The organism is Xanthomonas sacchari, from assembly GCF_024266585.1.
Classification (GTDB): domain Bacteria; phylum Pseudomonadota; class Gammaproteobacteria; order Xanthomonadales; family Xanthomonadaceae; genus Xanthomonas_A; species Xanthomonas_A sacchari_C.
In genome coordinates this window covers 3,584,884-3,809,482 of record NZ_CP100647.1, presented here as the reverse complement: position 1 = coordinate 3,809,482, position 224,599 = coordinate 3,584,884, and the positions used below count along the sequence as shown (strand labels likewise).

The 224,599-nt window shown below is 70.3% G+C and carries 195 protein-coding genes, 1 tRNA gene and 1 pseudogene (2 of these 197 running past the window's edge); 93 read left to right on the top strand and 104 right to left on the bottom strand.

What is annotated here, in order from left to right; translation table 11 throughout:
* From NKJ47_RS15830 to NKJ47_RS15820, 3 genes are all read right to left on the bottom strand, one after another.
* Positions 1 to 479, bottom strand: partial view of an SPFH domain-containing protein gene (locus NKJ47_RS15830; RefSeq protein WP_254458783.1) — the 5' portion only. It extends 394 nt beyond the left edge of the window; 479 of the gene's 873 nt are visible here — the first part of the coding sequence; it begins with the start codon at positions 477 to 479; its stop codon lies off the left edge, out of view.
* Positions 480 to 826: 347 nt separating this feature from the next.
* Entirely contained in the window at positions 827 to 1,453 is a 627-nt protein-coding gene (locus NKJ47_RS15825; RefSeq protein WP_254458782.1) for a DapH/DapD/GlmU-related protein, read from the bottom strand.
* Entirely contained in the window at positions 1,443 to 2,594 is a 1,152-nt protein-coding gene (locus NKJ47_RS15820; protein WP_254458781.1) for an aromatic ring-hydroxylating oxygenase subunit alpha, read from the bottom strand. The genes NKJ47_RS15825 and NKJ47_RS15820 overlap by 11 nt, the downstream gene beginning before the upstream one ends.
* 189 nt (positions 2,595 to 2,783) lie before the next feature.
* Here NKJ47_RS15820 and purT point away from each other — a divergent pair, with 189 nt between their 5' ends.
* Positions 2,784 to 3,971: a formate-dependent phosphoribosylglycinamide formyltransferase gene (gene purT, locus NKJ47_RS15815; RefSeq protein WP_242082223.1), complete on the top strand. Its 1,188-nt coding sequence runs from the start codon at positions 2,784 to 2,786 to the stop codon at positions 3,969 to 3,971.
* Positions 3,972 to 4,049: 78 nt separating this feature from the next.
* Here the strand turns inward: purT and NKJ47_RS15810 are convergent, their stop codons facing one another.
* The 12 genes and pseudogenes from NKJ47_RS15810 to NKJ47_RS15755 form a co-directional block, all read right to left on the bottom strand.
* A complete protein-coding gene (locus NKJ47_RS15810; RefSeq protein WP_254458780.1) occupies positions 4,050 to 4,682 on the bottom strand; it encodes a hypothetical protein in 633 nt (210 codons plus the stop codon).
* Positions 4,679 to 5,320 (bottom strand): hypothetical protein, encoded by a 642-nt coding sequence (locus tag NKJ47_RS15805; RefSeq protein WP_254458779.1) that lies wholly within the window; start codon positions 5,318 to 5,320, stop codon positions 4,679 to 4,681. The genes NKJ47_RS15810 and NKJ47_RS15805 overlap by 4 nt, the downstream gene beginning before the upstream one ends.
* A gap of 7 nt (positions 5,321 to 5,327) precedes the next feature.
* Positions 5,328 to 6,083, bottom strand: coding sequence for a PhnD/SsuA/transferrin family substrate-binding protein (locus tag NKJ47_RS15800; protein WP_254458778.1), 756 nt, complete (start codon positions 6,081 to 6,083; stop codon positions 5,328 to 5,330).
* Positions 6,080 to 6,580 (bottom strand): PAS domain-containing protein, encoded by a 501-nt coding sequence (locus tag NKJ47_RS15795; protein ID WP_254458777.1) that lies wholly within the window; start codon positions 6,578 to 6,580, stop codon positions 6,080 to 6,082. Before NKJ47_RS15795 ends, NKJ47_RS15800 begins: the two co-directional genes overlap by 4 nt.
* 9 nt (positions 6,581 to 6,589) lie before the next feature.
* Positions 6,590 to 6,952, bottom strand: coding sequence for a roadblock/LC7 domain-containing protein (locus tag NKJ47_RS15790; RefSeq protein ID WP_254458776.1), 363 nt, complete (start codon positions 6,950 to 6,952; stop codon positions 6,590 to 6,592).
* 358 nt (positions 6,953 to 7,310) lie between these two features.
* Positions 7,311 to 8,596: pseudogene (locus NKJ47_RS15785) on the bottom strand (endonuclease/exonuclease/phosphatase family protein).
* A gap of 43 nt (positions 8,597 to 8,639) precedes the next feature.
* Entirely contained in the window at positions 8,640 to 9,887 is a 1,248-nt protein-coding gene (locus tag NKJ47_RS15780; RefSeq protein WP_254458774.1) for an aminotransferase class III-fold pyridoxal phosphate-dependent enzyme, read from the bottom strand.
* 13 nt (positions 9,888 to 9,900) lie between these two features.
* Entirely contained in the window at positions 9,901 to 11,382 is a 1,482-nt protein-coding gene (locus tag NKJ47_RS15775) for a GMC oxidoreductase (protein ID WP_254458773.1), read from the bottom strand.
* 34 nt (positions 11,383 to 11,416) lie between these two features.
* Positions 11,417 to 12,817, bottom strand: a complete 1,401-nt coding sequence (locus NKJ47_RS15770) for a hypothetical protein (RefSeq protein ID WP_254458772.1) — start codon at positions 12,815 to 12,817, stop codon at positions 11,417 to 11,419.
* Positions 12,818 to 12,834: 17 nt separating this feature from the next.
* A complete protein-coding gene (locus tag NKJ47_RS15765; protein WP_254458771.1) occupies positions 12,835 to 14,160 on the bottom strand; it encodes an MFS transporter in 1,326 nt (441 codons plus the stop codon).
* Entirely contained in the window at positions 14,157 to 15,119 is a 963-nt protein-coding gene (locus NKJ47_RS15760) for a sulfotransferase family protein (RefSeq protein ID WP_254458770.1), read from the bottom strand. Before NKJ47_RS15760 ends, NKJ47_RS15765 begins: the two co-directional genes overlap by 4 nt.
* Positions 15,120 to 15,565: 446 nt before the next feature.
* Positions 15,566 to 16,387, bottom strand: a complete 822-nt coding sequence (locus NKJ47_RS15755) for an arginyltransferase (protein WP_429002544.1) — start codon at positions 16,385 to 16,387, stop codon at positions 15,566 to 15,568.
* Between the two features lie 140 nt (positions 16,388 to 16,527).
* On the opposite strand from NKJ47_RS15755, the gene NKJ47_RS15750 reads away from it, so the two are divergent.
* Entirely contained in the window at positions 16,528 to 17,121 is a 594-nt protein-coding gene (locus tag NKJ47_RS15750; protein WP_254458768.1) for an EF-hand domain-containing protein, read from the top strand.
* Between the two features lie 240 nt (positions 17,122 to 17,361).
* Here NKJ47_RS15750 and NKJ47_RS15745 read toward each other — a convergent pair whose 3' ends face one another.
* The 3 genes from NKJ47_RS15745 to NKJ47_RS15735 are packed head-to-tail and all read right to left on the bottom strand — an operon-like array spanning position 17,362 to position 19,637.
* On the bottom strand, positions 17,362 to 17,883 hold the full coding sequence (locus NKJ47_RS15745; RefSeq protein WP_254458767.1) for a DUF2007 domain-containing protein: 522 nt from the start codon (positions 17,881 to 17,883) through the stop codon (positions 17,362 to 17,364).
* 11 nt (positions 17,884 to 17,894) lie between these two features.
* Entirely contained in the window at positions 17,895 to 18,803 is a 909-nt protein-coding gene (tesB, locus tag NKJ47_RS15740) for an acyl-CoA thioesterase II (protein ID WP_254458766.1), read from the bottom strand.
* Positions 18,804 to 18,857: 54 nt separating this feature from the next.
* Complete coding sequence (locus NKJ47_RS15735; RefSeq protein ID WP_254458765.1) at positions 18,858 to 19,637, bottom strand: enoyl-CoA hydratase/isomerase family protein; 780 nt, start codon at positions 19,635 to 19,637, stop codon at positions 18,858 to 18,860.
* Between the two features lie 34 nt (positions 19,638 to 19,671).
* Between NKJ47_RS15735 and NKJ47_RS15730 the strand changes: the two genes are divergently transcribed.
* Positions 19,672 to 20,118 (top strand): copper chaperone PCu(A)C, encoded by a 447-nt coding sequence (locus tag NKJ47_RS15730; protein WP_254458764.1) that lies wholly within the window; start codon positions 19,672 to 19,674, stop codon positions 20,116 to 20,118.
* A 150-nt stretch (positions 20,119 to 20,268) separates the two neighbouring features.
* On the opposite strand, the gene NKJ47_RS15725 is transcribed toward NKJ47_RS15730, so the two are convergent.
* The 3 genes from NKJ47_RS15725 to uvrA all read right to left on the bottom strand — a co-directional run bounded on the left by NKJ47_RS15725 (position 20,269) and on the right by uvrA (position 24,515).
* A complete protein-coding gene (locus NKJ47_RS15725; RefSeq protein ID WP_254458763.1) occupies positions 20,269 to 20,994 on the bottom strand; it encodes an enolase in 726 nt (241 codons plus the stop codon).
* A 114-nt stretch (positions 20,995 to 21,108) separates the two neighbouring features.
* Positions 21,109 to 21,516 carry an acyl-CoA thioesterase gene (locus NKJ47_RS15720; RefSeq protein ID WP_254458762.1) on the bottom strand — a complete coding sequence of 136 codons (408 nt, stop codon included), beginning with the start codon at positions 21,514 to 21,516 and terminating at the stop codon, positions 21,109 to 21,111.
* The gene (gene uvrA, locus NKJ47_RS15715) at positions 21,516 to 24,515 is read right to left on the bottom strand and encodes an excinuclease ABC subunit UvrA (RefSeq protein WP_254458761.1); all 3,000 of its coding nucleotides are present in this window, start codon (positions 24,513 to 24,515) and stop codon (positions 21,516 to 21,518) included. The genes NKJ47_RS15720 and uvrA overlap by 1 nt, the downstream gene beginning before the upstream one ends.
* A gap of 296 nt (positions 24,516 to 24,811) precedes the next feature.
* On the opposite strand from uvrA, the gene rplU reads away from it, so the two are divergent.
* The 3 genes from rplU (at position 24,812) to cgtA (ending at position 26,727) form a co-directional block, all read left to right on the top strand.
* Positions 24,812 to 25,132, top strand: coding sequence for a 50S ribosomal protein L21 (gene rplU, locus NKJ47_RS15710; protein ID WP_010341170.1), 321 nt, complete (start codon positions 24,812 to 24,814; stop codon positions 25,130 to 25,132).
* 12 nt (positions 25,133 to 25,144) lie between these two features.
* Complete coding sequence (rpmA, locus tag NKJ47_RS15705) at positions 25,145 to 25,405, top strand: 50S ribosomal protein L27 (RefSeq protein WP_010341169.1); 261 nt, start codon at positions 25,145 to 25,147, stop codon at positions 25,403 to 25,405.
* Positions 25,406 to 25,671: 266 nt separating this feature from the next.
* Positions 25,672 to 26,727, top strand: coding sequence for an Obg family GTPase CgtA (gene cgtA / locus NKJ47_RS15700; protein ID WP_254458760.1), 1,056 nt, complete (start codon positions 25,672 to 25,674; stop codon positions 26,725 to 26,727).
* Between the two features lie 121 nt (positions 26,728 to 26,848).
* Here cgtA and rpsT read toward each other — a convergent pair whose 3' ends face one another.
* Positions 26,849 to 27,121, bottom strand: coding sequence for a 30S ribosomal protein S20 (gene rpsT / locus NKJ47_RS15695; protein WP_010341167.1), 273 nt, complete (start codon positions 27,119 to 27,121; stop codon positions 26,849 to 26,851).
* A gap of 116 nt (positions 27,122 to 27,237) precedes the next feature.
* Between rpsT and murJ the strand changes: the two genes are divergently transcribed.
* Positions 27,238 to 28,830 carry a murein biosynthesis integral membrane protein MurJ gene (murJ, locus tag NKJ47_RS15690; RefSeq protein WP_254461447.1) on the top strand — a complete coding sequence of 531 codons (1,593 nt, stop codon included), beginning with the start codon at positions 27,238 to 27,240 and terminating at the stop codon, positions 28,828 to 28,830.
* A gap of 102 nt (positions 28,831 to 28,932) precedes the next feature.
* On the opposite strand, the gene NKJ47_RS15685 is transcribed toward murJ, so the two are convergent.
* Together NKJ47_RS15685 and NKJ47_RS15680 are read right to left on the bottom strand one after the other, a co-directional pair.
* Positions 28,933 to 31,173: a methyl-accepting chemotaxis protein gene (locus NKJ47_RS15685; RefSeq protein WP_254458759.1), complete on the bottom strand. Its 2,241-nt coding sequence runs from the start codon at positions 31,171 to 31,173 to the stop codon at positions 28,933 to 28,935.
* A 94-nt stretch (positions 31,174 to 31,267) separates the two neighbouring features.
* On the bottom strand, positions 31,268 to 31,438 hold the full coding sequence (locus NKJ47_RS15680; RefSeq protein ID WP_254458758.1) for a hypothetical protein: 171 nt from the start codon (positions 31,436 to 31,438) through the stop codon (positions 31,268 to 31,270).
* 238 nt (positions 31,439 to 31,676) lie between these two features.
* Between NKJ47_RS15680 and NKJ47_RS15675 the strand changes: the two genes are divergently transcribed.
* From NKJ47_RS15675 to ispH, 4 genes are all read left to right on the top strand, one after another.
* On the top strand, positions 31,677 to 32,675 hold the full coding sequence (locus tag NKJ47_RS15675; RefSeq protein WP_254458757.1) for a bifunctional riboflavin kinase/FAD synthetase: 999 nt from the start codon (positions 31,677 to 31,679) through the stop codon (positions 32,673 to 32,675).
* A 6-nt stretch (positions 32,676 to 32,681) separates the two neighbouring features.
* The gene (gene ileS, locus NKJ47_RS15670) at positions 32,682 to 35,513 is read left to right on the top strand and encodes an isoleucine--tRNA ligase (protein ID WP_254458756.1); all 2,832 of its coding nucleotides are present in this window, start codon (positions 32,682 to 32,684) and stop codon (positions 35,511 to 35,513) included.
* Between the two features lie 109 nt (positions 35,514 to 35,622).
* Positions 35,623 to 36,126 carry a signal peptidase II gene (gene lspA / locus NKJ47_RS15665; RefSeq protein ID WP_254458755.1) on the top strand — a complete coding sequence of 168 codons (504 nt, stop codon included), beginning with the start codon at positions 35,623 to 35,625 and terminating at the stop codon, positions 36,124 to 36,126.
* A 56-nt stretch (positions 36,127 to 36,182) separates the two neighbouring features.
* The gene (gene ispH / locus NKJ47_RS15660) at positions 36,183 to 37,133 is read left to right on the top strand and encodes a 4-hydroxy-3-methylbut-2-enyl diphosphate reductase (protein ID WP_254458754.1); all 951 of its coding nucleotides are present in this window, start codon (positions 36,183 to 36,185) and stop codon (positions 37,131 to 37,133) included.
* Between the two features lie 271 nt (positions 37,134 to 37,404).
* Here ispH and NKJ47_RS15655 read toward each other — a convergent pair whose 3' ends face one another.
* Complete coding sequence (locus NKJ47_RS15655) at positions 37,405 to 38,121, bottom strand: hypothetical protein (RefSeq protein ID WP_254458753.1); 717 nt, start codon at positions 38,119 to 38,121, stop codon at positions 37,405 to 37,407.
* A complete protein-coding gene (locus NKJ47_RS15650) occupies positions 38,118 to 39,074 on the bottom strand; it encodes a hypothetical protein (protein WP_254458752.1) in 957 nt (318 codons plus the stop codon). The genes NKJ47_RS15655 and NKJ47_RS15650 overlap by 4 nt, the downstream gene beginning before the upstream one ends.
* Before the next feature lie 119 nt (positions 39,075 to 39,193).
* Between NKJ47_RS15650 and NKJ47_RS15645 the strand changes: the two genes are divergently transcribed.
* From NKJ47_RS15645 to cyoD, 5 genes are all read left to right on the top strand, one after another.
* Positions 39,194 to 39,269 (top strand) — tRNA-Thr (locus NKJ47_RS15645).
* 313 nt (positions 39,270 to 39,582) lie between these two features.
* Entirely contained in the window at positions 39,583 to 40,524 is a 942-nt protein-coding gene (cyoA, locus tag NKJ47_RS15640) for a ubiquinol oxidase subunit II (protein ID WP_254458751.1), read from the top strand.
* Positions 40,524 to 42,524 carry a cytochrome o ubiquinol oxidase subunit I gene (gene cyoB, locus NKJ47_RS15635; RefSeq protein WP_254458750.1) on the top strand — a complete coding sequence of 667 codons (2,001 nt, stop codon included), beginning with the start codon at positions 40,524 to 40,526 and terminating at the stop codon, positions 42,522 to 42,524. Before cyoA ends, cyoB begins: the two co-directional genes overlap by 1 nt.
* Positions 42,525 to 42,527: 3 nt before the next feature.
* Positions 42,528 to 43,154 (top strand): cytochrome o ubiquinol oxidase subunit III, encoded by a 627-nt coding sequence (gene cyoC / locus NKJ47_RS15630; RefSeq protein WP_254458749.1) that lies wholly within the window; start codon positions 42,528 to 42,530, stop codon positions 43,152 to 43,154.
* Positions 43,154 to 43,492, top strand: coding sequence for a cytochrome o ubiquinol oxidase subunit IV (cyoD, locus tag NKJ47_RS15625; protein ID WP_048492118.1), 339 nt, complete (start codon positions 43,154 to 43,156; stop codon positions 43,490 to 43,492). The genes cyoC and cyoD overlap by 1 nt, the downstream gene beginning before the upstream one ends.
* Before the next feature lie 211 nt (positions 43,493 to 43,703).
* Here the strand turns inward: cyoD and NKJ47_RS15620 are convergent, their stop codons facing one another.
* The gene (locus NKJ47_RS15620; protein ID WP_254458748.1) at positions 43,704 to 44,210 is read right to left on the bottom strand and encodes a MarR family winged helix-turn-helix transcriptional regulator; all 507 of its coding nucleotides are present in this window, start codon (positions 44,208 to 44,210) and stop codon (positions 43,704 to 43,706) included.
* A gap of 74 nt (positions 44,211 to 44,284) precedes the next feature.
* On the opposite strand from NKJ47_RS15620, the gene NKJ47_RS15615 reads away from it, so the two are divergent.
* Complete coding sequence (locus NKJ47_RS15615) at positions 44,285 to 45,055, top strand: SDR family NAD(P)-dependent oxidoreductase (RefSeq protein WP_254458747.1); 771 nt, start codon at positions 44,285 to 44,287, stop codon at positions 45,053 to 45,055.
* A gap of 44 nt (positions 45,056 to 45,099) precedes the next feature.
* On the opposite strand, the gene NKJ47_RS15610 is transcribed toward NKJ47_RS15615, so the two are convergent.
* The gene (locus NKJ47_RS15610) at positions 45,100 to 45,909 is read right to left on the bottom strand and encodes an RNA polymerase sigma factor (RefSeq protein WP_254458746.1); all 810 of its coding nucleotides are present in this window, start codon (positions 45,907 to 45,909) and stop codon (positions 45,100 to 45,102) included.
* 55 nt (positions 45,910 to 45,964) lie between these two features.
* On the opposite strand from NKJ47_RS15610, the gene NKJ47_RS15605 reads away from it, so the two are divergent.
* The 3 genes from NKJ47_RS15605 to radA all read left to right on the top strand — a co-directional run bounded on the left by NKJ47_RS15605 (position 45,965) and on the right by radA (position 50,300).
* On the top strand, positions 45,965 to 46,567 hold the full coding sequence (locus NKJ47_RS15605) for an ATP-dependent Clp protease proteolytic subunit (RefSeq protein WP_254458745.1): 603 nt from the start codon (positions 45,965 to 45,967) through the stop codon (positions 46,565 to 46,567).
* 150 nt (positions 46,568 to 46,717) lie between these two features.
* Positions 46,718 to 48,607 carry a M61 family metallopeptidase gene (locus NKJ47_RS15600; protein ID WP_254458744.1) on the top strand — a complete coding sequence of 630 codons (1,890 nt, stop codon included), beginning with the start codon at positions 46,718 to 46,720 and terminating at the stop codon, positions 48,605 to 48,607.
* Positions 48,608 to 48,914: 307 nt separating this feature from the next.
* The gene (gene radA, locus NKJ47_RS15595) at positions 48,915 to 50,300 is read left to right on the top strand and encodes a DNA repair protein RadA (RefSeq protein ID WP_242082206.1); all 1,386 of its coding nucleotides are present in this window, start codon (positions 48,915 to 48,917) and stop codon (positions 50,298 to 50,300) included.
* Between the two features lie 298 nt (positions 50,301 to 50,598).
* Here the strand turns inward: radA and NKJ47_RS15590 are convergent, their stop codons facing one another.
* The 6 genes from NKJ47_RS15590 to NKJ47_RS15565 form a co-directional block, all read right to left on the bottom strand.
* Complete coding sequence (locus NKJ47_RS15590; RefSeq protein ID WP_254458743.1) at positions 50,599 to 51,903, bottom strand: jacalin-like lectin; 1,305 nt, start codon at positions 51,901 to 51,903, stop codon at positions 50,599 to 50,601.
* 110 nt (positions 51,904 to 52,013) lie between these two features.
* Positions 52,014 to 53,315, bottom strand: a complete 1,302-nt coding sequence (locus NKJ47_RS15585; RefSeq protein WP_254458742.1) for a histidine-type phosphatase — start codon at positions 53,313 to 53,315, stop codon at positions 52,014 to 52,016.
* Positions 53,316 to 53,437: 122 nt separating this feature from the next.
* Positions 53,438 to 56,335, bottom strand: coding sequence for a TonB-dependent receptor (locus NKJ47_RS15580; RefSeq protein WP_254458741.1), 2,898 nt, complete (start codon positions 56,333 to 56,335; stop codon positions 53,438 to 53,440).
* A 322-nt stretch (positions 56,336 to 56,657) separates the two neighbouring features.
* Positions 56,658 to 57,734: a FecR family protein gene (locus NKJ47_RS15575; protein WP_429002444.1), complete on the bottom strand. Its 1,077-nt coding sequence runs from the start codon at positions 57,732 to 57,734 to the stop codon at positions 56,658 to 56,660.
* The gene (locus NKJ47_RS15570) at positions 57,731 to 58,255 is read right to left on the bottom strand and encodes an RNA polymerase sigma factor (RefSeq protein ID WP_254458740.1); all 525 of its coding nucleotides are present in this window, start codon (positions 58,253 to 58,255) and stop codon (positions 57,731 to 57,733) included. The genes NKJ47_RS15575 and NKJ47_RS15570 overlap by 4 nt, the downstream gene beginning before the upstream one ends.
* A 316-nt stretch (positions 58,256 to 58,571) precedes the next feature.
* Positions 58,572 to 60,296, bottom strand: coding sequence for an IlvD/Edd family dehydratase (locus NKJ47_RS15565; RefSeq protein ID WP_254458739.1), 1,725 nt, complete (start codon positions 60,294 to 60,296; stop codon positions 58,572 to 58,574).
* A gap of 174 nt (positions 60,297 to 60,470) precedes the next feature.
* Between NKJ47_RS15565 and NKJ47_RS15560 the strand changes: the two genes are divergently transcribed.
* The gene (locus tag NKJ47_RS15560) at positions 60,471 to 61,268 is read left to right on the top strand and encodes an SDR family NAD(P)-dependent oxidoreductase (protein WP_254458738.1); all 798 of its coding nucleotides are present in this window, start codon (positions 60,471 to 60,473) and stop codon (positions 61,266 to 61,268) included.
* A 466-nt stretch (positions 61,269 to 61,734) separates the two neighbouring features.
* Here NKJ47_RS15560 and NKJ47_RS15555 read toward each other — a convergent pair whose 3' ends face one another.
* Complete coding sequence (locus tag NKJ47_RS15555) at positions 61,735 to 62,733, bottom strand: LysR substrate-binding domain-containing protein (RefSeq protein WP_254458737.1); 999 nt, start codon at positions 62,731 to 62,733, stop codon at positions 61,735 to 61,737.
* Positions 62,734 to 62,885: 152 nt separating this feature from the next.
* Here NKJ47_RS15555 and araD1 point away from each other — a divergent pair, with 152 nt between their 5' ends.
* The 7 genes from araD1 (at position 62,886) to NKJ47_RS15520 (ending at position 70,703) form a co-directional block, all read left to right on the top strand.
* Positions 62,886 to 63,893 carry an AraD1 family protein gene (araD1, locus tag NKJ47_RS15550; protein ID WP_254458736.1) on the top strand — a complete coding sequence of 336 codons (1,008 nt, stop codon included), beginning with the start codon at positions 62,886 to 62,888 and terminating at the stop codon, positions 63,891 to 63,893.
* 18 nt (positions 63,894 to 63,911) lie between these two features.
* Positions 63,912 to 65,351, top strand: coding sequence for an aldehyde dehydrogenase family protein (locus tag NKJ47_RS15545; protein ID WP_254458735.1), 1,440 nt, complete (start codon positions 63,912 to 63,914; stop codon positions 65,349 to 65,351).
* 97 nt (positions 65,352 to 65,448) lie between these two features.
* On the top strand, positions 65,449 to 66,441 hold the full coding sequence (locus tag NKJ47_RS15540) for an ABC transporter substrate-binding protein (RefSeq protein WP_254458734.1): 993 nt from the start codon (positions 65,449 to 65,451) through the stop codon (positions 66,439 to 66,441).
* A gap of 10 nt (positions 66,442 to 66,451) precedes the next feature.
* Entirely contained in the window at positions 66,452 to 67,963 is a 1,512-nt protein-coding gene (locus NKJ47_RS15535) for a sugar ABC transporter ATP-binding protein (RefSeq protein WP_254458733.1), read from the top strand.
* Positions 67,960 to 69,015 carry an ABC transporter permease gene (locus tag NKJ47_RS15530; RefSeq protein WP_254458732.1) on the top strand — a complete coding sequence of 352 codons (1,056 nt, stop codon included), beginning with the start codon at positions 67,960 to 67,962 and terminating at the stop codon, positions 69,013 to 69,015. Before NKJ47_RS15535 ends, NKJ47_RS15530 begins: the two co-directional genes overlap by 4 nt.
* On the top strand, positions 69,012 to 70,037 hold the full coding sequence (yjfF, locus tag NKJ47_RS15525; RefSeq protein ID WP_254458731.1) for a galactofuranose ABC transporter, permease protein YjfF: 1,026 nt from the start codon (positions 69,012 to 69,014) through the stop codon (positions 70,035 to 70,037). The genes NKJ47_RS15530 and yjfF overlap by 4 nt, the downstream gene beginning before the upstream one ends.
* A 45-nt stretch (positions 70,038 to 70,082) precedes the next feature.
* Positions 70,083 to 70,703 carry a glutathione S-transferase family protein gene (locus NKJ47_RS15520; RefSeq protein WP_254458730.1) on the top strand — a complete coding sequence of 207 codons (621 nt, stop codon included), beginning with the start codon at positions 70,083 to 70,085 and terminating at the stop codon, positions 70,701 to 70,703.
* A 143-nt stretch (positions 70,704 to 70,846) separates the two neighbouring features.
* Here NKJ47_RS15520 and NKJ47_RS15515 read toward each other — a convergent pair whose 3' ends face one another.
* Positions 70,847 to 72,115 carry a cation:proton antiporter gene (locus NKJ47_RS15515; RefSeq protein ID WP_254458729.1) on the bottom strand — a complete coding sequence of 423 codons (1,269 nt, stop codon included), beginning with the start codon at positions 72,113 to 72,115 and terminating at the stop codon, positions 70,847 to 70,849.
* Positions 72,116 to 72,293: 178 nt separating this feature from the next.
* Between NKJ47_RS15515 and NKJ47_RS15510 the strand changes: the two genes are divergently transcribed.
* From NKJ47_RS15510 to NKJ47_RS15500, 3 genes are all read left to right on the top strand, one after another.
* Positions 72,294 to 73,424 carry a dipeptidase gene (locus NKJ47_RS15510; RefSeq protein WP_254458728.1) on the top strand — a complete coding sequence of 377 codons (1,131 nt, stop codon included), beginning with the start codon at positions 72,294 to 72,296 and terminating at the stop codon, positions 73,422 to 73,424.
* A gap of 457 nt (positions 73,425 to 73,881) precedes the next feature.
* Complete coding sequence (gene fusA, locus NKJ47_RS15505; protein WP_254458727.1) at positions 73,882 to 75,945, top strand: elongation factor G; 2,064 nt, start codon at positions 73,882 to 73,884, stop codon at positions 75,943 to 75,945.
* A 255-nt stretch (positions 75,946 to 76,200) separates the two neighbouring features.
* The gene (locus NKJ47_RS15500; RefSeq protein WP_254458726.1) at positions 76,201 to 76,683 is read left to right on the top strand and encodes a hypothetical protein; all 483 of its coding nucleotides are present in this window, start codon (positions 76,201 to 76,203) and stop codon (positions 76,681 to 76,683) included.
* A gap of 326 nt (positions 76,684 to 77,009) precedes the next feature.
* Here NKJ47_RS15500 and NKJ47_RS15495 read toward each other — a convergent pair whose 3' ends face one another.
* A complete protein-coding gene (locus tag NKJ47_RS15495; RefSeq protein ID WP_254458725.1) occupies positions 77,010 to 78,599 on the bottom strand; it encodes an alpha-N-arabinofuranosidase in 1,590 nt (529 codons plus the stop codon).
* A 396-nt stretch (positions 78,600 to 78,995) separates the two neighbouring features.
* Here NKJ47_RS15495 and NKJ47_RS15490 point away from each other — a divergent pair, with 396 nt between their 5' ends.
* Complete coding sequence (locus NKJ47_RS15490) at positions 78,996 to 80,063, top strand: aldose epimerase family protein (RefSeq protein WP_254458724.1); 1,068 nt, start codon at positions 78,996 to 78,998, stop codon at positions 80,061 to 80,063.
* 110 nt (positions 80,064 to 80,173) lie between these two features.
* Here the strand turns inward: NKJ47_RS15490 and NKJ47_RS15485 are convergent, their stop codons facing one another.
* Positions 80,174 to 80,968 (bottom strand): cytochrome C assembly family protein, encoded by a 795-nt coding sequence (locus NKJ47_RS15485; protein ID WP_254458723.1) that lies wholly within the window; start codon positions 80,966 to 80,968, stop codon positions 80,174 to 80,176.
* Positions 80,969 to 81,073: 105 nt separating this feature from the next.
* Here NKJ47_RS15485 and ffh point away from each other — a divergent pair, with 105 nt between their 5' ends.
* From ffh to rplS, 8 genes are all read left to right on the top strand, one after another.
* On the top strand, positions 81,074 to 82,453 hold the full coding sequence (ffh, locus tag NKJ47_RS15480; protein ID WP_254458722.1) for a signal recognition particle protein: 1,380 nt from the start codon (positions 81,074 to 81,076) through the stop codon (positions 82,451 to 82,453).
* Positions 82,454 to 82,566: 113 nt separating this feature from the next.
* Positions 82,567 to 83,469, top strand: coding sequence for a hypothetical protein (locus NKJ47_RS15475; protein WP_254458721.1), 903 nt, complete (start codon positions 82,567 to 82,569; stop codon positions 83,467 to 83,469).
* A 245-nt stretch (positions 83,470 to 83,714) separates the two neighbouring features.
* Positions 83,715 to 84,785 carry an NAD(P)H-dependent flavin oxidoreductase gene (locus NKJ47_RS15470; protein WP_254458720.1) on the top strand — a complete coding sequence of 357 codons (1,071 nt, stop codon included), beginning with the start codon at positions 83,715 to 83,717 and terminating at the stop codon, positions 84,783 to 84,785.
* A complete protein-coding gene (locus NKJ47_RS15465; RefSeq protein ID WP_254458719.1) occupies positions 84,782 to 85,582 on the top strand; it encodes an aminotransferase class IV in 801 nt (266 codons plus the stop codon). Before NKJ47_RS15470 ends, NKJ47_RS15465 begins: the two co-directional genes overlap by 4 nt.
* A 149-nt stretch (positions 85,583 to 85,731) precedes the next feature.
* A complete protein-coding gene (rpsP, locus tag NKJ47_RS15460; RefSeq protein ID WP_254458718.1) occupies positions 85,732 to 85,992 on the top strand; it encodes a 30S ribosomal protein S16 in 261 nt (86 codons plus the stop codon).
* Positions 85,993 to 86,036: 44 nt separating this feature from the next.
* Complete coding sequence (rimM, locus tag NKJ47_RS15455) at positions 86,037 to 86,549, top strand: ribosome maturation factor RimM (RefSeq protein WP_254458717.1); 513 nt, start codon at positions 86,037 to 86,039, stop codon at positions 86,547 to 86,549.
* A gap of 73 nt (positions 86,550 to 86,622) precedes the next feature.
* On the top strand, positions 86,623 to 87,405 hold the full coding sequence (gene trmD, locus NKJ47_RS15450) for a tRNA (guanosine(37)-N1)-methyltransferase TrmD (protein ID WP_254458716.1): 783 nt from the start codon (positions 86,623 to 86,625) through the stop codon (positions 87,403 to 87,405).
* 131 nt (positions 87,406 to 87,536) lie between these two features.
* A complete protein-coding gene (gene rplS / locus NKJ47_RS15445; protein WP_010342237.1) occupies positions 87,537 to 87,953 on the top strand; it encodes a 50S ribosomal protein L19 in 417 nt (138 codons plus the stop codon).
* Between the two features lie 252 nt (positions 87,954 to 88,205).
* Here the strand turns inward: rplS and NKJ47_RS15440 are convergent, their stop codons facing one another.
* A complete protein-coding gene (locus NKJ47_RS15440; protein WP_254458715.1) occupies positions 88,206 to 89,666 on the bottom strand; it encodes an MATE family efflux transporter in 1,461 nt (486 codons plus the stop codon).
* A 385-nt stretch (positions 89,667 to 90,051) separates the two neighbouring features.
* On the opposite strand from NKJ47_RS15440, the gene NKJ47_RS15435 reads away from it, so the two are divergent.
* Positions 90,052 to 90,459: an RNA-binding S4 domain-containing protein gene (locus tag NKJ47_RS15435; protein ID WP_254458714.1), complete on the top strand. Its 408-nt coding sequence runs from the start codon at positions 90,052 to 90,054 to the stop codon at positions 90,457 to 90,459.
* A 431-nt stretch (positions 90,460 to 90,890) separates the two neighbouring features.
* On the opposite strand, the gene katG is transcribed toward NKJ47_RS15435, so the two are convergent.
* Positions 90,891 to 93,140: a catalase/peroxidase HPI gene (gene katG / locus NKJ47_RS15430; protein ID WP_254458713.1), complete on the bottom strand. Its 2,250-nt coding sequence runs from the start codon at positions 93,138 to 93,140 to the stop codon at positions 90,891 to 90,893.
* Between the two features lie 267 nt (positions 93,141 to 93,407).
* Here katG and NKJ47_RS15425 point away from each other — a divergent pair, with 267 nt between their 5' ends.
* Both NKJ47_RS15425 and NKJ47_RS15420 read left to right on the top strand, forming a co-directional pair.
* Complete coding sequence (locus NKJ47_RS15425; protein ID WP_254458712.1) at positions 93,408 to 94,103, top strand: helix-turn-helix transcriptional regulator; 696 nt, start codon at positions 93,408 to 93,410, stop codon at positions 94,101 to 94,103.
* Between the two features lie 57 nt (positions 94,104 to 94,160).
* The gene (locus NKJ47_RS15420) at positions 94,161 to 94,820 is read left to right on the top strand and encodes a glutathione S-transferase family protein (RefSeq protein WP_254458711.1); all 660 of its coding nucleotides are present in this window, start codon (positions 94,161 to 94,163) and stop codon (positions 94,818 to 94,820) included.
* Between the two features lie 518 nt (positions 94,821 to 95,338).
* Here NKJ47_RS15420 and mutS read toward each other — a convergent pair.
* Positions 95,339 to 97,930 (bottom strand): DNA mismatch repair protein MutS, encoded by a 2,592-nt coding sequence (mutS, locus tag NKJ47_RS15415; RefSeq protein WP_254458710.1) that lies wholly within the window; start codon positions 97,928 to 97,930, stop codon positions 95,339 to 95,341.
* 394 nt (positions 97,931 to 98,324) lie between these two features.
* On the opposite strand from mutS, the gene NKJ47_RS15410 reads away from it, so the two are divergent.
* Positions 98,325 to 99,470: a hypothetical protein gene (locus tag NKJ47_RS15410; RefSeq protein ID WP_254458709.1), complete on the top strand. Its 1,146-nt coding sequence runs from the start codon at positions 98,325 to 98,327 to the stop codon at positions 99,468 to 99,470.
* Complete coding sequence (locus NKJ47_RS15405) at positions 99,470 to 99,985, top strand: hypothetical protein (protein ID WP_254458708.1); 516 nt, start codon at positions 99,470 to 99,472, stop codon at positions 99,983 to 99,985. Before NKJ47_RS15410 ends, NKJ47_RS15405 begins: the two co-directional genes overlap by 1 nt.
* Positions 99,986 to 100,149: 164 nt before the next feature.
* On the opposite strand, the gene galA is transcribed toward NKJ47_RS15405, so the two are convergent.
* From galA to NKJ47_RS15385, 4 genes are all read right to left on the bottom strand, one after another.
* The gene (galA, locus tag NKJ47_RS15400; protein ID WP_254458707.1) at positions 100,150 to 102,711 is read right to left on the bottom strand and encodes a beta-galactosidase GalA; all 2,562 of its coding nucleotides are present in this window, start codon (positions 102,709 to 102,711) and stop codon (positions 100,150 to 100,152) included.
* Complete coding sequence (locus tag NKJ47_RS15395; protein ID WP_254458706.1) at positions 102,708 to 103,883, bottom strand: glycoside hydrolase family 53 protein; 1,176 nt, start codon at positions 103,881 to 103,883, stop codon at positions 102,708 to 102,710. Before NKJ47_RS15395 ends, galA begins: the two co-directional genes overlap by 4 nt.
* Positions 103,884 to 103,899: 16 nt before the next feature.
* The gene (locus NKJ47_RS15390) at positions 103,900 to 106,596 is read right to left on the bottom strand and encodes a TonB-dependent receptor (RefSeq protein WP_254458705.1); all 2,697 of its coding nucleotides are present in this window, start codon (positions 106,594 to 106,596) and stop codon (positions 103,900 to 103,902) included.
* 326 nt (positions 106,597 to 106,922) lie between these two features.
* Complete coding sequence (locus NKJ47_RS15385; RefSeq protein ID WP_254458704.1) at positions 106,923 to 107,816, bottom strand: LysR family transcriptional regulator; 894 nt, start codon at positions 107,814 to 107,816, stop codon at positions 106,923 to 106,925.
* A 103-nt stretch (positions 107,817 to 107,919) separates the two neighbouring features.
* Here NKJ47_RS15385 and NKJ47_RS15380 point away from each other — a divergent pair, with 103 nt between their 5' ends.
* On the top strand, positions 107,920 to 108,927 hold the full coding sequence (locus NKJ47_RS15380; protein WP_254458703.1) for a YeiH family protein: 1,008 nt from the start codon (positions 107,920 to 107,922) through the stop codon (positions 108,925 to 108,927).
* Between the two features lie 389 nt (positions 108,928 to 109,316).
* Positions 109,317 to 110,336, top strand: coding sequence for a cation diffusion facilitator family transporter (locus NKJ47_RS15375; protein ID WP_254458702.1), 1,020 nt, complete (start codon positions 109,317 to 109,319; stop codon positions 110,334 to 110,336).
* A 245-nt stretch (positions 110,337 to 110,581) separates the two neighbouring features.
* On the opposite strand, the gene NKJ47_RS15370 is transcribed toward NKJ47_RS15375, so the two are convergent.
* Positions 110,582 to 112,645 carry a 3-hydroxyacyl-CoA dehydrogenase NAD-binding domain-containing protein gene (locus NKJ47_RS15370; protein WP_254458701.1) on the bottom strand — a complete coding sequence of 688 codons (2,064 nt, stop codon included), beginning with the start codon at positions 112,643 to 112,645 and terminating at the stop codon, positions 110,582 to 110,584.
* Between the two features lie 238 nt (positions 112,646 to 112,883).
* Between NKJ47_RS15370 and rpoE the strand changes: the two genes are divergently transcribed.
* The 9 genes from rpoE to recO all read left to right on the top strand — a co-directional run bounded on the left by rpoE (position 112,884) and on the right by recO (position 122,009).
* Positions 112,884 to 113,504: an RNA polymerase sigma factor RpoE gene (gene rpoE, locus NKJ47_RS15365; protein ID WP_010340494.1), complete on the top strand. Its 621-nt coding sequence runs from the start codon at positions 112,884 to 112,886 to the stop codon at positions 113,502 to 113,504.
* Positions 113,501 to 114,460: a sigma-E factor negative regulatory protein gene (locus NKJ47_RS15360; RefSeq protein ID WP_254458700.1), complete on the top strand. Its 960-nt coding sequence runs from the start codon at positions 113,501 to 113,503 to the stop codon at positions 114,458 to 114,460. Before rpoE ends, NKJ47_RS15360 begins: the two co-directional genes overlap by 4 nt.
* Before the next feature lie 100 nt (positions 114,461 to 114,560).
* Positions 114,561 to 116,102, top strand: coding sequence for a DegQ family serine endoprotease (locus tag NKJ47_RS15355; RefSeq protein ID WP_254458699.1), 1,542 nt, complete (start codon positions 114,561 to 114,563; stop codon positions 116,100 to 116,102).
* Positions 116,103 to 116,273: 171 nt separating this feature from the next.
* The gene (gene lepA, locus NKJ47_RS15350) at positions 116,274 to 118,064 is read left to right on the top strand and encodes a translation elongation factor 4 (RefSeq protein WP_254461445.1); all 1,791 of its coding nucleotides are present in this window, start codon (positions 116,274 to 116,276) and stop codon (positions 118,062 to 118,064) included.
* Positions 118,065 to 118,165: 101 nt separating this feature from the next.
* Positions 118,166 to 118,966, top strand: a complete 801-nt coding sequence (lepB, locus tag NKJ47_RS15345; protein WP_254458698.1) for a signal peptidase I — start codon at positions 118,166 to 118,168, stop codon at positions 118,964 to 118,966.
* A gap of 20 nt (positions 118,967 to 118,986) precedes the next feature.
* Positions 118,987 to 119,364: a DUF4845 domain-containing protein gene (locus NKJ47_RS15340; protein WP_254458697.1), complete on the top strand. Its 378-nt coding sequence runs from the start codon at positions 118,987 to 118,989 to the stop codon at positions 119,362 to 119,364.
* Positions 119,351 to 120,034, top strand: coding sequence for a ribonuclease III (gene rnc, locus NKJ47_RS15335; RefSeq protein ID WP_429002443.1), 684 nt, complete (start codon positions 119,351 to 119,353; stop codon positions 120,032 to 120,034). The genes NKJ47_RS15340 and rnc overlap by 14 nt, the downstream gene beginning before the upstream one ends.
* A complete protein-coding gene (era, locus tag NKJ47_RS15330; protein ID WP_010340598.1) occupies positions 120,031 to 120,936 on the top strand; it encodes a GTPase Era in 906 nt (301 codons plus the stop codon). The genes rnc and era overlap by 4 nt, the downstream gene beginning before the upstream one ends.
* Before the next feature lie 230 nt (positions 120,937 to 121,166).
* Complete coding sequence (gene recO / locus NKJ47_RS15325) at positions 121,167 to 122,009, top strand: DNA repair protein RecO (protein ID WP_254458695.1); 843 nt, start codon at positions 121,167 to 121,169, stop codon at positions 122,007 to 122,009.
* A gap of 259 nt (positions 122,010 to 122,268) precedes the next feature.
* Here recO and NKJ47_RS15320 read toward each other — a convergent pair whose 3' ends face one another.
* Positions 122,269 to 124,413, bottom strand: a complete 2,145-nt coding sequence (locus tag NKJ47_RS15320) for a TonB-dependent siderophore receptor (RefSeq protein ID WP_254458694.1) — start codon at positions 124,411 to 124,413, stop codon at positions 122,269 to 122,271.
* Between the two features lie 331 nt (positions 124,414 to 124,744).
* The gene (locus tag NKJ47_RS15315) at positions 124,745 to 125,461 is read right to left on the bottom strand and encodes an Hpt domain-containing response regulator (protein WP_254461444.1); all 717 of its coding nucleotides are present in this window, start codon (positions 125,459 to 125,461) and stop codon (positions 124,745 to 124,747) included.
* Between the two features lie 145 nt (positions 125,462 to 125,606).
* Here NKJ47_RS15315 and rlmD point away from each other — a divergent pair, with 145 nt between their 5' ends.
* The 8 genes from rlmD to NKJ47_RS15275 all read left to right on the top strand — a co-directional run bounded on the left by rlmD (position 125,607) and on the right by NKJ47_RS15275 (position 132,939).
* Positions 125,607 to 126,953: a 23S rRNA (uracil(1939)-C(5))-methyltransferase RlmD gene (rlmD, locus tag NKJ47_RS15310; protein WP_254458693.1), complete on the top strand. Its 1,347-nt coding sequence runs from the start codon at positions 125,607 to 125,609 to the stop codon at positions 126,951 to 126,953.
* Positions 126,954 to 127,022: 69 nt separating this feature from the next.
* Entirely contained in the window at positions 127,023 to 127,529 is a 507-nt protein-coding gene (locus NKJ47_RS15305; protein ID WP_254458692.1) for a CYTH domain-containing protein, read from the top strand.
* Between the two features lie 142 nt (positions 127,530 to 127,671).
* Positions 127,672 to 128,346, top strand: coding sequence for a DsbA family oxidoreductase (locus tag NKJ47_RS15300; RefSeq protein ID WP_254458691.1), 675 nt, complete (start codon positions 127,672 to 127,674; stop codon positions 128,344 to 128,346).
* A gap of 558 nt (positions 128,347 to 128,904) precedes the next feature.
* The gene (gene nagZ / locus NKJ47_RS15295) at positions 128,905 to 129,912 is read left to right on the top strand and encodes a beta-N-acetylhexosaminidase (RefSeq protein WP_254458690.1); all 1,008 of its coding nucleotides are present in this window, start codon (positions 128,905 to 128,907) and stop codon (positions 129,910 to 129,912) included.
* A complete protein-coding gene (locus NKJ47_RS15290) occupies positions 129,912 to 130,466 on the top strand; it encodes a hypoxanthine-guanine phosphoribosyltransferase (RefSeq protein WP_254458689.1) in 555 nt (184 codons plus the stop codon). Before nagZ ends, NKJ47_RS15290 begins: the two co-directional genes overlap by 1 nt.
* Before the next feature lie 85 nt (positions 130,467 to 130,551).
* Positions 130,552 to 131,298: an S-methyl-5'-thioinosine phosphorylase gene (locus NKJ47_RS15285; RefSeq protein WP_429002442.1), complete on the top strand. Its 747-nt coding sequence runs from the start codon at positions 130,552 to 130,554 to the stop codon at positions 131,296 to 131,298.
* Positions 131,299 to 131,386: 88 nt separating this feature from the next.
* A complete protein-coding gene (gene cspE, locus NKJ47_RS15280) occupies positions 131,387 to 131,593 on the top strand; it encodes a transcription antiterminator/RNA stability regulator CspE (protein WP_003488188.1) in 207 nt (68 codons plus the stop codon).
* A 95-nt stretch (positions 131,594 to 131,688) separates the two neighbouring features.
* The gene (locus NKJ47_RS15275) at positions 131,689 to 132,939 is read left to right on the top strand and encodes an FAD-dependent oxidoreductase (RefSeq protein ID WP_254458688.1); all 1,251 of its coding nucleotides are present in this window, start codon (positions 131,689 to 131,691) and stop codon (positions 132,937 to 132,939) included.
* 1,450 nt (positions 132,940 to 134,389) lie between these two features.
* Here the strand turns inward: NKJ47_RS15275 and pdeM are convergent.
* From pdeM to NKJ47_RS15255, 4 genes are read right to left on the bottom strand one after another with little or no spacing between them, the layout of a single operon-like run.
* Entirely contained in the window at positions 134,390 to 135,040 is a 651-nt protein-coding gene (gene pdeM / locus NKJ47_RS15270) for a ligase-associated DNA damage response endonuclease PdeM (protein WP_254458687.1), read from the bottom strand.
* Entirely contained in the window at positions 135,030 to 137,579 is a 2,550-nt protein-coding gene (locus NKJ47_RS15265) for a ligase-associated DNA damage response DEXH box helicase (protein ID WP_254458686.1), read from the bottom strand. Before NKJ47_RS15265 ends, pdeM begins: the two co-directional genes overlap by 11 nt.
* Positions 137,576 to 139,168: an ATP-dependent DNA ligase gene (locus tag NKJ47_RS15260; RefSeq protein ID WP_254458685.1), complete on the bottom strand. Its 1,593-nt coding sequence runs from the start codon at positions 139,166 to 139,168 to the stop codon at positions 137,576 to 137,578. Before NKJ47_RS15260 ends, NKJ47_RS15265 begins: the two co-directional genes overlap by 4 nt.
* Entirely contained in the window at positions 139,165 to 140,169 is a 1,005-nt protein-coding gene (locus tag NKJ47_RS15255) for a ligase-associated DNA damage response exonuclease (protein WP_254458684.1), read from the bottom strand. The genes NKJ47_RS15260 and NKJ47_RS15255 overlap by 4 nt, the downstream gene beginning before the upstream one ends.
* Positions 140,170 to 140,280: 111 nt before the next feature.
* On the opposite strand from NKJ47_RS15255, the gene NKJ47_RS15250 reads away from it, so the two are divergent.
* Positions 140,281 to 141,921, top strand: coding sequence for an acyl-CoA dehydrogenase family protein (locus tag NKJ47_RS15250; RefSeq protein ID WP_254458683.1), 1,641 nt, complete (start codon positions 140,281 to 140,283; stop codon positions 141,919 to 141,921).
* A 244-nt stretch (positions 141,922 to 142,165) separates the two neighbouring features.
* On the opposite strand, the gene NKJ47_RS15245 is transcribed toward NKJ47_RS15250, so the two are convergent.
* From NKJ47_RS15245 to NKJ47_RS15220, 6 genes are all read right to left on the bottom strand, one after another.
* Positions 142,166 to 142,528 carry a hypothetical protein gene (locus NKJ47_RS15245; RefSeq protein WP_254458682.1) on the bottom strand — a complete coding sequence of 121 codons (363 nt, stop codon included), beginning with the start codon at positions 142,526 to 142,528 and terminating at the stop codon, positions 142,166 to 142,168.
* Positions 142,525 to 143,082: a bactofilin family protein gene (locus NKJ47_RS15240; protein WP_254458681.1), complete on the bottom strand. Its 558-nt coding sequence runs from the start codon at positions 143,080 to 143,082 to the stop codon at positions 142,525 to 142,527. Before NKJ47_RS15240 ends, NKJ47_RS15245 begins: the two co-directional genes overlap by 4 nt.
* A gap of 103 nt (positions 143,083 to 143,185) precedes the next feature.
* Positions 143,186 to 144,895, bottom strand: coding sequence for a sensor domain-containing diguanylate cyclase (locus NKJ47_RS15235; protein ID WP_254458680.1), 1,710 nt, complete (start codon positions 144,893 to 144,895; stop codon positions 143,186 to 143,188).
* Between the two features lie 130 nt (positions 144,896 to 145,025).
* On the bottom strand, positions 145,026 to 145,379 hold the full coding sequence (locus tag NKJ47_RS15230; RefSeq protein WP_254458679.1) for a hypothetical protein: 354 nt from the start codon (positions 145,377 to 145,379) through the stop codon (positions 145,026 to 145,028).
* A 572-nt stretch (positions 145,380 to 145,951) separates the two neighbouring features.
* Positions 145,952 to 146,293, bottom strand: a complete 342-nt coding sequence (locus NKJ47_RS15225) for a hypothetical protein (RefSeq protein ID WP_254458678.1) — start codon at positions 146,291 to 146,293, stop codon at positions 145,952 to 145,954.
* Between the two features lie 122 nt (positions 146,294 to 146,415).
* Positions 146,416 to 147,591 carry a thiolase family protein gene (locus NKJ47_RS15220; RefSeq protein ID WP_254458677.1) on the bottom strand — a complete coding sequence of 392 codons (1,176 nt, stop codon included), beginning with the start codon at positions 147,589 to 147,591 and terminating at the stop codon, positions 146,416 to 146,418.
* Between the two features lie 194 nt (positions 147,592 to 147,785).
* Here NKJ47_RS15220 and NKJ47_RS15215 point away from each other — a divergent pair, with 194 nt between their 5' ends.
* Complete coding sequence (locus NKJ47_RS15215) at positions 147,786 to 150,635, top strand: autotransporter serine protease (RefSeq protein WP_254458676.1); 2,850 nt, start codon at positions 147,786 to 147,788, stop codon at positions 150,633 to 150,635.
* A 117-nt stretch (positions 150,636 to 150,752) separates the two neighbouring features.
* Here NKJ47_RS15215 and NKJ47_RS15210 read toward each other — a convergent pair whose 3' ends face one another.
* Together NKJ47_RS15210 and NKJ47_RS15205 are read right to left on the bottom strand one after the other, a co-directional pair.
* Positions 150,753 to 151,853: a Glu/Leu/Phe/Val dehydrogenase dimerization domain-containing protein gene (locus tag NKJ47_RS15210; RefSeq protein WP_254458675.1), complete on the bottom strand. Its 1,101-nt coding sequence runs from the start codon at positions 151,851 to 151,853 to the stop codon at positions 150,753 to 150,755.
* 470 nt (positions 151,854 to 152,323) lie between these two features.
* Complete coding sequence (locus NKJ47_RS15205) at positions 152,324 to 152,641, bottom strand: YXWGXW repeat-containing protein (RefSeq protein WP_254458674.1); 318 nt, start codon at positions 152,639 to 152,641, stop codon at positions 152,324 to 152,326.
* A 219-nt stretch (positions 152,642 to 152,860) separates the two neighbouring features.
* Here NKJ47_RS15205 and NKJ47_RS15200 point away from each other — a divergent pair, with 219 nt between their 5' ends.
* From NKJ47_RS15200 to NKJ47_RS15185, 4 genes are all read left to right on the top strand, one after another.
* Positions 152,861 to 156,445 (top strand): methylmalonyl-CoA mutase family protein, encoded by a 3,585-nt coding sequence (locus tag NKJ47_RS15200; RefSeq protein ID WP_254458673.1) that lies wholly within the window; start codon positions 152,861 to 152,863, stop codon positions 156,443 to 156,445.
* Between the two features lie 422 nt (positions 156,446 to 156,867).
* Positions 156,868 to 157,893, top strand: a complete 1,026-nt coding sequence (locus NKJ47_RS15195) for an HDOD domain-containing protein (protein ID WP_254458672.1) — start codon at positions 156,868 to 156,870, stop codon at positions 157,891 to 157,893.
* Between the two features lie 81 nt (positions 157,894 to 157,974).
* Positions 157,975 to 158,301 (top strand): hypothetical protein, encoded by a 327-nt coding sequence (locus NKJ47_RS15190; RefSeq protein WP_254458671.1) that lies wholly within the window; start codon positions 157,975 to 157,977, stop codon positions 158,299 to 158,301.
* Positions 158,298 to 159,455, top strand: a complete 1,158-nt coding sequence (locus tag NKJ47_RS15185; RefSeq protein ID WP_254458670.1) for a M50 family metallopeptidase — start codon at positions 158,298 to 158,300, stop codon at positions 159,453 to 159,455. The genes NKJ47_RS15190 and NKJ47_RS15185 overlap by 4 nt, the downstream gene beginning before the upstream one ends.
* A gap of 171 nt (positions 159,456 to 159,626) precedes the next feature.
* Here NKJ47_RS15185 and NKJ47_RS15180 read toward each other — a convergent pair whose 3' ends face one another.
* Positions 159,627 to 160,115 (bottom strand): pyridoxamine 5'-phosphate oxidase family protein, encoded by a 489-nt coding sequence (locus tag NKJ47_RS15180; protein WP_254458669.1) that lies wholly within the window; start codon positions 160,113 to 160,115, stop codon positions 159,627 to 159,629.
* A 461-nt stretch (positions 160,116 to 160,576) separates the two neighbouring features.
* On the opposite strand from NKJ47_RS15180, the gene NKJ47_RS15175 reads away from it, so the two are divergent.
* A complete protein-coding gene (locus NKJ47_RS15175) occupies positions 160,577 to 160,750 on the top strand; it encodes a DUF1328 family protein (protein ID WP_254458668.1) in 174 nt (57 codons plus the stop codon).
* A gap of 148 nt (positions 160,751 to 160,898) precedes the next feature.
* On the opposite strand, the gene NKJ47_RS15170 is transcribed toward NKJ47_RS15175, so the two are convergent.
* The 3 genes from NKJ47_RS15170 to NKJ47_RS15160 form a co-directional block, all read right to left on the bottom strand.
* Complete coding sequence (locus NKJ47_RS15170; protein ID WP_254458667.1) at positions 160,899 to 161,063, bottom strand: hypothetical protein; 165 nt, start codon at positions 161,061 to 161,063, stop codon at positions 160,899 to 160,901.
* 138 nt (positions 161,064 to 161,201) lie between these two features.
* On the bottom strand, positions 161,202 to 162,602 hold the full coding sequence (locus NKJ47_RS15165) for a trypsin-like serine peptidase (protein ID WP_254458666.1): 1,401 nt from the start codon (positions 162,600 to 162,602) through the stop codon (positions 161,202 to 161,204).
* 255 nt (positions 162,603 to 162,857) lie between these two features.
* Complete coding sequence (locus tag NKJ47_RS15160) at positions 162,858 to 164,534, bottom strand: PQQ-binding-like beta-propeller repeat protein (RefSeq protein ID WP_429002441.1); 1,677 nt, start codon at positions 164,532 to 164,534, stop codon at positions 162,858 to 162,860.
* Between the two features lie 432 nt (positions 164,535 to 164,966).
* Between NKJ47_RS15160 and NKJ47_RS15155 the strand changes: the two genes are divergently transcribed.
* Positions 164,967 to 165,773: an SGNH/GDSL hydrolase family protein gene (locus tag NKJ47_RS15155; protein WP_254458665.1), complete on the top strand. Its 807-nt coding sequence runs from the start codon at positions 164,967 to 164,969 to the stop codon at positions 165,771 to 165,773.
* Positions 165,774 to 165,866: 93 nt separating this feature from the next.
* Here NKJ47_RS15155 and NKJ47_RS15150 read toward each other — a convergent pair whose 3' ends face one another.
* Both NKJ47_RS15150 and NKJ47_RS15145 read right to left on the bottom strand, forming a co-directional pair.
* A complete protein-coding gene (locus tag NKJ47_RS15150; protein ID WP_254458664.1) occupies positions 165,867 to 166,577 on the bottom strand; it encodes an rRNA pseudouridine synthase in 711 nt (236 codons plus the stop codon).
* 69 nt (positions 166,578 to 166,646) lie between these two features.
* A complete protein-coding gene (locus NKJ47_RS15145; protein ID WP_254458663.1) occupies positions 166,647 to 167,144 on the bottom strand; it encodes a YgjP-like metallopeptidase domain-containing protein in 498 nt (165 codons plus the stop codon).
* A gap of 121 nt (positions 167,145 to 167,265) precedes the next feature.
* Here NKJ47_RS15145 and NKJ47_RS15140 point away from each other — a divergent pair, with 121 nt between their 5' ends.
* Together NKJ47_RS15140 and NKJ47_RS15135 are read left to right on the top strand one after the other, a co-directional pair.
* On the top strand, positions 167,266 to 167,799 hold the full coding sequence (locus tag NKJ47_RS15140) for a DUF2058 domain-containing protein (RefSeq protein WP_254458662.1): 534 nt from the start codon (positions 167,266 to 167,268) through the stop codon (positions 167,797 to 167,799).
* Between the two features lie 112 nt (positions 167,800 to 167,911).
* The gene (locus NKJ47_RS15135; protein ID WP_254458661.1) at positions 167,912 to 168,178 is read left to right on the top strand and encodes a DksA/TraR family C4-type zinc finger protein; all 267 of its coding nucleotides are present in this window, start codon (positions 167,912 to 167,914) and stop codon (positions 168,176 to 168,178) included.
* A gap of 3 nt (positions 168,179 to 168,181) precedes the next feature.
* Here NKJ47_RS15135 and NKJ47_RS15130 read toward each other — a convergent pair whose 3' ends face one another.
* From NKJ47_RS15130 to NKJ47_RS15095, 8 genes are all read right to left on the bottom strand, one after another.
* A complete protein-coding gene (locus tag NKJ47_RS15130; protein ID WP_254458660.1) occupies positions 168,182 to 168,445 on the bottom strand; it encodes a DUF2789 domain-containing protein in 264 nt (87 codons plus the stop codon).
* A gap of 102 nt (positions 168,446 to 168,547) precedes the next feature.
* Positions 168,548 to 169,126 carry a mechanosensitive ion channel family protein gene (locus NKJ47_RS15125; RefSeq protein ID WP_254458659.1) on the bottom strand — a complete coding sequence of 193 codons (579 nt, stop codon included), beginning with the start codon at positions 169,124 to 169,126 and terminating at the stop codon, positions 168,548 to 168,550.
* Positions 169,127 to 169,223: 97 nt separating this feature from the next.
* Entirely contained in the window at positions 169,224 to 170,018 is a 795-nt protein-coding gene (locus tag NKJ47_RS15120; protein ID WP_254458658.1) for an EAL domain-containing protein, read from the bottom strand.
* Positions 170,019 to 170,249: 231 nt separating this feature from the next.
* Positions 170,250 to 170,450 carry a hypothetical protein gene (locus tag NKJ47_RS15115; RefSeq protein ID WP_254458657.1) on the bottom strand — a complete coding sequence of 67 codons (201 nt, stop codon included), beginning with the start codon at positions 170,448 to 170,450 and terminating at the stop codon, positions 170,250 to 170,252.
* 16 nt (positions 170,451 to 170,466) lie between these two features.
* On the bottom strand, positions 170,467 to 170,793 hold the full coding sequence (locus NKJ47_RS15110; protein ID WP_307551560.1) for a YkgJ family cysteine cluster protein: 327 nt from the start codon (positions 170,791 to 170,793) through the stop codon (positions 170,467 to 170,469).
* 326 nt (positions 170,794 to 171,119) lie between these two features.
* Positions 171,120 to 172,478 (bottom strand): Hsp70 family protein, encoded by a 1,359-nt coding sequence (locus NKJ47_RS15105; RefSeq protein ID WP_254458655.1) that lies wholly within the window; start codon positions 172,476 to 172,478, stop codon positions 171,120 to 171,122.
* Between the two features lie 124 nt (positions 172,479 to 172,602).
* On the bottom strand, positions 172,603 to 173,073 hold the full coding sequence (locus NKJ47_RS15100; RefSeq protein WP_254458654.1) for an FKBP-type peptidyl-prolyl cis-trans isomerase: 471 nt from the start codon (positions 173,071 to 173,073) through the stop codon (positions 172,603 to 172,605).
* A gap of 125 nt (positions 173,074 to 173,198) precedes the next feature.
* On the bottom strand, positions 173,199 to 174,155 hold the full coding sequence (locus NKJ47_RS15095; RefSeq protein ID WP_254458653.1) for a cation diffusion facilitator family transporter: 957 nt from the start codon (positions 174,153 to 174,155) through the stop codon (positions 173,199 to 173,201).
* 91 nt (positions 174,156 to 174,246) lie between these two features.
* Here NKJ47_RS15095 and NKJ47_RS15090 point away from each other — a divergent pair, with 91 nt between their 5' ends.
* A complete protein-coding gene (locus NKJ47_RS15090) occupies positions 174,247 to 174,588 on the top strand; it encodes a zinc ribbon domain-containing protein YjdM (RefSeq protein WP_254458652.1) in 342 nt (113 codons plus the stop codon).
* Between the two features lie 64 nt (positions 174,589 to 174,652).
* Here NKJ47_RS15090 and NKJ47_RS15085 read toward each other — a convergent pair whose 3' ends face one another.
* Both NKJ47_RS15085 and NKJ47_RS15080 read right to left on the bottom strand, forming a co-directional pair.
* A complete protein-coding gene (locus NKJ47_RS15085) occupies positions 174,653 to 175,852 on the bottom strand; it encodes an MFS transporter (RefSeq protein WP_254458651.1) in 1,200 nt (399 codons plus the stop codon).
* Positions 175,849 to 177,060 carry a serine hydrolase domain-containing protein gene (locus tag NKJ47_RS15080; protein WP_254458650.1) on the bottom strand — a complete coding sequence of 404 codons (1,212 nt, stop codon included), beginning with the start codon at positions 177,058 to 177,060 and terminating at the stop codon, positions 175,849 to 175,851. The genes NKJ47_RS15085 and NKJ47_RS15080 overlap by 4 nt, the downstream gene beginning before the upstream one ends.
* Positions 177,061 to 177,172: 112 nt before the next feature.
* Between NKJ47_RS15080 and NKJ47_RS15075 the strand changes: the two genes are divergently transcribed.
* Positions 177,173 to 178,051 (top strand): LysR family transcriptional regulator, encoded by an 879-nt coding sequence (locus tag NKJ47_RS15075; protein ID WP_254458649.1) that lies wholly within the window; start codon positions 177,173 to 177,175, stop codon positions 178,049 to 178,051.
* 121 nt (positions 178,052 to 178,172) lie between these two features.
* On the opposite strand, the gene NKJ47_RS15070 is transcribed toward NKJ47_RS15075, so the two are convergent.
* A complete protein-coding gene (locus NKJ47_RS15070) occupies positions 178,173 to 179,261 on the bottom strand; it encodes an alkene reductase (protein WP_254458648.1) in 1,089 nt (362 codons plus the stop codon).
* 246 nt (positions 179,262 to 179,507) lie between these two features.
* Here NKJ47_RS15070 and NKJ47_RS15065 point away from each other — a divergent pair, with 246 nt between their 5' ends.
* A complete protein-coding gene (locus tag NKJ47_RS15065) occupies positions 179,508 to 180,710 on the top strand; it encodes an MFS transporter (RefSeq protein WP_254458647.1) in 1,203 nt (400 codons plus the stop codon).
* 6 nt (positions 180,711 to 180,716) lie between these two features.
* On the opposite strand, the gene NKJ47_RS15060 is transcribed toward NKJ47_RS15065, so the two are convergent.
* Entirely contained in the window at positions 180,717 to 181,865 is a 1,149-nt protein-coding gene (locus NKJ47_RS15060) for a tetratricopeptide repeat protein (RefSeq protein ID WP_254458646.1), read from the bottom strand.
* A gap of 447 nt (positions 181,866 to 182,312) precedes the next feature.
* On the opposite strand from NKJ47_RS15060, the gene NKJ47_RS15055 reads away from it, so the two are divergent.
* From NKJ47_RS15055 to NKJ47_RS15035, 5 genes are all read left to right on the top strand, one after another.
* On the top strand, positions 182,313 to 182,768 hold the full coding sequence (locus NKJ47_RS15055) for a PA2169 family four-helix-bundle protein (protein ID WP_254458645.1): 456 nt from the start codon (positions 182,313 to 182,315) through the stop codon (positions 182,766 to 182,768).
* 91 nt (positions 182,769 to 182,859) lie between these two features.
* The gene (gene thpR, locus NKJ47_RS15050; RefSeq protein WP_254458644.1) at positions 182,860 to 183,531 is read left to right on the top strand and encodes an RNA 2',3'-cyclic phosphodiesterase; all 672 of its coding nucleotides are present in this window, start codon (positions 182,860 to 182,862) and stop codon (positions 183,529 to 183,531) included.
* Positions 183,528 to 184,127: an HD domain-containing protein gene (locus NKJ47_RS15045; RefSeq protein ID WP_254458643.1), complete on the top strand. Its 600-nt coding sequence runs from the start codon at positions 183,528 to 183,530 to the stop codon at positions 184,125 to 184,127. Before thpR ends, NKJ47_RS15045 begins: the two co-directional genes overlap by 4 nt.
* Positions 184,128 to 184,205: 78 nt before the next feature.
* A complete protein-coding gene (locus NKJ47_RS15040; protein WP_254458642.1) occupies positions 184,206 to 184,391 on the top strand; it encodes an oxidoreductase-like domain-containing protein in 186 nt (61 codons plus the stop codon).
* Positions 184,392 to 184,536: 145 nt separating this feature from the next.
* Positions 184,537 to 185,934: a virulence factor family protein gene (locus tag NKJ47_RS15035; RefSeq protein ID WP_429002543.1), complete on the top strand. Its 1,398-nt coding sequence runs from the start codon at positions 184,537 to 184,539 to the stop codon at positions 185,932 to 185,934.
* Between the two features lie 482 nt (positions 185,935 to 186,416).
* Here the strand turns inward: NKJ47_RS15035 and mprF are convergent, their stop codons facing one another.
* A complete protein-coding gene (gene mprF / locus NKJ47_RS15030) occupies positions 186,417 to 188,981 on the bottom strand; it encodes a bifunctional lysylphosphatidylglycerol flippase/synthetase MprF (protein ID WP_254458640.1) in 2,565 nt (854 codons plus the stop codon).
* A 251-nt stretch (positions 188,982 to 189,232) separates the two neighbouring features.
* Between mprF and NKJ47_RS15025 the strand changes: the two genes are divergently transcribed.
* Entirely contained in the window at positions 189,233 to 189,910 is a 678-nt protein-coding gene (locus tag NKJ47_RS15025; RefSeq protein ID WP_254458639.1) for a DUF998 domain-containing protein, read from the top strand.
* Positions 189,907 to 190,251: a RidA family protein gene (locus NKJ47_RS15020; protein ID WP_254458638.1), complete on the top strand. Its 345-nt coding sequence runs from the start codon at positions 189,907 to 189,909 to the stop codon at positions 190,249 to 190,251. Before NKJ47_RS15025 ends, NKJ47_RS15020 begins: the two co-directional genes overlap by 4 nt.
* Before the next feature lie 236 nt (positions 190,252 to 190,487).
* Here NKJ47_RS15020 and NKJ47_RS15015 read toward each other — a convergent pair whose 3' ends face one another.
* The 17 genes from NKJ47_RS15015 to NKJ47_RS14935 all read right to left on the bottom strand — a co-directional run bounded on the left by NKJ47_RS15015 (position 190,488) and on the right by NKJ47_RS14935 (position 205,554).
* Positions 190,488 to 191,564, bottom strand: coding sequence for an SAM-dependent methyltransferase (locus NKJ47_RS15015; protein ID WP_254458637.1), 1,077 nt, complete (start codon positions 191,562 to 191,564; stop codon positions 190,488 to 190,490).
* Positions 191,565 to 191,585: 21 nt separating this feature from the next.
* A complete protein-coding gene (locus tag NKJ47_RS15010; protein ID WP_254458636.1) occupies positions 191,586 to 192,368 on the bottom strand; it encodes a DUF1295 domain-containing protein in 783 nt (260 codons plus the stop codon).
* A complete protein-coding gene (locus NKJ47_RS15005) occupies positions 192,365 to 192,910 on the bottom strand; it encodes a DUF2878 domain-containing protein (RefSeq protein ID WP_254458635.1) in 546 nt (181 codons plus the stop codon). Before NKJ47_RS15005 ends, NKJ47_RS15010 begins: the two co-directional genes overlap by 4 nt.
* Positions 192,907 to 194,220 carry an SAM-dependent methyltransferase gene (locus NKJ47_RS15000; RefSeq protein ID WP_254458634.1) on the bottom strand — a complete coding sequence of 438 codons (1,314 nt, stop codon included), beginning with the start codon at positions 194,218 to 194,220 and terminating at the stop codon, positions 192,907 to 192,909. Before NKJ47_RS15000 ends, NKJ47_RS15005 begins: the two co-directional genes overlap by 4 nt.
* On the bottom strand, positions 194,217 to 195,086 hold the full coding sequence (locus tag NKJ47_RS14995) for a DUF1365 domain-containing protein (RefSeq protein WP_254458633.1): 870 nt from the start codon (positions 195,084 to 195,086) through the stop codon (positions 194,217 to 194,219). The genes NKJ47_RS15000 and NKJ47_RS14995 overlap by 4 nt, the downstream gene beginning before the upstream one ends.
* Positions 195,083 to 196,336 (bottom strand): NAD(P)/FAD-dependent oxidoreductase, encoded by a 1,254-nt coding sequence (locus NKJ47_RS14990; protein ID WP_254458632.1) that lies wholly within the window; start codon positions 196,334 to 196,336, stop codon positions 195,083 to 195,085. The genes NKJ47_RS14995 and NKJ47_RS14990 overlap by 4 nt, the downstream gene beginning before the upstream one ends.
* A complete protein-coding gene (locus NKJ47_RS14985; RefSeq protein WP_429002542.1) occupies positions 196,333 to 197,250 on the bottom strand; it encodes an acyl-CoA desaturase in 918 nt (305 codons plus the stop codon). The genes NKJ47_RS14990 and NKJ47_RS14985 overlap by 4 nt, the downstream gene beginning before the upstream one ends.
* Positions 197,251 to 197,627: 377 nt before the next feature.
* Entirely contained in the window at positions 197,628 to 198,416 is a 789-nt protein-coding gene (locus tag NKJ47_RS14980) for an anti-sigma factor (protein WP_254458630.1), read from the bottom strand.
* Positions 198,413 to 198,970, bottom strand: a complete 558-nt coding sequence (locus NKJ47_RS14975) for a sigma-70 family RNA polymerase sigma factor (RefSeq protein ID WP_254458629.1) — start codon at positions 198,968 to 198,970, stop codon at positions 198,413 to 198,415. Before NKJ47_RS14975 ends, NKJ47_RS14980 begins: the two co-directional genes overlap by 4 nt.
* Before the next feature lie 58 nt (positions 198,971 to 199,028).
* Positions 199,029 to 199,400, bottom strand: coding sequence for a DUF4345 domain-containing protein (locus NKJ47_RS14970; RefSeq protein WP_209031935.1), 372 nt, complete (start codon positions 199,398 to 199,400; stop codon positions 199,029 to 199,031).
* Positions 199,401 to 199,488: 88 nt separating this feature from the next.
* Positions 199,489 to 200,277: a hypothetical protein gene (locus NKJ47_RS14965; RefSeq protein ID WP_254458628.1), complete on the bottom strand. Its 789-nt coding sequence runs from the start codon at positions 200,275 to 200,277 to the stop codon at positions 199,489 to 199,491.
* A 91-nt stretch (positions 200,278 to 200,368) separates the two neighbouring features.
* Positions 200,369 to 200,779 carry an Rnf electron transport complex subunit RnfB gene (gene rnfB / locus NKJ47_RS14960; RefSeq protein WP_254458627.1) on the bottom strand — a complete coding sequence of 137 codons (411 nt, stop codon included), beginning with the start codon at positions 200,777 to 200,779 and terminating at the stop codon, positions 200,369 to 200,371.
* A 129-nt stretch (positions 200,780 to 200,908) separates the two neighbouring features.
* The gene (locus tag NKJ47_RS14955; protein ID WP_254458626.1) at positions 200,909 to 201,499 is read right to left on the bottom strand and encodes an HAD family hydrolase; all 591 of its coding nucleotides are present in this window, start codon (positions 201,497 to 201,499) and stop codon (positions 200,909 to 200,911) included.
* Positions 201,500 to 201,595: 96 nt separating this feature from the next.
* Complete coding sequence (gene metG / locus NKJ47_RS14950; protein ID WP_254458625.1) at positions 201,596 to 203,659, bottom strand: methionine--tRNA ligase; 2,064 nt, start codon at positions 203,657 to 203,659, stop codon at positions 201,596 to 201,598.
* 558 nt (positions 203,660 to 204,217) lie between these two features.
* On the bottom strand, positions 204,218 to 204,670 hold the full coding sequence (locus NKJ47_RS14945; protein ID WP_254458624.1) for a DUF2147 domain-containing protein: 453 nt from the start codon (positions 204,668 to 204,670) through the stop codon (positions 204,218 to 204,220).
* A gap of 126 nt (positions 204,671 to 204,796) precedes the next feature.
* The gene (gloA2, locus tag NKJ47_RS14940; RefSeq protein ID WP_254461441.1) at positions 204,797 to 205,186 is read right to left on the bottom strand and encodes an SMU1112c/YaeR family gloxylase I-like metalloprotein; all 390 of its coding nucleotides are present in this window, start codon (positions 205,184 to 205,186) and stop codon (positions 204,797 to 204,799) included.
* Positions 205,187 to 205,188: 2 nt separating this feature from the next.
* Positions 205,189 to 205,554 carry a VOC family protein gene (locus NKJ47_RS14935; RefSeq protein WP_254458623.1) on the bottom strand — a complete coding sequence of 122 codons (366 nt, stop codon included), beginning with the start codon at positions 205,552 to 205,554 and terminating at the stop codon, positions 205,189 to 205,191.
* Between the two features lie 117 nt (positions 205,555 to 205,671).
* Here NKJ47_RS14935 and mmuM point away from each other — a divergent pair, with 117 nt between their 5' ends.
* Positions 205,672 to 206,640, top strand: a complete 969-nt coding sequence (gene mmuM, locus NKJ47_RS14930; RefSeq protein ID WP_429002541.1) for a homocysteine S-methyltransferase — start codon at positions 205,672 to 205,674, stop codon at positions 206,638 to 206,640.
* A 333-nt stretch (positions 206,641 to 206,973) separates the two neighbouring features.
* On the opposite strand, the gene NKJ47_RS14925 is transcribed toward mmuM, so the two are convergent.
* The 7 genes from NKJ47_RS14925 to trxA form a co-directional block, all read right to left on the bottom strand.
* The gene (locus NKJ47_RS14925; RefSeq protein WP_254458621.1) at positions 206,974 to 208,848 is read right to left on the bottom strand and encodes a DUF885 domain-containing protein; all 1,875 of its coding nucleotides are present in this window, start codon (positions 208,846 to 208,848) and stop codon (positions 206,974 to 206,976) included.
* A 201-nt stretch (positions 208,849 to 209,049) separates the two neighbouring features.
* Positions 209,050 to 209,823, bottom strand: a complete 774-nt coding sequence (locus NKJ47_RS14920; protein ID WP_429002438.1) for a queuosine precursor transporter — start codon at positions 209,821 to 209,823, stop codon at positions 209,050 to 209,052.
* Positions 209,824 to 209,828: 5 nt separating this feature from the next.
* Positions 209,829 to 210,506, bottom strand: coding sequence for a DUF502 domain-containing protein (locus NKJ47_RS14915; RefSeq protein ID WP_254458620.1), 678 nt, complete (start codon positions 210,504 to 210,506; stop codon positions 209,829 to 209,831).
* 220 nt (positions 210,507 to 210,726) lie between these two features.
* A complete protein-coding gene (locus NKJ47_RS14910) occupies positions 210,727 to 211,176 on the bottom strand; it encodes a DUF4442 domain-containing protein (RefSeq protein WP_254458619.1) in 450 nt (149 codons plus the stop codon).
* Positions 211,173 to 212,852, bottom strand: a complete 1,680-nt coding sequence (locus NKJ47_RS14905; RefSeq protein ID WP_254458618.1) for a CHASE2 domain-containing protein — start codon at positions 212,850 to 212,852, stop codon at positions 211,173 to 211,175. The genes NKJ47_RS14910 and NKJ47_RS14905 overlap by 4 nt, the downstream gene beginning before the upstream one ends.
* Positions 212,849 to 214,471 carry a FecR family protein gene (locus NKJ47_RS14900; RefSeq protein ID WP_254458617.1) on the bottom strand — a complete coding sequence of 541 codons (1,623 nt, stop codon included), beginning with the start codon at positions 214,469 to 214,471 and terminating at the stop codon, positions 212,849 to 212,851. The genes NKJ47_RS14905 and NKJ47_RS14900 overlap by 4 nt, the downstream gene beginning before the upstream one ends.
* 208 nt (positions 214,472 to 214,679) lie before the next feature.
* Positions 214,680 to 215,540: a thioredoxin gene (gene trxA / locus NKJ47_RS14895; RefSeq protein WP_254458616.1), complete on the bottom strand. Its 861-nt coding sequence runs from the start codon at positions 215,538 to 215,540 to the stop codon at positions 214,680 to 214,682.
* A gap of 154 nt (positions 215,541 to 215,694) precedes the next feature.
* Here trxA and NKJ47_RS14890 point away from each other — a divergent pair, with 154 nt between their 5' ends.
* The 8 genes from NKJ47_RS14890 to rlmH all read left to right on the top strand — a co-directional run bounded on the left by NKJ47_RS14890 (position 215,695) and on the right by rlmH (position 223,974).
* A complete protein-coding gene (locus tag NKJ47_RS14890; protein WP_254458615.1) occupies positions 215,695 to 216,318 on the top strand; it encodes a DUF998 domain-containing protein in 624 nt (207 codons plus the stop codon).
* Positions 216,319 to 216,540: 222 nt separating this feature from the next.
* Positions 216,541 to 219,183: a leucine--tRNA ligase gene (leuS, locus tag NKJ47_RS14885; RefSeq protein WP_254458614.1), complete on the top strand. Its 2,643-nt coding sequence runs from the start codon at positions 216,541 to 216,543 to the stop codon at positions 219,181 to 219,183.
* A 124-nt stretch (positions 219,184 to 219,307) separates the two neighbouring features.
* Positions 219,308 to 219,922, top strand: coding sequence for an LPS assembly lipoprotein LptE (gene lptE / locus NKJ47_RS14880; protein WP_254458613.1), 615 nt, complete (start codon positions 219,308 to 219,310; stop codon positions 219,920 to 219,922).
* A 101-nt stretch (positions 219,923 to 220,023) separates the two neighbouring features.
* Positions 220,024 to 221,058, top strand: a complete 1,035-nt coding sequence (gene holA, locus NKJ47_RS14875; protein ID WP_254458612.1) for a DNA polymerase III subunit delta — start codon at positions 220,024 to 220,026, stop codon at positions 221,056 to 221,058.
* Positions 221,055 to 221,846 carry a nicotinate-nucleotide adenylyltransferase gene (gene nadD, locus NKJ47_RS14870; RefSeq protein WP_254458611.1) on the top strand — a complete coding sequence of 264 codons (792 nt, stop codon included), beginning with the start codon at positions 221,055 to 221,057 and terminating at the stop codon, positions 221,844 to 221,846. Before holA ends, nadD begins: the two co-directional genes overlap by 4 nt.
* A gap of 56 nt (positions 221,847 to 221,902) precedes the next feature.
* Positions 221,903 to 222,322, top strand: coding sequence for a ribosome silencing factor (gene rsfS, locus NKJ47_RS14865; protein ID WP_048491017.1), 420 nt, complete (start codon positions 221,903 to 221,905; stop codon positions 222,320 to 222,322).
* Positions 222,315 to 223,481 (top strand): J domain-containing protein, encoded by a 1,167-nt coding sequence (locus tag NKJ47_RS14860; RefSeq protein WP_254458610.1) that lies wholly within the window; start codon positions 222,315 to 222,317, stop codon positions 223,479 to 223,481. The genes rsfS and NKJ47_RS14860 overlap by 8 nt, the downstream gene beginning before the upstream one ends.
* Positions 223,482 to 223,503: 22 nt before the next feature.
* Complete coding sequence (gene rlmH / locus NKJ47_RS14855; protein ID WP_254458609.1) at positions 223,504 to 223,974, top strand: 23S rRNA (pseudouridine(1915)-N(3))-methyltransferase RlmH; 471 nt, start codon at positions 223,504 to 223,506, stop codon at positions 223,972 to 223,974.
* Positions 223,975 to 224,124: 150 nt separating this feature from the next.
* On the opposite strand, the gene NKJ47_RS14850 is transcribed toward rlmH, so the two are convergent.
* Positions 224,125 to 224,599, bottom strand: partial view of a TonB-dependent receptor gene (locus NKJ47_RS14850; protein WP_429002540.1) — the 3' portion only. It continues 2,276 nt past the right edge of the window; the window shows 475 of its 2,751 coding nt (coding positions 2,277–2,751); the start codon falls outside the window, past its right edge — the gene reads right to left on this strand; its stop codon occupies positions 224,125 to 224,127.

Sequence of the window (224,599 nt, the reverse complement as noted above, 5' to 3'; positions counted from 1 at the left end):
GCCATCGCGCGCAGCGCCGCCTCGGACTGGATGTGCACGAAACTCTCGTAGTCGTCGACGTTGTAGACCGCCTCCGACGCATCCATCACCTGCCACACGATCACCGCGGCGATCTCGATCGGGCTGCCGTCCAGCTCGTTGACCTTGAGCCGGCCGCTCTCGAAGTTGCGCACGCGCTGGCTGACCTTGCGCTTGGCGTAGAAGGGGTTGTTCCAGCGCAGGCCCGGGTCCTTGACCGTGCCGACGTAGCGGCCGAACAGGCTCAGCACCGCGGCCTGGTTCGGTTCCAGCGCGTACAGGCCGACCACCAGGAACAGCGCGACGGCCAGCACCGGGATCGCGACCAGCAGGGTCCACGGCATCGCCGACGGCTGCAGCGCGCCGGTGGCGATGATCGCGCCGGCGCCGGCCACGAACACCAGGACCAGGCCCACGATCATCGGAATGCCGGGCAGGGAGGGGCGGGGCTGCTCTTTCATGGCGGGACGTCCTTGGGTGGTTGGACGAAACGATATCAAATTGATATCAGGTTGCAAGGGGTGGGGAGTGGGGAATCGGGAATGGGGAATCGTGGAGGCGGGTCCATGGGGCGGATGGGTTCAAGGAGAGCTTTGTGAATCCGTGCTTCCACTCCGGTGGCTGCGCGCGGCAACCGCTGTCGAGGAGGAGGGGGTGGAAGTCGCGAGAGATGGGAAAGTCATGCGGCTGCGGCCGGGATGTCGGCTTGCGGGCGTCGGCCGCGCGCTGTCACGCCGGCGCCGATCCAGCGCTTTTGCGATTCCCCAATCCCGATTCCCGAATCCCGTCGCCGCAAAGCGGCGACCCATCAGCCGTTGACGATGAGCACCGGCGTGCGGAAGCCGCTGAGATGGTGGGTGCCGGTGGCGATGTCGCTGCGGTAGCGGCCGGGGATCTCGATCTGGCAGCGTTTGCCGATGCGCACGCCGGGGCCGATGTCCACCTGCCGGCCGAGCGTGGCCTGGGCGCCGATCTGCGCCTCCGCGCCGATCGTCACGCCGGCCTCGATCCACGCCGACGCGCCGACCTTGACCGCCGATTCCAGCACCGCCGCCGCGCCGATCCAGGCGTTGAAGCCGATCTCGCAGTGCGCATCGACGAGGGCGCCGGCGCCGATCGCACAGTTCTCGCCGACGCGCGCGCTGGCCGCGACCTGCGCGCCGCGGCAGATCAGCGGCGGCATCTTGAAGCCGCGCGCCTTGAGTTCGCCCATCAGTTCCTGGCGGCGGAAGTTGAGGAACTGCGCGCCCCAGGCGACGAAGGCGGTGGCGCCGCTGTCGGCCAGCGCGTGCAGCGCGTCCAGGTCGAAGCGGTAGTCCTTGCCCTGGGCCACGTCCACCGGATGCAGCACGCACTCCGGCGCCGCCTCGGCCCAGGCCGCCAGCGCCCAGCGCAGCAGCGCACCGCTGCCGACCACATACTTCTCAGAGGACATGGCGGCCCTCCATGACGTCCATGTACCAGCGTTCGATCTGCATGTTGGCGTGCTCGTAGTCGCCGAGGACCGCGCGTGGGGCACCGGCGCGCAGGCCCGACTGCACTTGCTCCATGATCTCGATGTCCTCGCGCAGCACCTTCTCGGCGCCGTGGAGGTGTCCCAGCAACACCGCGTCGGAGCCGGGATAGCGGTGCTTCTTGCGTGCGGTGACGTAGTAGACCAGCAGGTCGGTGCGCTGCGCCGACACCGGCTGGTGGTGCTCGATGATGAAGGAGTAGCCGCCCGAGCCCGAGGCGATGTGCAGGTTCGGGTACAGCAGCCAGTTCAGATACCAGTCGTCGTTGCCGAAACGCTCCACGTGCGCATGCCAGGGGTAGTGCGCCATCGCCAGCAGCGGCTCGTTGAGGCCGCCGCTGCTGAAATCGCGCAGGCGCGCCAGATGCGCCTCGCGCGAGACGCTGCCCTCGGCGTGGTAGCGGCGCGCCTCGGCGATGCCGGCATCGTCCATCTGCACCTGGAACTTGACCTGCTGCGCCAAGGTGCGTGCATGCACGAAGCGCGGGTGCAGCGCGTCGCGCAGGTTCTCGTAGGCCAGCTTCCAGTTGAAGTCGGCCTCGAAGGTCGCCACCAGCACTTCGTCGTCGAACTGCTCGGAGGCGGCGCGCAGCATCTCCAGCGCCTCCAGCGAGAACTGCGCCTCCAGCGGCATCGGCGCGTCCGACAGGTTCACGAACACCAGCTTGCCGATGCAGGCCACCGCGAAGCGGCGCAGCCGCAGGCAGGCGCGCGCCTCCGGGGCCAGGCGGTAGGCGTCGTCATGGAACGGGATGTTGTCCACGCCGCCGTCGGCGCCGTAGCGCCAGCCGTGGTAGCTGCAGACCAGCGGGCGCACGCCCTGCGGTTGTTGCTGCAGCGGGTTCTGCCGGTGCAGGCACAGGTTGTCGAAGGCGCGCAGTTCGCCGTCGATGTTCTGCACCACCACGTCCACCCCGCATACCGAGCGCCGCACGAAGGCATTGGGCTTGTCCAACAGCATGCGCGGCGCCACGAACTGCCATAGCGGGCGCAGCAACTGCTCGCGCTCGCGGGCGAACCAGGTTTCGTCGATATAGGCCTCGGCCGGCATCAGCGAGTGCATGCAGGCGCCTCTGGCTGGCGGCAGGCGTCGTGGCGGTGTTTGGCAGTGTGTCGGTGCATGGCGACATCCCCAGGGTCGCCGCAGAAGATAGCACCTCGCTGCGCGCCGGCGATGGCACGGCCGCCCCGATGCCGGCGCGGGGCGGCGGCCGCTAGAATACGCTCCCCTCTTCGCGCAGGCGCCGCCGCCATGGTCACTCTGGGAACTCCGTTGTCCGCTTCCGCCACCCGCGTGCTGCTGCTCGGCTCCGGCGAGCTGGGCAAGGAAGTGGCGATCGAACTGCAGCGCTTCGGCGTGGAGGTGATCGCGGTGGACCGCTATGCCGACGCGCCGGCGATGCAGGTCGCGCACCGCAGCCACGTGGTCGACATGCTCGACGCGATGGCGCTGCGCGAGCTGATCGCGCGCGAACAGCCGCACCTGATCGTGCCGGAGATCGAGGCGATCCACACCGAGACGCTGGTGGCGCTGGAGCGCGACCTCGGCCAGCGGGTGATCCCGACCGCGCGCGCGGCGCGGCTGACCATGGACCGCGAAGGCATCCGCCGCCTGGCCGCCGAGACCCTGGGCCTGCCGACCTCGCCGTACCGTTTCGTCGACACGCCCGAGCAGTACCGCGAGGCGATCGCCGCGGTGGGCCTGCCGTGCGTGGTCAAGCCGGTGATGTCCTCCTCCGGCAAGGGCCAGAGCACGCTGCGCAGCGCCGCCGACATCGATGCGGCCTGGGAATACGCGCAGACCGGCGGCCGCGCCGGCGCCGGCCGCTGCATCGTCGAGGGCTTCATCGACTTCGACTACGAGATCACCTTGCTGACCGTGCGCCATGCCGGTGGCACCGCGTTCTGCGATCCGATCGGGCATTGGCAGAAGGACGGCGACTACCGCGAGAGCTGGCAGCCGCAGCCGATGTCGGCGCTGGCCCTGCAGCGCGCGCAGGACATCGCCCGCGCGGTCACCGACGACCTCGGCGGCTGGGGCCTGTTCGGCGTGGAACTGTTCGTCAAGGGCGACGAGGTCTGGTTCAGCGAAGTGTCGCCGCGGCCGCACGACACCGGCCTGGTCACCCTGGTGTCGCAGGAACTGAGCGAGTTCGCCCTGCATGCGCGCGCGATCCTCGGCCTGCCGATTCCGGCGATCCGCCAGAACGGCCCGTCGGCCTCGTGCGCGCTGCTGGCGCACGGCGAGGGCGTGCCGCGCTTCGGCAACGTCGACGCCGCGCTGCAGGCCCCGGACACCGCCTTGCGCCTGTTCGGCAAGCCCAGCGTGCACGGCCACCGCCGCGTCGGCGTGACCCTGGCCCGCGGCGCCGACATCGAACAGGCACGCCAGACCGCCCGCGACGCCGCCGCGGCGCTCACCATCGACCTGGACGCCTAGAAGGTCGGGCATCGGGAACGCGGGTCCAAGCGCGGACCCGCTTCCCATTCCCCATTCCCGTTTCCCCATTCCCAGCTTCTAGGCCGGCGGCGCAAACCGTGCCGCCGCCAGGCGGATGCTCCACACCAGTTCCACCATCGCCAGGTTGTTGAGCAGCGCCTCGCCGCCCAGCACCAGCCAGTAGCCGGCGCCGTCGACCCAGAACGGCACGAACGACCAGTCCGGCAGCAGCAGCTGCGGCTCGCTGTAGAACGCCACGTAGCGCTGCGCGCCGTGCCAGCCGCGCACGGCCTGGCGCTGGGCGAAACCGGAAAAGTCGGCGGCGGCCACGCTCAGCGTCTCGGCCTGTTCCTGGTCCAGGCCGGCATGGCCCAGGCAGAAGCCGCTGTCGGAGGCCAGCACCGCGCGGCGTTCGGCCGAGAGCGGGGCGATCACGTGCTGGGCGAAATCGTCCAGGCGGATCTCCGGGCCGGGGACGGCGCGCCGCAGCAGTTGCACCCACTGCTGTTCGCGCGCTTCCTGCAGCAGTCGCGGCGCGTCGCCGCCCACGCGCTGGCGCCATTCCTGCAGCGACAGCGCGCCGTGCGCGCCGAGCAGCAGTTGCAGCGCGCGCTGCATGCGGTCGGGGGTGGCGCTGGCGAAGCCATGCAGCACGCCGTGCGGGGTCGGCATCAGCCAGGTCGGTTCGGCGGTCGGGTCGGGGGCGGTCATCGCGGTGCGCTCGCGCTGGAAAAGCACAGGGCGTCGACGCTGCGGCCGCCCAGCGGCTCGCGCTGCTGCAGCCAGCGCGCGGTGCGGTCCCAGCGGTCGCCCAGGGCCAGCGCATGGCGGCGCAGTTCGCGGGTGGCGAGCATGAAGGCGAGTTTGTCCTGGCAACTGATGCAGTAGTCGAGGAATTCGCGTTCGCAGCGTGCCGCGGCGAGCGGCGTGCCGTCGCACAGCGCGTCCACCACCTCGCGCACCATCCGCCGCGAATGGTCCGGGCTGGCCCGGCGCACCCGCGCCGGCACGTCGGCGGACGGCCGCGCCAGCACGCTCCAGCGCGTGGCCAGGGCGTTGATCGGCAGCAGCGCGTGGCCCTGGCTGTGGCGCTGGAAGGCTTCGGCCACGTGCGGCGCCAGGTGCGCTGCGGCCATCTGCAACGCCAACTGGCGCAGGGCGGTGTCGTGCCGCGGCAGGGCCACGAACAGGTCGGCGAGCACGCCCTGGGTCGGCTCGTTGTCGTGCAGCTGCAGTGCCGCGTGCAGCCGCGCCAGGTGCGCGGCGGCGTCGCGCGGGTCGCGCAGCAGGGCGCGGGCATGGGTGCGCATCACCAGGCGGGCGGGATCGCAGGCGGGAGGCGTGGGCATGGGCGCCTCAGTCCAGCAAGGTGTCGATCAGGTCGATCATGAATTCGGCGTCCTCGGTGGCCATCGCCTCGAAGCCGTGTTCCAGGCCCAGCGCGTCCAGCACCGCCTGGTCGTCGCGGTGCGCGGCATCGCCCAGCGTCAGCAGGGCGTCGCGCAGCGCCGGCAGTTGCGGGCCCAGGCGCGGATGCGCCAGCAGCACGTGGCCGATGTCGCACAGCGCGCTTTCCACCAGCGGGCGCAGCCGCGCGCGGCTCAGCCGCGACAGGCCGTGGTAGGCGGTGGCCAGGAACAGGCCGGCGTCGGCTTCGCCTTCCAGCAGCAGGCGCGCCACCGCGGCGTAGCTGCTGGCCGGGCGCCAGGCGATGCGCTCCGGCTCCAGGTCGGCCGGTTCCAGCAGACGCAGGCCGATCAGGCGCACGTCGTGGTTGGCGGTGACGGCGATGCGGCAGCCGTAGGGCAGGTCTTCCACGCAACGCATCGGCGCCTCGGCCGCTGTCGCGATCACCACCTCGTCGGCGTGCCCGCGCGGCCGCACCAGCGGCAGGTAGCCGCGGTCGCGGATCAAGGCGCTGGCATCGAACGGGCTGGCGTACACCAAGTCGACGACGCTGTCGTCCAGCAACTGCCGCTGTTCGGCGGCGTCGGCCGGCATCAGCAGGCGCAGGCCGATGCCGGCGCGGCGTTGCAACACCGTGCTGAGCAGGTACCAGCCGCCGAAATATTCGGGCGCGAAGTCCGGCGCGATCAGGAACGTGCAGCTCATGCCGGCGGCTCCGCACGCTCGTCCTGCAGCCATTGCGCGTACAGCGGCTGCAGCGCGTCGATGCGCCGCCGCGAGGGCTTGCGCCGCACCGAGGTGAAGCCGACCACGCGGCCGTCGCGCACGTTCGGCAAGGCGGTGGCGTAGACCCAGTAGCAGGCGCCGTCGCGGCGCAGGTTCTTGACGTAGCCGTGCCACTTCTCGCCGGCCAGCACGGTGTCCCACAGCGTGCGGAACGCGCGCCGCGGCATGTCCGGGTGGCGCAGGATGCAGTGCGGCGCGCCGATCAGCACCTCCCGCGGCCAGCCGCTGAGTTCGACGAAGGCGTCGTTGGCGTGGGTGATGACGCCGTCCAGGTCGGTGCGCGAGACGATCAGGCGCCCGTCCGGGTAGGCCACCTCGCGCTCGCTCCAGTACACCGTGCGGCGGCTGCCGTCGTGGTAGCGCAGCTCGGCGCTGCGGTGCGGCTCGTGCGGTGGATCCATCGGCGGCAGCGGCATGGCGGCCCCCTACAGGATCTGCTGCAGCGCCTGCGCGGCGCGCTTGATGTCCAGGAACACCAGGCCGAGCTTGGCGCTGGGCTTGGCGAGTACGGTGAGCACCGCCTCGCGGCCGGCCGCGCTCATGATCACGTAGCCGAGTTCGCCCTGCACCAGCACCCGTTCCAGCGCGCCGCGCGCCAGTTCGCGCGCGCTGCGCTCGCCCAGCGCGAGCAGTGCCGCGGACATCGCGCCGACCCGGTCCTCGTCCATGCCCTGCGGCATCGCCGAGGCGATCATAAGCCCGTCCAGGGAGATCAGCGCCGAGGCCTCGATATCGGCAGTGGCGCCGTTGAGTCCCTCCAGCGCCTGTTGCAACTGTTGCGTTCGCATGCTCGCCTTCCGCTTGCGCATCCCCAGTGGGTGCGGGAGGCATTGGACCGCGTCGGCGCGGGCTTGCCCTTGATCTGGATCAAGGCCGTGGCCGGCGCTGGCCCGGCTGCGGGCGTTCGGCGGAGGTCAGCGGTGGGCAGGCGCTTCGGTTCCGAGGATGGCCGAGGCACTGCGTGCCGGGGTGAAGCCCCTGCCGTGATGGGAGCAAGCACCTGCGCGTGCTGTCGCGCCGTGCGCGGTAGCGGGCGACGGGTGCGGTGCGTACCGGCCGGTCGAAAAAACGCGGCGGCCGATGGGCCGCCGCTGGTGTGCTGCACTGGCCGCGGCGCGATGCGCGCGGCGATTTTTTTGCCTGCGCTTACGGCCCTGCGGCGACGTCGACCCAGACCAGGTGATGGTCGCTGCCGTCGGCGATGGCCGCGGCGGGATCGCTGGACGCCGGCCAGAACACGCCGCTGTCCAGGTAGCGGAAGTTGCGCGACGGCAACACGTAATCCAGGCGCATGGTGCCGGACTTGGGACCGAAATCGCCGGTGACCTGCTGCGGCGGGCCGCGGTGGGCGATGCCGTTGGCCGCATAGGCGCGCGTGGTCTCCTCGCCGCCGGTACTGCGCGGGGCGGGGGACTGCAGCACGCGCGGGTGCGTCACCAGGGCGCGGATCGCATCGTGGCGGCCGTCGCCGTCGATGACGTCGTTGTTGAGGTCGCCGAGGATCACGAACTGCGCATCGGCGGCCAGCCCGCCGCAGCGGCCGGCGTCGTCGCACAGCCAGCGCGCCGTGCCGCTGCCGGCGTCGTCCAGATACTCGCGCCACACGCGCAGTTCGTCGTGGTTGCGCGCCGCATTGCGCTTCTCCGCGCCGTCGAACACCGGCGGGGTCGGGTGCGCCACCAGCGCATGCAGCACGCCCAGCGGGGTGCGCACCGGCACGTCCCAGTGCGACTTCGACGACAACCGCAGCTGCGCCCACACCGCGTCGCTGTGGAAGAAGCGGCCGGTGGCCGGATCGACCGGGCGCAGCGCGTCGGGCATCGCGCTCCACTTCAGCAGGCGGAAGCTGCGCACCGCCGCGGTGTCGATCGGATACCTGGACAGCAGCAACATGCCGTACTGGCCGGGATGCAGGCCGTAGCCCCAGGCGTCGTTGCCGCGCGCGCGGCCTTCGCCGCCGACATGGCCGTCGTTGTCCAGGTCCAGGCCGCTGGGCACGCCGGTGTTGACCGGCGCCAGGTAGCGGTAGGGGTAGCGCAGCGCCGCGCCGCCGTGCGGTTGCGGCACCGCGAGGTAGCGCTGCTCGAACAGGTCGGCGGCGCGGTGCGCCTCGTCGTAGTCGAACTCGTTGAGTAGCACCAGGTCCGGGCGCACCTGTTGCAGCACCGCGGCGATCTTGCGCGCCTGTGCGCTGTCACCCTGCAGCGCGGCGATCAGGCCGCCGGGTTCGTCGGAATTGAGCGAGGTGTTGTAGGTGGCCAGCCGCAGCGTCGTGGCGGCTGGCGCGGCGGTGTCGGTCATCGGGTGAGCGTTAGGAGCAGTGTGCGCGCAGGCGCCGCACAGCAGGGTCAGGGCGAGCAGGAGCAGGTGGGGTTTCATCCGCCCAGTTTCGCACGTGCGCCATGTCCGCACGATGGCGGCCCGGGCCGGATCGGCGCCCCGGGGGGCGCCGCCGCGCGCGCCGCACTTCCCGCGTCATGCCCAGTGACGCCGGTGGCAGAGGCAGGCGCCGGCGGTGGCGCGGAATGCCTGCGCGCAGTAATCGACGATGGCGGCATCGGTGACCTGCGCGTCTAGGTCCGCGTGCTGGCGATAGTCCTCCAGCGTCCGCTGCAGCGCCGGCCGCAATGCGGCGAAGAACGCATCGTCCATGGCCGCATTGCTCATGTACTTTCCCGGGTAGCCGGCATAGATGCCGTGCTTCAGGCACGCGTGGGCGAACAGCCTGCCGTGCGCGCGCGACGGCAGCACGACATCGAACATGGCCTCGTTGCCCAGCACCCGAGCGGCCACGCCGCAACTGTCGAAGCCAGCCTGCACGTGTCTCTTGAGGGTTGCGCCATTGTCGGCGATGCGGGCGATGACGTCCGCCTCCTCGAAGATGTCCTGGGTCAGGTTGCCCGCCACGAAGGCCCGGTTCTCGCGCAGGAACGTGTTGCCGAGATAGGCCCGGTCCGCGCCCTGCATCGCATCCTCGGTGCCGACCACGGCGGAAAGACCCATGCCTTGCGCGAGTCCCTTGGCGATGGTGATGAGATCGGCGTTCACCGCATGCCGGCGACAATACCCGCCGTTGGCGTAGCGCAGTCCGCACAGCACTTCGTCGACCATTAGCAATGCCCCGTGCGACCGCGCCATCGCGGCGAGGTCCTGGAGCAGTTGCGGAGGGAACGCCGACGGTTCGGGGGTGAAGAAGACGCCCGCGACAGTGCCCGCGTTGTCGGCAAGCTGCCGCGCCAGCAGGTCGAGGTCGTACTGGAAGTCGTGGATGTGCGGATCGACGACCGGCGTTTCGTCTGCCCACGGGCGTTGCTGGAAGCTGTCGTGCCAGCCGTGGAAGCCGGCGCTGAGGATCAGCGGCTTGCCGGTGCGATGCCGGGCGATCCGGATTGCGGCCTCGGTCGCGCAGGACCCGGTCCTGAGGAAGAACGCCCTGGGCGTGTCGGGAAACATGGCGGAGATCCTGCGGGCGAGCAGCTGCCGTTGCTCGCTCACCGGCGACGGCAGGATGTCGGTGTGCCGCTCCATCGCGCGGGCGAACCTGGTCCTGAACGTTGCATGGTTACTCCCCAACGGCGATGCGCCGCTGCAGGAGGTCATGTCCAGGTAGATCTTGCCGTTGATGTCCTCCGCCATCGCCCCGGTCGCGGAGCGGAACACGATGGACGATCGGGTTTCGCGCTCCCATTCGGCAAGATGCGCGGCAGTGCTGCGAGTGGACATGCGATGTTTCTCCTTAGCAGAGCGACTGCGCCATGCGCCTGGCGTTGGCCATGATGGTGTGGGTCGGGTTGCTGTTGCCGGGGAAGTTCATGACCGAACCGTCCATCACGTGGATATTGGTGAATCCATGGACCTTGCCGTTGCTGTCCACGACGGAAGTCCGCGCGTCGTGGCCAGCGCGCAGGGTGCCGTGCAAATGCGCGCGCCCTTTCCTGTTGAGAAACAGCTCGCGCTCGATACGGGCGGCGCCGCTGCGCCGCAGGATGTCTTCCGCGCGTTCAGCCAGGAACATGATGCGTGCGCAGTCGTTCTCGGAATTCTCGTAGCTGAAACGGATGTACGGGATGCCGTCGGCGTCGACGGTGTCGTCGAGCAAGACCCGGTTGTACGACCACGGCTCGTCTCCGGCGATGTAGTGCAGGCGGATGAGGCCGACGTTCTTGTTCGGGGGCGAATAGTTCGATTCGTAAATGATGCCGCCGAATCCGCAGGGCGCGGCGTCGTGCTCGTAGAACGCATCGGTATAGACGGTCGCATGCGGCCCGCGGTGGGGCGCGAACGCGCAGGGCGCCGTGCTCTCGCGCATGAATCCCACGGAATAGCCGCTGACCTTGAACGAGAGTCCGCGGCCGGCGAGTCCTGCGTCGTTGCCGATTCCCTCCGGCGAGTGCCGGCTCCTCGAGCGCAGCAGCAGCGCCGTGGTCTGGATCGCGTTGGCGCAGACGATGACCCGGGCGACGGGGATGCGGATCAGCTCGGACGACAGCGGAACATAGCATTCGATGGCGTTGGCGCGGCCATCGCCGAGGACCTCGATCCGGTTGGCGAAACATCCGTACAGGACCGAGATGCTTCCCGGCAGCCCGGTGTCGTCGAGGATGTCTCGCGCCAGCACGGATGCCCTGGCATCCGTCGGGCAGGTCAACTCGTCGCATGCCGAGCATTCGACGCATCCTCTGCTGGTCCCCGGTGGGCGGATCGCCAGCGGTACGCTCTTCGAGCGGATGCCGAGATCCTGCATCGCCTGGCTCAGCATCAGCCCGCGCGGGCTGGCGGGGTAGGGCGAGAACCCGTCGGTGCCGCAGATGCCCAGCAGCCTCTCGATCTCGCGATAGTGGGGCTCCAGATCCTGGATCGTGATGGGCCAATCGACCTGCATGTCCGTCGTCAGATACTGCGAGGCGGCCAGGTCCGACGGTCGGTAGCGGAGCATGATCGCGTCATAGAACTGCATCCCGCCGCCGACGCAGCAGGCGGTCCAGGGATTGCCGTCGGCGCAGTCGTCGGAGGTCAACGCCTTGCTGTAGGCGGCCTGATACGGCCTGAGCATGGTGCCCGGGGACACCAGGCCGCCATATTCCAGGATCGCCACCCGCCAGCCTCGTTCCGCCAGCGTTCTGGCCACGATCGAGCCGGATGGGCCCGAACCGACGATCACCGCGTCGAAACTCGAGTACTGGGTGCGCGCTGCAGCGATGTGTCTGATGTCGACCACGGGCAAGCTCTCCTGCCGGGATGGTGATGCTGGGTTAGTGCGTGGTATCGGCCACGCAGGCGAGAATGCGTTTGCTGCGGGCTACGTAGTCGGCGACGATGGCGTCCGCCGCTGCGTTGGCCGGATGGCGGTAGCTGATGTTGAGGCCGTCGTGGGTGCGCATGATCCACAGGCAGACCTCCTCGGGGTCCGTGATGCGGCTGCGCAGCGCGACGGCGTTCCACGCGTTCCAGTGACGGGCGCCGCCGATCAGGCGCAGATCCATGTAGGACACCATGAAGGGATCGCGCAACGGTTGGCCCAGCAGTTCCATCACGCGCGGGATCGGAATCTGCGCCAGCGCCTTGATGCCGTCGAGGGCCGCCGCCGCGCAGCGCACGGCCTGCTCGAAGCCGCCGGCCGGCTCCAGGGCGAACGTCACCGGGCCCATGCCCACATACCAGCCCAGGGACGGACGCCGCGGCGGCGGCTGCGTGTTGAAGGGCAGCATGGTGCTGAATTCGGGCGAGCCGGCGATTCCCAGGTTGGCTAGCGCCAGACAGGCGAGCACGCCGGAGAAGGAATCGCCTCCTGCTGTTCGGCAAGCGCATTCGAATGCGCGCGTGGATGCGGCGTCCAGCAGGTCGGCGTATCCGCTGGGCTGTGCGGCGGCGCAGCCGTCCGGATTGCGCACGGGCAGCGGGAACGCGGGCAGCGCCCCTTTGCCGTCGGTCACGAACCGCCGCCAGCGCAGGATGTGGGGATGGTCGACGGTCAAGGCGTCGGCCGCCGTCCGTTCGGCCTCGGCGAAATCCAGGTAGCTCGGCAAGGGTGCGCCTGCAGCGACGGGGGAGGCTTCGCGGGTAGCGCAGGCTGCGGCATAAAGCGTGTGGATTTCCTGGGGAATCTGCAAAAGTGAGTAGCCATCCACCAGGGTGTGGTCCAGGGCGATGCAGACGGTGGTGGCCGCCGCGTGCGCGATGCTGGTGGCGAGGTAGCCGGGCCACGCGAGCGGACCGACCTCGCTGTCGAACAACTGCTCCAGGTACTGCCCCAGTGCCGCGGCGTCCGCGAACATGCCGGCCTCGCTGGCGTGCACGCGGGCGTTCCCGACCGGCAGCGTGGTGCGCTGCAGGTCGCAGCCCGCGGCAGTGCGGGAACGCGGGCTGAGCTGGCTGCGGAGGACTTCGTGGCGGTCGATCCATGCGCGCAGCGCCGCCGCGAAGGCGCGCAGATCGAGTGCGGCGGGAAGATCGAAGAGGCAGCCCAGCCATGACGGCGGTCGCCTGCCCTGGCTGGCTTCCTCGCGCATGTACCTGATGGCCGCTTCCTGCGCGTGCGAAGCGCGGCGCGGGTCGTGCGTCCATGCGTTTCGAGGCGCCGTGCCGTCGCACACCCGCCAGACGGTGAGGTGGCCCGCAGGGAGTCGCATGGAGGGCAGGTCGATGATCCGCATGGCGATCGGATGGTTGTCTATCTGCGGGAAGCGGCGGTGGACGGGACGGCGGCATGCCCCTGACCGAGTTGGGGAACGCGCACCGCCCAGAGGGGGGAGGCGACGATCCAGCCGGCCGCCGCCGCCATCAGCGCGCCGCTGAGCAGCAAGGTGGTTCTGGGCGTCGACCACATGCCGCATGCACCACCGAGCAGGGCGCCGAGCGGCGCCAGGCTCCAGACCACGGTGCGGATGCTCGCGTTCACCCGTCCATGCAGGTGCACGGGCGCCAGGGCGTAGCGGATCGGTACCTGGTGGACGTTGTAGACCTGCTGTCCTGCCCAGATCAGCACCTGCGACAATCCCAACGCGAGCCAGCCCGCCCCATGCAGGCTTGGGCCCAGTACCGCGCCGATCGCGCTGGTCAGCAATGCCGCGGTCAGCGTGCGGCCCAGCCCCAGCGCCTGCGCCACTCGGCGGGCGATCAGGGCACCAAGCACGCTGCCTGTCGCGGCGATGCCGGTGACGGTGCCGATCATGCCGGCGCTCAATCCCAGATCCCGGGACAGGTACAGCAGGAACACCGCGGAATAGGCGCTGTAGCAGAAAACGAACGTGCCCGTGGCAAGCGTCACGGCGCGTAACGAGGGGCTGCGCAGCGTGAACAGCACGCCGTCGGCGGCCTCTCCCAGCAGGCGCCAGATCGCGCCGCCTGCCTGGCGCGCGTGGCGATCGGCCAACGCCGGCGCGTTGCGCGCCGAACGCAGCGCCGCGTGTGGGAGCAGGGCAACCGCCAATAGGAAGGACGCCGAGTCGGCCAGGATCGCGACGGGCGCGGAGAACGTGGCGACCAGCCAGCCTGCCAATGGCAGCCCAACCACCAAGGCTGCCGACTGCGCCAGTTCCATCCTGCTTTGCGCCTGCACCAGTTGCTGCGGACCGACGACCGTCGGCACGCAAGCCAGGAAGGCGATATCGGCGACGACCGCGGCCGCTCCCACCAGGGTCGCGACGAGGTAAAGATGCGCCATGCCGATATGCCCATCGAGCAATGCGGTCAGCGGCAGCGTGGCAAGCGTGAGCGCCATGGCCGCGTTGGCGACGACCAGCAGCATCCAGTGCGCGACCCGATCTGCCGCTACACCGGCAAGCAGGCCCAGCAGCAGATAGGGCGCACGTCCGCAGGCAAGCAGAACGCCGGTTTCGAATGACTGCGCGTTGTTCAATTGGATTGCGATCAACGGCAAGGCCAGGAGGGTCACCTGCGACCCGATCAAGGACAGCGCTTGGCCGGCGACGAGGAGGCGGAAACTGCGCGGCAGCCGCTGCCGGGATGCGCGACATGGCGGCAGCGGCCGCGTCATGGCGTACGGCCGGGTTCCGGCGCGCTCAAGCCGTAACCGAGATTCAGCAGTTCCTTCCCGGCGATACGTTCGAATGCTGCGATCTGGTCAGGCGTCAGATCCTGCAGATAGCGCCCGCGACGCGAGGCGGACAAGGGTTTGCGCGTCGCGGCTGCCGCGGGGTGACCCCAGGGCGTCTCGAACAGCGAATGCGCCTGCTCGCTGTGGTGAAGCATCGCCTCGTCCCAGGCGACGCCAAGGTAGTGCAGTACCCGTTCAAGGGTCGCGCGTGGCTGGGTGACGAGATCTTCGTAGCGAATTTCCAGATAGCGTCCTGGCGGCGCGCCATGGCGCGGCCCGGTGACGACTTCGAGCCAACCGTGGGCCGCGTCGGCAATCGTTCGGTAACCCCAGTCCGGGACCGTTCCGAGATGCGAGGCTGCCAGGTCGCGACCGTCGCGGATAATCTGGATGAAGTGCGCGTTCGGCCAGATTCTTGAATACGTTTCGATATCCTTTATCTTGCGTTGCAGTTTTAATCCCCAGCGCTTCTTTTGGGTGTTCTTGCGGCGAAATTCGCCAATGGATTCGATGACCAGGCAGCGTTCTTCCAGCGTGGAAAGCGTGCTGTCATGTTCAGCCATCAGTCCGCCGATCAAAGCGCGTACATCTTCGCGGCGCAGGCCGAAACGCTCGCACTGTATGACGAAGTGCATGCCGTCGTACCATTCCGGATCGATGGTGTCCTTGCTGTTGCCGGCCACTCGCCGGTCGCCGCAATCCATTAATTCGCACACTGCGAGAATATGGGGGCCGAGGTTTTCGGGTTCGATGAAGTCGATCTCCGGTCCGACCACCAGGTCGGGGTGCGAGTCGAGCAGGATGCTGAGTAGCGTCGTTCCTGAGCGATTTTCGCCACCGATCATGATTGGCGGCGAAAGCGGTGCGGTGAATGAGGGCGATTGGCGGGAGATGGACATAATGATTCCGCGTGTTGCGCACTTTATATCACCGGGTAAATCGTGGGGTTAGCGTATTTTGTAGACGTCCGGGAGATTCCGGACATGCTGCACATTAGTGGGTTAATCGCGGTCGCAGTGCTTGGGCCGTATGCCGAAACCGCGGTGGCAATTCGCCTTGATTCGCCAGAGACGCCGCCTGCGCTCGATCTTCAGGCGGTCGCGAACGTGGGCGGCGACCGCATTGCGTAGACGTCGAGCTCGCTGCGACATAGCGCGCGCCGATCGAACAATCGCGACGTCGCGGTCCGGTGGCGTACTGAAGGCGCGGCCGTGGCACTCCATCGCCTTGCAGGGCAATGCCGCCGCATCTGTATTGCGGTCTTCCGGCGGTCGCGAATCCCGCGGCCCTGTGGCCGGGTTTTGTGGACGCCTCGCGCTTTGCGAAGGTCGTGCACGCTACTGGGTCAATCGCGATCGCCGTGTTCGGGATGGGCGTCGAAGTCGCGCCAGTGGCGGCCGTCGTAGGCCTGCAGCGGCCGGAAGCGGCGCTTGTAGTCCATCTTCTGGTGGCCGCGGATCCAGTAGCCCAGGTACAGGTGGCGCAGACCCTCGCGCCGGGCCCAGGCGAGCTGCTGCAGGATCGCCAGCGTGCCCAGGCCGCGCGCGCTGGCCTCCGGATCGTAGAAGGTATAGACCGCCGACAGCGCCTGCGCGGTGATGTCGGTGACCGCCACCGCCAGCAGCGGCCCGCGGCGTCCGTCCGGCATGCGCTGGCGCAGTTCCAGGAAACGCCCATGCGACCAGCGGCCGATCAGGAACTGGTCGAACTCGTGCGCGCCGTGATCGTCCATGCCGCCGCCGGGATGGCGATGGCGCAGGTAGCGCTGGTACAGCGCCAACTGTTCCTCGTTGCGCTCGGCGGCGACGATGCGCACCTCGATGTCGGCATTGCGCGCCAGGCAGCGGCGCTGGCTGCGATCGGGCACGAAGTCCTCGACCGGAATGCGCACCGCCACGCAGGCGCGGCAGTGGTCGCAGTGCGGGCGATAGACCAGGTCGCCGGAACGGCGGAAGCCCCAGCTCAACGCCAGCGGATACAGTGCGCCCAGGCGCGGATCGTGCGGGTCCAGCACCAGGTCGCGGGCCTGCCGCTCCGGCCAATAGCCGCACGCGTGCTGGCCGGTCTGGAACAGCCGCAGGTCGTCGCTGGCGTCGGAATGGATGGCCATGCGCCGAGCATAGCGCTTCGCCATCGCAGGGGCCGCGACTGTCCCCTCCATGAACAGGTCAGGTCGCGGGTCAACCGTGGCGGCGACGAGGCGTTGTCTGCAGGGAAGGCGCGCTGCGCCGGTCCGCTGTTCGGGCCGCCCATCGCGCCGACGCCTGCCGTTGCGGCAGGTTCCTCATCATCCTCAGGGAGTGACCCATGAAGTATCGCAACCCGCTGCTCGCCCTGGCCGTGCTGTCCGGTGCCGCCTACGCCGTTCCGCCGCCGCCGGCCGATCCCGCCGCGCCAGCCGCTGCCGGCGGCATCGCCGCGCTCGACAAGAACGGCGATGGCGTCATTGACCGCAGCGAAGCCGCCGCCGATCCGCGCCTGGCCGCGCATTTCGATGCGCTGGACAAGAACCACGACGGCAAGCTCAGCCGCGACGAGTGGCCGCGGCACGGCCGCCACGGCGGCCCGGGCGAACACGGCGTGCCCGGCGCGATGATGGCCAAGCTGGACACCAACAAGGACGGCCGCATCAGCCGCGCCGAAGCGCAGGCCGATCCCAGGCTCGCCGCGCGCTTCGACAAGATGGACGTGAACAAGGACGGCTACATCGACCGTGCCGACTTCGAGCTGCGCGCCAAGCAGCATCGCGATGCCTGGTTCGCCGCGGCCGATACCAACAAGGACGGCATGCTCAGTCGCGCCGAGTTCGATGCGGCGCAGGTCAAGCGCTGGGCGCATCGCCCGGGCGGTCCGCGCGGCGGCGACGCGCCGCCGCCGATGCCGGCGCCGGACAGCAACTGAGTCAGCCGCCGCAGCACCGCTTCACTGCATCAAGGCGCCGATCGACCGCGCCCCTGTACCGCAAGGTGCAGGGGCGTTTTGCCGTGGGAGACGCGGGAGGTACGTGCTGTCGCGACGTGGCGTCGCGACAGCACAGCAGTGAGGTGTCGCGCGCTGTGTGGCGCAGACATGCAGGAAACCTGCAGCAGCAAGCGCAATGCCACAGCCGATGCACGCGACAGGGCGCCGCGCGCAATGTCCTCAGTTGCCGCGCGGCGCCGGTTGCACGCGCACGCGCACTTCGTCGCTGCCGGTGTCTTGCGCCGGAGGCGAGGCCGGCTGCGTCGCGGGCGCCGCGGCGGGGGCGGCGTTCGGTCCGCGGTTGTCGCGATGGCGCAGCACCGTGACCAGCGCCACCGCAGCGATCGCCAGCAGCAGGGCGATGCGGATGCGCCAGGCCCAGCGCTTGCCGCTGTCCGCTTCCACCTGCGAGCGGAACTCGTTCAAGTACGGCGCGCGGCCCTGTTCCGGATCGCGCCGGGTACTGTCGAGCAGCCCGGCTTCGCGCAGCAGTTCGCGCGCGCGTGGCTGGTCGTTGGCGTGCACCACCCACACCGTGGGCTGCGCCTTTGCCGCCACCGGATCGAGATAGCTGAACTGGCCGCTGCGGCGGCTGCGGTAGGAGCGGCCGTTGCTCAGCCGCACCGCGATGCCGGCTGCGCGCAGCAGTGCGGCCACGCCTTCGGCGGTTTCCACGCGCTGGCTGCTGAAGATCTGACGCATGCGGGGTGCCCTCAGCTTTTCGCCGGAACCTGCGCCGCGGCGCCGGCGTCGGGGACCACGCGGATCAGGCCTTCCTGCGCGGTACTGGCGACCAGGGTGCCGTCACGGGTGAAGAACTGCCCGCGCGCCAGGCCGCGCGCACCCTGCGCGCTGGGGCTGTCCAGCGAATACAGCAGCCAGTCGTCGGCGCGGAACGGGCGGTGGAACCACAGCGCATGGTCGAGCGAGGCCATCTGCACGTTCGGCGTGTAGTAGCTGATGCCGTGCGGGAAGGTGGCGGTGCCGAGCAGGTGGAAGTCCGAGGCGTAGGCGAGCAGTGCCTGGTGCAGTTCCGGCGCATCGCCGACCGGCTCGCTCAGGCGCAGCCACATCTGCTGGAACGGCGGGCGCTTGGGCGGGTTCAGCTCGTCGCGCGGATACACGTGGCGGAACTCGAACGGGCCGCCGCGCGAGAGCCAGCGCTGCACCTTGGTCGGCAGCGTCGCCAGCACTTCCGGGCGTGCCGCCGGGGTCGGCTCGATGTCTTCCGGCTGCGGCACTTCCGGCATCTTCAGCTGGTGGGTGGCGCCGTCTTCCTGTTCCTGGAACGAGGCCGCGCAGAAGAAGATCACCTTGCCGTGCTGGATCGCGGTGACCCGCCGCACCGAGAAGCTGCCGCCGTCGCGGGTGCGGTCCACGTCGTAGACGATGGGGTGGTCGATGTTGCCGGCGCGCAGGAAGTAGGCGTGCAGCGAGTGCACGCGGCGCGCGTTCTCCACCGTGGCCTGCGCCGCCGACAGCGCCTGGCCCAGCACCTGGCCGCCGAACACGTACTTGGTGCCGATATCGCGGCTCTGGCCGCGAAACAGGTTGTCCTCCAGCCGCTCCAGCGACAGCAGTTCGATCAGTTCGGACACGACGGGGGCGGGCTTGGCGGACAAGAGGCGAGGCCTGGCGACGGACGTGTGCCCAGTATACCGGGCCGTCCGCGCCGCTCAGCCCTTGCCCAGCCGCGCCGCCAGCGCGCGCAACGCGGCCTGGGTGTCCGGCGCCTGCCAGTCGTCGATCAGCCGCTCCAGCCCGATGTGCTCGTCGGCCAGCGCCGCGCGCAGGTCGGTGCGGGCGATGGCGCGGGTCTGCAGCATCGGCTGCCGCGGCCGCTTCAGCAGGTCCAGCAGCCAGGCCAGCGCGCGCGCCACCACCAGGTCGGCGTCGACCAGTTCGTCGACCAGGCCGATCTCCAGCGCGCGCTCGGCACTGACCAGGTCGCCGCCGATCAGCAGGCGCTCGGCGCGGTGCGCACCGACCACCCGCCGCAGCAGGCGCTGGATGCCCTCCGGGGCGACCAGGCCGACCTGGGTCTCGTTGAGTCCGATGGTGACCGGGCGCGCCGGCTCGGGGCTGCGCGCCATCACCCGGTAGTCGCAGCACAGCGCCAGCACGCAGCCGCCGGCCGGGGCGTGGCCGGTCAGCGCCGCCACCACCGGGATCGGGCTGGCGGCCAGCGCGCGCGCCGCGCCGAAGAACTGCTGCCAGCTGCCGAGCAGCTTGGCGCGGTCGTCGCCGTGGCCGAGCAGGTGCGGCACGTCCATGCCGGCGGAGAAGAGGCGTTCATTGCCCGACAGCACGATGCCGTGCGCGCCCTCGGCGCTGGCCTGTTCGACGGCCTGGATCAGCTGTCCGCACAGGGCGGTGTCCAGCGCGTTGACCGGCGGGCGCGCCAGGCGCAGTTCGCGGATGGGGCCGTGGTTGATCACGTCGATGAGCGTCGTCATGCTGCGGTCTGCTCTGGAAGAAGGAATCTCGGCGATGATAACCAAACCATTCGCTGGCGTACTGTGCGTAATGTGCGCGGCCGCCGCCTCGGCGTCGGCCGCCGAACCGGCCTGCGTGACCCTGGAGCAGGGCTGGGCGCGGCTGCCGCCGAATCCGGCGATGCCGATGACCGCCGGCTACGGCACGCTCCATAACGGGTGCGGCAAGGCGGTGGCGGTCATCGGTGCCAGCAGCCCCCGCTTCGGCGATGTGTCGCTGCACGAGACCACGCTGGTGGCCGGCGTCAGCCGGATGCGCGCGGTCGAGCGTGTGCCGCTGGCTCCCGGCGCGCGCGTCGAACTCAAGCCCGGCGGCATGCACCTGATGCTGATGCAGGGCAAAGGCGCGCTGACCGAAGGCCAGGCCTTGCCGCTGCAACTGCAGCTGGACGGTGGCGGCAAGGTCGATGCGACGCTGACCGTGCGCAAGCAGGCGATGTAAGGCAGCCTCGCGTCACGAGGCGAGCCTGCCGCAGGAGCGGCGCACGACCTGTCGCGCCGGGCCGCGGCAAACGCCAGCGATGGGGCGGTCAGGCGCCACGGCGAAATCGGGTGTCTCCGCCGCAGCGTGCTCTGCGGTGGCGCCGCGCGCTTAGGTCCAGTCGTACGAGAACAGCACGGTGCGGCTGTGCGGCTCGTACAGCATCACGATCGCGTCGGCGCCAGCGGCGCACCAGTTGTAGCCGGCGACCTCGGCCACGGCGAGGAACGGGTTGCCGTCGCGCGTGATGACCACTCGCTCCGCATCGTCCGCTGCGTGCCGATCCTGCGCCGCATCGGTGAACGTCAGCGCGAAGGCCGACGGGATCGGTGCCGTTACCACCCAGTTGCCGTACCCGATCTGGCCGCCCAGCGTATCCAGGTAGGCGTGTTCGATGACGGTGCCCGGGGCGTAGGCCGAGCCGCTGGCCAGCCGGCCATGCGCGGCATGGTCGTCGCGCGCCTTCGCATAGCGCTCGCGCATCTGTGCGATGTGCTCCCGCGCGTCGGCGTCCTCGGTCTGGTCGCCGAGGAAGTAGCCGGGATTGCCGAGAAAACGCATGCGGTTGTCGGCGCTCAGTTCGAAGGCGATCCAGTTGCTGCCGGTGAACGCGTTGTGGTGCGCGCTGGTCTCGTCGCCGATGCAGCCCTCGTAGGGTTCGATCGGGCACAGCAGGGTCGGCGCGCAGCCGGCCAGTTCCGGCCGCAGCACGCCCAGGTCGATCTGCAGCAGCGGCAGCAGGTGCTGGCCGAGCCAGTCCTGGTCGACGGGGAAGACGTCGCGGGGAAACGCGACCATGCCGGGCAGCAGGTCGCGCAGTTCGGTGCGATGGAGCATGGCGGTCCTTGGCAGGGTGCCGGCCGTGGCCGGCGTCCGTTGGCGTGGGGGCCGGCCAGTGGCGGGTACGCCGGCGCGGCGGGCGCCCTCGCCCCTGGCCCTTGCCCGCAGGCGTCAGCTCGACGCCTTGCGCACGGCGTCCGGCAGCGGCGCGCTCTTGCCGGTCTGGGTATCCATCCACACCACCACCACGTTGCCGTCGGAGTACAGCTTGCCCTCGTCCTGCTGGTCGACGATGCGGTGGCCGATGGTGATGCTGCTGGTGCCCAGGCGCTCGACGAACAGTTCGACCAGGATGTCGTTGGGCCACACGATCGGCGCGCGGTAGTTGACGTTGGTCGCCGCCACCACCGGCGCGATGCGGTCGCGCATGGACACGCCGTCCACGCCGAGCATCCAGCGCACCCGCGCCTCTTCCAGGTAGGAGATGTACTTGGCGTTGTTGACGTGGCCCATGCTGTCCATGTCGCGCCAGCGCACGCTGATCGGGATGCGCGCCAGGGTCTTGTGTTCGCTGCTCATCAGGCGTCCTTCTTCTTCTTCTTGGTGTCCGTGCTGGCGGTGCGCTTGCTGGCCTTGTCGCTCTTCGCCGCCACGGCCTTCTTCGCCGGCTTTTCCGGCTTGACCTTGCGCGGCGGGCGCGCATCGGGCTTGTTGGCCATCGCCGCCGGCTGCTCCGGGCGCGCGCTGGTGGAGGGCAGCATCCGCGCCAGGAACTGGCCGGTGTACGACTGCGGGCAGGCGGCCACGTCTTCCGGCGTGCCGGTGACCAGGATGGTGCCGCCGCGGTGGCCGCCTTCCGGGCCCAGGTCGACGATCCAGTCCGCGGTCTTGATCACGTCCAGGTTGTGTTCGATCACCACCACGGTGTTGCCCTCGTCGCGCAGCTTGTGCAGCACCCCCAGCAGCGCCTCGATGTCGTGGAAGTGCAGGCCGGTGGTCGGCTCGTCGAGGATGTACAGGGTGCGGCCGGTATCGCGCCGCGACAGTTCCTTGGACAGCTTCACGCGCTGCGCCTCGCCGCCGGACAGGGTGGTCGCGCTCTGCCCGAGCTTGATGTAGCTCAGGCCCACGTCGACCAGGGTCTCCAGCTTGCGCGCGATCGACGGCACCGGCTCGAACAGCTTCAGCGCATCCTCGACGGTCATTTCCAGCACGTCGTTGATGTTGAAGCCCTTGTACAGGATCTCCAGCGTCTCGCGGTTGTAGCGCTTGCCGTGGCAGACGTCGCAGGGCACGTACACGTCCGGCAGGAAGTGCATCTCCACCTTGATCAGGCCATCGCCCTGGCAGGCCTCGCAGCGGCCGCCGCGCACGTTGAAGCTGAAGCGGCCCGGCGAGTAGCCGCGCGAGCGCGCTTCCGGCACCTGCGCGAACAGTTCGCGCAGCGGCGTGAACAGGCCGGTGTAGGTGGCCGGATTGGAGCGCGGGGTGCGTCCGATCGGCGACTGGTCGATGTCCACGACCTTGTCGAACAGGTCCAGGTGCTCGATCTCGCGGTACGGCGCCACGCTGTGCGAGGCGCCGTTGATCTCGTTGGCCGCCAGGGTGAACAAGGTGTCGTTGATCAGCGTCGACTTGCCCGAGCCGGACACGCCGGTGATGCAGGTCAGCAGCCCGGCCGGGATGTCCAGGTCGACGTTCTTGAGGTTGTTGCCGGTGGCCCCGCGCAGGTGCAGGGTCATCTTCGGATTGGCCTTGTGGCGCTTGGCCGGGATCTCGATGCGGCGCTTGCCCGACAGGTACTGGCCGGTCAGCGAGCGCGGCGCCTTCAGCAGGTCCTGCACGCTGCCCTGGCCGACCACCTCGCCGCCGTGGACGCCGGCGCCGGGGCCGATGTCCAGCACGTAGTCGGCCAGGCGGATCGCGTCCTCGTCGTGCTCGACCACGATCACCGTGTTGCCGAGGTCGCGCAGGCGGGTGAGGGTGCCGAGCAGGCGCTCGTTGTCGCGCTGGTGCAGGCCGATCGACGGCTCGTCGAGCACGTACATCACCCCGACCAGGCCGGCGCCGATCTGGCTGGCCAGGCGGATGCGCTGCGCCTCGCCGCCGGACAGGGTGTCGGCCTTGCGCTCGAGGGTCAGGTAATCCAGGCCGACGTCGACCAGGAAGCCCAGCCGCTCGGCGATCTCCTTGACGATCTTGCTGGCGATCTCGCCGCGCCAGCCGGGCAGGTCGAGCTGGCGGAAGAAGCTCAGCGCGTCGTCGATCGGCAGCACCACCAGGTCCGGCAGCGGACGGTCGGCGACGAACACGTTGCGCGCGGCCTTGTTCAGGCGCGCGCCCTTGCAGTCCGGGCACGGCCGTTCGCTGATGTACTTGGCCAGTTCCTCGCGCACCGCTGGCGATTCGGTCTCGCGGTAGCGGCGTTCCAGGTTGGGGATGATGCCTTCGAAGCGATGCTTGCGCTGGGTGCGGCCGCCGGCGTCGGTGAAGTAGGTGAAGGTGATGGTCTCGTCGCCGCTGCCGTACAGCACCGCCTGGCGCACGCTCGCCGGCAGCGACTGCCAGGGCGCGTCGACGTCGAACTTGTAGTGCTTGGCCAGCGAGGCGATCAGCTGGAAGTAATACGCGTTGCGCCGGTCCCAGCCGCGCACCGCGCCGGCCGACAGCGACAGCTCCGGATGCACCACCACCCGCTCCGGATCGAAGAACTCGGCCACGCCCAGGCCGTCGCAGCTCGGGCAGGCGCCCATCGGCGCGTTGAACGAGAACAGGCGCGGCTCCAGCTCCGGCAGCGAGTAGTCGCAGACCGGGCAGCTGTACTTGGAGGAGAACAGGTGCGGCGCGGCTGCGGCGTCGTCCAGCGACTGCACCGACACCATGCCGTCGGCCAGCTTCAGCGCGGTTTCGAAGCTCTCGGCCAGGCGCTGCTTGATGTCCTCGCGCGGGCGGAAGCGGTCGATCACCGCCTCGATGGTGTGCTTCTGGCGCAGCGCCAGCGCCGGCACCGCGTCGATCTCGTACAGCTCGCCGTCCACGCGCACGCGCACGAAGCCCTGCGCGCGCAGTTGCTCGAACACCTGCGCGTGCTCGCCCTTGCGCTCGCGGATCACCGGTGCCAGCAGCATGTAGCGCTGTTCCGGGTCCAGGGTCAGCACCTGGTCGACCATCTGGCTGACCGTCTGCGCCTCCAGCGGGTAGCCGTGGTCGGGGCAGCGCGGCTGGCCCACCCGCGCGTACAGCAGGCGCAGGTAGTCGTAGATTTCGGTGATGGTGCCCACGGTGGAGCGCGGGTTGTGCGAGGTCGACTTCTGCTCGATCGCGATCGCCGGCGACAGGCCTTCGATGTGATCGATGTCGGGCTTCTCCATCACGCTGAGGAACTGCCGCGCGTACGCCGACAGCGACTCCACGTAGCGGCGCTGGCCTTCGGCGTAGATGGTGTCGAACGCCAGCGAGGACTTGCCGGACCCGGACAGGCCGGTGATCACGATCAGCTTGTCGCGCGGCAGGTCGAGGTCGAGGTTCTTGAGGTTATGCGTCCGCGCGCCGCGGATGCGGATGTAATCCATCGCCATGAAGAGATTCCGGAGTGTGCCGGCCGCGGCGGTGCCGCTGGCCAGTGTGGGGGCGGAAAGGGGACGGCAATCGATCAGCGTACCCAGCTTGTCAGGTGGGGGCAATTGCCGCAGATCCCAGCACCGCCGGGCAGCGGCGGCTGGCTGGTTCAGGCAGCCGTGCCGGCCCGCGGGGCTTGACAGTCCGGGCCTGGGTGGGCTTGACCCTGCCGCGCGCGGCGGCTTACAATCCCGCTCCTGTCTGCCCGAAACGGCACGACGGGAACGACCACAATAACTACAGAGGAAGTCTGGTCATGTACGCAGTACTGGTCACCGGCGGTAAGCAATACCGCGTCGCGCAGGGCGAAACGCTCCGCGTGGAAAAGCTCGAAGTCGAAGCCGGCAACGAGATCACGTTCGACAACATCCTGATGCTGGGCGACAGCGACGGCATCAAGATCGGCGACGCGCTGAAGGGCGCCGCCGTCACCGCCAAGGTCGTGGCTCACGGCCGCGCCGACAAGGTGCGCATCATCAAGTTCCGCCGCCGCAAGCACCACATGAAGCGTCAGGGTCATCGGCAGCACTACACCGAAATCGAGATCACCGGCATTGCCGGTGGCGACAAGAAGTAAGGAGCAGCAGTCATGGCACACAAAAAAGGCGTAGGTTCCTCGCGCAACGGCCGCGACTCCAACCCGAAGTACCTGGGCGTGAAGATGTTCGGCGGCCAGGCCATCGAAGCTGGCAACATCATCGTGCGTCAGCGCGGCACCCAGTTCCACCCGGGCGCCGGCGTCGGCCTGGGTCGCGACCACACCCTGTTCGCGCTGGTCGACGGCAAGGTCGAGTTCTCGGTGAAGGGCGCCAAGAAGCGCCGCACCGTGAGCGTGGTCACCGAGGCGTAAGTCGCCGGTGTCCAGGGCCTGCGCCATGGCGCGGGCTTGCTGACGAAAGCCCCGCTTCGGCGGGGTTTTTGTTTTGTGGCTGGGAATGGGGAGTAGGGAATCGGGAATGGCAAAGGCGCCTCCCGTGAACTCGCCCTGTCCTGGCTGCGCTAGATAATGCAGTGATGGATTTTGCCGATCTGTAGCTGCGACTTAGAATCGACGTCGCGGCGACGGCTCGCTTTTTCCATTCCCGATTCACCATTCCCCATTCCCGGTTGTTATCCATGAAACTCGTAGACGAAGCGGAAATCCAGGTCACTGCCGGCAATGGCGGCAATGGCTGCGTCGGCTTTCGCCGCGAGAAGTTCATCCCGCTGGGCGGGCCCGATGGCGGCGATGGCGGCAACGGCGGCAGCGTGTGGCTGGTCGCCGACGAAAATCTCAACACCCTGGTCGACTTCCGTCACCAGCGCGCGTTCCGCGCGCAGCGCGGCGAGAACGGCATGGGCCGGCAGATGTACGGCAAGGCCGGCGAGGACCTGACCATCACCGTGCCGGTCGGTACCGTGGTGGTCAACGTCGAGACCGACGAGGTCATCGGCGACCTGGTCGCGCACGGCGACCGCCTGCTGGTCGCGCAGGGCGGCAAGGGCGGCCTAGGCAACATGCATTTCAAGAGTTCGGTGACGCGCGCGCCGCGCAAGGCGACGCCGGGCGAGGAGGGCGAGGAGCGAACGCTCAAGCTGGAGCTGAAGCTGCTGGCCGACGTCGGCCTGCTCGGCTTCCCCAATGCCGGCAAGAGCACCTTCATCCGCGCGGTCTCCGCGGCCACGCCGAAGGTCGCCGACTACCCGTTCACCACGCTGTACCCGAACCTGGGCGTGGTCAGCGTCGAGGCCTACCGCAGTTTCGTGATCGCCGACATTCCCGGGCTGATCGAGGGCGCCGCCGACGGCGCCGGCCTCGGTGCGCAGTTCCTGCGCCACCTGCAGCGCACCCGTCTGCTGCTGCACCTGGTGGATCTGGCGCCGATGGAGGGCGGTGTGGATGGCGTGTCGCCGACCGAGCAGGTGCGGGCGATCGAGCGCGAGCTGCAGAAGCACGACCCGGAGCTGCTGGCCAAGCCGCGCTGGCTGGTGCTGAACAAGGCCGACCTGATGTTCGAGGACGAGGCGCGCGCGCTGGCCGAACAGGTGGTCGCCGAGCTGGGCTGGACCCAGCCCTGGTATCTGGTGTCGGCCCTGGGCCGCGAAGGCACCTGGCCGATCATGAAGGACGTGATGGCGTTCTTCGACCGCCAGCGCGAGGACGCGCTGGATGCGGCTGCCGATGCTTCCTGAGTCCCGCGTCGTGCGACGGCGTGCAGAGTGGGGTGGTGCGCACACGAAAAACCCGGCCGAGGCCGGGCTTTTTCGTGGTGCTGCCGGAAGCGTGGGCGCTTCCGGCGTCGACGGCAGCCGATCAGGCGGCGGTCTTGATCGCCTTGATGCGGGCGCTCAGGCGGCTCTTGTGACGGGCCGCCTTGTTCTTGTGGATCAGGCCGCGCGAACTGAAACGGTCGAGGATCGGCTGGGCGATGGCGAAAGCGGCTTCGGCGCCGGCTGCGTCGTTGGCGTCCAGGGCCTTGATGACCTTCTTGACGGCGGTGCGCAGCATCGAACGCTGAGCCGTGTTGCGCGCGTTGCGCACGACGGTCTGCTTGGCGCGCTTCTTGGCGGACTTGATATTGGCCACGGTGGTGGTTTCCTGGAAAGCTGTGTGGTGGATAAAAACAAGCGGGAGAGTATGAAGCGTCCAAACATTCGCGTCAAGCCAATTGTCAAGAGGGCCGTCGCATGAGCACGCCGCGCATGCTCCGCGGGCTGCTCTCGTTCAGTAGCATGACCATGGTCTCGCGCGTGCTGGGGCTGGTGCGCGACCAGGCCATCACCATTTCCTTCGGCGCCAACGCGACCACCGATGCGTTCTGGGTGGCGTTCCGCATTCCCAACTTCCTGCGCCGGCTGTTTGCCGAAGGCTCGTTCGCCACCGCCTTCGTTCCGGTGTTCACCGAAGTGAAGGAGACCCGCCCGCACGCCGACCTGCGCGCGCTGATGTCGCGGGTGTCCGGCACCCTGGGCGGGGTGCTGCTGCTGGTCACCGCGCTGGGCCTGATCTTCACCCCGCAGGTGGCGATGCTGTTCAACCCGGGCGCCACGGACGATCCGGCCAAGTTCGGGCTGATCGTCGACCTGCTGCGGCTAACCTTTCCGTTCCTGCTGTTCGTGTCGCTGACCGCGCTGGCCGGCGGCGCGCTCAACAGCTTCCACCGCTTCGGCCTGCCGGCGCTGACCCCGGTGATCCTCAACCTGTGCATGATCGCCGGTGCGCTGTGGCTGGCGCCGCGGCTGCAGGTGCCGATCCTGGCGATGGGCTGGGCGGTGCTGGTGGCCGGCGTGCTGCAGTTGCTGTTCCAGTTGCCGGCCTTGCGCGGCATCGACCTGCTGACCCTGCCGCGCTGGGGCTGGCGGCATCCGGACGTGCGCCGGGTGCTGACCCTGATGGTGCCGACCCTGTTCGGCTCCTCGATCGCGCAGATCAACCTGCTGCTGGACACGGTGATCGCCTCGTTCCTGTATGCCGGCTCGCAGAGCTGGCTGTCGCAGGCCGACCGCTTCCTGGAGCTGCCGCTGGGCGTGTTCGGCGTGGCCCTGGGCACGGTGATCCTGCCGGCGCTGTCGCGGCACCACGTCAAGACCGACCGCGCCGGCTTCTCCAGCGCGCTGGACTGGGGGCTGCGCACCACCTTGCTGATCGCGGTGCCGGCGATGCTGGGGCTGATGCTGCTGAGCCAGCCGCTGGTGGCGACCCTGTTCCAGTACGGCAAGTTCACCGCCTTCGACACGCGCATGGCGGCGATGTCGGTGTTCGGGCTGAGCTTCGGCCTGCCGGCGTTCGCCCTGCTCAAGGTGCTGCTGCCGGCGTTCTATTCGCGCCAGGACACGCGCACGCCGGTGCGCGCCGGCGTCGCCGCGCTGGTTGCCAACATGGTGCTGAACCTGCTGTTCCTGGCGATCCTGTACCAGCTGTGGGTGCCGGCGGAGCTGCGCGCGCAGGGCGTGCGCGCGGCGCTGGCCGCGGTGCCGGGCCTGCACCTGGCGCTGGGCCTGGCCAGCGCGGTGGCCAGCTATCTCAACCTGTCGCTGCTGTGGCGCTGGCTGCGCCGCGACCAGGTCTACCAGCCCAAGCCGGGTTGGAGCGGCTACCTGCTGCGCCTGGGCGTGGCCTGCGCGGCGATGGCCGCGGTGCTGGCGCTGGGCCTGCACTGGCTGCCGGCGTTCACCACCATGGACAAGTGGCACCGCATCGGCAGCCTGCTGTTGCTGGTCGGCGGCGGCGGCGCGGTGTATCTGCTGGCGTTGCTGGCGTTGGGGTTCCGGTTGCGGGATTTGCGGGAGCGGTAAGGCCAGCGTAGGTGGGGGGGCGAAGCCCCTCCCACAAAAAAGCCCCGGGGAGCGGATCGCTCCCCGGGGCTGGTGGACAGCGCGAATGCGAGACGCGTGCGCTCAGAACTCCTGCCAGCTGTCGTTGCCAGCGGCCACCGCCAGTGGCCGCGTCGGCTGCCGCGCGGTGTGTGTGGCGCGCTTGACGGTCGCCTTGGCCGCGGGCCGGGCCACCGGGCGGGCCGGCGCCACCGTGGCCGCCGACTGGCCATGCGCCGCGCTGCCCGCGTCGATCTTGAACACGGCCACGGCCTGGCTCAGCTGGCCGGCCTGCTCTTCCATCGAGCGCGCCGCGGCGGTGGCTTCTTCCACCAGTGCGGCGTTCTGCTGGGTGACCTCGTCCATCTGGGTGATAGTGTGGTTGACCTGTTCGATACCGGACGACTGCTCCTGCGAGGCGGCGGAGATTTCGCCCATGATGTCGGTGACGCGCTGCACCGACGAAACGATCTCCTGCATGGTCTTGCCGGCTTGATCCACCAGCACCGAACCCTCAGTGACGCGGCTCACCGAGTCGGCGATCAGGTCCTTGATCTCCTTGGCGGCGTTGGCCGAACGCTGGGCGAGGGTGCGCACTTCGCTGGCGACCACCGCGAAGCCACGACCCTGCTCGCCGGCACGCGCCGCTTCCACCGCCGCATTGAGCGCCAGGATGTTGGTCTGGAAGGCGATGCCGTCGATGACGCTGATGATGTCGGCGATCTTCTTCGAGGAGGCTTCGATGCCGCTCATGGTCTCCACTACCTTGCCGACCACGCTGCCGCCCTGTGAGGCAACGGTGGCGGCGCCGCCGGCCAACTGGTTGGCCTGGCGCGCATGCTCGGCGTTCTGCTTGACCGTGGAGGTCAGTTCCTCCATCGAGGCAGCGGTCTCTTCCAGGCTGGCGGCCTGCTGTTCGGTACGGCGCGCGAGGTCGTCGTTGCCGCTGGCGATTTCGCTGGCGGCGGCGTTGATGCTGGTGGCCGCGTTCTGAATGCCGCCGACGATGGTGGTCAACTGCTCGGCTGTGGTGTTTGCATCGTCGCGCATGGTCGCGAACACGCCCTGGAAGTCGCCGTGCATGCGCGCGGTGAGGTCGCCGGCGGCGATGGATCGCAGCAGCGAGGACAGCGATTGCAGGTTGCCGTCGGCGGTGGCCATCAGTTCATTGAGGCGCTCGACCATGGCACGGAACTCGTACTGGAAGCGCTCGGTATCGCCGCGCACGCCGAAGTTGCCGGCGGCGGCCGCGCCGGCCAGGTGCTGGATCTCATGGTTCATCGCGGTCAGGTTCTGCTTGACCGTGTCCATGGTCTGGGTGAATTGGGCCTTTTCGCCGGGCAGGCGCTCCATGTCCTCGGACAGGTCGCCGATCGCATAGCGGCCCATGATGTGCGCCAGGCGCAGCGTCACCGCGACCTGCGACGACGCCAGCGCATTGGTGTCGCTGACCATGCGTCCGTAGTCGCCGGGGAAGGCGCCTTCATCCATGCGGTAGCCGATCTGGCCAGCGTCATGGCGCTGCGCCATCTCGGCCTGCGCGGCGAGCACCGCCTGCAACTGGCTCTGCATCTTGTCCATGCTTAGCAGTAGCGCGCCGGCCTCGTCCTTGCTACGCAGGTCGATCGCATTATCGAGCTTGCCTCGGGAGATGGCGTCGGCCACGCCGATCGCGCTCCCCAGGCGCTTGAGTAGCTGCCGACGGATCAGGATCGCCATGCCGATCGCTGCCACGATCACCAGCAGGTTGCCGAGCAGCACGGCCCACTTGTTCTGCGCGCGTACGGTCGTCAGGGTTTCGCTGCGCTTGGCCAGCATGCTGCGCTCCTCCCCGGCGATCGCGATGATCAGCGCGCGGATGTCGCGCATTGCCATGTCACGAGAGTCGCTGAACGCCGAATAGATCTGGCTGAGATCGCCGGACTGATCGCGTATGGACATGAGCCGCTTTTGAGAATCGATGAATTGGATGTAGAAGTGGCGTAGCCGCTCCAGCCGTTCCTGTTGTTTCGGGTTGTCCGCGGTCAACTGCTTGGCCTCGGCGAAGTCCTTCTCGAATGCGGCCTGACCGTTCCTGAATGGTTCCAGATGGTCCTTTGCGCCCGAGAGCAAATAGCCGCGCGCGCCCGTTTCGATGGTGACCGTGTCCAGTTGCATCCTGTCGGATGCAGCCAACATCCTGAATGTGCGGTCATTCATATCGGCGGCTTTGTTGAGCGAGGACAGGCTGCTCAGGCTGATCGAGCCGATGATCAGCGTGATCAGTACGATGAAGGCAAAGCTGAGCGCGAGCCTGGTGGAAAGACTGAGATTCTTGAGCGTCATCGCCATGTGGTCCTGGAGGGAAGGCTAAAAACGTTGGGGATGGCGTGCTCCATGCCTGAGTCGATGTCCGCCAAGGCGCTGGGCTGTGCCCTATCTATTTGTGCTGTGAATCGAAAACACGCACGCGATATTTTGCGACTTCAATTTTTGCTTCAGTTGCTTTATGACACTGATTCTTCAGGCGCGTAGACGATTTTGTGTCGCCATCAACATCGGCGTGTGCGTTCGGTTCTTTAAGGTCAAATGATGCGCCTGATTTCTTCATGTCGAATTCACGTCAGTGGGGGGGGCGAGCTCCGCTGGGTGTCGTTGCTGATGGGGATGAGTCGGGCCGAACGGATTGGGCAAAAAAGACCGCTTGCCTTGCCGGATCTCCCGGCAATGGGGCGACTCCGGACGCCATGCACTGCCGTCCCGGGTCCCGAGCCATGGCTCCAACCGCTATACTCGACGGTTACGCATCATCGACCGGCGCCTCCTGCGCCGGCGCTTCGGACCGAGGAATGAGCAGGCTGTTTAGAGACGTCGAGGGCGGGACCCTGTTCCCGCAGGGAAGCGTGGTCTGCATCGGCGCCTTCGATGGCCTGCACCTGGGCCACCGCGCGCTGGTGCGGCAGGCGATTGCGCGCGCGCGCGCGGCGGGCGTGCCGGCGGTGGCGCTAAGCTTCGAGCCGCTGCCGCGGGAGTTCTTCGCCCCGGCCGCGCCGCCGCCGCGGCTGACCCTGGCCCGGGCCAAGGTGCAGGGCCTGCACCGGCTCGGCATCGACAGCGTCGGCCTGCTGCGCTTCGACCGGCGCATGGCGTCGATGAGCGCCGAAGATTTCGTGCAGCGCGTGCTGGTCGAGCGCCTGCGCGCGCGCGAGGTCTGGATCGGGCCGGCGTTCCGCTTCGGCCACAAGCGCGGCGGCGACATCGCGCTGTTGCGCGCCCTGGGCGCCCAGCATGGCTTCGCCGCCGACGAGATCGCGCCGGTGCACCTGCGCGAGGAGCGCATTTCCAGCACCCGCATCCGCGAGCTGCTGGTGGCCGGGGAGTTCGCCCACGCCACCGAACTGCTCGGCCGCCCGTACGCGATCGGCGGGCGCGTGGTCCGCGGCAAGCAGCTCGGGCGCACGCTCGGCTATCCCACCGCCAACCTGCGTTTCCCCCGCACCCCGGCGCTGTCCGGCATCTACGCCACCTGGGTGCACGGGGTGGCGGCGCAGCCGTGGCCGTCGGTGTCCAGTTTCGGCACCCGCCCGACCGTGCAGGGCGTGGAGCCGTTGCTGGAAGCGCATCTGTTCGATTTCCAGGGCGACCTGTACGGTCGCCACATCGAGGTGGAGTTCGTCGCCAAGTTGCGCGACGAAGAAACCTTCGCCGATCTGCCGGCGCTGACCGCGCAGATGCACCGCGACGCCGCGCTGGCGCGGCAACTGCTCGCCGCGCCGGCCGCCGCGGGCCTGTCGCCCGTGTCCGCCGCCCCGCGCGCGGACCTCCCCCTGAAGACCACCGACCGGTAACTGCCCGTGACCCAGGACTACAAAGCCACCCTCCATCTGCCGGCGACCGAGTTCCCGATGCGCGGCGACCTGCCCAAGCGCGAGCCGGACATCCTGGCGCGCTGGGAGAGCGAGGGCCTGTACACGCGGCTGCGCGACAACGCCCAGGGGCGGCCGCTGTTCGTGCTGCACGACGGCCCGCCCTACGCCAACGGCGCGATCCACCTCGGGCATGCGGTCAACAAGATCCTCAAGGACATCATCGTCAAGTCCAAGTACCTGTCCGGCTTTGATGCGCCGTACATCCCGGGCTGGGACTGCCATGGTCTGCCGATCGAGATCGCGATCGAGAAGAAGTTCGGCAAGGTCGGGGTCAAGCTGGATGCCGAGCAGTTCCGGCAGAAGTGCCGCGAGTACGCCAACGAGCAGATCAACATCCAGCGCCGCGACTTCAAGCGCCTGGGCGTGATCGGCGACTGGGACAATCCCTACCGCACGCTGGACTTCCATTTCGAGGCCAACGAGATCCGTGCGCTGGCCCGGATCGTCGACAACGGCCACCTGACCCGCGGCGTGAAGCCGGTGCACTGGTGCTTCGACTGCGGCTCGGCGCTGGCCGAGGCCGAGATCGAATACGCCGACAAGCAGTCGCCGACGGTGGACGTGGCCTACACGGCCCGCGACGGCGCGGCGCTGGCCGCCGCGTTCGGCGCGACCCTGCCCGAGGGCACCGAAGTGGCCGTGCCGATCTGGACCACCACGCCGTGGACGCTGCCGGCCTCGCTGGCGGTGTCGTTGGGGCCGGAGCTGGTCTATGCGCTGGTCGAAGGCCCGGCCCGCGACGGCCGCCGCCGCTGGCTGGTGCTGGCCGACGCGCTGGCCGAGCGCGCGCTGCAGCGCTACGGGGTGGATGAGGTCGTGGTGCACGGCCGCGTCGCCGGCGCGGCGCTGGAACACCAGGTGCTGGCGCACCCGTTCTACGACGAGCGCGACGTGCCGGTGATCCTCGGCACGCACGTGTCCGACACCGACGGCACCGGCGCGGTGCACACCGCGCCCGGCCACGGCCAGGAGGATTACGCGGCGGTCAAGCCGTACGGGCTGCTGGAGCGCTACAGCGCCGCGCAGATCAACCCGGTCGACGCGCGCGGCGTGTACCTGCCGTCGACGCCGGCGGCCGACGGCGTGGAACTGGCCGGGCTGCACATCTGGAAGGCCAGCGACATCATCGCCGACCTGCTGGCCGGGCGCGGGCTGCTGCTGGCGCGCGCCAGCATGGTCCACAGCTACCCGCATTGCTGGCGGCACAAGACCCCGATCGCGTTCCGCGCCACGCCGCAGTGGTTCATCTCGATGGAGCAGGCCAACCTGCGCGCCGAGGCGCTGCAGGCGATCGAGGGCGTGCACTGGTACCCGGCCTGGGGCCAGGCGCGCATCGCCGGGATGGTCGCCGGGCGCCCGGACTGGACGATCTCGCGCCAGCGCACCTGGGGCGTGCCGATCGCGCTGTTCGTGCACCGCGAGACCGGCGAGCCGCATCCGCGCAGCACCGAGCTGATGCGCCAGGTCGCCGACCGGGTCGAGGAGGGCGGGGTGGACGTGTGGTACGCGCTCGACGCCGCCGAGCTGCTCGGCGACGAGGCCGCCGACTACGAGAAGATCACCGACATCCTCGACGTCTGGTTCGATTCCGGCGTCACCCACGAGGCGGTGCTGACCGAGCGCGGCCTGCCCAAGCCGGCCGACCTGTACCTGGAGGGCTCCGACCAGCACCGCGGCTGGTTCCAGTCCTCGCTGCTGACCGGCGTGGCGCTGGACCACGCCGCCCCGTACCGGCAGTGCCTGACCCACGGCTTCACCGTGGACGAGCACGGCCGCAAGATGTCCAAGTCGCTGGGCAACGGCATCGAGCCGCAGGACATCATGAAGACGCTGGGCGCGGACATCCTGCGCCTGTGGATCGCCTCGGCCGACTACAGCAACGAGATGTCGCTGTCGCAGGAGATCCTCAAGCGCAACGCCGACGCCTACCGGCGCCTGCGCAATACCGCGCGCTTCCTGCTCGGCAACCTGCACGGCTTCAATCCGGCCATGCACCTGCGGCCGCTGCCGGAGCTGGTGGCGCTGGACCGCTGGATCGTGCACCGCGCCTACGAGGTGCAGGAGCAGATCAAGGCCGCCTATGCGCGCTACGACTTCGCCGCCATCGTGCAGGCGCTGCTCAACTTCTGCAGCGTGGACCTGGGGTCGCTGTACCTGGACGTGACCAAGGACCGGCTGTACACGATGGCCGAGGACTCGCACGGCCGGCGCTCGGCGCAGACCGCGATGTTCCATGTGGCCGAGGCCTTCGTGCGCTGGATCGCGCCGATCCTGAGCTTCACCGCCGACGAACTGTGGGGCTACCTGCCGGGCGCGCACCTGGGCAACGTGCTGTTCGCGACCTGGTACGAAGGCCTGGCGCCGTTGCCGGAAGACGCGGCGCTGAGCGCGGCCGACTTCGAACAGTTGCTGGCGCTGCGCGAGCAGGTGGCCAAGGTGCTGGAGCCGATGCGCGGCAACGGCGTGATCGGCGCGGCGCTGGAGGCGGAGATCACCGTCGCCGCCGCCGCGGCCACGGCGGCCAAGCTGCAGCCGCTGCAGGAGGAACTGCGCTTCCTGTTCATCAGCGGCGACGTGGTGGTGCGCGAGGCCAGCACCGACGAGATCTTCGTCAGCGCCCAGGCCACCGGCAAGCCCAAGTGCGTGCGGTGCTGGCACTACCGCGCCGACGTCGGCGCCGACCCGGCGCACCCGGAGCTGTGCGGCCGCTGCGTCAGCAACATCGAAGGACCGGGCGAGGAGCGCCGCTGGTTCTGAGTCCCGTCCCCGGCCGCGCGGCCTGCGCGCCGCCGGGGCCGGCGGCGGCGCCGTGGCTGCGGCGCCGGCCGTCCTTCCTTTCTTCATTCGCCCAAGGCGGACTTCCCGCATGACCGCACGACCCAACCCCTCCGCCCTGATCTGGCTGCTGCTGTCGGCCGTGGTGATCGGCCTGGACCAGTGGAGCAAGGCCTGGGTGCTGTCCAGCCTGCCCGAGTTCACCGCGGTGCCGGTGATTCCCGGTTTCTGGAACTGGTACCGGACCTACAACACCGGCGCGGCGTTCAGTTTCCTGAGCCAGGCCGGCGGCTGGCAGCTGTGGCTGTTCACCGCGCTGGCGGTGGGCATCAGCGGCCTGCTGGCCTGGTGGCTGGCGCGCACCCCGCGCGGCGAGTGGCGCAGCGCGCTGCCGTACGCTCTGGTGATCGGCGGGGCGATCGGCAACGTGATCGACCGGCTGATGCACGGCCACGTGGTCGATTTCATCCAGTGGTACGTGGGCGAGCACTACTGGCCCTCGTTCAACATCGCCGACTCGGCGATCGTCGCCGGCGCCATCGGCATCGCCCTGTTCGGCGTGTTCGACGGCAAGGCGAAGCGAAAAGCGGGATAATCGGTGCCACTCTCCCTGTCGAAGCGCTTGGCCCTCTGCGGCCGGCGGATCTAGCTATGGATGTCCTGCTCGCCAACCCCCGCGGCTTCTGCGCCGGCGTCGATCGCGCGATCGAGATCGTCAAGCGCGCCATCGAGACCCTGGGCGCGCCGATCTACGTGCGCCACGAGGTGGTGCACAACCGCTTCGTGGTCGACGACCTCAAGCAGCGCGGCGCCATCTTCGTCGAGGAACTGGACGAGGTGCCCGACGGCAACACGGTGATCTTCAGCGCCCACGGCGTGGCTCAGGCGGTGCGCCAGGAGGCCGAGCGGCGCGGCCTGAAGGTGTTCGACGCGACCTGCCCGCTGGTCACCAAGGTGCATTTCGAGGTGGCCCGGCACTGCCGCGCCGGCCGCGACGTGGTGCTGATCGGCCACGCCGGCCATCCGGAGGTGGAAGGCACGATGGGGCAGTGGGACCGCGAATGCGGCACCGGCCGCATCTACCTGGTCGAGGACATCGAGCAGGTCGCCACGCTGGACGTGCAGCAGCCGGAGAACCTGGCCTACACCACCCAGACCACGCTGTCGGTGGACGATACCCGCGGCATCATCGAGGCGCTGCGCGCGCGCTACCCGGCGATGCAGGGACCGAAGAACGACGACATCTGCTACGCCACCCAGAACCGCCAGGACGCGGTGCGCGACCTGGCCAGGGAGTGCGACCTGGTGCTGGTGGTCGGCTCGCCGAACAGCTCCAATTCCAACCGGCTCAGCGAGCTGGCGCGGCGCGACGGGGTGGAGTCCTACCTGATCGACGGCGCCGACGAGATCGATCCGGCCTGGGTCGCCGGCAAGCGCCGGGTCGGCCTCACCGCCGGCGCCTCGGCGCCGCAGGTGCTGGTGGACGGGGTGATCGCGCGGCTGCGCGAACTCGGCGCCGACGGCGTGTCCGAACTGGCGGGCGAGCCGGAGTCGATGGTGTTCGCCCTGCCCAAGGAACTGCGCCTGCGCTTGGTCGACTAGCGGGCATATCCACTCGCGGGTTTTTGCAGGATTGGCGGGCGTTTGCGTCGCGATCGTAGGTGCGGTTGCAGCCGCGACGAGGCGTTCCCGGGAAAGCCCGTCGCGGCTGAAGCCGCTCCTACGGGACAGCCGAGGCGGTGCGGTGCGCGGCAACCGCCGGGTATCGGAGGTGCCCCGAAGCCGGATCTGCACATGAACCCAAGCGTCCTGGCGGCGGTGCCGGCATCGACGGTCCTGGCGTCCAGCGCTTTGGCCGCGCCGCCGCCGCGGCTCAGTGGCGCTGCACGCCGTGCGGCCGCCCCTGCGCATCGAAGTCGATGCCCACGGTGACGCGATCGCCTTGCACGCCGTCCGGCATCCAGCGCAGGTGCCCGCGACGACCCACCAGCACGTACACGTGATCCACTTCCTTGGGGGCGGCCTGCAGTGCCTCGTCCTGTTCCTTCAGGGCCGTGGCCACCCGGTAGGCGCCCTCGAAGGCGATGTCCTGCAACGCGGCGGTGTCGGTGGCCGGCTTCAGGAATGGCCCGAACATGCGCGGATTCACGGGCTTTTCCTTGTGCCAGCCAGCGTGGTCGAAGCTGTATTCGTCCACGTGGTCCGGCTGTGCGGGATCCAGCAGTTCGAGTCCGATCCGGTCGTCGTAGAAGTGCACGGCATGGAACACGCGCAGGTCGTGGCCCTGCAGCCCGGGCAGAGCCGCCAGCGCCTGCCGCGCGGCGCGTAGCCGCGCCGGGTCGAACAGCAGGTTGCCATGCGGTGCTGGCGGCTCCGGTTCGGGGACGGCGGTGGCAGGAGCGGCCGGGGGGACCGCCAGCGACTGCGGCTTGGCGGTGGCCTGCAGGGCGGCCGCCGAGTCCGCCGCCTGCAGACGCGGTCCCGCCTGCAGGGTGGCGCGGATGGTGTCCCAAGCGCCCCCGGCGCAGGCGATGCCGCCGAGCAGCAGGACGACACCGGCGAAGACCAGTGGGGTGGGCGGCGTCTTCATGGCAGCTCCAGGTCGGCGCGGGAGGGGTGTTGCGGGTCGTACAGCACCGACACCGTCTCGCGCGGCAGCCGGCCGATGTCGAGCAGCGGCACGAACCGCCGTACCGTCGCCTCGTGGCTGTTGCCGGACGCGTCCTCGAACGCCACGCGGAACTCGACCTGCGGCTGCTCGTTGAGGGTGGTGCCGGTCTGGCGCACGTCCAGCACCCGCGCGCGGGCGCGCAGGCCGCGGTAGGTCAAGGTCTGGTCAGTCGTGTTGCTGCGGATCACGCGCAGGATCACGCGCAAGGCCAGCAGGTAGCCGTTGAGCACCAGCGCGCACATCAGCAGCGGGTGGTTGAAGGTCAGGAAGGTCCAGCCCAGGCCCTGGTTCTGCAGGCGCCAGGCCACGCCATAGGCGGCGCCGACCAGGACCACCAGCAGCACCGCGCCGGCCGCACGGCGCCACAGGCTGGCGCGGTCCAGGGCCGGCTCGGCGTCCTCCAGCACCAGGTTCGGGGCGGCGCCCGGCGTGGTGCTTAGCCGCAGCGGCACGGTTCGCCTGCTCTCGAAGCGGCGTTGCGCCGGCTTGCGGTCCACGATCGTCAGGGTGTCGCGGATGCGCGTGCCGGACAGGTTGTCGAAGGCCAGGGTCAGCGACCACTGTGGCCATCCCTGCACCTCGACGCCGGTCGGCGCGGCGCGTTCGATCAGCGCCTCGCGGCGCACGCCGTGGGCGAGGATGTGGCGCACGCGCCGCAGTGCGCGTCCGGGCATCAGCAGCAAGCTGTCCAGGTAGGCATAGAGCAGGTGCAGCCACAGCCCCAGCGACAGCGCCAGCAGGGTCAGCGCCCATCCGGGCGGGTTGCGCTGGGTCAGCGGCAGCGGCCATGCGCTGCCGACGTAGAGGATGCAGGGGAAGGGAAGGGCGAAGAACAGCAGAAAGGCCAGCCAGAACCAGGCGAACGACTTCACGAGTGCGGGGCATGCGAACAACGGGTCGGCAAGGGTAGCGCATCGTCCGCGGCGGCCCCGCCAAGGCGCCCGGGCGCGATTGACCGCAGCCCGAGTCGACGCCTAGAATTGCCAGTTCCGCCGGAATAGCTCAGTCGGTAGAGCGGCGCATTCGTAATGCGTAGGTCGCAGGTTCGACTCCTGTTTCCGGCACCAGTTGCACCAGAAGGCAGCCGCGAGGCTGCCTTCGTGGTATCTGCGGCACCGGTTTCTGCGACCCAGGTCCGTGTGCGCGGTCGCCTGCGGCGCCGCGGTGCAGCCGGGTGCGGCAATGTGTCGCAGGTAAAAACGTGGCCTGGCGCCCGCCCGGGCTTGTCAATGACTTCCGGAGTTGCCGCACGGCAGCATAAAATGCGTCGTTGATCGCGCATGCCGGCCCGGATGCCGCGGCGGAGGCGGGACGGCCCCTAGCGGCGCCCCGCCTCCCGCTCCCGCGCGGTCCGCATCCCCTACGCAATTGGATCGTTCGATGATTCCGTTGAAACAACTCCGGCGCTCGCTGCGCTCCGGTCTGTTGCTGCTTGCCGCGCTGCTGCTGGCCGGCTGCAACTCGGCCATCCTCAACCCCAAGGGTCAGATCGGCCACGACGAGAAGACGCTGCTGATCACCTCGGTGGTGCTGATGCTGCTGGTGGTGATCCCAGTCATCGTGATGACCCTGGCCTTCGCCTGGCGCTACCGCGCCTCCAACACCAAGGCCCGCTACGAGCCGAACTGGTCGCACTCCACCGCGATCGAGGTGGTGGTGTGGTCGATCCCGTGCATGATCATCCTGGTCCTGGCGGTGCTGACCTGGCGCTCCTCGCATGCGCTGGATCCGTACAAGCCGCTGGACTCCAAGATCAAGCCGATCACCATCGAGGCGGTGGCGCTGGACTGGAAGTGGCTGTTCATCTATCCGGAGCAGGGCATCGCCACGGTCAACGAGATCGCGTTCCCGGTCGACACGCCGCTGAACTTCAAGATCACCTCCGACACGGTGATGAACTCGTTCTTCATCCCGCAACTGGGCACGCAGATCTATGCGATGGCCGGCATGCAGACCAAGCTGCACCTGATCGCCAACGAGCCGGGCGAGATGTTCGGCCTGTCGGCGAACTACAGCGGCCACGGCTTCGCCAAGATGGGCTTTGCCGCGCACGCCACCGACCGCGCCGGCTTCGATGCCTGGGTGGCCAAGGTCAAGGCCTCGCAGAAGACCCTGGGCCAGACCGAGTACCAGGTGCTGGCGGCCAACCGTAACGACAAGGCGGCCTACCCGGTGACGTACTACGCCTCGGTGCAGGACGGCCTGTTCAAGTCGTTGATCGACAAATACATGATGGGCAAGGGCCACAAGATGGAAGGCCACGACGCTCATCCGGCATCGGCTGCTGAGCCGGTCGCCATGTGCACTTCTGGAGACAAGTGATGCTAGGTAAACTCACGCTCGAGGCGATTCCGTATCACGAGCCGATCGCCATGGTGGCCGTCATCGGCACCGTCCTGGCCGGCCTGCTGGTGCTGGCATTGGTCACCAAGTTCAAGTTGTGGGGCTACCTGTGGCGCGAATGGCTGACCTCGGTCGACCACAAGCGCATCGGCGTCATGTACATCGTGGTGGCGCTGGTGATGCTGCTGCGCGGCTTCAGCGATGCGGCGCTGATGCGCGCCCAGCAGGCGATCGCGCATGGCGGCAACGAGGGCTTCCTGCCGCCGCATCACTACGATCAGATCTTCACCGCGCATGGCGTGATCATGATCTTCTTCATGGCCATGCCGTTCATGACCGGCCTGCTGAACCTGATCGTGCCGCTGCAGATCGGCGCGCGCGACGTGGCGTTCCCGTTCCTGAACTCGCTGAGCTTCTGGCTGTTCGTGGCCGGCGCGACGCTGATCATGCTGTCGCTGGGCGTGGGCGAGTTCGCGCAGACCGGCTGGCTGGCCTATCCGCCGCTGTCCGGGCTGGAATACAGTCCAGGCGTCGGTGTCGACTACTACATCTGGGCATTGCAGATCTCGGGCCTGGGCACATTGCTCACCGGCATCAACTTCTTCGTGACGATCATGCGCATGCGCGCGCCGGGCATGACCCTGATGCGCATGCCGATCTTCACCTGGACCGCGCTGATCACCAACATCCTGATCATCGCCGCGTTCCCGATCCTGACCGTGGCGCTGGCGCTGCTGGGCGCCGACCGCTACCTGGGCACGCACTTCTTCACCAATGACGGTGGCGGCAACGCCATGATGTACGTCAACCTGATCTGGATCTGGGGCCACCCGGAGGTCTACATCCTGATCCTGCCGGCGTTCGGCATCTTCTCCGAGCTGATCGCCACCTTCAGCCGCAAGCGCCTGTTCGGCTACACCTCGATGGTGTACGCCACCTCGTGCATCGGCGTGCTGTCGTTCATCGTGTGGTTGCACCACTTCTTCACGATGGGCTCGGGCGCCAACGTCAATGCCTTCTTCGGCATCACGACGATGATCATCTCGATCCCCACCGGCGTGAAGATCTTCAACTGGCTGTTCACCATGTTCCGTGGCCGCGTGCACATGACCGCGCCGGTGCTGTGGACCATCGGCTTCATGATCACCTTCACCATCGGCGGCATGACCGGCGTGATGCTGGCGATCCCGGCGGTGGACTTCGTGCTGCACAACAGCCTGTTCCTGATCGCGCACTTCCACAACGTGATCATCGGCGGCGTGGTGTTCGGCTACCTGGCGGGCCTGACCTACTGGTTCCCGAAGGCGTTCGGCTTCAAGCTCAACGAGACGTTGGGCAAGGCCTCGTTCTGGTGCTGGATCATCGGCTTCTTCATCGCCTTCATGCCGCTGTACGTGCTCGGCTTCATGGGCATGACCCGGCGCATGAACAGCTACAACCACCCGGAGTGGGCGCCGTGGCTGATGGTGGCCGCGGTGGGTGCGGCGATCATCGGCACCGGCATCTTCCTGAACCTGGTGCAGATCGGCTACAGCATCTGGAAGCGTAAGGAAAACATGGACCTGACCGGCGACCCGTGGGACGGCCGGACCCTGGAGTGGGCGACCTCCTCGCCGCCGCCGTTCTACAACTTCGCGGTGCTGCCGCACATCGACGACCGCGACCAGTTCTGGGAAGACAAGCTCAAGGGCAAGGGCTGGGCGCGTCCGGCCAAGTACGAACCGATCCACATGCCGCGCAACACGGCGGCGGGGTTCTGGATCGGCGCCTTCAGCATCGTGCTGGGGTTCGGCCTGATCTGGCACATCTGGTGGATGGCGGTGATCGGCCTGGTCGGCATGATCGGCAGCTTCATCGCGCGCACCTTCGATGACGACATCGATTACTGGGTCCCGGCGGAGGAAGTGGAACGCATCGAGAACGCGCGTTTCGCCCTGCTGGAACAGCAACACGCGGCCAACGCCGCAAAGGCGGTCTGAACCATGGCTTCCACGACGCTCGATTCCCACGCCGCCCACGCGGGCGGCCACGACCACGACCACGAACATCACGACGCGGGCGGCAACACCGTCTTCGGGTTCTGGGTCTACCTGATGAGCGACTGCCTCATCTTCGCCGGCCTGTTCGCCACCTATGCGGTGCTGGCCGGCGCCACGGTGGACGGCCCGACCGCCAAGGAACTGTTCGACCTGAAGTTCGTGCTGGTGGAAACCTTCCTGCTGCTGTTCAGCAGCCTGGGCTTCGGCCTGGCGATCATCGCGGCGAACAAGCGCAGCATGGGCGGCCTGTACGGCTGGCTGGCGGTCACCGCGGCGCTGGGCCTGGGCTTTCTGGGCATGGAACTCTACGAGTTCCACCACCTGATCGAGGAAGGCGCCGGCCCCGGTCGCAGCGCGTTCCTGTCGGCCTTCTTCACCCTGGTCGGCACCCACGGTCTGCACGTGACCTCGGGCCTGCTGTGGATGGCGGTGCTGGTGATCCAGATCGCCAAGAACGGCCTGACCCCGCGCAACATGACCCGCCTGGCGTGCCTGAGCCTGTTCTGGCACTTCCTGGACGTGATCTGGATCGGCGTGTTCACCATCGTCTACCTGCTGGGAGCGCTGTAATGGCCAACCATCATTCCTCCGACGCGCACGCCGAGCACGGCCATGGCGGCGGCCTGAAGTCCTACCTGGTCGGTTTCGTGCTGGCGGTGATCCTGACCGTGATCCCGTTCGGCATGGTGATGAGCGGGGCGTTCCCGCGCGGCGTCACCGTCATCGTCATCGCGGTGCTGGCCGCGGTGCAGATGCTGGTGCACCTGATCTACTTCCTGCACATGGACCGCTCGGCCGAGCAGCGCTCCAACGTGCACGTGGGCCTGTTCTCGCTGCTGATCATCGGCATCGTGGTGGTCGGCTCGCTGTGGGTCATGCACAACCTCAACGTCAACATGATGCATTGAGGCGCGCACCGCCGCAGGTTCGCGAAGGCCGCCTCCGGGCGGCCTTTTGCGTTCTACGGGCCGCCTGCCCGGCAGCGCGGCAAGCGCAGGCCCATCGCCCCGACATCGGTGTGGCTGACCGGCACGTGCGCGACCCGCGATCGGTGTGGCAAGGCGACGCTCGCATGCATCGACGCAGTGCGATCTGCCGTGGCGACGCGGCGCACCGAGGTCAGCTCTGGTCTGCCCCGAGCGTCGCGGAGAGTTTCAGGAGGACCTGCGCGTCTTCCGTGCTGAGGCGATCGAGCAGCCGGGTTCTTACCGCCGCGGCATGGACCGGTCGCGCCGCGGCGATCTTTTCCCGGCCCAGGGCGGTGATGGCGACCGTCACCACGCGCGGTTCGGCATCGCTGCGGCGGATCAGGCCGCGCGCCTGCATGCGCGTGAGCTGATGCGACAGCCGGCTCTTGTGCCAGCCCATGGAATCGGCGAGCGCCTGTTGGCGCAGCTCGCCCTTGCCCAGATCCACCAGCCGCGACAACACGCCGAAGTCGCTGCCGGTCAGGCCGACACCGGCGGCCAGGTCCTTTTCGACGGCCGCCATCACCGTCTGGCCCATCTGCTTGAAGGCGTGCCAGATCGCCAGCTCGCGGGTGGAAAGTCGCGCTTGTTTCATGCGGTCACCATAGACCGCTAAGGTTGACATGACAACCCGATCGGCGTACTTCTGGGTTGACATGACAACTTGTGCGCGACCGCCGGCAGGCATGCGATGCCGGCCCAGGGTGCCCGCATCCAATGGAGACGATGACGATGTCCGCAACGACGTTCGCAGGCGTGGAGGTGTTGATGACCGGCGGCAGCGACGGCATCGGGTTCGGCCTCGCGCGGCGCTTCCTGGCCGCGGGCGCAAACGTGCTGGTCACCGGCCGCGATGCAGGCAGGCTCGACCGCGCGGCCGCGACGGCGCCCGGCCTGCAGACCCTGGTCAACGACATCGGGGTCGCCGAAGAACGCGAGCGACTCGCGCAGTACCTGCACGTGCGGCATCCCGGGCTGCGCGTGGTCGTCAACAATGCCGGGATCCAGCGACGCGTCGCGCTCGCCGACGACCAGGCGCCCTGGGCCGAGCGCCAACGCGAGATCGATATTCTGTTTTCTGCCGTCGTGCATCTGAACCATTTGCTGGTCCCGCTGTTGCTGCAGCATGGCAAGCCCGCGCTCATCGCCAATGTCTCCTCCGGCGGCGCCCTCGTTCCGCAGCCGTTCGCCCCGGTCTACAGCGCCTGCAAGGCCGCGATCCACAGCTATACGGCCAACCTCCGGTTCGCGCTCGCCGCGACGTCGGTCAGGGTCGTGGAAATCATTCCGCCCGCCGTCCGCACCGGGTTGGCGGGCTCTGGCGTGGCCCATGGCGCGGACGTGGAGGACTTCTGCGACGCCGTCTTCGCCGGGCTCGCGGCGGGGCAGGCCGATGAACTCGGCTTCGGGATGACCGCTTCGGCGGAGTTTCGGCATCGCCTCGACGTCGAGCGTGCCGTGTTCGATGGGTTCTCCGAGCGCTTTCCCGTGCGCAGGTACTGATGCGAGGGACGCCGGTGCGACTGGCGCGCCGGCGTGTGCCGTGCTCACGCCAGGCAGGGCGCCTCGGCGAGTTCGCACAACGGCAGCCAAGTCAGCACGCCGTCGCCGTTGCGGATCAGCAGGCCCAGTTGCCCGTGCTGCTGCAGCGGCTGCGCATAGACCGGCGCGGGGCTGGGCGCGGCGTGCGCCGAGGCCGACACCGACCAGGCGCTGGCCAGCAGGGCCTGCGGCCGCGCCGCGCGCAAGGTGGCGACCAGCCCGGCCGGATCGCCGTGCCGCAAGGCATGGCGGCACAGCGCCAGCAGGCAGGCGTCGTCGTGCGGGTCGGCGGTCGTCGGCGCGGGGGCGTCCGCCATCGCCGCACGCGCGCGCTGCAACAGGCGCCGCAGATGCTGGCGCGAGGCGCTTTCGCTGCGCGCCGCCAGCGCCGCCAACTCGGCATGGCTGAAGTCGAAGGCCTCGGCGAGCAGCAGCATCGCCACGTCGCCGGCCGGCAGTGTGCGCACCAGCGTGGCGAGGGCCTGCGCGACCGCCGCGCTGTGGAGGGCGTACCGCAGCGGCCCGTCCGCGTCGTCGGCTACGGGCGGTGCGTGTTCCTGCGCCATGCGCTCCAACAAGGCCCGGTAGCGGCCGCGGCGACGCTGGCGGTCGATGCACAGATGGCGCAGCACGGTGGTCAGCCAGGCGTCGCGGCCGCCCCCCGGCAGCGGCCCCTGGGCCGCCCGCAGATAGGTCTCCTGCACCAGATCCTCGGCGTCCTCGCCCTGGCCGACCCAGCGTCGCGCCAGGGCCAGCAACTGGGGGCGCAGCGCGTCGTCGCCGCTGGCAGCCTGCGCGTCGGTCGGGAATGTCACGTCGCGGCCCCGTCGTTCGTTGGGAGGGAAACCCACCATACATGGAGACAGGCCGATGCTGCGTTCCGACGAAACCTCTCCCGCCGCGCCCGCCGCGCTCGCGCCGTCCGGCGCCTTCCTGGAGGAGAAGGCGTTCCGTGCGCGGACCCTGCTGCTGTTCGGCACCATCACCGACGCCAGCGCCTATCAGGCGGTGCGCCACCTGCTGGCGCTGGATGCCGAATCCGACGCGCCGATCGCCATGATCGTGTCCTCGCCGGGCGGCCATCTCGAATCCGGCGACGCCATCCACGATGCGCTGCGCTTCATTTCCGCGCCGGTCGACATGATCGGCTCGGGCTGGGTCGGCAGCGCGGCCACGCACGTGTTCCTGGGCGTGCCGCGCGAACGCCGGGTGTGCCTGCCGCAGACCCGGTTCCTGATCCATCAGCCCAGCGGTGGCGCCGGCGGCCCGGCCAGCGACATCGCCATCCAGGCCAGCGAGATCCTCAAGGCGCGCGCCCGCATCGCCCGGGTCATCGCCCGCGAGACCGGCCAGCCGCTGCAACGCGTGGAAGCCGACATCGAGCGCGATTGCTGGATGTCGGCGCAGGAGGCGATGGACTACGGCCTGGTGTCGCGCATCGTCGAGCGGCGCAGCCAGTTGGCCGGGCGTTGAGCGGAGGGGCGGCGCAACGGCGCCCGCCCATGCCGCTTGCGCAGTGCGCCGCGATCGCCGCGGGCATGACCTATGGCATGGCACGCGGCGGCGGCGCAGGCATAGCATGGGGGTTTGCTTGTCCGCTGTCGTTCGCCCCCTGGAGACCCCATGAGAAAGTCCACCGCCTGGATGGCGCCGTTGCTGCTGGCCGCCACTGTCGCGTTCCAGGCTTCGGCGCAGACCGCGCCGCCGCGCGACGTGCCCTTCGCCGGCACGCTGAAGATCGCTGTCGACGCCACCGACCTGGCCCACCGCATCTTCCGCGTGCGCACCACCATCCCGGCCACGCCGGGGCCGATGACCCTGCTGTATCCGCAGTGGATCCCCGGCAACCATTCGCCGACCGGCCCGATCGACAAGCTGGCCGGGCTGGTGATCAAGGCCAACGGCAAGGTGCTGCCGTGGACGCGCGACCAGTACGACGTCTATGCGTTCAAGATCGACGTGCCCGCCGGCGCCAGCGAGATCGTCGCCGAGTACCAGTTCCTGTCCTCGCAGGGCGACGGCCAGGGCCGGGTGATGATGACCCCGGAGATGCTCAACCTGCAGTGGAACACCACCGCGCTGTATCCGGCCGGGGTGTATGCGCGCAACATCAAGGCGCAGGCCAGCGTGACCCTGCCGGCCGGCTGGGACTACGCCACCGCGCTGGAGACCGCCACGCGGACCGGCGACACGGTGACGTTCAAGCCGATCGATTTCGACGACCTGGTCGATTCGCCGATGTTCGCCGGCAAGTACTACAAGCGCATCGTGCTGGACGCCAAGGACAAGGCGCCGGTGGCGCTGAACGTGTTCGCCGACAAGCCCAAGTCGCTGGAGGCCAAGCCCGAGCAGGTCAAGGCGCACGTGGCCCTGGTGCAGCAGATGGACAAGCTGTACGGCGCGCGCCACTTCGACCACTACGAGTTCCTGCTGGCGCTGACCGACAAGCTCGGCGGCATCGGCCTGGAGCATCATCGCTCCAGCGAGAACAGCGGCCCGCTCGACTACTTCACCGAATGGGACAAGAGCTGGGAGATGCGCGACCTGCTCGCGCACGAGTTCAACCACTCCTGGAACGGCAAGTACCGCCGCGGCGCCGACCTGGCCACGCCCAACTTCAACGTGCCGATGGGCGACAGCCTGCTGTGGCTGTACGAGGGCCAGACCCAGTTCTGGGGCGAGGTGATCGCCGCGCGCGCCGGGCTGTGGACGCAGGACCAGGCCCGCGACATGCTGGCCAATGTCGCCGCGACCTACCAGCGCGGCCGGCCCGGCCTGGCCTGGCGCGCGCTGCAGGACACCACCAACGATCCCACCATGTCGATGCGCCGTCCGCGCGCCTACCGCAGCTACCAGCTGAGCGAGGACTACTATTCCGGCGGGCAGATGCTGTGGCTGGAGGTCAACGCCAAGCTGCGCGAACTCAGCGGCGGCAAGCGCTCGCTGGACGACTTCGCCAAGGCCTTCTTCGGCATGCACGACGGCGCCTGGGACGTGAACACCTATACCTTCGACGACATCGTCGCCACGCTCGACGGGATCGCCAAGTACGACTGGGCGACCCTGCTGCGCAGCCGTCTCGACGACCACGGTTCGCTGGTCGGCGGCATCGAGGCCAGCGGCTGGAAGCTGGTCTATACCGACCAGCCGAACGCGGCCAACAAGACCAGCGAGGCGCGCAACAAGAGCCTGGACCTGACCTATTCGCTGGGCCTGAGCCTGGACCAGCAGGGCCAGGTGCAGTCCGTGCTGTGGGACAGCCCGGCGTTCAACGCCGGCCTCATCGCCGGCAACCGCGTGGTCGCGGTCGGCGGCCGCGAGTACAGCGCCGAAGCGCTCAAGGACGCGATCACCGCGGCCAAGGGCGGCAGCGCCCCGATCGAACTGCTGGTCAAGCGCGGCGACCGCTACGACACCTTGCGCATCGCCTACGCCGGCGGCCTGCAGTATCCGCACCTGGAGCGCATCGCCGGCACGCCGGATCGCCTGAGCGAGTTATACAAGGCGCGCTGAGTCGGCGAATGCCCCCCGCCCGGCGTCGTCTGCCGGGTGGCGGGGAACGGCGCCCGCGTCGCGCTGTACGGCGAGTGATCGATCGCCGCCGCTGCGTCGAGGAGGCGGGCGCTGCGTCTGTCGTAGGAGCGGCTTCAGCCGCGACGGGGCATGACCGGTAAAGCCCGTTCGCGGCTGAAGCCGCTCCTACGAAATGCGTGGTTTGCCGGCCCGCCGAGGCTGCTGGAGGAGCGTGGCGCCTTGCCGTCGCGGACCTTGAGACCGCCAGCCACTATGCTGGCGCATTGTCTGAGCGGACCAGAAGCAGATGGCGAAAGCGAAAACGGCCTATGTCTGCGGCGAATGCGGCGCCGAGTACACCAAGTGGCAGGGCCAGTGCACCGAATGCGGCGCCTGGAACACGCTGAGCGAGATCGTGCTGGAAAGCGCGGCCACGGCCAAGGCGCCGGCCGCGGCGCGGCGCAGCGGCTGGGCCGGCAAGGCCGAGACGCCGAAGATCACCGCGCTCAAGGACGTGGAGCATCGCGACCAGGCGCGCGTGTCCACCGGCATCGGCGAGTTCGACCGGGTGCTCGGCGGCGGCCTGGTCGAGGGCGCGGTGGTGCTGATCGGCGGCGATCCGGGCATCGGCAAGTCGACCCTGCTGCTGCAGGCGCTGGCGAAGATGGCCGGCACCCTGCCGGTGCTGTACGTGACAGGCGAGGAATCGCTGGGCCAGGTCGCCGGGCGCGCGGTGCGCCTGGACCTGCCGCTGGACGGCCTCAATGCGCTGGCCGAGACCGGCATCGAACACATCCTGCAGCACGCCAGCGCGGCGCGGCCCAAGCTGATCGTCGCCGACTCGGTGCAGACCCTGTGGACCGAGGCGCTGACCGCCGCGCCCGGCTCGGTCAGCCAGGTGCGCGAGAGCGCGGCGCGGCTGGTGCGCTATGCCAAGGAGACCGGCACCGCGGTGTTCCTGGTCGGCCACGTCACCAAGGAGGGCGGCATCGCCGGCCCGCGCGTGCTCGAGCACATGGTCGATGCGGTGTTGTACTTCGAGGGCGAGAGCGGCAGCCGTTTCCGCCTGCTGCGCGCCTTCAAGAACCGCTTCGGCGCGGTCAACGAGCTGGGCGTGTTCGCGATGGGCGAGAAGGGCCTGAAGGAAGTCTCCAATCCGTCGGCGATCTTCCTCTCCGGCGGCAGTGCGCACCAGCCCGGCAGTTGCGTGATGGTCACCCGCGAAGGCACGCGGCCGCTGATGGTGGAAGTGCAGGCGCTGGTCGATGCCTCGCCGCTGTCCAATCCGCGACGCGTGGCGGTGGGCCTGGAACAGAACCGGCTGGCGATGCTGCTGGCTGTGCTGCACCGCCATGGCGGCATCGTGGTCGGCGACCAGGACGTGTTCGTCAACGTGGTCGGCGGCATCCGCGTGCAGGAGACCGCGGCCGACCTGCCGGTGCTGCTGGCGGTGCTGTCGTCGCTGCGCGACCGGCCGCTGGCGGAGAAGACCATCGCCTTCGGCGAGGTCGGCCTGTCCGGCGAGATCCGCCCGGTGCCCAACGGCGAGGACCGGCTGCGCGAGGCCGCCACGCATGGCTTCAAGCGCGCCATCGTGCCCAAGGCCAATGCGCCCAAGACCGGCACGGTCAAGGGCATGGAGGTGATCGCAGTGGAGCGCCTGGCGCAGGCGCTGGAAGCGGCGAGCGAATAGGCCGCGCCGCCGGCAGGCTGCGTCTTCGTTGTTCGTGCAGGCTGTGTCCCTGCGAAGCGCGGCGCAGTGGTGCGGGTGATGCGGCGATCGGCGTAGCTGCGCCGCCGCATCGAGGGGCCTGGCATGAGGTTTGCCGCGCGCGTCGTCGGCTGCGACGCAGCCGTTCGCTGCACACCGATGCGCACACCCGGCGATGGGCCCCGCCTGCGTATGGCGGTCCAGCATGGCGAACGGCGCGCGTCGCCACGCGCGCCGTTGCCGTTGCGTTGCCGCGGGCGCGATCGCACCCGCGTTTCCGTCAGTCCTTGCGATAGATCGCGCCGAGCTTGTCGATCTCGTCGCCGTCGCGGCCGGTGAAGCCGGCGATGTGCCAGCCGCTGGGCGCGGTGAGCGTGTAGGTCTCGGCGGTCGGCGTGCCGGCGCTGAGGCTGCGACCCTGGTTGGTGCGCAGGCTCAGCGAGAACAGCCGGGTGTGGCCGTTGTACTGGCCCACGCTCAGCGTGGCCGAGGTCAGCCGTTCGTTGCTGCCCAGGCGCAGCGTGACCGGATCGCCGCCGCTGCCGCCGTGGGCCAGGGTGCTGCCGTTGTCCAGGCCCAGCGCGATGCCGTCCAGGCGCGAGGCGCCACGCAGGGTCACGCTGGCGATGGTGCGTTGCTCGGCGCCCTTGGCGATGTCGTTGAACGGGGTGCCGTGCGGGCCGCCGAACTGGTCGCTGGTGCGCACGGTGGCACCGACCGCCCAGCCGAACTGCGCGGCCAGCGGGTAGTGGTCGGACAGCGGCTTGCCGTCGCTGTCGTAGAAGTTGCCGTCGTCGAGCTTGTAGCGGTTGGCGACCAGGGTCAGTTGCGGCGCGTCGCGGTACAGGATCTTGTCCACCACCTCGCACTCATTGGTCGGCGGGGTGCCGCACAGCAGCGGCGCCGCGCCGGCGGCCGGGGCGTTGCCCTTGACCAGCTCGACCCAGGTATCGGTCAGGCCGTTGGCGGCGATCAGCTCGCGGATGTTGTCGTCGGCGCGGGTGTAGCGGGTGTTGGAGTCCATCATCACCAGCACCGCGTTGCCGGCCGACCAGGTCTGGATGAACTGCGAGAGCTGGCTGATGTTGGCGCGCCGCGCGGCCAGGTCGGCGCTCTCGGTGCCGGCGTTGGGGTGCGCGTTGTACACGTCCAGCAGCACGCCGTCGTCCAGGCGCACGCGCATGTAGCTGAAGCCCTTGGGAGTGAGGCAGTCGGTGCCGTTGCACTTGTCCCACTTGACGCGGGTGAAGTCGTCGAAGCGGTAGTTGCTCAGCGTGTTGAGGCCGTCGCCGATCGCCGCGCCGCCACTGGTGGGGGTGCGGTAGGGATGGTTGTCGCCCGCGTACAGGGTGGCGTGGTAGTTGAAGTCTTCCTGCACGTTGATCAGGCCGTAGGGCGCCAGCTTCGGTGCGATCTGGGCGGTGTTGGCGGCCGGGTTGCTGCTGGAAATGCCCTGCGGCAGGCCGGCGACGTTGTAGGTGAGCACGTCGAGCACGCCGACGTCCGATTGCGCGTGGACCACGCCGGCGCAGGCCAGGCTCAATCCGATGCCGTAGCTCACGAGGGTGCGTAGATGCTGGATCATGAATCGCCTCTTTGCGGGTTGGGAGGAACAGCGGGTGGCGCGAGGGCCAGGGGACGGTGCCGGAAGCACCGATGCCGCCGCGCGACCGGCCGGGGCCGGCGCGCGTGGCGTCATGGGGTCAGGAACTGCGGGTCGATCGCGGCCTCGACCGCGGTCGCGAAAGCGGCCAGTGGGCAGTCGTACTCGCCATCGGCGCGGCTGCAGCGCGGGATGAACACCGCCGACGCCAGCGGCGGCGCCTGCACGGTCAGCGCACGGCGTTCGCGCAACTGCGCCAGGCTCTGCGCGGTGTAGCGCAGGCGGATCACCCGCTCGCCGTCGGCGCGGCGCCAGCGCTCGAACACCAGCGCGCCGCCGGGCACGGTCTGGTCGGGCTGGTAGCCGGGCAGTTGCCAGTGCAGGTCGAGCATGCCGGCGAGCAGGGTCAGGGTGCCGTCGTGGCCGGACAGCACCACTAGCCGCGCCGCGCCGCCGATCGGCGCGGCGTGCATGGCCTGGCCGCTGCCGTCCAGCAGCGTCGCCAGCAGCCGCGCCGCCAGCGGCGAGGCGGCCATGCGCGCCACCGCCGGTGCGCGCAGGCGCAGCGCGAACTCGGCCTGGTGCGGGGCGAAGGCGCGCAACAGGCTGGCCTCGTCGACGCCGCGCCAGCCCAGCGCGGCGAAGTCCTGGCCGTCGGCCCAGCCCATCAACAGGCTTTCGCTGAGGCCGGAGGCGGCCGCGGCCGGGCCTTCGATGCCGGGGATCGCCTCGCCGGCGTCGCCCAGCCGTGCCGGCACCGCATCCAGGCGCAATTTGCCGCTGCCGGCGTCGGCCGGGCAGGGCCGCTGCGCGCACTGCAGCAGTAGTTGCTGCAGGCTGTCGATGGCGTCGGCCTGCGCCGCGTTCCAGGCGGGTGCATCGCCGCCGATGCGGCCGGCGATGGCCGCGCGCATCTGCGCCACCGCGGCGGGATCGCGCAGGGCGGGCGCGCCGTCGAACAGCGGATCAGAGGCGCCGTCGGCGACGCTGTGCACCGGATTCGCGCAGCCCGGGGTCAGTGTGCTGGCCAGTGCCTGCGCCGAGGCAATGGTGCGCTGGGTGCGGTTGGCCCAGTAGTACGCGGCCGCGCAGCCGTCGCCGGCGAACAGCCCCAGCGGTGCGTAGCGGGCGCGGTAATAGGCGCCGAACAGCCGTTCCAGCGCCGCGCCGTTCGCGGTGAGATGCCCGGCGGGAACCGCGAAGCGTGGCCATGGGCGCGCCGAGTAGCGCTCCAGTTGCGCGGTGCTGGACATCGCCGCGCGCACGCCGTGGCGCTTGAGGATCAGCACTTTCTCCAGGGTGTCGGTCGCGGCCGCTTGCGCGCGTGCCGCGGTGCAGGCCAGCGGCGCGAGGGCGAACACGGCGAGGGCGGCGAGGTACGACAGCGGTGGCATCGGCAAGCTCCAGGCAGGGGCGGGGGCGCCGTGCGCGGCGGCGCACGGTGCGCTGGCTGCGGTCGCTGCCGTGCAGGCAGCGGCGCAGGCTTGCTGCCGCGCGCGGGCGGCAGCGCGGCGGATCAGAAACGCGCGCGCAGGCCCACCGACCAGGTGCGCCCGTAATCGGTGTAGCCGCCGAACAGGCGGTCGCCGACGTACTGGCGCTGCACGGCGCCGGTGAGGTTGATCGCGTTGACGAACAGCGACAGGGTGTCGTTGACCTTCCAGGCCACGTTCGCATCGAGGCTGCCGAACGTGTCGCTGTTGAGCGTGGCGACGTTGGCGGTGCCGACCGCGTTGACGATGTCGTCGCTCCAGCTGTAGCTCACCCGCGCCATCAGCGGGCCCTTCTCGTAGAACAGCACCGCGTTGTAGGTGTTCTTGGCCACGCCTTCGAGGCTGTCGGTGAAGCTGCGGCTGCCGTCGCGGTAGGTGGCCTCGCTGTCGGTCCAGGTGTAGTTGAGCTGCATGCCCAGCCCGTCCAGCGGCGCCGGCAGGCCGGCGAAGACCTGCTGGTAGGCCACTTCCACGCCCTTGACGCTGGCCTGGCTGCCGTTGGTCTTGGACGAGAGCAGGTAGGTCTGGCCCTGGTACTGCAGGTTCGACAGCTGGGTCTGGATGAAGCGGGAGATGTCCTTGTAGAACACGCCGCCGGTCAGCGCCGAGGTGCCGTCGATGTACCACTCGAAGGTCAGGTCGTACTGCCAGGCCTCGAATGGGCGCAGCGATGGATTGCCGCCGCTGGCGGTGAGGATTTCGCCGCTGGAATTGAAGGTGAGCTTGGACGACAGGTCGGTGAGGTCGGGGCGGGTGATGACCTTGGCCGCGGAGCTGCGCAGCACGATGTCCTCGCGCACGTCCCAGGCGGCGTTGAACGAGGGCAGTGCGTTGCTGTAGCTGCGCGCGAAATGCACCGGTTGCGCGCTGCCTTTGACGTCGGCGTGGCCGTCGGTGGTCTGCTCGGTGCGGACCAGGCGCACGCCGAGGTTGCCGCGCAGTTCGCGGCCGGCCAGTTCGCTGCCGAAGTCGGCCATCGCATAGGCCGAGCCGATCTTCTCCTTCACTTCGTAGGAGTTCTGCAGGTCGGCGCTGTTCGGCGTGTTGACCAGGTCCGCGGCGGTCGGCCAGGTGCCGAAGAAGGTCGATTCGATCGGCGCCAGCCACTGTCGCGGCAGGTTGCCGTGGGCGTCGGCGAGCATGTCGTCCACCGGCAGCGCGGTGAAGTTGCCGGCCGGGAAGCGCACGCCGGCGATGCTGGTCAGCAGCAGGTCGGCGCGATCGTAGGTGCGCGAGCGTTGCCGGTACTTGGCGCCGAACTTGAGGTCGCGGAAGAAGCCGTCGCCGAGCGCGCGCTTGGCGTCGAGCTGCAGCGCGTCTTCCTTGTCGCGCGCGTCGATCTCGCGCCACTCCAGGCGGCGCCCGGCCACGCTGGCCGGGTTGGTCGGGTCGAAGCCGTTGGTGAAGCGCCAGTCGGGCACGTCGTCGCCATCGGCCTGCGGCATGTCCACGCGCATCGACAAGGTGGTGCCGCTGCGCAGGCGCGTGCGCCGGATCGGATCGGAGTCGTAGCTGTGCGCCTGCGAGTGGAACGCCACCGCGCCCAGCGTCCACGCATCGCCGCTCCAGGTGCTGGACAGACGCGCGCTGCGGTTGTCGTCGGTGATGCCGGAAGTCTCGCGCGAGATCTGCACCTGGCCGTTGCGGTAATCGAAACCGGCAATGCCGTCGTGCGCCACGCGTAGGTTGCCGAGCTTGGCGAGGCTGTCGAAGCCGACGCCCAGGCTGTATTCGTCGTAGTGCACGGTCTGCCTGGCGTACAGCAGGTCCAGATTGGTTTCCCACGCCGCGCTCGGCTTCCATTGCAGGGAGGCGGCGATGCCGGTGCGTTCGCGCTGCTCCAGTTCCAGTGTCGGGCGCAGGCCGGTGGCCACGTAGTGGGCGCCCGGTACGCCCGGCACGCCGTTGCGGTAGTAGTCCCAACTCACTTCGTTGACCCGGTCCTGGCGCAGGCTGCGCTGCGCATAGGCGCCGGAGAGCAGCACGCCGAAGGTGCCGTCGGCGTTGACCCAGTTGAACAGGCCGGACACGCGCGGGTCGTTGGCGTGGGTGCGCTGCGCCTGGCTCGATTCCAGCGACACGTTGGTCAGGGGCTTGCCCAGTTCCAGCGGGCGGAAGGTGCGCACGTTGACGATGCCGCCGATCGCGCCTTCGTCCAGGTCGGCGGTGGGACTCTTGATCACCTCCAGGCCGGCGACCAGTTCCGCCGGCAGGGTGTCGTAGCGGAACTGGCGGCCGGTCTGGCCGGAGGTGCGCACGTTTTCGTTGACCGCCATGGTCTGGCCGTTGAGCGTGGTCACCTGGAAGTTGGGGCCCAGGCCGCGCACGCGCACGTACACGCCTTCGCCGCGGTCGCGCACGATCGACACGCCGGGCACGCGCTGCAGCGCTTCGGCCACGTTCTGCGCCGGCAGCTTGCCGATGTCCTCGGCAGCGATCACGTCGACCACGCTGTCGGCGTAGCGCTTCTCGCGCAGCGCGGCGCTGAGGCTGCCGGCGTAGCTGCCGAGTACCTGGATGCCGTCCAGTTGCTTGACCGGCGCGTCCGCGGGCGGTGCCGGCACCGGTGCTGGTGCGGCGGTCATCGCGGCCGGCGTGGTGCTGGCGGTTTCGGCCGGCGCGCTCGCGGCCTCGATGGTCACCGTGGTCGGGGTCAGGAAACGGTAGCGCAGGCCGGTGCCGTCGAGCAGTTGCTGCAGCGCCTGTTCCGGCGCCGCGCCGGCGCGGCTGCCGTGGGTCTGCGGATTGCCGGTGCTGCCGGCGGCGTAGACGAACTGCAGGCCGGTCTGCCGCGACAGGGCATTGAGTGCACGCGCCAGCGGCTGAGCGGGAATCGCATCGACCGCGACGGGGGCGGTCTGTGCGCCGGCGGCGCCGGCATGCAGGGCGAGGGCGATGGAAAGGAACAGGGTGCGGCGCATCGTCGAGGTCCAGTGGCAGCGGGGGTGGTGATGCGCGAGGCATCGCCGCGAGAGGGCGATTGCCTGCGCTGTCCCCGGACTACGAGGCGCGACGGCGACGATCGGGCACCGTTTTTTCGATGAATTTTCTGTGACACGTGCGCGGAGCGTGCGCTGGGTTCGCCGCGTGCGCGAAGAGTCGATCGCCCCCTTCATCAGCGCGAGCAGCGTTTGCGCCCATATTGGCTGGGTGTGCCGCGGCGGCGTGTTCTCGGGCAAGGCGCGTATGCGTACGCTGCGGCGCCGCGCAGCCGCCGCGCGTCGCGCGCTGTGCTGGCTGCAGCTACTGCCTGTGTGCCTGCGCCTGTGCGCGGCTGCGCACGTGGATGCCGTCGGCGCTGGTGCGTACCTGTAGGGTCGGCTGCGCATCGAGGAAGGCGCGCAATGCGGCGACATCGTCGCCGCGCAGGTTGCCGGTCAGCCGCATCGCGCCGGCGTCGGCGTCGTCGATCCGCAGGCGGGTGCGATTGAGCCGGTTGAAGTCCTCGGCGACGTTGACCAGCGGTTCGTCGCGGAAGACGATGCGCCGTTGCCACCAGGCATGCATCGCGGCGACGTCCTCGTTGCCCAGTTCGACCCGGCCATCGGCGGTGTCGATGCGTGCGCTCTGGCCGGCGCCGAGATCGGCCAGCATCGGCTGCTGCGGCCGGTCCTGGCGCCACACGTGCACGCGCCCGGACGAGACCTCGATGCGCGCCTGGTCCTGGTGCAGGGCGATGTCGAAGGTGGTGCCGATGTCCTCCACGCGCAGGCCGCCGGCCTGCACCTGCAGCGGGCGGCGGTCGGCGGCGACCACGAAGCTGGCCTGGCCCTGCAGCAACTGCAGCCTCCGGCTCCAGGGCGTCAGCGTGGCACGCACCTGGGTCTGTGCGTTGAGCCGCACCCTGCTGCCGTCGGCCAGTCGCACGCTGCGTTGTTCGCCGAGCGCGGTGCGGTAGGTCTGGCTGCTCGGCCAGGCCCAGCCGACCAGCACCGCCACCGCGCACACGGCGGCGGCCGCGGCCAGGCGCCAGCGCGGCGTGGGGCTGGCACGCTTGGCGCGCGCGGATGCAGCCGTCGCTGGCGCTGTCGCGCGCGGCGACAAGGGCAGGGCGATCACGTTGCCGGCCGCGGCGCCGTCGGCGGTGTCGTCGCTGGCCAGCAGGGCATCCACGTCCAGGTCCATGCCGCGCAGCGCCTCGCCGAGTTCGCCGGCCACGCGCTGCAGCGCCAGATACTCGCGCAGGTGCTGCGGCGAGGCGGTCAGCCAGTCCAGCAACTGCTGTTCCTGTTTCGCGTCCAAGGGGTGCATGCGCTGCAGCGCGTGCCAGTGTGCGGCATCGGCGGTGGCGCTGCGCGAGGGGAAGCCGCTGTCGTTCACCAGTGCTCTCCGCGGTCGGCGAGCGCGCGCCGGCACGCCGACAGGCCGCGCACCACGTGCTTCTTGACCATGTGCGGCGACACGCCCATGCGTTCGGCGATCTGCTTGTAGCTCAGCCCGTCGCGGTACTGCATCACCAGCACCGCGCGGGTGCGCGCGGGCAGGTCGGCGAGCAGGGCCTGCAGGTGCTGCTGGCGCTGCCGCCGCTGTGCGCTGTCTTCCACGTCGTCTCCCGCCGCCAGCAATTGCGAGAACTGCTCCATCTCCTCGATGCGCAGCGGCGCCTGGCGGCGCCGCGCGGCCTGTTCGCGCGCCAGGTTCTGCGCGACGGTGTACAGGTAGGCTTCCGGATTGGCGATGGCCTCGCCCTGCTGCCGATGCGCGCGCAGCAGCCGCAGATAGGTCTCCTGCACCATGTCCTCGGCATCCTCGCGCGCGCCGCGGCGCACGAAGAAGCCGCGCAGCACCGGGCCGTGTTCCGCGAACATGCGCGCCCATGCGCGTTTGGGGTGAGCCGCCACCGAGCCTGCCTTGTCCCTGGGGTGCGGCGCAGGCTAGAAGCTGCAGATGACGGTGCGGTGACGTGGGGGCGATGCGCGTGGAAGAAGGCGGCGCTGGCCACTTGCTATTGGAGTCGACTGTCATGCAGTCGCGAGGCACGAAGTGGTGTGCTTTCCGATGGCGCAATGCGTCGGGACTGAAGTCCCTCCCACAGTGCACCTGGCGGGTTCGCCGCAAGCCGATGTGGGAGCGACTTCGGTCGCGACGGGCTTTCCCGGCAAGGCCCGGTCGCGACCGAAGTCGCACCAACAGCGGCGTTGCGCGGGGGTGCCGGCGCTAGTGCGAATCACGCGCCACGGCGTCGCCGCTGCCGCCGACCAGGAAGTCCAGGTCCGCGCCCAGGTGCGCCTGCTGCACGTGCTCCACGTAGAGCTTGCTCCAGCCGCGGGTCGGGGCCGGCGGCGGGGTCCATTCGCTGCGCCGGCGCAGCAGTTCCTCGTCGCTGACCTCCAGGTGCAGGGCGCGGCCGGGGACGTCGAGTTCGATGATGTCGCCGTCGCGTACCAGCGCCAGGGTGCCGCCGGCGGCGGCCTCAGGCGAGGCGTGCAGCACCACGGTGCCGTAGGCGGTGCCGCTCATGCGCGCGTCGGAGATGCGCACCATGTCGGTGATGCCGGCGCGCAGCAGTTTCGGCGGCAGCGGCATGTTGCCGACCTCGGCCATGCCCGGGTAGCCGCGCGGGCCGCAGTGCTTGAGTACCATGATGCAGTCGGCGTCGATGTCCAGCGCCTCGTCGTCGATACGCGCCTTGAAGTCCTCGATGCTCTCGAACACCACCGCGCGCCCGCGATGCCGCAACAGGTGCGGCGAGGCGGCCGAGGGCTTGATCACCGCCCCGTCCGGCGCCAGGTTGCCGCGCAGCACGGCGATGCCGGCCTCCGCGCGCACCGGCGCATCCAGCGGATGGATCACCTCACGGTTCCAGCACGGCGCCTGCGCCACGTTCTCGCCGACGGTGCGGCCGTTGACGGTGCGCGCGTCCAGCGCCAGTTCGGCGCCGAGTTCGCGCATCACCGCCGGCAGCCCGCCGGCGTAGTAGAAGTCTTCCATCAGGTACTGTCCGGACGGTTTGAGGTTCACCAGGCACGGCAGCCGCGAGCCGAGCCGGTCCCAGTCGTCCAACTGCAGCGGCACGCCCACGCGGCCGGCCAGGGCCAGCAGATGCAGCACCGCATTGGTGGAGCCGCCGATCGCCGCATTGACCTTGATCGCGTTGGCGAAGGCATCGGCGGTCAGCACCTGCGACATGCGCAGGTCCTCTTCCACCATCTGCACGATGCGCCGTCCGCTGAGCCGCGCCAGCCGCGCGCGGCGCGCGTCCACCGCCGGGATCGCCGCGTTTTCCGGCAGCGACATGCCCAGCGCCTCGACCATGCTGGCCATGGTCGAGGCGGTGCCCATGGTCATGCAACTGCCCTTGGAGCGCTGCATGCAGGCTTCGGCCTCGACGAAATCGTCCTGGCTCAAGGTGCCGGCGCGAACCATCTCCGACATTTCGATCACGCCGGTGCCCGAGCCCAGCGGCTGCCCGCGCCAGTTGCCCGACAGCGACGGCCCGCCGGACACGCCGATGGTCGGCAGGTCGACGCTGGCCGCGCCCATCAGCAGCGCCGGGGTGGTCTTGTCGCAGCCCATCAGCAGCACCACGCCGTCCAGCGGATTGGCGCGGATCGATTCCTCCACGTCCATGCTGGCCAGGTTGCGGAACAGCATCGCGGTCGGGCGCATCTGCGTTTCGCCCAGCGACATCACCGGGAACTCCAGCGGAAACCCGCCGGCCTCGTACACGCCGCGCTTCACGTGCTCGGCCAGTTCGCGCAGGTGGCCGTTGCACGGGGTCAGCTCCGACCAGGTGTTGCAGATGCCGATCACCGGGCGGCCGTCAAACATGTCGTGCGGATGGCCGGCGCTCTTGAGCCAGCTGCGGTAGTAGAAGCCCTGCTTGCCTTCGCGCCCGAACCACGCCTGGCTGCGGCGCGGCGGTTTGCTGGGTGAGCCCATGTCGGCGGATTCCTCGTGTCCAGGTCGCCGGGATCCGCCTTGTGCGCAAGCCGCCCCCGGATGCTTTACGCCGGGGATGCTAGCGGGCATATTGATACGTGAAAAATAGCAAATATCTTCGAATGGATATTTGTTTTCATATATCGAAATCCTATCCACCTAGAGCGAAACGGCATGGACAACTCGGCAAGCGCGGCGCCTTCCTCCCTCGGCAACGCAACCTACGGCAGCCTGCGCGGGCGCCGCGTCTTCATCACCGGCGGCGGCTCCGGCATCGGCGCCGCGTTGGTCGAGGCCTTCGCCGCGCAGGGGGCGCAGGTGGCCTTCGTCGATGTCGCGGCCGAGGCCAGCGCCGCGCTGGCCGAGCGCCTGGCCGCGGCCGGCCTGACCGCGCCGTGGTGGCGCCGCTGCGACGTCACCGACGTGGCCGCGCTGCAGGCGGCGATCGGCGCGGCGGCGGCCGAATTGGGCGATTTCCACGTGCTGCTCAACAACGTCGGCAGCGACGACCGCCATGCGTTGGAGGCGGTGACCCCGGACTACTGGGAGCGCTGCGTGTCGATCAACCAGCGCGCAGCGTTCTTCGCCATCCAGGCGGTGGTGCCGGGCATGCAGCGGCTGGGCGGCGGTTCCATCGTCAACCTCGGCTCCACCGGCTGGCAGAGCAAGACCGGCGGCTACCCGGTGTACGCCACCGCCAAGTCCTCGGTGAACGGCCTGACCCGTGGCCTGGCGCGCGACCTGGGCGCGGCGCGGATCCGCATCAACGTGCTGACCCCGGGCTGGGTGATGACCGAGCGCCAGGTCACCCTGTGGCTGGACGAGGCCGGCGAACGCGAACTGGCGCGCAACCAGTGCCTGCCGGACAAGGTGATGCCGGAGGACATCGCGCGCATGGCGCTGTTCCTGGCCTCGGACGAGGCGCGCGCGATCACCGCGCAGGAGTTCGTGGTGGACGGCGGCTGGACCTGAAGCCGCGCAGGATGCCAGCTTCCCGCGTCGCGGCTGAAGCCGCTCCCACAAGAAGCTGCGCACCGGTACGGGTGGAGGCGGTGTGGGAGGGATTTCAGGCCCGACGCGATCGGCGGTCCTTGGCAGTGCGGGTGATTCCCGCGCATCGCGTCGCGGCTGAAGCCGCTCCCACAAAAACTGCGCGCCGGCACGGGCGGAGGCATTGTGGGAGGGACTTCAGTGCCGACGCGATCGGCTGTCCTTCGACAGTGGCAGGTGAGCCCCGCACTGCGCGTCGCGGCTGAAGCCGCTCCAACAAAAGCTGCGCGCCGGCATGGGCAGAGGCATTGTGGGAGGGACTTCAGTGCCGACGCGATCGGCTGCCCTTGGACAGTGGCAGGTGAGCCCCCCACTGCGCGTCGCGGCTTAATGTCGCTCCCACAAGAAGCCGCGCGGCGGTACGGGCGGAGGCTCTGTGGGAGGGACTTCAGTCCCGACGCGATTCACTGTCCGTGGGTAGCGACTGCGCTCCCCCTGCTGCGGCGACGCCGTAGACCGCGGCCGCGGCCTCCTGCAGCGCCTGCAGCACGATCCGCGCGCCCGGCGACAGCAGCCAGTCGCGGCGGGTGATCAGGCCGAAGGCGTCCATGCGGCAGGACAGCGCCACCGGCACGATCGCCACGCTGCCGTGGTCGGCGAAATGCCGGGCCACGTCCTCCGGCACCACCGCCAGCGCGTCGCCATGGCGCAACAGTTGCGGCAGCACCACCAGCGCCGAGGTCTCGATCACCCGCTTGGGCGCCTCCAGCCCGGCGTTCTGGAACATCAGTTCGAAACGGTGGCGCAGCACGCTGCCGTCCGGCGGCACGATCCACGGCGCCTCGGCCAGCACCGCCAGCGTCGGCGCCGGCGCCGCCAGCAGAGGATGGCCAGGGCGGGCGATGGCGCAGACCTTTTCCTCGGCCAGCGCCTGGTAGTGCAGGTGGCGCTTGTCGTGCCGCGCGAACAGCCGCGCCACCACGATGTCCAGCTTGTTCTGCGCCAGCTGCTCCAGCAGCACGTCGCTGCCGTCCACGCGCAGGCTCACCCGCAGCAGCGGATGCTGCGCGCCGACCTGGGCCAGGGCCGCCGGCAGCAGGCTCATCGCCGGGCCGGCGATCGCGCCGACGGCGACGCTGCCGGCATAGCCGGCCTTCAGCGCCTCGATCTCGGCGCCGGCCTCGCCGAGGCTGGCCAGAGCGATGCGCGCGTGGCGGATCATCGCCTCGCCGTACCAGGTCGCGCGCATGCCGCGCGGCAGGCGCTCGAACAGCGGCACCGCCAGCATGTCCTCCAGGTCCTTGAGCAGCTTGGACGCGGCCGGCTGCGACATGTTCAAGGTCTCGGCGGCGCGGTGGATGTTGCCTTCCTCCTCGATCGCCAGCAGCAGCATCAATTGCCGGGTCTTCAGGCGGGCGCGGACGAACCAGGGCGGGGCAGCGGGCATGGCGCTCAGAAAGATACGAATGTTCGTATACATTAAGCCAAAACAGATATTTGTTGCATATAGGTCGTCCGGCCAGAATAGGACGGGCGCATCGCGTTGCGCGTGTTCCGTGCCGCGCGCCGCGCGTCCGCATTCCGACAGGCGACCGATTCATGCGATTGATCCAGTTGCTCGATGACGCAGGCATTCCCGGCGTAGGCGTGGTGGAGGACGAGGGCCGCCAGGTGCGGCTGTTGCGCGAGGTGGCGTCGACCTACGCGCTGGCCAACGCCGCGCTGGCCGCCGGCAACCGCCTGGACGCCCAAGCGCAGCAGTTGCGCGGCGAGCGCGTGCTCGACTACGCCGCTCTGCTCGCCGCCGGCCGCGTGCTGCCGCCGCTGACCCATCCGGACCCGGCGCATTGCCGCGTCACCGGCACCGGCCTGACCCATCTGGGCAGCGCCGCCACCCGCGATGCCATGCACCAGAACCTGCAGCAGCAGGCGGCGCAGGGCACGCTCACCGATTCGATGAAGATCTTCCAGCTTGGCGTGGACGGCGGCATCCCGCGCGACGGCCAGCCCGGTGCGCAGCCGGAATGGTTCTACAAGGGCGACGGCAGCAGTCTGGTCGCGCCGGGCGCACCGCTGCCGTCGCCGGACTTCGCCCTGGACGGCGGCGAGGAGCCGGAACTGGTCGGGCTGTACGTGATCGGCGCCGACGGCGTGCCGTACCGGCTCGGCTTCGCGCTGGGCAACGAGTTCTCCGACCACGTCACCGAGCGCCAGAACTACCTGTACCTGGCCCATTCCAAGCTGCGCGCCTGCGCGGTCGGCCCGGAGCTGCGCTGCGGCGCGCTGCCGCGCGACCTGCGCGGCCACAGCCGCATCCGCCGCGGCGATGCGGTGATCTGGGAGAAGCCGTTCGTCACCGGCGAAGCCAACATGTGCCACTCGCTGGCCAATCTCGAATACCACCATTTCAAGTACGCCGCGCACCGCGTGCCCGGCGACGTGCACCTGCATTTCTTCGGCACCGCCACGTTGAGCTTCGCCGACGGCGTGCAGGCGCAGCCCGGCGACCGCTTCGAGATCGAACTGCCCGAGTTCGGCGCGGCGCTGGTCAATCCCTTGCAGCGCGTTGAGAGCGGATTCGCCCTGGGCGGCGTGCGCGCGCTGTAGAACCGCATGGAGGTAGGCATGACCCGACGTTTCCAGAGCTACATCGACGGCCGCTGGGTGGCCGGCGACGACCTCGCCCCCGACGAGAATCCGTCCGACCTGTCGGCCCCGGTCGGCGAAGCCGGCAGTGTCGACGCGGCCACGGTGCGCGAGGCGATCGCCGCGGCCAACGCGGCGCAGGCGGCGTGGGCCGCGAGCACCCCGCAGCAGCGCGCCGACGCGCTGGACGCGGTCGGCAGCGAGATCCTGGCGCGCAGGCAGGAACTGGGCACGCTGCTGGCTTCGGAAGAGGGCAAGACCCTGCCCGAGAGCATCGCCGAAGCGGCACGCGCCGGGCAGATCTTCAAATTCTTCGCCGGCGAGGCCCTGCGCATTCCCGGCGAGACGCTGGCCTCCACCCGGCCCGGGGTCAACGTCGAGATCACCCGCGAGCCGGTGGGCACGGTCGGCCTCATCGCGCCGTGGAATTTTCCGCTGGCGATCCCGGCGTGGAAGATCGCGCCGGCGCTGGCCTATGGCAACACCGTGGTGTTCAAGCCGGCGGAAAGCGTGCCCGGCTGCGCCTGGGCGCTGGCCGAAATCCTCAGCCGCGCCGGCCTGCCCAACGGCGCGTTCAACCTGGTGCTCGGCAGCGGCGGCACGGTCGGCCAGGCGCTGGTCGCCGAGCACGGCATCGATGCGCTGAGCTTCACCGGCTCGGTGCCGACCGGCACGCGCTTGCTGCGCCAGGCCGCCGAGCGCGGGCTGAAGATCCAGCTGGAGATGGGCGGCAAGAACCCGCTGGTGGTGCTGGCCGATGCCGACCTGGACCTGGCGGTGGAACTCGCGGTCAACGGCGCCTACTTCTCCACCGGCCAGCGCTGCACCGCGTCGAGCCGGCTGATCGTCGAGCGCGCGGTGCACGACGACTTCGTCACGCGGCTGCGCACGCGCCTGAGTGCGCTGAAGATCGGCCACGCGCTGGAGCCGGGCGTGGACATCGGCCCGGTCGCCAGCGCCAGCCAGTTCGAACAGGACCGCGACTACCTGCGCATCGCCCGCGAGGAAGGCGCCGAGCTGCTGTACGGCGGCGAGGCGCTGGAGTGCCCGCACCGCGGCTACTACCTGCGCCCGGCGCTGGTCGCGGCGCAGCCGCAGCACCGCATCGCCCGCGAGGAAGTGTTCGGCCCGGTCGCCGCGGTATTGGTGGCCGACGACTACGAACACGCGCTGGCCCTGGCCAACGACACCGAATTCGGCCTGTGCGCCGGCATCGCCACGCGCTCGCTCAAACACGCCACGCATTTCAAGCGGCATGCGCAGGCGGGCATGGTGATGGTCAATCTGCCCACCGCCGGCGTCGACCCGCATGTGCCGTTCGGCGGGCGCAAGGCGTCCAGCTACGGCCCGCGCGAGCAGGGCCGCTATGCGGTGGAGTTCTACACCACGGTCAAGACCGCCTATACGTCCGCGCCATGAACTGATCGAACCAGCGCACGCCGGCCTGGGAGGGTGGGTGGCGCGTCGTGGCCCCCGGGCCCGTCCGCTGCCAGCGTGCCATCAATGAGGAGGGGCTATGCAGAAGCAGCAGTCGGGAATGCGTGCGCTGGGAATCGCGGCGGTGCTGGGTGTGGTGCTGGCCGCCTGTTCCGGCGGCGGCAAGGAGGCGGGCAAGGCGCCCGGGCAACTGACCGTCGGCTTCAGCCAGGTCGGCGCCGAGAGCGAATGGCGCACCGCCAACACCGCCTCGATCAAGCAGGCCGTCGCCGATGCCGGCATGAAACTGAAGTTCTCCGATGCGCAGCAGAAGCAGGAGAACCAGATCAAGGCGCTGCGCTCGTTCATCGCCCAGCGCGTGGACGTGATCGCGTTTTCGCCGGTGGTGGAGTCGGGCTGGGAGACGGTGTTGCGCGAGGCCAAGGCCGCGCAGATCCCGGTGGTGCTCACCGACCGCGCGGTGAAGGTGTCCGACGACAGCCTGTACGTCACCCTGATCGGCTCGGATTTCGTCGAGGAAGGGCGCAAGGCGGCGCGCTGGCTGGTCGAGCGTTCGCCGCTGAAGGACGGCGACAAACCGGTGCGCATCGTCGAACTGCAGGGCACCGTCGGCTCGGCGCCGGCGCTCGACCGCATGCGCGGCTTCAAGGAGATCCTGGCGGCGCATCCGCGCTTCCAGATCGTGCGCTCGCAGAGCGGCGACTTCACCCGCGCCAAGGGCAAGGAAGTGATGGAAGCGTTCCTGAAATCGGAGGGACGCAACATCGACGTGCTCTATGCGCACAACGACGACATGGCGATCGGCGCGATCCAGGCGATCGAGGAAGCCGGGCTGCGGCCGGGTAAGGACATCCTGGTGATCTCGGTGGACGGGGTGAAGGGCGCGTTCGAGGCGATGCAGGCCGGCAAGCTCAACGTCACCGTCGAATGCAATCCGCTGCTCGGCCCGCAACTGGTGCAGGCCATTGGCGACCTCAAGGCCGGCAAGCCGCTGCCCAAGCGCATCGTGGTGGAGGAATCGGTGTACACCCAGGACCAGGCCGCGGCCGAATTGCCCAAGCGCAAGTACTGAGGGCGCGCGCATGCATCCGCCGGTACTGGAGGCACAGGGGCTGCGCAAGGCCTACGCCAGCGTGGCCGCGCTGGAGGACGTGGCGCTGCGCCTGCGCGGCGGCGAGATCCATGCGCTGATGGGCCAGAACGGCGCCGGCAAGTCGACCCTGATCAAGCTGCTGACCGGGGTGACGCCCGCCGACGCCGGGCGCATCGTGCTGGACGGTGCGGTCGTCGCGCCGGCGTCGCCACAGCAGGCGCAACGGCTCGGCATCAGCACCGTGTACCAGGAAGTGAACCTGTGCCCGAACCTGTCGGTGGCCGAGAACCTGTTCGCCGGCCGCTATCCGCTGCGCGGCTGGCCGCGGCGCATCGACTGGCGGCGGGTCGAGCGCGAGGCCGAGGCCGGCCTGCAGCGCCTGGGCATCGCCGTCGACGTGCGGCGCGCGCTGGGCAGCTATCCGGTGGCGGTGCAGCAGATGGTGGCGATCGCGCGCGCGGTCGGCGTGTCGGCGCGGGTGCTGATCCTCGACGAACCCACCTCCAGCCTCGACGAGGGCGAGGTGGCCGAGCTGTTCCGGGTGATGCGCGCGCTGCGCGAGGCCGGCATGGCGATCCTGTTCGTCACCCACTTCCTGGACCAGGTGTACGCGGTGGCCGACCGCATCAGCGTATTGCGCAACGGGCGCCTGGTCGGCGAATACACGCCCGACGCGTTGCCCGCGCCGCAACTGGTCGCGGCGATGGTCGGGCGCGCGCTCGACCCGGCCAGCGCCGCGGCCGCCACGGTGCGCGCAGCGGCGCCCGAGGACGCGGTGCCGCTGCTGCAGGCGCAGGGCCTGGGCCGGCGCGGCCAGTTGCAGCCGACCGACCTGCACGTGTGCCGCGGCCAGGTGCTGGGCCTGGCCGGCCTGCTCGGCGCCGGCCGCACCGAACTGGCGCGGCTGCTGTTCGGGCTGGACCGTGCCGACCGCGGTCGCGTCTTGATCGATGGGCGCGACGTGGCGTTGCGCGGCCCGCCCGATGCGATCGCCCACGGCCTGGCGCTGTGCCCGGAAGAGCGCAAGACCGAGGGCATCGTCGCCGCGCTGTCGGTGCGCGAGAACATCGTGCTGGCCCTGCAGGCGCGCCTGGGCCTGCGCCGTTTCCTGGCGCCGGCCGAGCAGGTGCGCATCGCGCAGGGCTATGTGGACGCGTTGGGCATCAAGACCGCCAGCGTGGAGACGCCGGTGGGGCTGCTGTCCGGCGGCAACCAGCAGAAGGTGGTGCTGGCGCGCTGGCTGGCGACGCGGCCGCGGCTGCTGATCCTCGACGAACCTACCCGCGGCATCGACATCGCCGCCAAGCAGGAGATCATGACCCGGATCCTGGCCCTGGCCCGCGAGGGCATGGCGGTGCTGTTCATCTCTGCCGAGGTCGCCGAGATCGCGCGCATTGCCGACCGCATCGCGGTGCTGCGCGAACGCCGCCTGGTCGGCGAGCTGCCCGGCGGCTGCGGCGAGCGCGCGATCTTCGACCTGATCGCCGGGAGCGCGGCATGAGCGCCGCCGCCACGCCGGACACGACTGTGCCGCGCTGGCCGGCGCGGCTGCGCGCGCACCCGCTGTTCTGGCCGCTGGCGACGCTGGCGGTGCTGCTGCTCGGCAACGGCCTGTTCGATCCCGGCTTCCTGAGCCTGCAATGGCGCGACGGCCACCTGTACGGCAGCCTGGTCGACATCGGCAACCGCGCCGCGCCGCTGGCGCTGGTGGCGATGGGCATGACCCTGGTGATCGCGGTGCGCGGCCTAGACATCTCGGTCGGTGCGGTGGTGGCGATCGCCGCCACGGTGGCGGCGTGGATGATCGGCGGCGGCGAGCACAGCCGTTTCCCGCTGTGGGCGGTGCTGCTGACGCCGCTGCTGGTGGCGGCGCTGTGCGGGCTGTGGAACGGGCTGCTGGTGGTCAAGGTCGGCATGCAGCCGATCATCGCCACGCTGATCCTGATGGTGGCCGGGCGCGGCATCGCGCAGCTGATCGGCGACGGGCAGATCCTGACCATCTACTACCCGCCTTACTTCTACCTCGGCAACGGCTTCCTGCTCGGCCTGCCGTTCGCCTTGTTCGTGGTCGCCGCGGTGTTCGTGGCATTGCAGCTGCTGCTGGGGCGCACCGCACTGGGCCTGTTCGTGCGCGCCATCGGCCACAATCCGCGTGCGGCGCGGCTCGCCGGCGTGCGCGCGCGGTTGATCGCGGTGCTGCTGTACGTGTTCTGCGCGTTCAGCGCCGGCCTGGCCGGGTTGCTGATCAGTTCCAACGTCAAGAGCGCCGACGCCAACAACGCCGGGCAGCTGATGGAACTGGACGCGATCCTCGCGGTCACCCTCGGCGGCACGCTGCTCGATGGCGGCCGCTTCAGCCTGGCCGGCAGCGTGATCGGCGCGCTGATCATCCAGACCCTGACCGCGACCATCTACGCCTTCGGCGTGCCGGCGCAGGTCACCATGCTGATCAAGGCGCTGCTGGTGTTCGCGGTGATGCTGCTGCAATCGCCGACCTTCCGCGCCAACCTGCGCGGCTGGATCCGGCGGCCGCCGCCGGAGGCGCGGCCATGAGCGCGACCGCGCCGCGTCTGGCCACGTCCGGCCTGCGCAAGGCCGCGGGCGTGCTGCAGGGCGCGCGCCTGCCGCTGGCGATCACGGTGGCGCTGTTCGTGGTCATGCTCGCTGCCGGCGGCGTGCTCTACGACGGCTTCCTGGCGCCGCAGGTGCTGGCCAATCTGCTGATCGACAACGCCTTCCTGTGCATCGCCGCGGTCGGCATGAGCCTGGTGATCCTCAGCGGCGGCATCGACCTGTCGGTGGGCGCGGTGCTGGCCTTCGCCACCGTGCTGTCTGCATCCTTGGTCGAGCGCCATGGCTGGTCGCCGCTGGCGGCGATCCCGCTGGTGCTGCTGCTCGGTAGCGTGTTCGGCGCCGGTATGGGCTTGCTGATCCAGCGCTACCGCCTGCAGCCGTTCGTGGTGACCCTGGCCGGCATGTTCCTGGCGCGCGGCGCCAGCTACTTGATCAGCGTCGATTCGATCCCGATCACCGACCCGCTGTACACCGCGATCGCGCAGTCGCGGCTGCCGCTGGGCGGCGGCGCGTCGCTGTCGGTCGGCGCGCTGATCGCGCTGGCGATGGTGGCGCTGGGCATGTGGCTGACCCAGTGCACCCGCTTCGGCCGCTGCGTGTACGCGCTCGGCGGCAGCGAGGCCTCGGCGCGGCTGATGGGCCTGCCGGTGGAGGCGACCCAGGTGCGCGTCTACGCCTTCAGCGGCTTCTGCTCGGCGCTGGCCGGGGTGGTATGCACGTTCTACATGCTGTCCGGCTACAGCCTGCACGCGCAGGGCCTGGAACTGGACGCCATCGCCGCGGTGGTGATCGGCGGCACCCTGCTCGCCGGCGGCAGCGGCTACGTGATCGGCACCCTGTTCGGCGTGCTGATCCTGGGCGCGATCCAGACCCTGATCGTGTTCGACGGCACGCTCAGCTCGTGGTGGACGCGCATCGTGATCGGTGGCCTGCTGCTGCTGTTCTGCCTGCTGCAACGGCTGCTGGCACGGCGCCTGCCGGAGGCGGCGATGGGCGATTGAGCGGCGCGGCGGCGTAGAATTCCGGTACGCAACGGGAGCGTCGACATGGTGAAGATCTGGGGCCGGCATAATTCGAGCAACGTGCGCAAGGTGCTGTGGTGCGCCGAGGAGATCGGCCTGGCCTATACCGCCATCGAGGTCGGCGGCGCGTTCGGCGGCAACGATGCACCGGCCTATCGCGCGCTCAATCCCAACGGCCTGGTGCCGGCGATCGAGGACGATGGCCTGGCGTTGTGGGAATCCAACGCCATCGTCCGCTACCTGGCCGCGCGCTACGCCCCGGGTACGCTGTACCCGCAGGACCCGGCGCTGCGCGCGCGCGGCGACAAGTGGATGGACTGGACCACCTCGTGCTTCGCCGGCGCCTTCCGCGACCTGTTCTGGGGCGTGCTGCGCACCGCGCCCGAGCAGCGCGACGCCGCCAGGATCGCCGCCGCGCTGGAGCAATCGGCCAAGCTGCTGCGCACCGCCGACGCCGCGCTGGCGCAGCAGCCCTGGCTGTCGGGCGAGCACTTCGCGATGGGCGACATCCCGCTCGGCAGCTTCGCCTATGCCTGGTTCGAGATGCCGATCGAACGCCCGGCGCTGCCGCACCTGCACGCCTGGTACCAGCGCCTGCAGCAGCGCCCGGCGTATCGCAAGGGCGTAATGACCGCGCTGACGTGAGGCGACCGGCATTGGCCCCACGCGTGGCAGAACCACCGCGACGACGTGCTCTTCGCTTCCGTAGGAGCGGCTTCAGCCGCGACAGGCTTCACCGACCGGCCCCGTCGCGGCTGAAGCCGCTCCTGCACGCTTCGATGCCATCGCTATAGCCGGCCGCCCGCCACCGCCGTGGTGTTTTCGTCGCCGGTCGCGCGACGCATCACCCAGTTGAACAGCGGCGTGGCCATCAGCGTGGAGACGATCGCCATCAGCACCAGGATCGAGAACAGGCCCTGTTCGATCACCCCGGCCTGCAGGCCGATGTTGATGATGATCAGCTCCATCAGGCCGCGCGCGTTCATCAGCGCGCCGATCGCCATCGCATCGCGGTTGTTTTCGCCGCTGATCCGCGCCGCGGCCCAGCAGGCGATGCCCTTGCCCAGGAACGAGGCCAGCAGGACCGCGCCGGCGGCCAGCAGGATCTGCGGGTCCAGCAGCACGCTCAGTTCGGTCTTGAGCCCGGAGAAGGTGAAGAACATCGGCAGCAGGAACACCACCACGAACGGTTGCAACTGCTCGCGCAGCTTTTCGGTCAGCGCGCCCTTGGGCAGGCAGGCGCCGAGCAGGAAGCCGCCGAACACCGCGTGGATGCCGATCGCGTCCATCGCCCAGGCGCTGGTGCAGAACAGCATCAGCACCACCGCCAGCACGCCGGCGCTCAGCGGCTGGTCGGGGCGCACGTGGGCGGCCAGGCGGCGCAGCCAGTGGCGGCCGACCAGCAGCATGAACAGCGCGTAGCCCACGCCGCCGCCGATCGCCAGATAGGCGCTGCCCCAGCTGCCGCCGAAGCTGGCCAGCACCACCGCGAGGATGCACCAGGCCGCGGCGTCGTCGACCGCGCCGGCGGTCAGCGCCAGGGTGCCCAACGGGCTGTCGGTGAGGCCGCGTTCGTGGATGATCCGCGCCAGCATCGGGAACGCGGTGATGGCGATGGCCGCGCCCAGGAACAGCGAGGCCTCCAGCAGCTTGGCCTTGGCCGAGAACAGCCCCGGTACGTGCAGCAGCCACGGCGCCAGCACCAACGCCAGCACGAACGGCACGGCGATGCCGGCCAGCGACACGCCCATCGCGCTGCGATAGCGCGTGCGGAAATGCTCGCCGCGGAAATCGGTGCCGACCAGGAACATGTACAGGCCCACGCCGAACTGCGCGGCCACGTACAGCATGTCCAGAGTCGGCTTGGGAAACAGCGCCTGCTGCAGGTCCGGCAGCAGCGCGCCGAACAGCGACGGGCCCAGCGCGACGCCGGCGATCATCTCCCCGACCACCTGCGGCTGGCCCACGCGTTTCGCCAGCAGGCCGACCAGGCGGCAGGCCAACAGGATCACCGCCGCCTGCAGGAAGAAGTACACCGACATCTGCGGGGTGGTCATGGGCGGCCGTCCTGGAAGTGTCGGCGGATGATAGGAGGCCGGCGCCGCGAAATCCATGCGGGCGCGGTGCCACGTGGTGAGGTGGGGCGCGTATGCGGTATGGTGCCTCGCGCGCGCATCGCGCATGCCCGGCACCTGTGCGGGCCGACACCGCAGGACGCACCAGGAGAGCGACGCGATGAGCAAGGGATGGACACGGCGGCAATGCCTGGGCGCCGCTGCCGCGGGCGCAGTGGGCGGCCTGCTGCCCGGGGCCGCCATCGCGGGCGCCGCCGCTGCCGATGCGAGCGATGCCGATGCGCTGTACCGGCGCGCGCTGGTGCTCGATGCCAACACCCTGGCCTCGATCGGGCAGATGGTCGATGGCCCGGATGTGCCGCAGCTGCTGCAGCAACTGCGCGATTCCGGCGTATCGGCGTTGAAGACCACGCTGGGCGGTGCGGCCGGCGACTTCGAGACCGCCGTGCAGGACATCGCCGCCGCGCAGGCGCTGGTCGAGCGCTATCCGCAGCACTTCCTCAAGGTGCTGCAGGCGGCCGACCTGCGTCGCGCCAAGCGCGACGGCCGCGTCGCCTTGATCTTTTCCTTCGAGTCGGCGGCGATGCTGGAGGACAAGCCCGCGCGCATCGACCTGTTCCGCCAGTTCGGGGTGCGGGTCATGCAACTGACCTACAACCGCACCACGCCGTTCGGCGTGGGCTGCCTGGATGGCGACGCGGGCGGCGTCACCGCGCTCGGCCGCGAGGCGATCGCGCGCATGAACCGGCTCGGGGTGGCGCTGGACCTGAGCCACTGCAACCAGCAGACCACCCGCGACGGCATCGCCCTGTCGCAGCGCCCGCCGGTCATCACCCATGCCGGCTGCGCGGCGGTGTTCGCGCATCCGCGCAACAAGCAGGACGCCGAGCTGCGCGCGCTGGCCGACAAGGGCGGGGTGGTGGGCATCTACATGCTGCCGTTCCTGACCGAGGACAGCCGCCAGCCGCAGCTGGCCGACTACATGCATCACATGCAGCACGCGCTGGATGTGTGCGGCGAGGACCATGTCGGCATCGGGACCGACTCGTTTTTCTTCCCGATCACCGAGCAGGACCGGCGCGCGTTCGAGGCCGACCTGGTGCAGCGCCGCCGCGACGGCATCGGTGCCCCGGGCGAGAACCGTCTGCCCTATCTGCCCGACGCCAACACCCCGCGCAAGCTCGAACGCGTCGCCGACGCGCTGCTGCGCCAGGGCTACAGCGCACGGGTGGCCGAGAAGGTGCTGGGGGCGAATTTCGAGCGGGTGTTCGCGCAGATCTGGGCCGACTGACGCTGCCCGATGGCGCGGCTGACGGCCGTGTCGGGGGCCGGCACGCTGTCGTTCCACGCAACGCCTCCGACCGTTCCAGCGGCGTTGCGGCACATCCATTGACCTCGACCTGACACGGGCGCAGACTTCCCGCCCTCATTCGCACCCATCGTCACGCCGCCATGCCGTATGCACCGCTGCTGATATTGCCCAACGCCCTGCGCGTCAGCGCAGGCCGGGTGCGCCTGCCTGAAGGAGTGGTCGACGCCGTGCGCTAACGCCGGCCATCGCCGATCCGCCGCAGACAAGCACCCGATGGGTGCTTTTTTATTGCCTGTTTTTCGCTGTTCCACCGTTCCGACACGCCAAGGAGAACGTGCCATGCACTACGCCGCCGAACCCGAAACCTAGCCGCATGCCCGCCTCGCCAACCGGGGCATGCGGCTTCCCCCGTGTTGGCAATTGCGGAACCCATCCCATGAACACGCACACCCTTTCCCGCTGGCGCAATCTCGGCATCATCGCCCACATCGACGCCGGCAAGACCACCCTCACCGAACGCCTGTTGTGGGCTGCCGGCGCGATCCATCGTCTCGGCGAAGTCCACGACGGCGCCGCCACCACCGACTTCTCGGACATCGAACGCGCGCGCGGCATCAGCATCGGCGCGGCCGCGGTGCAGGTGCAGTGGGCGCAGGCCGGGCAGCCGGCGCATCGCCTGACCCTGATCGACACGCCCGGACACATCGATTTCGCGATCGAGGTGGAGCGCTCGCTGCGCGTGCTCGATGGCGCCGTCGCGGTGTTCTCCGCGGTCGACGGCGTGCAGCCGCAGTCGGAAACCGTGTGGCGGCAGGCGCGCCGCCACGGCGTGCCGATGCTCGCGTTCGTCAACAAGATGGACCGCGCGGGCGCGTCGTTCGACGGCGTGCTGGCGCAGTTGCGCAGCAAGCTCGACGCGACGGTCTGGGCGGTCGGCGTGCCGCTGCCCGGCGACTCCGGCTTCGACGGCTGGAGCGACCTGGTCGGCGGCCGCGTGTTGACCTGGGACGCCGACGGGCAACTGCACACGCGCGCCTGGCAGGCCGACGAAGCGGCCGCGTTCGCGGACGCGCGCGAGCAGTTGATCGCCGCGGTGGCCGACCACGACGACGCGCTGGCGCAGGCCTATCTCGAGGAGCGTGCGATCGACGTCGAGCTGCTGCGCGCCGCCTTGCGCCGGGCCACCCTGGCCGGCGCCGGCGTGCCGGTGCTGGCCGGCTCGGCGTTCAAGCGCAAGGGCATCGAGCCGTTGCTGGACGCGATCGTCGACTGGCTGCCGTCGCCGCTGGACCGCCCGCCGGTCGCCGCCCGCGCCGATGCGGACACCGACGCCGATGCCGAGGACGGACACACGACGTTGCTGGCGCCGGATCCATCCGGTCCGTTGGCGGCGCTGGTGTTCAAGTTCGCGCATACCGCGCAGGGGCCGCTGGCGTTCGTGCGCGTGTATTCGGGCACCTTGCGCGTCGGCGACACGGTGTGGACGTCGCATGCGCGGCGTCCGCGCCGGGTCGGCCGGCTGGCGGTGGTGCAGGCGCAGCGCACTCGCGACGTGGCGCAGGCCGAGGCCGGCGAGATCGTCGCCGTGCTCGGCTGGAAGGACGCGGTCAGCGGCGAGACGCTCAGCGGCGTGCAGGCGCGGTGGGTGCTGGAACGCATCCGCACGCAGCCGCCGGTGTTGGCATGGCGGCTTGGCGCGGCCAACGCGGCCGAACTGGTGCGGCTGGGCCAGGGCCTGGCGCGGCTGGTGCAGGAGGATCCGTCCTTCCGCGTCGACAGCGATCCGGAGACCGGCGAAGCGGTGATCTGGGGCATGGGCGAGCTGCACCTGGAGGTGATGGTGGAGCGGTTGCGCAGCGAGTGGCAGGTGGACGTGCGCACCGGTGCGCCGCGCGTGGCCTACCAGGAAACGCCGCGTGCGGCTGCGCTGGGCGTGGCCGTTCGGCTGTCCAAGCAGAACGGCGGCCAGGGCCAGTTCGCGCAGGTGGTGCTGGATGTGCTGCCGCGCGCGGACGGCGCGGTGACCTTCGCCGACCGCAGCCGCGGCGGCGTGGTGCCGAAGGCCTTCGTCGCCGCCACCGAGAAGGGTGTGCGGGCGGCGCTGGCGCAAGGCCCGCTCGGCCATCCGGTGGTCGGCGTGGAGGTGGTGCTGGTCGATGGCCAGGCGCATGCGGTGGATTCGTCGGACCTGGCGTTCCAGCGCGCGGCCTCCGAGGCGGTGAAGGCGGCGCTGGCGCAGGCCGGCACGCTGCTGCTGGAGCCGGTGATGGCGGTGGCGATCGAGGCGCCGGCGAGCAGCGTCGGCGACGTGCTCGGCGATCTGCAGCGGCGCGGAGGACGCGTCCTGGCGATCGAAGAGCGCGGATCCCGTGCCGAGGTCATCGCGCAGGCGCCGTTGGCGCAGCTGCAGGCCTATGCCACCGCGTTGCGGTCGCTGACCCAGGGACGGGCATCGGCGAGCATGACCTTCGACGGCTATGCGCCGGTCAAGGCCGCGTGAGCCGGATCGCCGTCCGGTAATGCACTAGGAGAACGAGGAGCCGGTTCGCCGGCTCCTCTTTTTTTTTGGAGCGGCCAGTGCGATTGCGGCGCGGCCGTCAGGTCGGTTGCTCGGCTTCCGCTGTCCACCGCGCAGCCTGTGCGCGGTCGCACCTGCGTGGCGACGGCGCGCGCCGTTGCGTTCGCCACGCCCCTCGCGCTTGCGTTGGCGTCGCGATCCGGGCTTCATAGCCGGCCTCGATCGCCGGAGCCGCCCATGCATCGCCGTCTTGCCGTCCTGACTCTGCTTGCCCTGGCGCCTGCGCTCGCCGCGGCGCAGCCGCCGGCCTGCGCGACGCCGCTGCAGATGGCCGAGCGCCTGTACAAGGCGCGCGATTTCTACTGGAAGCCGCAGGACCTGGACGGCTTGCTGACGCCGGCCCTCGCGCATGCGCTGCAGACCGACCAGCGCTGCGCCGCGCGCGAGGGCGCGTGCCGCCTGGACTTCGATCCGTGGACCAGCGCGCAGGATGGCGAGATCCAGGGCGCGCCGAGCTTCACCCTGGTTTCGGGCGGCTCGCAGGCCACGGTGGTGGAGGTGCGGATGGACTACCGGCTCGCGCTCGGCGGCCGCGCCGCGCGGGCGCGTTCGGTCAAGATCGAACTGCAGCGCCGCGGCAACGGCTGCTGGGCGGTCAGCGACCTGATCGCGCCGGATGGGCAATCGCTGTTCGCGCTGCTGACCGACCCGCATGACTAGCGCGCAGAAGATCGCGCTGCCCAGGAATCCAAACCCCTTTACGGAAGAGGGGGAAGACGGCGCCGTGCGCATGGCCGCATCCGCCCTCACTGGGCGGGATGTGAGGGATGCGCGGGCAGGCAAGGTCTCCTTCGCGCACGTGCACTCTGTGTCTAGCGGCGGCTTGGGGATTGGGGATAGGTGGATGTGCGGCGCGGATCGACCCTCACCCCAACCCCTCTCCCGGCAGGAGAGGGACTAGGAGCGCGGCACCGCGTGTGCGGCCTGGCAGGTATCCAGAGTCTGCTGCGCGCCGCAGCTGGGGAGGGCGCGGCAGTGGCCTGTGGCTACTGCAGCTTCAGCATCACGATCGCCTTGGCCGGCAGCGCCACCTGCAGCGTGTCGCCCTGCAGGCGCGCGCCCGCGAACGCGGCCGGGCGCACCGCCTGCGGCTGTGCGAAGGTGTTGAGCGCGTCGATGGTCGGCGCGGTCAGGATCTGGCCGCCGACGCCGCGCGCCTGCACGCCGTCGACCCGGACCGCGACGTCCGCGCTGCGGTTGGGGTCCAGGTTGGTCAGCGCCACGTACACGTGCCCGTCCTTGGCCCGGACCGCCGAGCCGTGCACCGCCGGTACCGTGTAGCCGGCATGCCGGTAGTCCGGCGTGTCGATCTGCAGCGGCAGCGCGGTCGCGTCCTGGTACGGCTTGTACAGCATGAAGACATGGTAGGTCGGCGTGAGCAGCATCCTGTCGCCGTCGGTAAGGATCATCGCCTGCAGCACGTTGACCATCTGCGCGATGTTGGCCATGCGCACGCGGTCGGCATGCTGGACGAAGATGTCCAGGTTGAGCGAGGCCACCAGCGCATCGCGCAAGGTGTTCTGCTGGTGCAGGAAGCCCGGATTCGCGTCGGGCAGGCCCTTGTACCAGGTGCCCCATTCGTCGACCACCAGCGCGACCTTCTTGTCCGGGTCGTACTTGTCCATGATCGCGCTGTGCTTGGCGATCAGCTCGTCCATCCGCAGCGTGCGCGACAGCGTTTCGATCCAGGCCGCCTCGTCGAAGGTGGTGGAGGAGGCGCGCGGCGGCCAGCCGCCGGGAACGGTGTAGTAGTGCAGGCTCAGGCCGTCCATGAATTTGCCGGCCTCGCGCATCATCACCTCGGTCCAGTGGTAGTCGTCTTCGTTCGGGCCGGGCGCGATCTTGAGGATCTTCTGGTCGGCCGGCGCCTTGACGAAGGTCTGGTAGCGGCGGAACACGTCGGCGGCGTACTCGGCGCGCATGTTGCCGCCGCAGCCCCACAGCTCGTTGCCGACGCCGAAGAACGGCACCTTCCACGGCGCCTGGCGGCCGTTGCGGCGGCGCTGTTCGGCCAGGGTCGAGCGCGTGGGCGCGGTCATGTACTCCACCCACTGCGCCATCTCGTCCGGCACCGCGTCGCCGACGTTGCCGGCCACGTAGGCCTGCGTGCCGAGCAGTTCGGTGAAGTCCATGAACTCGTGGGTGCCGAAGCTGTTGGGTTCCTCCACGCCGCCCCAGTGGGTGTTGACGCTGGTCGGGCGCTGGTTGCGCGGGCCGATGCCGTCGCGCCAGTGGTACTCGTCGGCGAAGCAGCCGCCGGGCCAGCGGATGTCCGGCACGTCCAGCGCCTTCAGCGCCGCGACCACGTCGTTGCGGTAGCCGCGGGTGTTGGGGATCTTCGAGTCCGGGCCGACCCAGACGCCGCCGTAGATGCCGGTGCCCAGGTGCTCGGCGAACTGCCCGAACAGGTGGCGCGACACCGCGGCGCCAGGGCGGTCGGCATGCAGGCTGCCGCGGACCTCGACGTCGGCGGCCTGCGCCAGCGGGGCGGCCAGTGCCAGGCCGAGCGTCGCGGCGATCAGCGGCAGCCGCCGCCAACGCACCGCGCGCTGCTTCAGGAAACGGGGCGAACGCATCGGGAGCTCCTTGTCGGGTAGGGCGGCGCCGTCGCCAGCGCCGCTTGGAAATGGCAGCCGGCACGCGGCCTTGGCGTGGCGCCGGGCCGGTGCCGCATCGGGGAACGCAGCCCAGGTGCGATCGCGTCCGCGCCGCCGTGGTGCGCTGTCCCCGGTCGCCCCTGTCCATTCCCCAGCCCGAGCATAAAAGACACGCGAAGGGCGGACCAATGCCCAAATGCGTTGCCGCTATATCGGAATTGGAATGCGCGGCGTGGCACCGCAGGCGGTGCGTTGCTCGAGTGTGCGCGCCATCGCACAGCGCAGCGCCGATGCCCGCGCGGCGATGGCCGTGTCGCGCCAGCGCTGGTTATGCTGCGGGGCCCGCGCATGCGCGTCACCGCCCCAGGCTCCTGCATGTCCTCGCTCTTCGGTCATCTTCCCGACGGTACCGCCATCCAGTGCGTGGTCCTGGACAGCGGCGACGGCCTGCGCGCCGAACTGCTGACCTATGGCGGCCTGTTGCGCAGCCTGCGCCTGCAGGGCACGCACGGCGCGACCGAACTGGTGCTGGGGCTGCCGACGCTGCAGGACTACCTGCAGGACCCGGCCTACCTGGGCGTGCTGGTCGGGCGCTTCGGCAACCGCATCGCCGGGTCGGCCTTCACCGTCGATGGCCGGCGCTACGCGGTCACCGCCAACGAGGGCGCCAACCACCTGCACGGCGGGGCGCTGGGCTTCGGCCGCCGGGTGTGGACGCTGCTGGCGCAGACCGAGCGCACGCTGCAGTTGCGCTACGACTCGCCGGCCGGCGAGGAGGGCTACCCGGGCAACCTGTCGGTGGAGGCGACCTATCGCGTCGAAGGCCGCTGCCTGAGCGTCGAGTTCGTCGCGCGGACCGATGCGCCGACCCCGCTCAATCTCACCCATCACCCCTATTTCAACCTGGCCGGCGATGCCGCGGTGCCGCCCGCCGCGGCGCAGTGGCTGCGGGTGCCGGCCGACCGCTACCTGCCGGTGCGCGACGCGGCGCTGCTGCCGCGCGGCGAGGTCGCCGCCGTCGCCGGCACGCCGTTCGATTTCCGCCAGGCGCGCGCGATCGCCGACAAGGACATCGCCGCCGATCCGCAATTGTCGCTCAGCGCCGGCTACGACCACTGCCTGGTGCTGGCCGCGGGCCACGACTGCACCGCGCTGCTGTATTCGCCGCACAGCGGCGTGGCCATGCGCGTCGCCAGCCCGATGCCGGCCGTGCAGCTGTACGAGGGCCAGGGCCTGGACCGGCAGCATCCGACGCTGGGCCGCGGCATCTGCCTGGAGCCGCAGGGCTACCCGGATGCACCGAACCAGCCGGATTTCCCCGACAGCATCCTGCGTCCGGGCCAGGTCTACCGGCACCGCATCGCCTACCGCTTCGCCGAGGTCGGCCGCGGCGCCGACTGGGCCGCGGTGGAAGCGGCGCTGGCGGAGCCGGGCGGCGGTTGATGGAGGGGCGTCGCAGGAGCGGCTTCAGCCGCGACCGGGCATTCCCGGGAACGCCCGGTCGCGGCTGAAGCCGCTCCTGCGAACCGATGTGCTGCGACCGGCTGCGCAGGCTACTGTGCGTGCCCCAACACCAGTTCGATCACGAACTTGCTGCCGAAGAACGACAGCAGCAGCAACACCATCGCCGCCAGGGTCCAGTGCACCGCCTTGACCCCGCGCCAGCCGTAGCGCCAGCGGCCGAACAGCAGCGCGCCGAACACGATCCACGACAGCACGCTGAGCACGGTCTTCTGCACCAGCCGCTGCGCCAGGAAATCCTGCACGAACAGCACCCCGGTCAGCAGGGTCAGGGTCAGCAGGATGAAGCCGACCACGATGGTGCGGAACAGCAGCGTCTCCAGCGCGGTCAGCGGCGGCAGCGCGCGCAGCCAGGGATGGAAGTCGCGACGTCGCAGCGCGCGTTCCTGCAGCCACAGCATCACCGCCAGCAGGGCGGCGATGCCCAGCGTGGCGTAGGCCAGCAGCGCCAGCCAGGCGTGCAACTGCAGTCGCCAGTCCAGCACCGGCGCCGGCGCGTGGCCGTAGCCGTGGTAGGCCAGCAGCAGCGCCGCCGACAGCGGGAACACCACCACGCCCAGCGCGGCCATGCGCCCGCTGGCGCCGACCAGCGTGGTCATCAGCGCCATGCCCAGGCTGACCAGCGACAGCGCGGCGAAGAAGTGCATGTCCGGGCCGCCGGCGGTGTGCAGGGCGACCTGCACGTGATAGCCCGCATGCAGGGCCACCGCCGGCAGCGCCGGCCACAGCCAGGCGCGGCTGCGGTCCACCCGGTCGCGCACCACCGCGGCGATCAGCAGGCCGGTTGCGGCCAGGTACAGCACGGTGGCGAGGACGGTGATGAGCATCGGGTCAGTTTCGCATATCGCGCCGGCGCCTGTGACGGCGGCGGCCGGGATCGCCGGCGCGCCCGGCTATAATCGACGGCCGTTTCCCGTCCGCGACCCGCCCGCATGTTCGAATCCCTCACCCAACGCCTCTCCGGCACCATGCAGCGCCTGCGCGGCCGCGGTCGCCTGACCGAGGAGAACATCCGCGAAGCCACCCGCGAAGTGCGCATCGCGCTGCTCGAGGCCGACGTCGCCCTGCCGGTGGTGCAGGCGCTGATCGAGCGCATCAAGGTGCGCGCGGTCGGCCAGGAGGTGCTCAAGAGCCTGACCCCGGGCCAGGCGCTGATCAAGGTCGTGCGCGACGAGCTGACCACGGTGATGGGCTCGGCCGCCAGCGACCTCAACCTCAACGTGCCGGCGCCGGCGATCGTGCTGATGGCCGGCCTGCAGGGCGCGGGCAAGACCACCACGGTCGGCAAGCTGGCCAAGCACCTGAAGGAAAAGCGCAAGAAGAAGGTGATGGTGGTGTCGGCCGACGTGTACCGCCCGGCCGCGATCGAGCAGCTCAAGACCCTGGCCGAGCAGGTCGGGGGGCTGTTCTTCCCGTCCGAGGCCTCGCAGAAGCCGGTGGACATCGTCCGCGCCGCCATCGCCGATGCGCGCAAGTCCTTCGTCGACGTGCTGCTGGTCGATACCGCCGGCCGCCTGGCCATCGACGCGGCGATGATGGAGGAGATCAAGGCGCTGCACGCGGCGATCACCCCGGCCGAAACCCTGTTCGTGGTCGACGCGATGACCGGCCAGGACGCGGCCAACACCGCCAAGGCGTTCAGCGAGGCCTTGCCGCTGACCGGCGTGGTGCTGACCAAGACCGACGGCGACGCCCGCGGCGGCGCGGCGTTGAGCGTGCGCTACATCACCGGCAAGCCGATCAAGTTCATCGGCATCGGCGAGAAGCCCGACGGCCTGGACGTGTTCCACCCCGACCGCCTGGCCAGCCGCATCCTGGACATGGGCGACGTGCTGTCGCTGGTCGAGCAGGTCGAGCACCAGGTCGACAAGGACAAGGCGCAGAAGCTCGCCGAGAAGGTCGCCAAGGGCAAGAAGTTCGACCTCAACGACATGCGCGACCAGCTCGAGCAGATGCAGAACATGGGCGGCCTGTCCGGGTTGATGGACAAGCTGCCGGGCATGGGCCAGATCCCCGAGCACCTCAAGCAGCAGGTCGCCGGCAACAAGGACGTGCCGCGGATGATCGCCATCATCGGCTCGATGACCAAGAAGGAGCGGCGCAACCCGGGCCTGCTCAACGGCTCGCGCCGCGCGCGCATCGCCCGCGGCTCCGGCACCCAGCCGGCCGACGTCAACAAGCTGATGAAGCAGTATCAGCAGATGGAAAAGATGATGAGCAAGATGGCCGGCGGCGGCATGAAGGGCCTGATGCGCGGCATGAAGGGCATGATGGGCGGCATGGGGGGGCGCGGCGGCCTGCCGTTCCGCTGAACCGCGGTGGCGGTGCCTGTCGCAGCGCATGACACTGCCGATGCTTAGGATGACGCGTCCGTGGACGGACGCGGCTTGCTCCGGACCGGGCAAACCTAATCATCGGAGGATGTATGCAAGGACTCAATGGACACGTGTGCAGGTTCGCGGCGGTGGTGGCGGGTGCCGGATTGGCGTTCGCGTGTGACGCCGCCTCGATCTTTTCGTATTCCAGCAACGCAGGCGACTACATCGGCCAGGGCAAGAAGGCCGTCCTGACCGACGCGAACGCGACATTCGGTGTGCGCGGCAACAAGGATCGGGTCTCGTTATCCATCACCAGTACGACCGGCGAGTACTGGTCGATCACGATCACTCCCCCGGTCGGGACCGGGCTCGCTCCCAGCGTCTACGCCAATGCAGAGCGTTCGTCGTTCAGGACCGGCCGCTCGCCCGGGCTCGACGTCTCCAGCACCGGACGAGGCTGCAACGACATCTGGGGAAAGGTGTCGATCAGGCAGGTCTCGTTCGATGCCGCCGGGAACGTGGATCAGCTGGAGGCGTCGTTCGTTCAGCAATGCGAGACCAACAAGGCGCCGGCGCTTGCGGGCGTGGTCAGCTACAACGCCGCGCCGCTGTTCCTAAAGTTGAACAGCGGCGACGACGATTATGTCGCGGGTGGCGTGGACAAGACCTATTACAACGATACGAGCGTGTTTGCGCTGAGCGGGACGCCCTCACGGCTTCAGTATGCCGCCTCTGGCCTGCGCGACGATTGGACTGCGACCATCGCCGCGCCCGCTGGCAAGACCTTGGTGCCCGGGCGGTACACCTTCAGTCGGTTCGCCGATAGCGTCAACGCCGGTTTCGATTTCGATGGCAACGGGCGCGGGTGCAACGCGACCCGTGGCACCTTGAATGTGCGCAAGATCGAGCAGGATGCTCAGGGAAATGTCGTTCGGCTCTATGCGGACTTCGAGCAGTACTGCGACGCGAATTCCACGCCTTTGCGTGGCAGCATCCACTTCGGCGCCTGACGGCGCTGGCGGGTCCGGATGCACGGACCCGCTTCTGGGGTTGCGCTGGTGACCTCCGCGGATTTGTGGGAAGGGTGCCGGAAGTCCCGTCAATGCGTGCCATGGCGAGCGCAACAGTCCACGGCATTGGCGTTGGACGCGCCGCCACGACGATAGGCGGCGCGCCTTTCCATTCATGCTCAGCTGCCGGCAGATGGCTGGGCGTGTCGCGCATACTGATGCCTTCTGTGCACGGTGAGAGGGCAATGCATCCTTCGCTTCAGGCTCGCGCCACCACATTTTGCGCTCGCTTCGGCCTGCGCCTGCCGATCCTGCTCAGCCCGATGGCCGGCGCCTGCCCGGTGCCGCTGTCGGCCGCGGTCGCCGCTGCCGGCGGCATGGGCGCGATGGGGGCGGTGTTGTCCGCGCCGCAGGACATCGCGGCGTGGATGGATGCGTTCCGCGCCGCCGGTGGCGGCCCGACGCAGGTCAACCTGTGGGTGCCGGACCCGCCGCCCGCGCGCGATGCCACGGCCGAAGCCGAGGTGCGCAGCTTCCTCGGCGGCTGGGGGCCGCCGGTCGACGCCGCCGCCGGCGATGCGGCGCCGGCCGATTTCGACGCCCAGTTCGAGGCCCTGCTTGCGGCGCGTCCGACGGTGGCCTCGTCGATCATGGGCCTGTTCCGGCCGGACCAGGTGCAGCGCCTGCAACAGGCCGGGATCGCCTGGTTCGCCTGCGCCACGACCCTGGAGGAGGCGCTGGCTGCGCAGGCTGCCGGTGCCGATGCGGTGGTCGCCCAGGGCGCCGAGGCCGGCGGCCACCGCGGTGCCTTCGAGGCCGGCAGCGCCGAGCGGCAACTGAGCGGCCTGTTCGCCTTGCTGCCGCGGCTGGCCGACCACCTGCAGGTGCCGGTGATCGCCGCCGGCGGCATCGGCGACGGACGCGGCATCGCCGCCGCGCTGACCCTGGGCGCGAGCGCGGTGCAGATCGGCACCGCCTTGCTGCGCACCCCCGAGGCGGCGCTGGCGCCGGCCTGGGCGGACGGGCTGGCTCAGGCCGAACCCGAGCAGACCACGTTGACCCGTGCCTTCTCCGGCCGCCTGGGCCGGGCGCTGGCCACCGACTACGTGCGCGCCGCCGCCGCGCCGGAGGCGCCGCCGCCGCGGCCGTACCCGGTGCAGCGCGGGCTGACCGCGCCGATGCGCCAGGCCGCGCAGCGCGAGGACCGCTTGGCGGCGATGCAGGCCTGGGCGGGGCAGTCGGCATGGATGGCACCGGCGCAGCCGGCGGCGGAACTGCTGGCGCGCTGGTGGGCGCAGGCGCAGGCCCTGCTGTGAGCGCGCAGGTCTTCCATGGCGGCCAGCCGGCCACGGCCGACGTGCTGGCCGCGGCGGCGCTGGTCAACTACGGCCACTTCAGCACCATGCAGGTGCGCGACGGCGCCGTGCGCGGTTTCGACCTGCACCTGCAGCGGCTGCAGCAGGCCACCGCGGCCCTGTTCGGCAGTGCCTTGGCGGAGGCGCGCCTGCGCGGCGAACTGCGTGCGGCGTTGGCCGCATCTGGGCGTGCCGATGCGTCGCTGCGCGTCACCGTGTTCTCGCCTGCCTTCACCCTGCGCCGGGCCGCCGACGACTGCGCGGTGGAGCTGTTGGTGTCGCTGGCGGAACCGGCGCAGGCCGACCCGGCACCGCTGCGCCTGCGCAGCGGCGCGTTCGCGCGCGAGGCGCCGCAGCTCAAGCATGTCGGCACCTTCGGCGCGTTCCAGCAGCGCCGCCTGGCGCTGCAGGCCGGCAGCGACGATGCGCTGTTCGTCGACGCTCAGGGGCAGGTGGCCGAGGGGCCGACCTGGAACCTGGGCGTGTGGGACGGGGCCTGCCTGCACTGGCCGCAGGCGCCGGCGCTGCGTGGCACCCAGCAGCGGCTGTTGCAGGCCGGGCTGGCCGCGCTGGGCGTGGCGCAGCAGGTACGGCCGCTATCGGTCGAGGAGCTGGGGGCGGGCGTGGCCGCCTTCACCTGCAACGCCCGCGGGCAGCAGGCGGTGGCGGCGGTGGACGGGCGTGCGCTGCGCCCGGCCGGAGAACTGCTGGAGTTGCTGGAGCAAGCGCTGCGCACCCAGCCCTGGCAGGCGATCTGAGCGCCCCGAGGACAGTGCTGCCGCTTCCCGCGAATCCCCCAATCCCCAATCCCCTTGCCGCGGCAACGACTTGGCAGCAGCAGGAGCGGTGGCTATAATCGTCGGTTCACCGCGCCATCCTGGCGACTGGGCAACACCGGAAACTCACCATGGTCAAGATCCGCCTTACCCGTGGCGGCGCCAAGAAGCGCCCCTTCTACCACATCATCGTCACCGACGTGCGCAGCGCGCGCGACGGCCGCAACATCGAACGCGTCGGTTACTACAACCCGGTCGCCCAGGGCGCCGAGCCGCGCGTGGTGCTGGATCTGGCCCGCGTCGACCATTGGCTGTCCAATGGCGCGCAGCTGACCGACAAGGTGCGCAACCTGTACAAGGAAGCCACCAAGGCCCAGGCCGCCGCGGCCTGATCCTTGCGGGCCGCGCCTGGCGCGCGGCCCTTGCGTTTGCCCCGATGAAAGACAGCCAGCGCCGCATCCTGCTCGGTCGGGTCCTCGGCGCGTTCGGCATCCGTGGCGAGGCCAAGCTCGAGTCCTGGACCGAGCCGCGCCTCGCCATTTTCCGTTATCAGCCCTGGATCGTGCGCAAGCCCGACGGCAGCGAGAGCAGCCTGGGTGGCGTGCGCGGCCGCGAATCCGGCAAGTACCTGATCGCCACGCTGCCCGAGATCACCGACCGCGACGCGGTCGAGGCCCTGCGCGGCACCGAGATCTACGTGGCGCGCAGCAGCCTGCCGCCGCCGCGGCCGGACGAATATTACTGGGTGGACCTGGAAGGCCTGGACGTGCGCACCGTCGACGGCGTGGCGCTGGGGCAGGTCTCGCACCTGTTCTCCACCGGCGCCAACGACGTGCTGGTGGTGCGTGGCGACCGCGAGCGGCTGGTGCCGTTCGTGCAGCCGGACTACATCAAGTCGGTGGATTTCGAGGCCAACCTGGTCGTGGTCGACTGGGACCCCGAGTTCTGAGCAAAGCGGCCATGCGGCCGCTTTAGCTTTTGCCTTTCCCATTCCCCATTCCCGACTCCCCATTCCCCGCCTCATGCGCATCGACGTCATCAGCCTGTTCCCCGACTTCGTCGCCCAGTGCGCCGCGTTCGGCGTGGTCGGGCGTGCGCAGGAGCGCGCGCTGCTGGACCTGCACGGGTGGAACCCGCGCGATTACGCCACTGGCGGCTACCGCAAGGTCGACGACCGCCCGTTCGGCGGCGGCCCGGGCATGGTGATGATGATCGAGCCGCTGCAGGCCTGCCTGCAGGCGGTGCGCGCGGCCGATCCGCAGCCGGCGCCGTTGATCTATCTGAGCCCGCAAGGGCGGCCGCTGACCCAGGCCAAGGCCCGCGAACTCGCTGCGCTGCCGCGGCTGCTGCTGCTGTGCGGGCGCTACGAGGGCGTGGACGAGCGTTTCGTCGCCGCGGCCGTGGACGAGGAAATCTCGATCGGCGACTACGTGCTGTCCGGCGGCGAACTGGCCGCGGCGGTGCTGGTGGACGCGGTGACCCGGCTGCAGGAGGGGGCGCTGAACGATGCCGAATCCGCCGCCCAGGACAGTTTCGAGGGGCCGGACGGCCTGCTCGACTGCCCGCACTACACCCACCCGCGCGAGCACGCGCTGGGCGAGGTGCCGGCGGTGCTGCGGTCCGGCAACCACGCCGCGATCGCCCGCTGGCGGCGCATGCAGGCGCTGGGGCGGACCTGGCTGCGGCGCCCGGAGCTGCTGGACGAGGCGGCGCTGAGCGCGGCCGACCGGCGCCTGCTGCAGGAATTCCGCCAGGAGCGGGAGGCGGCGCCGGCCGCCGAACAGGAAAATCCACCCAAGCCCTAGCCATGGCTGCCGAGCTGGGTTAAAATGCCCGGCTTTCCGGCCAGTGCGTTCCGTGCTTGGCCCATCCGATATCGCGCAATCGCCGTGCGGCGACTGCCGGACCACCTCACCAGACACAAGCGGTGCCCACCATGAGCAAGCTCAACAAGACCATCCTGGCCGACTTCGAAGCCGCCCAGATCCAGCGCAAGCTGCCGGAGTTCAACCAGGGCGACACCGTTGTCGTCAACGTCAAGGTGAAGGAAGGCAACCGCGAGCGCGTGCAGGCCTACGAAGGCGTGGTGATCGGCACCAAGAACGCCGGCCTGAACTCCTCGTTCACCGTGCGCAAGATCTCGCACGGCTACGGCGTCGAGCGCGTGTTCCAGACCCACAGCGCCACCATCGACTCGGTCGAAGTGAAGCGCCGCGGCAAGGTCCGCGCCGGCAAGCTGTACTACCTGCGTGGCCTGGAAGGCAAGGCTGCCCGCATCAAGGAAGACCTGGCCGCCGCTGCGCAGGCCAAGGTCGCGCGCCAGGCCGCTGCCGCTGCCGCCAAGGCCGAGTAATTCCCAGCGACCCTCGGTCGCTGCCGCAACGGCCGCCTTCGGGCGGCCGTTTGCGTTTGGGGAATGCGTCGGTGCCATGCTTCAGCCCATGGCCGCGCACGGCACGCCCGCAGGAGCGGCTTCAGCTGCGACCGGATCCTGCCGCGCGACCGAACGCGCCCTGTATCTCGCGCTCTGCCGGCGGGCTGGTCGCGGCTGAAGCCGCTCCTGCGCGAGCGGGATTCAGCGGCAAGGCATCGTTGCCCCGGGCGCTCAGCGCGCCGGATCCGGCGCCACCGCCACGTCGGCGACCGGTGCCGGCGGCTGCGCCGGCACTTCGGCCGGATGCGCCAGCGTGTCCGGACGCGACGGCGCCAGCATCCGCGCCTTGCGCCAGTTGCCCCAGCGGTAGTACGCCAGCGACAGCAGCATCGCGCAGGTGGCGCTGGTCGGGAAGCTCCACCACACCGCATCGGCGCCCAGTTGCGGTTGCAGCAATTGCGCGAACGGCACGCGTACGCCCCACAGCGACAGCGCCAGGATCAGCAGCGGCGGGATCACCGCGCCGGTGGCGCGGACCACGCCGGAGATCACGAAGGTGACGCCGAAGAACAGGAACGACCACACCGCGATGTGGTTGAGGTGGCGCGCGATCTCCAGCGCCGCACTGTGCGGCGGCAGGAACAGCGCCAGGGTCCAGCGGTCGAACAGGATCAGCGGCGCGATCAGCGCGCCGGTCAGCAGGAAGTTGAACAGCACGCCCTTGCGCGCGGTCGCCGCGACCCGGTCCCAGCGCTGCGCGCCAACGTTCTGCGCGGCCATCGACGAACAGGCCGCGCCGATCGCCATCGCCGGCATCTGCAGGTAGGCCCACAACTGCAGCGCCGCGCCGTAGGCCGCGGAGGTGGCGGTGCCGTAGCCGTTGACCAGCGCGATCATCACGATCATCGCCAGCGAGATCAGCACCATCTGCAGGCCCATCGGCACGCCCTTGACGATCAGCGCGCGCAGGATCGGCAGGTCGAGCCGGAACAGCCGCGCGTCGCCGCGGCCCAGCCACAGCACATGGCGCTTGTGCCGCAGGAACAGCAGCAACCCGGCCAGCGACACCGCCTGCGCGATCAAGGTGGCCCAGGCCGCACCTGCGATGCCCAGCTTGGGGAACGGGCCCAGCCCGAACAGCAGCAGCGGGTTGAAGCCGATGTCCAGCGCCACCGACAGCAGCAGGAAGCGGAACGGCGTGCGCGAATCGCCCGTACCGCGCAGCGCCGCCGACAGGAACGCGAAGGTGTACAGCAGCGGCATCGCCAGGAAGATCACCCGCAGGTAGGCCTCGGCCAGCGGCAGCGAGGCCGCCGGCGTGCCCATCGCCGCCAGCAGGTGTCGCGCCAGCCACCAGCCGCTGGCGGCGATCAGCACCGAGATGCCGATGAAGAAGGTGGCGCTGGTGCCCATCACCCGCCGCGCCTGGGCCACGTCGCCGCGGCCCATCGCCTGGCCGATCAGGATGGTGGCGGCCATGCCGATGCCGAACACCGAGCCGATCAGGAAGAACATGATGCTGTTGGCGTTGGCCGCGGCGGTGAGCGCCGCTTCGCCCAGATAACGGCCGATCCACACCGCATTGACCGAGCCGTTGAGCGACTGCGCGATGTTGCCGGCCAGGATCGGCAGCGAGAACAGCAGCAACTGGCGGCCGATCGGGCCTTCGGTCAGCGTGGCGGGCTTTTGCATCGGTTGCCTGTGGAGGGGCGGGGAAGGCGTGCACACTAGCACCGGCGCCCGGCCGCCGGGAGACAACGGACGGCGGATGTGGCGCGACCGCTCACGCCCTGGAATGGAGGCGTCGATGCGAACCGGGCGCCTCGCGCCACCGGGCCGCCGCGTACGCGGCGGGTGGTGCGGCCAATGGTGAAGACTTGCAATGCGGCGACCGTGCCGCCACCTGCACTGGAACGGGCGCGGCGCGGTGCCGCGGTCGTGCGCCGGGCAATACGGTCCGGGGCCGGCAGGGGCGTACAGTGCCGCAGGCCGCGGTACCCGGCGCCAAGCGCGGCACCCGCGCAGGCGATGCGCCGCGACCGGGCGAACAAACATGCAGGTGGATGGCCTGAACGCGATGAACGAACCCGTTGAACAAGCGGTGGCGGTGCGACTGGACGTGTGGCTGTGGGCCGCGCGCTTCTTCAAGACCCGCAGCCTGTCCAAGCAGGCGGTGGAAACCGGCAAGGTGGACGTGGCCGGGCAGCGGCCCAAGTCCTCGCGCGCGGTGCGCGTGGGCGAGCAGTTGCGCGTGCAGCGCGGCGAGGAGGTGTTCGAGATCCAGGTGCTGGGCCTCAGCGACACCCGTGGCCCGGCCAGCGTGGCGCAGACGCTGTACCAGGAGAGCGAGGCCTCGCGCGAACGCCGCGCGCAACTGCGCGCGCAGCGCAGCGCCGAGCGCAACGGTTACCAGGCTCCCGACACCAAGCCGGACAAGCGCGCGCGCCGCCTGATTCGCGCGCTGGGCGACCTCGACGCGCTGTAGCCGGCGGCATCGGCGTGGTCCCGCCTTCTGGTATCCGAGGTCGGGACGAAGTCCCCTCCCACCACGAGCGGCTGCGCTCGGTGTGGTCGCGGCTTTGCGCAGGAGCGGCTTCAGCCGCGACACGCGGATTCGTTCCGCCACACCAGGCACTCGTCTTTGCCGGTACTGCCAGAGGAGCGACGTGTCGAGGTACGCCGCATGCGGTATGCGTTCCGGGCAGACACGCGGTCGCGGCTGAAGCCGTTCCTACGGGGAGTGGCTGCGCGGAGCGTGGTGGGACGTTGCTGCAGGAGCGGCTTCAGCCGCGACGCGCGGCGGCGTCGCGCGGCGATGGTGTCGTCTCCGCCACACCTCGGAGCATGGCGATTGCCACCCACGCGCACGACAACGCCCCGGCGAGCGGGGCGCTGTCGTGGCGTGCGCTGCCGGCCTCAGGCGGCCAGGTCGAAGCGGTCCAGTTGCATCACCTTGGTCCAGGCGGCGACGAAGTCGCGCACGAACTTCTCCTGCGCATCGGCGCTGGCGTAGACCTCGGCCACGGCGCGCAGCACCGAGTTGGAGCCGAATACCAGGTCGGCACGGGTGCCGGTCCACTTCACGGCGCCGCTGCTGCGGTCGCGGCCTTCGTAGACGTCCTTCATCTGCGAGGTCGCCTTCCACTCGGTTCCCATGTCCAGCAAATTGGCGAAGAAGTCGTTGCTGAGCACGCCCGGGCGATCGGTGAATACGCCATGCGCGGACTGGCCGCTGTTGGCGCCGAGCACGCGCAGGCCGCCGACCAGGACGGTCATCTCCGGCGCGGTCAGGGTCAGCAACTGCGCCTTGTCGATCAGCAGCGCCTCGGCCGACAGCGCATAGCGGCGCCTGGCGTAGTTGCGGAAGCCATCGGCGATGGGTTCCAGCACCGCGAACGATTCCACGTCGGTCTGCTCTTGCGACGCATCCATGCGGCCAGGCACGAACGGCACTTCGACGGTCTGACCGGCGAGCTTGGCCGCACGTTCCACCGCGGCGACGCCACCGAGCACGATCAGGTCGGCCAGCGAGATCTTCTTGCCGCCGCTCTGGGCGCCGTTGAACTGCGCCCGGATGCGCTCGAGCGTGGCCAGCACCTGCGCCAGTTGCGCCGGCTGGTTGACCTCCCAGTCCTTCTGCGGGGCCAGGCGGATGCGCGCACCGTTGGCGCCGCCGCGCATGTCCGAACCGCGGAAGGTGGAGGCCGCGGCCCAGGCGGTGGACACCAGCTGGGCCACGCTCAGCCCGGAATCGAGCAGGGTCTGCTTCAGCGCGGCGATGTCCTGCGCGTCGACCAGCGGGTGGTCCACGGCCGGGATCGGGTCCTGCCACAGCAGTTCTTCGGCCGGCACGTCCGGGCCGAGGTAGCGCGCACGCGGGCCCATGTCGCGGTGGGTCAGCTTGAACCAGGCGCGGGCGAAGGCATCGGCGAACTGCTGCGGATTCTCCAGGAAGCGGCGCGAGATCTTCTCGTAGGCCGGATCGAAGCGCAGCGCCAGGTCGGTGGTGAGCATGGTCGGCCGGTGCTTCTTCGACGGATCGTGCGCGTCCGGAATGACCGCCTCGGCGTTCTTGGCCACCCACTGGTGCGCGCCGGCCGGGCTCTTGCTCAGCTCCCAGTCGAACTTGAACAGGTGCTCGAAGAACTCGTTGGTCCACTGCGCCGGCTTGGTGGTCCAGGTGACTTCCAGGCCGCTGGTGATGGTGTCGCCGCCCTTGCCGCTGCCGAAGCTGTTGGACCAGCCCAGGCCCTGGCTTTCCAGGTCGGCCGCTTCCGGCTCGGCGCCGACGTGGTCGGCCGGGCCGGCGCCGTGGGTCTTGCCGAAGGTGTGGCCGCCGGCGATCAGCGCCACGGTCTCTTCGTCGTTCATCGCCATGCGGCCGAAGGTGTCGCGGATGTCCTTGGCCGCCAGCAGCGGGTCGGGATTGCCGTCCGGGCCTTCCGGGTTCACGTAGATCAGGCCCATCTGCACCGCGGCCAGCGGGTTCTCCAGGTCGCGGGTGTGCTGCACTTCGCTGTCGTCGTCCTTCACCAGCACGCCGTGCGCTTCGTCCACGCCCGGCGAACCGTGCGAATAGCGCTCGTCGCCGCCCAGCCACTTGGTCTCGCGGCCCCAGTACACGTCCTGGTCCGGCTCCCAGGTGTCGGCGCGGCCGCCGGCGAAACCGAAGGTCTTGAAGCCCATCGATTCCAGCGCGACGTTGCCGGTGAGGATCAGCAGGTCGGCCCACGAGATGGCCTGGCCGTACTTCTGCTTGATCGGCCACAGCAGGCGCCGCGCCTTGTCCAGGCTGACGTTGTCCGGCCAGCTGTTGAGCGGAGCGAAGCGCTGCTGGCCGCGGCCGCCGCCGCCGCGGCCGTCGCCGGTGCGGTAGGTGCCGGCGCTATGCCAGGCCATGCGCACGAACAACGGGCCGTAGTGGCCGAAGTCGGCCGGCCACCAGTCCTGCGAATCGGTCATCAGCGCGTGCAGATCGCGCTTGAGCGCTTCCAGATCGAGTTGCTTGAACGCCTTGGCGTAATCGAACTGCGGGTCCAGCGGATTGGAGCGGGCCGAATGCTGGTTGAGCAGGTCCACGCGCAACTGCTTGGGCCACCAGTCGCGGTTGCTGGTACCGCTGCCGCTGGCAGCCTGGTGGAACGGGCATTTCGATTCGCTGGTCATGGGAGGCTGCCTTGATCTGGAGGGACGATATGGGGTGGCTCAGCGCCGCGATCATGCGGCGGCGATACGGTGGAACTGGGCACACGATAGGCGGAAGCGGCTATTTATAGAATTCGAATTCTTCTAATCAATCGATAGGTAATAGCTATCGCATCGTTCGATGGCGCTGCAAGGCCCGGGGCTGCAGGCATGCCGGGCACGCATGGCGATCCGGTTGGACGCGGGCATGCCATGCCGGCCGGCGGCGGCGCTCGCTATCCTGTGCGGATGACCCAACGCGCCACCCGGTTGCTGCGCCTGCTCGATGCCCTGCGTGGACGCCGCCGGCCCGTGGCCGGGGCGCGACTCGCCGCCGACCTGGGGGTGAGCCTGCGCACGCTGTACCGCGACATCGCCAGCCTGCGCGGGCAGGGCGCCGACATCCTCGGCGACCCGGGCGTGGGGTATGTGCTGCGCCCGGGGTTCCTGCTACCGGAGCTGCATTTCAGCGAGGACGAACTGGAGGCGCTGACCCTGGGCGCGCGCTGGGTGGCGAGCCAGGCCGATCCGGAACTGGCGCAGGCCGCGCAGCGGGCGATCACCCGGATCGGCGCGACGCTGCCGGCGCCGTTGCGGCTGGCGCTGGAGACCAGCGGGTTGCTGGTGCCCGCGGCCGCGCTGGCGCAGCCGGCGGCGCCGTGGCTGCCGGTCCTGCGCCGGGGCATTCGCCTGGAGCACGTGTTGCACATGGAGTACGCCGATGCCGGCGGCACCGCCTCGCAGCGGCGCATCTGGCCGTTCGCGATGGCCTTCCTCGATGGCTACGGGATGATCGCGGCCTGGTGCGAACTGCGCGGCGACTTCCGCCATTTTCGCGCCGACCGGGTGCTGGCGCTGCGCGACGACGGCGAACGCTACCCGGACCGTCGGCATCTGCTGATCCGGCGCTGGCGCGCCGCCACCGGCCACCGTGTGGCCTCCTGACAGCGGTTGTCAGCAGGGGCGGCGCAGACTGCGCGGCGTCCACCACGGAGTCCGACCATGTCCCACGATCTTGTGCTCTACACCCACCCCATGTCGCGCGGCCGCATCGCACGCTGGATGCTCGAAGAAACCGGCCTGCCGTACCGCGCGCAGATCCTCGACTACGGCACCGGCATGAAGGCGCCGGCGTACCTGGCGATCAACCCGATGGGCAAGGTGCCGGCGCTGGTCCACGGCACCACGATCGTCACCGAGAACGCCGCGATCTGCGCCTACCTGGCCGATCTGGTGCCGGAGCGGCAACTGGCGCCGCCGCCGGGATCGCCGGCGCGGGCCGATTACTACCGTTGGCTGTTCCTGCTGGCGGGGCCGGCCGAAGCCTTCCTGACCGCCAAACAGTACGGCACGCTGGCGCCGGCGCACAGCGCCGGCTACGGCCATGGCGAGGATCTGCTGGACATGCTGGAGCAGGGCGTGGCCGGTCGCGAGCATCTGGCCGGCGACCGCTTCAGTGCAGCCGACCTCTATGCCGCCGCGTTCCTCGGCTTCTACACGCGCATCGGCGTGCTGGAGGCGCGGTCGGCGTTCGTCGCGTTCGTGCAGCGGCACCTGGTGCGCCCGGCGGCGCAGCGTGCCGCGGCCATCGACGATGCGTTGCTGCCCGCCCATCCGAATCCGTTCATGCCGCGCCCGAACGCCGTGCCGGCGAACGCCTAGCGGGATGTGGACCACCGGCGGCTGGGTGTGCCGTGTGGATGGACCCTCACCCCAGCCCTTCTCCCGAGGGGAAAGGGGCTAGCAGCGGTTCCTTCTCCCATCGGGAGAAGGTGCCCCGAAGGGGCGGATGAGGGTACAGGCGCAGCCTCGTACATCCAAACACCACGAGACGCTACGCGCCGGACCCTCACCCCAACCCCTCTCCCGGGGGGAGAGGGGCTAGCAGCGGTTCCTTCTCCCGTCGGGAGAAGGTGCCCCGCAGGGGCGGATGAGGGTGCGGGCGAAGCCTCGTACATCCAAACACCACGAGACGCTGCGCGCCGGACCCTCACCCCAACCCCTCTCCCGGTGGGAGAGGGGCTAGCGCTTTCCCTTCTCCCCTCGGGAGAAGGTGCCCCGCAGGGGCGGATGAGGGTACGGGCGCAGCCTCGTGCGCCCTGACATTGCGAGATGCTGCGCGCCGGACCCTCACCCCCAACCCCTCTCCCGGTGGGAGAGGTGCTAAGCCGCACATTGCGTTACAGCAGCGACTTGAGCCGGTACAGCGCCTCCAACGCCTGCTTGGGTGTCAGTTCGTCCGGATCCAACGCGGCCAGCGCTTCCTGCGCGGCGGAAGGCGCGGCCGCGAACAGGCCGAACTGCTGCGGCGCGTCCAGCGCCTGCGGCGCCATCTGCGAGGCGTGGCTTTCGCCGCCGCGCTGTTCCAGTTCCGCCAGGCGCCGCCGCGCCTGCGCCACGGTGGCCTTGGGCAGGCCGGCCAGCGCCGCCACCTGCAGGCCGAAGCTGCGGTTGGCCGGGCCGTCCTTGACCGCGTGCATGAACACCAGGCGGTCGCCGTGCTCGACCGCGTCCAGGTGCACGTTGGCGATGCCGCTGGGGCCGCCTTCGACCGATGCGTCGGCCAGCGCGGTCAGCTCGAAATAGTGCGTGGCGAACAGCGTGTAGCAGCGGTTGTGGTGGGCCAGGTGGCGCGCCACCGCGTCGGCCAGGGCCAGGCCGTCGTAGGTGGAGGTGCCGCGGCCGATCTCGTCCATCAGCACCAGCGACTGCGCGGTGGCGTGGTGCAGGATGTAGCTGGTCTCGGCCATCTCGACCATGAAGGTCGACTGGCCGCGGGCCAGGTCGTCGCCGGCGCCGATGCGGGTGAGGATGCGGTCGATCGGGCCGATCACCGCGCGCCGCGCCGGCACGTAGCTGCCGATGTGCGCGAGCAGCACGATCAGCGCGTTCTGGCGCATGTAGGTCGACTTACCGCCCATGTTCGGGCCGGTGATCACCAGCATGCGTCGGTCGGGGTGCAGGTCCAGGTCGTTGGGCTCGAACGGTTGCTCGCGCACCGCTTCCACCACCGGGTGACGGCCGCGCTCGATGCGCAGGCACGCACCGGTCTCCAGTTCCGGCTGGGTCCAGTCCAGCGCCTGCGCGCGTTCGGCGAAGCCGGCCAGCACGTCCAGTTCGCTGAGCGCGGCGGCGGCGCGCTTGAGCGGTTCCAGGCATTCGCCCAGCGTGTCCAGCAGGCCTTCGTAGAGCAGCTTCTCGCGCGACAGCGCACGCTCGCGCGCCGACAGCACCTTGTCCTCGAAGTTCTTCAGTTCCTCGGTGATGTAGCGCTCGGCGTTGGTCAGGGTCTGGCGCCGGCTGTAGTGCACCGGCGCCTTGTCGGCCTGGCCCTTGCTGATCTCGATGTAGTAACCGTGCACACGGTTGTAGCCGACCTTCAGCGTGGCGATGCCGCTGCTGGCGCGCTCGCGCGCTTCCAGGTCGATCAGGAACTGGTCGGCGTTGGTGCTGAGCCGGCGCAGTTCGTCCAGCTCGGCGTCGTAGTCGGTGGCGATGACGCCGCCGTCGCTGAGCTTGAGCGGCGGCTGTTCGGCGATCGCCGCCGCCAACAGGTGCGCGATCTCGTCATGCTGGCCCAGCTCCGCGGCCAGCGCCGCCAGCCGCGGCGAATCCAGCGGCGCCAGGACCGCGCGCACCTTCGGCAGCAGGCCCAGGCCGTCGCGCAGGGTGGAGAAGTCGCGCGGGCGCGCCGAACGCAGGGCGACGCGGGTGAGGATGCGTTCGACGTCGCCGAGCGCGCGGAACGCCTCGCGCAGGTCGGCGTCGGCGCCGCGGTCGATCAGGGTGCCGACCGCGTGGTGGCGCTGCACCAGCACCTCGCGCAGGCGCAGCGGACGGTGCAGCCAGCGCCGCAGCAGGCGCCCGCCCATCGGCGTGACCGTGCTGTCGAGCACGCCGAGCAGGGTGTTGCGGGTGTCGCCGTCGACGCGCGTGTCCAGTTCCAAATGGCGGCGGGTGGCCGCGTTCATCGCGATCGCCTCGCCGGCGGTTTCCATCGCGATCGCGGTCAGGTGCGGCAGGCGCTGCTTCTGGGTTTCCTCCACGTAGCCGAGCAGGGCGCCGGCGGCGGCGGTGGCGCGCGGCTTGTCGTCGATGCCGAAGCCGGTCAGATCGTGCAATTGGAAGAACGCCAGCAACTGGCGGCGGCCGCTGTCGGCGTCGAACAGCCACGGCGGCCGACGGCGCACGCCACGGCGCTCGCGCAGGAACTCCGGCCACTGGTCCTCGTCGGGCACCAGCAGCTCGGCCGGCTCCAGCCGCGCCAGTTCGGCTTCCAGCGCGTCCTCGTTGTCCACCTCGTTGACCAGGAAGCGGCCGCCGGCCAGGTCGGCCCAGGCCAGGCCGTAGCCCTGCTTGGTGCGCGCGATGGCCATCAGCAGGGTGTCGCGGCGCTCGTCCAGCAAGGCCTCGTCGGTGACCGTGCCGGGGGTGACGATGCGCACCACCTTGCGCTCGACCAGGCCCTTGGCCAGCGCCGGATCGCCGATCTGCTCGCAGATCGCCACCGACTCGCCCAGCGCCACCAGCCGCGCCAGATAGCCCTCGTAGGCGTGCACCGGCACCCCGGCCATCGGGATCGGCGCGCCGCCGGAACTGCCGCGCTGGGTCAGGGTGATGTCCAGCAGCCGCGCGGCCTTGCGCGCGTCGTCGTAGAACAGTTCGTAGAAATCGCCCATGCGGAAGAACAGCAGCAGGTCCGGGTACTCGGACTTGGCGGCGAAGAACTGCTTCATCAGCGGGGTGTGTTCGGGGACTTTCTCTGAGGTCATGGCGCCTTCGTGCGGACGTGCGGGGGCGACGGCGCCTGGCGCGCGCCGCCGGTGCGACAGGGCATGGGCGGCGGGCCGCCCGTGGGGGAGGCAAGTTTAGTGGATTGGGGTTGCGCCTGGTCGGGTACGGCGATGTGGCGGCTGGGCGCGGCTCGCGGACGTGATCGCTGGACGAAGGGCGGTCAGGCGTTTCTCGCGTTTGTTCAGTGGGTGACGTGCGAAGTGTGGGAGCTTCTTTACCTGATTCCATTTTGCTATCCGTTCGGAACGTGCTCGGCAATCGAAGCGCGCCGTTGCTCGCCTTTACTCACCCATGTGGCGTGGCTAGACTGCCGAATCGGGGAGGTCGGCGGGCAAGCCGCTGGCCGGTGGGTGTCGACTCAGCGGGATAACGATGTTCAAGCGACTGTGCTTGGCCTTAGGGCTGAGTGTGTTCTGTGCGTCTTCGATGGCCCGCGACAATGCGTTGCCGTTGCCATTGGCGCCCGACATGCCGGTCGAGGTGGAACTCACCCAGCAGGAACTGGCGATCGATGTCTCGTCGACGGCGATGCAGATGGGAATGCAGTTCGGGCTGGTCGGTGCGCTCATCGGGACTGCCGTGCAGAACTCGCAGAACAAGAACGCCGAAGCCGCCGTGCTGCCGTTGCGCAACATGATGGTTGGATACGACTTCGAAACGCCGTTGATGGGATCCCTGCAACGCCGGCTGCCGGGCTCGGGAATCGCCGATCGCCCTGTGCTCACTATCGTTCACGCACCTTGGCAGGCACGGCAGGATCTGGACGCCATGCCGAAGCATGTGTTGGTCATCAGGCCGCGTTACGCCATGGGCGATGCGATGGGTACGGCCTATGTTCTACTCAACGTGGCGATCGAAGATCGCGAGATAAAGAACGGAAAGGTCAAGACCAGGTTCCTGTTCTCGCGCCCTTATGCCGTTCGCTCCAGTTTCCAGTTTCCCACCCCTGGCGAAAGCAAGCCTTGGCTCGAGTTGGGGGCAGCCCGGATGGGCGGGCTGATCGATCAATCGATCGACCAGGCCGTTGCCATGATGGTCTACGATTTTTCTGCAGAAGGTCGCCAGCAATGGGGCCAGAAGATCAAGGGAAAGTCGGACATTGCCGGGCATAGCGTGTCTGGCCGCATCGAGCGGCGCTACGGGGGCGTGGTGTGGGTGCGTGCTGGCAACCCGCGCTTCCAGGCCATCACCGGATACCAGTCATTGCGTTCCGACTATCAGCCGGCAGCGTTGACGGCGGCCATTCCGAATCCGTCGCTTGCCGCCGAAGCAGCGGCATCACACGCAATCGCGCCGACTCCGAGCGCTGAAGCGTCCATCGTACAAGTCGCCGCCGTGTCGCCCAACGATCCGACTCCGAGCGTGGTCGCGTCCGCCGCGGTCGACACATCTGCCCGCCCAGCGCAGGCGCCTGCAGAGACGTCGGTGCCCACGGTGCCGAGCCACCGCAAGACCTTCTGGGAAACATACAGGCCCAAGGATCCACCGACTCCCCAAGGCCAAGCGACCCATCCCTGATGGTCCGCATCGCCGTTTCGCTCAGCCTGCTGCTGTCGTTATGTGGGTGTGCCGCCCGCATCGAACGCACGCAGGTGCTGCATCTGCCAACGAAGGTCGATTCCGGTCTGCGCTGTCCTTACCGACTGGGACAAATCGTCGATGCGCGATCGACCACAGAGGTGGGAATGCTTGGAAACCACACGTATGTATTTCCCGACATCGCTGCCAGCGTCCGTGAGGCACTGGGTTCGCTGGGCTGGTCGCGCGTTGCCGATGCGCCATCGGTGACAATCGCCGTTCAGAAGCTCTATCTGAATGCCTTGCCCGCAACCGTAACGGGGGTGGCGGCATTCGAGATTCGGCCTCAGGGGGCGGCGGCGTTCGTCGTGCGCGGGCAGTCGGCCAGGGTCAACTGGAACTCATCCACGTCCGATGCGTTGGGGATTCTGGGCGCAGCGGTCGGCGATGCGCGCATGCAGCTCGTGACGCGACTCAATGCCGGTTGCCGCAACCCGACTGCCACCGGACCCTGACAAGGCTGCGAACGCCGCCTTGTCGAATCCCAAGAGCGCGCAGAGGCCCCCATCGCTTACGGATGCCAGATGGGGGAGGCTGGGATCGGAGGAGGCTGTTGCTGTTCGGACCGCCTGGCATCAGCCTCGACCTCAGGACTGACGCGTCGCTGGCACATCTACGCTTACGCCACGAACGGCCGCGACCGCGCGCGTTCCACCGGCAGCGCCAGCCGCGCCGGTGCCAACCCGGGCGCTGTGGCCTCCAACGTCAGCGTCCCCGCCGCGCGCGTGGTCTGCAGCAGCGCCATGCACAGGCTGTTGAAGGCACGGCGCTGGTCGGCCTTGTCGCGTTCGTGGCTGGACGGGTCGCCGTTGCCGACGCCGATCAGGCGGCCGGGGCCGCGGACGGCGAAGTGCACGGTGTCGCTGGCGGTGGGGACGACGCGGCCCTGCGCGTCGACGATCTCCACCGCGACCACGGCCACGTCCTCCGCATCGGCCAACAGGGTGGGGCGGTCGCAGCGCAGGCGTACCGCGGCCGGGGCGCCGACGGTCTCGCGGCGTTGCGTCAGCACCTGCTTGCCGCCGCGGTAGCCGCGCGCTTCGATGTGGCCGGGCGCGTAGCGCACGCGCCACTCGACGTGGCCGTAGGCCGGCACCTGCTGCAGGCCCTGGCTGACGCCGTTGACCAGCAGTTCCACCGCGTCCAGGTTGCTGTGGCACCACACGTCGATCATGCCGTTGTCGCGCGCCTCCAGCAGGCCGTCCCAGTTCCAGTGCGGGAACAGGTGCAGCAACGGTTCGCGGGTCCATTGCGCCCGGTAGTACCAGTAGTTGTCCTTGGGGAAGCCGCAACTGTCGAGGATGCCGAACTGCGAGGCCACGTTCGGCCAGCGGTTGTACGGGGTCGGCTCGCCGCGGTAGTCGAAGCCGGTCCAGACGAAGCCGCCGGCGATGTACGGGCGCTGCGCGACATAGCTCCACCAGGCCTCGGCGCTGCTCGCCCACCACGGGTAGTCGAGGTCGTAGGCGCGGGCGTAGCCGCGCACGTCGTCGGTGCGGTAGTTGCCGCGCACGCCGACGGTGCTGCCGGTCTCGCTGCCGTAGACCGGGATCTGCGGATGGCGCGCATGGAAGGCGTCCATCTGCGTGGTGCGGTAGTTGAAGCCGACCACGTCCACGACCTGGCCGACGCCGTCGTCGAAACCCTTGTCCATGGCGAAGGTGGTGGGGCGGGTCGGGTCCAGGCGTCGGACCAGGCGCTGCATGCGCGCAACGATGCGCGCGCCGCGCGCGGTGACCATCTGCGGCTCCTCGTTGCCCAGCGACCACAGCATCACGCAGGGATGGTTGCGGCCGCGCCGCACCATCGACGTCAGTTCGGCCATGGCCTCGTCGTCGGAGGACATGCGCCGGCTCTCGTCGATCAGCAGCAGGCCCAGCCGGTCGCACAGCTCCAGCACTGCCGGCGAGGCCGGGTTGTGCGCGCTGCGGTAGGCGTTGCAGCCCATCGACTTGAGCTGGCGCAGGCGCCATTCGTGCAGGCGGTCGGGAATGGCGGTGCCGACGCCGGCATGGTCCTGGTGGTTGTTGGTGCCGTGCAGCTTGTAGGCCGCACCGTTGAGCAGCAGGCCGCGCTGCGGGTCGAACTGCAGGCGGCGCACGCCGAAGTGCGTGGTGGTCGCGTCGCAGGTGCGGCCATCGCCGAGCACGCGCGTGGACAGTGTGTAGCGCTGCGGGTTCTCTGGCGACCACGGCAGCGGCGTGCCCAGGTCCAGGGTCTGCTGCACACGCTGCACCACGCCCGCTTCGACCGTGACCGGTGCGGAGCTGGCCTGGGCGACGATGCGCCCGTCCGGCGCGCGGATCACCGACACCACGCTGCATTGGCGCGGTTCGGCGCCGCTGTTGCCGAGTTCGGTCTCCACCAGCGCCTGCGCGTCGCCGCCGTCCCAGACGCTGCGCACGTAGACGCCGTCCATCGGCACGTGCAGCGCGTCGGTGGTGCGCAGCCAGACGTGGCGGTAGATGCCGGCGCCTTCGTAGAACCAGCCTTCGCCGAGCGTGGCGTCCACGCGCACCGCGATGATGTTCCTGGCGCCGTAGTCGAGTACGTCGCTGAGGTCGACCTCGAAGCCGCAGTAGCCGCTGCCGTTGCGGCCGACGATGTGGCCGTTGCAGAACACCAGGCAGTCGCGGAACACGCCGTCGAATTCCAGGCTGATCCGCTTGCCCAGGTCCTCGGCCGGGATCTCCAGCACGCGCCGGTACCAGCCGATGCTGGTCTGCGGATCGGTGCGGCCCAGCGGCGTGTAGCCGTGCGCGGCGGCCGGGTCTTCGCCGTTGACCAGGGTGGAGGTCGGGTCCTGGCGCGGCGGCAGCGCCACCGCCCAGTCGTGCGGCAGGTCGATGCGCTCCCAGTCGCTGTCGTCGAAGGCGAGCAGGGCGGCGTCGGCGGTGTCCTTGCCGGCCTTGGCGTAGGTGCGCTGGAAGGTGCCGAAATGGAAGTCGCGCGCCGGGTCGTCGGCGTGGCCGAGGTGGAAACGCCAGCCGCCATCGCACAGCAGGCGCTGGCGCGGTGCGTCGTCGTCCAGGTCCAGCGGCAGTGGCGGCATGGCGTTGTCGCTGGCAGGCGCAGCCGCGGGCGCGGCCGGCGCCAGGGCCGCAGCGGCACCGGGTACCGCCACCTGCACGCCGCCGGCGACCAGCGAGCGCAGCAGGTCGCGTCGGCTCAGTTCGATCATGGCCGCGGGTCCTGCGCGGGCGCGGCAGAGGTGCCCGCGGCCGTAGCCGGGGCCGGCCTGTAGGCGTGCTGCATGAAGCCGATGCCGGGCAGCAGTTCGTTGCCGTGGCGGAAATCGAAGAAGCTGGCGTTCTCCCATGAGGAGCCGACGCCCCAGCGGGTCTTGCAGGTGTTGCTGGTCCAGGCCGGTTCCCAGTACACGACGCCGCTGCCGCCGTTGTCGACCACCAGTTGGGTGAGGTCCACCAGATATTTCAACTGGCCCTGCGGCGTGGCCGGGTAGCCCGGAATCAGCGAATCGGCGCCGAGCAGGTTGGGCGAGGGGTCGCCGCTTTCCAGCGTCCACGGGTAGGCGGTCTCCACCACCGTCACCTCGGCCGGGTAGTGCTGGCGCAGGCGCTTGATGGTGGCGCCGAGCTGGTCCATGGTCTCGCGCGACCACTTGCGGTAGTAGCTGATGCCGATGAAGTCGAAGTCGCGCACGCCGGCCTTGGCCGCGGCGGCGAACCACGGCTCCACGTTCTCCGGCTGGGCGATGTGCAGCATCACCTTCGGCTTGATCGACGAGCGTGCGCCGGCGTCGCGCACCGCCTGGATGCCGGCGTTGAACAGCTTGGCGTTGCGGCGCCAGTCGATCGGCCGGCGCTTGTCCCAGGGCTGGCTGTCCATCAGGTCGGAATTGCTCTCGTTGCCCACCTGCACCAGTTCCGGCATCAGCCCGGCGCGGTCCAGCGCGCTCAGCGTGTCGTAGGTGAAGCCGTACAGCGTGCGCGCCAGTTCGTCCTGGTCGGTGATGCTGGCCCAGGCCTTGGGGATCAGTTGCTTGTCGCCGTCGGCCCAGTCGTCGGAGTAGTGGAAGTCCAGCAGCACCTGCATGCCCTGCGCGCGCGCGCGGCGGATGGTCTTCTTGACGTCGCTCAGGTCGCTGTAGCGGGTCCAGCGCGCATCGTTCCACAGGCGCACGCGCACCAGGTTGGCGCCGTGCGCGTGGAACAGTTCGAACGGGTCGCGCACCGTGCCGTGTTCGCGGTACTGCACGCCGCAATCCTCCATCTCGTTGACGTAGGACAGGTCGGCGCCGAGGTACAGCGTGCCGGCGCCGGCCATGGGCGTGGCGAGGGCGGCGGCGAGGGCCAGCGCGAGCGCCGGCAGCCAGGTGCGTCTGGATCGCATGCGGGTCTCCACCGACTCAGAACGTGTAGGTCGCTTCCAGGGCGAAGCGGCGGCCGAACAACTGGTAGCCGCCGTCGTCCTGGTTGGCCAGGCGATTGCGCTTGTTGTCGCTGTACGCGCGCAGCGGCTCGTTGGTCAGGTTGCCGACCTGGAACTTGAAGCCCAGGTGTTCGCTGTAGCGCCAGGCCAGGCTCAGGTCCACCGTGCCTTCGCTCTCCAGCCGCGCCAGCCGCGCCGCGTTCCAGCCGTACACCACGGTGTAGGGGCTGTGGTACTTGTAGCCGATCCGCGCTTCGAAGCTGCCGTTGTTGTACCAGAGGTCCAGCGTGCCGGTGTTGCGCGCCAGGCCGCTGAGCGGCAGCGGATTGTCCGCCGGCGAGAACTCGTGCAGGTTGGATTCCACGTACGAGTAGTTGGAGTAGATGCCGAAGTTCTCCAGGTGCGGGATGAAGAAGAACGGCGTCTGGAAAGTCAGCTCGGCACCGTTGATGTAGCCGCCGCCACCGTTGAACGGGCCGCTGATCAGGTAGTCGCGGCCGTCGATGGTCTCGTGCTGGGTCTTGTAGCCGATGCTCGAATCCACCCACTTGCGGTACAGCGCCAGCGCCGCCAGCGCCTCCTTGTGGAAGTACCACTCGTAGGACAGGTCGAGCTGGGTGGCGCGGAACGGGTTGAGCTGCGGGTTGCCGCCGCTGCCGGTGAGCTGGCCGACGGTGGTGTTGGGATCGTCGAGCGCGCGCCCGGTGCGCAGTTCGTCCAGCGGCGGCCGCGCCATCACCTTGGCTACCGACACGCGCAGAATGCGCTCTGGATCGATCAGGAAGTTGACCGTGGCGCTGGGCAGCACGTCGGTGTAGGTCTTGCCGGCGCTGCTCGGCTGCAGCACGCCGCCGACGGTGTCGTAGCCGTGGCTGTCGGTATCGGTGTGGACCACGCGCACGCCGGCGTTGCCGGTGACGTCCACGCCGAACCACTGCGAACTGAACACCGCCTTGGCGAAGGCCTCGCGCACGTTCTCCTCGACGTTCCAGTGGTCCAGGCGCTGTTCGACGGCCAGGCTGGGATCGAAGCCGCCGAAGCCGAGCCTGGCGATCGCGTCCAGGTCGCCGCCGGTCAGGGGCGGCACGTTCAGATCCGGCATCGTCTCCGGGTAGATCAGGTCCTGGTAGGCGGAGATCGGCTGGCCGTAGCCGGACTGGGAGCTGGTGAAGTGGCGGTTCTGCTTCTCGCGGCGCGCGACGCGCGCGCCGAACTCCAGCGCGGTGACCGGCGAATCCTCGATCGCGCGGCTGGCGCTCAGCGCCAAGGCGGCGATGCGGTCGCGCAGCGCCTGCGGTTCGGTCTGGCCGCTGATGCCCCATTCCGGCGCGTCGGAGCTGGTGCTGATGGTGGGGGGGACGCCGTGGCGGAAGTCGAACGAGACCGTGTCCGGGTTGCTGCCGAAGCGCACCGCGCGCCAGTCGTTGTCGCGCTTGGCCTGCGAGAACGACAGGTCGCCGCCCAGCGTCCACACGTCGCCGCGCCACTTGGCGTTGAGGCCGCCGGCCGCCAGCGTCTTGACCTCGTCGTAGCGGGCGACGACGTGGTCCACCTGCAGGTTGGAATTGGCCAGGGTGCCGGCGACCACGTCGCCGTCGACGATGGTGTAGGACGAGCCGGGCGTGGTGTACGGATTGCTGGCCGAGTAGATGCTGTAGCCGAGGTTGTTGAACCAGTTCTGGCGCTGGTCCTCGTCGATGCGGATGCGCGAGTACAGGCCGTCGAGCTTGAGTTCCAGGTTGCCCGAGCGCCACTGCACGGTGCCCATGGCGCCGGTGCGGGTCTGCTCGGTCAGCTTGAGCTGGTCGGCCGCGCCCCACGGGGTGTAGTCGACCTTGCCGTCGCCATCGACGTCGCGCGCGTTGCTGGCGTCGGTGTAGCCCCAGGTGCCGATCGAGACGCCGGCGTTCTTCTGCTTCTGGTAGGTGGCGCCGAGCGCGACCGCCAGGTTGTCGTTGATGCGGTGGATCCAGCTCGCGCCCAGGCGCTGGCCCCACGGCGAATAGTCGCGCGCGTCCTTGGCCTCGTCGTAGTAGACCGGGCCGGCGGTGGCGACGAAGGTCGGGCCGGTGTGGTCGAGCGGGTTGATGGTGGAGATGTCCACGGTGGCGGCGATGCCGCCGGCGATCAGGTCCGCCGACGGGGTCTTGTAGACCTTGACGGTGGAGACGATCTCGGTGGGGAACACCTCCCAGCGCACCGCGCGGTTGGGTTCGGAGGAGGCGATCTCGCGGCCGTTGACCGTGCCCATGGTCATGCGCGGGCCGAGGCCGCGCACCGTGGCCAGGCTTTCGTTGCCACGGTCGCGGGTGCCGTTGACGCCGGGCAGGCGCACCAGCGCCTCGGCCACGGTGACGTTGGGCATCTGCCCCATGTTGTCGGCGGAGATCACCTCGACCACGTGGTCGTCGAGTTGCTTGGCCTGCACCGCCTGTTCCAGGCTGGCGCGCTGGCCGACCACCATCACGTTGTCCAGGGTGACCGGTTGCTGGCCGTTCTTGGCCTCGGGCGTGGTGGGGGGCGTGGCCGTGGCCGCCGGATCGGCGGTGGCGCTCTGCGCATGCGCGGCGAAGCTGCCGGACAGGGCCAGGACGATGGCCGCGCCCAGCAGGGTGCGGGCGGCAGGGCGATGCGCACGCCCGCCGACCAGGCGACGGGACTGTTCCAAAGGCATTTTTGTTCCCTCCCAGGACAAAAAGTGACCGAGCAAATTGGCGTGGGCCGGAACAGTCCGGCCCTGGGAACAGCGGCGGGGCGCCAACCATGTCTGCAGGCTGTCCCGATCGTTGTCCTCGATGACGTATCTGGCGGCGCGGCCGGGCGTGCGTGGCATGTCCGGCGGCGGCGCCGTGGACATCCCCTTCCGCTGCCTTGGCGCGCGAGAGACCGGGAGCGAGGATAGAAGCGCCAGGCATTCCATTCCAATGAAGCATTTGCCGAGGGCTATCTTGTTTTGGAATGGATGTCGCGCGCGGCGCCGCGTGCCGGCACGCCCGGCGTTCAGGCCGCCGCGGATGGGGCCTGCAAGCCGAGCAGGGCGACCGCCGCCGCGCCCAGGCTGCGTTCGCGGTGGCGCAGCGCATGGAAGCTGCGTTCGCCCAGCGTCACGGCGAGGCGCTGCAGCCGGCCGCTCTCCAGCCACGGCGCCGCGGCCAGCTGCGAGATCGCCGCCAGGCTGGGCCCGGCCTGCACCGCCGACAGCACCGCTTCGTTGGAGGGCAGGGACAGGGCCACGCGCAGGCGCTCGGGGGCGATGCCGGCGGCGCGCAACGCCGCCTCGAACGCCGAGCGCGTGCCCGAGCCGGGTTCGCGCATGATCCAGGTGCTGTCGGCGACCAGCCGCGCCAGCCCGGGGCGGCGGCGTCCGGCCAGCGGGTGGCCCGGTGCGGCCACCACGCTCAGCCGGTCGTGGTCCAGCGGCGAACTCAGCAGCTCCGCGGCCTGCACCCGGCCCTCGACGAAGCCCAGTTCGGCGCGTCCCGCGCGCACCGCGCGCGCCACGCTGTCGGTGTTGCCCACGCTCAGGCGGATCTCGATCTGCGGATAGCGCGCATGGAACGCCATCAGCCGGGTCGGCAACCAGTAGCTGGCCACGGTCTGGCTGGCATGCAGGTCGAGGGTGCCGCGCAGCACGCCGCGCCATTCGCTCAGCGCCAGTTCGGCGGCGCGACTGCGCGCCAGGATCGCCTTGGCGTCCTCGCAGAACGCCGCGCCGGCCGCGGTCAGCGCCAGGCCGCGGCCGACCCGGTCGAACAGCGCCACCCCGTACTGGCGTTCCAGTGCCTTGATCGCGGCGCTGGCGGCCGAGGGCGTGCGGTGCGCGGCCTGCGCGCCCAGGGTCAGGTGCTGGCGCTCGGCCACCGCCACGAACAGTGCGAGTTGTTCCAGCGTCATGGGGAAACCATTCGGATGAGGCGAATGAAGTGTGCGCAATTATGCGATGGATCGAAACGGTTCGCGGGCGCACCCTGCCGCCACTTCGATCCGGATCGCTCCCATGCGTACGCAGTTGCAGAGACCGTCGGCCTTGCTGCCCGGGCTGGCCCTGGCCCTCGGGGTGGCGGCGTTGGCCTGGCTGGCCGAACGCGCGCAACTGCAGTGGCTGGGCCGGCGCTGGATCGACGCGCTGGTGTTCGCGATCGTGCTCGGCACCCTGTTGCGCACGGCCTGGCGGCTGCCGCCGTCCACCCACGCGGGCATCGCCTTTGCCGCCAAGCTGCCGCTGGAACTGGCGATCGTGCTGCTCGGCGCCTCGGTCGGCCTCGGCGCCATCGGCGCGGCAGGGGGCGTGTTGCTGGGCGCCATCGCCGTGGTGGTGCTGCTGGCGATCGCGCTCGGCTACGGCATCGGCCGCGCGCTGGGGCTGCCGTCGCGGCTGGCCACCCTGGTCGCCTGCGGCAACGCGATCTGCGGCAATTCGGCGATCGTCGCCGCGGCGCCGGTGATCGAGGCCGACTCCGACGACGTCGCCGCCTCGATCGCGTTCACCGCCGCCCTGGGCGTGCTGGTGGTGTTGCTGCTGCCGTTGGCGGTGCCCGTGCTGGGCCTGGACCAGCGCCACTACGGCATCCTCGCCGGCATGACCGTGTACGCCGTGCCGCAGGTGCTGGCGGCGACCGTGCCGGTGGGCGCGGTGAGCGCGCAGGTGGGCGCACTGGTCAAGTTGATGCGGGTGCTGATGCTGGGGCCGGTGATGCTGCTGCTGGGCCTGCTCCGCGGCGGCTCGCCGGCGCCGCGGCGCCCGGCGCACGCGCTGGTGCCGTGGTTCGTGTTCGGCTTCGTCGGCATGATGGGCCTGCGTGCGCTGGGCGCGCTGCCGGCGCCGGCCATCGAGGCGGCGCAGGCGCTGTCGCTGCTGTTCACCCTGGTGGCGATGGCCGCGCTGGGCCTGTCGGTGAACCTGCGCACGGTGCTCGCATCCGGTGGTCGCGTGCTGGCCGCCGGGACGCTGTCGCTGCTGGCGCTGGGCAGCCTCAGCGTGCTGCTGCTGCGCTGGTTGCCGTAGGCGCGGGCGCTGCCGTGCATGCCTGCGATCAGGCGAGTGGGCATTTCGCATCGCCTGCACCCGCGTTCGATCATGCGCTCACCAAGCGCCGTGGAGCATGGCGACACCTGTCATGCAGAGGGCGGTGCAGCAGTGCCGGGACCCGCACGGCAACGGTGCGTTCGCGGTGATGTTTCCCGCGCGCTATCCTCGGTGGAGTCGGGTTCGCTCCTGGCGAGCGTCGGCGCGAGCGTACGTCCCTGCATCTCCCCGGTGCGCCTTCTGCGCCCATGGGCGACAGGTCGCCTGCAATGGCGCGCGGTGCCGCCGACGCACGGTGTAATAGTCTCCGCGCTGGCGGCGGCCTAAGGTAGCGGCCATCTTCCTCCGCATCGCCGCCCGGTTGCCCCATGGGACACGATCACAGCCACGCCCCTACCGAGATCCGCCACGAGCAACCCCTGTGGTGGGCGCTCGGCCTCACCGCGCTGTTCCTGGTGGTGGAGGTGGCCGGCGCGTTCGTGACCAACAGCCTGGCGCTGCTGTCCGATGCCGCGCACATGGCCACCGACACGCTGGCGCTGATGATCGCGCTGATCGCGGTGCGGCTGAGCCGGCGCCCGCCCGACGCCAAGCGCAGCTACGGCTACGCCCGGCTGGAAGCGCTGGGTGCGCTGGTCAACGGCGCGCTGCTGTTCGTGGTCGCCGGCTACATTCTGTGGGAGGCGGTGCAGCGTTTCCGCCAGCCGCAGGAGATCGCCACCGTCGGCATGCTCGGCATCGCCGCGTTCGGCCTGCTGATCAATCTGATCTCGATGCGCCTGCTCAAGGCCGGCAGCGGCGAGAGCCTCAACATGAAGGGCGCCTACCTGGAAGTATGGAGCGACATGCTGGGCTCGGTCGCGGTGATCGTCGGCGCACTGGTGATCCGCCTCACCGGTTGGAAGCTGATCGATCCGATCCTGGCGGTGTTGATCGGCCTGTGGGTGCTGCCGCGGACCTGGGTGCTGCTGCGCGAGGCGGTCAACGTGCTGCTGGAAGGCGTGCCCAAGGGCGTGGACCTGGATGCGGTGCGGGGGTATCTGCAGGCGGCGCCCGGCGTGGCCAGCGTGCACGACCTGCACGTGTGGGCGCTGGCCTCCAGCACCCCGGCGCTGACCGCGCACGTGGTGGTGGTCGACGGCGGCGACGCCGACGCGCTGCGCGCGGTGCTGTGCGACGGGCTGCATGGGCGCTTCGGCATCGACCACATCACCCTGCAGATGGAAGCCGGCCATTGCGGCGCCACGCCGTGCGGCACGCCGGCTGCGGCGGGCGAGGGCGGTGGTCACGATCATCATGGCGAGCCTGGCCACGACGCGCACCACGGGCACGATCACGGCCATCCCCCGCATCGGCATGGCCATGCGCATGGGCATTCGCATCCGTAAGCCGTACCGCCGCGGGATGATGCCCGTGCGGGCACGGCGCCCTGTTCGGGAGTGGCTGCCAGGGTTTGGCGGGAATGCCGGTCGCGGTTGATACCGCTGCTACAAGATCTTCTGGTCTGTACGCCTGGCGGGTTGCCAGGTCAGGCGCATGCGTGGGTGGCGTAGGAGCGGCTTCAGCCGCGACGGGCGTTCCCTGGAACGCCTGTCGCGGCTGAAGCCGCTCCTACGGGACGCCGGTGCGACGCTCAGACCACCGGTTCGCGCAATGCCGGCGCATCCCAGCCCGGGCGCGGCGCGAAGCGCTCGCCGTAGCGCGCCTGCAGGGCGCGCAGGCGCGCCAGCAGCACGTCGGCGCCGGCAGCGCGGATGTGCTGGATCGGGCCGCCGCGGAACGGGGCGAAGCCGGTACCGAAGATCACGCCGGCATCGAGCAGGTCGGCATCGGCGACCACGCCTTCGTGCAGGCAGGCCACCGCCTCGTTGAGCAGCGGCAGGATCAGGCGGTCTTCCAGGTCGTCCGGGGCGTGGTAGTCCTTCGGCAGCTCCGGCTTCTTGGCGCGGCCGTTCTCCCAGGCGTACAGGCCTTGGCCGTCCTTCTTGCCGCGCTTGCCCGGCTCCACCGTCTGCAGCGCCGCGGGGATCGGCAGGCCCAGGAACGGCGCCAACTCGGCGCCGACGCCGGCGGCCACGTCCAGGCCCACCGTGTCGATCAGTTCGATCGGGCCCATCGGCATGCCGAACTTGACCGCGGCCTTGTCGATCGCCGGGCCGGGAATGCCTTCGGCATAGGCGGTCGCCGCTTCCAGCATGTACGGGAACAGTACGCGGTTGACCAGGAAGCCGGGCGTGCCGGCGACCGGTACCGGCAGCTTGTCGATCGCCTTGCAGAAGGCGGCCAGGCGCTTCTGGTTCTCCGGCGCCAGGCCGTCGTGGCAGACGATTTCCACCAGCGGCATCTGCGCCACCGGGTTGAAGTAGTGCAGGCCGCCGAACTGCGCCGGGCGCTGGATGTGCTCGCGCAGCTCGGTCAGCGGGATCGAGGAGGTGTTGGTGCTGAGCAGCGCGGTCGGCTGCATGCGCGGCTCCAGCGCCTGGTACAGCTCGCGCTTGGCCTGCGGGTTCTCGATGACCGCCTCGATCACCAGGTCGGCGGTCGGCACGCCGTCGCCGGCCAGGTCGCCCTTCAGCCGCGCCGCCACCGCCGGGCGCTTGCTGTCGTCCTTGACCCGCTTGGCGAACAGCTCGCCGGCGCGGCTCAGCGCACCGTCGATGAAGCGCTGCTCGCGATCCTGCAGGGTCACCTCGAAGCCCTTGTAGGCCGACCAGGCGGCGATGTCGCCGCCCATCACCCCGGCGCCGACCACGTGCACGTGGCGGATGCCGTGGTCCTTGCCGCCCAGCGCCTTGAGCCGCTCGGTGAGGAAGAAGATGCGGATCAGGTTGCGCGCGGTCGGCGTGCTGGCCAGCTTGACCACCGCCTTGCGCTCGGCGTCCAGGCGCGCCTGGATGCCGCCGCCGCCGCTGCGCTCCCATACCCCGATCAGGGCGTAGGGCGCCGGGTAGTGCTCCTTGCGCGCCTTGCGCGCCACCTGCTTGCGCATCTGCGGCGCCAGCAGCTTGCGCGCCGGCCAGGTATTGGTGGCCCAGGCGGTGGCGCGCTGCTTGAAGGGGCGGGCGCTGCCGGACAGCGCCAGCGCCACCGCGGTATCGGTGAGCACGGCCGGGGCGGCGACCTTGTCGACCAGCCCCATCGCGCGTGCCGCCGACGCCGACACGGTGCGGCCGGTCAGCATCAGGTCCATCGCCGCCGGCGCGCCGATCAGCCGCGGCAGGCGCGCGCTGCCGCCCCAGCCGGGGAAGATGCCGAGCTTGGTCTCGGGCAGGCCGATGCGGGTGGCCGCATCGCTGGAGGCGACGCGGTAGCGGCAGGCCAGGGCGATCTCGGTGCCGCCGCCCATGCAGAAGCCGTGGATCGCCGCGACCGTGGGGCAGGGCAGCTCGGCCAGTTTCTGGAAGGTGGCCTGGCCGCGGCGGATGGCGTCGTTGACGGTGCCGCGGCGGTCGAACTCCTGGAACTCCTTGAGGTCGGCGCCGGCGATGAAGCCGTTGTCCTTGGCTGAGCGGATCACCACGCCTTTGGGCGGATCGATGGCGATGCGCTCGAGCAGGTCGCCCAGCTCCAGCAGCACGTCCTGCGACAGCGCGTTGACGGGCGCGTCCTGGCGGTCGAGGCTGAGCACGACGATGCCGTCGCCGCGGAAGTCCGCTTGCCAGTGACTGAATCGGAGCCCGTCGAAGCCTGAAAGCATGGGGAGGACCATCCGCTTGTGTATGGAGAAGATCGTTATCATCCAGAGGTTGTTTCCGTCGCGTCAAATCCCAATGCAGGGAATTGAGGCGGGTCCCGTGACCGCTGGCCTTGCGCCAGCCTAACGGAACGCCGGTTAACGTCGTGGGGCGGCGATCCGCTGAGGGACGCTGAACTTTTTTCCGAATTGGCGGTCAGAGGGTCCGACGTAGGTTGGGCTGACAGGAGTGCGGCCCGCTATGGCCGATGTCGAAACACCTCAGGAGCTGGACCTGGAACTGGTCCGGCGTGTGCAGCGCGGCGAGAGCGCGGCGTTCGATGTGCTGGTGCGCAAGTACCAGCATCGGATCGTCGGCTTGATCGGGCGCTACATCGCCGACTGGAGCGAATGTCAGGACGTGGCCCAGGACACCTTTATCCGCGCCTACCGCGCGATAGGGAGTTTCCGCGGCGACGCCCAGTTCTCCACATGGTTGCACCGGATCGCCGTGAATACCGCCAAGAATTACCTGGTCGCGCACAACCGCAGGCCGCCCACCGACGACGTCGACGTGCTCGATGCCGAGCAGTTCGACAGCGGCACCCGGCTGCGCGACACCGATACGCCCGAGCGCGAGCTGATGCGCCAGGAGCTGGAACGCACGGTGATGAAGGCGGTCGACGCCTTGCCGGAGGAATTGCGCACCGCCATCACCCTGCGCGAGGTGGAGGGCATGAGCTACGAGGACATCGCGCAGAAGATGGGCTGCCCGATCGGCACCGTGCGGTCGCGGATCTTCCGCGCCCGCGAGGCCATCGACGCCGAACTCCGTCCCCTGCTGGATACCGACAGCGCCACCCGTGAGCGACACCGCGTATGACCGATAGCACGCCCTTTCCCAAGCCCGCGCCGGCCCCCGGCAGCGTAGCGCCGGACAAGTTCGAGCTGCACTACCGGCAGCAACTGTCCGCCTTGATCGACGGCGAACTGCCGGCCGACGAAGCGCGTTTCGTGCTGCGCCGGCTGCAACACGACGAGGAACTGTCCGGCTGCCACGAGCGCTGGCAGCTGTGCGGCGACATCCTGCGCGGCCGCGTCAGCGTGCCGGCGCCCACCGATTTCAGTGCGCGCGTGCGCCAGGCGGTAGCCGCCGAAGCGCAGCACGCCGCGCGTGCCGAGGCTACCAGCGCGGCCGGCAAGCGCCGGACCTGGCGTTGGGGCGGCAGTGCGGCCCTGGCCGCCTCGGTCGCCTTGCTGGCCCTGTTCGTGACCCAGCGCCTGCCGCAGACCCCCGAGGCGCTGCCGCCGGCACAGGTCGCCGATGCCACCACGCCGACCCCGACGCCCGCTGCCGCCACGCCGCAGGGCCAGATGCCGGCACCGGCACCGGCCGATCCGCAGGGTGACCTCGCGGCGGCCGTCGCTGCGGCGCCGGCGGTGGCGATCGCCGCCAACCGTCGCCAGGAAGCGGCGGCGCGCCGCGAGGCCGCGCGCAGCGAGCAAGCCGCGCGTCCCCGCAGCGCGCCGTCCGAGCGCGCCTACGCCGCGGCGGCACCGGCCAGGCCGCAAGCCCAGGCGCCGGCGCAGGCTCCGTTCTTGGCGCCGGTCGCCGCGCCGACGCTGGTCGCGCAACGCGCCAGCGATCCGTTCGGACATCCGGCAACGCCGTTGCAGGCCCGGCCGTGGCCGCGCTCGACGCTGCCGGCGGCCGCCGCCGACAGCGCATTCACCGCCAGCTTCCCGTACAGCGGCGCGGACCCGGCGGCGTTCTATCCGTTCGAACCCCGGCTGCCTGCCGACGCCGCGGCCAACCCGCCGCCGCAACAGCAGCCTTGACCCCACGCGCCGGCCGGAGGCGGTGCGTCTCCTCCGGCGCGTGGTCCCCGTTGCTTCGTCCCCTCGTTGTTCCCCTTCCCGAACCGGAGGCTCGCGTCCGATGACTCACCGTATCCGCCACCATTTGCTGGGCCTGCTGGCGCTGACCGTGCCGCTGGTCGCCTGTGCGCAGCAGCCCAGCCCCAGCGCCGCCAGCGCCACGCCGCCGGCCGCGCAGTCCGCGCCGGCGCCGCAGTTGGTCGGCAACCTTCCCGATTTCACCCGGCTGGTCGAGCAGGTCGGCCCGGGCGTGGTCAACGTCGAGACCATCATCAGCCGTCGTGCCGCGGCCGCGCGCTCCGGCGGCGGCATGCCCGACGACGACCAGATCCCCGAGTTCTTCCGGCGCTTCTTCGGCCCGGACGGCATGCCGGGCATGCCCGGGCAGCCGCGCGGCGGCCGCGGGCCGGACGACGACGATGGCGCGCCGGCCGGTCGCTCGATGGGCTCGGGCTTCATCATCTCGCCCGACGGCTACGTGCTGACCAACCACCACGTGGTCGACGGCGCCAGCGAGGTCAAGGTCAAGCTCACCGACCGCCGCGAATTCACCGCCAAGGTGGTCGGCAGCGACCAGCAGTACGACGTGGCGCTGCTGAAGATCGACGGCAAGAACCTGCCGACGGTGCGCATCGGCGACTCCAACCTGCTCAAGCCCGGCCAGTGGGTGGTGGCGATCGGCTCGCCGTTCGGCCTGGACCACTCGGTCACCGCCGGCATCGTCAGCGCCACCGGTCGCAGCAATCCCTACGCCGACCAGCGCTACGTGCCGTTCATCCAGACCGACGTGGCGATCAACCAGGGCAACTCCGGCGGCCCGCTGCTCAACACCCGCGGCGAGGTGGTCGGCATCAACTCGCAGATCTTCTCCGCCTCCGGCGGCTACATGGGCATCAGCTTCGCGATCCCGATCGACCTGGCGATGAGCGCGGTCGAACAGATCAAGAAGACCGGCAAGGTCACCCGCGCCCAGCTCGGGGTCATGGTCGGCGCCATCGATTCGCTGAAGGCGCAGGGCCTGGGCCTGCCGGATACCCGCGGCGCCCTGGTCAACCAGTTGGTCCAGGGCAGCCCGGCGGCCAAGGCCGGGCTGGAAGTGGGCGATGTGATCCGCACGGTCAACGGCACCGAGATCGGCGCCTCCAGCGACCTGCCGCCGATGATCGGCGCGATGCAGCCTGGCACCAAGGTGCGCCTGGGCATCCTGCGCGACGGCAAGCCGCGCGAGCTGACCGTGCAGTTGACCGCGCTGGCCGACGACACCCAGGCCAGTGCCGGCCCGGTGGTCGGCGACAACGCCGCCCCGGCCACCGGCGCCAACGCCCTGCTCGGCATCGAGGTGGCCGACCTGGATGCCGCCACCCGCCAGCAACTGGGCGTGGAGCCGGGCAAGGGCGTGCGCATCACCGCGGTGACCGGGCGCGCGGCGCGCGAGGCGCAGTTGGTGCCGGGCATGGTGATCCTGCAGGTCGGGCGCACCCCGGTCGGCAGCGTGGCCGCGCTGAACCAGCAACTGGGTGCCTACAAGAAGGGCGACGTGGTGATGCTGCTGATCCGCGTCCGCGACGCCACCAGCTTCGTCGCGGTGCGCGCCGGCGGCTGATCCGTGCGCCCGGCCGTGGCCGGGCGCCGTCCCTGGCGCCGATCCGGACGGATCGGTGCCAGGGACGGGGGCGAAACCGGCGGCCGTCACCAGCGGCCGCCGGCCATGCGATAATGGCCCGTTATCCTGACGACGGTCCTGGCCGCCGCCCACCTCATGTCCTCTGATTCGATGCGGAACATCCGCAACTTCTCCATCATCGCCCACGTCGACCACGGCAAATCGACCCTGGCCGATCGCATCATCCAACTCTGCGGCGGCCTGCAGGCGCGCGAGATGGAGGCGCAGGTGCTCGACTCCAACCCGATCGAGCGCGAGCGCGGCATCACCATCAAGGCCCAGTCCGTGTCGCTGCCGTACACCGCGCAGGACGGGCAGGTCTACCACCTGAACTTCATCGACACCCCCGGCCACGTCGACTTCTCCTACGAGGTCAGCCGCTCGCTGGCCGCCTGCGAGGGCGCGCTGCTGGTGGTGGACGCGGCGCAGGGCGTGGAAGCGCAGTCGGTGGCCAACTGCTACACCGCGGTGGAGCAGGGCCTGGAAGTGGTGCCGGTGCTGAACAAGATCGACCTGCCCACCGCCGACATCGACCGCGCCAAGGCCGAGATCGAGGCGGTGATCGGCATCGACGCCACCGACGCGGTGGCGGTCAGCGCCAAGACCGGGCTGAACGTGCGCGACGTGCTGGAGGCGATCGTGCAGCGCATCCCGCCGCCGGTGCCGCGCGACACCGACAAGTTGCAGGCGCTGATCATCGACTCCTGGTTCGACAACTACCTGGGCGTGGTCTCGCTGGTGCGGGTGATGCAGGGCGAGATCAAGGCCGGCGACAAGCTGCTGGTGATGTCCACCGGCCGCACCCACCAGGTCGACAGCGTCGGCGTGTTCACGCCCAAGCGCAAGGTGCTGCCGGCGCTGCGCGCGGGCGAGGTCGGCTGGGTCACCGCCAGCATCAAGGACGTGCACGGCGCGCCGGTCGGCGACACCCTGACCCTGGCCGGCGACCCGGCGGCCAAGCCGCTGCCGGGTTTCCAGGAGATGCAGCCGCGCGTGTTCGCCGGCCTGTTCCCGGTCGACGCCGAGGACTACACCAACCTGCGCGAGGCGCTGGACAAGCTGCGCCTGAACGACGCGGCGCTGCGCTTCGAGCCGGAAAGCTCCGAAGCGATGGGCTTCGGCTTCCGCTGCGGCTTCCTGGGCATGCTGCACATGGAGATCGTGCAGGAGCGGCTGGAGCGCGAGTACAACCTGGACCTGATCAGCACCGCGCCGACCGTGGTCTACGAAGTGCTGAAGACCGACGGCAGCATCATCAGCATGGACAACCCGGCCAAGCTGCCGCCGGTGAACATGGTCGAGGAGATCCGCGAGCCGATCATCCGCGCCAACATCCTCACCCCCGAGGAATACATCGGCAACATCATCAAGCTGTGCGAGGAAAAGCGCGGCAGCCAGATCGGCATCAACTACCTGGGCAGCCAGGTGCAGATCAGCTACGAGCTGCCGATGGCCGAGGTGGTGCTGGACTTCTTCGACAAGCTCAAGTCGGTCAGCCGCGGCTACGCCTCGCTGGACTACCACTTCGTGCGCTTCGACGCCGGCCCGTTCGTGCGCGTGGACGTGCTGATCAACGGCGACAAGGTCGATGCGCTGTCGCTGATCGCCCACCGCAGCCACGCCGACCGCCGCGGCCGCGAACTGTGCGAGAAGATGAAGGACCTGATCCCGCGGCAGATGTTCGACGTGGCGATCCAGGCCGCGATCGGCTCGCAGATCATCGCCCGCACCACGGTCAAGGCGATGCGCAAGAACGTGCTGGCCAAGTGCTATGGTGGCGACGTTTCGCGCAAGAAGAAGCTGCTGGAAAAACAGAAGGAAGGCAAGAAGCGCATGAAGCAGGTCGGCCGCGTGGAGATTCCGCAGGAAGCCTTCCTGGCTGTGCTGCAGATGGACAAGTAGCTGAGAGTCGTGAATAGGGAATGGGGAATGGAAAGGGCGCATGCTCTTGCCTTCCCGATTCCCCATTCTCCATTCCCGATTCCCATTCCGAAGGAACAAGAATGAAATGGTTTGAAATCGCGCTGGTGGTGCTGACTTTCGCCACCGGCATCATCACCCTGCTGGACAAGCTGTTCTTCGCCAAGCGCCGCGCCGCCCGGGCCGGATTGCTGGACGCCGAGCCGGTGCTGGTGGACTACTCGCGGGCGTTCTTTCCGGTGCTGGCAGTGGTGCTGATCCTGCGCAGCTTCATCGCCGAGCCGTACAAGATCCCGTCCAGCTCGATGATGCCGAACCTGCTGGTCGGCGATTTCATCCTGGTCAACAAGTTCGCCTACGGCTTCCGCCTGCCGATCACCAACCAGAAGATCATTCCGGTCGGCGAGCCCAAGCGCGGCGACGTGGTGGTGTTCAAGCCGCCGCACAAGCCGGACGAGAACTGGATCAAGCGCGTGATCGGCCTGCCGGGCGACCGCATCGGCTTCCACGGCGACACCCTGTACATCAACGGCACGCCGATGAAGTACAAGGTCATGGGCGAGTACGTGGGCAAGGGCAAGGGCGCGGAAATGACCGGCGCCACGCTCCTCACCGAGTACCTGCCGGGCCACCCCCACACCGAACTGGAATGGCTGGGCCGCAACAACCCGGCCGGCCAGGGCGACTGGGTGGTGCCGCCGGGCAAGTATTTTGTGATGGGCGATAATCGCGACAACAGCGAGGACAGCCGGTTCTGGACCCAGACCCATTTCCTGCCCGAGGAGAACCTGCGCGGCAAGGCGTTCCTGATCTGGCTCAATTGCGAAGGATGGTTCTGCAGCGGCAGTTTCGATCCGTCGCGGATCGGAACGACCATTCAGTGACCTGCGTGAGGGGAAGCGCGATGAAGCACAAGCAAAGTGGCATGACCTTGACCTCGTTCGTGATCGTGCTGGCGGTGGTCGGGTTCTTCGTCTACATCGGCATGAAGCTGTTCCCGATGTACATGGAGTTCTATGCCGTGCGCTCGGCGATGAAGGGTCTGGCGACGGAAACCGGCAGCGCCGAGATCGACCCGGCGCAGGTCAAGGCCTCGCTGTTCCGGCGCCTGGACATCAACAATTCGGACAACGTGAAGCCGAGCGACGTCACCTTCGAGCGCACCGACACCGGCGTGAAGATGCACGTGGCCTACGAAGTGCGCCGTCCGCTGATCGCCAATCTGGACGTGGTCGGCAAGTTCGACGCCACCCAGGACCTGACGACGCGTGGTGGCCAGTAAGACCTTCCTGCGCGGTGACCGCATCGGTCATCGCTTCGCCGAGCCGCAGCTGCTGGCGCAGGCGCTGACCCATCGCAGCGCCGGCGCCCCGCACAACGAACGCCTGGAATTCCTCGGCGACGGCATCGTCAACCTGCTGATCGCCGAGGCGCTGTACCAGCGCTGGCCCAAGGCCGACGAGGGCGCGCTGACCCGCGCCCGCGCCGAGTTGGTGCGCGAGGCCTCGCTGGCCGCGATCGGCCGGCAGCTGGAGCTGGGCGAGCGCCTGACCCTGGGGCCGGGCGAGATGAAGTCCGGCGGCCATCGCCGCGACTCGATCCTGGCCGATGCGGTGGAGGCCGTGGTCGCGGCGATCTACCTGGACGCCGGCTTCGAGGCCTGCCGCGCCACGATCCTGCCCTGGTTCGAGGCCGCGCTGGCGGCGCTGCCGGTCGGCAAGCCGGAGAAGGACGCCAAGACCCGCCTGCAGGAATGGCTGCAGGCCCGGCAGCGCACCTTGCCGGCCTACGAACTGATCAGCGAGACCGGCGACGACCACGCCAAGCTATTCCGAGTACGCTGTGTCCTCGCCGAGCCCGCCCTGGTCACCGAGGGCGAGGGCACCTCGCGGCGCCTGGCCGAGCAGCAGGCCGCCGCCGCCGCCATCGAGCAACTGGATTCGAGCAAGTGAACGAGCAAGCCACCCCTCCTTACCGCAGCGGCAGCGTGGCCGTGATCGGCCGCCCCAACGTGGGCAAGTCCACCCTGACCAACGCCCTGGTAGGCGCCAAGGTCAGCATCGTCTCCAATCGGCCGCAGACCACCCGGCACCGGCTGCTGGGCATCGCCAGCTTCCCGGCCGGCCAGTTGCTGCTGGTCGACACCCCCGGCCTGCACCGCGAGCAGAAGCGCGCGATGAACCGGGTGATGAACCGCGCCGCGCGCGGCTCGCTGGAAGGCGTGGACGCCGGCCTGCTGGTGATCGAGGCCGGGCGCTGGGATGAGGAGGACACGCTGGCGTTCAACGTGCTCAGCGACGCCGGCATCCCGGTGGTGCTGGTGGTCAACAAGGTCGACCGGCTCAAGGACAAGACCGCGCTGCTGCCGTTCCTGCAGCAGGTCAGCGAGGGCCGCAGCTTCGCCGCGGTGCATCCGATCTCCGCGCTCAAGCGCAAGGGCCTGGAAGCGCTGGTGCGCGACCTGCTGGCCCTGGTGCCGGAAGCGCCGCCGATGTTCGGCGAGGACGAGATCACCGACCGCAGCCAGCGCTTCCTGGCCGGCGAGCTGGTGCGCGAGCAGTTGATGCGCCAGCTCGGCGAGGAACTGCCGTACGCGACCACCGTGGAGATCGAGCGCTTCGCCGAGGACGGCGCGCTGCTGCGCATCGGCGCGGTGATCTGGGTCGAGCGCGAAGGCCAGAAGGCGATCGTGATCGGCAAGGGCGGCACCCGCCTGAAGGACATCGGCGCCAAGGCCCGCCAGCAGATGGAGCGCCTGTTCGGCGCCAAGGTGTTCCTGGAGACCTGGGTACGCGTGCGCGAGGGCTGGTCCGACGACGAAGCGGCGCTGAAGGCGTTCGGGTACGGGGAGTGAAGCCGGGAATGGTGAATCGGGAATCCGGAATCGGATTTCCGTGCGTCCCAGGCAATCATGGCGTGTGTAGGAGCGGCTTCAGCCACGCCAGGCTTTCCCGGTAACGCCCGTCGCGGCAGAAACCGCTCCTACGGCAGAAGCCGATTTTTCATCGACGCGCTTGGCAATGATTCGGCTCGGGATAGTCTCCATTCCCGATTCTCCATTCCCCATTCCCAGCTCCCACCGCCTTGATCGAGCACGAACCCGGCTTCGTCCTGCATGCGCGGCCCTGGCGCGAGACCAGCCTGCTGGTGGAGGTGCTGAGCGTGCACCACGGCCGGCTCGGCGTGCTGGCGCGCGGCGTGCATGGGCCGAAGAAGCAGGCCTTGCGCGCGGCGCTGCAGCCGCTGCAGTCGATCCGCTTCAGCGCGCAGCGCCGCGGCGAACTGGCGCAACTGCGCGCGGCCGAGGCGGTGGATGCGGCGCCGCGGTTGAGCGGCGAGGCGATGCTGGCCGGCTTCTACATCAACGAACTGACCCTGCGCCTGGCCCCGCGCGACGATCCGGCGCCGGACCTGTATCTGGCCTATGCGCGGGTGCGGGCGCGGCTGGCCGCCGAGGCGCCGTTGGCCTGGTCGTTGCGCTGCTTCGAGCGCGACCTGCTGGAGGCGCTGGGCGTGGGCTTCGACCTGCGCCACGACGGCGACGGCGAGCCGATCGACCCGGCCGCGCGCTACGTGCTCGACGCCGAGCACGGGCCGCGCCGGCTGTTGAGCGACCGCGGCCACGACCAGCGCAGCGGCATGGCCACCGGTCGCGCGCTGCTGGCCCTGGCCGACGACGCCGAACCGGCCGCCGACGATCTGCCCGGCCTGCGCCGCGGCATGCGCGTGGTGCTGCTGCATCACCTCGGCGGGCGCGGCCTGAAATCCTGGGAGATGGTCGAGGACCTGGCGCGGCAACGCAGCGCGGCCGCCGCGGCGCCGGAGTCGGCACCGCGCGGTTCGGAATCCGCCCCGGATGCGACCTCCAATGCGACGTCGGAGTTCACCGGCGAAGGGGCGAAGCCGCCGCCGTCCGCGGCCGAGTGAGCGCGCCGCACCGGCGGCGCCACGGAGCCGGCACGCGGGTAACCGAGCGACCTGCGCTCGTCACACCTCAACCGGATGCAGGTTTCCCGTAGGAGCGGCTTCAGCCGCGACGGGCTTTCCCGGTCACCCCGTTGCGGCCGATCTCGCAGAGGGGGCAAGAGACGCGCCTGCAGGGCGCTTTCCGGCCTGATCGCAGCCCCCGGCCGCGGTGCAGTCCACCGCGGCCGCCGCGCGGGGCGGCGGCCGCGGCAGGCGGCACTCAGCGCCAGTCGATCCGCAGGCTCAGCGCCGCGTTGCGCGCCTCGCCGAGCGTGTGCTGGTTCCAGTAGGTGCGATTGAACAGATTGTTGATGTTGCCGGTCAGCAGCGCGTCGTAGCCACCCAGCGTGGTGGCGTACTGGAAGCCGGCCGCGGCGAGGGTGTGCCCGGGAATGAGGACACGGTTCTGGTCCTCGTAATAGGCGTCGCCGGAGTAGCGCACGTTGCCGTGCAGGCTCAGGCCGCGCACCCCCGGCACCCGCCAGGTGGCATTGGCCAGCAGTTGCCGGCGGGCGGCGCCGGCCGGCCGGTTGCCGCGCAGGGCCGCGTTGTCCGGCGACAGATCCTCCAGGCGCGGGTCCATCCACAGGCCGCCGACGCCCAGTTCCAGGTTCTCGGTCACGCCGACGCTGCCGATCACTTCCAGCCCGCGATACAGGGTCAGGCCGTCCTGGGTCAGGTAGCGCTGGCCGTCGCGGTAGGCGTCGATCTCCGCGCCACGCTCGATGCGGAACGCGGCGGTGGTCAGGGCGAAGCGCCCGCTCTGCAGCTTGGCGCCCAGCTCGTACTGCTTGCTTACGGTCGGCTTCAGCACGCTGCCGGCGTTGGCGTAAGCGGGCAGCGCATCGGTGCCGACGCGGCTGCCCGGTTCCAGCGACTCGACGTAGCTGGCATAGAGCGACACGTCCTCGATGGGCTTGTAGATCAGCGCCACGGTCGGGGTCGTCACCGAGGTGCGGTAGCCGCTGTCCACCGCCGCATTGCCGTCCAGATCGCGTTGCTGGTAATCGACGTGGCGCGCGCCGAGGATGGCGCGCCAGTGCTCGCCGAACTGCATGGTGTCGCTGACGAACACCGCCTTCTGGCGCAGGTCCGCGCTGACCGGCGCCAGGCTGTAGTCCGGGCGGCGGGTGGGGCGGAAGGTCTGCTGGCGATACAGATTGCCGTCGAAGTCGTGGCTCCAGTAGAACGCCTTGCTCCACTGGTCCCAACTGCGCTGCACCGAGGCGCCAAACACCAGCTCGTGCGCCACCGGGCCGGTCTCGACGCGGCCGGTGACCAGCAGTTGCGCCACGCTGTTGCGCAGCACCGCACCGAAGTCGTAGGCGTAGCCGGCGTAGTCGCCCGCTTCGTCGAGCAGGTTGGCGAACATCTTGTGCGATGTGTGCCGGCGGCGGCTGCCGCCCAGGCTCAGCGCCGCGCTCCAGCGCTCGTCGATGCGCCAGTTCAGGCCGGTGGTCGCGTGCAGCAGTGCGGTCTTGTAGTAGGCGCCGTCGACGCGGAGCTTGGCGTAGTCGTCGGTCGGCCTGGGCAGGCGCGCGCCCTGGTAGGCATCCCAGTAGAAGTACAGCGGCTCGTGTTCGAGCGTGTTGCGCTCGTGCACCAGCTCCGCATGCCAGGTCAGGCCCTCGACGATCGGTTGCTCGACGGCCAGCGCGATCGTCTTGCGGTCGATCCCCGCGCCGTTGTACGCGTCGCCGCGTTCGAGACCGGCATTGAGCCGATAGCCGAAGGAATCCGGGCCGTTGGCGCGCCCGCCCGCATCCACCTGCGCCGAGAACGCGCTGTCGTTACGGTAGCCGAGCGTGGTGGCCAGCAGCGGGCTGTCGGTCGGGCGCTTGGTCTGGTAGCTGACGATGCCGCCCGGTGCGCCGAAGCCGTACATGAAGCCGCCCAGGCCCTTCAGCGCCTGCACCGATTGCACCGCTTCCAGCGGAAACTCGCCGCCCCATTCCATCAGCATCGGCACGCCGTCCACGTAGAAATTGCGCACGCCGATGCCACGGATCTGCGTGCCCCACCAATTGGTGGTGGCCGGCGGTTCGGCGGCGAACACCGACGGATCGTTGATGAAGATCTGTCCCAGCGTGGTGGCCTGGCGCCGCGCGATCTCCGGCGCTTCGACCAGCGTCACCGAGAACGGCGTATCCAGCAGGCGGGACGTGCCCAGCGCGCCGACCGCCGCATCCTGCTGCAGGTCCAGGCTGAGCCGCTGGCCTTTGACCATGACCGTGTCCAGCTGCGTGGCGTCGGCCGATGGCTGGGCATCGCGGGTGTCGTCGGCGGTGGCGGTGTCCTGGGCGTTGGCCGAGGTGGACGCGGCGGCCACGAGGGCGGCCAGCAAGGCGCGGGCGAGCACGCCCATGGCCGGCGCTGGCCGGTGGAATGCATTTTGAAACATGAGAAGCCCCTGTTGCGGTTGTGACCGGACGGGGCGATGGCTGGTCCGGAGATGTTGTTGAATCGTTAATTTATATGATAACAAATCTCATTTGCAAATCTCGGCGGCGCGGGCGCGGGCGCGTTCGCGGCGCCGCCGTTTTCGTCGACGTTTCACGACAGGATCGGTGAGGGCGGGCTGTGGGCGAGGGCGGCCGCGTTCGGGATCCGCCTGGCAACGCCCTGGTGCGCTGGTCGCGGCTGAAGCCGCTCCTACAAGAAGCCGGGGTGTTATCCCCAATCCCCAATCCGGGATTTCAGTGCAACAACGCTGCCACCGCCTCGCTGAACTGGTGCCGGGCATGCGAGGAGGCCGGATCGCCATGCAACTGGCGCACGGCACGCGCCAGACGCGCGGCGCCGACGAAGCCGCAGCTGGCCTGCAGCCGGTGCAGATGGGTGCGCACGGCCTGGTCGTCGCTGAGCTGCAGGGCCGAGGCGACCGCGTCGCGGGTGCCGGGCAGCTCGGCCAGGAACAGCTCGCGCAGGGCGATCAGATGCGCGCGCTCGCCGTTGAGCGCGGCCAGCGCGGTGGTCTCGTCCCAGTCCAGGGTCGGCTCGGCGGTCCCGGCTGCGGCGCCGACACGGCCGCGCGCGAGCAGCCGGCGTACCGACTGCAGCAGCCGCTCGGTAGTGAGCGGCTTGAGCAGCACGTCGGCGAACCCCGCGTCGAGCAACTGCGTGCGGACGGTGGCGCTGGCGTCGGCGGTATGCGCCAACCCCAGGGTGTCCGGGTGTTCCCGCTGCAACTGGCGCAGCAGGTCGCTGCCGCGGCCGTCGGGCAGGTTGGCGTCGATCAGCCACAGGTCGTGCGTCTGCGCCTGCGCGCGGGCGAGGGCGCTGGCGACGGAGTCGGCCAGGTCCACCTGTGCCGGCAGCGACTGCAGCGTCGCGTCGAAGAAGGCGCGGCTGATCGGGTCGTCTTCGACGAGCAGCAGTCGCGTTACCGGGTCCTGGGTCGATGCCATGCTGATGCCTCCATGCGGCGTGGTCGCCTCCCGCGCGGCTGCGCGCGTGCGTCGCGCCACTTTGCCTCGCCGGCGCGGCAATCGCAAGCCGGTCCCGGCCCGGTCCATCTGCGACAATGGCCGCCCTTTTTCGCCCGCAGCCTGTTGCCACGTGGCCCGATCCCGAAACCGTCTCGACCGCACGCCCTTCCAGACCGACATCGCCGACCTCAGCCACGACGGCCGCGGCGTCGCCCGCCGCGAGGGCGACAAGGTCGCCTTCGTCGCTGGCGCGCTGCCCGGCGAGACCGTGCTGGCCGAACCCACCGCGCGCAACCGCCACTTCGACGAGGCGCGCACGCTGCAGGTGCTGCAGGCCTCGCCGCAGCGGGTGACGCCGCGCTGTCCGCATTTCGGGGTCTGCGCCGGCTGCGTGCTGCAGCACCTGGCCGAGGACCAGCAGATCGTCGCCAAGCAGCGGGTGCTGACCGAAAACCTGGAGCGCATCGGCCACGTGACCCCGCAGGCGGTGCTGCCGGCGCTGACCGGCGCGCCCTGGGGCTACCGGCGCAAGGGCCGCTTCTCGGTGCGGCGGGTGGAAAAGAAGGACAAGACCCTGGTCGGTTTCCGCGAGCAGGACCCGCGCTTCGTCGCCGACCTGTCGGTCTGCCACACGGTGATTCCGCAGATCGGCTTCAAGGTGACCGCGCTGGCGGAGCTGGTCGAAAGCCTCGACGGCAAGCGCGACATCCCGCAGATCGAGTTCATCGCCGGCGACGCCGCGGTGGCGCTGACCTTCCGCCACATGCAGCCGCTGAGCGCGCGCGACCAGGCCGCGCTGATCGCCTTCGCCCAGCAACACGACTTCGCCATCTTCCTGCAGCCCGGCGGCGTGGACAGCGTGCATCCGCTGTATCCGCAGGCGGTGCCGCTGTCGTTCCGGCTGCCGCAGTGGGACGTGGAACTGGCGTTCCGGCCGCTGGACTTCATCCAGGTCAACGCCGCGCTCAACGAAAAGATGATCGCGCATGCGCTGGCGCTGCTCGACGCGCAGCCCGGCGACCGGGTGCTGGACCTGTTCTGCGGCCTGGGCAACTTCACCCTGCCGCTGGCGCGCACCGTGCGCGAGGTGGTCGGCGTGGAAGGCGACGCCGGGCTGGTGGCGCGCGCGCGGGAGAACGCGCAGCGCAACGGCCTGGACAATGCCCAGTTCTTCGCCGCCGACCTGACCCAGGACCAGCGCCAGGCGCCGTGGATGCGCCAGGGCTTCGACAAGCTGCTGCTGGACCCGCCGCGCTCCGGCGCGCTGGAGGTCCTGCAGCAACTGCCGCTGAAGCAGTTCCAGCGCATCGTCTACGTCAGCTGCCACCCCGGCTCGCTGGCGCGCGACGCCGGCTACCTGGTCAACGAACAGGGCTTCGTGCTCAAGGCCGCCGGCGCGATGGACATGTTCCCGCATACCGCGCATGTGGAGAGCATTGCGGTGTTTGAGAAGCCGGGAATGGGGAATCGGGAGTAGGGAATCGTCACGGCGGCTGCGCGCGCGGTTTATGCTTTTTCCATTCTCCTTTCTCCATTCCCGATTCCCATGGCCATCGAAATCGAACGCAAATTCCTGGTGACCGGCGATGGCTGGCGTGCGGCGGCGCATGCGGTGATCCCGATGGCGCAGGGTTATCTCAACGACCAGGCGGCGCTGGCCAGCGGGGCGCAGAAGGCCTCGGTGCGGGTGCGGGTGCAGGGCGAGCAGGCGTTCCTCAACCTCAAGTCGCGCGAGCTCGGACATACCCGCCAGGAGTTCGAGTATCCGGTTCCGGTGGACGATGCGCGCGCGCTGCTGGCTCTGTGCGTCGGCGGGCTGATCGACAAGCGCCGGCACCTGGTGCAGCACCAGGGCCACCTGTGGGAGGTCGACGAGTTCCTCGGCGACAACGCCGGGCTGGTGGTCGCCGAAATCGAGCTGGACAGCGCCGACGAAGCCTTCGCCAAACCGGACTGGCTCGGCGCCGAAGTCACCGACGACCCGCGGTACTACAACGTGGCGCTGGCTAGCTGTCCATTCTGCGAGTGGCAGGGATTGGGGAGTCGGGATTAGGGATTGGTAAAAGCGTAAAGCCAAACGCCGCACGCGGCCCGCTTTTGCGAATCCCCACTCCCCAATCCCGAATCCCCGCTTCACGCGGCAATCGGGCTTATGCTTTTGCGAATCCCCAATCACCACTCCCCAATCCCCGCTCATGCGCATCGACATCTGGTCCGACGTGGTCTGCCCCTGGTGCTGGATCGGCAAGCGCCGGTTGCAGCAAGGTCTTGCGTCGCTCGGCGCGGACGCGCTGGCGCTGGAGATCCACTGGCATCCGTATCTGCTGGACCCGGACGCCGGCACCGAGCCGGTGCCGTTGCGCGAGGCCTATGCCGCCAAGTTCGGCGGTGCGGCGCGCACCGAGCAGATCCTGGCGCAGACCCAGGCCACCGCGCGTGCCGAAGGCCTGCCGTTCGACTTCGGCCGCGGCCAGGTGCGGGTGAGCACGCTGCCGGCGCACCGTCTGCTGTGGCTGGCCGCGCGCGAGGGCGATGTCGACGCGGTCGCCGAGGCGCTGTTCCACGCGCACTTCGCCGAGGGCCGCAACCTGGCCGATGCGCAGACGCTGCGCGATGCCGGCGCCGCGGGCGGGCTGCCGGCGGAGCGGGTGCAGGCGCTGCTGGAGGGCGAGGAGGGCCTGGACGAGGTGCAGGCGGAGTTGCAGCAGGCGCAGGCGATGGGCATCCGCGCGGTGCCCACCTATGTCATCGACGGCCGCCAGGCGCTGCAGGGCGCGCAGCCGCCGGAGGTGTTCGCCGCCACCGTGCGCGGCCTGCTGGCCGACGCCCAGGCGGGCCGCGACTGCGGCCCGGACGGGTGCGCGGTCTAGTGCGCCGCCGCGGCGCCAGGCGATGACCGCCGGCGCCGCGCAGCGACTGGCCGCGGTCCACGCCATCGCGGCTGCGGCGCAGCGTGCTCTCCGCCGCGACGCGGTCGCGGCGACCGGCACAGATCCCTTCTGACGGGCGTCGGACGGCCGACGTGCCGTGCAGGCAGGCCGTCGGGAGGCCGGCACCGCCTGTCCAGCGCGCCGCAGGCGTTCCATGGCCGAGCTGTGTCGGCCGCGAGGCAGCAGGGCGTCTCGGCGACGCTAGGCGAAGACGCCGATGCGCCTAGCGCGAACCGGACCAGCGGGCGTCGCCCGCCTCGCGCCAGGGGCGTCGCGCCGCGTCCTGCCGGGGTTGACCCGCGGGGGCGCGACGCCGGCGCCGCGCCGCACGTCTCGGGCAGCGCGACGGCGATCCCGCCGCCTCTGCGCTGCGCCGCTTTCATCGCCACCTTGCCTGGCCTGCACCGGCACGCCATGCGCCGACCTGCCGCCGACGCCGGCATCTGCGACAATGCCGGCCCACAGGCGCCTGCACCGCGCCGGCAGGAGACCCCCCGCATGCTCGCGATCGGCGTTGCCGGTACCGAACTCACCGCCCAGGAGCGCGACTGGCTGCAGCACGCTGCGGTGGCCGGCGTGGTCCTGTTCAAACGCAATTTCGCCTCGCGCGCGCAGGTGACCGACCTGAGCGCGGCGATCCGCGCCGCGACGCCGCGGCCGCTGCTGATCTGCGTGGACCAGGAAGGCGGCCGCGTGCAGCGCTTCCGCGAGGGCTACAGCGCGCTGCCGCCGCTGCAGGGCTTCGGCGCGCTGTACGCGCGCGATCCGGCCGCGGCGCTGGAGATGGCCGAGCAGCACGCCTGGCTGATGGCCAGCGAAGTGCGCGCCAGCGGCGTCGACCTGAGCTTCGCCCCGGTGCTGGACCTGGCCCGCGGCAACCGCGCCATCGGCGACCGCGCCTTCAGCGACGATCCGCAGGTGGTCGCGGCCTTCGCCGCAGCCTATGTGCGCGGCATGCACAGCGTCGGCATGGGCGCCACCCTCAAGCATTTCCCCGGCCACGGCAGCGTGCTCGAGGACACCCACGTCGACAACGCCGAGGACCCGCGTTCGCTGGAGACCCTGCGCCAGGAAGACCTGGTGCCGTTCGCCGCCGGCATCGCCGCCGGCGCCGACGCGGTGATGATGGCGCACGTGGCCTACCCGCAGGTGGCGCCGGAACCGGCCGGCTATTCGCCGCGCTGGATCCAGGAGATCCTGCGCCAGGAACTGGGCTTCCGCGGCGTGGTGTTCTCCGACGACATCGGCATGGCCGCGGCGTTCGCCGCCGGCGGCGTCGCGGCGCGGGTGACCGCGCACCTGGACGCCGGCTGCGACGTGGTCCTGGTCTGCCATCCGGAACTGGTCGACGATGCGCTGCATGCCGTGCGCGATCGCCCGCTCAACACCGCCGCGCTGCTCGGCCTGATCGGCCGCGGCGGCCTCGGCTGGGACGGCCTGCTGGCCGACGCCCGCTACGGCCACACCCAATCCCATCTGCTCTTCACCTTCGGAAAAACCGCCTGATGTCCACTCTCACCATCGCCCAGGCCCTGGCCCAGGCCGACCTGCTGATCGATCGCCCGCGCATCGACCAGGCCATCGCCCACATGGCCGACGCCATCGCCGCCGACTACCGCGGCGAAACCCCGGTCTACCTGACCATCATGCACGGCGCGCTGCCGTTCGCCGGCCAGCTGGCGCTGGAACTGGGCAGCCGCGGCCAGGACCTGCAGCTGGACTACCTGCACGCCACCCGCTACCGCGGCGAGACCGTCGGCGGCGAACTGGTGTGGAAGCACCGCCCGGCCACCGCGCTGTACGGCCGCCGCGTGCTGCTGCTCGACGACATCCTCGACGAAGGCCTGACCCTGAAGGCGGTGCGCGCGTGGTGCCTGGAGCAGGGCGCCACCGACGTGCGCATCGCCGCGCTGACGGTCAAGCGCCACGACCGCTGCGTGCCCGGGGTCAGCGCCGACTACATCGGCGTCGAGGTGCCGGACCGTTACGTGTTCGGTTTCGGCATGGACGTCAACGAGGCGCTGCGCAACCTGCCGGCGATCTACGCGATGAAGGAGTAGGGCGCCGCGCGCGCAGTCGCGCGCCCGCTCCCCGGTGCCTGCGCCTCTCGCCGGTGCCGGCGTTCCCTTTCGTTGGAGGATCCGCATGGACAACATCGCACTGGCCGTCATCGGCGGCACCGGCGTCTACAAGCTCGCACAGCTCGACGACGTGCAGACCCACCAGGTGCAGACGCGCTACGGCGCGCCTTCCGGCCCGGTGCGGGTCGGCACGCTGCTCGGCCACCGCGTCGCCTTCCTGGCCCGCCACGGGGAGGGCCATTCGCTGCCGCCGCACAAGATCAACTACCGCGCCAACCTTGCTGCGTTGCAGCAGATCGGCGCCACGCGGGTGCTGGCGCTGAACACCGTCGGCGGCATCACCGAGCGCTTCGGTCCGCGCGTGCTGGCCTGTCCGGACCAGTTGATCGACTACACCTGGGGGCGCATCTCCACGCTGTGCGAGGAGCCGGGCAGCGAGGTGCTGCACGTGGATTTCGGCCATCCGTATTCGCCGCTGCTGCGCAGCAAGATCCTGGCCGCCGCGCGCGTCACCGGCACCGCCCTGGTCGACGGCGGCTGCTACGCCGCCACCCAGGGGCCGCGCCTGGAAACCATCGCCGAGATCGCGCGGCTGCGCCGCGACGGCTGCGACCTGGTCGGCATGACCGGCATGCCCGAGGCCGGGCTGGCGCGCGAACTGGGCCTGGACTACGCCTGCCTGGCGATCGTGGCGAACTGGGCGGCCGGCTGCGGCGACGCCGAGGAGATCACCCTGGCCGAGGTGCTGGCCAACGTCGAGGCGGCCTCGGTCGGCCTGCCGGAGCTGGTGGGGGAACTGGCGCGCGGGTGATTGTCTTCGCTGCGCAAGCTTTGCATACTCCGCCGGTGCGGCTGCCGCACAACCACCACCCATTCACTGCAAAAGGTCTCGCATCACCATGCCGAACGGTACCGTCAAGTGGTTCAACGACGCTAAGGGATTTGGTTTTATTTCTCCGGAAGACGGTAGCGCCGATGTGTTCGCGCACTTCTCCGCGATCAATTCCAAGGGCTTCCGCAGCCTGCAGGAAGGACAGCGTGTCAGCTACGACGTGACCCAGGGTCCGAAGGGCGCGCAGGCCTCCAATATCACGCCGGTCGAGTAAGCGAGCGCGTTGACTCGGTTGTGCCTTGAACCCCGCTTCGGCGGGGTTTTTTGTGGGAGACGCCGCGGTGGCGGCGTGGACAGGCAATGGACGCAATGACGCAAGGACTGCAGATCGGGATCGTCGGTTACGGCACCGCGGGCCAGGCGCTGGCGCTACTGCTGGCACGCGACGGGCATCGCGTGCAGGTGTTCGAGCGCGCGGCGCAGCCGGGACCGGTCGGCGCCGGCTTCCTGCTGCAGCCGACCGGCCTGCAGGTGCTGTGGCGGATCGGCCTGCTCGAGCAGGCGTTGGCCTACGGCGCCCCGGTGCACCGCCTGTACGGCGAGACCCCGTGCGGGCGCGCGGTGATGGACATGCGCTACCGCGACCTGGACGCGCGCCTGTTCGGGCTGGGCATGCAGCGCGGCGCCTTGTTTGCCCTGCTGGCGCAGGCCTGGGACGGCTACGCCACGCTGCAGCGCGACACACGCATCGTCGCCATCGACGACACGCTGCGCCGGGTGCAGGACCAGCACGGCCGCTGGCATGGTCCGTTCGACCTGGTGATCGCCTGCGACGGCTCGGCCTCGGCGCTGCGCGCGCAGGTGCAGGCGACGCGGCTGGACCGGGTCTATCCGTGGGGGGCGCTGTGGTGCCTGCTGCCGCGCGGCGACTGGGCCTTCGCCGACGAGCTGCGCCAGCGCTACGTGGCCGCGCGCAAGATGATCGGCCTGCTGCCGGTGGGCACGCGTCCCGGCGATGCCGAGCCGCGGGTGAGTTTCTTCTGGAGCCTGCCGACCGCCGACTTCGACGCCTGGCAGGCGCGCGGCATGCAGCCGTGGCTGGACGAAATCGCGCAGTTGTGGCCGCAGGCGCGCGAGCGCCTTGTCCAAGTCGACGCGCCGGCGCAACTGGCGCGGGCCAGTTACCGCGATGCGGTGCAACGGCACTGGTACCGCGGCCGCCTGGTCCTGGCCGGCGATGCCGCGCATGCGATGAGTCCGCAGCTGGGGCAGGGCGTCAACATGGCGCTGATGGATGCCTGGGCGCTGCGCGAGAGCCTGCGCACCGTGCCGGACCTCGACGCGGCGCTGGCGCGCTACCAGGCGCAGCGCCAGGTGCACGTGGCGGTGTACCAGTTCTGGAGCCGCTGGCTGACCCCGCTGTTCCAGTCCGAGCGCGCCCTGCCGGCGCGGCTGCGCGATGTCGGCATGCGCCCGGCCGGGCGCATGCCCGGCGGCCGCGGGCACATGCTGCGCGTGCTCAGCGGCACCCAGCATGGCTGGTTCGGCAAGCTGCCGTTGGCGCCGGAGTTCCTGCAGGCATTGCAGGACGCGATGGCGCGACGCGTGGCGCTGCCGTAGGCGGCGAGATCGCGGACGCGGGTGGACGCAAGCTTCGGTGATTCGTCGCGGCGACGGCGCGTGCAGAGCGCAACGCAGCGAGCGCGGTCCGACGGCGATGGTGCCGTGGTGTCGTAGGAGCGGCTTCAGCCGCGACGCCCCTCAGTTGGTCGCGTCGGGACTGAAGTCCCTCCCACAACACGGCAGTGCACTTGCTGCTTCGGTCGCAGTGACGGGCTGCCCGGCGCGATGCCGAAGCTTTCTGCAGCAGTGTCGCCACGTACTCGCGCAACGCGTTGGGACTGCACTGTGGGAGGGGCTTCAGCCGCGACGCCCCTCAGTTGGTCGCGTCGGGACTGAAGTCCCTCCCACAATAGGGCAGCGCAGTTGCTGCTTCGGTCGCAGTGACGGGTTGCCCGGCGCGATGCCGAAGCTTTCTGCAGCAGTGTCGCTACGCTCTCGCGCAACGCGTTGCGACTGCACTGTGGGAGGGATTCAGCCCGACGCCCCTCAGTTGGTCGCGTCGGGACTGAAGTCCCTCCCACAACACGGCAGCGCACTTGCTGCTTCGCTCGCAGTGACGGGTTGCCCGGCGCGATGCCGAAGCTTTCTGCAGCAGTGTCGCTACGCTCTCGCGCAACGCGTTGCGACTGCACTGTGGGAGGGATTCAGCCCGACGCCCCTCAGTTGGTCGCGTCGGGACTGAAGTCCCTCCCACAACACGGCAGCGCACTTGCTGCTTCGCTCGCAGTGACGGGCTGCCCTGCGCGATGCCGAAGCTTTCTGCAGCAGTGTCGCCACGTACTCGCGCAACGCGTTGCGACCGCACTGTGGGAGGGATTCAGCCCAACGCCCCTCAGTTGGTCGCGTCGGGACTGAAGTCTCTCCCACAATAGGGCAGCGCAGTTGCTGCTTCGGTCGCAGTGACGGGCTGCCCGGCGCGATGCCGAAGCTTTCTGCAGCAGTGTCGCCACGTACTCGCGCAACGCGTTGCGACCGCACTGTGGGAGGGATTCAGCCCGACGCCCCTCAGTTGGTCGCGTCGGGACTGAAGTCCCTCCCACAATAGGGCAGCGCAGTTGCTGCTTCGGTCGCAGTGACGGGATGCCCGGCGCGATGCCGAAGTTTTCTGCAGCAGTGTCGCCACGTACTCGCGCAACGCGTTGGGACTGCACTGTGGGAGAGGCTTCAGCCTCGACGCCCCTCAGTTGGTCGCGTCGGGACTGAAGTCCCTCCCACAACACGGCAGCGCACCTGCCGCTTCGGTTGCGGTCATGGGCTGCCTGGCACGATGCCGAAGTTTCCTGCGGCAGTGTCGCTACGCTCTCGCGCAACGCATTGCGGTTGCACTGTGGGAGGGGCTTCAGCCCCGACGCCTTGTTGGTGGAGGCGTCAGGACTGAGTCCCTCCCACAAGGTGATGCGTCCTCGCGGTGTCTGTTGACGATCGACCAGACGCACCCGCGCCCGACCTATGCCGCAGCCACCGGCAGGGCGAAGGCCGCGCCTTCGACGCAGGCGACCAGGCGCTCGCCCGGCGCCAGGACCGGGGCGACGCCGGCGGTGAAGTGCGAGAACGCCGGCAGCACGGTCATGCCGTCGCGCAGCCAGAATGCCGGCCAGCGCGGGCGCACGCCAGGCAATTTGGCCAGCGGGTGCAGGTGTCCGCACAGCACGTGGCGCCGCGTCTCCGGCACCGGGTCGTGGCGCAGCACGAACGGGCCGTCCTCCACCTGCGCGCCGAGCAGCGCGATGTCCAGCCCGGCGTTGGCGAGGGCGCGGTCGTGGTTGCCGGCGATCGCCGCCACCCGCAGCTGCGGATGTTGCGCGCGCCAGGCATGCCATTGCCGCTGCCAGTCGGCGTCGGGCGCGGCGCCGTGCAGTACGTCGCCGAGGATCCACAGTTCCAGTGCGTCCTGCGCCTGCAGCAGCGCCGAGAGCCGTGCAAGGTCGTGTGCGGTCCCCCCGCGCGGCAGGCCGATGCCGGCGCGGCGAAAGACGTCGGCCTTGCCCAGGTGCAGGTCGGCGATCAGCAGCCGCCGCCGCGCCGGCCAGCACAGCGCGCGGTCGCCGAGCAGGCGCATCGGCTCGCCCGCCAGGGTCCAGTCCAGTTCAGCGCGCATGGCGCTGCTCCAGTTGCGCCGCCGCACGCATCACCCGCGCCTTCCAGTCCTCGGTGCTGAGCTGGCCACGGATGCTTTCGGCCCACAGCGGGAACGCCAGCGGCGTGAGGCTGCGCGGGGTGTGCAGCGCCAGCTCGCGCGCGGCGCAATCGTCCAGGGTGGCGGCGAGCCGGGTCAGTTCCATCTCGCCCTGCAGCACCTCGCGCTCGGCCTGCGCCAGCAGCAAGTGACCGGGATCGAAGCGGCTCAGCACGTCGTACAGCAGGCCGCTGGAAGCCTGCAGCTGGCGCAGGCTGCGCGGCAGGCGGCCGGGCAGGCTCGGCGGCAGCAGGCCGGCGACGCGGGCGATCTCGCGGAACTGGCGCCGCGCCAGTTCGCCCAGGTTGAGGCTCTCGCGCAGATCCTCGAACAACTGCGCCGGGCTCAGCAGCGCGCGCAGCAGCACTGCGTCGATCGGCGCATCCTCCGCCGGCGACAGCACCAGGCCGTAGTCGTTGGCGGCGAAGCTGAAGGTATTGCGCTGCCGTCGGCCCCAGCGCAGCGCCAGCAGCGCAGCCAGGCCTTCGTGCACCTGGCGACCGGCGAACGGATACACGAACAGGTGCTGGCCGTCGCGGGCGCGCACGCGCTCGGCCAGCAGCCGCTGTGGCGCCGGCAGGTCCGACAGCGCGCGCTGCAAGCCGAGCAGCGGCGCCAGCGCGCGCAGTTCGGCCTCGCCGCGCGGATCGGCGAACACCGCTTCCACTTCGCGGCCCAGTTCCGAGGACAGCGGCATGCGCCCACCCATCCATTTCGGCACGCTGCCGTCGCCGCCCTTGGCCAGGCGCACGTAGGCGGTCATGTCCTCCAGCCGCACCAGTTCCAGCAGGCGCCCGGCGAACTGGAAGCGGTCGCCGCGACGCAGGCGGCCGACGAACTGTTCCTCCACCGCGCCGAGCCGGCCGCCGCGCAGGAAGCGCACCGCGACGCTGCCGTCGCTGGTGATGGTGCCGATCGACAGGCGATGGCGCAGGGCGATGCGGCGGTCGTGCACGCGGTACAGGCCGTCTTCGTCCAGCACCACCTTGCGGTAGTCCGGGTATTGCGCCAGTGGGCGCCCGCCCTGCACCACGAATTCCAGTACCGCCTGCCAGGTCGGCGCATCCAGCAGGGCGAAGGCGGCGGTTCCGCGCACTTCGGCGTACAGCGCTTCGGCATCGAAGCCGCCACCCAGTGCGCAGGTGATGCAGTGCTGCGCCAGCACGTCCAGCGACAGCCGCGGCGAGGGCCGCGATTCGATGCGGCCATGGGCGATGGCGCGCCGCGCGGCGGCGTATTCGACCAGTTCCAGCGCGTGCGAGGGCACGCACAGCACGTGGCCGGCCTCGCCGGGGCGATGCTTGGCGCGGCCGGCGCGCTGCAGCAGCCGCGCCACGCCCTTGGGGCTGCCGATCTGCAGCACCTGGTCGACCGCAGGGAAGTCCACGCCCAGGTCCAGGCTCGAAGTCGCCACCACACAGCGCAGGCTGCCATCGCGCAGCCCCTGCTCGGCGGCGCTGCGCAGCGCCGGGTCCAGCGAGCCGTGGTGCAGGGCCAGCGTGTGCGGCTCTTCCGGCCACACCGAGGTCAACGCCTGGTGCCACAGTTCGGCCTGCGCGCGAGTGTTGGTGAACAGCAGGCTGGTGCGCACCGCGAACAGCTTTTCCAGCACCCGCGGCAACTGCGCCAGGCCCAGGTGGCCGGCCCAGGGGAAGCGCTCGCCGACCGCCGGCGCCAGCGTCTCCAGGGTCAGCGTGCGTGGCTTGACCCCGGCCACGATCCGCGCCTGCGGCAGGTGCGGCAGCAGCACGTCGCGCGCTTCGTCCAGGTTGCCGAGCGTGGCCGACAGGCCCCAGGTACGCAGCGCCGGCGCCCAGCCGCGCAGCCGCGCCAGGCACAGCTGCAGCAGCACGCCGCGCTTGTTGCCGAGCAGTTCGTGCCACTCGTCGACGATCACGCAGCGCAGCGTCGCCAGTTGCGGCGCGGTGTCGGGATAGGACAGCAGCAGTGCCAGCGATTCGGGCGTGGTCACCAGCACGTCGAGCTTGCCGCTGCGCGCCAGGCGCTTGTCGCGCGCGCTGGCGTCGCCGGTGCGCAGGCCGATTTGCCAGTCCAGGCCCAGCGCCTGCGCCGGTTCGCGCAGCGCGCGCACGGTGTCGGCGGCGAGCGCGCGCAAGGGCGTGATCCACAGCACCTTGAGATCGCGTTGCGCCTGCCGGCGCGCGCGCGGCGGCGTTGCGGCCCTGGCGGGGGCGGCGGCCGTGTGGGCGCCGCGTGCCGTCTTCTTCCTCGTGGCGGCCGCCTGCGTAGCGGCCTGCGCGCGCAGGCCTTCCAGCAAGGGGCCGCCGAATGCGGCCAGGGTCTTGCCGCTGCCGGTGGGCGTGTGCAGCAGCCCCGAGCCGCCGTCAAGATAATGCCGCCACAACGCGCGCTGGAACGGCAGCGGTTGCCAGCCCTGCTGCGCGAACCAGGCGTACAGCGGCGCATCGGCCGGGCGCCGGCGTGCCGCGGACGCGCTCATCGCGCCAGCGCCTGCAGCGTGGTCAGCCGGTCGGCCTCGGCGAACGGCTTGTCGTGGCGCCAGCGCAGGATGCGCGGGAAGCGCACGGCGATGCCGGACTTGTGCCGCCCGCTCTTGTTCACCGCCTCGAAACCGAGTTCGAATACGTGATACGGCGTCACCGCACGCACCGGGCCGAAGCGCTCGGTGGTATGCGCGCGGATCCAGCGGTCCAGCGCCAGGATCTCGCTGTCGTCCAGGCCGGAGTAGGCCTTGGCCACCGGCACCAACTGCTCGCCGTCCCACAGGCCGAAGGTGTAGTCGGTGTACAGCGTGCTGCGCCGGCCATGGCCAGCCTGCGCGTACAGCAGCACCGCGTCGATGGTCAGCGGTGCGACCTTCCATTTCCACCAATCGCCGCGGCGGCGGCCGGACTGGTAGGGCGAGGTGGCGCGCTTGAGCATCAGCCCTTCCACGCCGCGCGTGCGCGCGTCCTCGCGCAGCGTCGCCGCCTGCTCCCATGTCGCCGCCTGCACCTGTGGCGACAGCGTCAGGCGCGGATCGGCATGCGCCTCCAGCAACGCCTGCAGTTGCGCGCGGCGCTGTTGCAGCGGCTGCTCGCGCAGGTCCTGGCCCTCCAGTTCCAGCAGGTCGTAGGCGAGCACGCGCGCCGGCGTGTCGGCCAGGGTCTTGGCGCCGGGCTTGCGCCGCTGGATGCGGGTCTGCAGTGCGGTGAACGGCAGCGGCGCGGCGTCGCCCTCGCGCCAGACCAGCAGTTCGCCATCGATCACCGCATCGCGCGGCAGTGTCGCCGCCGCCGCTTCGATCTCCGGGAAGCGCCCGTCCAGGCGTTCCTCGCCACGCGACCACAGCGCCACCTCGCCGTCGCGGCGGATCAGTTGCAGGCGGATGCCATCCCACTTCCATTCCAGCAGCCAGTCGTCGATGGCGCCGAGCGTGGCCGCTTCCGCCTCCAGCGGCGAGGCGAGGAAGAACGGGTAGGGCTGCTGGCGGTCGCTGGGCAGCACCTCGTCGGACAGCAACTGCTCCAGCGCCTGCGGCGTCGGCGACCAGGTGCCGAGCATGCGCTGGGCGATGCGCGCGATGTCGATTCCCGACATCGCCGCCAGCGCCTGCTGCACCAGCCGCTGCGACACGCCCACGCGCAGCGCGCCGGTCAGCAGCTTGTTGAACAGCAGGCGCTCGTCGAAGGCCAGGCTGCGCCAGCCGGCGACCACCGCGGCGCGGCGCGCGGCATCGTCCTGCGCGGCCACCGGCAGCAGGCGCTCCTCGATCCAGTCGCGCAGCGGCACCGGGTCGGAGATGTCCGCCGGGTCGTCGAGCAGCAGAGTCAGGGTTTCGGCCAGATCGCCGACGTGGTCGTAGCTGTCGTCCACCAGCCAGCCGGGCAGGCCGCTTTCCTGCGCGATCCACTCGCGCAGCTCGCGGGTGTTGGCGATGCGCCGCAGCTTGCCGCCGCTGAGCAGCCAGATCGCCCAGGCCGCGTCCGCCGGCGGCGCCTGCTCGAAATACGCGACCAGCGCGGCGCGCTTGTCCAGCGTCGCGGTGCTCTGGTCCAGTTGCCGGTACAGCGCGGCGAAGCGATTCATTCCTCGCCACCGTAGTCGGTGCGGAACGCTTCGGCGGCGACGCCGCGTTCGTTGAGCGCGCGGATGATCGCGTCGGTGTTGCCGTGGGTGGCGATCACCCGGCGTGCGCCGGTCTCGTCGATGGTGCGCAGCAGGTCCGGCCAGTCGGCATGGTCGGAGACCACGAAGCCGCGATCGTAGTTGCGCCGGCGGCGGTTGCCGCGCAGCCGCATCCAGCCCGAGGCGAAGCCGAGCTGCGCGTGGCGGAAGCGGCGCAGCCACGGGCTGCCGGCCGCCGACGGCGGCGCCAGCACCAATTGCCCGGCATAGTCGGCGCGCTTGTCCAGTTCGGCCACGGTACGCGTCTCCAGCATCGCCACGCCGGCCTCGCGGTACACCGCCACGCCGGCCGCCACCGCGCCGTGCAGCAGTGCCGGTTGATCGTCCCACGGCTGCAGTTCGGCGAGCACGCGTTGCGCCTTGCCCAGCGCGTAGCAGAAAAGCACGGCGGCCTCGCCGCGCGCGGCGCACTCGCGGCGCCAGGCGACGATCTCGCGCGCCACCGTGCTGGTGTCCGGCCAGCGGTACACCGGCAGGGCGAAGGTGGCCTCGGTGATGAAGGTATCGCAGCGCACCACCTCGAACGCCGCGCAGGTCGGGTCGGGCTGGCGCTTGTAGTCGCCCGAGGCCACCCAGACCTCGCCGTCGACCTCGATGCGCACCTGCGCCGAGCCGAGCACGTGCCCGGCCGGATGCAGCGAGACCTGCGCCCGGCCGAGGGTGAAGCGGGTGCCGTAGGCGTAGGCGCGGTAGGCCTGCTCGCCCAGTCGCCAGCGCAGGATCGGCAGGCCGGCGGCGGCGCAGTGGTACTCGCCCATGCCCGAGCGCGCGTGGTCGCCGTGGCCGTGGGTGATGACCGCGCGCGGCACCGGCCGCCAGGGATCGATGTGGAAGTCGCCGGCGGGGCAGTACAGCCCTTCCGGGCGCAGCACCACCAGGTCCTGGGAAGCGGCAGTCGGCATGGGCGCCACTGTGTCCAAGCCGGTGTGCAGGAGATGAGAATCCGCCGCGCGCGTTCGCGGCCGCGCGGCGGATCGGCCACAATGCGCCCAGCGCTTCTGGGAGGGAGATGCATGCACACGGACCTGCCGGCGTTCGCCACGCATACGGTCGACAACCAGCCGCCGCCGTTCGAACCGCGCGATCTGTGGGCCGACGACGCGGTGCTGCGCGCGGCCATCGCGCGCGAGGGCGGCGCCGCCTTCGCCGCGGCGCTCGCGCAGTACGGCGCACTGGCCGGCGATGCGCTGTACCGGCTCGGCTTCGACGCCAACCGCGACCGCCCGCGGCTGCGCACCCACGACCGCTACGGCCACCGCATCGATACGGTCGAGTTCCATCCGGCCTACCACCAGTTGCTGGACGCGGCCAAGCGCCATGGCGTGGCCGGGCTGTCCTGGCACACCCCGCAGCCGGGTGCGCACGTGGCACGCGCTGCGCTGAGTTACCTGCACCATCAGGCCGAGGCCGGCACCAGTTGCCCGCTGACCATGACCCACGCCGCGGTCGCGGTGCTGCGCCAGGACCCGGCCTTGCGCGACTGGGCCGACAAGGCCGCCGCCCCGCACTACGACCCGCGCGATGTGCCGATCGCCGACAAGGCCGGCATCACCCTGGGCATGGGCATGACCGAGAAGCAGGGCGGCTCGGACGTGCGCAGCAACGCCACCGTCGCCACGCCGCTGGACGGCAACGGCGCGTACACCCTGGTCGGGCACAAGTGGTTCTTTTCCGCGCCGATGTCCGACGGCTTCCTGGTGCTGGCGCAGGCCCCGGGCGGATTGACCTGCTTCCTGCTGCCGCGGCGCCTGCCCGACGGCCGACTCAACGCGCTGCGGCTGATGCGGCTGAAGGACAAGCTGGGCGACTGGTCCAACGCCTCCAGCGAAGTGGAGTTCGCCGGCGCCTGGGCGCAGCGCGTCGGCGAGGAAGGGCGCGGGGTGGCGCGGATCATCGGCATGGTGATGCTGACCCGGCTCGACTGCATGCTCGCCGCGGCCGCGCAGATGCGCATGGCGCTGGCGCAGGCGCTGCACCACGCGCGGCATCGCGTCGCCTTCGGCAGGCGTCTGGTCGAGCAGCCGCTGATGCGCAACGTGCTGGCCGATCTGGCCCTGGAATCGGAAGCCGCCACCGCGTTCGCGCTGCGCGTGGCGCGCGCGGTGGACGCGGCCGATGCCGATGCGTCGGAAGCGGCGTTCGCGCGCATCGCCACCGCGCTGGGCAAGTACTGGCTGTGCAAGCGCGCGCCGGCCTTCGTCAACGAGGCGCAGGAATGCCTGGGCGGCGCCGGCTACGTCGAGGAATCGATCCTGCCGCGGCTGTACCGGCAGGCGCCGCTGAATTCGATCTGGGAGGGCAGCGGCAACATCCAGTGCCTGGACGTGCTGCGCGCGCTGGCGCGCGAACCGGCCAGCGCCGCCGCGGTGCTGGCGGAGCTGCAGACGGCGGCCGGCAGCGACCCGGCCTACGACGCGGCGCTGGACGCACTGCGTGCGCCGTTGGCCGGCAACGCCGAGGTCGACGAGTTCAGCGCACGGCACCTGGCCGAACGCATCGCGCTGGCCTTGCAGGCCGCGCTCCTGCTGCGCAGCGCCAGCCCGGCCGCCGCCGCGTTCGTGCGCAGCCGCCTGGCCGGCGTGCATGGACTGGCGTTCGGCACACTGCAGGCGGGTGTGCCGGTCGAGGAGTTGTTGGCGCGGGCCTTGCCGTAGGCGTGCGGAAAGCTACCCATCGCGCGGCCATTTGCTGGGAAAGTGGGCTGGCCAGCGCTTCCTTCTCCGGTCGGGAGAAGGTGCCCCGAAGGGGCGGATGAGGGCACGACAGCCAGCGCCGCCAGGCAGCACGTGCAGCGACCACCGGCATCGTGCGGCCGTACCCTCACCCCAACCCCTCTCCCGGCGGGAGAGGGGCTAGGCGCTTACGCATCCCCAATCCCCAATCCCCGCGCCACAGGCGCTAGTGCTTGCCGCGCCGCCCCCCGCGCAGCGGCGTCGCCTCGACGGAAAGCGTGAAGCTGCGCTCCTCGCCGTCGAGCATCGCGCCGACGCCGACGAGCTGGCGCTTGATCTCCTCGCCGCGGCCGTTGCGGATGCTCACCAGCACGGTGTATTCCCAGGCGCTGCCGTCGGCCGGGTGACGGATGCTGCCCTCCACCCGCAGCGGCACCAGCGCCGACGGCGCCGTCTGCTGCAGCACCGCTGAATCGAAGCGCAGGTGGTGCTTGCACGCCGGGCAGACGCTGGCGCTTTCGAGAATGGTGGCCTTGCAGTGCGGGCAGGTCCGGGTCGCCCCCGGACTGCCGGGACGCGGGCTGCTCATGCGCCGGCGTCGGACTCCGCGGGCTTGCCGCCCTTGCGGGCGTGCTTGTCGTCGTCCCAGCCGAAGTCGGCCTGGCCGCGCATGCGCGAGCCGGCGGCCACGGTCAGCGAGCCGGCCTTGACGTCGCCGATCAGCGCGCCGGAGGCCAGCAGTTCCACCCGCGAGGCCGATTCGATGTTGCCTTCCAGCTCGCCGGCGATGATCACCTTGTCGGCGCGCACGCCGCCGCTGAGCTTGGCGCCGGTCTCGATGGTGAGATCGCCCTGCACGTTGACGTCGCCCTTGAACTTGCCGGCGATGCGGATATGGCCGGTGCCCTCGATCTTGCCTTCGATGCTGATGTCTGCGGCGATCAGCGATTCCTTCGCGGCCGGGGCCGGGGCCGGGGCCGGGGCGGCGGTGCGGGCGGCAGGTGCGGCGGCAGCGACCGCGGCAAGCGGTTCGCCCGGCGCGGCGTCGCCCGGCGGGCGCGGTTCCGGCGGCAACGCGCCGTTGCCGGGAACCGGCGGCAGGCCGTCCTTGCGCGCGGGACCCTGATCTTTCCAGATGGACATGGGCTGTCGTCTCCAGTCGGGGGAAGCGCGACTATCGCCGCTCTATCGCGTCGGTTTTGTGACGCTTTCTTCAAAACGGCGGCCCGGCCGTGGCCGCCGCCGTTCAGCCCATGCCGTCCAGTTCGGGGTCGTAGGCCTGCACCTGGTTGCGGCCGCAGCGCTTGGCCCGGTACAGCGCCGCGTCGGCCTTGCGCAGCAGGATGCCGGCGACCATGCCGTCGCGCGGGTAGCTGGCCACGCCGATCGACATGGTCACCGCCGGCAGCGCCTTGCCGTCCACGGTCGCGCTCAGTTGCTGGGCCGCGCTGCGGATCTGTTCGGCGATCGCCTGCGCCTGCTCCGGGCCGGTCTCCGGCAGGATCACCGTGAACTCCTCGCCACCGTAGCGGCAGGCGATGTCCTCGCCGCGCAACCGTGTCGACAGCATCTGCCCGACCGCGGCCAGCAGGCTGTCGCCGCCGCCATGGCCGTGCAGGTCGTTGAACTGCTTGAAGTGGTCCACGTCCAGCATCAGCAGCGACATCGGCGTCTGCCGACGCCCGCAGCGGGCCAGTTCGTGGTTGAGCGATTCTTCCAGGTAGCGCCGGTTGAACAGGCCGGTGAGCGGGTCGCGGATCGATTGCAGGCGCAGCGACTGGCGCAGGCGCAGGTTGCTCAACGCCAGCGACAGCTGCTCGGCGGCGGCCTCGGCAATGGCGATGCGCGGCAGCGGGCCGGTGCCGCGCCCGGCCAGGAACACGAAGCCCAACTGCGTGCCCTGCGCGGACAGGGGGATGCAGGCGGTGCTGGCGCCGGCGGCATACGGATCCTCGCGCAGGTGCGCGCAGGCCGAGTCGTGGCCCTGCGCGTGCACGAAATGGCTCTTGTCCCGGCGCAAGGCCCAGCAGTCCTGCGGCGCCACGGCCGGCTCGCTGCCGACCGGCGGCTCACCCCAACTGACGATCTCCTCGGCGCGGTCACGCGAGGCGCGCAGCAGGTAGACGCTGCCGCCGGTGTCGGGCATCAGCGCGGCGAGCAGGCGCGCGGTCACCGTCAGCGCCTCGGCCGGCTCCACGCAGCTCTGCAACAGGCCGGTGTAGCGGCTGAGCGCGTTGAGGTCCGCACTGGTGCGCTCCAACTCGCGGATGCTGGCTTCCATCCGTTCGTTGGCCACCGAGGCGGCCTGCTCGGCGCTGCTGCGGTTGCGCAGCTCGCGGAACAGCAGCGCGTAGACCACGCCGACGCTGCCCAGCCCGAACGGGATGCCGGCCAGGGCCAGCGCCAGCAGCATGTCGGCGCTGCGCTGGTTGGACAGGTCGCGGCGCTGCAGCAACTGCAGCTCCACGTCGATCATCTGCTGCACCTGGTCGCGGAGCGCGCTGGAACTCTGGTACACGTTCCGCGCCATCGCCCGCTGCAGCGCTTGCAGCCCCTCGCGCTGGTACACCGCGAGCATCTGCCGCATCTGCGTCAGGCGCGTGTTGGTCAATTGCTGCAGCACCTGTACGTTGGCGCTCTGCACCGGATTGTCGGAAACCAGCTTGCGCAGTTGCGCCAGTTGCCGCGGCACGCGCTCGGCACTGTCGTAGTAAAGGGCCAGATAGGCCTGGTTGTTGGTCAGTTCGTAGCCGCGCAACGAGGACTCGGTCATCAGCAAGGTGGCTTGCACCTCGTCGATGTTGCGCAGGACTTCGTGGGTGTGGGCGACGCGCTCGGCGTCGTAGATCGCGCGTTGTGCGCCGGAGAAGACGCCGAAGCCGATCAGCACGAAGACCGCGGCGGAGAACAATAGGGCTAGACGGGTCCTGGCCCGTACACGATGAAGAATCGGCATCGCAAAAGTCTACTGTGACGGTGCAAACGCCTTGGGCCGGCGTCACAAAAAAGACCTTCCGAACCGGTGCGGCGCACGGCGCGCGCCGCGCCGCAGGCGCCGCCCCCGCGCAGGCGGGGGCGGCGGTGACTCAATGGCCTTCGCGGTCGCCGTTGTGCGGATCGTCGTTGGCGTTCTCGCGGGCCTTGTCGGCGACCTTCTGTGCCGCCTGGGCGGTGGCCTCGCTGGCGTCGGCCGCCATTTCCTTGGCGGCGGCCGAGGCGTCCTGCACGGCGTCGGAGTTGGCGGCACGGTGCGCGGCGTCGCGGGCATCGGCGGCCACTTCGCGCCCGGCCTGGGCGACCTGGCCGGCGGCTTCCTTGGCGGCCTCGCCGGTCTGCTCGGCGGCGACCTTGGCATCGCGCTGCGCCTGCTGCGCTTCGGGACCCTGGCAGCCGGCCAGTGCGAGGGCGCCCAGCAGGGCCACGATGGGGGTCTTGTTCATGCGGCTTCTCCATGCACGGGTGGGTGACGCGGCGCAGCCTAGGCGGGCGCGCATGCAGCCCGCGTCAAGGCGGGGCCTGGACGCGGGGCAGTGTTCAGGAAGGCGTTACAGGCCGGGCGGGGAGGAGGCGCCCGTGTTGGCAAGCTTGCCACTGCGCTGCGCACGCGGGCGGTGCGCAGCGTGCGCGCTTCGGCGCGTCCGCGTCTGCGCGGCGTGCGGCGGCGATGCGTCTCCGGGCGCGGCGTGCGCGGCTGGCGTTTGGCCGGTTGCGTGGTCGCTGCCGGCAGTGGCGATGCGTCGTCCAGGTCATGCGTGAAGGTCTGCATGCGGCGAGCGCGGAAGCGAGGCAATGGCATGGCGCGTCGTCATGCCGGGCAGGCGCGCTTGCGGTGCCATGCCGTGGGCGGATGCCTGCCGTGGCAGCGCCGCGGGGGCCATGCGTGGACTTCATTGTCCACGCTCGGAAACTCAAGACGGTGGTGCGGTCGCGGCGCTCATCGGCAAACATCAGGCAAAGAAAAAGCCGCTGGCGGACCAGCGGCTCTTTCGGGACTGCCTGAAGCGAGAAGTGATTACTTCTTGGCTTCCTGGGCGGCGTCCTTCGCCTTGTCGGCGGTGTCTTCCGCAGCCTTGGCGGTGTCGGCAGCCTTGTCGGCAGCGGCATCGGTCGGGGCAGCGGCAGCAGCGGCCGAAGCGTCGGCAGCGGTGTTGGCGGCGGTCGCGGCGGTGTCGGCAGCGGCCTGAGCGGCGTCGGCGGTCTGGGCGCCGGCGGCAGCCGACTGGTCGGCAGCAGCCTGCGCGTCGGTGGCGGCTTCGTTAGCCGAAGCGGCGGCGTCCTGGGCCTGCTCCTGCTTCGAGCACGCGGCCAGGGCCAGGCCCAGGGCCATTGCGATCAGCAGCTTGTTGATGCTCATTGTGTCTATCCTCGTCGTTTAGTTAGGCAACGCGCGAATGCGCGCCCTCAACATGATGACAAGCCAAAGTCGGCTGTCAAGCGCACGCGCATTCATTTTTGTGTTTCAGGGGTTAATGCCAATCAAATCAATTCGATGGCGACCGCTGTCGCTTCACCACCGCCGATGCACAGGGTGGCGATTCCGCGGCGGCCGCCACGGCTGCGCAACGCATTTAGCAATGTCACCAGCAGTCGCGCACCGGAGGCGCCGATCGGATGGCCGAGCGCGCAGGCGCCGCCGTGGACGTTGACCTTGGCGTGGTCCAGGCCCAGTTCCTTGATCGGAACCATCGCCACCACGGCGAAGGCTTCGTTGATCTCGAACAGGTCGACCTGGTCCAGGCTCCAACCGACCTGGTCGAGCAGCTTGCGGATCGCGCCGACCGGCGCGGTGGTGAACCATTCCGGCGCCTGCGAGAACGTCGCGTGGCCGACGATCCGCGCCAGCGGCGCGACGCCGCGGCGTGCGGCCTCGTCGGCGCCCAGCAGTACCAGCGCGGCGGCGCCGTCGGAGATGCTCGAGGAGCTGGCCGCGGTGACCGTGCCGTCCTTCTTGAACGCCGGCTTCAGCGTCGGGATCTTGGTCACGTCGGACTTGCCCGGCTGCTCGTCGCTATCGACCTGCACTTCGCCCTTGCGGGTGGCCACGGCGACCGGGACGATTTCCGCAGCGAAGGCGCCATCGCGCTGTGCGGCCTGCGCGCGGTTCACCGATTCGATCGCGAACGCATCCTGGTCCTGGCGGCTGAAGCCGAACTTCTCCGCGGTGGCCTCGCCGAACACGCCCATCGCCTGGCCGTCGTCGGGATTGGTCAGGCCGTCCCAGGCCATGTGGTCGACCGCCTGGAAATTGCCGTAGCGGTTGCCGGTGCGCGAGTTAGGCAGCAGGTGCGGCGCGTTGCTCATCGATTCCATGCCGCCGGCGACGACGATGCTGGCCGAACCGGCCTTGATCAGGTCGTGGCCCAGCATTACGGCCTTCATGCCCGAACCGCAGACCTTGTTGATGGTGGTGGCGCCGGTGGCGTCGGGCACGCCGGCCGCGCGCGCGGCCTGGCGCGCCGGGGCCTGGCCGAGGTTGGCCGGCAGCACGCAGCCCATGATGACTTCGGAAACGTCGGCGGCGGGGATGCCGGACTGCTCCAGCGCGGCGCGGATGGCCGCAGCGCCGAGCGTTGGCGTGGGCACGCCGTTGAACTGGCCCAGGAACGCGCCCATGGCGGTGCGCTTGGCCGCGGCGATGACGATCTCGGTCATGGCAAACCTTTACGGAAGATGTGCGTCGATTATCGGCCGCAGCGCCGGTTCTGCCAATCGCGTCAACCGCCGGGGCGGTCCTGTGGTCTGCATTCCGGTGTAAATTTGCCCAAGTTCAGCGCCGTCGTCGGCGGCCGCTAACGGGGGCAGTACCGGCGTGTATGGCCGGAAGACAGCATTGAGAGGGGAACACCATGCGGACATTGATGGCGCGGTCGCTGCTGGCGGCCGCTGTGGCGGTTGCGCTGACGTCCTGCGGAGGCGGCGGTGGCGGTGGCGGCAATCTGGTCCACGGCAGTCCGCCGCCGACCTCGCCGCCTCCGCCTCCCCCACCACCGCCGCCTCCGCCGCCTCCGCCGCCGCCGCCGCCGACGTCGCCTCCGACCTCGCCGCCGCCGCCCCAGCCGGCCTTCGACGCGCACCTGACCCTGACCAATACGCTGGCCGCGCACTCCGCCGGCTACGACGGCAGCGGCTTCCGCATCGGCGTGGTCGACACCGGCGTCAACCGCAACCATCCGGCCCTGGCCGGGCGAGTGGTGTCGAACCTGATCTACGTCGATCCGAGCCAGAACAACACCGCAGTCGACGACGTCGACGGCCACGGCACCACCGTGGCGCAGCTGGCGGCGGGCAAGTCGGTCGGGCAGTGGCCGGGCGGCATCGCCCCGGGCGCGCAGATCGTGTCCGCGCGCATCATTGCCGATACCCCGCCCAAGGACGACGGCAGCGGCAGCGGCAACCAGGTCAGTGGCGGACTGGGCCTGACCCAGGTGCACCAGGACCTGATCAACGCCGGGGTCAAGGTGATGAACAATTCCTGGGGCGGCATCTACTGGACCGACCTGAATTCGACCAACGCCATCGCCGCCGAGTACCGCCCGTTCGTGCTCGGCAACGGTGGCCTGGTGGTGTTCGCCGCCGGCAACGAATCCAAGTCCACGCCCTCGGACATCGCCTCGCTGCCCAGCAAGGCCGGCCCCAACGGCACGCTGCCGGCGGCGGACCTGGAGCGCGGCTGGCTGGTGGTGGCCGCGGTCGATTCCAGCACCGGCACGCAACTGGCCTCGTACTCCAACGCCTGCGGCGCGGCGATGCGCTACTGCCTGGTCGCGCCCGGCACCGAGGTGTTCGTCGATCCCAAGGCGACCACCTCCACCAGCAATCCCGGTTACTACTACGGCAGCGGCACCTCGTACGCGGCGCCGCTGGTGTCCGGCGCGGCGGCGCTGGTCTGGCAGGCCTTCCCGTACTTCAGCAACGACCTGGTCCGGCAGACCCTGCTGGGCACCGCCACCGACCTGGGCACGCCCGGCGTGGACGCGACCTTCGGCTACGGCCTGCTCAACGTCGGCAAGGCGGTGCAGGGACCGGGCCGCTTCGACTGGGGCGACGTCACGGTGGCGTTCACCGGCAGCTCGACCTGGGCCAACGACATCGCCGGCAGTGGCGGCCTGATCAAGCAGGACAGCGGCACGCTGATCCTCAGCGGCACCCAGAACAGCTACAGCGGCGACACCCAGGTGCAGGGCGGCACGCTCAGCGCGGCCAGCCTCGGCAGTTCGAACGTGGCGATCAGCAATGGCGCCACCTTCGTCGGCACCGGCGCGCTCGGCGGCAGCGTCGCCAATGCCGGTACCTTCCAGGTCGGCGCGGCCACGCTGAGCCTGAGCGGCAACTACGTGCAGAGCAACAATGGCCGCCTGGCCCTGCTGGTCGGCGACAAGCTCTCGGTCGGCGGCAGCGCCACCCTGCAGGGCGGCTCGCTGTACGTGCTGGGCAAGCGCGACTACGTGGTCAACAACACCGCGTACAAGGTGCTGGAGGCCAATGGCGGACTCACCGGCACGTTCGCCTCGGTGACCACGCCGTCGAACGTGTTCCTGACCTCGTCGCTGTCCTACGACGCCACCAGCGCCTCGATCACCGTGCAGTCGCTGAGCGTCACCGCCGCCGCGGCCAGCTTCGGCAACATCACCGCCGCCACGCTGGCGTCGGCGACCCGCGTGGACGCGGCGTTCGCGCAACTCAATACGCAGCTGACCCAGGCCCCGGCCACGGTCGACGGTGCGCTGCTCAAGGCGGCCGGCGCGGTGCAGCAGTCGCCGAGCGTGGCGGCGGCGTCGGCGACCCTGCGCAGCCTGTCCGGCGAGGCGCATGCCGCGGCCACTGCGATGACCTTCGACACCATGGACCTGCAGCGGCGCGCGCTGTCCAGCCGCTTCGACACGCTGGTCGAGCAACCGCGCGCGGTCGGCGCCTGGAGCCAGCGCCTGGGCGAGACCGGGCAGGGCAGCTTCGCCGGCAGCCAGTTCCAGCTCGATGGCTGGCTGATGGGCCAGGACCTGCGCCTGGGCGAGCACGCGGTGGCCGGCTTCGCCTTCGGCGAGAGCCGCGCCAGCGACGCCGGCAGCCTGGACCGCAGCCGCAACCGCCAGGTGCAGGGCCAGGCCTACCTCGGCGCGGTGGCCGGCAATGCCTACGCGCTGGCGCAACTGGGCACCGGCCAGTACCAGCGCCAGCTCGATCGCAGCCTGCTGCTCGGCGATACCGTCGCCGACGCGTCCAGCCGCTACGCCGGCCGCTTCCTGTCCTCCAGCGTCGAGGTCGGCTATCGCGTCGGGCGCGGCCCGGCGTGGCTGACCCCGTATGCCGGCGCCGACTACAGCCGCATCGACAGCGACGGCTTCCGCGAGCAGGGCGGCGACGGCTTCGGGCTGATGGCCGGTGCCGCCAGTTCCTCGCGCAGCCAGGCGCTGGCCGGCCTGCGCGGCGGATTCGGCGGGCGCGGCTGGTCGCTGCAGGGCTATGCCGAATGGCAGCAGACGCTGGCCGCGCAGGGGCTGGACCGGCAGGCCAGCTTCGTCGGCGTCAACGCCTGGGCGCCGCTGGTGGACCTGCAGCCGGCGCGTTCGGGCGGCCTGTTCGGCGCCAGCCTGCAGACGCGCTGGAATGGGGGGCTGTTGGGGCTGGGCTACGACCAGCGGTTCGGCCCGCGCGGCGACGACCGTGCGGTGTCGCTGCGCTATCGCCTGGGCTTCTGAGCCCGGACACGCGGTCCGGCGCGTGCTGCGCCGGATCGTGGGCGGTCATGTACGGTCGGGACGTCCCGGCCTTGCGATCTGAGACCACGCTACCTGCGGTGCAGGCGGCGCGCGGCGTCACTCGCCGCGCAGATGGCCCATCGAGCGCGGTGCGGTGCGGCCCAGCGGCAGCTTGAGCTTGCCGATCGCCTGCATGCGCGCCTCGGCGATGCGGTCGGCGGCCTGTTGCGGCGGAATGTTCTCGCGCTCGGACAGGTCGAAGATCTTGCCGAGGTTGTGGTACATGCTGCGGATCAGCCGCATCGCGCGTTCGCGGTTGTAGCCGTCGATCTCCAGCGACACGTTCATCACGCCGCCGGCGTTGACCGCGTAGTCCGGCGCGTAGAGGATGCCGCGGCGGTGCAGTTCCTCGCCGACCGCGGGGTTGGCCAACTGGTTGTTGGCGGTGCCGCAGACGATCTTGACCTTCAGTCGCGGCAGCTTGGCCTCGTCGAGTGCGCTTTCCAGGGCGCACGGCGCCAGCACGTCGGCGGCGACGTCGTAGATCTCGTCCGGGGCCACCGCTTCGGCACCGTATTCGGCCACCGCGCGCGCGACCAGCGCCGGGTCCAGGTCGGTCACGTACAGCTTGGCGCCGCGTTCCTTGAGCAGCTTCACCAGCTCCATGCCGATGTGGCCCAGGCCCTGCACGGCGATGCTGATCTTGCCGATCTCCTCGTGGCCGAACTTGCGTTGCAGCGAGGCCATCAGCGCCTGCAGCGCGCCGTAGGCGGTGAACGGGGCCGGATCGCCGGAGCCGCCATGCACCTGGTGCACGCCGGTGACGTACTCGGTCTCCAGGTAGATCTGCTCCATGTCGTTGACGTCGGTGCCGACGTCCTCGGCGGTGATGTAGCGGCCGCCCAGCGAATCGACGTAGCGGCCGAAGGCGCGGAACAGCGCTTCGGACTTGTCGCTTTTCGGGTCGCCGATGATCACCGCCTTGCCGCCGCCGATGTTGAGCCCGGCCAGCGCGTTCTTGTAGGTCATGGTGCGGCTGAGCCGCAGCGCGTCCTGCAGCGCCGATTCGGTGTTGGCGTAGGGGCGCATGCGCACGCCGCCCAGCGCAGGGCCGAGCACGGTGTTGTGGATGGCGATGATCGCCTGCAGTCCCACGTCGCGGTTGTGGCAGAAGACGACCTGTTCGTGGCCGGTGTTGGCTAGCGTTTCGAAAAGCATGGGGGCTCCGCTGGCGTTGCAGGTGTCGGACACCATGGGTCCAGGAACGTGCCTGGTGGGTGGCGCAAAACAAAAACGCGACGGTTCCGGAACTGGCCCTGAGCGTCGCGATGGCGGCATTTTAAAGCAATTGCCGGCCGCCCGCGCGATGACGCTGCGGTCCGCGGGCACGGGCATCTCGCCGCGCTGTGCGACGCCAGGCGGCAAGCGGTGCGGGCGATCGCTTCGATCGCCTGATGGCGCCTGCCTGCGGGTGGCATCGGCGTGAGGTGGTGTTGGCGGAGATGGGCAGACGCGGCGGCGGCCCGGGCCGGTCCTGTGTTGGCGGCGATGGACACTGGCGGGGCGGGATCGGCCGAATGCCGGCGCGACGGTGGCCGCTGCCGTGGCGGTGGCCCCGCATGCCACCGCGCCGCGGGTCGCGCGCGCCGCCGGCACGGCGATCGCGCGACCATGGGGCGGGCGATGGACTAGCGGCGGACCCAATAGCCGGCGTGGAAGCGATAGGCGGGGCCGTAATGCTCCCAGCGCGGGCCGACGTAGACGTAGCCCGGCCGTTCCACCACGTAGCGGCCGGCGACCCAGACGTGGTGGTGTCCGTCCCACTGCCAATAGCCCGGCAGCCACACGTAGCCCGGCCGCACCACCACCCGTTCCACGCGCGGCGGTGGCGGCGCGGTGCGGACCGCCAGTTCCACCACCTCGCGCGCCTGCGCGGGCGCGACGGCCATGCCACCGGCGAGCGCGCCGCCGAGCAGGGAGGCCAGCAACAAGGGACGAGCGAGCATACGATTCTCCGAAGGCATCGGCGGGGTGCCGATGCGGGAGGAAACGCCGCGGCCGGCGCGGCTGTTGACCGCGTCGCCGGCACGCATTCATGCAGCGGATAGCCAGGCGCTGACGCCGAGCGGCGGGACCGCCGCCGCGGGCGTGCATGCTGCAGCGCAACCTGCCCGCGCTGCGCCGCGCGCCTAGAATCGGGACATTCTCTTTTCGATGTCCGTCCGATGAGCATTCCCGCGTCCCGCGTTCCGTTGCCGCAGACGGACGCCAGCCCCTTGCGTTTCGTCACCGCCGCCAGCCTGTTCGACGGCCACGATGCGGCGATCAACATCATGCGCCGCCTGATCCAGGCGCAGGGCGCCGAAGTGATCCACCTCGGCCACAACCGCAGCGTCGAGGACGTGGTCCGCGCCGCGCTGCAGGAGGACGCCGACGCGATCGCGCTGTCGTCCTACCAGGGCGGCCACGTGGAGTACTTCAAGTACATGGTGGACATGCTGCGCGCGCGCGGCGCCGGCCACGTGCGGGTGTTCGGTGGCGGTGGCGGCACCATCACACCGGAAGAGATCGCCGAGCTGCAGGCCTATGGCGTGGAGCGCATCTACCACCCGAACGACGGCATGAAGATGGGCCTGGTGGAGATGATCGAGGACGTGGTGGCGCGTGCAGGGCGCGCACGGGACGCGGGAGCCGCGACCCGGGACCCGGAGCAAGCCGGCACCTCGATTCCCGGCATCGACGACGAGATCGGCATCGGCAGGATGCTGTCGGCCATCGAAGACGGCGCGTTCTCCGAGGCCGAACTGGCCCTGCTGCGCAAGCAATGGCAATCCGGTCTGCCTCGCCCTGCCGAGTCCCGGATCCCGGGCCCCGGGGCTCGCAGCGGGCGTGCCGCGCCCGTGCTCGGCCTGACCGGCACCGGCGGCGCCGGCAAGTCCTCGGTCACCGACGAATTGCTCAACCGCTTCCTGGCCAGCTTCCCGCAGATGCGCATCGCGGTGGTGTCGGTGGACCCCAGCCGGCGCCGCACCGGTGGTGCGCTGCTCGGCGACCGCATCCGCATGAACGCGCTGCGCAGCCCGCGCGTGTACATGCGCTCGATGGCCACGCGGCGCCAGCACGCCGCCACCAACCGCGTGCTGAAGGACTGCATCGCGCTGCTGAAGGGCATCGGCTACGACCTGGTGATCGTGGAGACCGCCGGCATCGGCCAGAGCGATTCGGAGATCGTCGACCTGGTCGATTTCCCGGTGTACGTGATGACCAGCGACTACGGTGCGCCGAGCCAGCTGGAGAAGATCGACATGCTCGACTTCGCCGAGCTGGTGGTGCTGAACAAGTACGACCGGCGCGGCGCCGAGGACGCGCTGCGCGACGTGCGCAAGCAGTGGCGGCGCAACCGTGCGGCATTCCAGTTGGACGATGAAGCGGTGCCGGTGTATCCGACCATCGCCAGCCAGTTCAACGACCCCGGCGTGAGTTGGATGTTCGTCAATCTGTGCCGCCTGCTGCGCGAGAAGCTGGCGACGCAGCCGGAGGCCGTGGCAGGTGCGCCGGTGCACTGCGATTTCCGCCCGCAGTTGGACACGACGCTGAAGGAGCCGCGCGCCACCGTGTTGATTCCCGGGGCGCGCGTGCGCTACCTGGCCGAGATCGCCGAGCAGGGGCGGGCGCTCAATGCCGGGGTGCAGCGCCAGGCCGAGGCCGCCGACCGGGCGCAGGCGTTCTGGCAGGCGCTGCACGCACTGCAGGATCCGCAGCTGCCGGCGCAACTGGAACTGTATGCGGCGCACGACCTGCTGCCGGCGCCGCGCACGGCCGCCGATGCATCCGCTGACGCCGTGGACACGAGCCTGCTGTTGCTGCGCCAGCGCTACAACGATGCACTGCAGTCGCTCTCCAATGCGTCGCTGAGGCTGCTGCGCGAGTGGCCGCAACGGCTGAAGTCGATCACCGACCCGGTCACCGAATACGCGGTGCGCGGCAAGTCGATCCGGGTGGAGAACTACCGGCAGTCGCTGAGCCATCAGTCCATTCCGAAGATCGCCGCGCCGCGCTACAAGAGCTGGGGCGAACTGCTGACCTTCCTCGGCAAGGAGAACCTGCCCGGCAGCTATCCGTACACCGGCGGCGTGTATCCGTACCGTCGCAGCGGCGAGGACCCGATCCGCATGTTCGCCGGCGAGGGCACGCCCGAGCGCACCAATCGGCGCTTCCACTACCTGAGCGTCGGCCAGCCGGCGGCGCGCCTGTCCACCGCCTTCGACAGCGTCACCCTGTACGGCGAGGACCCGGCGCCGCGCCCGGACATCTACGGCAAGATCGGCAACTCCGGGGTCAACATCCCGACCCTGGACGACATGAAGAAGCTGTACTCCGGCTTCGACCTGTGCGCGCCGACCACCAGCGTGTCGATGACCATCAACGGCCCGGCGCCGATGATCCTGGCGATGTTCATGAACACCGCCATCGACCAGCAGGTGGAGAAGTACCTCAAGGGCGACGCGCAGCGCTGGGCGCAGGCCGAGCGCACCCTGGCGCAGTTGTTCGAAGGCCGCGAACGCCCGCGCTATCACGGCGCGTTGCCGCCGGGCAACGACGGCCTGGGCCTGGCCCTGCTCGGGGTCAGCGGCGACCAGCTGGTGGACGCGCCGACCTATGCGCAGATCAAGGCGCAGACCCTGTCCAGCGTGCGCGGCACGGTGCAGGCCGACATCCTCAAGGAGGATCAGGCGCAGAACACCTGCATCTTCAGCACCGAGTTCGCGCTGCGCATGATGGGCGACATCCAGCAGTATTTCGTCGAGCAGAAGGTGCGCAACTTCTACTCGGTGTCGATCTCCGGCTATCACATCGCCGAGGCCGGGGCGAACCCGATCAGCCAGCTCGCCTTCACCCTCAGCAACGGCTTCACCATCGTCGAGTACTACCTGGCGCGCGGCATGCACATCGACGACTTCGCGCCGAACCTGAGCTTCTTCTTCAGCAACGGCATGGACCCGGAGTACACGGTGATCGGCCGGGTGGCGCGGCGCATCTGGGCGCGGGCGATGCGCGAGCGCTACGGCGGCAACGAGCGCAGCCAGATGATGAAGTACCACATCCAGACCTCGGGCCGCTCGCTGCACGCGCAGGAGATCCAGTTCAACGACATCCGCACCACGCTGCAGGCGCTGTATGCGCTGTTCGACAACTGCAACAGCCTGCACACCAACGCCTACGACGAGGCGATCACCACGCCGACCGAGGAGAGCGTGCGCCGCGCGGTGGCGATCCAGATGATCATCAACAAGGAGCTGGGGCTGAACTTCTGCGAGAACCCCTGGCAGGGCAGTTTCATCGTCGAGCAGCTCACCGACCTGGTCGAGGAGGCGGTGTACAAGGAGTTCGAGGCGATCAGTGAGCGCGGCGGCGTGCTCGGCGCGATGGACACCATGTACCAGCGCGGCAAGATCCAGGAAGAGAGCCTGTACTACGAACACAAGAAGCACGACGGCAGCCTGCCGCTGGTCGGGGTCAATACCTTCCTGCCCAAGGAGCACGCCGGCGAGACCGCGACCGAGATCGAGCTGATCCGTTCCACCGAGCAGGAGAAGGATCAGCAGATCGGCAACGTGCAGGATTGGCAGCGGCGCCGCAACGCGCTGGCGCTGGCCGCCGACGGCGCCGGCCTGGGCGCGCTGCAGCGTACCGCGCGCGAGCGCCGCAACGTGTTCGCGGCGCTGATGGAGGCGGTCAAGACCCATAGCCTGGGCCAGATCAGCCACGCGCTGTACGAGGTGGGCGGCGAGTATCGGCGCAACATGTAGGTGTGGCGGCAGGACCCGGGCGGCTGGAGGCTGGCGCGGGTGCTCTGCTACGGCGATCGCGCGGCGCCCGAGCTGGTGCCGCACTGAGCCTGCGCGGCGCACTCGCCGCCCAGATGGAGATGGAAGCGGTCAAGATCCAGAGTCTTGGCCAGATTAACCAGACAGTGATGCAGTGGACGGCCAGTATCCGCACAACAGGCGGGAGAATGGCCGGCGCTGCGGCACGCCGCTTGCTTGTGACTGGGCGGCGCGATCGCGCGTTGTCCATCACCGCCTGATAGCGGTGGGCCACCGCATCACGTCGGCGTTGCGCAGAAGCCTGTGCGGCGTGCTTGAATGACACGGCGCGCCGGGGGGCGCGCACCGGTGGCCGGGCGCGGGGACCTGGCGATGTTTTGCGGATGACGACGATCGTGCCAATCATGTGGATTGCCATCAGTGCGCTGGTGCTGGGGCTGGGGGCCGGAATCTGGTGGTGGCTGCGCCGTGGTGGCGATGCCGCGCAGGCGCGCGCCGCCTCCGAGCAGGCCGATTTGCCCGATGCGCTGGCGGCACCCGCACGCGCCGCAGCGGCCGCGCCTGTTGCCGAGGCGGAGTCGGGCGTCGACCCATTCGCCGACCCGGCCCTGCTCGACCTGGATCCGGTAGCGGACGCGGCGATCCTCGCGCGCCTGTGCGAGCTGGCGTTCGCCGACCGGCCCGCGACTGCGGCGGGAGCGGCCGCCCCGACGGTCATGGCCGATGCCGCCGCGGTGCTGGCGCGCATCGACGCGCATCCGCGCTATACGCCGCGGCGCCCGCACCTGCTGCCGCAGCTCACCCGCGCGATCAACGATCCGGCCGCCGGCGCCCACGCCATCGCCACGATCCTGGGCCAGGACCCGGCATTGGCCGGCAACCTGCTGCGCATCGCCAACAGCGTGGTCTACCGCCGCCATCCCGAGCCGATCGAGAACCTGGAACGGGCGGTGGCCCTGCTCGGCACCGAGGGCCTGCGCCAGATCGTGCTGGCGGCCCTGTTGCAGCCGGTGATCGTCGACGACGGCAGCGTCTTCGGCCGCTGTGCGGCGATCCTGTGGGAACACACCCTGCTGTCGGCGCACGCCGCCGCCCACGTGCCGGACCGCGAGGATGCCAACGCGGCGCAATTGCTGGCCCTGCTGTGCGGACTAGGGGCGGTCGCGGTGGTGCAGGTGTTGCGCGATGCCCACGCACGCCACGGCGAGGTGGCGCCCACGCCGGCGGCGATGACCGAGATGCTGGAGACCTGGTCGTCGCATTGCGCCAAGGCGATTTCCACCGACTGGGGCCTGTCGCCGCGGGTGCAGCGGGCGCTGGAGGAACAGGCAGGCGATGCCGAGGTGGCGAGCATGAGTCCGCTCGGGCTGGCGCTGCGCCGCCATCGCGCCACTGCCGCCGCGCAGCTGGCGGCGCGCTACCGCCGCTAGGTGGCGCCGTTGGCTGGTGCATCCCGCGATTGGCCGAACCGTGCGGCAGCGGCGCTTGGCCATTGGGCGAGGCGACAGGACATGGTCGTGGACGGCGACGCGACACCGCGTGCGGCGACGCGGGCGCGGATCAGCGTCGGGGACGCGGCGCCCGTGCCGTGGACTGCGTTTGCCCGGCGCTCGCGCGTGCCGAGGCGTATTCGCGGGGTCGTGCTGCGCGTCGGCAGCCTGGCGCTGGCCGCGGGCGGCGTCTTGGCGCACGACGTCGCGCCGGCGCTGGCATCGATGCCGCTTTGCTTGCTGGCGTTGTTGGCGCCGATCGCCGTCCATGCAGGCGGTCCCCTGTTCGCGGCGCGTGCGTGCGTCGCTGCCAGGTGGCCGCTCGGCGCCGCGTGGAGCCGGCCATGAGCTTGGCCGGGACGAAACGCGGTGCGTGGATGCCAGCGCCTTGGCTCAATCGGCTGCTGACCGGCGTGCAGGGTGTGTTGCTGTTGATCGGCGTCTCGGCGATGGCGGTCGGCGCCATCGCCCTGGTCCACGGCGTCTGGGCGCCGGGCATGGTCGAGCTGCCGGTGATAGTGCTCAGTCTTCCGCTCGCGACCATGGCGACGGTCGCGCTGCACGAGTGCGGCCATGCGTTGGCTGCGCGGGCCGCGGGCATGATCGTCTACCTGATCCATCTCGGTCCGCTGCAACTGCATGCGCGCCGCCGTGGCTGGAGAATGCGCTGGCGGCGCGCTCGCCCCGGCCAACCGATGGGCTTCGTGTTGCCTGTGCCGGATCCCGCCCTGCCGCTGTGCAGGCAGTATCGATTGACGATCGCCGGTGGGCCGGCGGCCAATCTGCTGGTGGCCGCGATCGCATGGCTCGCCGCGCGAGGCGCCGGGGTGGACAGCAACCTGGGCGCATTCTGCGTTGGCGTCGGCGTGTTCAACCTGGCGGTCGCGCTGATCAATCTGTTGCCGGTGCAGGGCCGCTCGGGAGCGACCGACGGCTTGCAGTGGGTGAATGTCGCGCAGTGGCGCGACGCGGATGCGCCGGCATACGTGCTCGCCGAACTCAATGGGTGGACGTGCAAGGGCGTCACCGCGGACAAGCTGCCGCCGTCCCGCCTGGACGTGCTGGCACGCAGCGATCTGGCCCTGTGTCACAGCTGGTTCGCGTTGAAGGCGGCGCAACAGCGTGGCCAGTGGCGGGAGGCGGCGGACCTGCAACCGCAGATGGAACAGCGCCTCGCCGAGGCGGGACCTGCGGCCGCGCACTGGGACACGCTGGTCATGCTGCTGCGGTGCGAATTCGCGTTTTCGCGCGCAATGGCGGGAAGCGCCGAGGTCGAGCTGCTGGATGCGGGACTGACGGCGGACGCCGAATGGATCGCCCCTGCGCTGCGCCCGCGCTGCCAGGCGTTGATGGCCGTGCGGCGCGGCGACGATGCGGCCGCGCAGGCGTGGTTGCGCCTGGCGGAGGCGGCGGCCGACGATCAGGTCGATCGCGCCCTGCGGACCACCGAAGCGGTGCTGCGCGATGAGATCCGTCGGCAGGCATGTCCGCAGGCCGAATGACCCGTGCTCCAGCATGGCCGCCACCGTGCGCTGCCTGCACGAAGCGCGGCGCGATTTTGCCCCCTTATGTAGGAGTCATGCGCCAAGCAGGCCGGAGGCGGCCTGCGTCGCGGCGCGTTCCGGCTGCACGCATGCAGCCGGCGCGCCGGTGGCGTGGCGAGCGCGTCTGCCTCAGCGCAGCGGCACGTCGGCGACCTTGTCCTGGTAGTCGCGCTTGGGGTCGATGCCGAACAGCACCTTGATGCCGGCCACCAGGCTGGAGCCGTTGAGCCAGATCTGCGCGTGATCCGGATCCAGGCGCAGCAGCGCTAGCTTGGGATCGTCCTTGCCCTGTTCGTACCAGGCGTCGATGAAGCCGTTCCACAGGCGCTCGATCACCGCCTGGTCGTTGTCCACGCTGAGCGTGCCGCTGATGCTGGCGAACAGGTCGTGGTTCTTGGCGCTGAACGCCGCGATCACCCGCTGGCTCTGCGTGAGCTTCTGCACCAGCGCGTTGTCCTTGGAGGTGAAGAACCAGATCGGGCCGCCGTGATCGCCCTCGAACTGCGCGGTCATCGGCCGCGCGTGGCCGTCCTCGACGCCGTCCAGGCCCAGCATCACGGTGCGGTCGGACTTCAGTGCCTTCCAGAATTTCTCTTCCAGTTCCTGCGGGCTGGCCATGTGGATCTCCGAGCGGGCGACAGTGCCCGCCTGCACTGTGCCGGGGTGGGCGCGCGCGGTCCGTGATGGGAGGGTGCAGGCGATGTGGAGAGTCAGTGCGCGCACGGCGCCGTAGGCACGGGCTGTGGTGCGGTGTGCCTGGAGCGCTGCGCGGCACTGCACAGCATCGCCGGCGGTGCGACCCTGTCGGGGGCGCCCATCGTTCGCAAGGAGGTCGCCAGGGCATCGTGCGATCTGTATCTCCCACAGCTGTTGTGGTTCGAGCGCCGAGTTTCTGGCGGGCTGGCTGCGCCGCGCGGAATGGTTCACGGCGCGCCGCACCGTGCACGGCGCGTGCATCCGTGTTTCACCGCGTGCGCATGCCGTGCTGGCTAGTCTCCGCGACGAGCGTCGGCCGCGTGCCGGCGCCCGCGCACGCTGTCACGGCGTGCGCATGTCCTCGTTACCGGGAAGACCGCATCATGATCAAGTGGGCCATCATCATCGCCATCATCGGACTCATCGCCGGCGCGCTCGGCTTCAGCGGCGTGGCGGGCGCGGCGATGGGCGTCGCCAAGTTCCTGTTCTGGGCCGGTATCGTCATCGCCCTGGTGCTGTTCGTGCTCGGCACGATGCTGGCCAAGAAGGTCAGTTGAGCCGAGAAGATCCGTTGAACAAGGGGGCTCGACCGCGCGGCGGGCAGGGCGCCCCGCCTTGGACTGCAGCGCGGACGCCGTGCTGCAGCATCGACGGACGCGACGCATCGCGTCGGCGCCCGCGTGCCCGGCGTGGGCCGGTGGACGTCTAGGCGTCGTTCGGAGTGTCAGCGTTGTCCGACGTGGTGCTGTCGTCGGACGCGGGCTTGGCCGCTGCGCGTGCTTCGCGCTTGCGCGCGTCCTTCTCTTCCTGCTGTTTCTTCTTGGCCAGCTCGCGCTGACGCTTTTCGAAGGAATAGTTGGGCTTGGCCAATGCGTTTCTGCCGTCTGGGGAATGGCATGAGTGTAGCGCGCTGCGCTGCGCGGCGCTGGCGTGCGAAACGGACAGGCCGTCGTCGGGACGGCCTGTCCTAGGCGCAGGTGCGGGAGTACGGCCCTCCCGGACCTTGGCTTACGGGCTCAGGTACTGCTGGATGGACGAATACACGTCGGCGAAGCGCGAGTAGTAGTCGGGATCGTTCGGGGCGCTGCAGTACGAGCTGCCGCCATACAGGCCGCCGCGCAACTGATAGGCGCCGCTGCTGTTGACGGTGAACAGGCCGGAGCCGGACGAGCCGCCTTCGGTGACGCCGGTGTTCCACTGCACGCGGTACAGAGGCGACCTGCCGCCGGCCGAGGTGGACAGTGCGGTGACCGTGCCCAGCGAATACTTCTTGACGTCGCCGGCGGGGTGGTGGATGCCTTCGATCGCGGTGCCGGTCGAGCCGATCGCCGAACTGCTCCAGCCCGCGTAGAACGCGCCGCTGGGCGGGGTGCTCTTCAGCTCCAGCAGCGAGGTGTCGCGGGTGGTGTTGGCGTGGCGCAGGTAGGCGCCGCCGCCGAGCGTGGTGTAGTTGGAGTTGACCGTGGAGCCACCGCAGGTGGTGGCGTCGTAGAACCAGTAGGTCTGCAGCGTGTTGGCCACGGCCTGGGTGCTGATGCAGTGCGCCGCGGTCCAGAACAGCGGCTTCTTCGGCGAATTGCTGTTGTTGAGCAGGGTGCCGGTGCACAGATAGGTGCTGCCGCCGCTGGTGAAGGTCATCCGCGCCACCGACTTGGCCGCCGAGGTGAAGCCGGAGGTCGGATTGGCGCGGCAGACGATGTCGCGCTCGCACGAATCGCTCTCGCCGATCATCGGCCGCATCATCGTGTCGCTGGCGACCGGGCTGATGTCCAGGTGCGACAGCTGCGGGATCTTCAGCGCGAAGCCCTGCGGATACTGGCCGACGGGCAGCTCGATCTCCACCACCATGCGCGCGCCGGCGATCACCGCCGACCAGCCGGGCTGGCTGCCGGCGAAATCGGCGCCGCTCTGCTGGAACACGCGGCCGTCTTCGCCGGCGAAGCGCAGTGTCGCCTTGCCCGGATCGCCGGGCTGGGCGCCGCTGCCGCTGAGCTGCAGCGCCGCGCGCAGCGCCTGCGCGTTGGTCGAGACGATTTCGAAACTGGTGACCTGGGCGCCATTGGGCAGGGTCTGCCAGCGCAGGCGGCGCAGGTTGATCTCGGGCTTGGCGATGTCGCGGGAAAAGCCGATCTGCAGCGGCTGGCCGTTCTTGACCTGCTGCCCGCGCGCCTGCTTCATCGCGGCGGCCTTGGTGCTGTCGGGTGCGGCCAGTTCGATCAGGCGCGGCGCGTGCGCGCTGCCCGAGGTGAGGCTGCGCAGTTCCGCGCCGCCGAGCGCGGCGGCATCCGGACGCGCTTGGACCGGGGCGGAATCCATCTCGGCTGCTGGGGGAGTGGCAGCCATGGCGACGGGGGACAGGCCGGCAATGCCGGCCAGCAACGCCATGTACAACGCATGCTTGCGATTCATCGATCTTCCTTCTGCGAAGAGGGACGAGACCATCCGGCAGGGGACCGGATGCCGTTGCACCCGAGTTCAGGGTGCCTGCCGAGGCTACGGGCGACGCCACGACCAATGCGTGCCCGACGTCACGCTCGGGAGGCCGGTTTCGTAGACAGCTGCACACATTGCGTGTGACGGCGGGTTATGCGTGAGGCATAAAAAAGCCCCTCCCGCGTGCGCGGGAGAGGCGATGCGAACGCCGTGACGCGAAGCAGCGCGCGCTCAGCGGCGCCGGTTCGACGGCACGAACTTGTACAGCTTGTTGACCCCGGTGCCGAAGTTGAAGCGGCTGTAGCCGGCCCCCCAGTACACCGCGCCATCGACGATCGCCGGTGCGCTGGACACCGAGCCGCCGGCATCGAAGCTCCACAGGGTGGTGCCGGTCTTCGCGTCGAGGACGGTCATCGCGCCGGACATCGAACCGGCATAGACCAGGCCCGGCGACGACGCCAGCGGGCCGCGGCCGCCGGCGCCGAACGCGGTCTGCACCGGATCGGTGCCCGGCACCTTGACCTGCCACAGGATCTTGCCGCTGCTCGCATCCAGCGCGGCCCAGGAGCCGGCGTTCCAGGTCTCGGTATTGCCCGGCGCCAGCGTGTACGGCGTGTGCCCGTTGTTGTTGATGGCCACGTACACGCGTGAGGCGAACGGATCCACCGACGAGCCCCATTCGATGCCGCCGGCGGTGCCGCCGGGGCCGACCTGGGTCGACCATACGGTCTGTCCGCTGTCGGCATCGAAGGCCCAGTACACGCCGCTCTTCTGCCCGGCGCCGACCAGCGCCTGCGGCTTGCCGTTGCGGATCACCGTGAACAGGTTGGCGCCGCCGCCGCTGAAGTCGTAGTCGGGCCCTTGCGGGTCCTGGCACAGGCCATTGGTCGGCGCGACCAGGCACGACAGCGACCACGCATCGGCGCCCTGCAGGCGGCGCGTCCACACCGGCTTGCCGCTGCGCATGTCCAGCGCCAGTACCGAATCGACGTAGTTGTCCGGCGCCATGCACGCCAGCTGCGCGGTCTTGTCGCCGTTGGCGTTCTTGACGCAGCTGGCCACGTCGGTCGGCACCGAGTAGTTGTTGCCGGTGGTGGCGTAGACGCGCTGGCGCAGCGGGTCGATCGCCAGCGTGCCCCACACCGACGCGCCGGTATAGCCTTCCGGCGTGGTGCGGAAGCTCCACAGCAGCTTGCCGGTCTTCAGGTCCAGGGCGGCGACGCTGCCGCGGAAGGAGTACTTGTAGCCGGCGCTCAGCCCGCCCCAGTCGCCGGAGGAGACGCCGACGTACACGCGGTCGCCGTAGATCACCGGCGAGGCGGTGATGCGTGCCTGCGGGTTGGATTCGACCAGGGTCTTCCACAGCAGCTTGCCGGTGCTCTTGTCGATCGCCAGCACGGTGCCGCTGGCCTGGTCGCCGACCAGGACGCTGTCGCGCGCGATCGCCGGGCTGTTGCGCGACAGCGAGCCGGCGATGCCGGTGTAGTCGGCCAGCTTCACCTGCCACACCGCCGTGCCCAGGTCGGTGTCGATGCGATACAGCTGGCCGCCCCAGTCCGGCACGTACAGCGCCGTGCCCTGCACGGTCGGCGTGGCCGACACGTCGCCCTGGGTGGTGAAGGTCCATGCGGTCTTCAGGCGCGCCGCGTTGGACGGCGTGATCTGCCATTCGCCGGGCGCGAAGCGGGTGTTGAGGAAGCCGCCGCCGGCGCTGTCCCAAAGGCTGTGCGTCGCGAACGGCGTGCCGCCGGAGAACGTGCTGCGCCATTGCACGCTGGCGGCGGTGGTGTCGGCGCTCGCCGCTGCGGTGCCTGCGGACTGTGCCATCGCCATTGCGCTGAACATCAAGCCGGGAATCAGCGCCAGCCGCAGGCGGGAGTGGTTCTGGTGTGCATCACGCGTTTTCATGGATGTCCTTCGGGCTTGGGAGTGAGGATCCCCCCGTCACGTCCGCGGCCATCCTAAAAGTGGAAATCCTTGCGTGTCATGTACTTACGAAAAAGTTAGGGACTGCGCAAAAGGTTGCGGCGATAGCGAGAAACGATGGCGGCAGCATCGCGCTGTCATCGTGCCGGCACACGCGTGACGCACGCCGGTGCCGGCTGCGATGGCCGTCGCGGCCGCGTCTTGCCGGGCATCGACACGGCGCGGCGACGCGCGCAGCCGTGGCGCGTGGCGATAAGCGCCGTCGATCTTCAGTGCGGGATTCGCAGCGTGAGCGCGGGCTGAATCGCGGTGTCGTCCGACGTGTGTGCGCTGCCACTGCGGCAATGCGGCATGGGCGATGCGAGCGCTTGGTTACACTGCGCGATCACCGTTGTCCGCACAAGGAACGCCTCGATGAAATGCCCCTCGCTGTTGTCCATCGCCATCGCGCTGTGCGCCACTGCCGCCGGTGCCGTACAGGCGGCGACGCCCGCGTCCACCGCGGCGCTGGAGGGCAAGGTCGATGCGCTGTACACGCGGGCGCCGGACACGCTCAAGCCCGACGAAGTGAAGGCGATGCAGCAGCGTCTGCTGGACTGGGCGCAACTGCAGCGCTATCGCGCCGACAATGCCGCGCTGCCGGCGCCAGCCGCGAACGCGCCGCGCGTGGTGTTCTACGGCGACTCCATCACCGACGCCTGGGGCCGCCGCGAAGGCACCACGTTCTTCCCCGGCACGTCCGCCTACGTCAACCGCGGCATTTCCGGGCAGACCACCGCGCAGATGCTGGTGCGCTTCCGCCAGGACGTGATCGACCTGAAGCCGGCGGTGGTGGTGATCCTGGCCGGCACCAACGATCTGGCCGGCAATACCGGACTGTCCACGCTGGAGATGATCGAGGACAACCTGCGTTCGATGACCGAACTGGCCCAGGCCCACCACATCAAGGTGGTGCTGGCCTCGGTGCTGCCGGTCACCGACTATCCGTGGCGGCCGGGCCTGCAGCCGGCGCAGAAGGTGCGTGCGCTCAATGCCTGGATGCAGCGCTACGCGCAGCAGCAGGGCGCGGTGTACCTGGACTACTACAGCAAGCTGAGCAACCGCGACGGCGGTATGGACAAGACCGTGGCGATCGACGGCGTGCACCCCAACACCGCCGGCTATGCGGTGATGGCGCCGCTGGCCGAGCAGGCGATCCAGCGCGCGCTGGCGCAGCCCTGAGCCGCCTTGGCCCCTCTCCCCCCCCCCCCCGGGAGAGGGGGTGAGGGTCGGGGCGCGGGCAACAATGATCGGCGAGGCCGCAACCGCAATCGCTCAGAACCGCTCGCCATCCGGCAGATAGCGCCATTCGCCCGGCGCCAGCTTGCCCAACGGAATGCGGCCGATGCGCAGGCGGCGCAGCCCGCTCACCTGCAGTCCGACCTGCGCGCACATGTCGCGCAACTGGCCCGGTTGCACGTGCTTGATCGCAAACCGCAGGCGCTGTTCGCTCTGCCAGCTGACCTTGCACGGCGGCAGCGTGCGCGAGCCATGGCGCAGCCCGTGCGCGAGCCGGTGCAGGCCGTAGGGCTGCAACGTGCCGCTCACCTCCACCACGAATTCCTGCTCCAGCGTGGCCGCGTCCTCGCTCAGCCGCCGCAGCACGCGGCGGTCCTGGCTCAGCACCAGCAGCCCGCTGGCCTCGGTCTCCAGCGGCAATGGCACGCTCAGGCGCAGGAAATGGCGCTTGAGCATGCGCACCTCGCCGGCATCCAGCGCGCTGCGGTGGCCGGGCGTGGCCAGCGCGAGCGCGTCTTCGGCACGCAGTCCGGCCGGTTTGTGCAGCAGCAGCGTGACCGCCTGCGCCGGGCCGAGTTGCGCGTCCGCCGCCAGCGTCACCCGCTGGGTGGTGATCGGGGTCTGCGGCTCCTCGACCACCACGCCGTCGACGCTGACCCAGCCGCCCTCGATGTACTGCTGCGCCTCGCCGCGCGAACACGGCAGCAGGGCGGCGAGATGCTTGTCGAGACGGACGGGGCTGGACATCGGCACTGCAACGATCGGTCGGGGGCGCAGTGTACGGGCCGCGAGCGGGCGCCGCCACGCGGCGGCGTCTCAGCGCGCGTCCAGTTCCAGCTGGGTCAGGTACAGGCGCAGGTCGAATTCCAGCCGGTGGTAGTCCGGCACCATGTGCAGGCACAGCTGATATAAGGCCTTGTTGTGCGCGCTTTCCTTCAGGTGCGCCAGTTCGTGGGCGACGATCATCGGCAGGAAGGACGCCGGCGCATCGCGGAACACGCCGGCGATGCGGATCTCGCGGCTGGCCTTGAGCTTGCCGCCCTGCACCCGCGACACCGTGGTGTGGGTGCCCAGCGCGTGCTTCACCGCCTGCAGGCGATTGTCGTAGCTCACCTTGTGCAACGGCTCGGCGCTGCGCATGCAGCGGTCCTTCAGCGCCTGGGTGTAGTCGTACAGCTGGCGGTCGGTGCGTACCGCGTTGGCCTCGGGGTAGCGGCTGCGCAACCAGTCGCCCAGGCGCTGGCGCGCGATCAGCTCGCGCACCTGGTCCAGGACCTGGGGTGGGTAGCCGACGAGATAGCGCAGTGTGTCCATGCCGCCACCTTAGCGTGCCGCGCGTTGCACGCGTAACCGCCGCGGTCCTGCGGCTTCGCGGGCGGGTGCCGGCGCTGCGGGTATCATGCGCTTTCCGAATCCGAGTCCGTGGACGCTTCCGATGCGCAATCCCCTGCAGGAGCAACTGCTCAAGGCCGGCCTGGTGAAGAAGAGCCAGGTGGCGCAGGTCGCGCGCGAGCAGGCCAAGGCGCGCCAGGGCAAGACCCCGCCGCCGCCCAGCGCCGAGCAGCGCGAGAGCGAGCGGCTGCGGCAGGAGCGGGTGGAGCGCGACCGGGCGCTGTCGGCCGAGCGCAATGCCCAGGCCCGCGTGCAGGAGCAGCGCGCGCAGGCGCGGCAACTGGTCGAGAGCCACAAGCTCAAGGCCGACGGCGAGATCGACTACCACTTCACCGATGCCGGCAAGATCCAGCGGCTGCGGGTGGATGCGGCCTTGCGCGCGCAGCTGATCGCCGGCAGCGTGGTGATCGCGCGGCTGGATGCCGGCTACGTGCCGATTCCGCGCGCGGTGGTGGAGAAGATCGTGGGCCGCGACCCGGCGACCATCGCGTTCGACGCGCTGGCGGCACCGCCGGCCAGCGGCGAGGACGATCCCTACTACGCCCGCTTCCAGGTGCCGGACGACCTGATCTGGTGAGGCGGGCGCCGCGCGGCGCCCCATGAACGTCCTGGGAAGGTGAAGCCGGCGTGCATTGCATTCGCCGGCGCCGGCCGCATCATCCAGGCAAGGCAACAGTGCGGAGACGACCATGGCCACTGGGTGGGCAGGCGACGGCGCGGTGCAGGACCAGATCGATGCGACCGTCGAGGATGCGATCAAGCGGGCGCGCAGCCAATTGCCGCAGGGCCCGGGACTGAGCCATTGCGAGGACTGCGCCGCGCCGATCCCCGAGGCGCGGCGCAAGGCGGTGCCGGGCGTGCGCCTGTGCGTGGCCTGCCAGGACGCGCAGGACCGCGCGCAGCACGAGCACAGCGGCTACAACCGCCGCGGCAGCAAGGACAGCCAGCTGCGTTGACGCTCAGTGGGCGCGGTCGGCGCCCGGCGTCGGCTGCGCATGCAGCGCGATGTTGAGCTGATCGACCACGATTGCCCAGTCGGCGTCTTCCAGGCGCTCCTCGCGCAGCAGTTGCGCCTGCGCCGGCGTCCAGAACGGCGCCTCTTCCAGACGCATGGCATCGGGCAGCGGTGCGTGCTGGGCGATGAACCGGCGGATCTCCGGCTCGCTGTTGGGCAGGCCGAGCTGGGCGAAGAGGTCGGCGAACGGGTGAATGGCGGGTTCCATGCGGTACCTGGTCGGAAAGAGGAGAGGGCCGCGCGAGGCGACTGGCGTGGACCATACCCGCTGCGCCATGTGCGTGGCGTCAGCGTGGGGCCGTCGCGGCGCTCAGCCCAGTCCGGACGGAACCGGATGGCCGCGCCAGCGGCGCGTGCTGCGCTGGAAGAACAGGCTGTTGGGGATCTGCAGCACGCTCTCGCCGTCGCCGTCGCGTTCCTCGCGCAGCGTGGTGTAGATCAGGTTGATGTCGATCACCTGGCCCTTCAGGCCCGGCTTCTCGCCGTTCTCCAGCAACTCGATGTGGTCGTGCAGGCGGAACGGCCGCGTGGTGAAGATCAGCAGCGCGCAGAAGATGTTGGACAGCACGCTCCAGGCGGCGAAGAACGCCACGGCCGCGACCGCGGCGAACCCGGTGAAGGCGGTCCACAGCACGGTGCCGGAGACGCCGAAGCGGTCCAGGATCAGCAGCAGCGCCGCGGCGTAGATGACGAAGCCGCTGCCGCGGCGGGCCATCATCACCAGCTCCGGCGGCAGCGCGTAGTGTTCGCCCAGGCGTCGGATCAGCCGCCGCAGCACGGTGCGCAGCAGCCAGGCGCCAAGCACGATCAGCACGATCTGCGCGCCGGGCACGATCACGTCGAGCCAGCGGTGGGTCCAGGGCGGCAGCAGGGTATGCAGCGAGGGCATCGCACATCGGAGAACGCAGGGGAGCCGCGATGGTCGCAAGCGTGGCCGTTGCGGGCAAGTGCGGGAGCGGGCCGCGCGCGGCACCGCGATGCGGCAGTCAGGTGGCACGCTCCAGTGCGTCCCACTGGGCGTCGGTGACGTCCGGCAACGCCTCCAGCGCAGGTTTGGCGAACAGATAGCCCTGGTAGAGATCGATGCCCAGCGCGCGCAGCGCGTGGTACTCGGCGGGCGTCTCCACGCCCTCGGCGAGCACGCGGCAACCCAGCGGCGCGGCCATCGCGACGATGCCGCCGACGATGTGGCGGCGCGCGGCACTGGCGTCGATGCCGCGGATCAGCGCCATGTCCAGCTTGATCAGGTGCGGCTGGAAATCGGCGAGCAGGGTCAGGCCGGAGTGGCCGGCGCCGAAATCGTCGATCGCGGTGAGAAAGCCGCGCTGCGCGTAGTCACGCAGGATGCGCACGACCTTGGGCAGGTCGGCGATGCGTTCGGACTCGCTCAACTCGAAGATCAGGTCGCCGGTCGGCACGCCGAAGTGCTCGGCCGCCTTCAGGGTCAGGCGGATGCAGGTCGCCGGCTCGTACACCGCATTGGGAATGAAGTTGATCGACAGGCGCGTGCGCAGGCCCAGGCGTGCGGCGGTGGCGATCGCCTGCACCCGGCAGGTCTGGTCGAAGCGGTACAGCTGCTCGGGGCGCACCCGCGCCAGCACCTCCGCCGCGCCGCTGCCGTCCTCGCCGCGCACCAGCGCCTCGTAGGCGTAGAGCGAGCGGGTGGCGGCATCGACGATCGGCTGGAACGCCATGCGCACGGCGAAATCCAGCGGCTCGCCATCGCGGCAGTTGCCGCAGGCGGGCTGGCCGAGTTCCGCGGACAGGGAGCGCAGGAGCATGCCGAACCGAGACGAGGGGAGAGATCGCAGTATGCGCCTGCCTCGTGAAGACGGCGCCGTGCTTTCCTGGCCTGGCCTGGCGCCTGCCAGGCCCGCCCCGACGCGCCGTCGCGGTGCGCGCCCGTGGCGGTGTGGATCCCTCGGGCATGCGCAAGCGTCCGTTGCCGCGTTGTTCCTGGTCTCCTTGGCACGCGCAATGCAGCGTGGCGTGCCCGGGGGACGAGGGCGCGCCTAGCCGGCGTCGGCGACGTCGACCTTCTTCAGCACGCGGGTGGTGCCGAGTACCTCGACCCGGCCGCCGGCGCGGTGGAACGCGGCCAGGTCGGCCTCGATGCGCTCGCGGCTGAGGCCCTTCTGCGCCTTGTCGGCGGTGCTGGCGCCGCGTGCGTTTCTGGCGCTGGGCGAAGCGGTGTTGCTGGTGGGGCGTGCCATGCTGGAACTCCTGCAGTCAGTACATCGTCAGGGGAATGCCGCGGGTCAACTGCTCGTGGTGGGTGCGGCGGATGTCGCGGCAGTACGGGCCGGCCATCGCGAACTTGCGGCAGATCGCCGGGCGCAGTTCGTAGATCGAACAGCACATGCGTGCGCCGTCCACCGCCACGCACCAGCCGTCCTCGTCGCGCGCCATCACATGCAGGCCTTCGCGGGTATGCTCGGTGAGATGCTCGGGGACGCGGTCGTCCGGCATCACCAGCACGGTCAGGCGGCAGCAGATCGCGTCGCAGCGGTCGCAGGCGATGCCGGTGTCGGTCGCGTCCCGCGCGGCCGCGCTCATGCGTGACCACCGCGATCGGGTGCCATGGGGCGGCATGGAGGCGGGGGCGGCAGGGCCAGACGCTCGGCGTGGAGCGTGGCAGGGGCGAAGGACATGGCGCTCCGGATGGATCCGGCCCGCAGCGGGACGGAGGTTGGCGCGAGGAGGAGGCGAGTCGGGCGACAGAAACGGCCGGACGAGACGCGCGTGGCGATAGGACGCTGAAGCGTGGGGCCATGCTACGCCAGTTGCTGCGGCGCAGTGTGAACGGTGCCAGCCGCGCGGCGGCGCCGGCGGTGCGGCAGGCCGGTCGCAGGCGCCGGGGCGCGTGGCCCGCCTGCGCGGCGCTAGGCCTGCGCCGCGGCCAGCGCCAGGCCCTGCACCACGCCGAACGAGGGGTCGCCGTGGACCAGGCGCGCCTGCGGGAAGGCGGCGGCGACCAGGCGCTGCAGATACCCGGCGCGCGACATGCCGCCGGTCAGGAACACCGCGGCCGGCTCGCCGCCGATGTCCTGGCGCACCTGCGCCAGCAGTTCCTGCAGCGCCTCCAGGTAGCTGCGTGCGGCCTGCACCAGTTCCTCGGCCTGCACCTGCACCTGCAGCCCCGTTTCGATGTAGTCCAGCGTTTCCTCGTGCCGCTCGGCGTCGCTGAGGCGGATCTTGCTGCGCTCCACCGCGCGGTACAGGCGGGCGGTGTTGCCCGGTTCCTGCAACGCCCGCAGGCGCGTGTCGTACGGCGCCGGCACGGCGTCGTAGCGGTGCTGGCGGAAATCGCGCTGGCGGGTGGTGTCCTGCACCATCGCCGCTTCGACGTAGTGGTGCGAGGGCACGCGGGTGAGGCCGCGGCCGAACTGTGGCATGAACCCGGCCAGGCTCAGCGCCAGGTCGATGTCGGTACCGCCGCGCGGGATGCCCCAGGCACGGTGCACCTGCGGCGGAGCGTCGCCGCCGACGCTGGCGTAGGCGATGTCGGTGGTGCCGCCGCCGATGTCCACCACCACCGCGGCGTGGCGTTCGCGGCTGACCGCGTGGTAGTGCATCGCCGCGGCGGCCGGCTCCTCCAGGAAGGCGACCTCGTCGAATCCCGCGGTGATCGCCGCGCCGTGCAGGATCTCCAGCGCCTGCGCGTTGCCGGCCTCGCCGATCGAGCTGCGGAACTGCACCGGGCGCCCGAGCAGGGCGCGGCGCACCTGCACGCCCAGTTGCTGCGAGGCGGTCAGGCGGATGTGTTCGAGAATGTGCGCGGCGATGCCGGCGATGGTCTGGCGCGCGCGCGGATGCAGGTTGTAGCCCAGCATCGACTTGGGGCTCTGCACCAGGTTGCCTTCGCCCTCGACGAAGTACGCGTCCAGCGCGGCATCGCCGTAGACCGCGTTCTGCAGCAGCGCCGCGGAACTGCGCGGCTCGCGCATCTGCGCTTCCATCCACTGCCGGCGCACCACCCGGATCGCGTCGCGGCGCAGCGCCTCGGGGCTGCGTTCGCGCCCGGCCGCGAGCGCATCGCGGCGGCCGGCCTCGATCAGCTCGTCCACCTGCCGTTCTAGCGCCGGGGTCAGGTCGAACTCGGCCGGGTCGCGCATCACCTCGGGGAAGTACACCGTGGTGCGGAACTGCTGTTGCGCGCCGAAGTCGATCGGCACCACGCGGCCGTCGATCACCGCGGCGGCGGCGGAATTGCTGGTGCCGAAGTCGATACCGAGGCGCATGACGGTGCCGGGGGCGGGAGGGGCCGCGCACTGTGGGGCAAGCCGCGGCGCGACGCAAGCGCGGCCGAAAAACGCACGAGGCCCGCATCGGCGGGCCTCGTGGGGAAAGGCGGAACCGGGTCGCTTACAGCGCGGCGCCGGCGTGGCCCTGGTTCTTTTCCTGCTCGGTGGCCTCGCGCACGCCGGCCACTTCCACCGCGAAATGCAGCACCTGCCCGGCCAGCGGGTGGTTGCCGTCGATGGTCACCAGTTCGTCGCCGACCTCGGTGACGGTAACCAGCAGCGGGCCCTGGTCGGTCTGCGCCTGGAACTGCATGCCCGGCGCCAGCGACTCGGCATCCGGGAACGAACCGCGCGGCACCTGCTGCACCAGTTGTTCGTGGCGCGGGCCGTAGCCTTCGGCCGGGATCACGTCGGCGGTGACCGATTCGCCGGTGCGCTTGCCGGTCAGCGCCTTCTCCAGGCCCGGCACTATGTTGCCGGCGCCGTGCAGGTAGCTCAGCGGATTGTCCGGCGAGGACTGGTCGATCACCTCGCCCGCATCGTCGGTCAGGGTGTAGTGGATGGTGGCGACAAGCCCGTTGGCGATCTCCATGGGAAACCTCGTTCAGTGAGTAAGGGGGGATACGCCGGCACAGTCACAGCGCGATGAGAGGGTGCTACCCGGCTACCCTAACGAAAAGCGCCGTGGCGCCGCAAGTCGCCGCTGGTGCGGCGCATTCAGCCCGGCGGCGGCCGGCGCAGCGCGGTGCGCCGCGCCAGCCAGGTCTCCGGGGTCTGCGGCTTGACGAACAGGGCCTGCAGTTCCGGATGCTCGGCGCGCGCGGCGGCCTCGATGCGCTCGATGCAGGCTTCGATCTGCGCGGTGCTGCGCTGGTCCTCGAACTCGGCGCTGAGCGCGGCCACCACCTGGTCCGGCCCCATCTGCACGCTGAGCACGCCGTTGACCGCGCACACGTCCGGATCGGCCGCGGCGATCCGGCGCAACGCGTCGCCGAGCGGGCGCGCCGCCGGCTCGCCGATCAACAGGCCCTTGGTCTCGCGCGCCAGCACGAACGCCGAGCAGGCCAGCACCGCGGCGATGCCGATCGAGGCCACGCCATCCAGTGCCGGCATGTCCAGCCACTGCGCGGCGAGCAGGCCGGCCAGCGCGATCAGCAGGCCGATCAGCGCCGCGCTGTCCTCCACCAGCACGGTGAACAGGCTCGGGTCCTTGCTCTCGCGGAATGCCTGCACATAGCTCAGGCGGCCTTTGCGCGCCCGGAACTCGCGCAGCGACACCCACCACGAGCCGCCTTCGAACAGCAGCGACAGCCCCAGCACGATGTAGTTGAGGGTGTGGTCGCTGGCCGGCTGCGGATCGCGGATGTGGGCGATGCCCTCGTACAGCGACACGCCGGCGCCCAGCGCGAACACCAGCAGGGCGACGATGAAACTCCAGAAGTACAGTTCGCGCCCGTGGCCGAACGGGTGGGTGGCGTCGGCCGGGCGCGCGGCGCGGCGCAGGCCGTACAGCAGCAACAGCTCGTTGACCGTGTCCACCAGCGAATGCACGCCTTCGCTGAGCATCGCCGAACTGCCCGAGATCGCCGCGGCGACGAACTTGGCGATGGCGATGGCCAGATTGCCGGCGAGCGCGGCGTAGATGGCGAGACGGGACCCGGATGAGGCGGACATGGCGTTCCTGCGGCTGGCGCGGCCGCACGGCGGCACGGGGCGGGCGACTACAATAGGCGGCTTCCCGTTGTCACCGTATCAAGGACTCCCCATGCCCGCCGCACCCGCCTGCCCGCAATGCACCCTGGAAAACACCTATGTCGACGGCGCCAACTGGGTCTGCGCGGACTGCGGCCACGAGTGGTCGGTCGCGGCCGAGGCCGCCAACGACGCGGCGACGGTGGTGCGCGACAGCAACGGCAACGTGCTGCAGGCCGGCGACACGGTGGTGGTGATCAAGGACCTGAAGGTCAAGGGCGCGTCGATCCCGCTCAAGCAGGGCACGGTGATCCGCGGTATCCGCCTGGTCGAGGACGATGCCGAGCACATCGAAGGCAATTCGGACAAGATCAAGGGCCTGGTGCTGAAGACCTGCTTCCTGCGCAAGGCGTGAGTCGCCGACGCGGCGGGGCGCCGCGCCGCGCGCCATGCAAGACGCGCGGCGGCGGCGCGCCGGCTCAGCCGCTGCGCGCCCAGGCGCGCGCCGGCAGCGCGAGGATCCAGGCCGCGCACAACAGCGCCAAGGCGCTCCATGGCAGCGCAGCGACCCCGTAGCGCTGCAACAGCGCGCCGCCGAGTCCGCCGCCGACGGCGATCGCCAGGTTCCAGGTGGTGACGATCAGCGATTGCGCCAGATCGGCGGCAGCGCCGGCGCGGCGCGCCATCGCGGTCTGGAACAGCGTGGCGCAGCCGCCGAAGGCCAATCCCCACAGCGCCAGCGCCGTCGCCACCAGCGTCGGCGCCCGTGGCCACAGCGCCAGCGCGAGTGCCGCCAGCGCGAACAGCGTGATGCTCGCCAGCAGCAGCGGCCGCAGCCAGCGGTCGATCCACACCCCGACTCCGACGATGCCGAGCAGCGCGCTCAGCCCGAACAGCAGCAGGTAACGGTCCAGCGCGGGCTCGGGCTCGATCCGCGCCAGCAGCGGCGCCACGTAGGTGTAGAGCAGGTTGTGCGCCAATACGAACGGCAGCAGCGTCGCCAGCACCTGGCCGACCCCGGGCAGCGCCATGACCCGGCGCAGCGGCAGTTGCGCCTGCGGCGCCTGGCCGGCGAAGTCCGGTACCGCGGCGCGCACCCAGGCGAGCAGCGTCAGGCTCAGCAGCGACATCGCGCCGAACGCCCAGCGCCAGCCCAGATGCTGCCCGAGCAGGGTCCCGGCCGGAATGCCCAAGGCCAGTGCCAGCGGCGTGCCGATCATCGCCACCGCGATCGCGCGGCCCTGCTGTGCCGGCGCCGCCATGCGGCTGGCGTGGCCGGCAAGCAAGGCCCACAGCAGGCCGGCGCTGACGCCGGCGAGCAGGCGTGCGGCCAGGATCAACGCGTAGTCGCCGGATAGCGCGGTGACCGTGTTGGCGACGGCGAAGCCGGCGATGGCCAGCAGCAGCAACGGCCGCCGGCGCCAGCGCCGGGTCGCGCTGGTCAGCGGGATCGCGGCCAGCAGCGAGCCCAACGCGTAGACGCTGACCAGTTGCCCGATCCATGCCGCCTCGACCTGCAGCCCCACCGCCATCGCCGGCAGCAGGCCGGCCGGCAGCGTCTCGGTGAGGATGGTCACGAACCCGGCGCAGGCCAGCGCGAGCAGGCCGCTCCAGGGCAGGCGCGGCGCGGCCTGCGGCAGCGCGGCGTCCCGACGCGGTGCCGGCGCCACGCCGTTCATGCGCCCGCGCCGCGCAGCGCGGCATACGCCGCATCGCGCAGCTGCCCGACGAACGCGCCGGACATGCCCTCGTAGAGCGTGTTGGTCAGCGCCACCACGCTCAACTCCCGGGCCGGGTCGACGAACCAGCTATGCCCGTAGGCGCCGCCCCAGCGCCAGCTACCGGGCGCTTCCGGGGTCGCGGTCGGCCGTGGGTCGCGCAGCACCGAAAAGCCCAGGCCGTAGCCCCAGCCCGGTGCGTCCGGCGGACCGAGTTCGCCGACCTGGGCGCGGCCCATCTCTGCGACCAGCGCAGCCGGCAGCAGCGGCGCGCCGCCGCCCCGCAGCGTCTCCAGCAGTCGCAGCACGTCGCCGGCAGTGCCGACCATGCCGGCGCCAGCCGACGCGAACGCGTTGCGGTCCAGCGCGCGCGAGGGATGGAAGACGATGCCGGCGCCGTCGGCAAACGGCGCGACCACTTCGCCTTCGCCCAGCCGATGCGGCGCAGGCCGGCCGTTGACGTAAGGCACCGCCAGGGTGGCGGCGTCCTCGGCATGGAAGGCAGTGGCCCGCATCTCCAGCGGGGCGGTGACCAACGCATGGACCAGCTGCGCCAGCGGCTGGCCGCTGGCCGCCTGCAGCAACGCACCGGCGACGTCGATCGACAGCGAATAGCCCCAGCCGCTGCCCGGCGCGTACTGCAGCGGGACCTGCGCCAGCCGCCGCAGGTTCTCTTCCAGGCTCAGGCCGCTGTTGTCCATCCCGTCCGAGACGCCGGCGCGCGCAAGCGGGCCGCCTTCGGGTTCGAGGAAGCGGTAGCCGAATCCGGCGCTGTGGCTGAGCAGTTGGCGCAGGCTGATGTCCGGCACCTGGCCGTCGGCTAGGGCGGGGCGGAACCACGGCAGCCAGCGTGCGATCGGCGCGTCCAGGCTCAGGCGGCCCTGCGCCACCAGCGCCAACGCCGCAGTGGCGACGATCAGTTTGCTGACCGAGGCCAGGCGGAAGCGGGTCTCCTCATGCATCGGCCGCTGCGCCTCGCGGTCGGCCCAGCCGGCTGCGCGGCGGTAGACGCAGGCGCCGCGATGGGCGACCAGCACCACCGCACCGACCAGCCGCTGTTGCTGCAGGGCGGCGTCGATCGCGGCATCCAGCGGCGCGGCCTGGTGGGGCGACAGCGGTGGCTGCGCAGGGGAGGGAAACGCGGAGGCAGTGGTAGAAGAGGCGGGCATGGGCGCAGCGCTCGGTGAAGGGAGCTGCAGCGTGGACGCCTGCCGATTGCGGAAAAAGACGGGTAGAGTTCCTGGCTGCAAGGACACGAATGTCCGCAATGGGGGCGCTGCGATGGACAGTCTGGGGAGCCTGCGTGGCTTCGTGCAGGTGGTGGAGAACGGCGGCTTCGCCGAGGCCGGGCGGGTGCTGGGCCTGTCTGCCTCGGCGATGGCCAAGAGCGTGGCGCGGCTGGAACAGTCGCTGGGTGTGCGCCTGTTCCATCGCAGCACCCGCAGCCTGACCCTGACCGCCGAAGGCCAGCTGTTCCTGCCGCGCTGCCGGCGCATCCTGGCCGAGGTCGAAGCGGCACGCGGCGAGCTGGGCAGCCTGGCGGCGACGCCGAAGGGGCGGCTGCGGATCAGTCTGCCGATGAACAACAACGTGCTGCTGCCGGTGCTGGGCGACTTCATGCGCGCCTATCCGCAGGTCCAGCTGGACCTGGATTTCGACGACCGCCTGGTGGACGTGATCGAAGAGGGGTTCGATGCCGTGCTGCGCGTGGCCGAGCCGGACGATTCGCGGCTGGCCTCGCGCCGCCTGGGCAGTTTCCGCCGCTGCCTGGTGGCCGCACCGGATTACCTGCAGCGCTGCGGCACGCCATTGCAGCCGGCCGATCTGCTGACGCATCAGTGCCTGCACTACCGCTTCCGCAGCAGCGGGCGCCTGGAAGCCTGGCCGCTGGGTGCGGCGGCGGCTGGCCTGCCGTTACCCGTGTCGATGGTCTGCAACAACATCGAGACGCGGCTGAACTTCGCCCTGCGCGGCTGCGGTATCGCCTTCCTGCCGGAGCATTCGGTGCGCGCCGAACTGGAAGCCGGCACGCTGCGCACGCTGCTCGACGACTATGTCGATTCCACCGGCACCTTCCATCTGTTGTGGCCGTCGAGCCGGCACATGCTGCCGAAGCTGCGCGTGTTCGTCGATTTCCTCGGCGAGCGGTTGATGTTCTAGGTGTGCCGGAAGCGGACAATGGCGTTGGGCAGCGGCATGGCCGGTTGCGGCACGCATAGCCGATGCCCGCGGCCTTGCTACCGCGGGCTGCGGCATACTTGCCGCAGCCACGCAGCGGACATCAATCCAGCGTCGGGTAGTCGATGTAGCCCTTGGCGCCGCCACCGTACAGCGTGTCGGTGTCGAGCGGATTCAAGGGGGCGTCGCGACGCAGCCGTTCCACCAGGTCCGGGTTGGCGATGAACGGGCGGCCGAACGCCACCGCGTCGGCGCGGCCGGAGGCCACGGCGTCTTCGGCCAGCGCCTTGTCGTAGCCGTTGTTGACCAGCCACGGGCCATGGAACTTGGCGCGCAGCGCGGCATAGTCGAAGGCGATGTTGTCGCGCGGGCCGCCGGTGGCGCCCTCGATCACGTGCAGGAAGGCCAGGCCCAGCGGATCCAGGCGTTCCACCGCGCGCTCGAACAGCGGCTGCGGGTCGCTGTCGCGCGCATCGTTGGCCGGGGTCACCGGCGACAGGCGCACGCCGGTGCGGTCGGCGCCGATCTCCTGCGCCACCGCCTGCACCACCTCGAACAGCAGGCGGGTGCGGTTCTCGATGCTGCCGCCGTAGGCGTCGTCGCGGTGGTTGCTGCCGTCGCGCAGGAACTGGTCGATCAGGTAGCCGTTGGCGGCATGCACTTCCACGCCGTCGAAACCGGCGGCGATGGCGTTGCGGGCGGCGCGGCGGTAGTCCTCGATCACGCCGGGAATCTCATCCAGGCGCAGCGCGCGCGGCGCCGACACTGCGGTGAAGCCCTCGGCGGTGAAGGTCTTGGCGTCGGCGCGCAGCGCGCTGGGCGCCACCGGCGCGGCGCCGTCCGGCAACAGGCTGACGTGGGAAATGCGGCCCACGTGCCACAGCTGCAGCACGATCTTGCCGCCGCGGCGATGCACTTCGTCGGTGATCGTCTTCCAGGCCGCGACCTGCGCGTCGCTGTAGATCCCCGGGGTGTCCTTGTAGCCCTGGCCCATCGGGCTGATCTGGGTCGCCTCGGCGACGATCAGGCCGGCACTCGCGCGCTGGCCGTAGTACTCGGCGGCCAGCGGCGAGGGGATGCGGCCTTCGCCTTCGGCGCGATTGCGGGTCAGCGGCGCCATCACGATGCGGTTGGCCAGTGCGATCGCGCCCAGGCGCAGTGGCGTGAACAGCGGGGAAGCGGTATCGGTCATTGGTGTCTCTCGGTGGTGGGGGTAGCGCGGACCCTACAGCGGGACGCTGCAAGGCGCTGTGCGTACAGGAGATGGGGACGCATCCGGCGCTTTCGCGGCGGCGCGATGGGACAGTGCGTTGCTGCGGCTGCACGCTGGTCGGCGTGCCGCCGTGTCAGGCGCAATGCAACGCGGCGTTGCGTACGAGGGGATGCAGGGCTTGCTGCAATGCACAATAATGCGCAGCCCTTCTCTCGGGACGTGCGCATGACCTCATCCGCCACGGCGCCGCTGTCGCGGCGCGGCTACGTGCTGATCCTGTTCGCGCTGGCGATGGGCGGTTTCGCGATCGGTACCAGCGAGTTCTCCACCATGGGCCTGATGCCGTACATCGGCCGTGGCCTGGGCATCGATGCGCCGCACGTCGGGCACCTGATCAGCGCCTACGCGCTGGGCGTGGTGGTCGGCGCGCCGCTGCTGGCGATCCTCGGCGCGCGCTGGCCGCGCCGGCGCCTGCTGCTGGCGCTGATGGGCTTCTATGCGCTCGGCAATCTCGCCAGCGCGCTGGCTCCGGACTATCCGAGCATGCTGCTGGCGCGGTTCGTCGCCGGCCTGCCGCATGGCGCCTACTTCGGCGTGGCGACCCTGGTGGCGGCGTCGATCGGGCCGTCCGACCAGCGTGGTGCGGCGGTCAGCCGGGTGCTGCTGGGCCTGAACCTGGCGGTGCTGGTCGGCAACCCGCTGGCGACCTGGCTCGGCCAGGTGGCGCAGTGGCGCTATGCCTACGCCCTGGTGGCGGTGATCGCGGTGCTGACGGTGGTGCTGGTGGCGCGCCTGCTGCCGACCGATCCGCAGGAAGCGCGGCCCTCGCCGTTGCGCGAACTGCGCGCGTTCAACCGCACCCAGGTGTGGCTGGCGCTGGGCATCGGCGCGATCGGCTTCGCCGGCATGTTCTGCGTCTTCAGCTATCTGGCGCCGACCTTGATCGACGTCACTGGCGTTTCCGAGCATTGGATCCCGGTGGCGATGGGCGCGTTCGGGCTGGGTGGCTTGCTCGGCAATCTGGCCGGCGGCTGGCTGTTCGACCGCCTGCAGTTCCGCGCGGTGCCGCTGGTGCTGCTGTGGTCGCTGGCGGTGCTGCTGGCGTTCCCGCTGGCGGCGACCTCGCAGTGGGCGGTGCTGCCGGCGGTGATCGCGGTCGGCAGCATGGGCGCGCTGGCGCCGGTGCTGCAGACCCGCTTGATGGACGTGGCCAGCGACGCGCAGACCCTGGCCGCGGCCTCCAACCATGCCGCGTTCAACCTGGCCAACGCGCTGGGGCCGTGGCTGGGCGGGATCGCGATCGGCGCCGGCCTGGGCTGGACGTCCACCGGCTACGTCGGCGCGGCGATGGCGGTGGGCGGCCTGCTGATCTACCTGTGGGCGCGCCAGGCGGCACGGCGCGGCGCCTGCGCGCCCGCCGCCGGCTAGCGTGCGCTAACGCGGCGGCCGCGCGGTCGAGGACAGCCGCCGCAGCGCGTCCAGCTTGCCCTGGTAGCGCGGTTGCGTGGCCGGGTCGGCGTGCGCCATGGCCTCGCGCAATGCCGCGGTGGCGCGGCGGGTATCGCCGCTGTGCAGGTAGGCGCGGGCCAGGGCGAAGTACAGCAGGTGGGCGCCGTCGTACAGGTGCAGCGCATGCCGGTAGTAGGCGATCGCCGCGGCGTAGTCCTGGCGTTGCTCCGCTTCGGTGCCGAGCAGGTATTGCTGGAACGGATCGCGCTGGCGCACGCGTCCCATCTGCGTCTGCAGCGCGGCCTCGCGCGCGCCGTCGCCCAGGCGCCGGGCCAGGGCGAGGGCATTGGATAGCGCCGGCAGGTGCTCCGGATCGATCTCCAGCGCCTTGGCGTAGTGGCGTGCGGCCGCGGCGCTGTCGCCATCGCGTACCGCCAGCACGCCCTGGTTGTTCCATGCACCGGCGAAGCGCGGATCCATCTGCATGGCCATCGCCAGATGCGCGCGCGCGCCGTCCAGGTCGCCGTCGACCATCAGTTCGGCGCCGCGGTTGTTGTAGTAGTGGGCGAGGGCGCGGCGGTCGGAAATGGGGTGCGGCCCACGCCGGTCCATCAGCACGCTACGGTCCAGGTCGATGCTGCCGCGGCCGCTGTCCACGCGCACGCCGACGTTGACGTGGCCGACGTTGTACAGCGCGTTGCCGTCCTCGTACCAGCTCAGCACGCGGCGTACTTCCTGGACCTGCGCCGGCAGCCCGACGTCGCGCGCCATCGCCACGAACAGCAGGGTGAAGGACAGGCAGTTGACGCGGCCGCTGGCGTAGCTCTCGGCGACGCTGTGGGTCGCCTTGGGGTCGTACCGCAGGTTCAGGCCGTTGGTGTCGAAGGCCAGCGCCACCAGTTGCTGCAGGCGCTGCTCGGCGTCGGCGCGCGGGTCGATGCGCTGCCGCAGCAGCGCGTGCAGCGCCGGCGGCAGCTGCATGATCTGTTCCGGCGTCGGAATCGGCGTCGACGCGGTGGTCGGCACGGCGGTTGGTGGCGTCGCCTGCAGCGCCTGCGCAGGGCGCGATGGCGGCATCGGCGGCGCGGCGACCGCGGCGGCGGCGAGCAGGGCGAACGCGGTCCAGGCGAACATCACGCACCTCGCGGTGCCCTGCAGGGCTAGGGCTCGCTCGCACTATAGGCCCCTGCCGCCGGCGCGGGGAGGCGGCAGCGGCGGTGCCGACAAGCGGCATCCGGCGCCCGCGATCGGCGGTGGTCTTCATCCACAGGCGCTGTGGACGAGCATGGGGCAACGATGTGGATAAGTCGCTGCCAAGCAGGTGTTGCAATGCGCGCAGACAGGATGGTGAAAACTTCACCACATGCCTGTCTGCGCATTGCCGCCGATGAACGCGTGTTCACCCGGGGCAATGCGGTGTGACGAGCGAGCGCAGATGGCTCACGTGCGCTTTATGCCGGTCTGTCCAGCATCGCCATCACCACGCAACGCGGCAATCCTTTCGACCGCGCCGTGCGATATCCAGGTTCACCCCCGTGTGCCCGTTGCGCGATATCGCCGGCCTCGCCACAGGAGTTCCCTATGAGCATCCAGAGCAAGACCACCCACAGCCTCAACGACCTCATCGCCATTTCCCGCGACGGCAAGGACTTCTACGAAGAAGCCGCGAAGAAGGTGGGCGACGCCGAACTGTCGGCGCTGTTCCTGCGCATCGCCGGCGTCAAGTCGGACATCGTCAGCAGCCTGAGCGCGGTGGTGCAGTCGGTCGGCGGCAAGCCGGAAGAGCACGGCACCCTGGTCGGCAGCATGCAGCAGATGTACGGCAAGGTCCGTGCGACGCTGGGCGACACCAAGTACGGCTACGTCGCCGAGCTGGAAGAGTCCGAAGACCGCCTGCTGAAGGCCTTCAACGAGACCATCGCCGACGCCGACACCCCGGTGGCCGCGCGCGACGCCGCCACCCGCCTGTTGCCGGAAGTGCGCTCCTGCCACGACGTGATGCGCACCCGCAAGCACGCGATGAAGAACGCGGCCTGATCGCCGTCCGCCGCCGGCCCGGCACGCCGCCTTCGCGGCGCGCGCCGGGCCGACGTGCCGGTGTCTGCCACGGTGCGGCGCGCTTGCTACCATGCGCCCTCGACCGCTGCCCGACCCGATCGCGGCGCTTGCCGCTCCCGCCATGTGTCCCGATGCCGCGCCAGACGGCGCCCAGTTCTCGCTCGGCTTCGACGCGCCCGCCGCGCGCGAAAGCCTGTTCTTCGCCCTGTTGCCCGATGCGCAGACCGCGCAGGCGGTGCATCGCCTCGGTCGGCAGCTGTGCGAGGCGCATGGCCTGCACGGCCGCGCGCTGCCGCCGGAGCGGCTGCATGTGACCCTGCACTATCTCGGCGAGTACGCCGGGATCCCGCCGCGACTGCTGCGACAGGCCTGCGCGGCCGGACAGACGCTGGCGGCCGCCCCGTTCACATTGGCGTTCGACCAGGCGGCGACCTTCGACAGCCGCGCGCGCAGTCGCCCGCTGATCTTGCGCGGCGATGCCGAACCGGCGCCGTTGCAGGCCTTGCGCCAGGCGCTGCAGCAGCAACTGGCCCGGCACGGCGTGGCCGCACGCGCCGACGGCGCCTACCTGCCGCACATGACCCTGGCCTACGTCGATCGGGCGCTGGCGCCGCAGCGCGTGCCTGCGCTGCGCTGGCAGGCAGCGTCGCTGAGCCTGATCCGCAGCGTGCAGGGGCAGGGCCGTTACCTGCATGAGGCGCGCTGGCCGTTGCATGCCGATGCTGCGCGGAGCGACGCATGAACGCGGCGCCGCTGCTTTTGCCCGATGCGCAATGGGCGCAACTGCGCGCGGCCTACGCCGAGCCGCCGCGCGCCTATCACCATTTCGGCCACGTCGAGGCGGTGCTGGCGCACTACGCCGAGGTCGCCGCCGACACCGGCTGGCGGCAACCGCGCGAGGTCTACCTGGCCGTGCTCTATCACGATGCGGTGTACCGCGCCGGCCGCGGCGACAACGAAGCGCAGTCGGCGCGCCTGGCCGAGGCGGCGATCGCGCAGTGGCTGCCGGAGGCTGGCGTCGATGCGGCGCGGGTGGCCGCGCTGATCGAACTCACCGCACGCCACGGGCAATTGACTGCCGCGTCGGTGGATGCGGAGGCGGCGCTGTTCCTGGATTGCGACATGGCGATCCTCGGCGCCGCGCCGGAGGCCTTCGCCGCCTACGACCGCGCCATCGCCGAGGAGTACCGCGCGGTGGTGCCGGGCTGGCTGTACCGGCGCAAGCGCCGCGCCTTCCTGCGCACCGTGCTGGCGCAGCCGCGGATCTTCCTCAGTGAGCGGTTCCATGCGCGCTACGACGCGGCCGCGCGCGCCAACCTGCGCCAGGCCATCTGCTGACCGGGCGGCGACCGCGGCTGGCACCGCCTTCTTCTACACTGCCGCGCCGGTCCGCCCCGGCCGCCACCACCGAGCCCCATGTCCGACCCTGCCGCCGACGCCGATCCCCGCCCGCAGGCACCGCTGCCGCCGGCCCCCAGCGACTGCTGCGACAGCGGCTGCCCGTTGTGCGTCTATGACCTCTACCACGAGGAACTGGAGCGCTACCGGCAGGCGCTGGCGGCCTGGCGGCTGCGCCATCCCGGCGCCGACGCGGACGGCTGACGGGCCTGGCGGCGCACGCGATCGGCGGTGTCCGGCGTACCCGGCATGAACCGCCGTGCCCGCTGCGCTTCGCGCCGCCGCCGTTCGGGATTATCTTTACACGCCTTTTCAGGATGGCCGGATGATGCAGAAGCGTGGCGGTTGGATGTGGGGATGTGCACTTGGCGGCCTGCTGGCCACCGCAACCGCCGGCGCGGCACCGGGCGCCGCCGCGCCCGCCGCACCGCGGGCCGGCGCACCGGCGGCGCCGGAAAAACTCAGCCACGGCCGCTTCGAGCAGGTGCCGGTGCTGTTGCCCAAGGGCAACGCGCAGCGCGTGGTGCTGTGGTTCGCCGGCGGCAAGCACGCCGACGCCGAGCGCATGCGCCAGGTCGAGGCGCTGCGCGCCGACGGTGCGATGGTCGCAGTGATCGACAGCGCGCACCTGCAGGCGGTGCTGGCCAAGATCGACGGCACCTGCGGTTTCTCCGCCGGCGACGTGGAGAATTTCTCGCGCTACGTGCAGGCCTATTTCCACGTGCCGACCTATCACCTGCCGCTGCTGGTCGGCGACGGCGACGGCGCCGCGCTGGCCTATGCGGTCGCCGCTCAGGCGCCCAAGCACCTGCTGGCGGGCCTGCTGACCGAGGATTTCTGCCCGGTGCAGGTGCTCGACGACCAGATCTGCGGCCCCGGCATCACCGCGCCGGCGCGCGCGCTGCAGCCGACCGCGCTGCCGGTGCCGTGGTTGGCGGCGCTGGACGCCAAGTCCCGGCGCGACCGCTGCACCAAGCAGAGCGATGCCTTCGTGCAGAAGGTGGCGCAGGCGCGGCAGTTCCGCCGCAGCGCCAGCGGCGATGCGCTCCCCGGGCTGCGCGCGGCGGTGCGTTCGCTGGGCGACCGCCCCGGGATCAGCCTGCCGCCGACCCCGGCCGACCTGGCCGGGCTGCCGGTGGTCGAAGTACCGGCAGCCGCCGGTACGGCCGACGCCGACAACGGCAACGTGTTCGCCATCTTCGTCTCCGGCGACGGCGGCTGGGCCGGGCTCGACCAGCAGGTCGCCGGTGCCCTGGCCAAGGCCGGCATCCCGGTGGTGGGCGTGGATTCGCTGCGCTACTTCTGGAGCGAGCGCACGCCGCAGGGCTTCGCCACCGACCTGGACCGGATCTACCGCCACTACAGCCACCTGTGGCAGCGCGGGCGGGTGGTGCTGATCGGCTTCTCGCAGGGCGCCGACGTGCTGCCGGCGGCCTACAACCAGTTGCCGGACGCGATGCGCGACCAGGTGCAGCTCACCGCGTTGCTGTCGGTGGGCAAGACCGCCGACTACGAGTTCCACGTGTCCAACTGGATCAGCTCCGGCGACGACGGCCTGCCGATCGCCCCGGAAGTGGCGAAGATGCCGCCGGCGCAGACCCTGTGCATCTACGGCGAGGACGACGACGACGCACTGTGCCCGGACCTGCCCAAGGGCGCGGTGCAGTTGGTCAAGCTGCCCGGCGACCATCATTTCCAGGGCGATTACGCGACGCTGGCCAAGCAGATCCTGCAGCGGATTCAGTAGACGCCGGGATTGGGGAGTCGGGATTGGGGATTGGCGGGCTGGTCGTGTGTGCCGGCTTGTCCGCTCGCGCCGGCGCAGGGGGGGGGGGGGGCGGCTCAGCGACGAGGCCTTGTCGGGAACGCGCCGCGGCTGAAGCCGCTCCTACAAAAACCCCAAGCAGCGGTGCCGTTGCTTCCGCTGGGGAGCGTGTCAGACCAACGGACCAGGACGGGGCTGCGGTTGCCGCCGTAGGAGCGGCTTCAGCCGCGACGCGGACTGCTGAAATCTCGATCCCGCACGGCGACAAGCGTCGTGCGCTCTCACCGGGCGCTGCATGGCGGCCGTACCCTCACCCCAACCCCTCTCCCGATGGGAGAGGGGCTAGCGCTTTTCCTTCTCCCTGTGGGAGAAGGTGCCCCGAAGGGGCGGATGAGGGTGCGGAGCGACGCCTCGAAATGCCCGCAAACGCTGGAGCGCGCCCCAGCGACTCCCCCATCCCGGCCTCACTCCGGCTTGCGCGGATCCAGCGAGATCAGCCGGGTCACATCCAGCAGGGCCGCCGGCAGGTGCATGCCGCCGGGGGCGGCGAGGTAGCGGGTGCGCCAGGTGGGGGCGAACTTGGACTTGAAGCGGCGCAGGCCGGTGAAGCCGTAGAAGCGTTCGCCGTGGCGCACGATCAGGTTGCCGAAACGGTTCCAGCGCCCGGCCAGGCGGTGCTGGGCCAGGCCCGACAGCGGCGCCATGCCCAGCGAGAAGCGCTTGTAGCCCTGGTCGCGGCCCCACAGGAACAGCTCGATGAACAGGAAATCCATGGTGCCCTTCGGGGCGTCGGCGATGTGCCGCATCAGGTCCACCGACAGCTCGTGGCCGGCCGGGGCCTGCCACAGGTTGGCGAAAGCCACGACCTTGCCCTCGAACTCCACCAGCGCGATCGGGAAGCGGCGCAGGTAGGCCGGGTCGAAGCTGCCCAGCGAGAAGCCCTTTTCGGCGCCGGCCTTGTCCTCCAGCCATTGCTGCGAGACCTCGGCCAGCACCGGCATCAGCGCGTCCACCGCGTCGGCTTCGACGATGCGGAAACTCAGCCCGCTGCGCTTGCCGCGGTTCCAGGCCTGGCGCAGGTCGGCGCGGTCGCGGCCCTCCAGATGGAAGCCCTCCAGCGACACCATCGCTTCCTCGCCGAGCTTGACCAGGGTCAGGCCCAGGTCCAGGTAGGTCTGCCAGTGCTGCTCGCCGACCTGGTAGAACACCGGGCGCAGGCCCATGCGGTCGGCTTCCTCGCGGAAGCGCCAGATCAGCGCGCGGGCCACCTCCGGCGCGCCGACCGGGTCGCCCATCGCCACCAGCGAGCCGCCGTAGCGCTGCATCATCACGAAGCCGGGGCCCTCCTCGGCCTGCAGCAGGGCCTTGTCGCCGGTCAGCACCAGGCAGGCCTGGGTGTCGGTGGCCTCGGCCAGCACCGGCGCCAGCGCGTCCAGTTGCACGCCATCGGCCGGCGCCAGCGGCGAGCGGGTGCTGTGCAGCAGCCGCGCCAGCCCGAACACCACCACCGCCACGCTGACCAGCAGCACCGCGCGCAGCGCGCGCGGCGCATTGGCCGAGGTGGCGAACTCCCACCACAGCTCGTTCTGGTATTCCACGTGGCTGTAGACGAAGAACAGCAGCCAGATCGTGGCGATCAGCACCAGGCCGAGGTTGCGCAGCCACGGCCACGACCAGGCCTCGTCGAGCAGCGCGCCCTCGCGGTAGAACTCGCGGCGCGCGCCCCACAGGCCCACCGCCACCACCAGCGAGGACAGCGCCACCGAGACGTGGCCGCCGCGCAGCCAGGCCGGCAGCGGCAGCAGCACGCAGATGCCGATCGCCATCACCCAGGCTGCATGGCTGCGCCGCTGCAGGCCCTGGCCGATCAGCAGCAGCACCACGCCGCCCAGGCTGGCCAGCAGGTGCGAGGTCTCCATGATCGACAGCGGCGCCATGTCCTGGCGGCGCTTGGGCGTGGGCAGGGTGCCGTCGATGACCAGCGCCGCGCCGACCGCGAACACCGCCAGGGCGATGATCTGCGGCAGCCACGGGCGCAGCGTGCGCCAGGCCACGCGCACGCCGCCGGCACTGGCGACCAATGGCCGGCGCAGGCCGGACAGCGACGCCATCAGCACCGACAGCAGCAGCGGCACCACGTAGTAGGTGATGCGGTAGATCAGCGCCGCCGCCAGCACCGCCGCCGGCGCCACCCCGGGCAGCAGCTTGAGCAGGCTCCATTCGAACACGCCCAGGCCGGCCGGCACGGTCGAGACCAGGCCGGCCACCACCGCGACCAGATACAGGCCGACGAAGCCGATGTACTCGATTCCCGATTCGTTGGGCAGCAACACGTAGAACGCGGCGCTGGCCAGGCCCAGCTCGACCACGCTCAGCGCGGTCACGCCGAGGGTGGTGCGCCGGTCCGGCAGCCACAGCTCATGGCTGCGCCAGCGCAGGGTGCGGCCGTCGCGGCCGGCGAGCAGCAGCATCGTGGCGAAGCCCACCAGCAGCGCGATGCCGATGGCGCGCACCGCGCTGGCGCCGACCGGCAGCGCCAGCGCCGCCGCCGCCGGCTCCAGGGTCAGGGCCAGCGCCAGCAGCAGCCAGGCGCCGAACACGAAGCCGAGCGTGCTCATCAACACCACCTGGCCGATCTCGGCCAGGCTCAGGCCGACCCGGCCGTAGCCGCGCAGGCGCACCGCGCCGCCGGTCAGCGCGGCGAAGCCCAGGGTCTGTCCGACCGCATGCGCCAGGAACGCGGTGATGCTGATCCGCATCGGGTGCAGCTTGCGCCCGCTGCGGCGCAGGCCGATGGCGTCGAAGCCGATCAGGCAGGCGTAGCTGCTCAGCCCCAGCAACAGGGTCAGCACGATCTGGCTGAGGCTCAGCTGGTTGAAGGCGTGACGGATCGCGCTGTAGCCGTGGGTGCTGAACTCCGTGGCCAGCGCATGCAGCGCCAGGGCCAGGATCGCCAGGCTGGCCAGCACCGGCAGCGCACGGCGCCAGCCGGGGACGGACGCGGGAGTGGAGGGCGCGGCGTCGGTCATTGCGGACGGGCGCGCGCGGAAAGGCGCCACGCGGCGCGCGACGGGGTCAGGGCGAAGCTGCAGGCGGAACGAAGACGGTCCATCGCGATACCGGTTGGGTGGTGTGCCGGCAGCGCCGGCGACGCGCATGATAGTGGAATCGTACGTCGGCACGGCGTCGGGACCGCGGCGCAGGCCGTCGTCCACGGCCGCGACGGCGGTCCCCGATCGCTCAGGAGCCTGCGATGCCCGCGTCTGCAATGCCCGTGTGCATGCCCGCCCCGTCCGTGTCGCGCTGGCCTCGCGCGGCCGGCGCCGTGGCGCTGGCGCTGGCCCTGCTGTTCCTCGGCGTGGCCGTGGCGCTGCAGTTTGCGCGTGCCGACCTGCACTGGCAGCAGGCCACGTTGAGCCAGTACCTGCACGGCCGCGGTGGCCTGTTGCTGCGCACCGTGTATGTCCTGCTGGCCGCCGGCGTGGCCGCGCTGGGGGCGGGCCTGTACGCGCAGGCGCCGCCGTCCGCGCGCAGCGGCGCGCCGACGCTGTTGTTCATGGGCGCCGCGCTCGGCCTGTGCGGGGTGGCGATCGGCGACAGCTATCTGCCGCAGCGCGCGCCGCTGCTGGCGCCGCTGGTGCACGGGGTGTCCGCGCAGACCGCGTTCCTGTGCGCGACCACGGCGATGCTGCTGCAGAGCGCCTGGTTGCGCCGGCAGCAGGCGTGGCAGCGCCGCGCTGGAGCACCGCTGATGCTGGCGGTGCTGGCGTTCGCGGCGCTGTGGGTGCATGTACTGTGGCGCGCGCCGCCGCGCGGGCTGACCCAGAAACTGGCGATCGCGCTGATCCTGGCCTGGCTGTTGCCGGTGGCGTATCGGCTGTGGCGGCCGGCGCCTGCAGCCGCTGCGCAATCGCGCGACAATGGCACCGGTTTCCCACTACAGGACAGCGCATCATGATCCAGCGTTTCGATACCGGCCCGCGGATGTCGGAAATGACCGTGTACAACGGCGTGGCCTACCTGGCCGGCCAGATCGCCGACGACACCAGCGCCGACATCGCCGGCCAGACCCGCGAGGTGCTGGCGGCGATCGACCGGCTGCTGGCGCTGGCCGCCACCGACAAGAGCCGGATCCTGCGCGCGGAGATCTACATGACCGACCTGGCCGAGTTCGCCGAGATGAACAAGGTCTGGGAAGAATGGGTCAGCCCGGGCAACACCCCGGCCCGCGCCACCGTGCAGGCCAAGCTGGCCGATCCGGCCTGGAAGATCGAGATCGTCATTACCGCGGCCGCGTAAAGGCCGGGATTGGGGAGTCGGGAATGGGGAATGGGAAAGGCGGCAGTGCCGTCGCCTGAGCGACCGCGTAGAGCAGTTTCTTTCGCCGCGACGGGCGTCTCCGGTAAAGCTTGTCGTGGCTGACTGCAAGCATCCTCAGGATGCGCAGGCAATGCCGGGACTCGCGGGACGCCCATTCCCGTTTCCCCATTCCCCATTCCCCATTCCCCATTCCCCATTCTCGGCGCCCCAGCGCCTCAGCGCCTGACGAACCGGTAATGCGCCACGCCCCACTGCTGGCCCTGTTCGTAGCCGAACAGTTCCGCGCAGGCCATCCAGAACATGCGCCAGCGTTGCCACCAGATCTTGGCGTCGGCGCCGTAAGTGGCCTGCAGCACCGGCATCAGCGTGTCGCGGTGGCGGTCCTGGTTGTGCAGCCAGGCGTTGGCGGTCTTCTCGTAATGCTGGCCGGACAGCAGCCAGCGGCGTTCGATCGCCAGGTCGTCCTGGAACTGGAGCAAGGTGTCGGCCGCCGGCATCAGCCCGCCGGTGAAGAAGTGCCGGCCCATCCAGTTGTCCTCGCCCTGCACCTCGAACGGATAGGCCAGGTCGCGGTGGCAGAAGATGTGCACGAACAGCCGCCCGCCCGGCACCAGCCAATGGCTGACCCGCTTGAGCAGTTCGCGGTAGTTGCGCATGTGCTCGAACATCTCGATCGAGACCACGCGGTCGTAGCTTTCGGTCGGCAGGGTCAGGGTGTTGGCGTCGTGGGTGATCACCTTGACGTTGCTCAGCCCGCGCGCGCGGCACTGCGCTTCGATGTGCTCGCGCTGCGGCCGCGAGTTGGACACCGCGGTGATGCGCGCGCCGGGGAACCGTTCGGCCATCCACAGGGTCAGCGAGCCCCAGCCGCAGCCCAGTTCTAGGATGCGCTGGCGGTCGCGCAGCTGCGCGCGTTCGGCGTACAGCTGCAGCATGCGCTCTTCGGCCGCGTCCAGGTCGGGCGTGGTCGCGTCCCAGTAGCAGCTGCTGTACTTCAGGCGCTTGCCCAGGCACAGCTCGAAGAAGCGCGGCGGCACTTCGTAGTGCTGGCGGTTGGCCGCATCGGTCTCGATGGCGATGGCGCTTTCGCGCAGCGATTCGATCAGCAGGCGCTGGCGCTCCCAGGCCGCGTCGGCGCCGCCGGCGCGCGCGTCGCGCAGGCGCTGCGCGCACAGCCGGCGCATCGCCGCGCGCAGCACGGCGTCGGGCAGCAGGCCGGATTCGGCCAGGCGCGTGGCCAGCGGCTCGGCCAGAACGGCGGGCGGGGAAGAGGTGGCGAAGGTGCTGGACATGGCGGATCTCCTGGCGCGGGTTCAGTGCCGCGGCGGCATGGGGAAGAAGGCGCTGGTGCTGCGCTGGTAGTCGGCATAGTCGCGGCCGCGCGAGCGCAGGGCCTGCTGTTCGGTGTAGGGAATGCCGGTGACCCGGTACAGGAAGGCGAACATCAGCAGCGGTCCCAGCGCGGCCACGCCGACCCACAGCGCGCCGCTGCCCACCGCCAGGAACACGTAGGCGAACCAATGCACGAATTCGAAGAAGTAGTTCGGGTGCCGCGAATAGCGCCACAGGCCGCGGCGGCAGGTGGTGCCCTTGTTCGCCGGGTCGGCGCGGAACGCGGCCAGTTGCTGGTCGGCCAGGCTTTCCCCGCCGACCGCGACCAGCCAGGTCGCCACCGCCAGGGTGGTCCACACGCTCCACTGCGGCTGCGGGTTGTGCGCGGCCACCGACAGCGGCACCGCGAACGCCAGCACCACCAGCGCCTGGCCGAGGAAGAACGCCAGGAACTTGCGCTGGTCGCCGTGCCAGTGCTCGCGCAGGGCGCGATAGCGGCCGTCCTCGTGCGCATCGCCGAACACGCGCACGCCCAGGTGCCAGGCCAGGCGCGCGCCCCACAGCCCGCCCAGCACCGCGGTCAGCACGCGCGGCAACAGCGCGCCGTCGGCGCGCCAGGCGCAGTACACCGCGGTCAGCGCCATGCACGCCGACCACAGCACGTCGACCACGCCGGCGTTGCGGGTGTGCCGCTGCCAGGCCCAGCCGGCGAGCATGACCAGCACGGTGAACACCCCCACATGCAGCAGCGGCCAGGCGTTCATCGCGCCGCTCCGCTTGCCGGCAGCGCCGGCGTGGCGACGATCAGGCGCCGCGTCGCCAGGCTCAGCAGGGTCAGCGCCGCGGCCCAGCCCAGCGCCAACGCCATCAGCGCCTGCGGCAACGGTTCGGTCAGTGTCACCGCCTGCCAGCCGCGCGCGGCCAGCACATAGCCCAGCGGGCCGGCGCTGGCGCCGAACAGCGCCGCGCGCCAGGGATGGCGCATCACCCAGGCCAGCGAATGCTGGAAGGTCAGCGCGAAGCCGGCCCACAGCGCCAGGATCCACAGCGGCGGCCACGGCGCCGGCGGCGCGGCGGCGTAGCGCACCCAGTCGCCGGCGCGCAGCGCGGCATCCACGCCGGCGCCCAACGGCAGCGCCAGCGCCATCAACGTGGCATCGCCGCGGGCGCGGCGGCGCGGCCGCAACTGGTACAGCGCGAACAGCGCCAGCGCCGCCGGGCCGGCCCAGGCCAGCCCGTGCGCGGCACCGACCACCGCGGCCAGCCACAGCCCCTGCAGGGCGAGATAGTTGAGCAGGTTGCTCATGCGTCGCCCGCCAGCGCCGGGGCGAACTGCGCCGGCCGCGCGCGCGGCTTGCTCAGCCACAGGTGCACGTCGCCGATCGAGCGCTCCAGGAAGCCGCCTTCGCAGTAGGCCAGGTAGAACTCCCACATGCGGATGAAGCGTTCGTCGTAGCCGAGCGCGCGCACCTGCGGCAGCCTGGCCATGAAGCGCTCGCGCCAGGCGCGCAGGGTCAGCGCGTAGCTGGGGCCGATGTCTTCGAGGTTGAACAGGCGCAGGTCGCTGGCGCGGGCGATCGCGCCGGTCATCGCCGCCACCGAGGGAATGAAGCTGCCCGGGAAGATGTGGCGCTTGATGAAGTCCACCGACTTCAGCGCCTGCGCGTAGCGGTGGTCCTCGATGGTGATGGCCTGGATCAGCGCCTGGCCGTCGTCCTTGAGCAGGCTGCCGACCTTGCCGAAGTAGGTGTCCAGGTACTGGTGGCCGATCGCCTCGATCATCTCGATCGAGACCAGGCGGTCGTAGCGGCCGTCGAGGTCGCGGTAGTCGCGCAGCAGCACTTCGACCCGGTCGGACAGGCCGGCGGCGGCGATGCGCTGCCGCGCCAGCTCGTACTGCTCGCGCGAGATCGTGGTGGTGGTGACGCGGCAGCCGTGGTGCCTGGCCGCGTGCAGGGCGAAACCGCCCCAGCCGGTGCCGATCTCGACCAGGTGGTGGTGCGGCTGCAGGTCGAGCTTGGCGCAGATGCGCTGCAGCTTGCGTTCGGCGGCGCGCTCCAGTGCGGCCTCGCCCAATGCGCTGTCGGCATCGCGGAAGATCGCCGAGGAGTACATCAGGTTGCGGTCCAGGAACAATTCGAACAGCGGGTTGCCCAGGTCGTAGTGCGCGGCGATGTTGCGGCGGCTGCCGGCGCGGGTGTTGCGCGCGAACGCGTGCAGGCCGCGCATCGCCAGGCCGCCGAGCCGGGCCAGGCCGGTCTCCATCGCGTCCAGGCGGTCGCGGTTGCGCACCAGCAGGCGCACCAACGCGACCAGGTCGTCGCAGTCCCACAGCCCGTCCATGTAGGCCTCGCCGACGCCGACGCTGCCGTTGAGCGCGGCCTGGCGGTAGAAGCGCGGATCATGGATGCGCAGATGCGCCTGCAGCGCGTCGGCGCCGGCCGCGGCTTCGCCCAGCGTGGTCAGCGTGCCGGCCTCCTCAAGGCGCAACTGGCCTTCGCGCAGGCCGTCCAGCGTGGCGAGCAGGCGCTGCCGCAGCAGGCGGTCGAGCCCGCGCAACGGCGGTGCGGCCGGGGCCAGCGCGGCGGCGGAAGAGGGCGCATGCGGAGCGTTCATCGGCGTTCTCGCGGAAGGGGAGGGTCGGGGTGGTCGTGGACCGGGTTGCCGCGCAGCCACAGCCGCAACGCCTGCCAGTGGATCTTGGCCATCACTTGCAGGGTCATCGCCGGATAGCGCAGCAGCGCCTGCGCCAGGCTGGCGCCGCCGAGGGCGCGGCGCTGCAGCACCAGGGTGGCGTCGAAGCGCCGCCGGGGCGTGGCCGGCGCGGGATCGAGCACGTCCATGTGCACGCGCAGCTGCGCGCCGGGTTCGCTGAAGCGCCAGGCGTAGGTATGCGCCATCGCCATGAACGGCGAGACGTGGAAGCGCTTGGCGAAGCGCCAGGCGTGCGTGGCGCCGTGGCTGCGCGCCTCGGCCAGTGGCAGCACGTAGGCATGGCGCTGCCGCCACGGCGTGTTGGTGATCTCGGCGACGATGCTGTGCAGGCGCTGCTGCGCATCGTGGCAGTAGTAGAACGTGACCGGATTGAAGCAGTGGCCGAAGTAGCGCAGGTGGGTGAGCATGCGCACCGGGCCGAGCGGGCGTTCGCCGGTGTGCTGCTGCACGCGGTCGCGCACCGCCTCGTCCAGCGGCTGCGCGGGGTCGCCCAGGTAGTCGCTGCGGCGGAACTCGGCCAGGTTGCGCCGGTTCACCGACCACAGCCAGCGCCGCGCGAACACCTGCTGCAGTTCGTCCAGGTCCAGGTACAGCAGGAACAGCGGATAGCGGAACGCCAGCGCCTTGGGCGCGTAGCGGCGATGGCGCACCCAGCCGGTGTAGACCGCGCTGTGCAGGGCCTGCCGGGTCGTACCCGCCGCCGCCGGCGTTGTCGAGACGGCGCCAGCCGGCGGGGCGGACACGGCAGTGCGGCGCATCAGGTTCATGGCCAGGGTACCCCCAGCGCCGCGGCCACGTCGACCGCGCTGCGCAGGCCGTCCTCGTGGAAGCCGAAGCCCCAGCCGGCGCCGGCGAACCAGGTGTTGCGCTGGCCCTGGATCTCGCCCCTGCGCGCCTGCGCCGCCACCGACGCCTGGGTCTGCAGCGGGTGCCGGTAGCGCATGCGCCGCAGCACCTTGGCCGGGTCGATCGCATCGCTGCGGTTGAGGCTGACGATGAACGGCTGCGGCGCCTGCAGCGACTGCAGCGCGTTCATCCAGTAGCTGACCGTGCATGGCGCGTCCGGATCGGCCGGCACGTGCGCGTTCCAGGCGGCCCAGGCGCGGCGGTCGCGCGGCAACACGCGCGCGTCGGTGTGCAGCACGGTCTCGTTGTCCTGGTAGCCGATCGCGCCGAGGATCGCGGTTTCCGCGTCGCTGGGATCGGCCAGCAGGCGCAGCGCGTCGTCGGCATGGCAGGCCAGCACCGCATGGTCGTATTGCTGGGTGTCGGCGTCGCAGGCGACGGCGACGCTGCCGTGTGCGGTCCGCTGCACCGCGCGCACCGGCGTGCCCAGCCGTTCGCGCACCCGCCAGCGGCCGCGCAGCGCGCGCACGTAGCTGTTGGAGCCGCCGTGCACCACCCGCCACTGCGGGCGGCCGCTGACCTGCAGCATGTGGTGGTTGGCCATGAAGCCGATCAGCTGGCGCATCGGGAAGTCGAGGATCTGCCGCGAGGGCGAGGACCACAACGCCGAGGCCATCGGCACCAGGTGCGCGTCGCGGAACACCTCGGAATAGCCGTGGCGCTGCAGGAATTCGCCGAGCGTGAGCGACGCCAGCGTGGCGTCGTGCAGCACCTGCGGCGCCTCCCGGTAGAACCTCCGCAGGTCGCGCAGCATGCGCCAGAAGCGCGGCGACAGCAGGTTGCGGCGCTGGCAGAACAGCCCGCCGAGGGTGCCCGCGTTGTATTCCAGCCCGGTGCGCTGCTCGTGCACCGAGAAGCTCATCGTGGTCGGCTGCGACTCCACCCCGAGTCGCGCGAACAGCGCGCTCAGCAGCGGGTAGTGCTGCGGATTGAACACGATGAAGCCGCTGTCCACCGCGTACTCCACGCCGTCCAGCTCGATCGCGTGGGTGTGGGTATGGCCGCCGAGATAGTCGGCCGCTTCGTACAGCGTCACCTCGTGGCGCTGCGACAGCAGCCACGCCGCGCCGAGGCCGGCGATCCCCGAGCCCACCACCGCGATCCGGCTCATCGGGCACGCGCCTGCGCGCGCACCAGCCCGGCCGGTACCGGCTTGAGCTCGCGGATCACGCCGGTCCACGACAGCACCGTCAGTCCGTACCAGGTCAGGTCCAGTTCCCACCAGCGGAAGCCCTGGCGCGCGGCGCCGGGAAAGAAATGGTGGTTGTTGTGCCAGCCTTCGCCGAAGGTCAGCAGCGCCAGCCACAGGTTGTTGCGGCTGTCGTCGCGGGTGTCGAAGCGGCGGCTGCCGAAGCGATGCGCCAGCGAGTTGATGGTGAAGGTGGCATGGAACAGCGCCACGGTGGAGACGAAGAAGCCCCACACCAGCAACTGCGGGCCGTCGGTGCCGAGTTGCGGCACGTGGCGGTGCAGCCAGCCGCCGAGCAGGAACAGCGCCAGCGCCAGCAGCACCGGCAGCAGCAGGTCGAAGCGGTCGAGGAAGCGCAGTTCGGGGAAGCGGCGCAGGTCCGGGATCGCCTCCCAGTCGGTGCGGAAGCCGCGCGGGGTCAGGAACCAGCCGCTATGGCTCCACCAGAAGCCGTGCTGGCGCGGCGAATGCGGATCGGCCGGCGTGTCGGTGTGGCGATGGTGGTTGCGGTGGTGCGCGGCCCACCACAGCGGCCCGCGCTGCACGCAGGTGGCGCCGACGGCGGCGAACAGGAACTGCACCGGGCGCGAGGTCTTGAACGCGCGGTGGGCGAAATAGCGGTGATAGAAGCCGGTGAGCGCGAACATGCGCACCGCGTACATCGCCACCGCCATGCCGACGGCGAACCACGACACGCCGACCCAGAACACGCCCAGGCAGGCCAGGTGCAGGCCGATGTAGGGCGCGGCGCGCAGCCAGTCGATGCGGTCGGCGCGCGCTGGGTCGAGCTCCACGTCGGCGCTGGTGTCGAACCAGCGACGCAGGGTGCGCAGGATGCGGCCGCGCTGTGCGGGCGGCGTCGTGGAATGGGGGCGTTCCGGAACGGGACTCGACACAAGCGCGTCTCATTGGGGGACTTGGGGAGCGATACGGACGAAACCGGAAGACGGATGCACCCGCGTCGCGCGCCGTCCCCTGCGCGTGGTGCATGCCCTTCGCGCGTGGCGCACGCGTCCTGCACGCACGCCGAGGCGGCGCGGCGCAGGAACGATCGTGTCGCGACACCGCACGAAACCGCGCATGCATGACAGCGCGCGTATCCTGCCCGCGGCGCGGTGGCGGGCAAGTGAATACGCGTTGGCCGGCGACGGCGACGAGACGCGGCCGCGCGCCAGCGCTGCGGCGGCGCAGGGCCGCCGCGATCGCGATTTGTCTACGGCGCCAGCTGCAGCGTGCTGATGCCGCCCTTGGCCACGACCGGGCCGGTGGCGACGCCGCCGGGCGCGCCGCCGGGCGGCTCCATGGTCACCGCCAGCACCGCGCCGTCGTGGAGCAAGGGCATCAGCGCATCGGGAATGCGCGCCACGCGCGCCTTGGCCTCGTCGAACACGCCCATCGAGCGCGCCTTGCCGTCGGCCGGGATCAGCCACAGTTCGGGCACACGTGCGTCGTCGTGGCTGCCGCCCAGCGGGGTGAGGGTGATGCTGCGCTTGTCGGCGTCCATCAGCGCCACGTAGCCGGGCTTGCCGTCGTCCTGCATCAGCGTGGAGGTCATCGCGATGCCGCTGGGCTTGGGCGTGGTGGTGGCGACCGGCGGCGGCTGCGTGGCCGGCGGCGGCACCGGCGCGCGCGCCAGCAGCAGCGCCAGCAGGCAGGCGGTGGCGGTGGCGAAGCCGCCGGCGCTGAGCCAGCGCCAGGTCCGCACGCTGTCCCAGAATCCGGGTGCGGCCGGCCGCGCACGCGGCGCCGGCGCATCCAGGCCCAGCGAGGCGCGGATGCGCACCCACACGCGTTCGGGCACCGCCACCGGGGCGATCTCGTCGGCCAGCGGCATCAGGTGCTGCTGCCATTGCAGCACCGCCGCGGCGAATTCGCGGTCGCTGTCGATGCGCGCTTCGGCGGCGCGGCGCTCCTGCGCGTCGAGCACGCCCAGCACGTATTCGCCGGCCAGCACGTCGCGCGGCGGCGGGGTTTCCTGCGGATCGGGCACGGAGGCGTTCATCGTTCCAGGCACGCTTTGAGTTTGGCCAGGCCGCGGCGGATCCAGCTCTTGACCGTGCCCAGCGGCGTGCCGCTGCGCTGGGCCAGTTCCTCGTAGGTGATGCCTTCGAAGAACGCGGTGCGGATCAGCTCGCCGCGCGGCGGCTCCAGTTCGCCCATGCACACGTCCAGGCGCCGTCCGGCCACCCGCCACTCGGTGTCGGCGAGCGGATCGCTACCTTCGTCCTGCAGCTCGCCGGCGTCGTCCAGCGCCACCGACTGCCGTGCCGGCGCGCGTGCGCGGAGGTAGTCGATGGCCTTGTTGCGGGCGATCATGGTCAGCCAGGTGAGGCCGCGCGCGCGCTGCGGGTCGAACTGCGCGGCCTTGCGCCAGACCGAGGAGAACACTTCCTGCAGCACGTCCTCGGCTTCGCCGCGCTGCGGCACGATGCGCAGGCACACGCCGAACAGGCGCGAGGAGGTGGTGCGGTACAGGCGTTCGAACGCGGCGCTGTCGCCGGTGGCGGTGGCGACCAGCAATTGTCCTGCTTCGTCGTGATCGGGCGACTCGGTCATGCCGGGAGACGGTGGCGAAGGTCGGCGCGATGCTACAGGCTTTCGCCGTGGCCGTCGCTCATGCGCGCTGGCGTCGCCACAGCACGAGTGCGGCGAGCAGCAGGACGATCTCGAATGCGGCAAGACCGGTCGTGGTCGGGCCCACCGGCCACAGCCGCAGCAGGCTGGCGCTGCGGTAGAGCACGATGGGCACGTAGAACGCCAGCGCCAGGAGCAGGCCGGTGCGCAGTTGCCCGGTGCGGGCGAAGTAGCCGAACAGGAAGGCCATGCCCAACTGCAGGCCGCCGTAGATGACCAGGTATTCGGACTGGCCGGAGCGGTCCAGGCCGATATAGCCCACCGCCGCCGCGGTCTGCGCCGGCAGCAGCGTGCACCAGACTGCGAGCAGCGCGTACAGCGCAGCGTTGAACCACAGGTAGGCCTTGGCCATGGGGTGTCCTCGTCGAGGCGCGGGCGATGCGCAGGCATGGTTGTAGCGGGTGCGGCGGGGGCCGGCGTGAATGCGCTGGCGGCGCGGCTCAGCGCGCGCTGCATTGCGCGACCAGGGGGTGCTGCAGCGCCTGCTCCCAGGCGCCGGCGTCGGCCTGGCCGCGCAGGCGTTCGGGAAAGTCGATGCGCACGTTCGGGTAGCGGCCACGCGCGTCGCGGATATTGCCGACACCGCGAAATTCGAGCAGACGCCGGTCCTTGCGCGCATAGGCGACGCTGAGGTCGGGCAGCAGCGTGCCGTACCAGGCGGCCAGGCTCAGCGTGTAGCGCTGCACTTCGGCATCGGCCGGGCCGGGGCTGATGCGGAAGTCGAGCGTGCGCAGTTCGCTGGGCAGCACGAAGGCGATGCGCTGCGGCCCGCCGCTGCCCAGGCTGTCCCAGCGCTGGCGCAGGTAGGCGTCGAAACCGGCGTCGATCACCTGCGCCTGGTCGCTCTTCGGCAGCGGCGCGCGGCGTTCGGCCTGGCCCTTGGCCTGGCTGAACATCTCGCGTCCGCTGCCGCTGCGGCGCACGCCCTCGCGGTAGCCGCTGCGCGCATCGACCAGTTCGAAGTCCGGCGCGGCGCTGCCGTCGTCCACGCGCTTGCGCGCGAACGCGGCGCCGTCGGCGCACTGGTACAGCACCAGACGCGCGCCATCCTCGCGTACCCAGTGGCTTTCGCGGTACAGCACCTGCTTGCCGTCGGCGGCGTAGGCGATGCCCTCGTAGTGCAGCATCGCCCGCGCCGGCGCGGCGGCGACCAGGGCGGCGGTGCCCAGGGCCAGCGTCAGCGGCAAGGACGCGCGGATGAACGGGAAGGCGGCGGTCGACGTCGGCATGCACGGCGCTCCGGTGGGATGACACCAGCACATACGCGGCCGGCGCCGATCCGGATGCGCCCGCCGTGGCGGCCGCCTCGCAGCGGCTGTCTCAGCGCAGGACGATGCAGTCCACCGGGCAGGCCGGCAGGCACAGCGCACAGCCGGTGCACAAGGGCGCCAGCACCGTGTGCATGTGCTTGGCGCCACCGACGATGGCGTCCACCGGGCAGGCCTGGATGCACTTGGTGCAGCCGATGCAGTCGGCCTCGACCACCCATGCCACCTGCGGCGGCGCGTGCGTGCCGCGGCGGCGGTCGTAGGGCAGGGCGGGGACCCCGAGCACCCGCGCCAGGGCGCGCGCACCGGCGTCGCCGCCGGGCGGGCAGCGGTCCACCTGCACCGTGCCGGCGGCCATCGCCTCGGCATAGGGACGACAGCCGTCGAACCCGCACTGGCCGCATTGGGTCTGCGGCAGCAGGCGATCGAGGCGTTCGAGCAGGGCGTCGTGGGCGGGCGTCATGGCGGAGGCGGCGCGCGGTGGCGCCTTGGGGACTACAGAGCGAAGCAGAGCGCCGGCGGGGCCGGCCTGCACAGTGTAACGCGGCGTCCGCGTCGGCCTGACGGCGCCGCGGCGCGCAGCGTCATCGGCTCAGGCGATCCGGCGCCCGCGGTACCAGCGCTCGTGCGCCAGCGCCAGCATCGGCCGATCCTCGCGGCTGTCGCCGTAGGCGTAGATGCGCCGATAGGCGCTCAGGTCGTACTGCACGCGGATCAGCGCGGCCTTGCGCGGCCCGCAGTCGCCGTGGCGATAGCGGCCGGTCAGACGTCCGTCCTGCACTTCCAGGCGGTTGCAGATCATGTGCAGCCCATGCTGCGTGCACCAGGGCCGCAGATACAGGTCCAGCGAGCCGGAGACCACCGCCACGGTGTGCCCCTGTTCCTGATGCCAGGCGATCCGCTGCAGCATGTCCGGTCGCAGCGCCAACGGCAGCGCCTCCTGCGCATAGTGCTCGGCGTGGCGGGCGATCTCGTCTGCGTCGCGTCCGGCGAACACCAGCCGGGTGACCCGCGTGCGCAACGCTGCCGCCGACACCAGGCCCAGCCGATAGCCGGCCAGCCAGGGGCCGACCGTCCAGCGCGCCCGTGCCTGCTGTGCCGGCGTGGCCACACGGCGCAGGAACCCCGAATAGGTATCGGCGGTGGTGAGGGTGTGGTCGAAGTCGAAGAGGGCCAAGTCCATGGGAATGGGGAATGGAGAAACGGGAATCGTGAAAGCGGGTCTGGCGGCGCGCTGGCAGCTTTGCGATTCCCGATTCCCGATTCTCCTTTCCCGGCCTCACCGCACCGGCATGCCCGGCTGCGCGCCGCTGTCCGCGTCGAGCAGGGCCAGACTGCCGCCGTCGAAACCGGCCGACAGGATCATGCCCTCGCTGAGGCCGAAGCGCATCTTGCGCGGGGCCAGGTTGGCGATGAACACCACGTTGCGGCCGACCAGCTTGTCCGGTTCGCCGTAGCTGCCGCGGATGCCGGAGAAGATCTGCCGCTTGCCCAGCCCGCCGGCGTCCAGTTCGAAGCGCAGCAGCTTGTCCGATCCTTCGACGAACTCGCAGGCCAGCACCTTGCCGATGCGCAGGTCGAGCTTGGCGAAGTCGTCGATGCCGATGACGCTGGGAGTGGGGAGTGGGGAGTGGGGATTCGTCACTGCCTTCGCCTCCTGCTTGGCAGCGGGGGCCGCGGCGGCGGGAGCGGGGGCGAGGGTGTCCTTGGAGGCGTCGGTCATGGCGTCGAGCAGCTTTGGGTCGATACGGGTGAACAAGGGGGCGTAGGGCTGGATCACGTGCGCCAGCAGCGGCGCCTGCAGGTCGTCCCAGGCGCCCAGCGGGGCCGACAGGAACGCCTCGGCTTCGGCGCAGGTGCGCGGCAGCACCGGCTTGAGCGCGGCGGCCAGCACCCGGAACAGGTTCAGGCCCTGCGTGCACACCGCCTGCAGTTGCGCCTCGGCGCCGTCCTGCTTGGCCAGCACCCAGGGCTTGTGTTCGTCGATGTACTTGTTGGCCTCGTCGGCCAGGGCCATGGTCTGGCGGATCGCGCTGGCCGGGTCGTTACGCTCGTAGGCCTCGCGGATCGGCGCCAGGGCGGCAACGAAGCGCGCGTACTGCGCCGGGTCCGGCAGCGCGTCGGCGAGCGTGCCGCCGAAGCGCTTGTCGATGAAGCCGGCGCAGCGGCTGGCCAGGTTGACGAACTTGCCGACCAGGTCGGCATTGACCCGCGCCACGAAGTCGCCCAGGTTCAGGTCCAGATCGTCGACGCCGCCGGAGGACTTGGCCGCGAAGTAGTAGCGCAGCGCCTCCGGCTCCAGGCCCACGTCCAGGTAGGTGCGGGCCATGACGAAGGTGCCGCGCGACTTGGACATCTTGGCGCCGTCCACGGTCAGGTAGCCGTTGACGTGCAGCCGGGTCGGCGCGCGGTGGCCGGTGCCGTGCAGCACCGCCGGCCAGAACAGGCCGTGGAAATTGACGATGTCCTTGCCGATGAAGTGGTGCAGCTCGGTGGCGGTGCCGGCCGCCAGGTGCGGCTCGAATGCTTCGCCCAGGCTCGCGCACAGGGTCTGGAAGCTGCTCAGGTAGCCGATCGGCGCGTCCAGCCACACGTAGAAGTACTTGCCCGGCTGGCCGGGGATCTGGAAGCCGAAGTAGGGCGCGTCGCGGGAGATGTCCCAGGCGCGCAGCCCGCCCTCGCTGTCCAGCCATTCCATCAGCTTGGCCTTGACCCCGGGCAGGGCGACGTCGCCGGCCAGCCACTCGCGCAGGAAGCCGTCGAAGCGGCCGACCTCGAAGAAGAAGTGCTCCGAATCGCGCAGCTCCGGCGTGGCGCCGGAGATCACCGACTTGGGCTCCTTCAGTTCGGTCGGGGAATAGGTGGCGCCGCAGACCTCGCAGTTGTCGCCGTACTGGTCGGCGCTGCCGCAGTTCGGGCAGATGCCCTTGATGTAGCGGTCGGGCAGGAACATGCCCTTGGCCGGGTCGTAGAACTGCGCCACCGAACGCCGCGCGATGTGGCCGCCGGCGTCGAGCTTGGCGTAGAACGCCTCGGTCAGGGCGCGGTTGGCGGCCGAGTTGGTCGAGTCGTAGTGGTCGAAGGCCACGCCGAACGCGGCGAAATCGCGCTCGTGGCTGGCCTGGACGGCGGCGATGAAGTTTTCCGGGGTGACCCCGGCCTTCTCCGCGGCGAGCATGATCGGCGTGCCGTGGGTGTCGTCGGCGCATACGAACCAGGTGCGGTCGCCGCGCAGCCGCCGCGCGCGCACCCAGATGTCGGCCTGGATGTAGCCGACCAGATGCCCCAGGTGCAGCGGTCCGTTGGCATAGGGCAGGGCGGTGGTGACGAGAGCGGTGGTCATGGCGGCCGGCGATGCTGGGGGCCGGGGATTATTGCATGGAGCTGGGATTGGGGAATTGGGAATGGGGAATCGCAAGAGCGGTGGTCTGCGATCTGATGGGCCAGGAAAAGGGCGCCTTTACGGGTGCCTCGCCGGAAATGGGGTACATCAGGCCCGGCATGTGCCGCTGTGGACGATTCCCAATTCTCCACTCCCCATTCCCGGCTTCTAATGCATGGAGCCGGATTGGGGAGTTGGGAATGGGGAATCGCAAGAGCGGTGGTCTGCGATCTGATGGGCCAGGAAAAAGGCGCCTTTACAGGTGCTCGCCGGAAATGGGGTACATCAGGCCCGGCATGTGCCGCTGTGGACGATTCCCAATTCTCCACTCCCCATTCCCGGCTTCTAATGCATGGAGCCGGATTGGGGAATTGGGAATGGGGAATCGCAAGAGCGGCGGCCGGCGACCTGATGGTCCAAGAAAAAGGCGCCTTTGCAGGCGCCTTGTCACAGTGGGGCCATCAGGCCGGCAGATGCCGCTTTTACGATTCCCGATTCTCCACTCCCGATTCCCAGCTCCTACTCCCTGATCCAGGTCTGCGTCCGGCCAAGGGCCTCGATCCCGATGTAGCCGCGCATCTGCAGCTTCTTGCCGCCGTCGGTCAGGGTGACCTTGGCCTTGTAGGTCTTGCCCTTGGCCGGGTCCAGCACCGAGCCGCCGTCCCATACCGCCGTGCCGTCGGGCTTGAGGCCCCACAGGATGGTCATGCCCTTGATCGGCTTGCCCTTGCGCTCGCCGTCGCACTTGTCGCACATCGGGTTGGGGCCGTGGTTGGACTGCAGGATCTCGACCACCTTGCCGGTCAGCGTGCCGTTGGCGGCCTGTTCGATCTGCACGATCGACTTGGGCTTGCCGGTTTCGTCGTCGATGGTCTGCCAGCGGCCGACCGGCGAGGTGTCGGCGGCGTGCGCCATGAATGCCGCCGCGCTCAGCGGCAGGGCCAGCATCAGGGTCTTGAAGGTCGTGCGCATGTTCCCCTCCCGAGGGATGTCCGGTGCGGCCGGCGCGATGCCGGCCTGATTCGACTGTATACCCAAGCGTATGGTGCTGGGAATCTGCACTGCGGCATGCGGTTCAGCGTGGCCGGCGGCCGGCGTTCAGCCGTTCTCGTACAGTTCCAGCGGCAGTGCGTCGGGGTCGGCGAAGAAGGTGAAGCGGCGGCCGGTGTATTCGTCCACGCGGATCGGTTCGACCTCCACGCCGTGCGCCTGCAGGTGCGCGACGGCCGCGTCCAGGTCGCGCACGCGCAGCGCCAGGTGGCGCAGCCCGCAGGCTTCCGGGCGGCTCGGCCGCGGCGGCGGTGCGGGGAACGAGAACAGTTCGAGCTGGCTGCCGTCGGGCAGGGCCAGGTCCAGCTTCCAGGAGTCGCGGGTGTCGCGGTAGACCTCGGCGATCACCGGCAGGCCCAGGATGCGGCAATAGAAATCCTTGGAGCGCGCGTAGTCGGATGCGATGATCGCCACGTGGTGCAGGCCGTCCAGGGTCAGGCTCATCGGCACAGCGCCTGGCCGAACTGCAGGACATGGCCGTCCGGATCGCGGATCGCGAACTCGCGCATGCCGTAGGCGAAGTCTTCCAATGGATAGACGATGCGTCCGTGCGGCTGCAGCCGCTGCCACCAGGCATCGACCTCGTCGGTGCGGAAGTACAGCGTGCAGGCGAGGTTGGCAGCGGGCGCGTCGGCCGCTGTCTGTTGCACGGCCAGCATCAGGGCCAGCGGGCCGTGCCGCAGCGATACCCAGCCCGTCGCCAGCGTGCCGCCGTCGCGGCGAAACCCCAGCGTTTCGGTGTAGAACGCCAGCGCCGTGGCCAGGTCGGCACTGCGCAACATCGGGGTCAGTGCAGTGAAGGTCATGGGCTGATCCGGCGCGAGCGACATCGGGCGATCCATGCGTGCAGCATAGCGCAGCGGCGCGCCCGTGCCGGTGCTGGTGCTGGTGCTGGTGCCGTGGTGCCGGTGCCATCTGCGACACTGCGCGTTCCACCGCTGCGAGGCCGCGCCATGCCGCACAACCCGCTCGCCGCCCTGCTGGCCGAGGACCGCTGCCTGGTGCTCGACGGCGCGCTGGCCACCGAACTGGAACGGCGCGGCTGCGATCTCGCCGATCCGCTCTGGTCGGCGAAGATTCTGCTGGAACAGCCGCAGCTGATCCGCCAGGTGCACCAGGACTATTTCGCCGCCGGTGCGCAGTGCGCGATCACCGCCAGCTACCAGGCCACGCCGCAGGGCTTTGCCGCGCGCGGCATCGACCTTGCGCAAGCGCAGCGTTTGATCGCGCGCAGCGTCGAACTGGCGCAGCAGGCGCGGCAGGACCATCTCGCGCTGCATCCGCAGGCGGGGACCTTGCTGGTGGCCGGCTCGGTCGGTCCGTACGGCGCCTTCCTGGCCAATGGCGCGGAGTATCGCGGCGACTACGTGCTGGCGCCGGCACGGATGCGCGCGTTCCACCATCCGCGCATCGCCGCGTTGGTGGCGGCGGGCGTGGACCTGCTGGCCTGCGAAACGCAGCCGTCGCTGGCGGAAATGGCGGCGTTGCTGGAAGTGATAGAGGCGTTCCCGCAGACCGTCGCCTGGTTCGCCTGCACGCTGCGCGATCCGATGCACCTCAGCGACGGCACGCCGTTGCGCGACGTGGTGGCCTTGCTCGACGGCCACCCGCAGGTGGTGGCGCTGGGCGTCAACTGCGTCGCCCCGTCGCTCGTCACCGCGGCGTTGCGCCACCTCGCGACGCTGACCCGGTTGCCTTTGGTGGTGTATCCGAACGCTGGTGAGCGCTACGACGCCGACCGCAAATGCTGGCAGGCCGACGGCGCCGACGCCGGCACCCTGGCCGATCACCTCGCCGCCTGGCGTGCGGCCGGCGCGCGCCTGATCGGCGGCTGCTGCCGCACTACGCCGCAGGACATCGCGCAGCTGGCGCGGCGGTTGGCATCGTCGTAGCGACGAGGTCGATCGTTTGCACTCGGCCGCACGATGTCCTCGCCGGCGGTTGTCCAACGGGTGCCCGGGCTGGTGAGCCGCTTCGGGCTGTTGTGGGAGGGACTTCAGTCCCGACGCGTCCGGGTCGACGACGTCGGGGCTGAAGCCCCTCCCACAGAGGGGACACAGCTTCCACAATGGGGCCACAGCCGCGATCTGTCTCCGTGCCGCCACTGCGGTTTTTTCCGTAGGAGCGGCTTCAGCCGCGACCGGGCTTCACCAGGAACGCCCCGTCGTGGCTGAAGCCGCTCCTACGCGACCTCCGGCGATGCCGCGGGCCACGGCATCGCTTGCTCAGCCCTTCTTGCTCGCCACCCAGCGCTCGATCTTTTCCTGCAGCACGTTCAGCGGCACCGAGCCGTCCTTCAGCACTTCGGCATGGAATTCGCGGATGTCGAACTTGTCGCCCAGTTGCGCGCGGGCGTAATCGCGCAGTTGCATGATCTTCATCTCGCCGATCTTGTAGGACAGTGCCTGCCCGGGGATGGCCATGTAGCGCTCGGCTTCGGCCTCGGCATCGGTGCGGCTGGTGGCCGAGTTCTGCAGCATGTAGTCGATCACCTGCTCGCGGGTCCAGCCCTTGCTGTGCAGGCCGGTGTCCACCACCAGCCGGATCGCACGCCACAGCTCGTTCTGCAGGTAGCCGAAATAGTTGTACGGGTCCTGGTACAGGCCCAGCTCCTTGCCCAGCGATTCGGCGTACAGGCCCCAGCCTTCGATGAAGGCGGTCTCGCCGCCGAAGCGGCGGAACTTGGGCAGGTTGGTCAGCTCCTGCTGCAGGCCGAGCTGGAAGTGGTGGCCGGGAATGGCCTCGTGCAGGTACAGGTCTTCCGCATCCCAGGTCTTGCGGCTGGGCAGGTCGTAGGTGTTGACGTAGAAGATGCCGGGGCGGCCGTCCTCGCTGGGGCGCATGTACGAGCCGCTGGCGGCCGACTGCGCGCGGTACGGCTCGACCGGGCGGATCTCGAACGCGGCCTTGGGCTTGAGCGAGAACATGCGCGGCACCGCCGCGTCGACCCGGCCTTCCAGACCGCGGTAGTAGGTCAGCAGCTCGTCCTCGCTCTTGAAGGTGAAACGCTTGTCGGTCTGCATGAACTTGAAGAACTTCTGCATCGAGCCGCGGAAGCGCACCTGCTTCATCACCGCCTGGATCTGGCTCTGGATGCGCGCCACCTCGTCCAGGCCGATCTGGTGGATCTGGGCCGGGGTCAGGTCGGTGGTGGTGCTCTGGCGCACGTTCCAGGCGTACCAGGCGTCGCCGCCGGGCAGGGCGCCGATGCCGGCGGTGTTGCGCGTGGCCGGCAGGTACTCGGTGGCGATGAAGCCGCGCAGGGCGCGGTAGGCGGGCATGATGCGGTATTCGATCATGCGCTTGTATTCGGCGGTGATGCGCTGCTTCTCGGCCTCGGGGATGTCCGCCGGCAGATTGCGCACCGGGCCCCAGAACAGGCTCTCCTCGGCGGTGGGCTTGATGATCGCATCCAGCTGCGGCAGCACCTTCTCCATCAGCGCGCGCGGCTGCACCACGCCGGCCTTCATGCCCTCGCGCATGTTGGCGATGGCCTGGTCGAACAGCGCCGGAATGCCGAGCGCGCGCCGCGACCAGTTGTCGTAGTCCTTGACCGTGCGGAACGGCTGCGCGCCGGTGCCCGAACCGAGCATCACCATGATGCTGCCGACGTTGTAGAACTGGTTCACCGGCTGCATCCAGCTCGGGTACTTCTCCGCCTCCAGCGCGTTGCGCGCATCGCCGACGAAGATCTCGTAGCTCAGCAGATCCTGCCCGGTCAGGCCGTCCTTGCCGATCGCCTCGGCCTTGGTCAGCCACTCCACGGTGAAGTCGTGCGACTGCTGGCGGAACGCGGCCGAGAGGAAGTTCGGCAACTGGTCGTTGTAGCGGCTGTCGCCCTGGAAGGTGGCCTGCAGCGGATTGAGCTTCAGCGAGGCCTCCCAGTAGTCGTCGTACAGCCGGTTCAGCTGCTGCGCCTTGGTCAACACCACCGGGGCCGGCGCCGGCCGCGCCTTGCGCGCCTTGCTGGCCTTGGCGCGGGTCTGCGCGGTGGTCTGCTTGGTGGTCTTCTTCTTGGCCGCGTCCGCCGGGGCCGCCAGCGACAGGCTCAGGGCGGTGGCGATGGCGAGGGACAGCAGGCGGGAAAAGCGGGGCGGCATTGCGGGCTCCAACGACAAGCGAGCGGGGAGCTTGCCCGATCCGCACCGCGGAGGCCACCCGTGGCCGGTCCCCGCGGGCGCCTGCGACCCCCGGCGTGGGCCGCCGCCAGGGCCGTGGCGGGCCAGGCGGCGCCGGCCTCTGCGGCGCTGCACGACGGCCGCGCGCAAGCGCGTGCGGCGCGCGCGCGCGTATGCCGGCGTTCAGTCGGCGGCGGCTTCCTCGCGCAGTTGCTCGGCGCGCTCGGGGGTCAGGTAGTCGGTGATCAGCCGCCGCATCAGGTACAGCAGCGGGATCAGCAGCACCGCCAGCAGCATCTTGCAGATGTAGTTCAGCGTGCTTACCGCCAGGAACAGCTGCAGCGACCAGTGCTGCGGGCCGAGCACGAAGGCGATGTAGATCACCACGAAGCTGTCTATCAGTTGCGAGACCGCGGTGGAGCCGGTGGCGCGCAGCCACACGTGTTTCTCGCCGGTCACGCTGCGGATGCGGTGGAACACCGCCACGTCGATCAGCTGGCCGGCCATGAACGCGACCAGCGAGCCGGCGATGGTCCACATGCCCTGGCCGAACACCGCGGCGAACGCGGCCTGGTAGTCGGGCACGCCCTGGTGTTGCGCGGCGGTGACCCAGAAGCCGGCCGGGGCCAGCCCGATCGCGGCGAACGCGAACAGGAAGCCGTAGCCGATCAGCGCCACCGCCAGCCAGGAGATGAAGCGCACGCCGCGGCGTCCGAAGAATTCGTTGATGGTGTCGGTGAGGATGAACACCAGCGGCCATAGCAGGGTGCCCGCCGTGAAATTCATCGAGCCGGTCTGCCCGAACAGGTTCCAGTTCAGCGGCGCGATGCCCAGGGTGTCTTCCAGGGCGAAGATCTTGACCCCGATGAACTCGGCCAGCGCGGCGTTGACGCAGAAGAACGCCGCCAGGGCGATGAACAGACGGACCGCGCGATCGTCGAGCGTGCCGCGGCGCATCGGCGTCAGCGGTCCACGGTCCGGGTGAATGGCACGCTTTCCGGCGCCACCGCGCCGCCGGAGATGATGAAGCTCATCGCCTGGTCCACGCTCCAGTCGGTGGGCGTGAGCAGCTCCACCGGCACGATCTCGAGGTAGCCGGAGGTCGGGTTGGGGGTGGTCGGCACGTACACCGCGGCCAGTTCGCGGCCGGTGCCATGTTCCTTGATCACCCGCGTCACCAGGCCCACCGACTTCATGTCGCGGTGCGGGAAGTCGATCAGCACCACGCGCTGGGTGCTGCCGGGCTGGGTCTGCAGGATGTCCACCAGCTTGCGCACGCTGTCGTAGACCACGCTGGCCAGCGGGATGCGGCGCATCACCGCCTCGAACCAGCGCAGCAGGCGCTGGCCGATCACGCGCCGGCTGAGGAAGCCGACCAGCAGGATCACCGCCAGGGTGGCGATCAGGGCGATGGTGTTCTGCACCCATTGCGCGGTGGCCCAGCCCAGCTCGCGCGGGAACGAGGCGGCGATGCGTGCCGACAGCGGCACCACCCAGGGGCTGCTGATGCCCGAGAGCAGCACGAACACGAACTTGACCACGACCCAGGTCAGCCAGATCGGCAACAGAGTCAGCAGGCCGGTGAAGAACAGCCGTTGCAGGGACGGGCGCGGAGCGGGGGCGGGGAGATCGGGCGACATCCGCGTAGTGTAGTGGAGCGCGATGACCGTTGCTGCGGCGCCGCACAGTCTTGCGTCCACACCGTGCAGCTGCGATTGGGCTGGGAGGTGCGCGTGCTGCCCGAGCCGATGCGCGGTGCACGACGCGTTCGCGGCCAGGCCGCGTATTGGCGCGCGGTGTGCGCCGCCGGCCTGCGCTGGAGGTCCGGGCCTGGCGCGCCTGCGGGCTGCAGTGGGCGCGCTAGCGTTGCGGCTTGCGCTTGACGTACAGCTGCTTGCGCACCCGTGCCACCACCTCGCCCTGCGCGTCGACGATGTCGGTCTCGAACCAGCGCAGATGCTTGTCGCCGCCGGCGGTGGCCGCGCGCAGGTCGTCCAGCACCGTCTGGTCCAGGTCGAACCGTGCGCTGACCGTGCCGCGGCCCGGGCGCACGAACTCGATGCTGCCGGCCTTGTCCCAGACGTAGTAGTCGCGCCCCAGGTTCTGCAGGGTCAGCAGCATCCAGAACGGGTCGGTCATGGCGAACAGGCTGCCGCCGAAATGGGTGCCGACGTAGTTGCGGTTCCAGGGGCGCATGCGCAGTTCGACCCGCGCGTGGCGGTAGTCGGCGCTCAACTCGGTCACATGGATGCCGGCGAACAGGAACGGCGGCCACAGGTTCAGGCCCAGGCGGAACAGCGTTGGCTTCATTGCGCGGCGGTGGGCGGATCAGGAGTCGGCAGGGTACCAGACGCATGCGTATGGTGGTCCGGCAGGTCGTCGCTCAGCGCGTAGCCATCGCGTCCAGCGCGCTTGGCGCGGTACAGCGCGGTGTCGGCCAGTTCGAAGAAGTCGCGCTCGCGGGTGTCTGCGGCGACGCTGGCGCTGTGCACGCCGAGGCTGGCGGTGATGGCGACGCTGCCGTTGGCCGCGCGCAGCGACAGCCCGCGGATGTGCTCGACCAGCGCCGCGGCGATCCGGCAGGCGTCGGCCGTGTCGGTGGCGGGCAGGATCATGACGAATTCGTCGCCGCCGAAGCGCGCCGCGACCTCGTGCGGGCGCCGCGCGTGCCGCGCTACCGCATTGGCGACCAGGGTCAGCGCGCGGTCGCCGGCGCGGTGGCCGAGGGTGTCGTTGTAGCGCTTGAAATGGTCGACATCGACGATGATCAGGGTCAGCGGCTTGCCGCTGCGGCGCGCCTCGTCCAGTTCGTGGCCGAAGGCTTGCTCGAAGCCGTGGCGGTTGAGCAGCCCGGTCAGGGCATCGCGTTGCGCCTGCTGGCGCCAGCGGGCGGCATGCAGGCACAGGCGGAAGCCGGCGACGATGGCCAGTGCCAGCAGGGCCGCGCCGGGGGCGAACCAGCGGCCGCTGGCCAGCACCCACAGCAGGCTGCCGATGGCGACCGCGGCCATGCCCGTCAGCGGCGCCAGCCAGTGCCAGCGGCGCGCGCGCTGCGCGCAGGACGTGCCCAGGCAGACCAGCAGGGTCAGCAACGCCGACACCGCCACTTGCGTGCTGCGCGACAGCGGCAGGATCGGATCGGCGCGCAGCAGCGTCGCGGCGACGTTGGCCTGGTACTCGGGCGCGCTCATGCCGCCGTCGGCGGACATCGGCGTCGTCACCCGCGGGCCCAGGCCGGTGGCGCTCACGCCGACGATCACCAGGCGCTGGCGCAGCGCCTGCGCCGGAATGCGGCCCTGCAGGACGTCGACGTAGGACACCTGGGCGAACGGCGCCGAGGGCGCGGCGAAGTGCAGACCGGCGTAGTCGGCGCGGTGCCAGGCATAGGGCGTGCGGGTGCTGGCCGGCGCCGGCGGCCGCGCCTGCCCGACCAGCGCGGCGCCCAACGCCGGCCAATGCGCGCTGCCGAGCCCGGCGCGCAGATACACGCCGCGCGACACGCCGTCGGCATCGACCGCGATCTCGGTATGCGCCAGCTGCGCCGCGGCGGCGGTGATGGCGGGGATCGGCAGCAGTTCCTGGGTCATCTCGGCGTCGCTGGCGCTGCCGATCACCGGCAGCACGGTACGGCCGTTGCGGCGCAGCGCCGCGGCCAGGCGCGCATCGTCGTCCGGGTGTAGCTGCTCGGGCTCGCTGAACAGCAGGTCCAGCGCCACCCGCTCGCTTCCGGCCGCGGTCAGCCGATCGAGCAGGCGCGCATGCACCTCGCGCCGCCACGGCCATTGGCCCAGCGCCTGCAGGCTGCGGTCGTCGATGGCGATCAGCAGCAGGCGCGGATCGGCCGGGCGTGGCGAGTGCTTGATCAGGGCGTCGTACAGCGCCTGGTCCAGCCGCCAGGTGGCATTGCTCAGGCTCAGCGCCGCGGCCAGCCCCGCTGCCGCCGCCGCGGCCACGGCGGCGGCGCGGCGCGGCCGCGCGGCGCTCACAGGGCCAGCCACAGCAGGACCGCCGCGCCGCCCGCACCGAGCTTGCAGTAGCGGCAGGGCAGGGTGATGGTCTGCGGCGCCGAGAACGGCGCGGCCTCGCCGTCGGCATCCAGCGTCTGCACGCGCACGTACCAGGTGCCGCGCCGCGGCCGCGGCAGCGCGACCTGCGGCTGGGCGACCGTGCGCTCGAGCAGGCGGTGGGTGAAGTCGGGATCGCGCGCGACCTGCACCCGGTAGTGCTGCGCGGCGGGATCGGCCTGCCAGCGCAGGGTGAGGGTGCCGCGCTCGGCCTGCGCCGGCGCCAGGCCGGGATCGACCGGCTCGTCGCTGAGCTGCAGCCGCAACGCCTGCCCGAACGGACCCTGGCGGCCCTGCGCGTCGCGCGAGGCGACGCGCCAGAAGTAGCGGCCGGGCGGCAACGGCTGCGGCGCGCGCAGGCGCGTGGCCGTGGTCTCCTGGTCGAGCAGCAGGTCCTGGAACTGCGCGTCGCGCGCCAGTTGCAGCACGCTGCTGCTGGCCTGCGGATTGCGGGTCCATTCGAAGCGCGGCCGCGCGATGCGCAGGTGCTGATCCTGCAGCGGTTGCACGGTCAGCGGCGGCAGCGGCGTGGCCCACACCCGCAGCGCCTGCTCGGCGTCTTCGCCTTCCACGCCGGTGGCGGCGATGCCGCGCAGCAGGAGCCGCAGGTCCCCGGGCGGCAGGTCGTCCAGCACCAGTGCGCTTGCCTCGGTCTCGCGGGCGTAGCGCAGGATCTCGCGCTGCTGCGCATCCAGCGCTTCGATGCGGTAGCGGCTGGCGCCGGCCAGCGGCGTCCACGCCAGCAGGTAGGGCGGGTGTTGCAAGCGGCTGCGCGCCAGGTCCAGCACCGGTGCCGGCAGCAGCGGTTCCGGCAGCGGCGCCGTCCCGGTGCCCACCCGCGCCGCATCGCCCGGCTGCAGCAGGCGCTGGCCGCCGCCGCCGGCGACCCGCACCGCGCCCTGCAGCACCTCGGTGGCGGCGAGCTGGTGACCGTCGCCGGCGCCGACGCGGAAGCGGGTGCCGCGCACGCTGCTGGTGCTGCTCGGGGTCTGGATGATGTAGCGCGAGGCAGGCCCGCTGGCGGGGATCACGTCGTTGCTGGTGCGGCCCTTCTCCAGCCGCACCCGCGTATCGACCATGCCGGTGGCGCCGTAGCGGAGCAACTGGTCGAAGCGGACCAGGCTGTTCTCGCGCACCTGCATGCGCGAGCCGTCGGCGAACTGCACGGTGGCGCTGGCGTCGGCGCCGGTCTGCAGCGCGCTGCCGATCGGCAGCGGCATGCCCTCCTGCGCCGACAGCGTCGCGCTGTCGGCGGTCTGCACGCTGATCTGGCCGCGCAGCGCGACCAGCCGTGCCGGTACCGGCTGCACCCGCAGCCAGGCGATCGGAAAGCGCAGCCGCGCCCCCGGCGTCAGCCGGTGCGGATCGGCCACCTGGTTGTGCTGGCCCAGCCGCATCCAGTCCATGCCCGGGCGCAGATAGCGCTGGCCCAGGTCCCACAGCGTGTCGCCGGGGCGCACCCGGTAGTGCCAGTCCTGCGCCATCGCGGCAGGAGCGAGCAGCAGGGCGATCCAGCACAGCAGGCCGGCGCGCCGGCGCATGCTTGCCCGGGAACGATGGACGGGCAGGGGCATGCGGCGGTCGTACTGATTCACATCATCTGTCCGGCAAAAGACCGGGGCGGCGCTGCCGGCGGGTCGGCAGGCAGCGTTCGTCCCTGATCACGGCATCCATGAGGCAGGCCGGGGTGTCCGACTCTCGCGGCGGCTGGAGACGCCGTTGCCAGCTGCCGGAAATGCGATTGTAGTCTCAGAACAGCAGGGCGGACATCTTGCGGCGGTACTGCCCCACCAGGTCCTCGTCCTCGATCACCCGGAACGCATCGATCAAGGCCTTCTTCGGCAGGCCGTCCTCGAAACCGCGATCCTGGCGCAGCATCTCCAGGAACTGCTCCAGCGCGGCCGCGTCGTCGCCGCCGACCAGGTGGTGCACGCCTAGCAGGTAGCGCGCCTTGAGGTCGCTCGGATCCTGCGCCAGCGTGGCCTGCAGCGTCTCCAGCGGCGGTGCCGCCTGCAGCGCGCCGACGAAGCCCAGGCGCGCCCGCGCCCGCACCGCGCGCTCGTCGGTGGCCAGGTTGGCCGGCAGCGCGTCGATCAGCGTCTCCGCCTCGGCGGCGGCGCCGATCTTGACCAGGGCCAGGGCCAGGTCCAGCTTCAGCTCGTCCTTGTCCGGCTCGGCCGCCACCGCCTCGCGCAGGCGCTGCACTTCGGCGTGCGGATCCAGCGGCGCCGCCGGCACGTCTTCGGCCGGTTCCTGCGCCGCCAGCGGCACGATCCCGTGCTGGGTCAGGAATTCGCGCAACTGGCCTTCGGGCAGCGCGCCGGGGAAGCCGTCGACCAGCTGCCCGCCCTTGACCAGGAACACCGTCGGCACCGAGCGGATCTGGAACGCCGCGGCGATCTGCTGCTCCTGGTCCACGTCGACCTTGGCCAGGACGAAACCGCCGTTGTATTCGGCCGCCAGCTTTTCCAGGATCGGGCTCAGGGTCTTGCACGGGCCGCACCAGGGCGCCCAGAAGTCCACCAGCACCGGCGTCTGCAGCGAGCGCTGCAGCACCTCGGCTTCGAAGGTCTCGGTCTTGGCGTCGAAAACGTGGGGCGTGTCGGACATGGGCGGCTTCATCGCAGGCGAGAGGACGCTCTGTATGGAGGCGACGCCGCGCCGATGCAAGGGCGCCGCCGCCGTGCCGCGCGTGCCGGCCGCGGCCGCAGCGGCGACAATGCCCGGCTGGAGGCGCCATGGCGGCGCGAAAGGACGGCAGCGGATGGGCGAAGTGAGCGAACGGGTGGTGCGTTGGATCGGGCCGCTGCTGGCGGTGGCCGCCGTGGCGGCGATGCTGGGGTTCGGCGCGGTCCTGCCCGGCTATCTGCCGTGGTCGCATCCGCTGGCCCTGCTCGGCGCGCGTGGCATCCCGCATGCCTGGGCCTTCAACCTGCTGGCGTTCGTGCTGCCCGGGTGCCTGGCGCTGGCGCTGGCGCTGCGGCTGTTGCGCCGGGCCGGGCGCCAGGCGCCCTGGGCGTTGCGGGTCGGCGGGCAACTGCTGCTGTTGGCGGGACTGGCCTTCGCCGGCATGGGCCTGCTGCCGCTGGACCCGAGCGACCTGCAGGCGCGTGCGACCCAGTTGCATGCCAGCGCCTGGTTGCTGTGGGTGGTGGCCCTGGTGGCGGCCGCCGCCCTGCTGGGGCTGGGCGCGCGCCGCGATCCGGCCGCGCGCGGCTGGGCGGCGGTGGCGCTGAGCATGGCGCTGCTGGCGGCGCTGGGCGCGTTCGCGCTGGACCGGCTGCTGTCGCCGGCGCTGGCGCAGCGGCTGGTGTTCCTGCTGTGGTGGGGCTGGCTGGCGCTGCTGGCCTGCTGGCCGGGACCGCAGGCGGGGCCGCGCCGCGGCTGACCCGGCCGGCCTTGCGCAGTTGGCCGCCGCGGGCGGCCGTGCCATGGCCGCCGCCCGCTGGGGGCGCACACGGCGCCGATGGCGCCGCGGCCGCGGTTCCGGCCCCTGCCGGGCGCCGCCGCGGCGTTCCGCGCCGCTGCCGTCCGTCGCCGGGATTGGAGCGGCTTGCCGCGCTACGGTACCCTTGGCCGCTTTGTTGCCGCCTGGCCCTTGCCCGTTTCCATGTCCGCCGTCGAGCCCACCGCCTACGACCCGCAGCAGGTCGAATCGTCCGCCCAGCAGTTCTGGGACGCCACCCGCGCCTTCGAGGTCGACGAGACCTCCGACAAGCCCAAGTTCTACTGCCTGTCGATGCTGCCGTACCCGTCCGGGGCGCTGCACATGGGCCACGTGCGCAACTACACCATCGGCGACGTGATCAGCCGCTACCAGCGCATGATCGGCAAGAACGTGCTGCAGCCGATGGGCTGGGACGCGTTCGGCCTGCCGGCCGAGAACGCCGCGATCAAGAACAAGACCGCGCCGGCGAAGTGGACCTACGCCAACATCGACCACATGCGCAGCCAGCTCAAGTCGCTGGGCTACGCCATCGACTGGTCGCGCGAGTTCGCCACCTGCCGGCCCGAGTACTACGTGCACGAGCAGCGCATGTTCACCCGGCTGATGCGCAAGGGCCTGGCCTACCGCCGCAACGCGGTGGTGAACTGGGACCCGATCGACCAGACCGTGCTGGCCAACGAGCAGGTCATCGACGGCCGCGGCTGGCGCTCCGGCGCGCTGGTGGAGAAGCGCGAGATTCCGCAGTGGTTCCTGCGCATCACCGACTACGCGCAGGAGCTGCTGGACGGCCTGGACCAGCTGCCGGGCTGGCCGGAGTCGGTCAAGACCATGCAGCGCAACTGGATCGGCCGCTCCGAGGGCCTGGAAATCCAGTTCGACGTACGCGACGCCGACGGCAGCGCGCTGGATCCGCTGCGGGTGTTCACCACGCGCCCGGACACGCTGATGGGCGTGACCTTCGTGTCCATCGCCAGCGAGCATCCGCTGGCGCTGCATGCGGCCAAGTCCAATCCGCAGCTGGCCGCGCTGCTGGCCGAGCTGAAGCAGGGCGGCGTCTCCGAGGCGGAATTGGAGACCCAGGAAAAGCGCGGCATGGACACCGGCCTGACCGCGGTGCATCCGATCAGCGGCGAGCAGGTGCCGGTGTGGGTCGCCAACTTCGTGTTGATGGGCTACGGCACCGGCGCGGTGATGGCGGTGCCCGGCCACGACCAGCGCGATTTCGAATTCGCCAGCAAGTACGCCCTGCCGATCCGCCAGGTGATCGCGCTGAAGGCGCCGAAGAACGACGACGAGCGTCACTACGATCCGAGCCGCTGGCAGGACTGGTACGGCGACAAGACCCGCGAACTGGAACTGGTCAATTCGGCCGAGTTCGACGGGCTGGACTTCCAGGGCGCGTTCGAGGCGCTGGCCGAGCGTTTCGAGCGCAAGGGCCAGGGCCAGCGCCGGGTCAACTACCGGCTGCGCGACTGGGGCGTCAGCCGCCAGCGCTACTGGGGCTGCCCGATCCCGGTGATCTACTGCCCCAGCTGCGGCGCGGTGCCGGTGCCGGAAGACCAGTTGCCGGTGCTGCTGCCGGAGAACGTGGCCCTGAGCGGCACCGGCTCGCCGCTGAAGACCGACCCGGAATGGCGCAAGACCACCTGCCCGCAGTGCGGCGCGGCGGCCGAGCGCGAGACCGACACCTTCGACACCTTCATGGAGTCGAGCTGGTACTACGCGCGCTACACCTCGCCCGGCGCCAAGGACATGGTCGACAAGCGCGGCAACTACTGGCTGCCGGTGGACCAGTACATCGGCGGCATCGAGCACGCGATCCTGCACCTGATGTACTTCCGCTTCTTCCACAAGCTGCTGCGCGACGCGCGCCTGGTGGACAGCGACGAGCCGGCGACCAACCTGCTGACCCAGGGCATGGTGATCGCCGAGACCTTCTACCGGCAGAACCCGGACGGCTCCAAGGACTGGATCAATCCCGCCGACGTGGACGTGCAGCGCGACGACAAGGCGCGGGTGATCGGCGCGGTGCACCGCGGCGACGGCCAGCCGGTGCTGATCGGCGGCACCGAGAAGATGTCCAAGTCCAAGAACAACGGCGTCGATCCGCAGGCCATGGTCGGCAAGTACGGCGCCGACACGGTGCGCCTGTTCTCGATGTTCGCCGCGCCGCCGGAGCAGTCGCTGGAGTGGAACGAGGCCGGCGTCGACGGCATGGCGCGGTTCCTGCGCCGGTTGTGGGCGCAGGTGCACAAGCACGCCGCCGACGGCGCCGCCCCGGCGCTGGACCCGGCCGCGTTGGACGCCGAGCACAAGGCGCTGCGGCGCAAGACCCACGAGACCATCGGCAAGGTCGCCGACGACTACGGCCGCCGCCACAGCTTCAACACCGCCATCGCCGCGGTGATGGAACTGAGCAACGCGCTGGCCAAGTTCGACGACACCAGCGCGCAGGGCCGCGCGGTGCGCCAGGAAGCGCTGGAGGCCGCGGTGCTGCTGCTCAATCCGATCACCCCGCACGCCAGCCACGCGCTGTGGCAGGCGCTGGGCCATGCGCCGACGCTGCTGGAGGACGTGCCGTTCCCGCAGCCGGACCCGGCCGCGCTGGTGCGCGACGCGGTGACCCTGGCGGTGCAGGTCAACGGCAAGCTGCGCGGCACCATCGAGGTCGGCGCCGACACCCCGCGCGAGCAGATCGAGGCGCTGGCCCAGGCCGAGCCGAACGCGGCCAAGTTCCTGGAAGGGCTGAGCATCCGCAAGATCATCATCGTGCCGGGCAAGATCGTGAACCTGGTGGCGGCGTGAGCCGGCGCGCCGCTCCGGCCGCCGCGCGGCCGCGCGGCGCGGCAGGTCTCAACCCGCGTTCACGCAGCGTGCGGCAGGCTAGCGGCCTGTTGCCGCGCTCAGCCGGCTCCTCCAGACTGTGTCCATGACCCGACTCCTGCTCGCTTTCGTCCTCGCGGCGTCCCTGACCGCCTGCGGTTTCCACCTGCGCAACAAGCTGACCCTGCCGGCCGACACGCCGTCGGTGAAGGTGGTGTCCTCGGCGCCGTACAGCGAGCTGGCCAAGCTGCTCGAGCGCGGCCTGCGCGCGGCCGGCGCGCAGATCGCGCCGAAGGACGTCAACACCGGCGTGGCCCGCCTGGAAGTGCTGTCCGAGCGCTGGGGCGACCTGCCGATCGCGCTCGACGCCGAAGGCCGCGCCCAGGAATACAGCCTGCGCTACGCGGCGATCTTCGTGTTCCGCCGCGCCGACGGCAGCGTGCTGGTGCCGCAGCAGGTGATCGAGCTGTCGCGCGACTACGTGTCGCCGCCGACCGACGCCACCGGTACCTCCACCGAGCGCGAGATCCTGGCCGACGAACTGCGCCGCGAGATGTCGGCCTCGATGCTGCGCCGGATCGACAGCGTGGTGCGCGCACAGGTGCGCGACGGCAAGGACGTCAACGCCGCGCCGCCGTCGACCGACGGCACGCCGGTGGAAGGCAAGCCGGCCGACGCCACGCCGGCCGCAGGCAAGCCGGCGACCACGCCGCAGCCTTGAGCCTCGCCCTGCCGCCTTCGCCGCCGCGCGCGGCGGCCATGCCGTTTTCAGCAGGCGCGCGGCGTTCGCCGCATGCGCCTGCAGCAGCGTAGGCTGTCGTCATGGAACTGCGTCCCGAACAACTCGCCACCCAGCCGGCGTCGCAGCCGCTGCAGCCGGTCTACCTGATCGCCGGTCCGGAAACCCTGCGCGTGCTCGAGGCCGCCGACGCGGTGCGCGCCCGCGCGCGTGCCGCCGGCATCAGCGAGCGCGAAGTGTTCGATGCCGACGGCCGCGACTTCGATTGGGGCCAGCTGTATTCCAGCTTCAACGCGCCCAGCCTGTTCAGCGCGCAGCGGCTGATCGAACTGCGCCTGCCCAGCGGCAAGCCCGGCAAGGAAGGCGGCGAGGTGATCGCCGCGTTCTGCGCCGACCCGCCGCCGGACGTGGTGCTGCTGATCACCTGCAACGAATGGAGCAAGGCCCATCACGGCAAGTGGGCCGATGCGGTCGGGCGCATCGGCACCATCGCGGTGGCCTGGGCGATCAAACCGCACGAACTGGGCGACTGGATCGAGCGGCGCCTGCGCAGCAAGGGCCTGCGTGCCGACGCCGGCGCGGTGCAGCGCCTGGCCGAGCGGGTCGAAGGCAACCTGCTGGCGGCGGCGCAGGAGATCGACAAGCTGGCCCTGCTGGCCGACGGCCAGGGCCTGGACGTGGCGGCGATGGAGTCGCTGGTCGCCGATGCCGCGCGCTACGACGTGTTCCGCCTGGCCGAGGCCACGCTCGCCGGGCAGGCGCCGGCGGTGCGGCGCATGCTCGCCGGCCTGCGCGCCGAGGGCGAGGCGGTGGCCGCGCTGCTGCCGATCCTGATCAAGGAACTGCTGCGCACCGCGGCGCTGGCCAAGGTGCAGGCCGCCGGCGGCAACCTGGCGGCGGAGATGAAGGGGCAGGGCATCTGGGAATCGCGGCAGGCGCCGTTCAAGCGCGCCCTGCAGCGGCATCCCGAGCCGCGCCGCTGGGAACGTTTCGCCGCCGAGGCCGGGCGCATCGACCGCATCGCCAAGGGCCGCGCCGACGGCGACGCCTGGATCGCCCTGGAGCGCCTGCTGCTGGCGATCGCCGAGGCGCGGGCGGTGCGGTTGTTGGTGGTATGAACGCCGGGAGTCGGGGATCGGGAATCGGGAATGGGAACAGCGGCGCTGCGGTTCCGCCAGAGACCCCGCAGCCCGCGGCTGTTGCTTCTCCCCCATTCCCCATTCCCGATTCCCCACCACTGCACCTCATCTACGGCGGCACCTTCGACCCCATCCACAACGGCCACCTGGCGATCGCGCGGGCGGCGCGCGATGCCTTCGGGGTGCCGGTGCGGCTGATGCCGGCGGCCGATCCGCCGCATCGCGCGGCGCCAGGCGCCGATGCGCCGCAGCGCTGCGCGATGCTGGCGCTGGCGATCGACGACACGCCGGGGCTGGTGCTGGACCTGCACGAGCTGCGCCGCGCGCAGGCCCGGCCCGGGGTGGCGTCCTACAGCATCGACACGGTGCGCGAGCTGCGCGGCGAACTCGGCGCCGACGCGCCGCTGGCGCTGCTGATCGGCAGCGACAGCTTCGTCGGCTTCAACGGCTGGCGCGATTGGCGGGCGTTGCTGGAGGCCGCGCACCTGATCGTCGCCGACCGCGCCGGCAGCGGCTGGGAGCGGGCGGTGCCGGCGGAACTGGCGCAGGCGGTGGCCGGGCGCTGGGCCGACACGCCGCAGGCGCTGACCGCCGCGCCGGGCGGCCGGCTGTGGTGCCTGCGGCAACCGCTGCGCAGCGAATCGGCCAGCCTGGTGCGGGCGCGCATCGCCGCCGGCGAGGACTGGGCGGCACTGCTGCCGCCGGCGGTGGCCGCCTACATCCGCGACCACCGCCTGTATGCACCCGGCGCCGCCGCCGGCGGCTGAATACGCGCCGTGCCGGGGTCGCCTATAATTCGCCCCATTCCATCGAGTTCGCCGCTTTGTCCAGTCAAGCCCACGTCATCAAGACCCAAGTCCCCAATCCGCCGCCGCCGCTGCCGGTCCTGCTCGCCCACGTCCGCGAGGCAGTGGAGGAACTCAAGGCCAAGGACGTTGCGGAAATCGACGTGCGCGGCAAGTCCAGCGTCACCGACTACCTGGTCATCGTCTCCGGCACCTCCACCCGTCACGTCAAGTCGATCGCCGACGAAGTCATCAAGTACGCCAAGCGCCTGGACGTGATGCCGCTGGGCGTGGAAGGCGAGCGCGAGGCCGAGTGGGTGCTGGTCGACCTCGGCGACGTGGTGGTGCACGTGATGCTGCCGCGGGTGCGCGAGTTCTACGCGCTGGAGCGGCTGTGGACGGTCGGCGACCAGCCGCCGAGCGACGACGACGGCGACGACACGGCACGCGATGCCTAAGCGCCAGGCCGGGCTGCCGGAGGCCGTGTCCGGCCTTGCGCAGTCCGCGCGGGTTCGCGCCGGTACCAGCGCCGCCGCGCAGCCGCTGGCCACGCCGGCACGCAAGCGCTTCGATGCGCTGATCGAACGCCTGGAGCGGACTCGCGCCGAGTTGCGCGATTGGCGCGAGGCGTTGCCGAGGTGGGAACAGCGTTTCCATGAGCAGGTCGAGCCGCTGCTGCAGGCGCGCGATGCGGCGCAGGCGCAACTGGTGCAGGACCTGGACGCGGCGCATGCCGCGCACAAGCTGGGCAAGCGCGAGCGCGCCGACCTGTCCGAGACGCTCTGCGCGCTGGCCGCGCCGCTGCTGGAACAGCCGGGATTCGACGCGCTGAAGCCGCTCCATGCGCGCCACTGCGGTACCCAGGGCGAGGGCGATGCGCTCGTCCTGGACGCGGCGATGCAGGCCGCGCTCGCCGCCGAGTTCGGCCTCACCGTCGAGGAACTGCAGCACCTGCCGTGCCCGGAAGCGCTGTACGCGCAGTTGCAGCAGCGCCAGCGCCAGCAGCGTGCGCACGCGGACGGACGCGCGCAGCGGCATGCCCGGCGCCGTCGCGCCGGCGCCGGTCCCGCAAGCGCGACCGGGTTCGATCCGCAGCAGGCGCGGCGCACGCTGTACCGCACCCTGGTCGCGGCGCTGCACCCGGACCGCGAACCCGATGCGCGGCAACGCGAACGCAAGACCGCGCTGATGCAGGAACTCAACCGCGTCTACCGCCAGGACGATCTGCTGGGCCTGCTGGAGTTGCAGTTGGAGATCGGCCAGTTGGATCACGCCGGGATCGCGGCGATGGCCGAGGAGCGGATCGGCGACTACGCCGCGATGTTCGCCACGCAACTGCAGCAGGTCGAGCGGGAGCTGGCGCAGGTGGTCGATGCGTTCGTGGCCGACTACGGCCTGGCCCTGGAGCGTCGCCCGCAGCCGCGGCGTATGGATGCCTTGATGGCGCAGATCAAGCGCCAGTTGCAGGACGAGATCGCCTATTTCGACGAGGACCGGCGCGCACTGCAGCAGCCCGCCACCCTCAAGCAGTGGCTGCGCCAGCAGCGTGCGGCCCTGGAGACGCAGGACGCCGCCGAGGCGCCGGCGTCGGCGGCGTTCGTGGCCGAGCGCGGGTGATGCGCGTGCGGCGATCGACGCCATGAAGGCACGCCTCATCGCCACCGGCGAGCGCGCCCCGGCCTGGGTGGCGCAGGGCTTCGCCGAGTACCGCAAGCGGCTCTCGCACTGGCTGCCGCTGGACCTGGTCGAGATCGAACCCGGCCTGCGCGGCAAGGGCCGCGACGCGCAGCGCGCGATCGAGGACGAAGGCCGCCGGGTGCTGGCGGCACTGCCGAAGAACGCGCTGGTGGTGGCGCTGGACGTGCCCGGCAAGCAGCACAGCTCCGAGCAACTGGCGCAGCGTATGGAGCACTGGCGCGGACAGGGGCGCGACCTGGCGTTCCTGATCGGCGGGCCAGAGGGCCATTCGCCGGAGGTGCTGGCGGTGGCCAACGAATCCTGGTCGCTGGGGCCGCTGACCCTGCCGCACATGCTGGTGCGGCTGGTGGTGGCCGAGCAGCTGTACCGCGCCGCGGCGATGCTGGCCAATCATCCCTATCATCGCGCCTGAGCGCCTGAGTTCCTGGCCCTGATCGTGTCCTGGTGGCGGTCGCGTGGGGCGATGCGCGCGTGGACGCCTGCGTGTTCGCATGCCAGGCCGGCAGAAAAAAGCCCGGGCTTGCGCCCGGGCTTTTTCTTTACCGCATTGCGACGTTCGCGATCAGTTGAACGTGTACTTGGCGCCCACCGTGAAGTAGCGGCCGACCGCGCCGCTGAAGTGCAGCGGGTTGTAGTTGACCGCGCCGTAGGTGGTCGGATCCAGCGGGGCGATCCGGTCGAACACGTTCTGCACCGAGGCGTTGAGCTCGAAGGCCTCGGTGATGTTCCAGCGGCCCGACAGATCGAAGGTGGTGAACGAGGCGATCTTCTTGACCGGCGTACCGTCGGCGTAGAACGCCTGGTAGTCGCCGCCGCGGCGATCCTTGTTCTCGATGCTGTCGATGTAGTTGACCACGCCGCTCACGCTCCATGTGCCCTGTTTCCAGGTGGTGCCGAAGTTGATGCGGTCCTGCGGCGTGCCGATGCAGTTGGTCACGTCGCAGTTGCCGTGCGTGCCGACGTAGTCGACGGTGGTGTCGCCTTCGGTGCGCTCGAACTTGAGCAGGTGGCTCCACTGCGCGTCCAGCTCCAGTTGG

Excerpts from the sequence above, each read along its gene's own strand:
- yjfF (WP_254458731.1), top strand. The coding sequence starts at position 69,012 with ATGAGCGCGACCGCGCCGCGTCTGGCCACGTCCGGCCTGCGCAAGGCC.
- NKJ47_RS14980 (WP_254458630.1), bottom strand. The coding sequence starts at position 198,416 with ATGAACGCCTCCGTGCCCGATCCGCAGGAAACCCCGCCGCCGCGCGAC.
- pdeM (WP_254458687.1), bottom strand. The coding sequence starts at position 135,040 with ATGCGCGCTGAACTGGACTGGACCCTGGCGGGCGAGCCGATGCGCCTG.
- NKJ47_RS15730 (WP_254458764.1), top strand. The coding sequence starts at position 19,672 with ATGATAACCAAACCATTCGCTGGCGTACTGTGCGTAATGTGCGCGGCC.
- NKJ47_RS15300 (WP_254458691.1), top strand. The coding sequence starts at position 127,672 with ATGCGCATCGACATCTGGTCCGACGTGGTCTGCCCCTGGTGCTGGATC.
- lepB (WP_254458698.1), top strand. The coding sequence starts at position 118,166 with ATGAAATGGTTTGAAATCGCGCTGGTGGTGCTGACTTTCGCCACCGGC.
- NKJ47_RS15360 (WP_254458700.1), top strand. The coding sequence starts at position 113,501 with ATGACCGATAGCACGCCCTTTCCCAAGCCCGCGCCGGCCCCCGGCAGC.
- NKJ47_RS15145 (WP_254458663.1), bottom strand. The coding sequence starts at position 167,144 with ATGGACACACTGCGCTATCTCGTCGGCTACCCACCCCAGGTCCTGGAC.
- cspE (WP_003488188.1), top strand. The coding sequence starts at position 131,387 with ATGCCGAACGGTACCGTCAAGTGGTTCAACGACGCTAAGGGATTTGGT.
- NKJ47_RS15800 (WP_254458778.1), bottom strand. The coding sequence starts at position 6,083 with ATGAGCTGCACGTTCCTGATCGCGCCGGACTTCGCGCCCGAATATTTC.
- NKJ47_RS15120 (WP_254458658.1), bottom strand. The coding sequence starts at position 170,018 with ATGCTCCTGCGCTCCCTGTCCGCGGAACTCGGCCAGCCCGCCTGCGGC.
- rpsP (WP_254458718.1), top strand. The coding sequence starts at position 85,732 with ATGGTCAAGATCCGCCTTACCCGTGGCGGCGCCAAGAAGCGCCCCTTC.
- katG (WP_254458713.1), bottom strand. The coding sequence starts at position 93,140 with ATGACCAGCGAATCGAAATGCCCGTTCCACCAGGCTGCCAGCGGCAGC.
- NKJ47_RS15685 (WP_254458759.1), bottom strand. The coding sequence starts at position 31,173 with ATGACGCTCAAGAATCTCAGTCTTTCCACCAGGCTCGCGCTCAGCTTT.
- NKJ47_RS15290 (WP_254458689.1), top strand. The coding sequence starts at position 129,912 with ATGTCCACTCTCACCATCGCCCAGGCCCTGGCCCAGGCCGACCTGCTG.
- NKJ47_RS15680 (WP_254458758.1), bottom strand. The coding sequence starts at position 31,438 with ATGAAGAAATCAGGCGCATCATTTGACCTTAAAGAACCGAACGCACAC.
- mprF (WP_254458640.1), bottom strand. The coding sequence starts at position 188,981 with ATGACCGACGCCGCGCCCTCCACTCCCGCGTCCGTCCCCGGCTGGCGC.
- nagZ (WP_254458690.1), top strand. The coding sequence starts at position 128,905 with ATGCTCGCGATCGGCGTTGCCGGTACCGAACTCACCGCCCAGGAGCGC.
- NKJ47_RS15390 (WP_254458705.1), bottom strand. The coding sequence starts at position 106,596 with ATGCCTTTGGAACAGTCCCGTCGCCTGGTCGGCGGGCGTGCGCATCGC.
- NKJ47_RS15190 (WP_254458671.1), top strand. The coding sequence starts at position 157,975 with ATGGTCGTGGACGGCGACGCGACACCGCGTGCGGCGACGCGGGCGCGG.
- NKJ47_RS15015 (WP_254458637.1), bottom strand. The coding sequence starts at position 191,564 with ATGTCCAGCACCTTCGCCACCTCTTCCCCGCCCGCCGTTCTGGCCGAG.
- NKJ47_RS15135 (WP_254458661.1), top strand. The coding sequence starts at position 167,912 with ATGGCCACTGGGTGGGCAGGCGACGGCGCGGTGCAGGACCAGATCGAT.
- NKJ47_RS15420 (WP_254458711.1), top strand. The coding sequence starts at position 94,161 with ATGTCCCACGATCTTGTGCTCTACACCCACCCCATGTCGCGCGGCCGC.
- NKJ47_RS15825 (WP_254458782.1), bottom strand. The coding sequence starts at position 1,453 with ATGTCCTCTGAGAAGTATGTGGTCGGCAGCGGTGCGCTGCTGCGCTGG.
- NKJ47_RS15510 (WP_254458728.1), top strand. The coding sequence starts at position 72,294 with ATGAGCAAGGGATGGACACGGCGGCAATGCCTGGGCGCCGCTGCCGCG.
- ffh (WP_254458722.1), top strand. The coding sequence starts at position 81,074 with ATGTTCGAATCCCTCACCCAACGCCTCTCCGGCACCATGCAGCGCCTG.
- NKJ47_RS15535 (WP_254458733.1), top strand. The coding sequence starts at position 66,452 with ATGCATCCGCCGGTACTGGAGGCACAGGGGCTGCGCAAGGCCTACGCC.
- NKJ47_RS15045 (WP_254458643.1), top strand. The coding sequence starts at position 183,528 with ATGAACGCGGCGCCGCTGCTTTTGCCCGATGCGCAATGGGCGCAACTG.
- NKJ47_RS15475 (WP_254458721.1), top strand. The coding sequence starts at position 82,567 with ATGCAAGGACTCAATGGACACGTGTGCAGGTTCGCGGCGGTGGTGGCG.
- thpR (WP_254458644.1), top strand. The coding sequence starts at position 182,860 with ATGCGCCCTCGACCGCTGCCCGACCCGATCGCGGCGCTTGCCGCTCCC.
- NKJ47_RS15165 (WP_254458666.1), bottom strand. The coding sequence starts at position 162,602 with ATGAATCGCAAGCATGCGTTGTACATGGCGTTGCTGGCCGGCATTGCC.
- NKJ47_RS14890 (WP_254458615.1), top strand. The coding sequence starts at position 215,695 with ATGGGCGAAGTGAGCGAACGGGTGGTGCGTTGGATCGGGCCGCTGCTG.
- NKJ47_RS14900 (WP_254458617.1), bottom strand. The coding sequence starts at position 214,471 with ATGCGCCGGCGCGCCGGCCTGCTGTGCTGGATCGCCCTGCTGCTCGCT.
- NKJ47_RS15090 (WP_254458652.1), top strand. The coding sequence starts at position 174,247 with ATGCCCGCCGCACCCGCCTGCCCGCAATGCACCCTGGAAAACACCTAT.
- NKJ47_RS15425 (WP_254458712.1), top strand. The coding sequence starts at position 93,408 with ATGACCCAACGCGCCACCCGGTTGCTGCGCCTGCTCGATGCCCTGCGT.
- NKJ47_RS15275 (WP_254458688.1), top strand. The coding sequence starts at position 131,689 with ATGACGCAAGGACTGCAGATCGGGATCGTCGGTTACGGCACCGCGGGC.
- NKJ47_RS15260 (WP_254458685.1), bottom strand. The coding sequence starts at position 139,168 with ATGAATCGCTTCGCCGCGCTGTACCGGCAACTGGACCAGAGCACCGCG.
- fusA (WP_254458727.1), top strand. The coding sequence starts at position 73,882 with ATGAACACGCACACCCTTTCCCGCTGGCGCAATCTCGGCATCATCGCC.
- NKJ47_RS15100 (WP_254458654.1), bottom strand. The coding sequence starts at position 173,073 with ATGGAGATCGCCAACGGGCTTGTCGCCACCATCCACTACACCCTGACC.
- NKJ47_RS15320 (WP_254458694.1), bottom strand. The coding sequence starts at position 124,413 with ATGGGCGTGCTCGCCCGCGCCTTGCTGGCCGCCCTCGTGGCCGCCGCG.
- NKJ47_RS15115 (WP_254458657.1), bottom strand. The coding sequence starts at position 170,450 with ATGGCACGCCCCACCAGCAACACCGCTTCGCCCAGCGCCAGAAACGCA.
- NKJ47_RS15085 (WP_254458651.1), bottom strand. The coding sequence starts at position 175,852 with ATGAACGGCGTGGCGCCGGCACCGCGTCGGGACGCCGCGCTGCCGCAG.
- NKJ47_RS15285 (WP_429002442.1), top strand. The coding sequence starts at position 130,552 with ATGGACAACATCGCACTGGCCGTCATCGGCGGCACCGGCGTCTACAAG.
- araD1 (WP_254458736.1), top strand. The coding sequence starts at position 62,886 with ATGCGATTGATCCAGTTGCTCGATGACGCAGGCATTCCCGGCGTAGGC.
- NKJ47_RS15195 (WP_254458672.1), top strand. The coding sequence starts at position 156,868 with ATGTGGATTGCCATCAGTGCGCTGGTGCTGGGGCTGGGGGCCGGAATC.
- cyoC (WP_254458749.1), top strand. The coding sequence starts at position 42,528 with ATGGCTTCCACGACGCTCGATTCCCACGCCGCCCACGCGGGCGGCCAC.
- NKJ47_RS14995 (WP_254458633.1), bottom strand. The coding sequence starts at position 195,086 with ATGAACCTGATGCGCCGCACTGCCGTGTCCGCCCCGCCGGCTGGCGCC.
- NKJ47_RS15760 (WP_254458770.1), bottom strand. The coding sequence starts at position 15,119 with ATGTCCATCTCCCGCCAATCGCCCTCATTCACCGCACCGCTTTCGCCG.
- NKJ47_RS15020 (WP_254458638.1), top strand. The coding sequence starts at position 189,907 with ATGATCCAGCGTTTCGATACCGGCCCGCGGATGTCGGAAATGACCGTG.
- NKJ47_RS15240 (WP_254458681.1), bottom strand. The coding sequence starts at position 143,082 with ATGTCCATCTGGAAAGATCAGGGTCCCGCGCGCAAGGACGGCCTGCCG.
- NKJ47_RS15780 (WP_254458774.1), bottom strand. The coding sequence starts at position 9,887 with ATGTCCACTCGCAGCACTGCCGCGCATCTTGCCGAATGGGAGCGCGAA.
- NKJ47_RS15590 (WP_254458743.1), bottom strand. The coding sequence starts at position 51,903 with ATGATCCAGCATCTACGCACCCTCGTGAGCTACGGCATCGGATTGAGC.
- NKJ47_RS14860 (WP_254458610.1), top strand. The coding sequence starts at position 222,315 with ATGCCTAAGCGCCAGGCCGGGCTGCCGGAGGCCGTGTCCGGCCTTGCG.
- NKJ47_RS15530 (WP_254458732.1), top strand. The coding sequence starts at position 67,960 with ATGAGCGCCGCCGCCACGCCGGACACGACTGTGCCGCGCTGGCCGGCG.
- rlmH (WP_254458609.1), top strand. The coding sequence starts at position 223,504 with ATGAAGGCACGCCTCATCGCCACCGGCGAGCGCGCCCCGGCCTGGGTG.
- NKJ47_RS15060 (WP_254458646.1), bottom strand. The coding sequence starts at position 181,865 with ATGTTCGCCTGGACCGCGTTCGCCCTGCTCGCCGCCGCCGCGGTCGCC.
- uvrA (WP_254458761.1), bottom strand. The coding sequence starts at position 24,515 with ATGGCGATGGATTACATCCGCATCCGCGGCGCGCGGACGCATAACCTC.
- NKJ47_RS15500 (WP_254458726.1), top strand. The coding sequence starts at position 76,201 with ATGCATCGCCGTCTTGCCGTCCTGACTCTGCTTGCCCTGGCGCCTGCG.
- metG (WP_254458625.1), bottom strand. The coding sequence starts at position 203,659 with ATGACCACCGCTCTCGTCACCACCGCCCTGCCCTATGCCAACGGACCG.
- NKJ47_RS15235 (WP_254458680.1), bottom strand. The coding sequence starts at position 144,895 with ATGCCGATTCTTCATCGTGTACGGGCCAGGACCCGTCTAGCCCTATTG.
- NKJ47_RS15795 (WP_254458777.1), bottom strand. The coding sequence starts at position 6,580 with ATGCCGCTGCCGCCGATGGATCCACCGCACGAGCCGCACCGCAGCGCC.
- NKJ47_RS15490 (WP_254458724.1), top strand. The coding sequence starts at position 78,996 with ATGTCCTCGCTCTTCGGTCATCTTCCCGACGGTACCGCCATCCAGTGC.
- NKJ47_RS15095 (WP_254458653.1), bottom strand. The coding sequence starts at position 174,155 with ATGTCCGCCTCATCCGGGTCCCGTCTCGCCATCTACGCCGCGCTCGCC.
- NKJ47_RS15265 (WP_254458686.1), bottom strand. The coding sequence starts at position 137,579 with ATGAGCGCGTCCGCGGCACGCCGGCGCCCGGCCGATGCGCCGCTGTAC.
- NKJ47_RS14915 (WP_254458620.1), bottom strand. The coding sequence starts at position 210,506 with ATGTCGCCCGATCTCCCCGCCCCCGCTCCGCGCCCGTCCCTGCAACGG.
- NKJ47_RS15055 (WP_254458645.1), top strand. The coding sequence starts at position 182,313 with ATGAGCATCCAGAGCAAGACCACCCACAGCCTCAACGACCTCATCGCC.
- NKJ47_RS15370 (WP_254458701.1), bottom strand. The coding sequence starts at position 112,645 with ATGCTTTCAGGCTTCGACGGGCTCCGATTCAGTCACTGGCAAGCGGAC.
- holA (WP_254458612.1), top strand. The coding sequence starts at position 220,024 with ATGGAACTGCGTCCCGAACAACTCGCCACCCAGCCGGCGTCGCAGCCG.
- NKJ47_RS15655 (WP_254458753.1), bottom strand. The coding sequence starts at position 38,121 with ATGAAGACGCCGCCCACCCCACTGGTCTTCGCCGGTGTCGTCCTGCTG.
- NKJ47_RS15745 (WP_254458767.1), bottom strand. The coding sequence starts at position 17,883 with ATGCGTCAGATCTTCAGCAGCCAGCGCGTGGAAACCGCCGAAGGCGTG.
- NKJ47_RS15750 (WP_254458768.1), top strand. The coding sequence starts at position 16,528 with ATGAAGTATCGCAACCCGCTGCTCGCCCTGGCCGTGCTGTCCGGTGCC.
- NKJ47_RS15720 (WP_254458762.1), bottom strand. The coding sequence starts at position 21,516 with ATGAGCAGCGAACACAAGACCCTGGCGCGCATCCCGATCAGCGTGCGC.
- NKJ47_RS15580 (WP_254458741.1), bottom strand. The coding sequence starts at position 56,335 with ATGCGCCGCACCCTGTTCCTTTCCATCGCCCTCGCCCTGCATGCCGGC.
- NKJ47_RS15225 (WP_254458678.1), bottom strand. The coding sequence starts at position 146,293 with ATGAGCATCAACAAGCTGCTGATCGCAATGGCCCTGGGCCTGGCCCTG.
- NKJ47_RS15025 (WP_254458639.1), top strand. The coding sequence starts at position 189,233 with ATGCCCGCCCCGTCCGTGTCGCGCTGGCCTCGCGCGGCCGGCGCCGTG.
- NKJ47_RS15180 (WP_254458669.1), bottom strand. The coding sequence starts at position 160,115 with ATGGCCAGCCCGCAGGAACTGGAAGAGAAATTCTGGAAGGCACTGAAG.
- NKJ47_RS14925 (WP_254458621.1), bottom strand. The coding sequence starts at position 208,848 with ATGCCGCCCCGCTTTTCCCGCCTGCTGTCCCTCGCCATCGCCACCGCC.
- NKJ47_RS15160 (WP_429002441.1), bottom strand. The coding sequence starts at position 164,534 with ATGAAAACGCGTGATGCACACCAGAACCACTCCCGCCTGCGGCTGGCG.
- lspA (WP_254458755.1), top strand. The coding sequence starts at position 35,623 with ATGACCGCACGACCCAACCCCTCCGCCCTGATCTGGCTGCTGCTGTCG.
- NKJ47_RS15220 (WP_254458677.1), bottom strand. The coding sequence starts at position 147,591 with ATGACCGAGATCGTCATCGCCGCGGCCAAGCGCACCGCCATGGGCGCG.
- rpoE (WP_010340494.1), top strand. The coding sequence starts at position 112,884 with ATGGCCGATGTCGAAACACCTCAGGAGCTGGACCTGGAACTGGTCCGG.
- NKJ47_RS15555 (WP_254458737.1), bottom strand. The coding sequence starts at position 62,733 with ATGCCCGCTGCCCCGCCCTGGTTCGTCCGCGCCCGCCTGAAGACCCGG.
- NKJ47_RS15605 (WP_254458745.1), top strand. The coding sequence starts at position 45,965 with ATGCTGCGTTCCGACGAAACCTCTCCCGCCGCGCCCGCCGCGCTCGCG.
- NKJ47_RS15155 (WP_254458665.1), top strand. The coding sequence starts at position 164,967 with ATGAAATGCCCCTCGCTGTTGTCCATCGCCATCGCGCTGTGCGCCACT.
- cyoA (WP_254458751.1), top strand. The coding sequence starts at position 39,583 with ATGATTCCGTTGAAACAACTCCGGCGCTCGCTGCGCTCCGGTCTGTTG.
- NKJ47_RS15205 (WP_254458674.1), bottom strand. The coding sequence starts at position 152,641 with ATGCTCGCTCGTCCCTTGTTGCTGGCCTCCCTGCTCGGCGGCGCGCTC.
- NKJ47_RS15725 (WP_254458763.1), bottom strand. The coding sequence starts at position 20,994 with ATGCTCCATCGCACCGAACTGCGCGACCTGCTGCCCGGCATGGTCGCG.
- NKJ47_RS15540 (WP_254458734.1), top strand. The coding sequence starts at position 65,449 with ATGCAGAAGCAGCAGTCGGGAATGCGTGCGCTGGGAATCGCGGCGGTG.
- NKJ47_RS14970 (WP_209031935.1), bottom strand. The coding sequence starts at position 199,400 with ATGGCCAAGGCCTACCTGTGGTTCAACGCTGCGCTGTACGCGCTGCTC.
- NKJ47_RS15620 (WP_254458748.1), bottom strand. The coding sequence starts at position 44,210 with ATGTCAACCCAGAAGTACGCCGATCGGGTTGTCATGTCAACCTTAGCG.
- NKJ47_RS15065 (WP_254458647.1), top strand. The coding sequence starts at position 179,508 with ATGACCTCATCCGCCACGGCGCCGCTGTCGCGGCGCGGCTACGTGCTG.
- NKJ47_RS15005 (WP_254458635.1), bottom strand. The coding sequence starts at position 192,910 with ATGAGCAACCTGCTCAACTATCTCGCCCTGCAGGGGCTGTGGCTGGCC.
- trxA (WP_254458616.1), bottom strand. The coding sequence starts at position 215,540 with ATGTCCGACACGCCCCACGTTTTCGACGCCAAGACCGAGACCTTCGAA.
- NKJ47_RS15560 (WP_254458738.1), top strand. The coding sequence starts at position 60,471 with ATGGACAACTCGGCAAGCGCGGCGCCTTCCTCCCTCGGCAACGCAACC.
- leuS (WP_254458614.1), top strand. The coding sequence starts at position 216,541 with ATGTCCGCCGTCGAGCCCACCGCCTACGACCCGCAGCAGGTCGAATCG.
- NKJ47_RS15385 (WP_254458704.1), bottom strand. The coding sequence starts at position 107,816 with ATGACGCTGGAACAACTCGCACTGTTCGTGGCGGTGGCCGAGCGCCAG.
- NKJ47_RS15200 (WP_254458673.1), top strand. The coding sequence starts at position 152,861 with ATGAGCATTCCCGCGTCCCGCGTTCCGTTGCCGCAGACGGACGCCAGC.
- lptE (WP_254458613.1), top strand. The coding sequence starts at position 219,308 with ATGACCCGACTCCTGCTCGCTTTCGTCCTCGCGGCGTCCCTGACCGCC.
- NKJ47_RS14965 (WP_254458628.1), bottom strand. The coding sequence starts at position 200,277 with ATGCCGACGTCGACCGCCGCCTTCCCGTTCATCCGCGCGTCCTTGCCG.
- NKJ47_RS15585 (WP_254458742.1), bottom strand. The coding sequence starts at position 53,315 with ATGCCACCGCTGTCGTACCTCGCCGCCCTCGCCGTGTTCGCCCTCGCG.
- purT (WP_242082223.1), top strand. The coding sequence starts at position 2,784 with ATGGTCACTCTGGGAACTCCGTTGTCCGCTTCCGCCACCCGCGTGCTG.
- NKJ47_RS15675 (WP_254458757.1), top strand. The coding sequence starts at position 31,677 with ATGAGCAGGCTGTTTAGAGACGTCGAGGGCGGGACCCTGTTCCCGCAG.
- NKJ47_RS15340 (WP_254458697.1), top strand. The coding sequence starts at position 118,987 with ATGAAGCACAAGCAAAGTGGCATGACCTTGACCTCGTTCGTGATCGTG.
- NKJ47_RS15010 (WP_254458636.1), bottom strand. The coding sequence starts at position 192,368 with ATGAACGCCTGGCCGCTGCTGCATGTGGGGGTGTTCACCGTGCTGGTC.
- NKJ47_RS15210 (WP_254458675.1), bottom strand. The coding sequence starts at position 151,853 with ATGCTTTTCGAAACGCTAGCCAACACCGGCCACGAACAGGTCGTCTTC.
- NKJ47_RS15520 (WP_254458730.1), top strand. The coding sequence starts at position 70,083 with ATGGTGAAGATCTGGGGCCGGCATAATTCGAGCAACGTGCGCAAGGTG.
- NKJ47_RS15305 (WP_254458692.1), top strand. The coding sequence starts at position 127,023 with ATGGCCATCGAAATCGAACGCAAATTCCTGGTGACCGGCGATGGCTGG.
- murJ (WP_254461447.1), top strand. The coding sequence starts at position 27,238 with ATGCTCCGCGGGCTGCTCTCGTTCAGTAGCATGACCATGGTCTCGCGC.
- radA (WP_242082206.1), top strand. The coding sequence starts at position 48,915 with ATGGCGAAAGCGAAAACGGCCTATGTCTGCGGCGAATGCGGCGCCGAG.
- NKJ47_RS15770 (WP_254458772.1), bottom strand. The coding sequence starts at position 12,817 with ATGCGGATCATCGACCTGCCCTCCATGCGACTCCCTGCGGGCCACCTC.
- NKJ47_RS15150 (WP_254458664.1), bottom strand. The coding sequence starts at position 166,577 with ATGTCCAGCCCCGTCCGTCTCGACAAGCATCTCGCCGCCCTGCTGCCG.
- NKJ47_RS15820 (WP_254458781.1), bottom strand. The coding sequence starts at position 2,594 with ATGCACTCGCTGATGCCGGCCGAGGCCTATATCGACGAAACCTGGTTC.
- NKJ47_RS15185 (WP_254458670.1), top strand. The coding sequence starts at position 158,298 with ATGAGCTTGGCCGGGACGAAACGCGGTGCGTGGATGCCAGCGCCTTGG.
- NKJ47_RS15130 (WP_254458660.1), bottom strand. The coding sequence starts at position 168,445 with ATGGAACCCGCCATTCACCCGTTCGCCGACCTCTTCGCCCAGCTCGGC.
- NKJ47_RS15615 (WP_254458747.1), top strand. The coding sequence starts at position 44,285 with ATGTCCGCAACGACGTTCGCAGGCGTGGAGGTGTTGATGACCGGCGGC.
- NKJ47_RS15355 (WP_254458699.1), top strand. The coding sequence starts at position 114,561 with ATGACTCACCGTATCCGCCACCATTTGCTGGGCCTGCTGGCGCTGACC.
- NKJ47_RS15395 (WP_254458706.1), bottom strand. The coding sequence starts at position 103,883 with ATGCGATCCAGACGCACCTGGCTGCCGGCGCTCGCGCTGGCCCTCGCC.
- NKJ47_RS15495 (WP_254458725.1), bottom strand. The coding sequence starts at position 78,599 with ATGCGTTCGCCCCGTTTCCTGAAGCAGCGCGCGGTGCGTTGGCGGCGG.
- NKJ47_RS14975 (WP_254458629.1), bottom strand. The coding sequence starts at position 198,970 with ATGACCGAGTCGCCCGATCACGACGAAGCAGGACAATTGCTGGTCGCC.
- NKJ47_RS15805 (WP_254458779.1), bottom strand. The coding sequence starts at position 5,320 with ATGCCCACGCCTCCCGCCTGCGATCCCGCCCGCCTGGTGATGCGCACC.
- NKJ47_RS15140 (WP_254458662.1), top strand. The coding sequence starts at position 167,266 with ATGCGCAATCCCCTGCAGGAGCAACTGCTCAAGGCCGGCCTGGTGAAG.
- NKJ47_RS15105 (WP_254458655.1), bottom strand. The coding sequence starts at position 172,478 with ATGCGCCTCGGTATCGACTTCGGCACCAGCAATTCCGCCGCCGCCGCG.
- NKJ47_RS15250 (WP_254458683.1), top strand. The coding sequence starts at position 140,281 with ATGCACACGGACCTGCCGGCGTTCGCCACGCATACGGTCGACAACCAG.
- NKJ47_RS15410 (WP_254458709.1), top strand. The coding sequence starts at position 98,325 with ATGTTCAAGCGACTGTGCTTGGCCTTAGGGCTGAGTGTGTTCTGTGCG.
- NKJ47_RS15380 (WP_254458703.1), top strand. The coding sequence starts at position 107,920 with ATGCGTACGCAGTTGCAGAGACCGTCGGCCTTGCTGCCCGGGCTGGCC.
- NKJ47_RS15035 (WP_429002543.1), top strand. The coding sequence starts at position 184,537 with ATGTGGGGATGTGCACTTGGCGGCCTGCTGGCCACCGCAACCGCCGGC.
- NKJ47_RS14920 (WP_429002438.1), bottom strand. The coding sequence starts at position 209,823 with ATGCGCCGCGGCACGCTCGACGATCGCGCGGTCCGTCTGTTCATCGCC.
- mutS (WP_254458710.1), bottom strand. The coding sequence starts at position 97,930 with ATGACCTCAGAGAAAGTCCCCGAACACACCCCGCTGATGAAGCAGTTC.
- rplU (WP_010341170.1), top strand. The coding sequence starts at position 24,812 with ATGTACGCAGTACTGGTCACCGGCGGTAAGCAATACCGCGTCGCGCAG.
- NKJ47_RS14935 (WP_254458623.1), bottom strand. The coding sequence starts at position 205,554 with ATGACCTTCACTGCACTGACCCCGATGTTGCGCAGTGCCGACCTGGCC.
- NKJ47_RS15070 (WP_254458648.1), bottom strand. The coding sequence starts at position 179,261 with ATGACCGATACCGCTTCCCCGCTGTTCACGCCACTGCGCCTGGGCGCG.
- NKJ47_RS15230 (WP_254458679.1), bottom strand. The coding sequence starts at position 145,379 with ATGAACAAGACCCCCATCGTGGCCCTGCTGGGCGCCCTCGCACTGGCC.
- NKJ47_RS15215 (WP_254458676.1), top strand. The coding sequence starts at position 147,786 with ATGCGGACATTGATGGCGCGGTCGCTGCTGGCGGCCGCTGTGGCGGTT.
- NKJ47_RS15175 (WP_254458668.1), top strand. The coding sequence starts at position 160,577 with ATGATCAAGTGGGCCATCATCATCGCCATCATCGGACTCATCGCCGGC.
- NKJ47_RS15545 (WP_254458735.1), top strand. The coding sequence starts at position 63,912 with ATGACCCGACGTTTCCAGAGCTACATCGACGGCCGCTGGGTGGCCGGC.
- NKJ47_RS15405 (WP_254458708.1), top strand. The coding sequence starts at position 99,470 with ATGGTCCGCATCGCCGTTTCGCTCAGCCTGCTGCTGTCGTTATGTGGG.
- NKJ47_RS15735 (WP_254458765.1), bottom strand. The coding sequence starts at position 19,637 with ATGACGACGCTCATCGACGTGATCAACCACGGCCCCATCCGCGAACTG.
- NKJ47_RS15125 (WP_254458659.1), bottom strand. The coding sequence starts at position 169,126 with ATGCCCTCGCTGCATACCCTGCTGCCGCCCTGGACCCACCGCTGGCTC.
- NKJ47_RS15110 (WP_307551560.1), bottom strand. The coding sequence starts at position 170,793 with ATGAGCGCGGCCGCGCGGGACGCGACCGACACCGGCATCGCCTGCGAC.
- rimM (WP_254458717.1), top strand. The coding sequence starts at position 86,037 with ATGAAAGACAGCCAGCGCCGCATCCTGCTCGGTCGGGTCCTCGGCGCG.
- NKJ47_RS15810 (WP_254458780.1), bottom strand. The coding sequence starts at position 4,682 with ATGACCGCCCCCGACCCGACCGCCGAACCGACCTGGCTGATGCCGACC.
- NKJ47_RS15375 (WP_254458702.1), top strand. The coding sequence starts at position 109,317 with ATGGGACACGATCACAGCCACGCCCCTACCGAGATCCGCCACGAGCAA.
- NKJ47_RS15440 (WP_254458715.1), bottom strand. The coding sequence starts at position 89,666 with ATGCAAAAGCCCGCCACGCTGACCGAAGGCCCGATCGGCCGCCAGTTG.
- NKJ47_RS15790 (WP_254458776.1), bottom strand. The coding sequence starts at position 6,952 with ATGCGAACGCAACAGTTGCAACAGGCGCTGGAGGGACTCAACGGCGCC.
- NKJ47_RS15485 (WP_254458723.1), bottom strand. The coding sequence starts at position 80,968 with ATGCTCATCACCGTCCTCGCCACCGTGCTGTACCTGGCCGCAACCGGC.
- NKJ47_RS15000 (WP_254458634.1), bottom strand. The coding sequence starts at position 194,220 with ATGAACGCTCCGCATGCGCCCTCTTCCGCCGCCGCGCTGGCCCCGGCC.
- NKJ47_RS15565 (WP_254458739.1), bottom strand. The coding sequence starts at position 60,296 with ATGGGCTCACCCAGCAAACCGCCGCGCCGCAGCCAGGCGTGGTTCGGG.
- NKJ47_RS15255 (WP_254458684.1), bottom strand. The coding sequence starts at position 140,169 with ATGCCGACTGCCGCTTCCCAGGACCTGGTGGTGCTGCGCCCGGAAGGG.
- NKJ47_RS14945 (WP_254458624.1), bottom strand. The coding sequence starts at position 204,670 with ATGCGCACGACCTTCAAGACCCTGATGCTGGCCCTGCCGCTGAGCGCG.
- lepA (WP_254461445.1), top strand. The coding sequence starts at position 116,274 with ATGCGGAACATCCGCAACTTCTCCATCATCGCCCACGTCGACCACGGC.
- NKJ47_RS15245 (WP_254458682.1), bottom strand. The coding sequence starts at position 142,528 with ATGAGCAGCCCGCGTCCCGGCAGTCCGGGGGCGACCCGGACCTGCCCG.
- NKJ47_RS15470 (WP_254458720.1), top strand. The coding sequence starts at position 83,715 with ATGCATCCTTCGCTTCAGGCTCGCGCCACCACATTTTGCGCTCGCTTC.
- nadD (WP_254458611.1), top strand. The coding sequence starts at position 221,055 with ATGAACGCCGGGAGTCGGGGATCGGGAATCGGGAATGGGAACAGCGGC.
- cgtA (WP_254458760.1), top strand. The coding sequence starts at position 25,672 with ATGAAACTCGTAGACGAAGCGGAAATCCAGGTCACTGCCGGCAATGGC.
- rplS (WP_010342237.1), top strand. The coding sequence starts at position 87,537 with ATGAGCAAGCTCAACAAGACCATCCTGGCCGACTTCGAAGCCGCCCAG.
- NKJ47_RS15080 (WP_254458650.1), bottom strand. The coding sequence starts at position 177,060 with ATGCCCGCCTCTTCTACCACTGCCTCCGCGTTTCCCTCCCCTGCGCAG.
- cyoD (WP_048492118.1), top strand. The coding sequence starts at position 43,154 with ATGGCCAACCATCATTCCTCCGACGCGCACGCCGAGCACGGCCATGGC.
- NKJ47_RS15435 (WP_254458714.1), top strand. The coding sequence starts at position 90,052 with ATGAACGAACCCGTTGAACAAGCGGTGGCGGTGCGACTGGACGTGTGG.
- NKJ47_RS15075 (WP_254458649.1), top strand. The coding sequence starts at position 177,173 with ATGGACAGTCTGGGGAGCCTGCGTGGCTTCGTGCAGGTGGTGGAGAAC.
- cyoB (WP_254458750.1), top strand. The coding sequence starts at position 40,524 with ATGCTAGGTAAACTCACGCTCGAGGCGATTCCGTATCACGAGCCGATC.
- rnfB (WP_254458627.1), bottom strand. The coding sequence starts at position 200,779 with ATGACGCCCGCCCACGACGCCCTGCTCGAACGCCTCGATCGCCTGCTG.
- NKJ47_RS14955 (WP_254458626.1), bottom strand. The coding sequence starts at position 201,499 with ATGGACTTGGCCCTCTTCGACTTCGACCACACCCTCACCACCGCCGAT.
- NKJ47_RS14990 (WP_254458632.1), bottom strand. The coding sequence starts at position 196,336 with ATGAGCCGGATCGCGGTGGTGGGCTCGGGGATCGCCGGCCTCGGCGCG.
- galA (WP_254458707.1), bottom strand. The coding sequence starts at position 102,711 with ATGATCGAACTGAGCCGACGCGACCTGCTGCGCTCGCTGGTCGCCGGC.
- NKJ47_RS15600 (WP_254458744.1), top strand. The coding sequence starts at position 46,718 with ATGAGAAAGTCCACCGCCTGGATGGCGCCGTTGCTGCTGGCCGCCACT.
- ispH (WP_254458754.1), top strand. The coding sequence starts at position 36,183 with ATGGATGTCCTGCTCGCCAACCCCCGCGGCTTCTGCGCCGGCGTCGAT.
- NKJ47_RS15765 (WP_254458771.1), bottom strand. The coding sequence starts at position 14,160 with ATGACGCGGCCGCTGCCGCCATGTCGCGCATCCCGGCAGCGGCTGCCG.
- trmD (WP_254458716.1), top strand. The coding sequence starts at position 86,623 with ATGCGCATCGACGTCATCAGCCTGTTCCCCGACTTCGTCGCCCAGTGC.
- NKJ47_RS15040 (WP_254458642.1), top strand. The coding sequence starts at position 184,206 with ATGTCCGACCCTGCCGCCGACGCCGATCCCCGCCCGCAGGCACCGCTG.
- NKJ47_RS15515 (WP_254458729.1), bottom strand. The coding sequence starts at position 72,115 with ATGACCACCCCGCAGATGTCGGTGTACTTCTTCCTGCAGGCGGCGGTG.
- NKJ47_RS14910 (WP_254458619.1), bottom strand. The coding sequence starts at position 211,176 with ATGAAGCCAACGCTGTTCCGCCTGGGCCTGAACCTGTGGCCGCCGTTC.
- rpmA (WP_010341169.1), top strand. The coding sequence starts at position 25,145 with ATGGCACACAAAAAAGGCGTAGGTTCCTCGCGCAACGGCCGCGACTCC.